A 230,686-nucleotide genomic window follows, 5' to 3' on the forward strand; every position below is an offset into this window, starting at 1 on the left:
GATCCTACTTCTCGTAGCCATCCGCCCCCGGCACCGGGAAGCCTGAACACAGCGCCTTAACCTCTTCGCCCACGCGCTGAATGGTCGCCTCATCCTCGATATTGCTCAGCACCTGGTCGATCAGCGTGGCGATGCGCTCCATTTCGGCCACGCCCATGCCGCGGGTGGTGATCGCGGGCGTGCCGATTCGCACGCCGCTCGTGATCAGGGGCGATTTGTCGTCGAACGGCACCGAGTTTTTATTCAGCGTAATGTGCGCGCGATCCAGCGTTTCCTGCGCGGCCTTGCCGGTGATGCTCTTGCTCTTGCTGCGCAGATCGACCAGCATCAGGTGGTTGTCGGTGCCACCCGAGATGATGTGGTAGCCACGCGCAACCAGCGCCTCGGACAAAGCCTGCGCGTTGCGAATGATCTGCGCGGCGTAGTCGGCAAAGGCGGGCTGCAGGTTCTCGCGGAAGCCGACCGCCTTGGCCGAAACGGCGTGCATGAGCGGGCCGCCCTGCATGCCCGGCACCACCGCCTTGTCGAGCAGCTCCGACATCATCAGCGTGCGGCCGCTCTTAGCGGCTTTCTGGCCAAATGGGTTTTCGAAATCTTCGCCCAGCAGGATCAGGCCGCCACGCGGGCCGCGCAGGGTTTTGTGCGTGGTGGTGGTGGTGACGTGCGCATAGGGCACCGGGCTGGGCAGCAGGCCCTTGGCGATCAGGCCGGCCGGGTGCGCAATGTCTGCGAACAGGTAGGCGCCCACTGCGTCGGCGATCTGGCGGAAGCGCGAAAAGTCGATCGCGCGCGAGTAGGCGCTCGCCCCAACCGTGATCATGCGCGGGTTTTCGCGGCGCGCAATCGCCTCGACCTCTTCATAGTCGATCATTTCGGTGTGCGGGTCGACACCATAGGCGACAAAGCGGTACAGCTGGCCCGAGAAATTCACGGGCGAGCCATGCGTCAGGTGGCCGCCGTGCGACAGATTCATGCCCAGCACGGTGTCGCCAGGCTTGAGAAAGGTGAAGTACACGGCCATGTTCGCCTGCGTGCCCGAGTGCGGCTGGACATTCGCATAGGCCGCGCCAAACAGCTCGCGGGCGCGGTCGCGCGCCAGGTTCTCCACTTCGTCGACAAACTCGCAGCCGCCGTAGTAGCGGTTGCCCGGGTAGCCTTCGGCGTACTTGTTGGTAAGAACCGAGCCCTGCGCTTCCAGCACGGCGCGGCTGACATAGTTCTCGCTGGCGATCAGCTCCAGGCCATCACGCTGGCGGCGCGCCTCGCTGGCGAGAATGCGGGCAACGTCGGGGTCGTTCTGCCAGATCGTGTCAATGACCGACATGATTCCTCCTTATAGCGCGGTAGTTATCGCCGGCGAACGCGCAGCATGTGGCACGCACCGCCGAATCGTCGTCAAAAAGCTGGCGGCTTATTATACCTGATTGTGTGGGGCGGATTGAGGCCGGCAGCAACGCGCACCCACGCCGCGCCCTGAGCCACGCAATTCACCAATACGATGCGGCATATGCCCCCTACACAGCTACGCATTGCCGGCGCAAAACCGCGCCCGCAAATTGTGAGCGGGCACAACCTATGCTATAATTCCAGCTCCATACAAACGTGCTGTTTTGCCTGCTGCAACCTGCCGCGAAGCGCTGTGTACGGCTTACAGAAGCGGTTTTGCGGCAGACGCGGGCCAGCCATTTTCCCCGTGAAATCAGACGAATAATGCGGAAAGAGAGCGACGAGGTATGAAGCTATCCTGCCTGCAGGAGAATCTCAAGCGCGGCCTGGCGATTGTGGGCCACGCCGTGGCTGGCAAGAGCACCCTGCCCGTGCTCTCGAATATTTTGCTTGCCACCGACGATGGCCGCCTGAAGCTCGCCGCCACCAACCTCGAAATTGGCATCACCTGCTGGATCGGCGCGAAGATCGAAGAGGATGGCGCGGTGACCATCCCGGCCAAGCTGCTCTCCGATGTGGTGGGTGGCCTGCCGAACGACAAGATCTCGCTGCAGCTCGATGCCCGCACGCAGACGGTTGCGATCAAGTGTGCGCGCTACGATTCCAGCATCAAGGGCATCGAGGCCGACGAATTCCCAGTCATCCCGACGGTTTCGGATGTGCCGCCCACCGCGTCGTTCCCACCCGCGCTTCTGCGCGAAACCATCGACCAGGTCGCCTTTGCCGCCGCCACCGACGACACGCGCCCGGTGCTGGCCGGCGTGCTGATGCGCCTGCGCGGCAAGACGGCCACCTTCGCCGCCGCCGATGGCTTTCGGCTGGCACTGCGCACAATCGAGCTGCCCGAGCCGGTGGCCGAGCAGATTGAGGTCATTATTCCTGCGCGCGCGCTGCTGGAGCTGAGCCGGATTATTGGCGATGCCGAAAGCAATGTCGAGATCACCGTCACGCCGAGCGGCGGGCAGGTGCTGTTCCACACCGAAAGCACCGATTTGGTGTCGCGCCTGATCGAAGGGCGCTACCCCGACATCGAGCGGATCATCCCGAGCAACCACGCCACGCGCACCGTGCTCGAAACGCAGGAGCTGGCCAAGGCGGTGAAGCTGGCTTCCTACTTCGCCAACGCCTCCTCGAACATCGTGCGGCTGACCTTTGAGTCGGGCGGCGAGCTGAGCCCGGGCAAGCTGATCATCAGCGCGAACGCGGCCGAGGTGGGCGACAACAAGGGCGAGCTCGATGGCATGGTGCATGGCGATGGCGGCCAGATCGCGCTGAACGTCAAGTTCCTGAGCGAGGCGCTGGCGGCGATCAAGACGCCGCAGATCGCAATCGAGACGCAGACGGCGCAGAACCCGGGCGTGTTCAAGCCGGTCGGCGCGGATGGCTACCTGCACATCGTTATGCCAATGACGGTGCGCTAGCACGAACCGGAAGTAATCCACAGATTATGCAGATTACGCAGACAAAATAGAGCCACAGAGAGCACCGAGAACACCGAGGCGAAACAAACACTCAGTGTTCTCGGTGCTCTCTGTGGCTTTCTCATTTCGCTTTCCGCTAATGCAATTCCACGTAAGGTTTTCGGGAAGTGAAAGGCTTTGTTGCTCATCGCAAATCCCAATCCCTAAACCCCAACCCCTAACCCCCGCGCTGAAAGCGCACTATGCTGTTGCAGTGCGCAAACGCGCCATGCGCGGGGCAACGAGCAGCGCCAGCCCAAACATCGCCGTCAGCACCAGCACAATCGTCGCGCCCGAGGCCACCGCGAAATAAAACGAGAGATACAGGCCAGCCACCACGCCAATCACCCCCTGAATCGCGCCAAGCAGCATCACCATTGGGAAGCGGCGCGCCAGCAAGGTGGCAGTGGCGGCGGGCGTCACCAGCATCGCCACCACCAGCACAATCCCCACCGTCTGAATTGCGATCACAATCGTCACCGCCATCAGCGCCAGCAGCAGCTCGTGCAGCAGGCCAACCGGCAGGCCAATCACCTCGGCCTGAATCGGGTCGAAGCTGAGCAGCGTCAGCTCCTTATACAGCGCCGCCACAATCGCCAGCATCAGCGCGCCGCTGATCGCAATCACCCACAGGTCGCCCGTGCCGATTGCAAGGACATCGCCCAGCAGCAGGCCGAACAAATCCTTCGTGTAGCTCTTGACTGTCGAAAGCAGCACGACGCCCAGCGCAAAGGTGCCCGCGAACAGCACGCCAATCGCCGTATCCTGGCTGAGCTTGCTGCGCCGCGTGATCGCGCCAATGCCAAGCGCGGTAAAAATGCCCACCAGCGCGCCGCCCAGCTCAAGGTTGAACTTCAACAAATACGCGATGACAACGCCCGGAAACGAGGCGTGCGCCAGCGCGTCGCCAATAAACGCCAGCTCTTGCAGCACCACAAACGCGCCAATCACCGCACAGATGATCGCGATCATGATCGCGGCGAGCAGGCCGCGCTGCATAAAGCCAAATTCGAGCGGGCCGGCCACGCAGGCCCAGAGTGAGGTGCATGTCATTATATTTCTCGTAGCAATACTATTTTGGAAGGCGAGACGCGAGACGCGCCCTTCGATACAGCCTTCGGCCTACTCAGGACGCTATTTTTTCTCTATGTCTCCCTCGCTGCATCAGGTCAGCGCGACTTCGGTGCCGTTGGCCAGCACGATCTGGGTGCCGTAGGTGCGCGCCAGGGTGGCGGGCGTCAGCACTTCGGCGGCGGGGCCAAGCGCCACCAGCCGGCGGTTCAGCGCCAGCAGGCCGTTGAAGAATTCCATGTTGCAGCGCAGATCGTGGGTGGTGATCAGCAGGGTTTTGCCGGCGCGCGCCAGCTCGGCCAGCAGGGCCAGGATGGACTCCTGGGTCGGCGCGTCCACGCCGCTGATCGGCTCGTCGAGCAGCAGCACATCGGGCTCCTGCGCCAGCGCCCGCGCCAGAAAGACGCGCTGCTGCTGCCCGCCCGAAAGCTGCGCAATCGGCCGGGTCGCCAGGGCGGCCATGCCCACCTGCGCAAGGCACTCCTGCGCAATGGCGCGGTCGGCCGGGCCGGGGCGGCGGAACCAGCCCAGCCGGCCGTAGCGGCCCATCAGCACCACATCGGCGACGGTGGCGGGAAAGCGCCAGTTGATCGCGTCGCGCTGCGGCACGTAGGCGATCTGGCGGCCGCGCCGGGCCAGCGCCTGCCCGCCAACGGCAACGCTGCCGGCCGCGCGCGGTACCAGCCCGAGAATAGCTTTCAGCAGGGTGGTTTTGCCCGCGCCGTTCGGCCCGATGATACCAACCAGCTGGCCGGCCGGCAGCGCAAACGAAATATCTTCCAGCGCGGGTTGCGCGCCATACTGGACGCTCAGGCCCTGCACGGCCAGCGCGGGCGTGGCAGCGAGCCGGGTTTCGAGTTTGGATTGGAGAGCGATCACGACGGTTATTCCTGTAATAATTTCTATGGAAGCGCGGAGAAACGTTTAACCACGAAGGCACGAAGACACGAAGGGCTGAAAGAATTTCTTATCCGCAGATTACGCAGATTACGCAGATAAAGCAGCCCTATAAGAACCAAGAACCAAAACTGAAAACCAGCCATCGCGCTATAAAGCAATCCTATTTGCATTTGTAGAGTGGATGACTCGTCCCCATCCCCTAACCTCCATCTCCTATCCCCCCACTATTGCAGCGCATCGACGATGGTGCGCATGTCGTAGCGCAGCATATCGGCGTAGCTCGCCACACCCGAGCCAGCCTCGCCCAGCGTGTCGGTGTAGAGGTTTGCCACGACTTTCACGCCAGCCTCGCGGGCGATGGTGGCGGTGAGCTGCGGGCTGAACTGCGATTCGGAGAACACAGCTTTGACATTTTGCGCTTTGATCTGCTGCACCAGCGCGGCCAGATCGCCCGCCGACGGTTCGCTTTCGGCGCTGCCAAGCAAGTTCCCGACGATGGTGAAGCCATATTCCTGCGCAAAGTAGGGCAGCGCGTCGTGGTTGGTGACGATTTTGCGCGACTCGGGTGGCAGCGCGGCGGCCTGCTGGCGCAGTTCTTCGTTGAGTGCCAGCAGCTCCTTGCTGTAGGCGGCGGCGTTGGCGGTGTAAATCGCGCGCCCATCCGGGTCGATGCCAATCAGGCCGTCGCGAATTTTTTCGACGTAGCGCGCACCAAAGGCCGCGCTCATCCAGAAATGCGGGTTGCCCTCGCGGAATTCGTCGTTTGCGCCGAGCGCGGGCAAACCTTCCGAAACGGCGATCTGCGGCTGGCCGGGGCGCGCAGCGTTGCTCAGCAGGTCGGCCAGCCAGCCCTCCAGACCGTGCCCGTTGTAGAAGACAATATCGGCCTCGGCCAGCGCGCGCGCATCGTCGGGGCTGGGCTGGTAGTCTTCCGGGCCGGCACCGACCGGGATGATATTCGTGACCTGCACGCGCTCGCCGCCGACGTGGCGAATCATGTCGGCCAGCACGCTCATGGTGGTGGCGGCACGAACTGTGCGCGCAGCGGGTGTGGCCGCAGGCGCTGACGCGCCACAGGCGGCGAGCAGCAATGGCAGCAGGGCGAGCAGAAACAGGCGGCGGCCGCGTGTGGGGCGAACGTTCTTTTCTGAGGTTGACATTCCGGGCTCCTGATGGGCATGCGAGATGCGTTCGATTTCCAGTAATTGATATTATATATCAATAAAAACGATATTTCAAATACATATTTAGTATGATATTGATATGTAATATCGTATTACTTGCTCAATTGATCGAATGAATGGATGTTCAATTGAGTTGTGCGTATTTCTTGACAGCCCCACGCGCGGGCGGTAGAGTAGGCCGCCCATCGCTACAGGAACCGCCATGCTGCAATTTGGCATCAACGTATCGATTCTGCTGCGCGAATACCCATTTCTGGAGCGCTTCGACCAGGCGGCGCGGCTGGGCTTTGGCGTGGCCGAGTTCTGGTGGCCGCACGGCGAAGATCTGCCCGCGCTGGCGCGGCGCGTGCGCGACTCTGGCCTGCGCGTGGCGCTCGTCAACTTCGACGGCGGCGACCTCGCGGCGGGCGAGCGCGGCCTGCTGAACGACCCGGCGCGGCTGCCGGCGTTTCGGGCGCATGTGCCTGTCGCGCTGGAGCTGGCCGCGCAGCTCGGCTGCCCGCGCATGAACGCGCTGGCCGGCAAGTGGCGCGCCGACGCCCCCCACGACGAGCAGCTGGCGCAGCTGCGCGAGCAGTATGCCTGGCTGGCCGCGCAGGCGCAGGCGGCTGGCGTGGCCGTGCAGATCGAGCCGCTGAATAGCTGGGACAATGGCCCGTGCGTGTTTACGCGCAGCCGCGAAACGCTGGAATTCATCGAGTCGGTTGGCGCGCCGAACCTGCAGCTGCAGTACGACATCTACCACATGCAGCGCATGGAAGGGAACATTGCCGCGACAGTGCGCGATCTGGCCGGGCGCATTGGGCATATGCAGTTTGCCGACTCGCCTGGGCGCAACCAGCCCGGCACCGGCGAACTGCGCTTCGGCTACCTGTTCGAGGCGATTGCCGCCAGCGGCTACACTGGCGTGATCAGCGCAGAGTACAACCCGCTGGGCGACTCAGCCGCGAGCCTGGGCTGGCTGCCGCCCGACCGGCGCGGGCCAGTTGCGCCGTCGGCGCTCAGGCTGTAGTTTTACCCATGAAGACACGAAGGTTTGAAAGAAGAATATAATCCACAGATTACGCAGATTCCACAGATTGTTTAGATATGGCCGACAGCAAAACGGTAGAGCCACAGAGGCCACTGAAGGTGATAATCAAAACTCGGAGTCCGTTCGGCTGAGCTCACGACGAAGCCTCGGTGTTCTCTGTGGCCCAATACTTCTGCACTTCGCTATAGTGTATCTGCGTAATCTGCGTAATCTGCGGATAAATTGATCTTCTGAAATCCGCATCAGAAAGGCCTGCGATGGACGCTGATCGGCTGCTGACGCACACGCTGCGCGCACACCCGCAGGGCCACGCGCTGGCCGAGATCATGGCGGCGGCGCTGGCGGCGGTTGAGCCAGCCGCAGCAGTGCGCGCCCATTTGCAGTGCGACGGCGACGCGATTGTGGTGGCCGGCCAGCGCTACGAAGCGGTCGGGCGGGTGCTGCTGGTGGCGGCGGGCAAGGCGGCCGCGCCCATGCTCAGCGCCGCCCGCGAGGTTTTGGGCGAACGCGCCACCGCTGGCGTGCTGGTAACCAAAGACAGCCACGTTGGCGAGATCGCGCCCGACGCGCAGTTCGCGCTGTTCGAGGCCGGCCACCCGGTGCCCGACGCGCGCGGCGTCGCCGGGGCCGAGCGGATCGCGGCGCTGCTCGCCAACACACAGCCCAATGATCTTGTGCTGGTGCTGATCTCGGGCGGCGGCTCGGCACTGCTGACCTGGCCCGCGCCGGGGCTGGAGCTGGCCGATCTGCAAGCCATGACGGGCGCGCTGCTGCGCTGCGGCGCGCCAATCGAGCAGATCAACACGCTGCGCAAGCACAGCACGCGCTTGTTTGGCGGGCAGCTTGCGCGCATGGCCGCGCCCGCCCGCGTCGCCGCGCTGGTGGTGTCGGATGTGATCGGCTCGCCGCTGGATGTGATCGCCTCGGGGCCAACCACGCCCGACCCGACGACGTTTGCCGACGCGTGGGCAGTGGCCGAGCGCTGGGAGCTGGCAGAAACCCTGCCGCCCGCATTGGTCGCACATCTGCGGGGTGGGCTGGCGGGCACGGTTCCCGAAACGCCCAAGCCCGGCGAGCCGCTCTGGGCGCGGGTGGCGAACACCGTGATTGCCAGCAATGTGCACGCCGCCGAAGCCGCCGTGGCCGCCGCACGCGCGCGTGGCTTCAACGCCATGCTGCTGACGACCTACCTCGAAGGCGAGGCCCGCGAGGTTGGGCGGGTGGCGGCGGGGCTGGCGCGTGAATTAGTCCTACGTAATGCGCCGCTGGCACGGCCAGCTCTGCTGGTGGCTGGCGGCGAAACGACGGTGACGCTGCGCGGCGAAGGGCTGGGCGGGCGCAATCAGGAGCTGGCGCTGGGCGCGGTTGAAGGCATGGCTGGCCTGCCCGGCGCGCTGGTGGTGGCGCTCGCAACCGACGGCGGCGATGGCCCGACCGACGCAGCGGGCGCGATAGTGGCCGGCGACACGCTCGCGCGTGCGCGGGCGCAGGGCCTCGCCCCGGCCGACTTCCTGCGCCGCAACGATGCCTACCACTTCTTCGCCGCGCTGGACGACCTGCTGCGCCCCGGCCCGACACAAACGAACGTGAACGACCTGCTGTTCGTGGCGGCACTGGGTGAGTAGCTGCGAAACCGCGAGCCTGAGAACGTTAACCACCAAGACACCAAGGCACCAAGGGTTTTCAGAATACTTCTTTGGGCTTGCGAATTGCGCATTCCAACGGCACCGCTGCTTCCCGCACTCTATGCTATACTACTGCGGCGTGCAGTTCAAACGGGACAGGTTGATATGCGCGAAGGCTTGGGAAAGCCAAAACGCTCCTGACTTCTGAATCCTGACTCCTGAATGCTGCTACTATGCCCCGCCCACGCAACGATGCCGGCGGCCAGCTGACGACGAAGAGCGCCCACGCGCCTGCCTTCGTCGTTCGTTTTTCCGCAGATACGAGAGAGATGCGCTATGGATGCCACGATTCACGAACTGCTTGACCTGATTGTCCGCTGGGTGCATGTGATCGCCGGCATCATGTGGATCGGCAACTCGCTGCTGTTCAACTGGCTCGACCGCAACCTGCGCCCGCTCGACGAACCAAAGGAAGGCGTGCAGGGCAAAATCTGGCTGCTGCACAGTGGCGCGTTCTACGAGGTCGAAAAGAAGCTGCTGCCGCCCGGCATGCCCTACCCCGAAAAAGTGCACTGGTTCATGTTTCAGAACCTGACCACCTGGGTTTCGGGCATCACACTCCTGATTGTGGTGTACTACATGGGCGGCGCAGCCTATATGGTCGACCCAAGCGTGGCCGATATCAGCGCCGGGCTGGCGATCACCATTGGCGTGTGCACGCTGGTGTTCGGCTGGCTGGTGTACGATTTCCTGTGGCGCTCGCCGCTGAGCAAGCAGAACCCGCAGCTCGCCGCGGCGATCTCGTTTATTCTCCTGATTGCCGTGACCTATGGCCTCGCGCAGGTGCTGGGCGGGCGGGCAGCCTACATCCACGTCGGCGCGCTGCTCGGCACCCTGATGACCGCGAATGTCTGGTTCTATGTCGTGCCCTCGCAGCGTGAGCTGGTGGCAGCCACGCGCGCCGGCAAGGCACAGGACCCCGCGCTCTCGAACCGCGCCAAACAGCGTTCCATCCACAACAACTACATGACCTTCCCAGTGCTGTTTATTATGGTTAGCAATCACTTCCCCAGCACCTACGGCAACGCGCTGAACTGGCTGATCCTGGCGATCCTGATGGTGGGCGGGGCGGTGGTGCGCCACTTCATGAACATCCGCTTCACCTACGGGCCGTGGCTGCGCTATGCCGCCGCCACCGCGATCATCGCCCTTTCGCTCGTGACGATCCTGATGGCGCGGCAGCGCGGCCCGGCCAGCGCGGCAGCCAGCGGCCCGGTGTCGTTTGTGGCAGCGCGCGATGTCATTCAGCGGCGCTGCATCCAGTGCCACGCGGCTCATCCTACCGACACGCAATTCACCGTCGCGCCCGCTGGCGTGATGTTCGACCAGCCCGAGGTCATTCAGCGCATGGCCGCCCGCATCAAAGAGCGCGCCGTCATCTCGAAAACCATGCCCTTCGGCAACAAAACCAATATCACCGACGAGGAGCGCGCGCTGCTGGGCGCGTGGATCGACCAGGGCGCGAAGCTCGACCAGTAAAGCAGGTTTGCAGGTTGCAGGTTTGAAAGTTGGAAGGTTGGCCATTAGCAAAGGAGACAAGGAGACAAGGAGACAAGGAAAGAGTTCCGCTCGTGTCTCGTGTCTCGCGTCTCGTGTCTCGTGTCTTGGTCGTCTTTCCACCTTCTTCGGCCGCGTCCTTCGATACGCGGCTGCGCCGCACTCAGGACGCGAAGGATTTTACAGATACGCTGCTGTCTTGCGTTCTCAAAAATCTCCGTGCCTCTGTGCCTCCGTGGTAATTTTTTTCGTTCGTCCTTGACCCTTTGCGCTCTTTGCGGTTAATCGTCTTTCTCCGGTCGTCCGTCGTCGGTGATCCTTCGTCCTTCGAGAGAAACTATGACGCACTCAAACTACGCCGCCGTGGTGATGCAGCGCTGCGATGCGCTGGCCGCCTGCACCGAAGAGCCGGGCCGCATCACGCGCCCCTTTGCCACGCCCGCCCTGGTCCGCGCCAATGCGCTCGTTGCGGGCTGGATGCGCGAGGCCGGCATGGCCGTGCACTCGGACGCGATTGGCAACATGGTGGGGCGCTACGCCGCCAGCGCGCCCGACGCGCCCACGTTGCTGCTCGGCTCGCACCTCGACTCGGTGCGCGACGCCGGGCGCTACGACGGCCCGCTGGGCGTGCTGGCCGCGCTCGCCGCCATGCAGCAGCTCCACGATGCGGGCGCGCGCCTGCCTTTTGCCATCGAGCTCTACGCCTTTGCCGACGAAGAAGGCGTGCGCTTCCACAGCACCTACCTGGGCAGCAGCGCCGTGGCGGGCCGCTTCGACCCGGCCTGGCTCGCGCGCACAGACGCCGGCGGCACCACCCTGGCCGAGGCGATTCGCGCTTTTGGCGGCGACCCCGCCGCGCTCCCCCGCGCCGCGCGCGAGCGCGACGACCTGCTCGGCTATGTCGAGCTGCACATCGAGCAGGGGCCGGTGCTGGAAGCGCACGATTTGCCGCTGGGCGTGGTGACGGCGATTGCCGGGCAGAGCCGCATCGCGGCCGAGTTTGTGGGCGTGGCCGGGCACGCCGGCACCGTGCCAATGGCCCTGCGCCACGACGCGCTCCCTGCCGCTGCCGAGCTGGTGCTGGCGGTTGAAGCCCACGCCCGCGCCACCGACGGACTGGTCGCCACGGTCGGCCAGCTTGGCGCGCAGCCCGGCGCAAGCAACGTCATCCCCGGCGCGGCGGCGCTCTCGCTCGATGTGCGCCACCAGAACAACGCGATCCGCGCGGCCGCGTGCGCGGCGCTCCACACCCGCGCCGAGGAAATTGCAGCGGCGCGCGGCCTGACGTTGCGCTGGGAAACCGTGCAGACTGGCAACGCCGTCGCCTGCGATGCGCGCCTGACCGAGTTGCTCGCCCAGGCGGTCGCCGACGGCGGCACGCCCGCCCTGCGCCTGCCGAGCGGCGCCGGCCACGACGCCGTGATGCTGGCGGGCATTGCGCCGATCGCAATGCTGTTTGTGCGCTGCGCGGGCGGCATCAGCCACAACCCCGCCGAGGCGGTGAGCGAGGCCGATGTAGCGGCTGGCATTGCGGCGCTGAGCCGTTTTCTGCGCTTGCTGGCTGGGTAGGAAAAAGCAGCGCCGTGCCTGTTCGGGCCGCCCTGCCCCATGCCCCGCCAATACCTGGGCACCTGCGCACCGCTTGACATTTCACCCTACGCTCGTGTATAGTTCGCGCTGTCAGATGGCTGCCATCTGACATCTTTCCCTATTTTCGTCCAATCTTGCCAACTGCACAGCGCTAAGGGCCACCACATGACCCTTCGGACACCGATTCGCAGCACATCGCTGGCTGAGCAGGCCGTCGCCATTCTGATCGAGCGGATTCGCGGCGGTGTGTACCCGGCTGGCACGCAGCTCCCGCCCGAGCACGAGCTGGCGGCGGCGTTTAGCGTCAGCCGCGCCACGATTCGCAGCGCGATTGGCGTGCTGGCCGAGCGCGGGCTGGTGGTGCGGCGGCATGGCGTTGGCACCTTTGTGAGCCAGATTCCGCGCCTGGCTAACCCGCTCAACGAAGCCGAGGATTTCGGCACCATGATTGCGCGCAGCGGCCTTGCGCCGGGCGTGCGCTTTGTGCAGGTGCAGCTGGCCCCGCCCGCGCCCGCCGTAGCGGCGGCGCTCGGGCTCGCGCCCGCCGACGAAGCCCTTCTGTCCAGCAAAATCTTCACCGCCGACGGCGAGCCAGTGATTTTCTGCCTGAACACTGTGCCGGTGCGCGTGCTTGGCGCGGCGCTGGCCGCCGAGGCTGTGCGCGAGCCGCAATTGCTCGAGCCGATGTTCGACTTGCTGGAGCAGCGCTGCGGCCAGCGCACCGAGCGGCAGGTCGCCAAAATCCAGGCCACCAGCGCGCGCAACTGCCCCTTCCCCGACCTGGCTCTCGCGCCCGAGACGCCGCTGCTGCTGATTGAGGAAGTGGGCTACACCGCCGACGCTGCGCCGATCTGGCATTCCTACGAGTATTTCCCGCACAGCCATATGACGTTCGAGCTGGTGCGCGAGCGCGCCCGGCGGTAAACCCAGTTGCAGGTTAGAAGGTTTGCAGGTTGCAAGTTCACGCTGCAACGTACAAACCTTCTAACCTGTAACTCGCAAACCTGCAACTCATGAATCCTTCCAAGGAGGATGTATCTATGTGGCAAACGTATTTGCAGCCGCGCACGCTTGAGGGCGCGCTGGCGCTGCTGGCCGAGCACGGCAGCGCGGCGCGGCTGGTGGCCGGCGGCACCGACGTGCTGGTCGAGCTGTCGCGCGGCGTGCGCCCCACTACAACGCTGATCGACATTGCCGGGCTGCGCGAGCTGAAGTATGCGCGCCGCGACGGCGACACGATTGCGATTGGCGCGCTGGCGACCCACAACGATATCATTGCCTCGGCCGAGTGCGTGGCGGGCGCGCTGCCGCTGGCGCAGGCGTGCTGGGAAGTCGGCGCGCCGCAGATTCGTGCCCGCGCAACGGTGGTGGGCAACCTCGTCACCGCCTCGCCCGCGAACGACACGATCACGCCGCTGACCGCGCTCGGTGCCGAACTGGTGCTGGCGAGCGTGGTGGGCGAGCGTGTCGTGCCGTTGCGCGATTTCTACACCGGCTTTCGCGCCACGGCCCTGCGCCCCGACGAGCTGGTGCGCGAAATTCGCGTGCCAGCCCTGCGCGACAAGCAGCGCGGCCTGTTCGTCAAGCTCGGCCTGCGCCGCGCCCAGGCGATCTCGGTGATCGATCTGGCGATTGTGCTGACCCTCGACGATGGCCGCGCCTCGGATGTACGCATCGCGCTGGGCTGCGTCGCGCCGACAATCGTGCGCGCGCCAAGCGCCGAAGCATGGCTGGCGGGCAAAACCCTCGACGCGGCCACCTGCGCCGAGGCGGGCCGGCTGGTCGCCGCCGAGATTCAGCCGATCGACGACGTGCGTGGCTCGGCGGCCTACCGCCGCAGCACGGTTGCCAGCCTGGTGTCCGAGGCGCTCGGGCGCATCGCTGCCGGCCGCGAGCGCGAAGGCTGGCCAGCCGCGCCGGTGCTGCTCGAAACGAGCCAGGAGTCAGGAGTCAGGGGTCAGGAGTCAGGGGGCGGCGCCTCATCCGAGGCGCCATTCGGAGCGACTGCTTCGCCCCAACCACTCACCGCCATCGAAACAACTATCAACGGCCAGCCATACACCCTCGGCGGCGACGCGCCCACCCAATCGCTGCTCGACGCGCTGCGCGACGAGGCCGGGCTGACCGGCGCGAAAGAAGGCTGCGCCGAGGGCGAGTGCGGCGCGTGCACGGTCTGGCTGAACGGCCAGGCGGTGATGGCCTGCCTGACGCCCGCCGGACAGGCGCACGGCGCGCACGTCACCACCATTGAAGGGCTGGCCGGCGCGGGCGAGGCGGCGCTGCACCCGCTGCAAAGCGCGTTTATTCGCAACGCGGCAGTGCAGTGCGGCTTCTGCATCCCCGGCATGATCATGGCCGGCGCGAAGCTGCTGGACGAATGCCCGCAGCCGACGGTCGAGCAGGCGCAGGTTGCGCTGAGCGGCAACATCTGCCGCTGCACCGGCTACCGCAAGATTCTGGATGCCGTGATGGAAGCAGCGGAGCAGGGTTCAGGAGTCAGGAGTCAGGAGTCAGAATGACCGGGCGCACGGGAACATATTCTGATGCCTGAATCCTCACTTCTGAAAACAATAGGAATGCACCCATGAACACAATCATTGGCGAAGCGCTGCCCCGCCCCGATGCGCTCGGCAAGGTCACGGGCGAAACCAACTACCCGGCCGACCTTGTGCGCGCCGGCATGCTGCACCTGAAGGTCGTGTTTGCCGGGCGCGCGCACGGCCGCATCGCCGCAATCGATACGAGCGCGGCGCAGGCCCACCCCGGCGTGGTGGCGGTGCTCACCGCCGCCGACGTGCCCTTCAACGCCTTTGGCCTGATCGATCACGACCAGCCGGTGCTGTGCGGCGACAAAGTGCGCTTTCAGGGCGACAAGGTCGCGCTGGTGGTGGCGGAAAACAAGCGCGCCGCCAATGCCGCTGCCCGGCTGGTGCAGGTGCGCTACGACGAACTGCCCGCCGTCACCGATGCGCGGGCGGCCATGCAGCCCGGCGCGCCGCTGGTGCACGAGGGGCGCGGCACCAACGTCCTGTTTAGCATGCCCATCCGCAAGGGCGATGTGGTGCAGGGCTTTGCCGAGGCCGATGTCGTGCTCGAAGACGAGTTCACCACGTCGTGGCAGGAACACGCCTTTCTCCAGCCCGAGGCCGGCATCGCCTATGTCGACGAGCAGAACCGCCTTGTGATCGAAACCGCCGGCCAGTGGCTGCACGAAGACCGCAAGCAGATCGCGGCCATGCTCGAGCTGCCCGAAGATCAGGTGATCATCCGCTACGCCGCGATTGGCGGCGCATTTGGCGGGCGCGAAGATCTGTCGATTCAGCATGTGCTGGCGCTGGCGGCCTGGAAGCTGCGCAAGCCGGTGGCGATGGTGTGGAGCCGCGAAGAGTCGATGATTGGCCACCACAAGCGCCACCCGATCACCGTGCGCTGCAAGTGGGGCGCGCGCCGCGACGGCACGATCACTGCGGTGCAGGCCGAGCTTGTGGCCGACGGCGGGGCCTACGCCTCGACCAGCCAGGAAGTGACGAAAGTGGCGGCGGTGTTCGCGAATGGCGCGTACAACGTGCCGAACATCCACGTCGACGCCTACGCGGTCTACACGAATAATGTGCCGAGCGGCGCATTCCGTGGCTTTGGCGCGCCCCAGGCGCAGTTCGCCAGCGAAAGCATGGTCACGCGGCTGGCGCATGCCCTGGGCATCGACCCGATTGAGATGCGGCGCAAAAACCTGTACCGCGAAGGCGATATCGAGCCAACCCAGCGCCCGCTGCCGCCCGGCGTGAGCGTGCGGGCGTGCCTGGAAGCAGCTGTCAGCGAGCTTCGCTCGCGGGGGATGGGGAATGGGAGTCAGGGGATGGAACAACCACAGTCTAACCCCCGCTCCCCATCTCCCAACCCCCATCTCCGCCGCGGCATCGGCATCGCCTGCGGCATCAAGAATGTTGGCTACTCGTTCGGCTACCCCGAGCAGGCCACCGCCACGGTTGAGCTGCGCGGCGAGCTGGCGATCGACGCGGCAACCGTGCGCGTGGGCGCGGCCGACGTGGGCCAGGGCACACATTTGGCGATGCGCCAGATCGCCGCCGCCGCGCTGAGCCTCGCGCCCGAGCACATCACCATGATCACGGACGACTCGAGCGAGGCGCCAAACGCCGGCAGCGCATCGGCTTCCCGCCTGACCCTCATGGCCGGCCGGGCGGTGCACGACGCCGCGCAGGAGGCGCTGCGCCTGTGGAACGAGGAAGAAGAGCGCCCGGCCATCGCGACGGTGCAGTTCCGCCCGCCGGCCACCACCCCGCTCGACCCCGTGACGGGCGCGGGCGTGCCGAACTACTGCTACGGCTATGTCGCGCAGGCGGTCGAGGTGGAGGTGAACACGCTGACTGGGCAGGTGCAGGTGCTGCGCATCATCAGCGCGCACGACGTTGGGCGGGCGATCAACCGCCAGCAGGTCGAGGCGCAGATCGAGGGATGTCTGGCGCAGGCGCTCGGCTACGCGCTGCTCGAACACTTCCAGGTGCGCGATGGCCGCGTGCTGACGCCGCATTTCAGCACCTACCTGCTGCCCACCGTGCTCGACATGCCCACTGAGATCGTGCCGATCATTCTGGAAGAAGCCGACCCGAACGGGCCGTTCGGCGCGCGCGGCATGAGCGAAATGGCGCTAGTGCCGCTTGCGCCCGCCATCGCCAGCGCCATCCACGACGCAACCGGCGCGTGGCTTTCGCAGCAGCCAATGACGCCCGAGCGCGTGCTTGCCGCAATCGACGCCGTGGGAAATACATAATCCACAGATTACGCAGATTACGCAGATTACAGCCGAGAGCCAAACGATTAGCCACAGAGAACACGGAGATCACCGAGCAATAAAACCAAACTCAGTGCCCTCTGTGCGCTCTGTGGCTTAACTAATCTGCCTTCGCTGTAGATACAGGTATCTGCGTAATCTGCGTAATCTGCGGATACCTATCAAAAATCGCTTGAAAAGGAAGAATCATGAAAACACTCCGCATTACCGTCGGCGGGCAGTTTGTGTACACCGCCCGCATGGAAACCGAAAACGCGCCGCTGACATGCGCCGCATTCGAGAAGCTGCTGCCCTACCGCCAGAAGATCATCCACGCGCGCTGGAGCGGCGAGGCCTGCTGGATTCCGCTGGGCGAGTTCGAGCTGGGCGTGAGCTTCGAGAACCACACCAGCCACCCGTCGCGCGGCGACATCCTGTTCTACCCGGGCGGCTACAGCGAAACCGAGATTCTGTTCCCGTACGGCAGCGCCTGCTTCGCCAGCAAAATGGGCCAACTGGCCGGCAACCACTTCCTGACGCTGCTCGACGGCCACGAGCAGCTGGCCGCGATGGGCCGCACGGTGCTGTGGCAGGGCGCGCAGGATATTGTCTTCGAGGCGCTGTAGCGCGTGGCCGGGGAATACAGCCTGCGCGAAGAACCCGACGCGCCTTACGAAGACGTCGAAACCGTGCGCTGGGGACTTTCGCGCTTCAACCAGCGCCACGCTGGCGACGACAGCTTCACGCCTGTGACGCTGCTGCTGCGCGATTCTGCCGGCGCGGTGATCGGCGGGCTGCTTGGCGGCACCTACTGGAACTGGCTGTATGTCGAGATTTTGTGGCTGGACGACGCGGTGCGCCGGCAGGGCTGGGGCAGCCGCCTGCTGGCGCGCGCCGAGGCGATTGCCGCCGAGCGCAAGTGCGTGGCCGTGCATCTCGACACCACCAGCTTCCAGGCGCGCGGCTTCTACGAGCGCAATGGCTACCACGTCTGGGGCGTGCTCGACGACATGCCGCCCGGCCACCAGCGCTTTTTCATGGCGAAACGACTACCGACCACTGACCACTGACGACCCGCCCGCTGTCGAGCGTTTGCAGAACCGCAGAACCAAGAACCGCAGAACAGGGTCAGGAACCTCGTCCTGAGTAGCGCGCAGCGCGTATCGAAGGGCGAAAACCACAAACCGAGAACCAGAAACCGTAACCACGAAGGCACGAAGACACGAAGGGAAGAGAAGCGCAGATTTGTAACCTGCGAACCCGCAACCTTCTAACCTGCAACCTGCAACTCTCTGCGCCGTTTGTGCTCTTTGCGGTTCATTTTCGGCCGGCGGTGGCCCGTTAAACCTGCAACCTGCCAACTTTCAAACCTCCGAACCTGCAACATAATCTCCGTGCCTCCGTGGTGAATTTCCCCCCGTCGTGGTTACGCAACCTTCCCAGCCAGGTCGGGAAGAAACCGGGAAGCGCATAGGTGCATGGGCTGATCCGCGCGGGCAAGCGGCATGCTACACTGTCCAAAACGTTCGCCACAGGATCGCCCATGCTCACCGAAGCCCAAGCTGCCGCGCCCCTCACCAGCCGCAACCTCCTGGTTCCGCGGCTCGGCTGGGTGGTGCTGTGCGCGATCATGAGCGGGCTGTTTGCGCTGAGCCTGTGGTTTCTGCACGGCGAGCTGCAAATCCCGTGCGGCGGCGTGCCCTGCACCGAGGACATGTTCTACCTCACGGCGGCGCAGATTGCGCAAATGCGCGCCGCCGGCTACGCGCCCAACTGGTACGCCTCCTACCAGATCGCCCTGTACATTATTTTCTTTCTGGTGCATGCCGGCCTCGCCACCGTGATGTACTGGCGCCGCCCGGCCGACGGCATGGCGCGCTTCACGGCGATCATGCTGCTGTGCTGGAGCGCGACTTTCCCCGGCACGCCGAACAGTCTGTGGGCAGCCCAGCCCGTGCTCGCTAACCTCGTCTCCGTCGGCGCGTGGCTGGGCGGGCTGCTGTTCTTTCTGTTTCTGCTAATCTTCCCGAACGGCACCTTCCCGTACCGCTGGATGTACCTCAGCTTTCTCTTTCTGGCGGCTTATGGGCTCGAAGTGGGCGCGCGCACGATGTTTGCGTCGTGGCTCGCGCCCGCTACCACCACACTGTTCATGCAAGTTCATGTGCCGCTGTTCGGCATCCTGATGGTGCTGACCCTCGCCATCCAGATCGCGCGCTACCGCCAGACCTCCGACATCATCGAGCAGCAGCAGACGCGCTGGGTGCTGTTTGGTATTGTGGGCGGCATTGGCTGGAACATCCTGCTGCTGGTTGGCACCTGGCTGATCGGCAGCGACTGGCTGACGACTCTGTCGGGCAAAATCGTGGGTAATGCGCTGATCTACGCCGGCTTTCTGCTCGTTCCGCTCTCGATCGGCGTGGCGATTTTGCGCTACCGCCTGTGGGATATCGACCTGCTGATCAATCGCGCGCTGGTGTATGGCGCGCTGACTGCCTGCGTCGTCGCGCTGTATGTGGTGGTGGTGGGCTACCTGGGCACGCTGTTCCGCACCCAGAACAGCCTCTCGATCTCGCTGCTGGCGACGGGCCTGGTGGCGGTGCTGTTCCAGCCGCTGCGCGAGCGCTTGCAGCGCAGTGTGAACCGGCTGCTGTATGGCGAGCGCGACAACCCTTACGCCCTGATGACGCGCCTGGGCCAGCGCCTGGAAGCGACGCTCGCGCCCGACGCCGTGCTGCCCACCCTGGCCGAAACCGTGGCCAGCGCGCTCAAGCTGCCCTACGCCGCAATTCTGCTCAAGCAGGCCGATATCTGGCGGCTGGCCGTTGAGCATGGCACGCCGCACGACGATCTCCAGCGCTTTCCGCTTCAATACCAGGGCGAAACGATTGGCCAGCTGCTGCTTGCGCCGCGCACCCCCGGCGAAACGTTCACCCCAGCCGACCGCCGACTGCTGGCGGTGTTCTTGCAGCAGGCCGGCGTCGCAGCCCACGCCGTGCGCCTGACTCGCGACCTGCAGCAGACCACTGAAGATTTGCAGGCGGCGCGCGAGCGCCTGATTAGTGCGCGTGAAGAAGAGCGCCGCCGCATTCGCCGCGACCTGCACGATGGCGTGGGTCCGGTACTTTCGAGCATGGTGCAGCGGCTGGATGTGGCGCGCAGCCTGGTGACGCGCGACCCAACCGGCGCGGTCGAAATGCTGGCCGACCTGAAGGGCGAAGTACGCACTACCCTGGCCGACATCCGGCGGCTGGTGTATGCGCTGCGCCCGCCCGCGCTCGACGAGTTCGGGCTGGTGGCGACCATCCGCGAGCACGCCGCGCACTACCAGCAGCCCGGTGGCCTGCAAGTCAGCGTCGATGCCCCGGCCGAGCTGCCGCCGCTGCCCGCCGCCGTCGAAGTAGCGGCCTACCGGATCGCGCTGGAAGCGCTTACCAATGCGGCGCGGCATTCGTGTGCCACGCGCTGCCAGGTGCAGATCTCGCTGGCGGGAACCGAAGGCCATCGCGCCCTCTGCATCGAGGTAAATGACGACGGGGTTGGCCTGCCCGACGAAATGCGCGCCGGCGTTGGCCTTTCCTCCATCCGCGAGCGCGCCACCGAGCTGGGTGGAACCTGGATTATCGAGCGCGGCACAACCGGCGGCACGCGCCTGGCTGCCTGGCTGCCGCTGCCAACGGAGTAAGGTATGGCTGAACAGATTCGCGTGCTGGTTGCCGACGATCATCGCTTCTACCGCGAGGGCGTGCGCACGCTGCTCGCCAGCGAGCCCGATATTGCGGTGGTGGGCGAGGCCGCCAATGGCGAAGAAGCGGTTGAGCGGGCCAACGAGCTTGAGCCCGACGTCATTCTGATGGACCTGAAGATGCCCGGCCTGAATGGCATCGAGGCCACGCGCCGCGTGCTCGACACGCAGCCACAGATCGCCATTCTGGTGATCACCATGTTCGATGACGACGACTCGGTGTTTTCGGTGATGCGGGCCGGCGCGCGCGGCTACCTGCTGAAGGATGCCGACCAGGAAGAGCTGATGCGGGCAATTCGTGGCGTGCACCACGGCGAGGCGATCTTCGGCCCGGCCATTGCCCGCCGCATGATGCAGTATTTCACCAGGCAGGCGCCGGGCACGGTCGCTGCGCCGGGCGCGCCGCCCTTCCCCGAGCTTACCGAGCGCGAGCGCGAAATTCTGACGCTGATCGCGCAGGGCCACGCCAACCAAACCATTGCGCAGCGCCTGGTGCTGAGCGTCAAAACCGTGCAGAACCATGTCTCGAATATTTTCGGCAAGCTGCAGGTGGCCAGCCGCGCCGAGGCAATTGTGCGCGCCCGCGACGCCGGGTTGGGCTGAGCGCAGAACCAAGAACCACACGAGGGTTTAGGGTCTGGGGTTTTGGGATTGGGTTTGCCAGCCCGCAACAGAATCGAGAACCGCAGAATCGCAGAACCACAGAACCGCAGAACCACAGAACCACAGAATCGCAGAACCGAGAACCGCAGAATCGCAGAACCACGGAACGGCAGAATCGCAGAACCACGGAACCACAGAACCGAGAACCACGGAACGGCAGAACAGGGGCAGGAACCTCGTCCTGAGTAGCGCGCAGCGCGTATCGAAGGGCGAGAACCGAGAGCCAAAAACCGAGAGCCAAGAACCTACAGCTCTTCGCGCGCTTTGCGCCCTTTGCGGTGACATATCCCGTTGTTGGCCGCCCCAATCGTCAATCGTAAATCCCAAAACCTCCGTGGTGATTTTTCGTTCGGCGGGCAGCACCCCACCGCGTGAACCAGAACAGCGCGCCCGGCACTGCCGCCCAGACCGCGTAACTCACCAGCAGCACCGCCACAAACGACCAGCCAAGTAGCCAGTAGCTGCAGATCTCTGCGATGTCGGTTGGGGAACGGCCTTGGCTCAGCAAGCAATGCATGTGGCAATGACTGCGAGCGACAGAATCATTGGTATAATGCGCTCAGTTTGCCTACTGCCACCAGGAGCCTATGAGCATCGCCGATCTCATCCCGCCCATGATTGCCATTCCGTCCGGCCCATTCCTGATGGGCACGCCCGAGCGTGATCTGAGCGCGCTGGCCCAGGCCTACGGCGGCACCCGCGAGTCATATCGCGAAGAGGCGCCGCAGCACGCGCTGGCGCTGGCGGCTTTTGCGATCGGGCGCATGCCCGTCACCAATGCGCTGTATGCCGAGTTCACTGCCGCCAGCGGCGCGCGCGCTCCTGTGGGCTGGCGCGGCCCGCTGCCGCCCGAGCGCCTGCTCACCCACCCCGTCACCGATGTAAGCTGGGACGAGGCGAATGAGTTCTGCTACTGGCTCAACAACCTGCGCCTGCCGCTTGGCCCTGGCGGTGTGGCGGCGCGCTTCCGGCTGCCCAGCGAGGCCGAGTGGGAGAGGGCTGCTCGCGGCACCGACGGCCGCACTTTTCCGTGGGGCGATGCCTGGCTGGCTGATCTGGCCAACACACGTGAAAGCGGGCTGGCCAGCACCACGGCGGTGGCTGCTTACCCGGCCGGCGCCAGCCCCGACGGCTGCCTCGACATGGCCGGCAATGTCTGGGAGTGGACGGCCTCGCTCGATGCGCTCTACCCCTACGCGCCCACCGACGGCCGCGAAGCCATGCGCGCACCCGGGCGGCGCATCCTGCGCGGCGGCTGCTACGCCAACCCACACGGCTTTGCGCGCTGTGCCTGTCGCTTCCGGCTGCTGCCCAAAGTGCGCAACGAATTCCTGGGCTTCCGGCTGGCAATCTAGGCGGCTTTTCAGATAAGTTCGAAACTCAACCACGAAGGCACGACGACAGCGAATTGCGGTTTGCAGAACACTTGATCATTCATGCACGGCAAAAAAACGCATCGGAGTGCGGAAAAAGCAACTGCCTGCTGCCGACTGCAAACTGCAATAAAGCTCTCCGTGCCTCTGTGTCTCTGTGGTAAACGTTCCTGGCGTTCTTGTGTGAATGGTTTTCCAATCGGCGTTTTCCGTGTGGGTCTAATAAACCTCGAATCGTGAACAGGTACAATGGCAGGTATTCGCCACAACCAGGCCGCGCCATGATTCACCCGCTCGCCTGGCTGGGCTGGCTGGCCGCCGTGCTGGCCGCGCTTTCGGCCACGCGCAACCCGCTGCATCTGGCGCTGGTGCTGCTGTGCATCCCGGTCGTGCAGGCCGCCGCGCGCCCGGCCGAGAACCGCGCGCTCATGCCGGTCGCGCCGCTGCGGCTGGCGCTTGTGCTCGCAGGAGTCGCGGCGCTGCTGAACGCGCTGAGTGTGCGCGCCGGCAGCACGGTGCTGTTTCGCCTGCCGGGGTGGCTGCCGCTGGTGGGCGGCGCGGTGACGCTGGAGGCACTGGTGTTTGGCGCGCTGAACGGGCTGACGCTGGCCGGCCTGCTGGTGGCGTTTCTGGTGGCGCAGCAGGCCATGCCCACCAGCGCACTGATCGGCCTGATCCCACGCGCCTTCTACCCGCTGGCGGTGGTCGCTTCCATTGCAATCACCTTTGTGCCAGCCACGGTGCGCCAGGCCCGCCAGATCCGCGACGCGCAGGCAATTCGCGGCCACCGCGTGCAGAAGGTGCGCGATTGGCTGCCGCTGCTGATGCCGCTGCTGATCGGCGGGCTTGAGCGCGCTTTTGCGCTGGCCGAGGCGATGGTGGCGCGCGGTTTCGCCCATGCCGAGCAACCTGCCCACGCCAACCGTGTGCGCGCGGCAATTGTGGGCGGGCTGGCGGCGCTGCTGGCCGGCTGGATGCTCGTGCTGGCCTGGGGTCAGTTCGCGCTTGGCCGCGCGCTGATGCTGGCCGGCGCGCTGCTGCTGATTGGCACGCTCTGGTGGCTGGGCCGCCGCTCGCCGCGCACGCGCTACCGCCAGTCGCGCTGGCTCGGCGCGGATGTGTCGGTGCTGATCGCGGCGGCGGTGGCGCTGGCCGCCTTCACCCTGCCGCTGCCCGGCATCAGCCACGCGGCGCTGCTGTATTACCCCTACCCGCAGCTGCAATTGCCGCCCTTCGACCCCGCGCTGGGCTTTGCAACGCTGGGGCTGGCCTGGCCCGCCGCCGCGCTCGCCTGGGCGCGAGAGTGAAGCGGGTTGCAGGTTCGCAGGTTAGAATGTTGCAGGTTGCGCCAACCGACGACTGAAGGCTGAAAGGTTCACCACGGAGGCACAGAGGCACGGAGGTTTTGGGGTTGCAGGTTGCAAGTTGGCAGGTTCACAGGTTTGCGGGTTGCAGGTTCCAGGTTGCAGGTTTAAAAGTTCGAAGGTTCCAGGTTAATGGCGACTGTTTGGTTCTTGGTTCTTGATCCTGTTGCGGGTTGGCAGGCCCAATCCCAAAACCCCAGACCCTAAACCCTCATCTGGTTCTCGGTTCGCTGCAAACTCAACACTCAACATTCAAAACTCAACACTCCAACAGGAACGCCATGATCAGCTTCCACAACCTCACCTACACCTACCCCGGCGCGGCGCGGCCAGCCCTGCGCGGCATCACGCTCGACATCCCGGAGGGTGGGTTTGCGCTGCTGACCGGGCCATCGGGCTGCGGGAAATCGACGCTGGCGCGATGCATTGGCGGGCTGGTGCCGCACTTCAGCGGCGGCGCGCTGCGCGGGCATGTGCGTGTGGACGGGCGCGACCCGGTGGCCGAGGGGCCGGCGCGCATGAGCCAGATCGTCGGCTTTGTGTTTCAGGACCCCGAGGCGCAGGCGGTGCTCGACCGCGTGGAGGACGAGATCGCGTTTGCGCTTGAGCACGCCGGCCTGCCGCGCGCCGAAATGCGCGTGCGCGTGGAAGAAACGCTCGACCTGCTCGACCTGGCCGCGCTGCGCGACCGCGCGCTTGATACCCTTTCCGGCGGCGAGCGCCAGCGCGTGGCAATTGCGGCGGCGCTGGCCCTGCGCCCGCGCATTCTCGTGCTCGACGAGCCAACCTCCCAGCTCGACCCGCAGTCGGCCGAGGATGTGTTGCAGGCGCTGGTGCGGCTGAACAGCGACCTGGGGCTGACGATTGTGCTGGCCGAACACCGGCTGGAGCGCGTGCTGCCCTTTGCCGAGCAGATCATCTTTCTGGAGGATGGCGTGGCACGCAGCGGCCCGCCCGACGCCCTAATGCCCGACATCCCGCTCGCCCCGCCGCTGGTCGCGCTCGGCAAAGCGCTCGGCTGGTCGCCGCTGCCGCTGACGATCAAGGCCGGCCTGCGCTGGAGCCGCGCCCTCACCGCGCAACGCGCTGCGAATCCAAGCGTACCTACGAGTCCGGGCGGACCTGCGTTATCCCTTGCAAGTCCAGGCGGACCTGCGTTATCCCTTGCAAGTCCAGGCGGACCTGCGTTATCCCTTGCAAGTCCAGGCGGACCTACGTGTCCGCCTCTGCTCGAACTCCAGCACGTCGAAGCCGAGTACGACCGCCAGCCCATCCTGCGCGGCGTGAGCCTGGCCGTCGCGCCGGGCGAGATCGTCGCGGTGCTGGGGCGCAATGGCGCGGGCAAAACCACCCTGCTGCGCTGCCTGGCTGGCCTTGTGCGGCCCGCGCGCGGGCGGGCGCTGGTGGGAGGGCGCGACAACGCCGGGCGCGATGTGGCCGCGATCTGCCGCGAGGTGGGCTACCTGCCGCAAGACCCCAACGCGCTCTTGTTTGCCGACACCGTGCGCGAGGAGTTGCAGATTACCCTGCGCAACCACGGCATGGCCGACGCGGGCGCGGCCGATGCGCTTCTGGAGCGTCTGGGGCTGGCCGAGTATGTGAACGCCTACCCACGCGACCTCAGCGCGGGCGAGCGCCAGCGCGTTGCCCTGGGCGCCATCCTGGTCACGCAGCCGCGCGCCCTGCTGCTCGACGAGCCAACCCGCGGCCTCGACTACCTCGCCAAGCAGCGCCTGGCCGAGCTGCTGCGCGGCTGGCGCGCCGAGGGCATGGCCGCCCTGCTGGTGACGCACGACGTTGAGTTTGCGGCGCTGCTGGCCGACCGCGTGGTGCTGCTGGGGCGCGGCGAGGTCGTGGCGAGCGGGCCAATTGCCACACTGGGCGACTCGCCGCTGTTCGCACCGCAGATTGCGCGCCTGTTCCCCGGCAGCGGCTGGCTCACCGCCGACGATGCGCTGTGCGGTCTGGGCAAAGCAAGTTCGCAAGTTGAAGGTTCACAAGTTTGAAATCGGTTGCAAGTTCGCAAGTTTGAATGTTCACAGGTTCGAAAGCATCGAACCTGTAACTTTCCAACCTGCCACCTGCGAACAGGCGTATGCAATACGTCCTGGCCTGCGAACACGCCCTGGCCTGCGAACACGCCCTGGCCTGCGAACACGCCCTGGCCTGCGAACACGCCCCGGCCGCCACCTGCGAACAGGCGTATTGCATACGCCCCGGCTGCCTGCGACCTGTGCTATAATTTCGGCGCATCAGAGTGAGGAAAATATGGCACAAGCGCATGTGAAAGAACCAAAGAATGGCCGCCCGGCACCGGCGCCGGCCGCCCCGCATGCCGAGCGCAACCCCGGCTGCCCGCTTGATCTGGGCTGGGTTGAAGATGTGCGCGTGAACCGCAGCGCCATCGAGCGCCGCACCGCCACCCTGCCCGGCCGCCGCACTGTCAAGCAGGAATGGCAGGCCGCATGGCTGCTGCGCGCCATCCAGTGCATGGACCTGACGACCCTTTCGGGCGACGACACCCCCGGCACGGTGCAGCGTCTGTGCGGCAAGGCCCGCCAGCCCGTGCGCGCCGACCTGCTGGAAACGCTGGGCGTGCCGAACCTGCACGTTGGTGCGGTGTGCGTCTACCACACCTTTGTCGCCACTGCCGTCGAAGCCCTGCGCGGCTCGGGCATTCCCGTCGCGGCAGTTTCCACCGGCTTCCCGGCCGGCCTCAACCCGCACCCGCTCAAGCTGCGCGAAATCAGCGCCTCGGTGGCGGATGGCGCGGGCGAGATCGACATTGTGATCTCGCGCCAGCACGCGCTGAACGGCGACTGGCAGGCGCTCTACGACGAGGTGCGCGATTTCCGCGAAGCCTGCGGCGACGCCCACATGAAAACGATCCTCGCCACTGGCGAGCTGGGCACGCTGCGCAATGTCGCCAAGGCCAGCCTCGTGTGCATGATGGCCGGCGCCGACTTCATCAAAACCTCCACTGGCAAGGAAACCGCCAACGCCACACTGCCCGTCAGCCTGGTGATGGTGCGCGCCATTCGCGAGTACCACGAGCGCATTGGCTACAAAGTCGGCTTCAAGCCAGCTGGCGGCATCAAAACCGCCAAGCAATCGCTCGACTGGCTGATCCTGATGAAAGAAGAGCTGGGCGACGACTGGCTGCGGCCAGACCTGTTCCGCTTCGGCGCAAGCTCGCTGCTGGGCGACATCGAACGGCAGCTTGAGCACTTCGTCACCGGCCAGTACTCGGCGTCGTTCCGCCACCCAATGGCCTAGTTTGCAGTAAGCAGTATGCGGTTGGCAGTTAATCGCACCCACTGCTGACTGCCGACTGCCAACTGGAGCATACCCATGCAAGTCGCAAAGATACTCGAAACGATGGAATACGGCCCCGCACCCGAAAGCGCCGCGCCCGCGAACGCCTGGCTCGATGCGCATGAGCGCCGCTTTGGCATGTTCGTCGGCGGGGAATGGACCGCGCCGGGCGATGGCCGCCTGTTCGACAGCGTCAACCCGGCCAATGGCAAGCCCTTCGCGCAGCTCACACAGGCCAGCGAGGAAGAAGTCGAGCGCGCCGTTGCAGCGGCACAGGCCGCATTCGAGGGCTGGTCGCAGGCGCCCGGGCATGTGCGCGCGCGCTACCTGTACGCGCTGGCCCGCCAGATCCAGAAGCATGCGCGCCTGCTGGCCGTGCTCGAAACGCTTGACAACGGCAAGCCCATCCGCGAAACCCGCGACATCGACATCCCGCTGGTTGCGCGCCACTTCTACCACCACGCCGGCTGGGCGCAGCTCATGGCCTCCGAGCTGCCGGGCTACGCGCCGCTGGGCGTGGTCGGCCAGATCATTCCGTGGAACTTCCCGCTGCTGATGCTGGCCTGGAAAGTCGCGCCCGCGCTGGCGATGGGCAATACCGTAGTGCTCAAGCCAGCCGAGTGGACCTCGCTGACCGCGCTCTTGTTCGCGGAAATCTGCCAGGAAATCGGCCTGCCGCCCGGCGTGGTGAATATCGTCACCGGCGATGGCAAGGTGGGCGAGCGGATCGTCAATCACCCCGGCATCGCCAAGATCGCCTTTACCGGCAGCACCGAGGTCGGCAAGCTCATCCGCGCGGCCACGGCGGGCAGCGGCAAGAAAATTTCGCTGGAACTGGGCGGCAAGTCGCCGTTTGTGGTGTTCGACGACGCCGACCTCGACAGCGTGGTGGAAGGCGTGGTCGATGCGATCTGGTTCAACCAGGGCCAGGTGTGCTGTGCCGGTTCGCGCCTGCTGGTGCAGGAAGGCGTGGCCGAGCGCCTGAACACGCGCCTACGCGCGCGCATGGAAAAGCTGCGCGTCGGCAACCCGCTCGACAAAGCCGTAGACATTGGCGCGATTGTCGCGCCCGCGCAGCTGCAAAAAATCGAGCGGCTGGTCGCGCAGGGGCAAGCCGAGGGCGCGACGCTCTGGCAGCCCTCGTGGGCCTGCCCAACCGACGGTTACTTCTTCCCGCCCACGCTGTTCACGGGCGTCGCGCCCGCCGCAACGATTGCGCAGGTGGAAATTTTCGGCCCGGTGCTGGTGGCGAGCACTTTCCGCACGCCCGCCGAGGCGGTGGCGCTGGCGAATAACACGCGCTTCGGCCTGGCTGCGAGCGTGTGGAGCGAAGATATCAACCAGGCGCTCGACATCGCCCGCCAGATCAAGGCTGGCGTGGTGTGGATCAACTGCACCAACCAGTTCGACGCGGCGGCCGGCTTTGGCGGCTATCGCGAAAGCGGCTACGGGCGCGAGGGCGGCAAGGAAGGGCTGTACGAATACGTGCGCCACCAGCAGTCAGCAGTCAGCAGTCAGCAGTCAGCCACGCCATCGAAGCGCAGCAATGGCAAAGACAATGGCCATTCTGAATCCCGACTCCTGAATACTGACTTCTCGCTCCCCCCCATCGATCGCACACCCAAGAACTACGTTGGCGGCAAGCAAGCCCGCCCCGACAGCGGCTACAGCCGGCCGGTCTATGGCGCGGGCGAGCAACAGATTGGCGAGGTGGGCGAGGGCAACCGTAAAGACATTCGCAACGCCGTCGAGGCGGCGCGCGCGGCGGGCAAGTGGGCCGGGCAGACGGCGCACAACCGCGCGCAGATTCTGTTCTACATTGCCGAAAACCTGAGCGCGCGCGCCGCCGAGTTCGCCAGCCGCCTGCGTGCCAGCATCGGCGCGAGCGCATCCGACGCGCAGGCCGAGGTCGAGGCCGCGATTGAGCGCCTGTTCACCTACGCCGCCTGGGCCGACAAATACGATGGCGCGGTGCATGGCACGCCGCTGCGCGCGGTCACGCTGGCCATGCCCGAGCCGGTTGGCGTGCTGGCAATCGCCTGCCCCGACGAGCGCCCGCTGCTGGCCTGCGTTGCGGCCTTCGCCGCCGCGACATGCGTGGGCAACACTGTGGTTCTCATCCCGTCGGAACAGCACCCGCTGCTCGCCACCGACCTGTACCAAGTGCTCGACACCAGCGACCTGCCGGGCGGTGTGGTGAATATCGTGACGGGGCCGCGCGACGCGCTGGCAAAGGTGCTGGCCGAGCACAACGATGTTGACGCGATCTGGTACTTCGGCGGGGCCGAGGGCAGCGCGGCCGTCGAGCGCGCCTCGGTGGGCAACCTCAAGCAGACATGGGTGAGCAACGGGCAGGCGCGCGACTGGCTCCGCGACGACGCAGCCGAGTTCCTGCGCCACGCCACGCAGGTGAAAAATATCTGGGTGCCGTACGGAGCGTAGCCGAGGGTTTGGGGGATAGGGATTGGGGGTTGGGAGAAAACCGAACTCCCAGCCCCTATCCCCTACACCCCAACCCCCGCGAGGACACTATGGACCTTTTCGAAGCCATCCGCCGCCGCCATACGACCAACGGCGCGTTCGCTGACCGGGCAATCGATCCGGAGCACAAGCGCGCAATCTTCGAGCTGGCGGCGCGCGCGCCTTCGCACTTCAACTCGCAGCCCTGGCGCTTTGTGGTGGTCGAAGACCCCGAGCGGCGGCGCGCGCTTGGCCGCGTAGCCGGCGAGTCGATGCGCGACCTGATGGACGACGGGCGCTTTTTCCTGCAATACCGCAAGTTCTTTCGCCTGACGCCCGAAGAAGCCGCCGCCACCAAAGACGGCATCCATATCGACAATATTCCCTCGGTGCTGCGGCCCTTCGCCAAATACGCCTTTACCGAGCGCGGCGTTTCGGTGATGAAAACCCTGCGCGTGCCGAATGTGCTTGGCAACGACGCCCGCCGCCTGGTCGAAACCTCGCCCATGCTGCTGGGCATCGCCCTTTCGCGCGAAATTTACAAGCCCGAAGAGCTGACCGGGCTGTATACCATGATCTCGCTTGGCGCGGTGATCCAGACGATCTGGCTGGCCGCGACTTCGTTCGGCATGGGCTTTCAGTTCGTCTCGACGCCGCAGGAAATCCCCGAGAAATGGGCGCTGGTGAGCGCGCTGCTGGGCGTGCCCGACGACTTCGAGCTGATGGTGCTGTGCCGCCTGGGCTACGAAGACGCGGCCATTCGCCGCCCAACAATCGACTGGACCTCGCCGCAGCGCAAGGGCATCGACGAGCTGGCGTTTCAGGACACATGGGGCCAGCCGCTCATCCCCGATGAGGCAAAGACGGTCGGCTCGGGCGACTGACGCGCAGAATGGCAGCACAATCACGCAGGCAGGCATGTGATGGCAACCAAAACCACTCCAAAACTCACCCAGGCCAGCAGTCTCCAGCTCGCCCCGCCCCCGCTCGAAAGCGGCGACCGACTGCGCCGCGCTGAGTTCGAGCGCCGCTACCAGGCAATGCCGTGGGTGAAAAAAGCCGAATTAATCGAAAGAGTGGTGTATATGGCTTCACCTGTTCGCGCGAGCCACGGCCTTTTCCATGGCTTTGTAATGGTGTGGCTTGGTAACTACGCCCTCACAACACCAGGCGTTGGATTGTATGATAACGCGACGGTGCGGCTCGACCTGGACAACGAGCCGCAGCCCGACGCATTGCTGCGGCTTGAGCCCGAGGCAGGTGGCCTTTCGCGGGTTGGCGACGACGACTATATCGAAGGCCCGCCCGAGCTGGTGGTTGAGGTTGCCGCGAGCAGTGCATCATACGACCTGCACGATAAGTTCGACGCATACCGGCGCAACATGGTGCAGGAATACATTGTCTGGCGCGTCTACGACCAGCAGCTCGACTGGTGGGAGCTGGCCGAAGGCGATTACCAGGCGCTCGCGCCCGATGAGGGTGGCATTCTGCGCAGCAAGGTGTTTCCGGGCCTGTGCCTGAACGCAGATGCCCTGCTGCGTGGCGACCTGGCGGCGGTTCTGGCGGCGCAGCAAGCGGCGCTGGGCAGCCCCGAGCACGCCGCGTTTGTGGCGCGCCTGGGCGGCGAGGCGCCGAATGGCTGAGCTGCTGAACGAGCCAGATGCCGACCCGCGCGATCTGGAGTTTCTGGAAGACCAGATCAACAGCTATAACATCGCCGTCACCGGCATCCGCGAGTGGTACCCGCTGGCGATTTTTGTGCGCGAGAACGGTGCGATCGTCGCAGGGGTGGCCGGCGGCATGTGGGGTGGCTACCTGGAAATTCAGAATCTGTGGGTGCGCGACGACCTGCGCGGGCAGGGGCTGGGCCGCCGGCTGCTGCTGGCCGCCGAGGCCGAGGCGCGAGCGCGCGGCTGCACGCAGGTGCTGCTCGACACCCACGATTTTCAGGCGCCCGGTTTCTACCAGAAACATGGCTACGAAATTTTTGGCACCTTTGAAGGCATTGGCGGGCGTTTCAACCGCTACTACCTGCGCAAAACGCTCGCCACACCGTAAACGCCACGCCCGCCACCTGGCCCTGCCCGCCAGCCCCGCCACGCCCGCGGCACCCTTCCCATGAACGGTGGTATACTGTTAGGCGCTCACAATGACACGCCTTTGATATCGCCTAACGAACCCTTCCCCCGAACTGCGCAGCTGTTTGCGCGCAACACTTGCACAACGAGAGGGTTACCACAATGATCAAGCACATGGTGATGTTCAAGCGGAAGGCCGATACCAGCGACGCGACGCTTCAGGAAATTATGGATCGGCTGGAAGGCTTGTATGGCGAAATTCGCGGCCTGATGGGCATTCGCTGCTATCGCTCGCTGCCCTCCGAACGCCCGGTTGTCTGGACCTTCCTGCTCGACAGCACGCTTGCCGACGCCGACGCGCTGCGCGAGTATATCGCCCACCCCAAGCACGTCGAAGTCAACGAGTGGATGTCGCCATATCTCGAAAGCCGGGCCGTTATCGACTACGAGGCATGATATGACGCAGCCAATGCAGGTACCACAGCTCGCCCTGCTTGAGCGTCTGGTCGATTCGCTGCGGGCGATGCCCGAGGTGCGCGCAGTCGCGCTGCGCAGCGTGCTCAACAGCAGCCAGCCCGACTCCTACACGCCGATTGATCTGTTTGTGGTGGCGCGCGAAAGCAACGCCGAGGCGCAGCTGAAGCTCGGGCGCGCGGCGCTCCAGGCAGCCGGCCGCCTGCAATGGGTGTCGCTGCTTTCGCTCACGCCGCCGCAGCTGCGCGCCCTGGCCGAAGGGCCATTCCGCATTGACCTGACGGTTGTGACGCCCGCGACCCTGCCCGCCTACGACGGCTGGCGCATTCTGCTCGACCACGATGGCCTGCTGCGCGAGCGCGCGCGCCACAGTATCCTGGGCGATGCCGTGCGCCCCGAACACGTGGCCGAGCTGTGCGATGCCTTCTGGTGGCGCATTTTCGAGAGCGTGGGCCAGCTCAAGCGCGGGCAGGTCTGGCAGGCATTTCATCAGCTCAGCGTCTGCCGCGACAACCTTGTGCAGATTATGCGCTGGCGGCGTGACGCCGAGCGCCCGTTCGAGGGCTTCTACAACCTTGAGCGCTACCTGACGCCCGAGGATCAGCAGGCGCTGGCGCAAACGCTGGCCGCCTACGATCTGCGCAGCATTGCCGCCGCGCTGCTTTTCGCCGCCGACGCCTTCGACCCGGCCGCGCGCGAAGTGGCCGCCGAAATTGGCGCAACCTACCCGTCGGCGCTGGCGCAGGCCGCCAAGTCGTTTTTCATTCGCGAGTTCTGGGCGCTGATTGCCCCCGGCCCGGCGATGAGCGCGTGAGGGCGGCGAGTTTGTGGGTTACAAGTTTACAGGTTGCATGTTGGAAGGTTGCAGGTTCGTGCAAACTCAGCATTCAAACTTCAACCCTCTGCGTCCTTTGCGCTCTTTGCGGTGAAATACCATGTCGTCGGTTGCCTCAATCGTCAATCGTCAATCGTCAATCGCAAATCGTAAATCCCAAAACCTCCGTGCCTCTGTGTCTCTGTGGTGAGCCTTACGGTTGTCTTTTGCAAAAAGGAACCCCATGCCAACAGCACCCCTCCCCCGCGAGCGATTGGTTGCGCAGCTTCAGGCCGCGATTGGCGCGCGCTACGTGCTGCACCGCCGCGAAGAACTCATGCTCTATGAGTACGACGCCAGCGCGCTCGATCTGGCCGCGCCCGAGATTGTGACGGTGCCCAGCAGCACCGAAGAAGTCGCCAGGGTTGTGCGCATCGCGGCCGAGGCGGGCTGGCCAGTGGTGGCGCGCGGCGCGGGAACCGGCCTTTCGGGCGGCTCGGTGCCGGCGGCGGGTGGCGTGGTGGTGTCGGTGGCGCGGCTCAACCGCGTGATGAAACTTGACCCGGTGGCGCGGCGCGCGGTGGTGCAGCCCGGTGTGGTGAATGTCGATTTGAGCGCCGAGGCCGCGCCCGCGCACCTGCACTTCGCGCCCGACCCCTCGAGCCAGAAGTCGTCGACGATTGGCGGCAACGCGGCCGAGAATGCGGGCGGGCCGCACTGCCTGAAGTATGGCGTGACGACTAACCATATCTACCGCGCCACGGTGGTGCTTTCTGATGGAAGTATTGCGCAGCTAGGCAGCGACGCGCCCGACGCGCCGGGCTACGACCTGCTGGGCGCGTTTGTGGGCAGCGAAGGCACGCTGGGCATCGCCACCGAGCTAACCGTGCGCCTCACGCCCGACCCCGAGACGGTGCGCACCTTTCTGGCGATCTACGACGACCCGGCCGGCGCGCCCGGGCGCGGGCTCGACAACGCCGCCGACACGGTTTCCGCAATCATTGCGGCGGGGATTGTGCCGGCTGCGCTGGAGATGCTGGAAGGGCTGGGCGTGCGCCTGGTCGAGGAATATATTCACGCCGGCTACCCAACCGACGCGCGCGCCGTGCTGCTGATTGAGATCGACGGCATGGCCGAAGAGCTGGAAGCGCAGGCCGAGCAGATCGCCGCGATCTGCCAGCAGCACGGCGCGCGCGAGCTGCGCGCCGCCCGCGACGAAGCCCAGCGCCAGCAACTGTGGGCCGGGCGGAAGGGCGCGCTGGCCGCCTCGGCGCGGCTCAAGCCGCACTACCATATTCAGGATGGCGTGGTGCCGCGCTCGCGCCTGACCGAGGTTTTGCGCTTCACCGAAGAAGTCGCGCAGCGCTACGACCTGCATGTGGTGAATATTTTCCACGCGGGCGATGGCAACCTGCACCCGCTGCTGCTGTTCGACCTGCGCGAGCCGCGCGCGCGCGAGCGGGCGATCGACGCCAGCGAAGAGATTTTGCACGCCTGCGTGGCGGCGGGCGGCACAATTAGCGGCGAGCATGGCATTGGGCTGGAAAAGCGCGACTATATGCGCTGGATTTTTTCGGAAGAAGATATCGCGGCGATGCTCCAGCTGCGCGCCGTGTTCGACCCACGCGACGTGATGAACCCCTGCAAGCAGCTGCCCAGCGGCTCGTCGTGCGCGGATATCAAGCAGGCGCGCGGCGCGGCGAAGGCGATGGCGGCGGGCGCGTGGATTTAATCGGGTTCGCAGGTTGCAGGTTTGCAGGTTTGCAGGTTGAATGACGACCGACGGCCGCGAATTCACCACGGAGGCTTACGGATTTACGATTGACGATTTACGATTGACGATTGGGCGAACGCTGAAAGGTTGCGTCCTGAGTGCGGCGCAGCCGCGTATCGAAGGGCGCAGAGGGTTGCAGGGCTTGCACCCTTCGATATGGCCTTCGGCCACTCAGGGTGCTGTGAGTTCACCCTTTCACCCCGTCATCGTGTCACCCTGCCTCCTGCCTACTGCCTCCTGCCTACTGCCTCCTGCCTACTGCCTCCTGCCTCCTGCTCCCCGCCAGCGAGGAACCATTCGCGGTAGGGCGTGTTGACCGCCATATGGCGATTATAGTCGGGCGCGCCGTCGTGCCACCATGCCGGGCCGCGCTCGCCAAGCCCTTCTTTGGCCTGCTGCACACGCCGCCGCGCGTCGCGCCGCAGGTCATTGTCGTTGGTGCGGTTGGCGCGGGCCACGTCTGCGCGGGCGCGCATTAAATTGCGCACCAGGCGCTCACGCTCGTCGGCGGGCAGGTGCGGGTTGCTGCGCCGCCACAAACGCCCGCGCACCACAATGTAGCGCCCGTCGGGCGTGACACGCGGGGCCGGCGTGCTGTTTGGGGTTGATTCTGGCGTTGCCATACAGTATTCGCCTGATTTTCAAACTGCTGCTATTATCTCCACAACTATTCCTCCCTGCATTGCAAAAGGAGCGCCATGGAACAGCGCATCACCGAGGCGCGCAACCCGGCAACGGCTGCGATCGACACGCTTGACGCGCGCGGCATTGTGGACGCAATTGCCGCCGAGGATGCGAAGGTTGCGCCTGCGGTGGCGGTCTGCGCCGGCGCGATTGCCGCGCTGGTGGAGGCCACGGCCGAGCGGATGCGGCGCAGCGGCCGGCTGATCTACATGGGCGCGGGAACCTCGGGGCGGCTGGCCGTGCTCGACGCGGTGGAGTGCCTGCCGACCTACAGCGTCGGGCCGGAGCGGATTTTCGCGCTGCTGGCGGGTGGCCCGGCTGCGCTGACCTCCTCGATTGAAGATGCCGAGGACAACGCCGAGCAGGGCGCGCGCGAAGTCGCGGCCGCCGGGCTTGGGCCCGACGATGTGCTGGTGGGAATTGCCGCCAGCGGGCGCACGCCGTATGTGCTGGGCGGCATGGCCGAGGCGCGGCGGCGCGGCGCGCTGGTGGCGGGCGTAAGCTGCGCGCTGCCCACGCCCATGGCCGAACTGGCCGACATCCTGATCGCGCCGGTGGTTGGCCCCGAGGTGGTGGCTGGCTCGACGCGCATGAAATCAGGCACGGCCCAGAAATTGGTATTGAACATGCTCAGCACCGCCACCATGATCCGCCTGGGCAAGACCTACGGCAACCTGATGGTGGATGTGATCCCGGGCAACCAGAAGCTGCGCGCGCGCGCCGCCGGCATTGTGGCGCTGGCAACTGGGCTGGAGCACGATGCGGCTGCCGATCTGCTGGAGCAGGCCGGCGGCGCGCCCAAGATCGCGATTGTGATGGCGCTGGCCGGCGTCGATGCCGCCGCAGCAGGGGCGCTGCTTGCGCGGGCCGAGGGCCGCGTGCGCGACGCGATTGCGCTGGCGGGGGCCGGGAAGTTTTGAGTTTTGAATGCTGAGTGTTGAAGTTTGCAGGTTGCAGGTTGCAGGTTGGGTGGACATGCGGAACCGCAGAGCCAAGAAGCTGCCAGCAACAGGAGATCACCTGTCGGGAACCGATGATCACCTGCCGGGAACGGGAGATCACCTGCCGGGAACGGGAGATCACCTGCCGGGAACCGATGATCACCTGCCGGGAACGGGAGATCACCTGCCGGGAACGGGAGATCACCTGCCGGGAACCGATGATCACCTGTCGGCAACGAGTGATAATCGCTTGGCAACGAGCGATCACCTGCCGGCAACGGGAGATCACCTGCCGGCAACGAATAATCGTCCATCGTTCAACTCAATCGTAAATCGCAAATCGTCAATCGTAAATCTGCAGACCTTCGCGCCCTTCGCGCTCTTTGCGGTAAAAAAACCGTTCGTCCTTCGTCCTTCGTCCTTCGTCCTACAGCATAAATCGGAACACACACTATGACCGAACTTCTTCTTGGCATCGACGGCGGCGGCTCGCGCACCCGCGCCCTGCTGGCCGACCGCGCGGGCAGCATTATTGGCAGCGGCGCGGCTGGCTCAAGCAACTACCAGGCGGTTGGCTTCAGCGCCGCCACGCAGGCGCTCTCCGCCGCGATTGCCGAGGCGCGCCACAACGCCGGCGTGCCAGAAGACGCGCCAATCGCGTCGGCCTGCTTCGGGCTGGCCGGCGTGGGCCGCCCGCTCGATCAGGCGCGCTTCGTGGCGTGGGGCGAGCAACACCGCATCGCCCGCCTGATCCACGTCGTCAACGATGCCGAGCTGCTGCTGGCGGGCGGCACCGCCGAGCGCTGGGGCGTCGCGCTGATCTGCGGCACCGGCTCGATCTGCCACGGCCGCGCGCCCGATGGCCGCACCGCGCGCAGCGGCGGCTGGGGCTACCTGCTGGGCGACGAGGGCAGCGGCCACGCGATTGCCGGCCACGCGCTGCGCCTGGCCACCCAGACGGCCGATGGCCGCGCCGACGCGCCCGGCCTGCTGCGCCTCGCGCTCGACTACTGGAACCTTGCCGAGCCGCCCCAGCTCATCACGCACATCTACCAGGGCGGCGTGTCGCGCACCGACATCGCGGCGCTGGCCGGGCCGGTGGCGTCGCTGGCCGAAATTGGCGACCCCGGCGCGCAGCTTGTGATCGACCAGGCCGGCGCCGACCTGGCACGCATGGTCGAGGCGGTGGTGCGCTCGCTGGCGCTGGAGCGCCCGCCCGTCGCGCTGTCTGGCGGCGTGATCCTGAGCAGCCGGCGGCTGCGCGCCAGCATGGCCGCGCAGATGGCGGTCGCGCTGGGCGAAATTTCCTGCGTCGACGACCCAACCACCGGCGCGGTCGTGATCGCCCGCCACATGCTGGCCGAAGCGCGCACGCTGGCCGTGGGATAAGCGAGTTTGCAGGTTGCAAGTTTTGAATGTTGAATGTTGAGTTTTGAGTTTGCAGCGAACCGAAAACCAGATGAGGGTTTTGGGATTGGGCCTGCCAACCCGCAACAGGATCAAGAACCAAGAACCAAACAGTCGCCATTAACCTGCAACCTGCAACCTGCAAACCCTTTGCGTTCTTTGCGTTCTTTGCGGTTTATTCTTCTGATCGTCGTTCGCCCAAATCGTCAATCGTAAATCGTAAGAGGAACAAGCGTGAGCGCTTCCTTAACCACCACCCATACACCCGAATCGGTCGCCGAGCTGGCCGCGACTGTGGAAGCGGCTGCGCGCCAGGGGCGCGTGCTGACGCCCTGGGGCGCGGGCACGCTCCAGCACCTTGGCCGCGCGCCGCTGCCCGAAGCCGAGCAGCTTTGCACCGGCGCGCTCAACCGCATCCTTGAGTACAACCCCGCCGACCTGACCATCACCGTCGAGGCGGGCGCGACGCTGGCCGACGCCCAGGCCGCCCTGCGCGAGCACGGCCAGTGGCTGCCGTGGGACCCGCCCGCGCCCGAGCACGCCACCATCGGCGGGCTGCTGGCGGCTGGCGCGAGTGGCCCGCTGCGCCTGGGCTACGGCACGCCCCGCGACTGGGTGCTGGGCATGCGCGTGGTGCTGGGCGATGGCCGGCTGGTCAAAAGCGGCGGGAAGGTCGTGAAAAACGTTGCGGGCTACGATACGCACAAAGTGCAGCTTGGCGCGCTCGGCACGCTCGGCGTCATCGCCGAGGCCACGCTGAAGGTCGCGCCGCTGCCCGAAGAAATTGCCACGCTGGTCTTCGCCTGCGCCGACCGTGGGCAAGCCTGCGCGCTGGCCCTGCGGCTGCGCGACCGCCCGCTTGCCCCGGCCAGCCTCGCGATCAGCGAGGGCGACGAGCAGGTGCTGCTGGCGGCCCGCTTTGCGGGGCTGGGCGCGCCGCTGGCCCGCCAGCTCCGCTTAGCCGAAGCGGCCGGCGAGCAGCTCGGCGCGCAGCGCAAGCCCGTCGAAGAAGCCGACCGCGCGCGGCTCTGGCAGGCGCTGGCGGGCTTCGCCAACCCGCAGCTGCGCCACCAGCACGCCGGCAGCAGCACCGCGCTGATCATTCGGGCGGGCGCGCCGCTGGCCGCGCTGGAAGGAGTGCTCGCTGCGCTGCACGATGCCGCGCCGGCCGGCAGCGCCGTGCGCGCTCTGGGTCACGGCGGCGTTGGGCTGGCTTATGCGCGCTGGTACCTTGCGGATGAAACCGAAGAAGCAGATGTGAGCGTCGCGCTGGCCGATCTGCGGCGGCGGCTGGCCGCGCTGGGCGGCTATGCAGTGGTGGAAGACGCGCCCGCCGCACTCGGTTCCAGCCTCGACATCTGGGGGCCGCCGCCCGCCACAATCGACTTGATGCGCGGGCTCAAGGCGCAGTGGGACCCGCAGAACATTCTAAATCGCGGGCGCTACGTGGGTGGAATTTAGCCACCCGAATTGCGGCAAACAAGTGAGCCACCGAGCGCACAGAGAACACCGAGATTGAGTTTCTTTCTCGTGTTCTTGTGCCTCGGTGGCTCGTCCTTAAAACCCAATACCACCCAAATAACCACTGGGTGTCCGCTGGGCGTCACCAAAACACCAAGGTTTATGTGGCTTTCTAAAGCCCTCAGTGCCTCAGTGCCTCTGTGGTGAATGTTCCTGCCGTCCTCTTTTTTTGGTACTGCGTCTAACCTACTGCTTGCCGCCGAACAGCCCGCCCAGCACGTTGCCCGCCTGCCCGGCCACATCGTCAATTGCGCCGCTGTTGAGCGCCATATCGACATAGCCCCGCATCGACTCGGGCAGCTTCTCCTTGATGAAATCAACCGCCGCCTGCGCCGCGCCACGCGCCTGATCGGCCGGCAGCCCGGTGCGCTCGCTGATCACCTTCACTAGCTCGTCCATGGCTGTTGCTCCTTTTATGCAGCTTGCTGCTGCGCTACCCTCGAACCAAACGAAACCGAAATGTTCATGGAACCAAATACCCGCTTGCCAATGGAGTGGAACCCGCGCTTAATAGTGCGTAGTGCGTTGCTCGCCCATTCCAGCGTTCCAGGTGCCAGTTTCCAAGACGGCCCGCGCCGCCGAAAGTCACACCAGCGCCGCGCTGCGCGCCAGCTGCGCCATCACCTGCACCAGCAGGCGGCGCTCTTCGGCCTTGATGCGTTCGTGCAGCACGTCCTCAGTGTCGCCGGGCAGAATTGGCACCTCGGCGCGCGCGAGCACCGGCCCGTCATCCACCGCCGCCGTGACGTAGTGCACTGTGCAGCCGGTGATTGGCAGGCCCAGGCGCAGCGCGTCGGGCACCACGTGCGCGCCGCGCAGTGCGGGAATGACCACGCCCGCGCTGGTGGTAAACGTATCGCCGCCGCTCGCCGCAGACGCATCAAACGGCGCGCCAGGATCGGGCAGCAGCGCCGGGTGATGGTTCACCACCGGGGCGCGGCAGCCGGCCAGGAAATTGGCCGAAAGCACGCGCATAAAGCCCGAAAGCAGCACCAGATCGTACTCGAATGCGTTCAGCACGCCCAGCAGGCGCGTTTCCCAGGCGGCCCGCACAGCGGCGCGCTCAGGGGCGGGCGCTTTCGGCAGTGGCACATACGCGCAGGCGATCCCGCGCATCAAGGCGCGCTGCAAGCCATAAGCATCGGCGCGGTCGGCCAGCACCAGCGCAACCTCTGCGCCGAGCGTGCCGGCTTCCTGCGCGTCGAGCAGCGCTTGCAGGTTGGTGCCGCTGCCCGAAAGAAACACAGCGATCCGCATCATCGGCCAATGTCGCTGCGAAACTGCATGCCGTCGAAGCTGATCACGTCAATTGCCTCGTAGGCACGGCTCAGCGCGGCGGCGCGGTTTGCGCCCAGCCCGGCCACGCACAGCACGCGCCCGCCCGCCGTCACCACTTCCGAGTTCTCCCAGGCGGTGCCTGCGTGGAACACGAGCACGTCGGGCAGCTCAACCGCCGACTCCAGGCCGCGAATCGGGTCGTTGGCGCGCGGTGCGGCCGGGTAGCCCGCGGCGGCCAGCACCACGCAGGCGGCATCGCGCCGCGCCCAGCCGAGGTGAATATCGCCCAGATTGCCAGCCGCGCAGGCCGCCAGCGCCGCCAGGAAATCGCCTTCCAGCAGCGGCAGAATCACCTGCGTCTCGGGGTCGCCAAAGCGCGCATTGAACTCCAGGATGCGCGGGCCATTGGCGGTGAGCATCACGCCGGCATAGAGCGCGCCGCGAAAGGGCGTGCCGCGCGCGGCCAGGGTGCGCACCACCGGCTGCATCAGCTCGCGCACAATCACGTCAAATGTTTCTTCGTCCAGGCCCGAGGGCGCAAACGCGCCCATGCCGCCCGTGTTCGGCCCCTGGTCGCCATCGCGCAGGCGCTTGTGGTCGCGGGCGGGCGGCAGCGGCAGCAGGCGCTCGCCGTCGCACAGCGCCAGCACAGAAACTTCTTCGCCTTCGAGCAATTCTTCGAGCAGCACGCGCCGGCCCGCTGCCGTAGCCATTACCTCTTCAATTGCGGCCAGCGTTGCCTCGGCGGTTTCGGGAACGATCACGCCCTTGCCGGCGGCCAGGCCGTCGGCCTTCACCACCCAGCGCCGGCCACTCAGGCGCGCAAACTCAATCGCGTCGGCCGCATTCTCGAAGCTGTGCGCGGCAGCGGTTGGCACGCCAGCTTCCTGCATCAGCTCTTTGGCGAAAATCTTGCTGCCCTCGATTTGGGCGGCGGCGGCGGATGGCCCGAACACCGCGATCCCGGCTGCTGTAAAGCGGTCGGCCAGGCCCGCCACCAGTGGCGCCTCGGGGCCGATCACCACCAGCTCGACGTGGGCGTTGCGGGCAATTTCCAGCAGCAGATCGGGCTGGTCGGCGTTCACTGGCACGTTGCGCCCGTGGCGGGAGGTGCCGGCATTGCCCGGCGCAATCAGCAAATCCTGAACCTCGGGCGACTGCGCCAGCTTCCACGCCAGCGCGTGCTCGCGCCCACCCGAGCCAACGATCAATACATTCATGTAGTGCGCTCCAACGCGAACGGGCGATGGGGCGGGCGCAGCGCGCCGCCTGCTCCATCGCCCGGGCATTCGCAAATCGCGCGCATTATAGCACAGCGCACCACCCCCGCAAGATGCTATAATGCGCGGCAGGATTCACTTCACATCAGGGCACTTTTGAAAGGCGTCTACCTGCTTATTTTGCAGCTCAGTGCTGAGCTTCGAGCGCTGCCGGTTGGCCGGCTGGGCCGCTTCGATTTCGCAGCTGGGTTTTACCTGTATGTTGGAAGCGCGCTTGGCAGCGGCGGCATTCCCGCTCGGCTGGCGCGCCACGAACGCGGGCCGCAGGGCCGTCCGCACTGGCATATCGACTACCTGCGCGCCCACGCCGCGTTGCTCGAAACCTGGGGCATGGCTACCGCCGACCCGCGCATGGAACGGTGCTGGGCCGATGAGCTGGCCGAAATTGCCGGGCTGAGCATCCCGGCTCCCGGCTTTGGCGCCACCGACAGCGGCGCGGCCAGCCACCTGTTCTACGCGCCGGCCATGCCCGCCCGCGTGCTGCTGCTTGAAACACTGCTGCGCTGCGCCGAGCAGCTTGGCGCGCGCGAGTTCACGCTCGACATCCGCGACTACCGGGGGCGGTAGCGGTTCGCAGGTGAGAAAGTTTGCAAGTTGCAGGTTGCGCGAGCGACGACCGACCACCGACGAAAGACAACTGTTAGGCTCACCACAGAGGCACAGAGGCACGGAGGGTTGCAAGTTACGGGTTGGAAAGTTTGAATGTTTCGGATTACTGCCGACTGCTATCGGTTTCGTAGTTCTGTGGTTCCGTAGTTCAGCGGTTCTCGGTTCTCGGTTCCGTGGTTCTGTGGTTCTCGGTTCTGCGCTCGTCTCTGCTGACTCCTGACTTCTGGCTCCCGACTACTAACAGAAGGCTCCCCAATGCCCGAAACAACCGAGCAGCCCGCGATCAGCCAGGCCGATGTAGCCGCCATTCTGGCGGCGCTGCGCAGCGAAGTGCGCGCCCAGCGCATCGCGCAGGGGCAGCTTGAGCCTGCACCGCTTGAGCGCGATTTGCAGCGCAGCCTGGATGAGATCGAGCTGTACCGCGTGATCAGCGCGCACTGGCCGCTGATCGGCAAGACACTGCCGCAGCGCGTTATTGCGCTGGTGAATAAGGTTGTGCGGCGCTACCTGCGCTGGTATATCAACCCGATTGTCGAGCAGCAGAACGCCTACAACGATGCAGTGGCGCGCGCGCTGCGCCTGCTGGCCGACGCATATATCGACCTGGGCGAGCAGCTTGCCGCAGCGCGCGACGCGGGCGATGCTGCCACGCCAGCCAGCGCCGCGCCCGACGCTCCTGCCGCGCCACCCCCGCCCGACGCGCCAATTGCCGCGCTGCAAGCACAGGTACATGCCCGCGCTGCCGCCGAGCCGCCCGCGCCCCTGCCCGACGTGGCACTGCGCGCGGCCGAGCCGCAGCTGCGCCTGCGCGAGCAGGTGAGCGCGCACTGGCCGCTGGGCGGCGCAAGCCTGCCGCAGCGCGCGATTGCCATGCTGCACAAGCTGGTGCGCCGCTACCTGCGCTGGTACATCAACCCGATTGTCGAGCAGCAGAACGCCGCAAACACCGCGATCACGGCTGCGCTGCTGGCGGGCATACGCCTCGATGCCGAGCGCCGCGCCCAGGTGGCCGCGCTGCGTGCCGGGCGGGTGGCGATGAATGACGCGAACGGCAAGGGCAGCGAGTCGTGAGGGTATTGGCGGGGCATGGGGCTGCGCGTTCGCATCTGCGCCGGCTTCCCTTTTCCCAAAAAACACAGAGTCTGCCCACTTGACTCGATCACCATGTCAAGGTGTATGCTCGCGCTGCATGCACACGTTCAGCTGAGCAAAGCTATGTGGCTCAAAATTGGTGAATTTGCGGCGCTCAGTCGTGTTTCGGCGCGGATGCTGCACGTTTTAACCACGAAGGCACGAAGACACACGATTATTTGTCTGGGCGTATTGCAATACGCTCTTTGTCAGTTCTTGGTTCTGGCAGGTTGAACTCCATGCCCGACACGATCACGATTGTTGTTCCCTGGTATGGCCGCGACACAGCCGGCGGCGCGGAGACGCAGGCGCGCCAGTTGGCCGAAGCCATCCACGCGCTTGGCGTGCCAGTCGAGGTGTGGGCCAGCGATGGCCGCGACTCGTTTGCGCCGCCCGCGCCCTACTACCCGGCCGGCCCCGACGAGCTGAACGGCGTGCCGATCCGCCGCTTCCCAATCACGCCGCCGAGCGTCGAACCGCGCGTGCCGCCGGCGGTCGCCAGCCGTGGGCTGCACGGCACGCTGCCCGCCTTCCCCGACCACGAGCTGCGGCTGCTGGCCTCGCTCGCCTCCAGTGATGCCTTGCTGGAAGCGGTGGCGGCCGAGCAGGACGGGCGGCAGTTCGTGTTTGTGCTCTATCCCTTCCCGACCAGTTTCTGGGGCGCGCTGCTGGCCGGCCCGCGCGCGCACCTGCTTCCCTGCCTGCACGACGAGCCCTATGCGCGCTACAGCACGGTGCGCTGGCTGTTCCAGCACGCCCGCCGCGCACTGGCGAACAGCCCGGCCGAGCGCGACCTGGCCCTGCGGCTGTATGATCTGCCACCCGAACAGGTGGTGGTCGCTGGTGAGGGCATCGACCTCGCGCCCGTGGGCGATGGCGCGGCGTTTCGTGCGCGGCGCGGCCTGCACGGCCCGCTGCTGATGTACGCCGGCCGCGCCGACCTGAGCAAAAATGTGCCGCTGCTGCTGAGCTATGCGCGCGAATACTGGGCGCGGCGCGGCGGCGCGCTGCGGCTTATTCGCACTGGCCGCGACCCGATGGACGTGCCGCCCGCGCTGCGCGATCTGGTGTTCGACCTGGGCGACGTGAGCGTGCAAGAGCGCCACGACGCCTACGCCGCTGCCGACGTGTTTGTGCATCCTTCGCTGCACGAAAGCTTCTCGATTGTGCTGATGGAAGCCTGGCTGCAAGGCACGCCCGCGCTGGTGCACAGCCGCTGCGCGGTGACGCGTGGCTTTGCCGAGGCCAGCGGCGCGGGCGTGCACTTCGGCAGCTTCGGTGAGTTCGCCGCCGCGCTCGACATGCTGCTTGCCAGCCGCGCGCTGCGCGCCGAAATGGGCCGGCGCGGGCGGGCCTTTGTGCTCGAAACATGCCGCTGGGACGAAGTGGCCCGGCGCACGGTGGCGGCGGTGGCGGGGTGAGCGCAACTGGCAGTAGCCAGGAGGCAGTGGGCAGGAGGCAGTAATCCGAAACCTTCAAACTTTCCAACCTGCGAACTTGCAATCCTTTGCGCTCTTCGCGCCCTTTGCGTCTTTTGCGGTTCATTCTGCCCGCCATCGCTCGTCCCAATCGTTAATCGCAAATCGTCAATCGTAAATTTCAGTCTCCGTGGTAATTTCTCGTTGACGAACCTGCAACGCGCAACTCGCTAACCTGCAACATTGAATTGGTGAAACATGGCAGAATCAACCCTAGCCGCCCCTGCTCGCCGCACTGGGCTGCTCATCATCGCGCTGGCCTACGCCGCATTTGTCGGGCTGGGCCTGATCAACAGCCTGGTGGGCGTGGCCTGGCCTTCGATTCGCGGCACCTTTGGCCTGCCGCTCGACGCGCTGGGCGCGCTGCTGTTCGGCAGCACTGTGGGCTATATGGTCGCCAGCGCGCTGAGCGGGCGGCTGCTGGCCCTGCTGCGCGGCGGCGTGATGCTCAGCCTGAGCTGCGCGCTGGCCGCGCTGGCGCTGCTGGCCTCGGGCGGCGCGCCGGGCTGGGCGGTGCTGGTGGCGCTGGGCGTGCTTTCCGGCGCCAGCGGCGGCGCGATCGACGGCGGGCTGAACGCCTACGCCGCCGCGCACTTCAGCCCGCGCGCAATGAACTGGCTCCATGCCTGCTTCGGCATTGGCGCGACGATTGGGCCGGCGATCATGACGGGCGTGCTGACGCTGGGCCTGACCTGGCGGGCCGGCTATTTCATTGTTGGCGCGCTGCTGCTGCTGCTCGCGCTGGCCTTCGCGCTGACGCGCCAGCTCTGGGCCGGCCCCGCGCCACAGGCGGATGCGTCTGCCCCCGTGCGCGGCGCGCCGCTGCTCGAAACACTGCGCCTGCCAATGACATGGCTGGGTATTCTGCTGTTTTTCGTTTACACCGGCGCAGAAGTTGGTGTGGGCAACTGGGTGTTCAGCCTGCTCACCGAAGAGCGCGGCGTCTCGACCGAAGTGGCCGGCACCTGGGTGAGCCTGTACTGGGCCAGCCTGACGCTCGGGCGGATTGTGTTTGGCGTCGTGGTTGGGCGCGTCTCGCCCACGACACTGCTGCGCGGCAGCATGGTTGCGGCGGCGCTCGGCGCACTGCTGATCTGGCTGAACGTCGCCAACTGGCTGACCTTTGGCGGCATCGCGCTGATGGGCATCGCCTTTGCGCCGCAGTTCCCGCTGCTCATCTCGGCCACGCCCGGCTTTCTTGGCACGCGCCACGCCGACAATGGCGTCGGGCTGGAAGTGGCCTCGGCCAGCGTGGGCGGCGCGCTGCTGCCCAGCCTGATCGGCGTGCTGGCGGCGGCCTACGGGCTGGAAGTGCTTGGCCCGAGCCTGCTGGTGATGACGCTGGCGATGGCGGCGCTGTTCGAGCTGCTGGCACGGCGCATGCGGTGAGCGGTTGACGGGGTGAACGGGTAAGCGCAGAACCAAGAACCAAGAACCGAGAACCAAGAACCGCTGAACTACGGAACCACAGAACCACGGAACCGATAGCAGTCGGCAGTCATCCGAAACATTCAAACTTTCCAACCTGCAACTTGCAACCCTCCGTGCCTCTGTGTCTCTGTGTCTCTGTGGTGAACTATTCCCGTTGTCAGCCGCGCAACCTGCAACCTGCAAACATTCCAACCTGCAACTGGCGTAAGGAGTTCGCATGATCAACCAGGAATCGCTTGACGCCGTCGCGGGCGCGCGCATGGGCGAGCAGTTCGTCCGCCCGCTCTACGCCGACTACAATTTCGCGCAGATTCCGCAGACGGTGCGGCGCTGCCTGGGCCTGAGCGACAGCGGCGGTGTGCCATTTGGCGGGCGCTCCGACCTGCTCCAGCGCTACGATACCGTGGTGCTGCTGTTTATCGACGCCTTTGGCTGGCGCTTTGTCGAACAGTATCTCGGCAGCGCGCCCGCACTGCGCCGCTTTGCGAACGACGGCATGGTCGCCAAAATCACCGCGCAGTTCCCTTCCACCACCGCCGCGCATGTCACCGCCATCCACACCGGCCTGCCGCCCGGCGCAAGCGGCGTGTTCGAGTGGTTTTACTACGAGCCGCAGCTCGACGCGATCATTGCGCCGCTGCTGTTCTCGTTTGCGGGCGACAGCGACCGCGACACGCTGAAGCGCGTGGGCGCGCGCGCCAGCACGCTCTACCCGCGCCAGACCCTCTACCAGGAGCTGAAGCAGAACGGCGTTGCGCCGGCAGTGTTTCAGCACGCATCCTACGCCTTTTCGCCCTACACCAAGCAGGTGGTCGATGGCGCGCATCTCTATTCCTACCGCACCCTGCCCGAGGCGCTAGTGAACATGACGGGCTGGCTGGGCCGGCAGCAGGGGCCGCGCTACGCCTTCCTCTACTTCGACGCGATTGACGCAACATGCCACCGCTACGGGCCAGAATCGCCGCAGGTCGCGGCCGAGATCACGCTGTTCCTGGCGGCGCTGGAGCAACTGCTGCTGCCCGCGCTGGAACGCACGCCCGGCCGCACCCTGCTGCTGCTGACAGCCGACCACGGGCAAACCGCGCTCGACCCCGCGACGGCCTGGTATGTGAACCAGCAATTGCCCGCGCTGGTGCCGCTGCTGCGCACCGACGCAAACGGGCGGGTGCTTGCCCCGGCCGGCTCGTGCCGCGACATGTTTCTGTATGTGCGCGACGAAGCGCTCGACGACGCGCAGGCCATGCTGGCGCAGGCGCTGGCCGGCCGCGCCGAGGTGTGGCGCGCCAGCGACATGATCGCGCAGGGCTTTTTCGGCACTGCCACGCCCTCGCCAGAGTTTCTTGGCCGCGTTGGCAATCTTGTCGTTCTGCCCTACCGTGGTGAAGCGGTGTGGTGGTTCGAGCAGGATCGGTTCGCGCAAAAGCACCGTGGCGCGCACGGCGGCCTCACCGCCGACGAGATGGAAACTGTGCTGCTGGCGCTGCCATTCGGCTAGCGCGACTGTCATCTTCCTTTCATTTTGCACGGCGCGGCCCGTGGTATACTTACGTTCCCTAACGGGGCTTGATGATATTTCACCCGCACCGAAATCGTTCGCCACGCCGCGCTGCACCCACCACCATTTCGGCGCCTGCATAGGAACCCTATGAGCACGCTCGACCTTTTTGTCGTTGGGGTCATTGCCCTGTGCGGCCTGCTCGGCATCTACTGGGGCTTTATTCGCCAGGTGCTTTCGGTGGTGGGGCTGATCGCCGGCCTGGTGCTGGCCAACCGCTATGGCGGGCGCGCCGCCGACGCCATCTCGTCATTCGTCACGAACGACGCGCTGGCGCAGGTGCTGGGCTTTGTGTTTGTGCTGCTGGCGGTGAGCGCGGTGGTGAGCCTGCTGGCGACGCTGCTGCGCCGCTTTGTCGGGCTGCTCTTCCTCGGCTGGCTCGATCACCTGATCGGCGGGGTGCTGGGCGTGCTGCAAGGTGCGCTGGTCTGCACGGTCGTGCTGGTGGTGGCGGCATTTTTCTCTACCGACCTGTTTGCCGGCGCGCTTGAGAAGTCGCGCGTCGCGCCGCAGCTTATGCGCGTGCTTGGCTCGGTGGTGCTGGCATTTCTGCCCGCGCCCTTTCATCTTCCGGTACAGCGCTTGCTATCTGGGGGGTAGCGGGGCTGCAACTCCGAGTTTACAGCGAACGTCAAGTCTGGTAGAATCGTAGGCGTAGAATACACGGCTAGGAGTACATGATTATCGAATCCTCGACATTAGCCCGCCGCGCTGTTGAGCTAGCGGAAGATAAGCAGGCCAGCGACATTGTGATGCTGGATCTGCAGAAGCTCAGCGCCGTTGCCGATTATTTCGTGATCTGCACGGGGGAAAGCGACCGCCAGCTCAAGGCGATTGTCGATTCAATCGACGAAACAATTGGCCGCGAGTTCGGCCGCGACGCCCGCATCGAGGGCACGCCCGACACGGGCTGGGTGCTGCTCGACTATGGCGACGTTGTGGTGCATATCTTCTCAGTCGCATTGCGCGACTTTTATCGTCTCGAACGTCTCTGGAGCAAAGCGACCCCGGTCGTGGTCGTGCAATGAGGGGCCATTATGGAAACCAACCGCAGCAAACGCTATGCCCTGTTCGCCCTCGGCGCAGCGCTGGGTAGCGCATTCGGCCTGATCCTTGGTTCGCTGCTGACGTTCTGGATCGGTGAAGGCACGCTGCGCGCCATCCAGCGCGGCCTGCGCCGCCTCACCGGCGGCGACGATCGGCCGAACTTCGAGATGCTGCTCCAGTAAAAATCGCGCTTCTGCAAGCTCAGCGTTGAGTGTCCGAACGCCGCATGATTCCCTGCCCGGAACTCACCCTGACGCCTCCGAACAGCGCCCAAAGCTTCGCCTTTCACACAGCCACAAAGTAACTGAAGACACCAGGGCAGTATGGCATTCTCAAGCCCTTTGTGTCTTCGTGGTAATCGTTCCTGGCTGCTGTTTTTGAAGGCAGTGCGCTAGAGCTTCGCCTTGCGCTCGTGCTCGTCGCCCACCCACTCGCTTGCGCCGTCGGCCCAGATTTCTTTCTTCCAGATCGGCGCAACCTGCTTGATGCGATCCATGATCTGCTCGGCCGCCTCAAAGGCTTCGTGCCGGTGCGGGGCAGCCACGATGATCAGCACCGCCGCTTCGCCAATTTCCAGCCGCCCGATGCGATGATGAATGGCGATCGGGCCGGTGCCCCACTGCGCGCGCGCTTCTTCGGCCAGCTGCGCCAGCACCTTCACCGCCATTGGCGCAAAGGCCTCGTACTCCAGAAAGGCGGTTGCGCGGCCGCCGAAATTGTTGCGCACAATCCCCGTGAAGCTCACCACCGCGCCCATGTCGGGGGCGGCTACCAGCGGCAGGAGCGGCGTGGCGTCGAGCGGCGCGTTGCTGATATGGAAAAAGGGCGTTGTCATCGCTTCCAGCCTTTCCCTTCACGCTGCGTCGGCGGCATGCGAGCGCCCGCCGCTGACCGGGGGAATAAACGCGATCTCGTCGCCGCTGTGCAGCTCGGTTTCGGGCGTGCCATACTCTTCGTTGACGGCAAAGAGCAACCGGCGGCGATACGGCTCCAGCCGCGGGTAGCGCGCCGTTAGCTCGTCCCACAGCGTGCCGACGGTCGCGCCATCGGGCAGCTCAAGCGTTTCCTGCTGGCGGCCAGTGATGTCGCGGTGGCCGGCAAAATAGCGAACCGTTACCTGCATGCTTCCCATTCCTATGCTGCGGCGCGCACCGGCACGCCCTGCCCGGCCAGGTAGTTCTTCACATCCCCGACCGTATACTGCCCAAAGTGGAAGATCGACGCCGCCAGCACTGCGTCGGCCTGGCCGTCGCGCAAGCCGGCCAGCATATGCTCTGGCCCGCCCACCCCGCCCGACGCAATCACCGGCACGCCCACCTGCGCGGAAATTGCGCGCAGCAGCGCCAGATCGTAGCCGCTGCCGGTGCCGTCGGCATCCATGCTGTTGATCACCAGCTCGCCCGCGCCCAGCTCCACGCCGCGCCGCGCCCACTCAATCGCGTCCAGCCCGGTCGGGCGGGCGTTTGCGCCGGTGTGGGTGAACACGGCCCATTGCAGGGGCGCAGCATGCTGCGCCCCTGCAATGGGCACGCGCCGCGCGTCGATCGAGAGCACGATACACTGCGAGCCAAAGCGCTTGGCGCCTTCTTCGATCAGCTGTGGGTTGAGCACAGCGGCAGTGTTGATCGAAATTTTGTCGGCCCCGGCGCGCAGCATACGGTACATGTCCTCGGTGCTGCGGATGCCGCCGCCGACCGTGAGCGGGATGAAAACCTGCGCGGCGGTGCGCTCGACCACCTCGGCCATGATCGCGCGCTCGTCGCTGCTGGCGGTGATGTCGTAGAACACCAGCTCGTCGGCGCCAGCCGCGTCGTAGGCGGCTGCCAGCGCCACCGGGTCGCCAGCGTCGCGGTGGTTGAGAAAGGACACGCCCTTTACGACGCGCCCATTTTTGACATCCAGACAAGGGATGATGCGGCGTGTCAGCATCGCTTACTGCCCCGTTTTCTCGCTCGCGTCGCCGCCGCGCTCGATCTGCTCGGCCTTGAACTGCTCAAGCTGGCTGCGCAGCGTGGTTGCCAGCGCATCGACAAAGCGCATATTGCCGCGCTCAAGGTCGGTCATATACTGGCTGTGCACCTGCTGCACCTGCTCGAAGCGCGTAGCATTGCGCGCCAGGCGCTGCTCGATATCGCGCACCCATACGTCCAGCCGCTCCAGCCATGCGTTGATCTGGCGGTAGTGCTGCTCGTCGGTTTCCTGCAGCGCCACAACTTTGTCTTCCTGCTGGTGGCGCAATTCTTCAAGCCGCTCCTGGTTCATCAGGAAGCGCTCGGTCGATACGCGCTCGACGCGCTTGGTTTCGTTGATCATCTCGGGCAGGCGCGCGTTGATGCCTTCGATCTGCTCGGGCAGGTGTACGGTTAGCCCTTCGATATACTGGCGGATCTCGTCCAGCCGCGTGATGCGGCTATGGTGGTCGTCGAGGATGGCGCGCACATCGACCACAAGCTGCTGCGCTTCGACGGCCTGGCGGCGCAGGCTTTGCTTTTCGATCTGCAGATCTTCGGCCAGCTTGCGGCTTTCGGCGCGCACCTGCTCGTCGGCGGCATACAGCCCTTCGAGCTGGCCAGCGAGCCCACGGTGGCGCTCTTCGCCTTCGCGGATCTGGGCCTGCCAGGTCAGCGTGCGCTGCTCCAGCTCTTCAATCCGCACCAGCCAGCTCGCCACCGCGTCGCGATCCTGCCGGCGCGCTTCGCCAAGCTGGTGGATCTGCGTTTGAATTTCGCGCAGCGGCTTGCTGCCCTCGTCGACCTTGATCAGCGCGCCGGCCACTTCTTTGCGCAGGTTGGCAATATCGCGCCGGTAGCCGTCGAGCGACTGGCTAACCTCCTGGCGGTAGCGCTCGAACAGGCCCTCGGTCTGCGCGGCGGTCGCTTCGACTTTGCGCACCTGCTCCATGGCCCAGTTGTATTTGTTGGTCTGGTCCTTGATCAGGCGGCGCAGTTCGTCGATCTGGCCTTGCAGGTAGACGATCTGCGATTGCTCGGCGGCGCGCAGGCGCTCTTCTTCATATTTGCTGGTGACGTTGTTCGGCTTGTTGGTCATGCTGACTCCGATTGCGGATGGTGAATGCAGGCCGGCTGGCCCGCGTCGATGTTTTGGGTTTGCGGGTTATTTCGTGGCGGCAATCGCGTCGGCGAGCTTGAGGTCGCCAGTGTAGAGTGCCTTGCCGACAATCACTGCGTCGACGCCCAGGCCAGCCAGGCGCTCGATATGCGTCAACTGGCCCACGCCGCCAGAGGCAATGATCGCCGGGCCGCCGGGCCGCACCAGCGCGCCAATCGCGCCAAAATTCGGCTCGGAAAGCGTGCCGTCGCGCGCAATGTCGGTATAAATAATGTGGCGCACGCCCAGCGTCGCCATGTGATCGACCAGTGCCGTGGCCGTCACCTGCGACTGGGTGGTCCAGCCGTCGGTGGCGACAATGCCGTCGCGCGCATCCACGCCAATGGCGATCTCGTCGCCATAGCGCTCGACCAGGCGCGCAACCAGCGCGGGCTGCTGCACGGCGGCGGTGCCAAGCACCACGCGCGCCACGCCCAAACCCAGCGCGGCCAGAACCGCCTTTTCGTCGCGCAGGCCGCCGCCGATCTGGATGGGCACCGGCACCGACTGCACAATCGAAAGGATCACGTCGGTGTTGACGGGGTGGCCTTCGCGCGCGCCATCCAGATCGACCACGTGGATCATGTATGCGCCTTGTTCAGCCCAGCGCCTGGCGACCGCAGCCGGGTCGTTGTCGTACACCGTCATGCGCGCGAAATCGCCCTGGTAAAGCCGCACGCACTTCCCGTCTTTGATGTCAATGGCAGGAATAATTTTCATCGGCAGCACTCACACAGCGGGCTGCGGGCCATCAACAAACGGCGCTGCGGCTTCGTGCTGCGCTACGGCTGCTGACTGGCTGCGTGCCCAGGTTACAAAGTTGGTTAGCAGTTGCAGGCCCCAACGCCCACTTTTTTCGGGGTGGAATTGCACCGCAGCCAGGTTTTCGCGCACCAGTGCGCTGGGAAAGGCGAGGCCGTAGTCGGTTCGCGCCGCGACTATGCCAGGGTCGGTCAGGTCGCAGTAGTAGGAGTGTACGAAATAGAAATCGCTGTTGTCGGGAATGCCGACGAAGAGCGGATGCGCGCCAAAGCCCGGCCCAAAGGCCAGCTGGTTCCAGCCGATCTGTGGCACTTTCTGCCCGTCGGGCAGGCGCCGCACGCTGCCGCCTACCACGCCCAGGCAGGGGTGCGGGCCGAACTCTTCGCTGGTGTCGCACAGCACCTGCATGCCCACGCAGATGCCCAGAAAGGGCTTGTTGGCGCGTACGCTGGCGCGGATCGGCTCGATCAGGCCCAGGCGCTCCAAACTCTGCATGGTGTCAAGCGTCGCGCCGACGCCGGGCAGCACCACAATTGGCGCACCGAGCACGTCGGCAGGGTCGCTGGTGACATGGAGCGGCGCACCCACATGCGTGAGCGCGCGCACAACGCTGCGCAAATTGCCGGCCCCATAGTCGATCACGGCGATTGGGCGTTCGGTTTCTGTATTCATAGGCGTGTATTATACCATTTCCCAGCTAGGACGCCTGCCAGACGCGGAAGCTCGCGGTTTGCGCAATGCAGGCGACATGCTCAAAATTCGCGTGTAATAGCTGGTCGTAGCGCAGAAATGCGTTCGCTACCAGCGTGAAGTGGCCGCCGGGCCGCAGCGCCCGCCGCGTCTGCGCAACGAACGCACGCGCCACCGCGTAGTCGATCGCCTTGCCAACGTGGAAGGGCGGGTTGCTCAGCACTGCGTCGTAGGTGCCGGCCGGGCCGGGCGGAACGCCATCGGCGGCGCGGGTTTGCGCGTTTGTAATGCCGTTGCGCGCCAGTGTTTCAGCCGCCGAGGCCACGGCTAGCAGGTTGGCGTCGGCCAGGTCGGCGTGGGCCGCGCCCATGCGCGCCGCCAGCGCACCAATCACGCCCGCGCCACAGCCCAGATCGAGCACGCGCGCACCAGTGGGCGCGGCAACTGTTTCGAGCAGCAGCTGCGTGCCGGCGTCCAGCCGGTCGTGCGCGAACACGCCCGCCAGGCTGCAAATCTGCACGCGCTGCCCGCGCAGTTCCACCACAAATTCGCGCCATGTGCCGGGCGCAATGCCGGGCGACCCTGCCCACTCCGGCAGCGGGCCATCGCTCGGCGCGCGCAACGCCTCGCTCACGCGGCAACCCTGCCGGTAGGCCCGCACCGGCGCGGCGCCAAATAGCTCGGCGGCATCGGCAATGATCGAGCGAACGCCTTCATCGTTCGCGCCGGCCAGCCAGAGCGCGCCGCCCGGCGCGAGCGCGTGCCACGCTTCGAGCAGCCAGCGCCGCGCCAGCTTGCGGTCGGGCGGGGCCAGCAGCACGGCGCACCCGCAGCGGCCAGCCCATTCCGGCAGCACGCTTGTGCCTTCCAGCACGGTGGCGTTGCCAATGCCGTTTGCCGCCAGCGTGCGCCGCGCCATGTCCAGCGCGATGCAGTTCGGGCTTGCCAGCAGCACGTGGCTGGCCGGGCTGCGCAGCGCCAGCGCCGCGCCCAGCGCGCCCGGGTTGCCGCCAAGCACGAGCGTGGTGCCGGGCAGCGATGGTACTTCTTCGTACAGCAGGTGGTCGGCCGGGCTGGGAGCCTCCCAGTGCGGGATGCCCGGCTTTGTAATGAGCTGCAGCGCCTGCGCGCCAAAGCGCACGCCGGTTGTGCGCGGCTGCTCGTAAGGCGCGTCGCGGTCGCTCATGAGCTAGAAAATTGGGTGGCGGTCGAGCGTGCGCTGGATGAGCGTTGTCAGATCGGGCTCGGCGGTATTGGCCGGGCCAAGCGGGTCATCCACCGTTGGGCGGCCCAGCATGGTCTGCAAAGTCGCCACCACGCCGCCGGCCAGCGCGGGCAGGCTGTAGCCGCCTTCGAGCACAAACACGATCCGCCCGCCGCACAGCTCGTCGGCCAGCGCCATCAGCCGCTGCGTCAGCATGCCATAGCCCGCAATCGAGAGCGACAGCGGGCCAAGCGGGTCGTCCCAGTGCGCGTCGTAGCCGGCCGACACCAGGATCATATCGGGCGAGTAGCGACGCACCGCCGGCAGCACAACCTTGTCGTACATCTGCGCGAAGCCCATATCGCCGGTGCGGTAGGGCAGCGGCAGGTTGAGCGTGGTGCCGTAGCCGTCTTCAATGCCAACCTCACCCTCGCCGCCAGTGCCGGGGTAGAGTGGCGAGGCGTGGGTCGAGCAGAAGAACACGGTGCTATCGTCGTAGAAGCAATCTTGCGTGCCGTTGCCGTGGTGCACATCGAAATCGACTATCGCAACGCGGCTGAGGCCGTGGCGCAGAAAGGCGTGGCGTGCAGCCACCGCAACATTATTGAAGAAGCAGAAACCCATGGGCTGGCTGGGCGTGGCGTGGTGGCCGGGCGGGCGGCTAAGCGAAAAGGCGTTGCTGGCGCGGCCCTCGGCCACGGCATCGACTGCCGCAATCGCCGCCCCAGCCGACATGCACGCGGCCTCCCAGGTCTGGCGCGTGGTGTAAGTATCGACGCCGAACCAGGCATTGTCCTGCGTCGAGGTCCAGCGCACGGTTTCGACCAAACGCCGGTCGTGAACAGCCTGCAGCTGCGACTCGGTTGCTGGTGCTGTTGGAAGAAGAAGCAGCTCATCGCGCAGCCCGCTCTCGCTAAGCGCCGCCTCGATCGCCTGGAGGCGGGTTTTGCGCTCGACGTGGCTGGGCTCGTCGTGGGCTTCGTGGAGCGGGTTGAGCGTAATGGCTGTCGTCATAAGCGTTACGCTTTTCTTTCTGCGGTGGGTAACCGCGCCATTATAGCATATGCGCGCTGGCGCAACCGCGTGCTTCCAACCAGGAATGATCGTTTTCCGCTGCGGCCTACGCATAGATGTTGGAAGCTGCGCCGCACGCCTCGAATGTGCTGGTATGCAAGCAGAGTTGCATCACAGCATATCGGCTGCGCGGGCGCGTGCTATAATGATCTCCCCACCAGAACGGTATGTTTGGCAACTGTCGGCCACGCGACGCGCGGAGGAGGCTGCTGGATGTTGAGCTTGCGTTTGCTTGGCGCTCCGTCGATTTTGCATGAAGGGCGCGAACTGTATCTGCCCGCGCAGAAAGCGCAGGCACTGTTGCTGTTCCTGGCCGCCGAAAGCGAACGGAGCTTTTCGCGCAGCCAGATTATTGCGCTGCTGTGGGAAGACAGCGCCGAGCGCGAAGGCCGCAACAGCCTGAGCACCGCGCTCACCCGCCTGCGGCAGGCGCTGCCGCTGTTCCCGCTGCGCGCCGAGGGCGATACGCTCGCCTGGCAGGCCAGCGCCGAGGTCTGGGCCGACCTGCACGCGTTTCAGGCGGCCATTCTGGCGGCAAACCGCAGCAGCGCCACGCCCGGGCAGCGCATCGAGCTGCTGGAACAGGCGGCCGGCCTGTATCGCGGCAGCTTTCTGGATGGCTTTGGCGTGCGCGACAGCGCAGGCTACGACGAATGGCTGCGCCTGGAGCGCGAGCGCTGGCAGCAGCGCTGGCTCAACGCGCTCGACCAGCTGATCGAGGCGTATACCGCGCAGGGAAGCTGGGATCGCGCGCTTCAGCACGCCCGCAGTGCCATGAATGCCGACCCGCTGCAAGAGCGTTTTCACCGGGCGCTGATGCGGCTGCACTACCAGGCCGGCGACCGCGCCGCCGCGCTGGCACAGTTCCGCGCTTGCCGCGATGTGCTTGAGCGCGAGCTGGGCGTCGAGCCCGACCCCGAAACAACCGCGCTGTACCAGGCGATTGCCGCTGGCTCGCTGGATCGGGCCAGCCGCGCCGTTGCCGCGCCGCCGCCCACTCCTGCACCCGCCCCTGCTCCCGCACCTGCCAGCGGGCGGCTTGCTGCGCGCCTCCAATCGGCGCGGCGGCGCAGCTTTGTGGGCCGCAGCGGCGAGCTGGCCGCCTTTGCCGCCGCGCTGGCCGACGCCGAGCCGCCTTTTGCGGTGCTGCATGTGTATGGCCCCGGCGGCGTGGGCAAAAGCACCCTGCTGGCCGAATATGCGCGCCTGTGCGCCGAAGCCGGCACGCCCGCCACCACGCTCGACGGGCGCAACATTCAGCCCACGCCCGATGGCTTTGTAAACGCCTTGCGCGAGGCCCTGAACGACCCCGGCGCGCCCGATACCCTGCCCGATCGTTATGTCCTGCTGGTCGATACCTACGAGCTGCTGGCACCGCTCGACGCCTGGCTGCGCGACCAGTTTCTGCCACAGTTGCCGAGCGAGGCCATGGTTGTGCTGGCCGGGCGCAACCCACCCAACGCCGGCTGGCGTGTCGACCCGGGCTGGCAGGAAATGACGCAGTCGCTGCAGCTTGGCAACCTGAGCGAAGCCGAGGCCGCCGACTACCTGCAGCGGCGCAGCATTCCTGCCGAGCAGCGCAGCGCCGTGCTGCAGTTTACGCATGGCTACCCGCTGGCGCTCTCGCTTGCCGTCGAGCTATTGCTGCAGCGCCCGGGCCAGCAATTCGAAAGCGTGGCCTCGCCCGATATTGTGCGCGCGCTGATCGAGCGCTTTGCCGCCAGCGTGCCGAGTGTGGCGCACCGCGCCGCGCTGGAAGCCTGCTCGCAGGTGCGCGTGATGAGCGAGCCGCTGCTGGCGGCCATGCTCGATGCACCCGAGGCGCGCGAGCTGTTCGAGTGGCTGCGCGACCTGTCGTTTATTTCGGCGGGGCCGCGGGGCATTTTCGCGCACGACCTGGCGCGCGAGGCGCTGGCCGCCGACCTGAAGTGGCGCAACCCGCCCTGGCACCACGAGCTGCATGGCCGCGCGCGCGGCTTCTACATGGCCGCGTTCGAGCGCAGCCACGGCCACGACCAGCACCTGATGCTGCTCGACCTGATTTTCCTGCACGACAACCCGCTGATCCGCTCGGCGTTCAGCTGGAACGATGTTGCCGGCCTGCGCGAAGATTCGCCTGGCACTGCCGACTGGCCCGCGCTGATCGAGATGGTGCGCCGCCACGAAGGCGAGCCATCGGCGCTGATTGCGGCGCGCTGGTTCAGCCGCCAGCCGCAGGGCGTGCAGGTGTTTCGCAACGGCAGCGGCGCGGTGACGGGCTTCAACTGCTTTGTGACGCTGCGGCCCGAAGAGCGCGAGTGGAGCATGTTCGACCCGTGCGCAGCCGCGATCTGGCAATTCCTCGACACGCGCGCGCCGCTGCTGCCGGGCCAGCTGGTCGCCGTTGATCGCTTCTGGATGGACACCGACAGCTACCAGAGCCTTTCACCAACCCAGGGCATGGTGTTTGTGAACGCCACGCGCTATGTGCTCACCACGCCCGATCTGGCCTACACCTTCTATGTGTGGAAAAACGCCGACCAGTGGCGCATGGCCGCCGAGCAGGTGCTGTTCGAGCGCGTCGAGGCGGTTGATTTCACGGTGGGCCACGAAAAATTCTGCGTGTTTATGCGCGACTGGGTGACGACGCCAACCGCGGCGTGGCTGGATGCGCTGGCCGCGCGCGAAACCGACTGAGATTGTGATAATATGTACGCACTGATTGGTGAATAACACAAAGGTGCGTTTATGACACGCTCCCGATTTCGTACATTTGCCTGGGCCGCGCTGGCCTACAACCTCGTGGTGATCCTGTGGGGCGCATATGTGCGCGCTTCGGGCTCGGGCGCGGGCTGCGGCAGCCACTGGCCGCTCTGCAATGGGCAGATCATCCCGCAGGAGCCCGCCGTCACCACCATGGTCGAATACGCCCACCGCCTGAGCAGCGGCGTGGCACTGCTGCTGGCGATTGCCGGGCTGGTGTGGGCCTGGCGCGCCTACCCGCGCGGCCATGCAGTGCGCCTGGGCGCGGGCATGACGATGTTCTTTATGATCACCGAGGCGCTGGTGGGCGCGGGCCTGGTGCTGCTGGGCCTGACCGACAAGAACGACTCGGCGGCGCGCGCCGTTTCGCTTGGCATCCACCTTGTAAATACGTTCCTGCTGCTGGCCGCGCTGGTGCTGACGGCCTGGTGGGCTTCGGGCGGAGCGCGCGTGCGGCTGCGCGGGCAAGGCGCGGTGCTGGGTATGTTCGCGGTGGCGCTGCTGGGCGCAATTGCCGTTGGTGCCACCGGCGCAGTTACCGCGCTGGGCGATACGCTATTCCCCGCGCAGTCGCTGGCGCAGGGCTTGCAGCAGGATCTTTCGCCAACCGCGCACTTCCTCATTCAGCTGCGCGTGGTTCACCCCATTCTGGCTGTGCTGGTGGGCGCGTTCGCGATTGCCACCGGCTGGTTCGCGGCGGCCCGGCGGCCCGGCCCGGCCATGCGCACGTTCGCCCGCGTGCTGTTTGGTATTTTCATTGCGCAATTGGTGATTGGCGTGCTGAATGTGGCGCTGCTCGCGCCCGTGGCCATGCAGCTTATCCACCTGCTGATGGCCGACATGGTCTGGCTCACGCTGGTGCTGGCCGCCGCCACCGCCCTGGCCGAGCCGGCCGATGCGCGGGTGGGTGTGTTCGCCGGCGAGGCGCAAACCGCGTTGTAGGTTGGAATGTTCGCAGGTTGCAGGTTGCGCGGCCGACGAACGACGACCGACGGCAGGATTTTTCACCGCGAAGGGCGCGAAGGGCGCAAAGGGTTGCAAGTTGCAGGTTGGAAAGTTTGAAGGTTTTGTTTACTGCCCACTGCCGACTGCCGACTGCCGACTGTTCGGTTCTGTGCCTCCTGCCGACTGCCGACTGTTCGGTTCTGTGCCTCCTGCCGACTGCCTACTGCCGACTGTTCGGTTCTGTGCCCCCTGCCGACTGCCGACTGCCTACTGCCTACTGCCTACTGCCTACTGCCGACTGTTCGGTTCTGTGCCCACTGCCTACTGCCTCCTGCCGACTGCCTACTGCCGACTGTTCGGTTCTGTGCCTCCTGCCGACTGCCGACTGTTTGGTTCTCGGTTCTACGCTCTGCGCTCACCCCGTCACCCCGTCACCCCTTCACCCACTCATCGCTGCCCGCAATCCGTTTCGCGCAGCTCTGCGTACCCATAGCAGCGAAACGAGGAGCGAGCGCCATGCGCGGTGTGAAAAAGCAGGATCTCCCCACTAAAATCTGCCCGGTGTGCGGCCGGCCCTTTGTGTGGCGCAAGAAGTGGGCGCGCCACTGGGACGAAGTGCGCTACTGCAGCGATGCCTGCCGCCGCCGCCGATCCGCCCGCCCGGCCACGCCATGAGCGCCAACATGCGCCGCGAGTTCAGTTCGCGCGATGAGCTTGTGGCCTACCTGCGCGCCGAGTTCCCCGCAGCCACCGCCCACGACGACCACGTCAGCCCGATGCGGGGCGGGCGCGCCGCCGCCGATGCCCTGCTCGAACCGCTCGACCCGCAGCTCTACGCCCGCACGCGCAGCTACCTCGCCGGCGCGGTCACCCGCCTTTCGCCCTACCTGCGCCACGGCGTGCTGAGCCTGGCCGAAATGCGCGACGCGGCGGTGCGGCGCGTGCGCCGGGCGCAACTGGCCGCCAAGCTGGTGAACGAGCTGGCCTGGCGCGATTATTTCCAGCGCCTTTACGCGCGTATTGGCGACGGCATCTGGCGCGATCAGGAGTTCTACAAAACCGGCTTCGCGCCGGGCGATTACGCGCCCGAGTTGCCGGCCGACATTGCCGAGGGTCGCACCGGCCTGCCCTGCATCGACGGTTTTGTGGCCGAGCTGTGCGCCACTGGCTACATCCACAACCATGCGCGCATGTGGCTGGCCGCCTATGTCGTCCACTGGCGGCGGGTGGCATGGCAGGCCGGCGCGCGCTGGTTCCTCCAGCACCTGCTCGACGGCGACCCCGCCAGCAACAACATGTCGTGGCAGTGGGTCGCCAGCACCTTCAGCCACAAACCCTATATTTTCAACCGCGAGAACCTCGAACGCTACAGCGACGCGATCTACTGCTTCGAGTGCCCGCTCTACGGGCATTGCGATTTTGAAGGCAGCTACGACGAGCTTGAGGCGGTTCTGTTTCCGCTGCGCCCCACCGAGGAAGGAGCCGCCGATGCCGGCCAGTGACACAATCGTCTGGGTGCACGGCGATTGCCTCAGCCCGGGCGGCCCGGCCCTGCTGGCGCACCCCGACGCGCCCGCGCTGTGGGTGTGGGACGACGCGCTGCTCGACGAGTGGGGCGTGAGCCTGAAGCGCGTGGTGTTTATTTACGAATGCCTGCTGGAGCTGCCGGTTGCGATTCGGCGCGGCGACGTTGCGGCCGAGCTGCTGGCCTTTGCGCGCGAACACGGCGCGGGCCGCATTGTTACAGCCGAAAGCCCCAGCCCGCGCTTTGCCGCCATCTGCGCCGCGCTTGAGCGCGAGCTGGCCGTGGAAATCCTGCCCGTCGAGCCGCTGATCGCCTACACCGGGCGGCTCGATCTGCGGCGTTTTGCGCGCTACTGGCAGGTCGCGCAGCGCTACGCTTTCGGCCAGCTTCCCCTGTTTGGCTGAACACGCAGGCACAAAAACGCCGCGCCACGCATTCGTGACGCAGCGAGTGCGGCGAAGCGTGGAGCGGTGCGCGCGCCGGCCAGAGCCGGCTCAGGCAGCTTCCTCACATCAGGTTCTGCGAAGATACGATGAGACAGTCGGGGGCTCATCTCGCTGCTTTCTGATACAGCGAGTATAGAGGGCAGCTATAAATTTTTGATGAACAGATTGCTTTGATTTCTAAATAAAAAGATGGGCGGCCAGCGATGTTTCCTGGCCTGAGAATGCGGCAGAATCGCCTTCACACTATATAAATCCGCCGTGCAACCTGCATAACAATTCATACTACTGTGCCACGCTGATCATCGCATTCCTATTGACATACGATATATTCTGAGCATGCACTCGCACACGCACAGGAGGCCAGCGCATGTCCTACGCCGATATGCTTGCAAACGTGGATATATTCGATGATCTGAGCGCCGAGCGGCTTGAGCGCATTTCGGGCATTTGCGTCGAGCATCGCCTGCGCGAGGGCGAGGTGGTGTTCGAGCAGAACACGCGCAGCGACGGGCTCTACATCATTCTGAACGGCGAGATCGACATTCAGGTGCAGTCGCCGTCGTCGGATGCGCCGCTGACGGTGGCGCGCCTGCAGCGCGGCCAGTCGTTTGGCGAGGTGGCGCTGGTGGATGAGGGCATTCGCACGGCGACGGCGCGAGTGGGCACGCCCGATGCGCGCCTGCTGATGCTGCGCCGCGCCGACCTGATGGAAATTTGCAACGAGGATTTCGAGCTGGGCTTTATTCTGATGCGCAACCTGGCCGGCGACCTCGCGCTGAAAATGCGCCAGACCGACCTGCGCGTGCGCTCGTAAGTCATCCACAGATTACCGAACGAACTACGCACTACGCACTATGATTTTGGCTTCATAGTGCGTAGTGCGTAGTTCGTAACGGGCGCGTGCTGCTTTGAAATGCTGTGCGTGCTACGAAAGTTCAGGAAGTCTGGCGCAGACTGGCTTCTGACTCCTGGCTCCTGAATACTGTTTAGTACAGCTTTCCTTCGCGCTTGGCGCCGGTGTAGTCGATATACGCGACCTTGGTTTCGGTGTAGAAATCGAACACCTCGGTGCCCTGCTCGGTCGGGCCGACCGCCGTGTCCTTGGTTCCGCCAAACGGCACCTGCGCCTCGCCGCCCAGCGTTGGCGAGTTGACGTGCGTCATGCCGGTTTCGATCTCGTCGATGTAGCGGAACATGCGCATCGCGTCGCGCGTGTAGATGCTGGATGTCAGGCCGAAGGGCGAGTCGTTCGCGGCGGCCATGGCTTCCTCGAAGCTTTCCACGCGAATAACCGACAGCACCGGGCCGAAGATTTCTTCCTGCGCGATCCGCATCTCGGGCCGCACCCGGTCGAACACCGTCGGCTCGACGAAATAGCCCTTGCCGAGCGCGCCCGCGCTGGCACGCTTGCCGCCGCACAGCAGCTCCGCGCCCTCGCCCTTGCCGATTTCGATATATTCCAGCACACGCCGCATCTGGCTTTCGCTGACGATCGGCCCCATATCGACGCCATCTTCCTGGCTGTTGCCCAGGCGCATCGCCATGGCTGCGTGGGTCAGCCGCTCCAGAAAGGCGTCGGCAACCGGGTGTAGCAGAATGACGCGGCTAGTGGCGGTGCAGCGCTGGCCGGTGCTGCCAAACGCGCCCGAGAGCACGCCCGCCACGGCCAGGTCGAGGTCGGCGTCTTCCAGCACGATCACCGGGTTCTTGCCGCCCATTTCGCACTGCGCCGCAATGCCGCGCCGGGCAGCCTGCTCGTAGATCGCCTTGCCCACGGGCGTCGAGCCGGTGAACGACACGCACTTCACCGCCGGGTGGTCGATAAAGGTCGTGCCCACGTCGGCGTCGCCATGCACCATGTTCAGCACGCCAGCCGGCACGCCCGCGTCGATAAAGCACTGCATCAGCAGCTCGGTGGTTTCGGGCGTGAGCGGCGAGGGCTTGAAAACAACGCTATTGCCAGCCACCAGCGCGGGCGCGATTTTCCACACGGGAATAGCAACCGGGAAGTTCCACGGCGTGATCAGGGCGGCCACGCCACGCGGGATGCGCAGGGTGTAGCCGAAGTTGTTCGGCAGCTCGAGCGGAATGGTCACGCCATTCAGGCGGCGGCCGTGCGCGCCACTGAACTCGGCCACATTGATCGAGCGGTTCATCTCGCCCTGGGCCTCGCTCACCAGCTTGCCTTCTTCGCGCGCCACGGCGCGGGCAATCTCGTTGCGCCGCTCCTGCATCAGCTGCGCCGCGCGCGAAACGATTGCGCCGCGCCGTGGGGCCGGCACGCGCCGCCACTCCCGAAAGGCATCGCCCGCCACGGCGCAGGCCGCCGCCGCCTCGTCGCGCGTTGCCAGGGGCGTTTCGCCCAGCACGTCGCCTGTGTCGGACGGGTTGATGTTTGGCACGCGCCGCTTCGACACCGACTCGACCCACTCGCCGCCAATATAGTTTCTGTAGGTTTTCACTGTTTCTCTCCTGCGAGGTTCTTTTGTTATTTACGGCTCGTGCAGCCGCGCTGCTTGCCTTCGGCAGCCCTTCATCGAGTTCGGGAAGCGCGGTACTCATTCTTTTCTTGTGTGCAATTTTCCTGGCTATGCCAGGAAAATTGCACACAAAGCTGCCGCAGGCGTATGCGCATCGCGCGTGTGCTACGCAACCGCCGCATCAATAATATCGAGCCCACGGTCGATGATCGCCAGCCCTTCGCGCAGTTCCTGCTCGGTGATCGTGAGCGGCGGGTTGACAAAGAAGGTGTTCCAGCGCACAAAGGTGAACAGGCCGTTTTCGCGCAGGAATGCGTTAAAGGCCGGCATGGGGCCAAGCTGATCGGGGCGCGGGTTGTAGGGCGTCAGCGGCTCGCGGGTGTCGCGGTTCTTCACCAGCTCCACGAGGCTGAACAGGCCAATCGCGCGCGTGTCGCCAATGCTGGGGTGCTTGTCTTTCATCTTCGCCAGCTCGGCCTTGACGATCTCGCCCATGGCGCGCGCATTCTCGATCAGCTTGTCTTCTTTGTAGATGTTGATGCAGGCCACGCCAGCCGCGCAGCCAACCGAGTGCGCGTTGTAGGTCAGGCCGGCGTAGAGCGGGTGATCCTCGAAGTATTCGGCAATCGTATCGGTGACCATGGTTGCGCCCAGCGGCACATACGCCGAGGTCAGGCCCTTCGCCAGGGTCATCATGTCGGGCACCACGCCCCAGTGATCGACCGCGAACCACTCGCCGGTGCGGCCAAAGCCGCTCATCACCTCGTCGCAGATCAGCAGGATGCCATACTTGTCGCACAGCGCGCGCAGCCCCTGAATGTAGGCCGCCGACGGGATCAGAATGCCGTTGGTGCCAACCACCGTCTCGATGATCATGGCAGCGATGGTGTGCGGCCCTTCGAACTGAATGATGTCCTCGGTGGCGTTCAGCACCGATGCGGCATACTCGGCGTCGTCCACATCCTTGCCGGCGCGGTAGGGGTAGAAATCGGGAATGCGCACCACGCCGGGGATGCCCGGCTCGGCCGCCCAGCGGCGCGGGTCGCCGGTGAGCGTGATTGCGCCGGCAGTGGCGCCGTGGTAGGCGCGGTAGCGCACCAGGATTTTGTGCCGCCCGCTGTACATGCGCGCAATCTTGATCGCGTTCTCGTTGGCCTCGGCGCCGCCATTGGTGAAGAAGGCTTTGCTCAGGTTGCCGGGCGTGATGTCTTTCAGCAGCTGGCCCAGCTCGGCGCGCGGCGAGGTGGTGGCGACCGTCGGCGCAATGTAGCAGACCTTTTCCATCTGGGCGCGCACCGCGTCGATCACGCGCTGGTCGCCGTGGCCGATGTTCACGCACATCAGCTGCGAGTTGAAGTCCATGTAGCGCTTGCCGTCGGCATCCCACATATAGATGCCCTTGGCGCGGTCGATCACCAGCGGCTTCATGGCTTTTTGCGAAGTCCATTCGTACAGCGTGGTTTCGCGCGAGATGTCGAGGATCTCCTGGCGGGAAAGGGTTGAGTCCATTGCTTCTCTCCATTAGCTATTGGAAGGGGAGCGACGCGCAGTGATGCGCGGCGGGGCGCCAGCGCCATGCGATTGCCAGGAGTGCGATGCGCAACCGGGCGGCCGCGCCAGCCGGCTCGGAAAGTACCTATAGTATCAGGTCTCGGCGCGGTGTCAAGAAGCGCGAAACAGGCGATTGGGGAGGGCTGGGGCAGGAGGCAGGAGGCAGTGGGCAGGAGGCAGGAGGCAGTGGGCAGGAGGCAGGAGGCAGGAGGCAGGAGGCAGTGGGCAGTGGGCAGTGGGCAGTGGGCAGTGGGCAGGAGGTAGTGGGCAGGAGGTAGTGGGCAGTGGGTAGGAGGCAGGAGGCAGTGGGCAGTGGGTGAATGAGTGATCACCTGCCGGGAACGAGTGATCACCTGCCGGGAATGGCTGATCACCTGCCGGGAATGGCTGATCACCTGCCGGGAACGAGTGATCACCTGCCGGGAACGAGTGATCACCTGCCGGGAACGAGTGATCACCTGCCGGGAACGAGTGATCAGCGGTCAGTTGTGGCTCACCTCAATCGTCAATCTTAAATCCTTTGCGCTCTTCGCTCCCTTTGCGGTGAAACATCTGGTTGCCACGTGGTTGCGACGCGCCACCTTCGGCAAGCTCAGGACTTCGCTTCGATACGCGGCTACGCCGCACTCAGGACGCAAACATTCATCGTTCGCCCAATCGTCAATCGCAAATCGTCAATCGTAAATTCGCAACCCTACGCCGCCGCATACTCCACACACGTCACTCCGGCGCGCTTGCTGGCGGTGAGCCGCCCCTGGTAGGGCGCGATGTACGTGCCCGAGGTTGGCGAAACGTCGCGGTAGTCGCGGCCGACGGCGATGGTGATGTAGCTCAGGTTGGCGCGGCGATGGTTGGTCGGGTCGAATGGCACCGCCACAAAGCCGCCCTGCGCGGCTGGCAGCAGCACTTCCACCCAGGCGTGCGAGCCGCCCTCGCCCAGCAGGTGGCCGGAAACATAGCGCGCCGGCAGGCCAGCCGCCCGGCAGATCGCCAGCATGACGTGCGAGTAATCCTGGCACAGCCCGCGCCCAAGCAGCAGCGCGTCGGCGGCGCTGGTTGCCACCGTCGTCACCCCGCCGACGTAGCGCATCGCCTGCCACACCCACGTGTTGATCGCGTCGGCCAGCGCCTCGGGCGCGTGATGCTGGCGGGCAAGGTCACTTGCGACTGTGGCGATGCGGCGGCTGCTGCCGGTCAGGGGCGTTGGCTCGCGGAAGGTGGCGGCCTCGGCATCACAGAGCCAGGGCAGCACGTCGGGGAAGCGCGCCCGCTTCACACGCAGCGTCACCTCAAATGTCACGCTGCTGCGCACTTCGGGCACCGAGAACACCAGCACCTGGTTGCCAAACTGGTCGACGCTGGTGCTTTCCTGGCCCTGCGCGCCCACCACCCATGCCCGGCACTCGCTCAGTTCCTGGTCGCCATGCTGCTCGGGCGGGATGACGACCAGGCGCTGCTGGAGTTCGCGGATGGGGCCGGGGTAGGTATAGTGGAAACGCTTGTGGATCCAGTAGCACGAATGGCGCACATTGTTCCACGTCACCGTGCGGTGATCGATCAGCTGCACGGCGTCGAGCGCGGGCTCGGCAGAAAACTGCACTGGGCTCATCCCTGCACCTCTAAGTGTACGATTGGCACGTCGAGTGTAATGGTGTCGGCAACTTCATCGGCCCAGACGGTGAAACCGGCCAGCGTGCTGGGGCCATAGCAGGTAAGAAACGCGCCGTCGATGGCGTCGCGACCGCGCGCCACCACCACGCGCCCAATGCGCGGCACATTGTGGCGGGCGTCGTAGGTGCGCCACGCCCCGTCGATGTAGGCCTCGAACCAGGCGTGAAAGTCCATTGGAATAGGATTATACGGCACGTCGATGTCGGGCAGGTAGCCGCAGACATAGCGCGCCGGGATGTTCATCGCCCGGCAGAACATTACGCCAATATGCGCGAAATCGCGGCACACACCACGCCGCTGCTGGTAGGCTTCCCAGCCCGAGGTGCGCGCATTGCTGTTGCCATAGCCATATTCGATATTCGCGTGCGCCCAGTCGCAGATCGCCTGCACCCGCGCCGCGCCGTCGTCGGCGGCGCTGAACAGCTCCCACGCGTCGCTCAGCGCCAGATCGGACTGGCAGTGGCGGCTGGGCAGCGTGAACTGCAAGGCCTCGCTCGGCAGCGCGTCGACCAGCGTGCCGGGCAGACCGCTCAGGTCGGGGTCGGGCGCGCGCGGCACTTCCACCAGCGCGTCGTAGCGCAGGCGCAGCGTGCCCGCTGGCGATGTCCAGCGCCAGAGCGTGTTGCCAAAGCCATCCACAAACGGCTCGATTGCAATACCCGGCGTGGTGGTCAGTCGCTCGTCGATCAGGCGCTGTGCGCCATCCTGTTCGCGCGGGCGCACCAGCGCCACCGTGGGAGTTGGGGCCGACGATTCCAGCGTCAAATCACAGCCAACACGAACGCGCATACAGGTTTCTCTTTCCTTGCCAACATGCGAAGAGGCGGCCCGAAAAACGGACCGCGCTCTTACATCGCTGTATCTCAGTTTGCCAATGGTGTTGCAACAAACGTGCCGTTGTGATGCTGTGTACCTTGCGCATTTGCGCAATTTCACAGGTTAACGCTGTTCTTTTTGCCTGCGGCAGCAAGGACTTTCGATTATTTTTTGTTCGGTTTTCCGCGCTCCGCGCGGAAAACCGAACAAAAGAAAAGTGAGTGCCGCAGTTGCCAACCCTGATTAAGAACTGCCGCCTGCGGTGAGTCTGCCGAACCGAAGGCTTAGCGCATCAACTGCGCAACCATCACTATTATCGCACATTAATTCCTTCGTGTCTTCGAGCCTTTGTGGTAAACGCCCGCGTGGTTCGGCGCGAACAGTGTGCGCTACATCTTGAAGCGGTTGCGCTTGACGAACTTGCCCGCGCCCTGCTCGCCCTTCCACTCGCCATCCTGTACCAGCACGCGCCCGCGCGACAGCACGACGCTGGGCATTCCCGTCACTTCCATGCCCTCGTACAGGTTATAGTCGGTGTTCTGGTGCTGCCTGGCGGCGGTGATCGTGTAGGTCGCGTTCGGGTCCCACACCACCACGTCGGCGTCGGTGCCCGGCGCAATCGTGCCCTTCTGCGGGTAGCAGCCAAACAGCTTGGCCGGGTTGGTGCAGCACAGCTCGACCCAGCGGTTGAGCGAGAAGCGCCCGCCGCGCACGCCAGCGGTGTACAGCACCATCATGCGGTCTTCGATGCCTGGGCAGCCGTTCGGGATGGCGGCGAAGTTGTCTTTCCCAAGCTCCTTGCCGGCCGTCTTGCCGTCTTTGCCGCCTTCATACCAGAACGGGCAGTGGTCGGTGCTGACGACCTGTAGCGCATTGCTGGCGACCGCGCCCCAGAGCGCTTCCTGGTCGTATTTCTCGCGGTAGGGCGGCGAGCAGACCCACTTCGCGCCTTCAAAGCCCTCGCGCGCCAGGTCATCTTTGGTGAAGAAGAAATACTGCGTGCAGGTTTCGCCAAAGATCTGGTTGCTGCGGCCACGCGCGCGCGAATCGCGGATGGCTTCCATCGCGCCCGCGTTGGTGACATGCACGACATAGAGCGGGCTGCCAGCCACTTCCGAAAGGCGGATGGCGCGCTCGGTCGCCTCGGCCTCGAGCTCGGGCGGGCGCGTCAGCGCGTGGTACTTCGGCGCAAGGTTGCCCGCGTCAATCGCTTCTTTCACCAGAATATCGATTGCGTCGCCATTCTCGGCGTGCACCATAATCAGCAAGCCATGCTCGGCGGCCTGCTGCATGGCCTTGAACAGCGTCGCGTCGTCGACCATGAGCGCGCCTTTATAGGCCATAAACAGCTTCAGGCTGGTGACGCCATAATCGGGGCAGTTCTTGATCTCGTCCATCACCGACTGGGGCAGGTCGGTGATTGCGACATGGAAGCCATAATCGACTGCGGCCTTGCCGTTGGCTTTGCCATGCCAGATATCGAGCGTTTCGCGCAGCGTGGCGCCCTTGGGCTGGATGGCGAAGTCGATGTGCATGGTGGTGCCGCCAAAGGCCGCCGCACGATGCCCGGTGAAAAAATCATCCGACGAAACCGTGCCGCCAAAGGGCATGTCGAGGTGCGTGTGCACGTCGATGCCGCCGGGGATGACATACTTGCCGGTCGCGTCGATGGTGGTGTCGGCGCTCAGCCCGTGCCCGATCGTGACGATCTTCTCGCCGTCGATCAGCACGTCGGCCTGGTAGGTGTCGCTGGCGGTGACAATCGTGCCGCCTTTGATCAGTGTGCTCATGCGGGTCTCCTTTTCGCTCTGACAGCGTGATTCGGAACTGCTGAAGCGTAGCGCCTAGCATAGCACGTTTTCGCGCTATGTGGCGCGGTGCGCGTTACCCAAGCGCGGGCAGAATGTCCTTGCCATAGACCTCAAGCGTGCCTTCTTCGTCGCCGCTCATCAGGTAGATGTTGAACTGATCAACGCCAGCGTCGCGCAGCTCGCGCAGCTTGCGGATGTGGTCGTCGCGCGTGCCGACGATGCAGAAGCGGTCGGTCACTTCATCCGACACAAACTGGGCGTTGCTGCTGCCAACTTCGGCGTGGTGCTGGTAGTCGTAGCCTTCGCGGTTGCGCACATAGGCCGTCAGCTCGGGCGGCAGGTCGGCAGGATCGTAGCGATTGACCAGGTCCATGACGTGGTTGGAAACCAGCGCGGGGAACCAGCGCACATGCTCGCGTGCTTCGGCCAGATCATCCGAAACCCACACCGCCGTCGCAGCCATGACTTTGATGCTGGACGGATCGCGGCCGGCTGCGCGCGCGCCTTCGTGCACAAAGCCCATGCACCACTTGATCAGCGCCGGGTCGCCAAGCTGCAGGATCACGCCGTCGGCGACGCGGCCGGCCAGGGCCAGCGCCTTGGGGCCGTAGCCCGCGATCCAGACGGGCAGCGAGCCGCTAGCCCAGTCCATCTGGATCTGCTCGCCGTCGTAGTCGGTCGGGCGGCCCTCGGCCAGGTCTTTGATGATCCGCACGGCCTGCTCAAGCCCGGCCAGCGTGGTTGGCTTCTTGCCCAGCACGCGCCGCGCGCTGTCGCCACGCCCAATGCCCAGGTCCATGCGCCCGCCCGAAACGAGATTGAGCGTGGCGAGCACGCTGGCGGTGACGCTCGGGTCGCGGGTGGCGGGGTTGGTGACGCAGGTGCCCAGGCGCATGTTTTTGGTGTTGAGCGCCATCATGGTCAGCAGCGGGTAGGGTTCGAGCCAGAGCACGTGCGAGTCGAACAGCCAGCCGTAGGTGAAGCCGGCGGCCTCGGCCTGGGTTGCCAGCGCCACCGCGCGGTTCGGGCTCATGTCAGGCTTGAGGGTAATGCCAAATTCCATTGCAGTCTCCGGTTTTCACGTGTCGAGAGGCAGGATCCCGAAATCAGGGGCGGGCCGCCTCCGATTCCTCAATCAACACTGATCAGCTTCTTCGTTGAAATAGAAGAGCCAGGGGCGAGAGTCATGGCTGACCCCCGACCCCTGACTCCTGACCCCTGGTCGTTACTTGCTTGTCGCCATATCCCAGATCTCGTGGGTGTAGGCCTTTTCGTCGGCGGCCGCCTTGATCACGCCAAACTTGAGGGCAGTGTCGGCGCCACGCTTGAACAGGTCGGGCTCCATGTAGCCGATCTTGGCGGCTTTATCGACCGGGTCGCCCCAGACCAGCTTGTTGACCTCGACCATCTGCCATTTCTGGGCGTCCTTGGTCATTACGCCCGAGGCGTCGTTCTTCAGCACAATGTCCACGCAAGCATCGACATTGTCGCGGCAGTATTCCCAGCCCTTGAACGAGGCGCGCAGGAAGCGGGCGGCAATGTCCTTGTTCTTCGGATCTTTGTCGAGCCACTGCTGGTCGACGAAGATGCCGTCCTCGGGCATTGCAGTGCCTTCCTTGTTGTAGTCGATGATGTTCAGCTCGTCGATGGTGTGGCCGGCGCTGAGCACCTGATACAGCTCGTTGTAGGTCATTGCGGCGGCGGCATCAACCTCTTTGTTCAGCAGCAGGTTCATGTCAAACGGCTGCGACACCAGCGTGATGTCCTTGTCTTTGTCGAGGTTGTACTTGGCCAGAGTCGCCAGCAGGTTGAACTCATTGCCAAAGCCCCACACCGCAACTTTCTTGCCCTTCCAGTCGGCGGGCGAGTTGATGTTGCTGTCCTTCCACGAAAGCTCGCGCATACCGGCGTTGCGGAACACCTGAGCGATGTTCACCAGCGGCGTGCCCTGCTCGCGCACCGACAGAAGGCTGGCCAGCCAGTCGAGGCCAAACTCGGCCTGACCCGAAGCGACAACCTGCTCAGGGGCGATGTCGGGCCCGCCGGGCTTGATCGTCACATCCAGATTTTCGTCCTTGTAGAAGCCCTGGTCTGCGGCGGCATAGTAGCCGGCGAACTGCGCCTGGGCCACCCACTTCAGCTGCAGCGTGACTTTGTCGGGCGTGCCGCTGGCGGCCGGTGCCGACGCGGCGGTTGGTTCAGCCATTGCGGTCGGCTCGGCCATTGCGGTTGGCTCAGCCATTGCCGTCGGCTCAGCTGCCGGCGCGGCGGTTGGCTCGGCGGCGGGCGCAGCCGTTGCTTCTGCCGCCGGGGCAGCGGTGGGGGAGGCGGCAGGCGTGGCACCGCCACACGCGGCCAGCAGCGCGCCGAACAGCATCATAACGATGACGGCGCTGAGGAACTTGTGAATACGCATGCGATGTTTCTCCTTAGGTCAGCAAAACCCAAAAGTTGTGATCACGCCAGCTCGGCAGGCTGGCCCGTGCGCGGCCGGGGATCTCCTTTCCGCGTGCTCATCACCGAATGTATTGCGGCATTGCAAACAGGAGTCAGAAATCAGGAGTCAGGAGTCAGCAGGTAGAACCCGCGAAGGGCGTATTGCTATACGCCCAGACCAAGAACCATGGAACCGAGAACTGAGAACCTGTAAACTTGTCACACGCAAACCCTTTGCGCCTTTTGCGCTCTTTGCGGTGAAACATCCCGTCGTCGGTCTGCCTGCCCTGAGCTTGTCGAAGGGTCGGTCGCCAGTCGTCAAACCTGCAACCTGCAACCTGCCGACCTTCGCCTCACGCCCGGTCTCGGCGGAACGACACATGCCACGGCATCAGCACGCGCTCCAGCGCAACAATGACCAAATAAAACGCGATGCCAAGCAAACACGCCATCAGAATGCCCGACCACGCTTCGCGCAGGCGCAGAATGCCCGCCTGGCTCTTGATATACACGCCCAGCGCGTTCTGGGTGCCGCCAAAAAACTCGGCCACCACCGCGCCAATCATGCTGAGCGTCGAGCAGATTTTCAGCGCATTAAACAGGTAGGGCAGCGCGGCGGGCAGGCGCAGCTTCAGGAAGATCTCGCGCTGGCGGGCGGCGTAGGAGCGCATGAGCTGAAAGGCGTCGGGGTGCGGGCTCATCAGCCCTTTGTAGACATTCACCAGCGTGGGGAAGAGCGTCATAATCGTTACCACGCCGATCTTCGATGCGGCAGTGGTGCTGCCCAGCCACACGCCCAGCAGCGGCGAAAGCGCCACAATTGGCACGGCATTCGCAGCAATAGAGAAGGGAATAAGCCCGTCGGCCAGATCGCCAAAGCGCACACACACTGCCGCCAGCAGCGCGCCCAGCGTGCAGCCCAGCAGAAAGCCGGCCAGCGCCTCGCCAAAGGTATACAGCCCAATGCGCACGAGGTAGGCGGGCTGGCCGAAAAACGTGCTCAGAATGCCACTCGGCGCAGGCAGCAGGTAGAGTGGCACATTGAACAGGCGCACCACCGCTTCCCACAGCCCAACCCCAAGCAAGAAGGTCAGCACAGGGGGCAGCAGGGAGTTTTGAGTGTTAAATTTTGAGTTTTGAGTGAGTGATGCAGCTTTGGTTGTGGCCATGGCTGTTCCTTGCGTTGTAATCGAACGTAGTAGCTCCGCGCTCAAAACTCATTGAAAGAAACAGATAAAGGTTGGGCAAACAATTTGCTTACGGCCTTGCAGCCCAAAATCTGTGTAATCTGTGGATGAACTATCGATTAGCTCTCCCGCAGGCTTTCGCGCACTTCGGTCACCAGCTCGAAGAAGCGCGGCGACTCGCGCGTGGCAATGTCGCGCGGGCGCGGCAGGTCCACCATCACCACGTTCTCGATCCGGCCCGGGCGCGGCGACATCACCACCACGCGGTCGGAAAGGAACACGGCCTCGGGGATGCTGTGCGTCACGAAAATCACGGTGGTGTCGGTTTCTGCGCCACCCCAGATCGAGAGCAATTCGGCCTGCATGCGCTCGCGGGTGATCTCGTCGAGCGCGCCGAATGGCTCGTCCATCAGCAGGATCGAGGGCGAGAAGGCCAGCGCGCGCGCAATCGAGACGCGCTGCTGCATGCCGCCCGAAAGCTGCCAGGGGTAGGAATGGCCGAAATCCTGCAAGCCCACCAGTCGCAGCATCGCCTGGGCGCGCTCGTGGCGCTCGGTGCTGGGACGGCCCATCACCTCCAGCGGCAGCTCGACATTCTTTTCGACGCTGCGCCAGTCGTACAGCACCGGCGCCTGAAACACAATGCCGTAGTCGCGGTCGATCCGGGCGCGCTCCGGCGTCTTGTTCTTCACCAGGATGCTGCCGCTGCTCGGCTGGTCGAGGTCGCCGATCAGGCGCATCAGCGTGCTTTTCCCGCACCCACTCGGCCCAATCAGCGAAATGAACTCGCCCGGCGCAATCGACAGGCTGACGTCGTGCAGGGCGGTGACGGCGCTGCCGTTGCTGTTATAGACTTTTGAGACATGATCGATCGCGATCATTGAGGATGATTGTGTCATATGATTAACGGTTTACAGGTTTGCATGTTCCAAGTTGCAGGTTGCAAGCCGGGGCGTATTGCATACGCCTTCCAAGTTGCAGGTTGCAAGCCGGGGCGTATTGCATACGCCTGCACGTTGCGATCAGAACGGCGATTGACCATCGTAAATCCAAAATTGTCAATCGTAAATCTACTCGGCTCGCCGCTCGCGAACAATCATGCGCTCGGCCAGCGCCACCAGGCCATAGAAGATCAGGCCAATCGCCCCCGCCACCAGCACCGCCACAAACAAGACCGGCGGGCGCGAGTTGTAATACTGCGCCGCGTTGAGAATTGTCACGCCCATGCCGCTTTTCGAGCCGGCCGGCAGCTCGGCCACAATCGCGCCGATCACGCTGGCAGTGGCGGCGACTTTGAGCGAGGTGAACAGGTAGGGCAGCGCTGCCGGCAACCGCAGCTTCCAGAACGTCTGGTTGCCCGAAGCCGCGTAGGAGCGCATGAGCGCCAGCGCGTCGGGCGGCACCGAGCGCAGCCCGCGCAGCATGCCAATCGTCACGGGGAAGAACGTGAGGTAGGCGGCCACCACGGCTTTGGAAATCAGGTCGGGCGCGCCAGCGCGGCCCAGGCCCACCACCACCATTGGCGCAATCGCCAGGATCGGCACCGTTTGCGAGCCAACCACAAAGGGCAGCAGGCCGCGCTCGAGCAGGCGCGACGACGCAAACAGCACCGCCAGCGCGCAGCCCAGCAGCGCGCCAAGCACAAAGCCCAGCAGCGCCTCGCCAAACGTCACCAGGGCGTTTTGGAGCATGGTAAAGGCCAGCGTGGGGCCGGCACCGCCACGCGTGCGCGTGCCAAACTCACCGAAAATTGCACTCAGGTGGGGCAGCTTCTGATCCGAGATGCCAAACGCTACTTTGGCACCTTCCCACACAATCGCAATCACAAGCAGGATGAACAGGGAAGAAAGCCAGCGCCGCACCTGCGCGCCACCCGGCAGAAAACGGGGGCGGGCAGGCTGGCTACCTGTTGCAAGCGTGAGATCGTCGCTCATTCCGGGCCTCTTTGCGCTGCTGCATGCAGGACAGTGCCATACATGGGCAGCGTATGCCATGGTGCTGTTGTGCTGTTGGGTAGCTGGCTGAATGGAAGCGTCATGGCTCCCGCTCCGGAAATGTGTGCTAGCCCAGAGGTAGCGCAAAGCCAGCAACGGCTGTTCGCCTGCCGCATCTGCGCCGAATACGGTGCAACCCTGTTCGCCAGCGAGGAGTAAAAATCAATGAAAGGACGCCCTAACTATAAAGCTAGAAGCACGATTTTGTCAAATCAAATTGGTATAAGCGTAAACCATTTGGCCGGCGTTACCAAAGTGCTTGGTATTTGCCGCCAATCTGCTGTAAATATGGGGAGCATGACTCGTTAAATTTACAGAGCATTTTGCTCCATTCCTGAGCCGCTCGTACCCAAGCCTGGAATTGGAACGTTTACCGTATAGCTGTCCGCTTGTTTGCTATCATCGTACAGGAGGAAGCATGGTCGCCTTTCGTCGTTTCACGGTTTTCTTCGCAGCCCTCGCCGCCCTGAGCCTGCTCGCCGCCTGTGGTGGTGCGCCAGCCGCCGCAGAGCCCACCGCAGCGCCCGCGCCCACCGCCAAGCCAACATCCACGCCGCGCCCCACGCCAAAGCCCAAACCCACCGCCGAGCCCACTGAGGAGCCCACCGCCGAGCCAGAGCCAACTGCCGCGTCGAGCAGCACAAACCTGATCGATGTCGAGATCGGCAACCTGAAACCCTACACTCATACCGATAAACTCTTTACAATCGATGTGCCCGCCGATTGGGCCATAAAAGACAACAGCAAGCCCGGCGAGGCAATTGTGCAGTGGACCGACCCGGCCGAAAATGCGTTTATGCAGGTCGATATTTTCGAAAGCGATACGCAGGAAGCCTCGGCGCTGGCCGAGATGCTGAAGAGCTACCTCGACAAGACCTTTGGCGCGCAGCCCGATTTCTCGCAAGACCCCGCCAAAGAATCCGGCCCCAGCCAGCTGATTGTGTGGAGCTACACCGGCAAAGGCACCAATAACACGGAGGCCAAGCTGCTGGGCAACAGCTTCATCAAGCAGGTTGGCAACAAAATCTCGCTGTTCACGATTGTGGTGCCCGACGAGCAGTTCGACCGCCTGGAAAGCGACCTGAATAATGTGCTCGGCTCATATGAAATCAACGACAGCGTGGCGCTGAATGCCGACGCTTCCGCCAACACGAAAGTGACGATCAACGACCTGGCGCCCTACAACTATAAAACGGGCCTGTTCTCAATCGATGTGCCGAGCCACTGGCAGGAAACCGACAACAGCAAGCCCGGCGAGGCGATCCTGATGTGGAACGACCCAAGCGGCCGCGCCACCATCGTCGTCGATATTTTTGGCAAGAAAGAAGAGCAGACCCAAGACGAGCTGGTTGATTTCCTGAAGAAATTCCTGACCCAGACCTTTGGCTCGGAGCAGGATTTCAATATCAACGACCCCAAGCCCCAGTCCGATGGCAGTGTGCTGCTGGTGTGGACCTACACCGACAGCACTTTCAAAGTGAAGGCGCTGGGCAACAGCTTTATCGAGCAGCGCGGCGACAAGGTTTCGATCCTTTCGACGGTTGTGCCCGACGAGCAGTTCGACGAGCTGCTGCCCAAGACGAATGAAGTACTGGGCAGCTACAAGATCGACCCTGCGGCCGATCTGCCGTAAGCACACACCAATCTGGAATTCAGAAGGGCGGCTGGAGTTCTTCCAGCCGCCCTTCTGCGCGCCTGAGCAGGCGTGCTGCCCTGCTGTTGCTTGCAGCCCCGTGCCGCCTGGCCTGAGCGCAGCCGAAAGGTTCAGAATGGCAAGGTGCTGTGTTTGGCCGGACCTGGTATTCCAGCGATTTGCAGACTAACTGAACACTCATACCAAATCCGCAAGAATACTTGCACACCGTGGGGGTTCGGGGGCGGCTTCGCCGCCCCCGACTTTTCTTTTTCTGGTGCTGCGCCCCGGCGGCGCGGGGCGCAGCACCAGAAAACAAAAATGATCAACGGAGTTGGTATTATATGCTGGCGAGAACGCATTGCAGCGCGGAAAATGCAACTGCTTTCTGCCCCCTGCCGACTGCAACCTGCTATAGCTGCTCAGTGCCACGGCGGCAAAATTACTGCACGCGCTCGATGCTGGTTTTGCGGTCGCCCTCGGCGGCACGATAATCGGTTGCGGTGTCGGTGCCGCTGCCGCCATCGAAGCGGTCGGCGCCAGCAGCGCCAGCCAGGGTGTCGTTGCCGGGGCCGCCCTGCAGCGCGTCGTTGCCGGCCCCGCCCTGCAGGGTATCGTCGCCGCGCTCGCCAAGCAGTGTGTCGTTGCCGTCGCCGCCAAGCAGCGTGTCGTTGCCGGTGTAGCCGGTGAGGGTATCGTTGCCCGCCCCGCCGTCGACGATATCGGGGCCGCTGCCGCCATCGAGCGTATCATCGCCATCGCCGCCAAACACCTGGTCGCTGCCGCTGCTGCCACGCACACTATCGCGCCCGGCACCCGCGCTGATCACGTCGTTGCCTTCCGCGCCGCGCAGGCGGTCGTCGCCAAGCCCGCCAGCAATGCGGTCGTCGCCAAGCCCGCCATCGATGACGTCGTTGCCGGCCCCGCCATCCAGCAGATCGTCGCCGGCCCCGCCAGCAATGCGGTCGTCGCCATCGCCGCCGCAGATCACGTCGTTGCCGCCGCCGCCGTCGATGCGGTCGTTGCCACCCAGGCCAAAGATGATATCCGTGCCGGGCGTTCCGGTGAGCGTGTCGTTGCCAGGCGTGCCAGTGATAGTTGGCCGCGCGCCCGCGCACGAGCTAACGACCGTCACGGCGTAGGTAGCCGGTGTGGTGTCGGCATTGCCCTGCGCGTCGAGCGCCCGCGCCTCGAACGAGTAGACGCCATCGGGAAGGGTATAGCGCTGCGGGCTGGCACAGGCGCTCCATAATCCACCATCGATTCGGCATTCGAAGTGCAGTGGCGCGGTGGGCGAGATGCTGCCGGTGAAGCTGAAACTGAGATCGTGCGACACGCTGGTAGCGCCCGGCCCACTAGTGATCACGGTGTCGGGCAGGGCCGCCGGGTCGGGCGAGTTGGGCGCGCCGATGTTAACCAGCACCTGCTGCGTGGTTTCGGCCACCTGGCCGGCGCGGTCGATTGCGCGCACGGTGATGCGGTAGCTCTGGCCGTAGGCTGCGGCGCCCAGCCAGCGCGCCGTGCTCCAGCTGCCGTCGGGGTTCAGGGTGGTGTCGGCAAATGGGCCGCTGCCGATGCGCAGCTGCACGGCCGCCAGGCCAAGCGTATCGGTGGCGATGCCGCTGAAGCGCATGATGCCGCTGCCGATCTGGTAGGTGTCGGCTGGCTCCAGCACGGCAGTTGCCAGCGCGACGGCGGGCGGCTGCAAATCGAGCGTGAAGGTTATGGTGTCGGGGGCCGACTGCGCGCCATCCCAGGTGCTGGCCTGTGCGCTCAGCGTATGCTGGCCTTCGCCAGCCACGCCAACATGCGCAAGCCGCAGGGCACTGGCGATTGCGGCAGTCTGGCTGAAAGCGAAGGTCGCAGCCGGCTGCCCATCAAGCGTGAGCGTGACCGTGCGCAGTGGCTGCGGCGCGCTGGCGGCAAGCAGCATATCCAGCTGGCCAGTGGACGACACGATCTGCGAAGCCGAGGGCTTCACAATCGTTGCGCGTGGGCCAGGGGCGGCAGCGCTGGCGGCGAGCGCCTGGGGCGCGGGCGCGCTGCTGGCGCTGGCGCAATGGCCGTAGGTATCGCAGGCGCGCGCCGTCGCGGGGGCGGGGCTGCTTTCCCAGCGCATAAAGCTCAGGGCCAGCCCATTGCGCACGGTCAGGTCGGGGAACAGGTGATGCAGCGCCGGGTCGTTGTCGAAGCTGCGCGCCGCCACGTCGGTTGGCGCGCCCGCGCAGGCGAAGCTCGCGCCATCGAGGTTTTGGTCGCTGGCGGCGCAGGTGTATTCTGTTTCGTTGAAGGTGATGCCACGCGCATCGGTATATGACCGGCCAGTGGGCACGGCGGCGGCGCGCACGCGCGGGGCCAGTGTGTCGATGATGCCGTGCCAGACGTTGGGCGTGAGCGCGCGGTTGCCGAGGCTGTCGGCGGCGCGCAGATCGATCTGGTATTCGTCTTCCGTAGCGTTGGGTATGCTCCCGCCCCACGGCGAGTTTGTTGCGCCCGCGCCGCCTTGCGCGAGCGCAACCGGCTGCCAGGGCAGATCGGCGTTCTCGCGCAGCGCGGCCACTTCAGCAGGCAGCAGCGCCCGGTTCCAGAGCGCGACCTGATCGAGCGCGCCGTGGTAGCCCGCGCCCAGCGCAAGATCGGCACTGCTGGTGCTGTCGCCGGAGGCGGGCGCGCTGCCCACTGCGCTGCCATCCACATACAGTGAGATCCGGCTGCCATCGGCCACGGCGAGCAGCTGGTGCCACTGGCCGTCGCGCAGGTCGGGGCCGCCCGCGATGCGCGCGCCGTTCAGCGTGAAGCTGGCGAGGCCATCCAGCAGATCGAGCTGGTAGCCCTGCCCGCCCGCCATCTTCGCGGCAAGCTGCTGGGTGGCCGGGCCGCCGTGAGCGGGCTGCACCCAGGCCTGAAGGCTAAAGCCAGCGCCCGCGCCGAAGTTCAGCACATCCGAATTCGGAACTGCAAGCAGCGACTGGCCATCAAAGCTCACGGCACGATCCATGCGCCCGGGCACGCCAGCCGCCGGGCAGGCCACGCCTGCGACACAGGCAGCGTTGCTGTGGCGCGTGCTTGTGTCGGCGAACCAGCCTGTGCCAGCCGGCTCGTCGAAGGGCAGGAGCAGGGCAGTGCCCGAAAGCGCCAGCACGTGCTGAAGCGGCACAAAGGCCATATCCATGCTCGCCAGACCAGTCGTATCGCTCACGAGGCCGGTGAGCGTGGCCGTGCGCGTGAAGATCGCCGTGGTGGAATCGCGGGTGCTGAGCGCGGCGACTGGCCCGGCCGCGTCGAGCGAGAGTGTATTGCTGAGCTGGGCGCTATTGCCAGCCAGGTCGTCGGCGCGCACCGTGAGCGTGTAGGTGCCGCTTGGGTCGGGCAGGTTGGCGGGCACGGCATAATCGAGCGACCAGAATACGCCCTGGAATGCAGCCGCCTGCCAGCCGCCGCTGGGTGCGTCGACATTGTGGTTTTGCAGCAGCACTGCCGCCGAGGCAACATCGCTGTTGCCAGCCGGGTCGGTGGCCGAGCCCGCGACGTGCACGCGCCAGCGGCCATCGGCGGCGCGCGTGGGAACCGTAGGCGCGCGATCAACGGCAATCGCCAGCAGCGGCGGCGTGTCGTCAATCTGCAAGGCCAGCGGCGCAGCGGGCGTTTCGACATTGCCGGCAATATCGGTGGCGCGCGTCTGGATGCTGTGCAGGCCCGGCGTCGCCGCGAGGTTGAAGGCCCAGCTTGCCGCGCCAGCAGCCGGCTGCCAGCCAGCACCATCCACATTCACTTCAACCCTGGCGACGCCGGTATTGTCGTCGGCGCTGCCACCAATGACGACGATTGGGTTGGTGCCACCGGGCGCGCGCACAAAGGCCGTGTGCGTCTGCGGGTTGGTTGGCAGCACAGGGCGTGAGCTGGGCGGCGCAAGATCGACGGTGAGCGTGAGCGCCGCGCTGGCGTCAAACGGGCCAGCGCCACGCGGGTCGAGCGCGTGGAGGTCGAGCGCGGCGTAGGAAAGCGCCGGGCCTGCCGGGGCGTTGGGCGCAAAGGCGGGCGCGGCCACCATACACGCGGGTGGGGCGCCATTGTTGAACAGGCTTTTCACGCTGGCCGGGCTGAGCACCGAGCGGTAGATGCTGAGCTGATCGATCAGGCCAGCGAAGGCGCTGCCGCCCGCGCGCAAGCCCCCCAGGCGAATGTCGTTTGCGGCGCTGAGCGGCAGCGCGGGCATGATTGCCGGCTGCTCAAGCACCGCGCTGCCGTCGACGTAGAGCTGCACGGCGTTAGTGATGCTGTGGGTGGCGGCAACAAAGTGCCACTTGCCGTCGGCGACGTTCTGCGCGCTCTGGATGTTGTTGGTGAAGCGGCCAAAATTCCCGAATTGCAGGTGGCCAAGCACGAGCGCCAGCCCCAGGCCATCGCCCGCCGCCGAGCCATCCAAAATCCAGTGCGTTCCCGCGCCCTGGCTGGTGCGCAGCCACAGCGCCACGGAAAATGCGCTGGCGAGGCGGTACGGCACGGTTGCGTAATCGCCCGCGCCATCGAACTCAAGCGCGTAGTCGGAATAGCGCGGGGCCGGCACATCGAGCTTGGCGAGCGCGCCAGCGGCCGGGTTCGCGCTGCCGCCGCCAGCCGTGGCAGCGAAGCCATTGCCCGAGCTGTCGGCAAAGGTGGTTGCGCCCGGCGCTTCCTCAAAGCGCAGATCCACATCCGGCAGTGCAGCGGGGGATGGGCAGGCCAGCGCCTGGCTTGCAACGCCAAAGGAAGGGGTAAACGCCTGTGGGGCGTTGGTAGTTGGCAGCGCGCTGCCATTCGGCGTCAGCGCGGCATACGCAATGTGATTATCTGGCGCGGCCCAGCTTGCCAGCCAGCCCCGCCACACCGGGCTGTAGGCGATGCGCGGCTGCCTGCCATTCGGGCTGATCGTAAAGGGCTGCGGCGCGCCATTGCCAAGCAGCAGGCCCTGCACCTGCCCGGAGGCGGCGGCGTAGGCCAGCAGCGTGCGATGATTCAGCGGATCATAGGCGAGGTTTGGCCCTTCCAGATTGTTGAATGTGCCAGCCGCCTGGCCCGTGTTCGCGCCGGCAAGTTCGCTTGCGCTGAAGCCGCCGCCCGATCGAACGAGGTCGTGCAGGTGAATCGCGCCATTGAGCGTTGATTTCCAGGCCAGGCGGTAGCGGTCGCCGGCCCACACCAGGTCGATAAACGTGAAGCTGTGCGGCTGACCCACAGCCGCGCCCAGTGCCTGGCTGGCAATTTCCTGCTCGCCGCCGAGCGCCTCGCCGTCGGCAGCGAACCGGCGCACCAGAATGTGGGCGGTCAGGTCGTTCGCGGTTTGCGAAATGCGCTCCCAGGCCACCAGGAACTCCTGGCCGTCGTTGGCGGCGACCGGGCGAAAATCGTGCGTGAAATCTGTGGACGGCGATGGCGCGGCAAGTGGGAACTGGCCCCGGACGGTGGCGGTGTTCGCGCGATTGATCGATCCAGCCACCTGAAAGTGCTGGCGGATCTGCGCCTTGAAGGTCACAATCACCGACTCGCGCGCGCCATCGTCCTCGACGGCAAAGGTGTGCGTTGTGCTGCCGCTATTGGCGGATACAAAGTCGTAGGTGCCCATGTCGTCGTCTTTGGCGTTGGCGCTGTCGGATTCCCAGACATGGAACGTGACCTTGCCGCAGAAGGGGACATCTTTGCCGATGTTCACAGTGCCGGTAGTGCCGGGCGGGTCGTTTTCCCATACCTCGAACTCGGCCTGGTTCGCGGCGGTGGCAAAAATCACTGGTTCAAGGTTGTTGTCCGTGTCCTTGCCCGTTTGATCGATCGTGAGCCTTTCGATGGTAATCACGCCACAGTTATCGAACTGATCCCACGCAGTCATGCAGCCGCCGTCGCTGGTGCAGGCCACGCCTGGCGCGGTTGCGCCACGCAAGAAGGTGGTGTTGCTGCTGTCGGCATCGGCCAGCTGCGAGCCGCCACCCGGCAGCGCCCGCAGGTCGATATTGCCGGGCTCGTTCTGCGCGCCGTGCGGCGAGGCCAGCGCTGCCAGCAGGTAGCCATCGTCGCCGGGGGCCATGTCGAGCGCCTGCGGACCGGCGCTTGCATCGAAGGGGATGCTCGAACCGGCGGGCGCGCTCCATTCCCAGCCGCCCGCACCCGTGCCGATCAGGCGCGCGCGTACCTGGCTGCTGATGCTGATCGGGCCAGAGGCCGCGCCCGCACCGACGGTGAGCGCATTCGTCACCGTTACTGGCGCGTGGCTGAGCGCGAGCGGGAAGCGCGGCGCGGTGCCGCCCAAAGCCGGGGGCAGGTTAACCTGCAGCACGCCATCGCCAAAGGGCTGGCCGTCGGTGGTGGCGGTTGAGGTGTAGGTGAAGGTTTCGCCCGGCCCGACTACGCCGTCCAGATCGCTGGCGGCAACGTGAAGCTGAAGCGGGTTCTGGTTGATCACCAGCGGGTTGAAGGGCTGGCCATCGCCGTCGGTTGGCGTCGCGCGCGGGTCAGTCGCCAGCTGGCGCTCGGCACCGTCGGGGATGCCGTCGTTGTCGGTATCGCGCAGCGTCGGGTCGGACGAGACGTGCAGCGTGAAGGCGGCGTGGCTGGCGTCGGCAGGGATATGGATATCCCAGCCGCCCGCCCAACGGCCAGTCGAGCGCGCCGGGTTGGCGCTGGTGTCGAACACCTCGTGAAACACTTCACCGCCGTCGGGGATGCCGTCGTTATCGGTATCGGGGCTGGCCGGGTTCGTGCCAAGCGCGGCCTCCTGCGCATCGGTCAGGCCGTCGCGGTCGGTGTCGGCGCTGGCCGCGCTGTAGCTGGCGCCCTGCGCCCGCTGGTCAAGCTCGAACTTGTCGCTCAGGCCATCGCCATCGCTATCCCAGCTGCGGTCATCATCCAGCCCGCCATACGCGCGCGACAGCACGCCGTCGTTGTCGGCGTCGCGCAGCGCGGGGAAGGCGCTATCCCAGCCGAGGCCGCGCCCGCCGTTGCCTTTGTCGGCCAGCGCCATAAAGCCGTCGAGCGTCGCTGGCAGAATATCATAGCGCAGCTGGTCGATCTGCGACGAGGTCGAGCCGTCGAGGGTGCGCGTGTAGCACACCGGCACCAGCGGGAAGAGCACCGGCGTCATCCAGCACTCGTAGGCCGGCACGGCATAGCCCATATTCAGCGACAAGCCAAGCGGGCGGTTGATGCCCGGCTGCGGCAGCGGCAAGCTCATCAGCGCGGGGTCGCTGCGCGCCTGGGCGCGATACAGCTGGGTCGCGGCGAATTTCGGCCCATCGCCTACGGCCCAGGCGTCACGCATCTGGTCGCGCGTAACTTTCAGATCTTGCTGCTGGGGCGTCAGGCTGTAGGCGAAGGTGCTGCTGCGCAGATTGTCTTTCGAGAACAGCCACAAATAGGGCAGAATATGGTTCCAGTTTTCGGGCACCGGCGGCTTGTGCTGAATGGTCGTGGTGATTGGAAGCGTGAGATCAATGCTGTTGCCGGTCACATAGCCTTGCAGCGGGTCGTGCAGGCTGACGCCGAACTGGCCGGCCAGCACCAGGTCGCTCGTGCCGTCGGCGCTTTTGTGCTCAAGATCAACCATTGAGTCGAATGAGTACAGCACCTTGGCAATGATCTTGGTGGCCGCGCCGCCCAGCGTGAAACATCCGCCGCCCATGCCCGGCACCTGCTTCAGCGCATCCACGCCCGACTCGCAGATGATTGTGAGGATGATGTCGATTACCGCAATAACTGCCACAATGATCAGCCCAACGACCGTGAATGAAAGCACCGTCAGCACAATGATCAGGATGGTCGCGGCGATCGTTTCGGCCAGCGCCCGATTAAAGGCCGGGCTGCCGGCTTCGACATGGTTGCTGACGACGTTGTAGATAAAGAAGCCCCAGGTGATGCCAATCGCGATCAGCGCGCCAATAATGCCCGATGCGCGCGACGCGCCAATTGCCGCAGAATCGGCCGCGCCAACAATTCGCACCGCCTCGGCGGCAGTGTAGCCGGCCGCCTTCACGGCCTGCACCCACTGAATGGTGGCGCGCAGCGGCTGCACAAAGCCGTAGTAGATCGTCAGCGCGGCTACCACGCTCTTGAGTGTCAGGTTGATCGCGAACTGGACATGCGGTGTGCCAGCCAGGTTGTAGGCCGAAAGCAGCGCCACCCCGGCGGTGATTGCCGCCACGCCCAGCACCATGCCAACCGCCAGCGCGGTGCCTTTCAGCTTGTTCTGCGCAAAAATCGTGCGTATCGCGGTTGCGGCGCGCGGCACATGTTCTTCCACCAAATCTTTTGCGGTGCTGCCCAGAAAGGCCAGAATGCCAAATGTATCCTGGTAGCGCTGCGAAAGGTCGGCCACGGCGATGGTGGTGGGAACGGCGCCGGGCGCAATCTGGATGTTGGCGTCGTACAGCGTCTGATCGCTCTGGGCCGTTTCAATTGCCAGCGGCGTGGCGTCGCGCTGCACAATTGCGTGCACGCCCTGCGCCAGCGCGAGGAAGTAGAGCTGGGCGGCAGCCATGCGCCCATAGGCCACTGCGTCGCTATCGCCCGATACGCGGGCGGCGGCGGCATAGCGCTGCTGAAGCACGCCCCAGTATGTGTCGGGCGCGCAGCTTTGCCAGCCAGGCGCGGCCCCGTCGCCGCCGCAGAACGGTGTCCACTTCAGCCCGGCCTGTGTGTCGAGCGAAACCGGCTCGCGGGCGCTGCCACGGCCAAAATCGAGCGTGAGACCGCTGGAATCGCGCAGCACATGCCCGCCGCCCAGCCCTTCCAGCCCAAGCGCTCGATACGAGGTTTCGCTGGCAAACATGAGCAGCGGCCTGATCGCGTGGTCGCTCTGCCAGCCTTGTTCAAAGCGCCTGAGAATTGTGCCAGTGCTGCTGATGGTGGCGGTGACGGCCTGATCCAGCGTGGGGAAGCGCGTGTCGCCCGCTTCGCTCGTCAGGTTCTCGACGCGCAGAATATTGTCGATCCCCCAGCGCTCGACGGATGAGACGCCGCTGTTGCTTGCGTGGTCGAAGCGCGCTTTGAGGCTTGCCAGCGTCACGTCGCGCTGGCTGTCGGCATTGGCGTCGCGCCCGGCCAGCAAGGAGTTGTCGAGGCCGTGGGCCAGCAACCACAGCGCGCCGTCGTCCTTCGGGTTAGGGTCGACGGCGGGGTCTTCGTACACAATTGCCGTCTGCGCGCCATGATCTTCGAGCGCATTCAGGCCGGTCAGGTACCAGGCATCGCTGTAGGTTTGCACAACCTGCGACTGATTGTAGGCGCTGTAGTCGCTGCACAGGCCATTCGCCGTGGCGCGGCAGCGGTCGATCAGCGCCTGCACAAGCCATACCAGCCGCACTTCGTCGGCGCGGATGGGCGCGCCCTGCGCGGCAAACAGCATGCGCCCGCTAAAGGCCACCCGCGCGCCAGTCTGCTCGTCGGCGACAATCTGCAAGGGCACATAGGCCACCGTGCCGATGGCAGCGGTTTTGGGCGTGCCATCGAGCGTCAGGGTGCTGGTGAAGATGTTGTACGGCGTCAGGGCGCGCTGCGGCGGCAGGTTCGCGTCGCCACGGATGCGGATTTCGAGCATGGGCAGCAGCTTCATGTCGCCATAGCCGTCGTTGGCGGCGGCAGGCGGCGCGCCCGGGCTGTGCGGCTGGTCGGCAAAGGTGCGGCCGTCGGCATCCTGAAGCTGGCCCTGCCGATCGGAAGGCCAGTCGAGCACGTTGTAGGCGAACCACAGGTGATCGGGGTTGCGCGGGCGCAGCTGAAAATCGACAAACACGGTTTGGCCGGGCGCGGCATTCTCCACCGTCATCGAGAAAGGCGTGGTTGCCGAAAAATCGCCTGCGGCGGGCGGGCCAGGCTGGCCAGTGCTCACCGTGGCCGCCAGGTCGATCCGGTCGGGCACGCCGTCGTTGTCGTCGTCGCTGTCGAACAGGTCGGGCGTGCCGTCGCCGTCGGTGTCAGGCATTTCATAGCCGTTCGCGCCCACCAGCCACTCGCTGCCGTCGGGCCGGCCATCGCGGTTGGTGTCGGCTTCGAGCGGGTTGCTATACCAGTTGGTGCCGCGATAGCTCGCGCCGTGGACCTCAACGTCGTCGGGAATGCTGTCGCCGTCGGTGTCGGCTTGCTGCGGGTCGGTGCCAATCGCCTGCTCCTGGGTGTTGCTCAGGCCGTCGCCATCGCAGTCGCTTGGGTCGGTGGCGCCGGGGCAGCTGATGGCAGCGGGCAGGGCCAGCGCCGCGCGTGCCAGCGGGTTTGCGTGCGGCTCGAACCTTTGCGCGCTTTGCGTTTGGGCTGCCCGCGCATTGGCCAGCGCCTGCTGCTCGCCCTGTGCCTGTGCCAGCTCGGCCGTTTGCGCGGCGCGCGTGGTTTCGGCAGCCTGCGCCCGGGCGGCACTCAGCGCCGGGCCGATCATCAGCACGGCCAGCAGCGCCCACGAAAGCGCGCGAAACAGCCGGCGCGAACGCCAGCCACGCGCCAGCAGCAACGCAAACGACAGGTAGAGCATGATGGTGGCGAGCTGCGGCAGCCAGTCGGCTGGGCGGATGTTCAGCAGCACAGGGCCAGGGGATGGGTAGCCCGAAAGATCGACCGTGATGCTGGCGGCCAGCGTTTCGCCACGCTGCTCGGGGAAGCGCAGATGCAGAATCTGGCGCAGCGGCAGGCCATCCGCGCCAAGCCACAGCTCGCCATCGCCGGCCATTTGGGCATAGTAGGCGGGCACGTCGAGCTGCGCGCCGGCAGCAAGCTGGCCCTGCGCGCGCATCGCCGCTTCGAGCTGGTCGCGCACTGCGCGCGCAAAGGCTGGGCCGTCGATGCGAAAGGCATAGCGCGTGAAAAGCACGCCCGAACGTGTTTCTGGCGCGTGGCCCTGCACATCGCGCACGGCGGCCAGGTAGCCCAGGAAATTGCCCGCCGGTGCAACCGTTTCGCTCAGGCCGGGCGCGTCCTGCCAGGCGCCGTCGCCCTGGCGCAGCTGGGCTTTGCCATTCACCACCCGCGCCTCAATGCCGCTTTCGGCTTGCAGCACGCTGCCGCCAGAAGTCCAGAGGCGCATCTGGGTGCTGTTGCTGCGCAGATCATTCTGGCCGGCGAGGTGCAGGCGCTGCTCGCGGCTGCTGAGCCCGATGTTCCCAACCGATGCGCTGGGCGTGGTGGTCTGCACCACGTCGCTATCGAAGCTGTAGGCGCCGCGTTGCTGCACGCGCTGCCACGCCGCCGTCACTGGGTCGGGCGCAAACGCGGCCTGGGCGCGGGGCAGCAGGGCAAAGGCGCAGGCAAGCAGGAGGAGGCACGGCAGAACAGCACGCGTAAGAAAGCGAAGCATGGCAGTTCTCCTGGGAGCGGTTTGGCACGCAGACGCAAGCCCATGCCAGGGCGAGGCACGGCTTCCAGTCGGCTATGCTCTATGCAGTTCGGTTTCGATTTGCTGCGTTGGCAGGGGCTGCGTTCCCTGGAGTGGATGTGAGCGAACTATAGCACGGCGGCGCGCTGCTTCCATACATCTTTCGATGTAATACACGCTGTGGAATAGTTCACATTGCGCATTCTAATGAGGAAAAATCCGCTATCGTACACGCAGGACGCCCGCGCTGCGGCAGGCTGGCACAAGCATAGCAGGCCCGCGCTGTCGGCGCTATCGAGAGAATTACGTATGTTTACCTGTGCGCTTTCAGCGCAGGGGTTAAGGGGTGGGGAAAAGAGGTTGGTGATTGCAATGCAGAAACTCTGCCCTGATTTCCGCATCGCTTTCTTGCTGCTGCACCTGGGCTGCGCTCACGAGGATGGAAAGGGGCGTGCAGGTGGGGATTGCAGCCTGCTGTACGCCCCGTGCCTCAGCCGCAGATGTTATGCTGCCGGGCGCATTGGCTGGGCAGCTTCTTCCCCGACGGCGCGGACGGCCGGCACTGCCGCCAGTGCGCGCCACACATTCATCAGCAGCTTGCGGGCAATGGCCACCCGCGCCCGCTCAGGACCGATGCGCAGCGCCAGCGCTTCGTAGCGCGCTCCCCAGGCGCGGTCGTGCTCGGCGGCGCGCGCGCCAATCGCGAGCATGGCGGCGCGCAGCTCGGGCCGGCCCTCGGGTGTGTTGCCTGGGGCCGCGCCGGGCGCAAGGCCGGCATAGCTGGCAAGCTGCGCGGGCGTCGCAAAGCGCTCGGGCGCGCCAATTGCGCTCATCAGCACCAGCGCCTCCACCGTATCGACGCCGGGCAGAACGCGCAGCCGCGCGACCCATTCGCACCAGGGCGCGCAGTTCGCCAGCGCCAGCATGCGCTGCTCAAGCGCGCGCAGCAGCGCGGCGGCGCGATTCAGCGCAGCCAGGTTGTCGCGGGCAAGCTGCTGATCGTCGAGGGCAAGCGGCAGGCGCGCCCACCAGGCTGGCTGGTCGGCACCGAGGCGGTGATTTCCGGGCGGCACCGCGCCAGCTTGTTCGAGCAAGTGCGCCAGCACCGTGCCGGCCTCGGCGTGCTGAAGAATCAGGCGGCGGCGCTGGGCGGCCAGGGCGCGCACGTTCCGCACCGCTGGCGGCGCGGCCCACACCACCGGCGCAAGGCCGGCAGCATACATATGCGCCAGCCTCAGCGTGTCGCGTGGGTCGTCGCCGTGCTGGAAGGCGGGCAGCAGCCGCCCAAGCTGCGGGTGCGCCAGCTCGACTTTCGCCACCAGTGGCGCGATCAGATCGCACAGCGGCCAGGGGTCGGCCGGGGTGCCAAGCAGCACCGCGTCGGAATGGCGCAGGGCGCGCCGCAGCCACCCCTGGAGCGCGGGCGTTGCCACGCGCTGGGCGGGCACTACGACCTGCCCCTCGCGATCAACCGCGCCGACAAGCGTGACGGCCGGGCGTACATCGAGCGCAACAAAACGGGCTGGTTCGCCGGGGGGAGCTTCCATGCGCATTCCTCCTGCCAGACGCGCCAAGCGGCGCATTGCTGGAAGTAACTATACGCATAGGGGCCGCAACTGTGGTTAAGCGATTGCAAAACCTTCGTCAAAGATGTAAAGCCGGTCAGGGATCAGGGGTCAGAAGTCAGGAGTCAGGAAGGCCCGGGTATTCTGAAGCCCTTTGTATCTATCCCCCATTCCCCGCGCCGCGCGCGCTACGGCACGATCACCGTGCGCACATCGCCACCGAACTGCTCAAGCGCGTCGAGCACCGCGTTGACCGGGCCAGCCTCCAGCGGCACCGTGCGCGCCACCACTTGGGAGAGATTGAGTTTGCCGCGCCGCACCAGCTCGATCAGCAACGGCAGCTCTTGCAGCAGGTGATCGTTGGTGCCGATCACCTCGGCTTCTTTGCCCAGCAGCTCGCGGTAGGTGTCGATCACGAGCGGCTTGTCGGCAATGCCGGCCACCACGGCGCGGCCCATGATGCCAAGCGACTGCACGGCCTGCTGCATGGTTTGCTGCAAGCCAATCAGCTCCAGCGCGACATCCACGCCGCGCCCGTGCGTGAGCTGCCGGATCGCGGCGACTGGGTCGCCGTCGCGGGCGTTCACCGGGGTTGCGCCATACTGCGCGGCCAGGGCCAGCTTGGCCGGGTTGATATCGACGGCATAGACATCGAGCGCGCCAAACGCAAAGGCCAGCTGAATGGCCGACATGCCCAGGCCGCCCGCACCAAACACTGCCACGCGCTCGCCGGCCTTCAGGCGCGCTTTGCGCAGCGCGTGGAACGATGTGGCCGATGAGCACATCATGACCGCGCCCTGCTCGAAGGGGATTTCGGGCGGCAGGATCACGGCGTTGCGCTCGGGCACCGCGATATACTCGGCATAGCCGCCATTGCTGTAGTGCCCAATCATCGAGCCCTGCGCGCAGAACTGCTCGTTGCCGGTGCTGCAGTAGTGGCAGTCGCCGCAGCACAGCAGGTAGTGCAGGCACACGCGGTCGCCCACGCGCACCAGCGAAACGTTCTTACCCACCGCTTCGACCTCGCCCGCCACTTCGTGACCGAGCGTAAGCGGCAGCGGGTGCGCGGGCGAGGTGCCGGCGCGGTAGTGCACGTCGGAATGGCAGATGCCCGCGGCCCGCACGCGCACCAGCACATCGCCGTCGCCGATCTCGGGCACCGGGATGTCGTGCAGCTCAATCGGCTGCCGAGTCGCCACAAGGCGCAGCGCTTTCATAGGATCTTCCTTTTATACTGTACGGGGTTTGCACTATTGCGCAAGGCAAAGCTCTGTCTTTGCCTGCGGCAGCAAGGTATTTCTATTATATTTGTGTATATTTTCCGCGCTACGCGCGGAAAATATACACAAATATGTTGGCCTATCTGTGTAATCTGCGTAATCTGTGGATTATCCGAACGGACTAGCGCAGCGCGCCCTTCAGCACAAACAGAATATTGGCCGGGCGCTCGGCCAGGCGGCGCACCATGTAGGGGTACCATTCTTCGCCATACGGCACATACACGCGCATGCGATAGCCCTCGCGCACCAGCTGATCCTGCAAGTCGCGGCGAATGCCATACAGCATCTGGAACTCAAAGCGGTCGAGCGGGATGCCCTGCTGGCTGGCGTAGTTGCGCGTGGCCTCGATCATCTTCTCGTCGTGGGTGGCGATGCCGGGGTAGTTGCCCTCGCTCAGCAGCATCTGCATGAGCTTCACATAGTTCTTGTCGGTGTCGGCTTTTTCGGGGAAGGCGACGCTGGCCGGCTCGTTATACGCGCCTTTGCACAGGCGCACGCGCGCGCCGAGCTTGTTCAGGGCGCGAATATCTTCTTCGCTGCGGTAGAGGTATGCCTGAATGACCACGCCAACGTTTTGCTGGCGCGCAAACAGCTCGTTGAAAATATCGAGCGTGACCTGCGTGTAGCCCGAGCCTTCCATGTCGATGCGAATGAAATTGCCGAACTGCGCGGCCTGCGTGATGATGCGCTCGACGTTGCGCACGCACAGCTCGCGGTCGACATCCAGGCCCATCTGGGTGAGCTTGAGCGAGGCGTTGCACTGCGCGCCGCTGCGCTCGATGCCGTGCAGAATGGCGATGTACTGCGCGGCAGCCGCGCCCGCCTCGGCCGCGCTCGACACCGACTCGCCCAGGTAGTCGAGTGTGGCGGTCAGGCCGGCGGCGTTGAGCTTCTGCACGTTCTCAAGCGCCTCGTTCAACCCCACGCCCGCCACAAAGCGGCTGACCAGCGGCTTGGCCAGCGGGCCGCCAAACACGCGCTTGGCCAGCGGCTGATCCGAAAGATACAGCAGCGTTCCCCGTAACATATCGCCTCTTTCGTGCTAACGCGGTGCTTGCGCCGTTTAGCGCATTCTGCCGCACAGTATAGCACGAAGCGTGCGATGGGCTGGAGGGGTGTTGGCAGGTTGAAAGGTTGGAACGTTGCAGGTTTGACGACCAACCACCGACCCTTCGACAAGCTCAGGGCAGGCAGGCCGACGACGGTAAATTTCACCGCAAAGCGCGCAAAGAGCGCAGAGGCTTGTCGGTTTGGAAGTTGCAGGTTTGAAGGTTCCAGGTTACTGCCACCCGCCAACTGCTGACTGTTGGGTTCCGTGGTTCCGTGGTTCTTGGTTCTTGGTTCTACGCTCACCCTTCACCCACACGCCACCTACTGCCCGCTGTCGTAGCGTCCTTTTCGCGGCTCGTACCCGCTTGCGCAGGCTCGTCGTTTTCCCTATATACCGGCGCGCAGAAGCTCAGCCCCGCCTCGGTTACAGTCGCAGGAACACCCACTATGCCATTTACCATCGACCGCTGGCGCGCCGAGCTGCACGACGCTTTAGACGCCATTGCCGCCGACCCGCAGGGCGCGTGCGAGCGCGCCGGGCAGGCCGAGCTGTACCCGCTGCTGCTGGGCGCGGCCATGCAGCCAATCGTCGCCGCGTATGAAGAAGCGCCCAATGGCGTCATCAGCGCGCTGATCAGCGTGGCCGGCAGCCTGGGCATGAACCTGGCCGCAAACCTGATGCAGCGCGAATACCTCGCCGGAAATCTTCCTGCCATTGCCGCGCGCGAAGCACAGAGCGCCGAGCTTGGCCCGGCCTACGACCGCATGGCCGCCAGCCTGAACCTCGTCGAGCTGGCCGAAGCCGCGCTCGCAGCGCACGGCCACGCCGAATTGAGCACGCAGGTGCGCGCCGCCCACGCCCGCCGCCAGGCAGAACTGCCCCCCAACGCCATCGCATTTGGCGCGCCGCGCCGCCCCTGAGCCCTGCTTGACAAGAAGTAGCATGGGTTATATCATAAAGCCCGCTATGAAAGAGCTGTCGTGCAACAACTATACGCTGCGTCGTCGCACGCGTCGCCTGGCCCGTACGGGCACAGGGGGCGGTTAGGGCGTGCGCAGAGTTGCACCCGCGCCCAACCGGCGCGAGCGATCGTGAACATACCCCTGAACCTGTATAAGGTTCGGGGGTTTTTTAGTGTGAGGGCACGCGTTGGTGAAGGTTGGCATTTTCGGCGTAACCGGCTACGCCGGCTACGAGCTGTTTCGCTGGCTGGGCCGCCACCCGCAGGCCCAGGTACAATTCGCCACATCTGAGTCGCAGGCCGGCAAAAAGCTGGCCGATGTCTACCCCGGCCCGCTCGACATCCCGCTCCTAGCTCCCGCCGACGCGCCGTTCGGCGATGTTGACGTGGTGTTCCTGGGCTTGCCGCACGGCGTTGCCGCCACCACGGCCCAGCGCGCCCGCGCCGCTGGCACCCGCGTGATCGACCTGTCGGCCGACTTCCGGCTCACGACGCCCGCCGCGTACAAGCAGTGGTACGGCCACGAGCACCCCGCGCCCGAGCTGCTGCCCGCACCCTACGGCCTGCCCGAGCTGAACCGCGACGCCCTGCGCGACGCGCCGCTGATCGCCAACCCCGGCTGCTACCCGACCAGCGTGCTGCTGGCGCTGGCGCCACTGCTGCGCGCCGGCGCGCTCGCCGACGCCACGATCATCGCCGACTCGAAGTCGGGCGTGTCGGGGGCGGGGCGCGCGCCCAAGCAGAACACCAGCTTTGTGGAAGTGAGCGAAAACCTCGCGCCCTACAGCGTCGGCCATGTGCACCGCCACGTCGGCGAGATGGAGCAGGAAGCCGCGCGCATCGCGCAGGCGCACGCCCCGCAGCTTGGCGCGCAAGGCCCGACGATCATCTTCACGCCGCACCTGCTGCCAATCAATCGCGGCATCCTGAGCACGATCTATGTGCGTGTGCCGGCCAACTGGGGCAACCAGCAGATCCGCGCCTACTACGAGGCGATGTACGCCGACGAGCCATTTGTGCGGGTGCTGCCATCCGGCCAGCTCGCCACAATCGGCCACACCGCGCACACGAATATGTGCACGATCTCGCTGACGCTCGCGCAGCCGGGCATGCTGATCGTCGTCTCCAGCATCGACAATCTGGTGAAGGGCGCGGCCGGCCAGGCCATCCAGAATATGAACCTGATGTTTGGCCTGCCCGAGACGATGGGCCTGTTGTAAGGGCGAAGCATTCGCCCGTACCAGTTTGAAATAAGGAAATAAGTCATGGCGAATGCTTCGCCTCTACTGATCCTCAAAATCGGCGGCAACGAGCTCGACGACCCGGCCTTCGTGGCTGAGCTGGCGCGGGCTGTGGCAGCCCTGCGCCCGCAGCCGGTGCTGGTACATGGCGGCGGCAAGGAGATCGGGCAGATCCAGACGGCGCTGGGCGGCGAGCCGCGCTTTGTGGCCGGCCTGCGCTACACCGACGACACGGCGCTCCACGCCGCCGAGATGGTGCTGTGTGGCATGGTCAGCACGCGCCTGGTGGCCGCGCTGCTCGCCGCTGGTGCCGACGCGCTTGGGATGTCGGGTGTGGATCGCGGACTGATACGCGTGGAGAAGGCCGCGCACCCGGCCGGCGACCTGGGCCGCGTGGGGCGGCCAGTGGCGGTGCGCGCCGAGCTGCTGCGCGACCTGCTGGCGCAGGGCGTGGTGCCGGTCGTCGCGCCAATCTCGCTTGGCCCGGATGGCACCTATAACGTGAATGCCGACGAAGCCGCTGGCGCGATTGCCGGGGCGCTTCAGGACGCCGAGGTGGTGTTTGTAACGAATGTGCCGGGCGTGCTGGTGGGCGGCGAACTTGTGCCGCAGCTCAGCGCGGCCGAGATCAGTGCGCTGATCGACGACGGCACGATTTATGGAGGCATGATCCCCAAGGTGCGGGCCGCACTCACCGCGCTCGACGCGGGCGTGCAGGCGGCGCGCATTACCAACCTGGCCGGGCTGGCCGACTCTGGCACGCGCATTGTGCAGGCATAGGCGGCCCACGCCCCGAATGACAACACGTTTTATCACGGCATCAGGCGCCCGAACAGCCGCCTGGGCCGTTTATACAAAACATGAAACTAGCGCTTGCCCCCGCCACCGACTACGCAGTTGCCTTCACGCCAGAGGAACACAGCATGACAGAATGGGTCGCTGACGACCATGCGCGGGGCAGGGCTGCCCCGGTCGTCCCGCCGCAGGTGCGGCCAGCCACCGCCGACGATGTTCCCGCAATTGTTGCTGTTGTGAATGAGAACGCCCGCCTGGGCCACCTGCTGCCGCGCAGCGCCGAAAACATCCACGCCTCGATCGATAGCTGGATCGTGGCCGAGATGGATGGCCGTGTGGTCGGCATTGGCTCGCTGCTGGCGATGAGCCCGACGCTGGTGGAAGTGCGCTCGCTGGCAGTGCTGCCGGCCTACCGCCGCTATGGCGTGGGCGCGAAGATCGTGCTGGGGCTGGTGGAGCGCGCGCGCGAGCGCGGCATCCCAACGGTGTTTGCGCTGACGCGGGCGGTGTCGTTTTTTACGCGCCTGGGCTTTGTGATCAGCGCGCGCGAAAGCTTCCCCGAGAAGGTCTGGAAGGATTGTGTGATCTGCCCGCTGCAGCACCGCTGCGACGAGACCGCCGTGGTGATGGAGCTGTAGCGCATGGGCCGGCACCGCTTCCATGGCGACCCCGAGCGCTTTCAGGTGATTGCCGATTTTGTGGCCGAACGCTACTGGCGCGAGGTGCGCTACGTTGCCGATGTGGCCGGCGGGCAGGGCATGCTGGCGCGCATCCTGGCCAAGCAGTACCGCTACGAGGCTGAGGTGATCGACCCGCGGGCGTGGGTGCTGCGCGGCGTGAAGCACCAGGCCAGCGCGTTCGACCCGGCGTTTGCGACTTACTACGACTTGATTATTGGGCTGCACCCCGACGGTGCCTTGCGCGAGGTGGCGCAGGCCGCGCTGCTGCGACCGGCGATTGTTGTGCCGTGCTGTAATTTCTGGTCGGAAGCCAAGCTCGGGCAGGCCGAGCTGATCGACCAGATCGAGCAGTACTATGCGCTCCACGGCGTGCAGTACGAGCGCGTCGAGTTTCCATTCAAAGGCCCGAAGAATATTGGCCTGGTTTCGGCCCCGCCGCAGCCGCCCGCTGCCGGCCGCACTGGAGAAGCGAACCCATGACCGAACGAACCCCCGCGCTGCTGGCGCTTGAAGATGGCACGACATGGCCGGGCACTGCGCTGGGCGCACTTGGCGAGCGCGCCGGCGAGGTGATTTTCAACACCGCCATGACCGGCTACCAGGAAGTGCTGACCGACCCTTCGTACTACGGCCAGATCGTGGTGATGACCGCGCCGCATATTGGCAACACCGGCGTGAACCTGGAAGACGAAGAAAGCACCAGGCCCTGGCTTTCGGGCTTTGTGGTGCGCGCCGCCAGCCCACGCGTCAGCAACTGGCGCGCAACCGCCGCGCTGGATGAATACCTGCGCGAGCATGGCATCGTCGGCATCACGGGCGTGGACACGCGCGCGCTGGTGCGGCACATCCGCGAGGCCGGTGCGCTGCGCGGCGTGATCTCCTCGGCCGAGCCCGACGCGGCGCGGCTGGTCGAGGCGGCGCGGGCCGCGCCCTCGATGGAGGGGCTCGACCTCGTGCCGCACGTGACCTGCGCCGAGCCGTACCACTGGACCGAGGGGACTGGGGTTTGGGGGATAGGGAATGGCGGGAACGATGCCCAATCTCCATCCCCCACCTCCCATGCCCTGCATGTCGTGGCTTACGACTTCGGCATGAAGCGCAACATCCTGCGCCTGATGGCCGACCAGGGCTGCCGCGTGACGGTGGTGCCGGCCAGCACGCCCGCCGCCGATGTGCTCGCGCTCGACCCCGACGGCATTTTTCTCTCGAATGGCCCGGGCGACCCCGCCGCCGTGACCTATGCGGTCGATGCGGTGCGCGGCCTGCTGGGCAAGAAGCCGCTGTTTGGCATCTGCCTGGGCCACCAGATCCTGGGCCTGGCGCTGGGCGGCAGCACCTACAAGCTGCGCTTCGGCCACCACGGCGGCAATCAGCCGGTGCGCTTCAGCGACACCGGGCGGGTGGAGATTTCGAGCCACAACCATGGCTTCGCGGTGGACGACAAGACCTTGCCCGATGGCGTGGAGGTGACGCACACGAACCTGAACGACGGCTGCTGCGAGGGCCTGCGCGCCGCCGACCTGCGCGCCTTCAGCGTGCAGTACCACCCCGAGGCCGCGCCCGGCCCGCACGACGCATCGTACCTGTTCGGCCAGTTCGTCGCGCTGATGGAAAACAACAAGCAAGAAGTTTAAAAGAACGGAACCACGAAGACACGAAGGCACGAAGAGCTGAAAGTAGTGAGACATGCGCAATTATGCTCTTTCAGATCCAGAGGAACGAATAGCGACCATCATTGTGAATGCAGCTTTTACTGTTCACAAAGCGCTTGGCCCTGGATTATTGGAGAGTATTTATGAAGTATGCTTCTGCCATGAGCTTACAAAAAACGGGCTTTCAGTGCATCGCCAAGTCACTCTGCCAATCAGCTACGATGGCATTCGTTTCGATGATGGCTTGAGAATCGATGTTCTTGTTGAGGATCTGGCTATCTGTGAATTAAAAGCCGTCGAAACAATGAATCCGGTTTTTATGGCGCAATTGATGAGCTATCTTAAACTCGCACGAAAACGGCTAGGCTTTCTGATTAACTTTAATGTCCCAACTATCAAGCAAGGCATCAAACGAGTCGTTATATAAGTCTTCGTGCCTTCGTGTCTTCGTGGTTAAATTTTCCAAGGCTTCGTATCTTCGTGGTAATTTTTTCCGTGTCTTCGTGGCAATATAAGGACGGTAGAATGCCGAAACGCACAGACATACAGTCCATCCTGATCATCGGCGCGGGTCCGATTGTGATCGGCCAGGCGTGTGAGTTCGACTACTCGGGCGTGCAGGCGTGCAAGGTGCTGCGCCGCGAAGGCTATCGCGTCATCTTGGTCAACTCCAACCCGGCCACGATCATGACCGACCCGCAGTTCGCCGACGCGACCTACATCGAGCCGCTCACGCCCGAGGTGGTTGAGAAGATCATCGAGCGCGAGCGCCCCGACGCCGTGCTGCCGACCGTCGGCGGGCAGACCGGCCTGAACCTCGCCATGCAGCTCCACAAAACCGGCGTGCTTGAGCGCCACGGCGTGCAGCTGATCGGCGCCTCGCCCGATGCGATCGACCTGGCCGAAGATCGCCAGCTATTCAAAGAAGCGATGCTCAAGGCTGGCCTGGGCGTGCCGCCCGGCGACACCGTCACCACCGTGGACGACGCGGTTCGCCTGGGCACCGAGATCGGCTACCCGGTGCTGGTGCGCCCCTCGTTCACGCTGGGCGGCTCGGGCGGCGGCGTGGCCTACGACGAGGCGCAGCTGCGCGAGATTGCTGACCGCGGCCTGCGTGCCTCGCCGGTGACGCAGGTGCTGATCGAGCAGAGCGTGCTGGGCTGGAAGGAATACGAGCTTGAGGTGATGCGCGACCGCGCCGACAACTTCGTGGTGGTCTGCTCAATCGAAAACCTCGACGCGATGGGCGTGCACACCGGCGACTCAATCACCGTCGCGCCGGCCATGACGCTTACCGACCGCGAGCTGCAGCGCCTGCGCGACCAGGCCAAAACCGTGATGAGCGTGGTTGGCGTCGAAACCGGCGGCTCGAATGTCCAGTTTGCGGTGAACCCGGCCAACGGCGACACAATCGTCATTGAGATGAACCCGCGCGTCAGCCGCTCGTCGGCGCTGGCCTCCAAGGCCACCGGCTTCCCAATCGCAAAAATTGCCGCGCTGCTGGCGGTGGGCTACACGCTCGACGAAATCCCGAACGATATCACCAAGGTCACGCCGGCCTCGTTTGAGCCAAGCCTCGACTATGTGGTGGTGAAAATTCCGCGCTGGGCCTTCGAGAAGTTCCCCGGCGTCGACCCCACGCTTGGCCCGCAGATGAAAAGCGTGGGCGAGGTGATGGCGATTGGCACAACTTTCCCCGAAGCATTCCAGAAGGCGATGCGCGGGCTGGAGATTGGCGCGCTGGGCTTTGGCGTGCGCAAGAACCGCGCCATTTCCGCCGACATGCCCGCCGAAAACACGCTCAGCGCGCCCACGCCCGAGCGCATTTTCGCCGCCGCCGACGCGCTGCGCGCTGGCATGGCGCCCGACGCCCTGAGCGCCGCCACTGGCTACGACCCGTGGTTCGCCGAGCAGCTGGCCGCGATCATTGCAATCGAGGGCGATTTGCGCGGGCACACACTCGCCAACCTGCCAGCCGAACTGCTGCGCGAGGCCAAGGAATTTGGCTTCTCCGACGCGCAGATCGCCGCTGTGCTTCAACCGGCGGTGCCAAGCGGCAAGGTCAAGGGTGGCGGGAATCTCGCGTATCGCCCATCGTCCACGCCGCTGCCCGCCTCGGAAATGGATGTGCGTGCGCGCCGCAAATCGCTCGGCATCGTGCCCGTCTACCACCGCATCGACACCTGCGCGGCCGAGTTCGAGGCGCACACGCCCTATATGTACAGCACCTATGCCACCGTCGACGAGGCCGAGGTCACCGGCAAGCCCAAGGTCATGATCCTGGGCGGCGGGCCGAACCGCATCGGCCAGGGCATCGAGTTCGACTACTGCTGCGTGCATGCGTGCATGGCCCTGCGCGACCTCGGCTTCGAGACGATCATGGTCAACTGCAACCCCGAAACCGTCTCGACCGACTACGACACCAGCGACCGCCTGTACTTCGAGCCGCTGACGCTGGAAGACGTGCTGAATATCTGGGAGCGCGAGAACCGGGGTCTGGGGGCTGGGGATTTGGGTTTTGAAATCCAGGAGGACGAACATGGCATTACAGTCATATCGCGACCTGGAAGCCTGGCAGCAGGCGATGCAAACAGTAGAGGAGATTTACCGCCTAACCAAGATGATGCCCAAGGAGGAGCAGTTCGGGCTAATAAGTCAGATGCGGCGAGCAGCGACCTCGGTTCCGGCGAACATAGCGGAAGGGTATGGCCGGCTGCACCGCAAGGAATATCTGCATCACCTGTCGATAGCGCGCGGCTCGCTGATGGAACTGGAAACCCATTTTCTGATTTGCCTTCGGCTGAATTATCTGGAGCGGGAGCAGAGCAAGCCGGCCTGGGAAGCGATGCAACAGGCGGGGAAACTCTTGGGCGGCCTGATTCGGTCACTTTCATCGGACAGCATTCGGGAGAAGCCGGAACAGTACCTGGCGGAACCCAATCCCTAAGCCCTAAACCCCAAACCCCCGCTCTTGTTCCCGTCCTCGTCCAGTTCGGCGGGCAAACGCCGCTGAACCTCGCCAAAGGTCTTGCGACGGCGGGTGTGCCGATCTGGGGCACCTCGCAGGACGCAATCGACCTGGCCGAGGATCGCGGGCGCTTCGAGGCACTGCTGCGCCAGCTCGAAATCGAGCAGCCCGAGCACGGCATGGCCGACGACCTGCCCGCTGCCCGCGTGATCGCGGAAGAAATTGGCTACCCGGTGCTGGTGCGCCCCAGCTACGTGCTGGGCGGCCGCGCCATGGCCATCGCCTACGACGACGACGGGCTGGCGCAGTACCTGCACGAAGCCGCGCGCATCAGCGAGGGCCAGCCGGTGCTGATCGACCGCTACCTCGAAGATGCGTTTGAGGTCGATGTCGACGCGATTGGCGACGGCGAGCGCGTGGTGATTGGCGGGATTATGGAGCATGTGGAAGAGGCGGGCGTCCACTCCGGCGACTCGGCCATGGTCATGCCACCCTACAAAGTCAGCGCCTACCACCTCTCGATCATTCGCGACGAAACCATTCGCATCGGCATGGCGCTGGGCGTGAAGGGCCTGATGAACGTCCAGTACGCGATCAAAGACGACGAAGTGTATGTGCTCGAAGTGAACCCGCGCTCGTCGCGCACGGTGCCGTTTATCGCCAAGGCTACCGGCGTGCCGCTCGCCCGCATCGCCGCGCAGGTGGCGGCCGGCAAAACTCTGGCAGAGCTAGGCCTCACCGCCGAGCCGGCGCTTGATGGCTTCTTTGTGAAAGAAGCGGTGCTGCCGTTCGAGAAATTTCCCGGCGCGGCCGTGTTCCTCAGCCCCGAAATGCGCTCAACCGGCGAGGTGATGGGCCACGCTTCCAGCTTCGGCCACGCCTTCGCCAAGGCCGAGATGGGCGCGAACCAGAAGATCCCAACCTCGGGCGGCGCGCTGGTGACGGTGAACGACTTCGACAAGGGCGCGATCAGCCGCATCGCGCGCGACCTGGTGCGGCTTGGCTTCACGCTCTACGCCACGCGCGGCACCGCCGCCTGGCTCGCGCAGCTTGGCCTGCCGGTCGAAGTGGTCAACAAGGTCTCGGAAGGCGGCTCGACCACAGCTGACCTGATTGCGTCGGGGAAGGTGCGGCTGGTGATCAGCACGCCGCTGGGCGCGCGGGCCTACATCGACGGCCAGGCCCTGCGCTCGGCCGCCATTCGCCACGGCGTGATGCTCGTCACCACGCTCACCGGCGCTGCCGCCACCGTGTCGGCCATTCGCGCGCTCAAGGCCAAGGAGCTGAAGGTACGCTCGTTGCAGGATCACCATGCACTGCGTGCTATAGTATAGCCGCGCAGCGCGAAGGCGCTGTCGATCTGGCGAGGGCAAGCCCGTGATCAATATTCTTACCGCCGATATGCTCAACCTCGACCGGTTGAGCCAGAACACTCCCCAGCAGCAGGTCAAGGCCGGGCTGGAAGACTATGCCGAAGGGCGCGTGACGATCGAGACCGTTGGGCAGTCGTCGGCGCGCGTGCAGGTGCGCGATTTCAAAACCAACCGGCCCTACCTGGTGTCGCTGTGGCTGAACGGCCGCCAGCTGGCGATGACATGCACCTGCCGCGACAGCTACCAGTGGTACCTGTGCCGGCACCGCATCGCCGCCATCGCCGCGCTGCGCGACCACTTAAAGAAAAACCCGCCCAAGCTGTGGCAGGCCGTGCTCGAACAGGCCGCGCAGGCGCCCGCGCGACGCAGCAGCACCAGCTACGGCCCAATCGTCTTCAGCCTGCAAGAGCGCGGCAACGGCTGGGGCGTCACGCCCTACACGCTGGCGGCGCGCTACTTTGGCGCACACCAGCTTGGCGACCACGAGGCAATCGCCAGCGCCATTGCGGAGCAGGGGCTGTCCGGGCAGGCGCGGCCGATCCGCTCGCGCATCAACCGCCAGAGCTACCCCGCCGCCACCGAAACCGAGCTGGCCGCCGTCAACCTCGCCGTCGGCAATCCCTACATGATGTCGGGCTACAGCTACGGCCGCGAGGCCGTGTTCTACGAGCCGGTGCTGTCGCTGCTGCCGGGCTGCCTCGTATACACCGGCGACGAGGGCGAGCCGCTGAGCGAGCGCATTACGGTGCTGCCCGAGCTTGGCACGCTTTCCGCCGAGCTGAGCGAAACCAAAAAGGGCCTGAAGCTCAGCGCGCAGGTGATGGCCGGCGCGCACGCCCTGCCGCTCGGCCGCAAAGAAACCGCTGTGGTGGTGAACGACCCGCTGTGGATGCTGATCGGCAGCACGCTGGTGCAGGTGAAATCGACCGACGGGCTGGCGGCGGCGCTGCTTGAATACCCCGAGCTGACCATCCCGCCCGAAGACCAGGAAGTGTTTCTTGAAAAGCACCTGCTGCCGCTCACCGACCAGATCGACATTCGCGGCGAGATGCTCCAGTGGATCGATATCGCCGCCGACGCCGCGCCGCGCCTGTACCTGAGCGAAGGAGCTGAGGGCTTGCAGGCCGAATTGCGCTTCGCCTATGGCGAGCACGAGCTGCATTACGACAAGCGCCTGCCCGAAACCGCCACCAAGCGCCAGCCCGGCACCGCCCAGCTTGCGCGCATCGCCCGCCAGCCCGCCCGCGAGCAGGAATTGTGGCAGGCGCTGGGTTCCTACGGCCTGAAGCGCACCACCGAGCCAAGCATCTGGCTGGTCAAGAAAACCGTCCACCCAATCGACTTCCTGATGCACCAGGTGCCGAAGCTGGTCGAAGATGGCTACGCTATCTATGGCGAAGAAGAGCTGACCCTGGCGCGCGTCAACCGCAACAAGCCCACGATCTCGTTCAAGGTCACCAGCGGAATCGACTGGTTTGATGTCAAGGCCGTAGTGAACTATGGCGATCTGGCCGTTCCGCTGAAGTCGATTCGTCAGGCGATCAAGAAGCGCGAAAAATACATCAAGCTGGCCGACGGCACGATGGGCGCGATCCCCGAAGAATGGCTGACGCGCTACCGCCACATGCTTGCGCTTGGCGACGACAATGGCGACACCCTGCGCTTTGCGCAGCAGCACATCACCATGATCGACCAGCTTCTGGGCGAGGCCGACCGCGCGCAGGTTGATGAGGCGTTCGAGCAGCGCCGCGAAAAGCTGCGTGGATTCGAGCGGATCGTGCCGCAGCCGCTGCCCACAACCTTCAAGGGCGAGCTGCGCCCCTACCAGAAGTTCGGCTACGACTGGCTGCACTTCCTGCGCGAGTACAACTTCGGCGGCTGCCTGGCCGACGACATGGGCACGGGCAAGACCATCCAAACCCTTGCGTTTATCGAATCGCTCTACGAACGGGAAAACGATGCCCCCGCCACGCTGGTGGTGATGCCGCGCTCGCTCCTTTTCAACTGGCAGCGCGAAGCCGAGAAGTTCACGCCCGATCTGGCAGTGTATGTGCACGCCGACCAGGGCCGCATCACCGACCCGCAGGAGTTCGCGCAGTATGACCTGGTGCTGACCACCTACGGCACCATGCTGCGCGACATCGCGGCGCTGCGTACCTACCAGTTCAACTACGCCATCCTCGACGAGTCGCAGGCGATCAAGAACCCGGCGGCCGAAACATCCAAAGCGGCGCGGCTGCTGAACGCGCGCCACCGGCTGGTGCTCACCGGCACGCCAATCGAAAACAGCACCGGCGAGCTGTGGTCGCAGTTCGCCTTTCTCAATCCCGGCCTGCTCGGCGATATCAGCTACTTCCGCGAAGAGTTCATCAACCCGATCGAGCGCCAGCAGAACCAGGATGCCGCCCAGTTTCTGCGCAAGATGGTCTTCCCGTTCATTCTGCGCCGCACCAAGGATCAGGTCGCCGCCGACCTGCCGCCGCGCACCGAAGAAGTGGTGATGTGCGACATGGAGCCAGCCCAGCGCAAGCTGTACGACAAGCAGCGCGACTACTATCGCGCCCAATTGCTCGGCATGATCGACGACGACGGCATGAACGACGCGCGCATGAAGATCCTCGAAGGGCTGCTGCGCCTGCGCCAGATCAGCATCCACCCGCGCCTGGTCGACGCCAAGTTCAAAGGCAATTCGGGCAAGTTCGACCTGCTGCTCGACACGCTCGACACGCTGCGCGCCGAGGGCCACCGCGCCCTGGTGTTCTCGCAGTTCGTGCAAATGCTGACGCTTGTGCGCGAAGCGCTCGACGAGCGCGGCATCCCGTACTGCTACCTCGACGGGCAAACCCGCGACCGCCAGGGCGAGGTCGATCGCTTCCAGAACGACGACACGGTGCCGTTTTTCCTGATCAGCCTGAAGGCTGGCGGCGTGGGCCTGAACCTGACCGCCGCCGACTATGTCATTCATATCGACCCGTGGTGGAACCCGGCGGTCGAGCAGCAGGCCACCGACCGCACGCACCGCATCGGGCAGGACAAGCCGGTGTTTGTGTACAAGCTCATCGCCCGCGACACTGTCGAGGAGAAAATTCTGCAACTCCAGGCGCACAAGCGCGAGCTGGTCGAGCAGGTGATTGGCGCGGAGGGCGGCGTCTTCAAGGCGCTCACGCGCGAGGATATTGAGGTTCTTTTTTCTTAGGGTGTTTTTATGTTTTTTCCGGGGCGCTTCGCCCCCGTGCCCCCGACCAGGGAAACCCTTGCCGGTTTCCCTGGAACCCTTCCGGCAATGAGTGCCAGTATCAAGCGATTAGCTCGTTGTCATGCCTTGCGGCAAAAGGGAAACCGGTACAACTTAAATCGGTAGTTGCCAGCTTTTCGGCACAACAGAGGCATGAGCGCTCGACATTGAATGCGAACGACCTTCATTTGGGGTCCAGGGGCGATGCCCCTGGCCGGGGTGCTGGGGCGGGAGCCCTGGCGGCCCTGCGGCCCGAGCAAGCCACGCTCAAAACGAGAAGGCATGTGCTGCCAAGCTGCCAGCTTTTCGGCACAACGGAGGCATGAGCACCAAACGCTGAAACAAGAAACACGCTCTTTTGGGGTCCAGGGGCGATGCCCCTGACCGGGGTGCTGGGGCGGGAGCCCCGGCGGCCCTGCGGCCCGAGCAAGCCACGCTCAAAACGAGAAGGCATGTGCTGCCAAGCTGCCAGCTTTTCGGCACAACGGAGGCATGAGCACCAAACGCTGAAACAAGAAACACGCTCTTTTGGGGTCCAGGGGCGATGCCCCTGGCCGGGGTGCTGGGGCGGGAGCCCCGGCGGCCCTGCGGCCCGAGCAAGCCACACTCAAAACGAGAAGGCGTTTAATAACGCATCGCCGCCCGCGCAGGGCAAATCGCCGCCCGCGCAGGGCAAAAACAAAAGTCACCAATGCCGCCCGCACAGGGCCGCACCAGCAAAGAAACAGGAACACAGCAATGAAAAAAGCCAACAAAGTCGTGCTCGCCTACTCGGGCGGCCTGGACACCAGCATCATCGTGCCGTGGCTCAAGCAAAACTATGGCAACCCCGAAGTGATCTGCTACTGCGCCAACCTCGGCCAGGCCGACGAGCTGACTGGCCTGGAAGAAAAGGCCCAGGCCAGCGGCGCATCCAAGTGCTATGTCGAAGACCTGCGCGAAGAGTTCGTGCGCGATTTCCTCTTCCCCATGCTGCAAAGCGGCGCGATCTACGAGCGGCTGTACTTGCTCGGCACCTCGGTTGCGCGCCCGCTGATCGCCAAGCGCCAGGCCGAGATCGCCTTGCAGGAAGGTGCCGACGCGCTGGCGCATGGCTGCACCGGCAAGGGCAACGACCAGGTGCGCTTCGAAGTGACCTACATGGCCTTCGCGCCGCATATGCAGGCGATTGTGCCGTGGCGCGAGTGGAACATCCGCTCACGCGAGGACGCGCTTGAATACGCCGCCGAGTATAACGTGCCCGTCACCGCCACGCTGAAGTCGATCTACAGCCGCGACCGCAACATCTGGCACATTTCGCATGAGGGCGGCGTGCTGGAAGACCCCTGGAACGAGCCAGAGGAAGACATGTACACGCTGTCGGTTTCGCCCGAGAACGCGCCCGACACGCCCGAGTATGTCGAGATTGGCTTCGAGCAGGGCATTCCCGTCAGCGTAAATGGCGAGCGGCTTGGGCCAGTGGCGCTGCTGAACGCACTGAACGAGCTGAGCGCGAAGCACGGCATTGGCCGCATCGACCTGGTGGAAAACCGCCTGGTGGGCATGAAGAGCCACGGCGTGTACGAAACGCCCGGCGGCACCATCCTGCGCACGGCGCACCAGGGCCTCGAGCAGCTCACGCTCGACCGCGAGACCATGCACTACAAGGATGTGGTGGCGCACCGCTACGCCGAGCTGATCTACAACGGCCTGTGGTACACGCCGCTGCGCGAGGCGCTGCAAGCCTTCTTCACCAGCACGCAGCAGAACGTCACCGGCGAAGTGCGGCTGAAGCTCTACAAAGGCAACGCCATGCTGGTTGGGCGCAAGGCCACCGCCAGCCTCTACAACCCCGACATCGCCAGCTTCACCATGGGCGAAACCTACAACCAGAAGGATGCTGAAGGCTTTATCAAGATCTTTGGCCTGCCGGTGAAGGTGCGCGCGCTCGTCGACGGCAAGTAGTGTGTGAATGGGTGAAGGTGTGGGCGGGTGTTGAATTGACAGTTCCGTGCCCGTTCCGTGCCCATGCAGAACTACGCACTACGCACTATAAAGCATTAGAAAGTAGTGCGTAGTGCGTAGTTCTCCATCTCGTTTTTGGATACCGGAGTAAAAATATAATGCGCCTGCAAGCGAGCTGCGAGCTTTCGTTCAACGTGCCCGCCCCCGTCGCAATGACCTTGATGCTGCGCCCGCGCAGCGGCGCCGGCCAGTGGATCGCCAGCGAGACGTATAGCCTCGCGCCGCAGGTCATGCCGGGCGAGTTCGTCGATGCTTATGGCAATCTGTGCCAGCGCATCGTCGCGCCGGCTGGCTCATTCAGCATCAGCACGCGCGTCGAGGCCGAAACCGCCGACACAATCGACACTGCACCTGGCGCGCCGCTTACGCTCGCGCAGGATCTGCCCGACGGCGCGCTGCAGTTCCTGCTGCCCAGCCGCTACTGCGAAGCCGACACGCTGGGCGGCCTGGCCGCCGAGATTGTGGCGGGCGCACAGCCCGGCTACGATCAGGCCGAGGCGATTCGCGCCTGGATTCACGCGAATGTCGAATACCGCTATGGCACCAGCGACGCCTCGACCTCGGCGGCAGACACGGCCCGCCAGCGCGTGGGCGTGTGCCGCGATTTCACGCACCTGGGCATGGCGCTGTGCCGCAGCCTGACCATCCCGGCGCGCATGGTCGTCGGCTACCTCTACCAGCTCGACCCGATGGACCTACACGCATGGTTCGAGGCCTATGTGAATGGGCGCTGGTACACTTTCGACGCCACGCAGGATGCGCCGCGCGGCGGGCGAATTGTAATCGCCTACGGGCGCGATGCCGCCGACGTGGCGCTGACCACGCAGTTCGGGCCGGCCACGCTGGAGAATATGACCGTCGCGGTGGCGTGGGTGGGGGGAAGATAGTTGGCAGGTTGCAGATTTGCAGGTTGGCAAGTTGTTGTAGCTTGGGCAAAGACAAGCTTTGCCCAAGCAAGCGAGTAAGGGCAGAACCAAGAACCCCAGAACAGCATAGGGTTTAATACTCTGGAAAGAAAGTTCTTTCATACAACGGGCAAGCTTCTAGGAAGCTCATCTGGTTATCAGATTGAAGCAAAACTGGCTTGAGCTTCCTGGAAGCTGTGTACAGGGAAATTTATTTTCCAGAGGGTTTAGGGTCTGGGGTTTGGGAATTAGGCTGCAATCTGCAACCTTCTAACCTGCAACTTCCAAACCTGCGATCCTCTGCGTCCTTCGCGCTCTTTGCGGTGAAATTTAGTCGGTTGCGCGTCATCAAACCTGTAACTTGCAACCTTCCAACCTGCAACTCGAAATTCTCTGTGTCTCTGTGGTGAATATTTCGGTCGCCATTCGAAAAAGAAAGAATGCCAGACATGGAACACACCCTCGGCAGTGTCGCCAGCTTCGCCCGCGACGGCCAGTCGGTCACGTTTGAGTGCGGGGATGCGCGCCTCGCGGTTGCCGTGCTTGCGCCCACGCTTGTGCGCGTGCGCGTCGCGCCCGATGGCACCTTCCCGCCGCGCCGCTCGTGGGCGGTCGCCCGCGCCGACGAAGAGTTCGCCGCTGTGCCGTTTGACGTGCGCGACGACGCCGACGCGGTTGTGATCGACACGGGCGCGCTGAGCGTGCGCGTGCGCCGCGCCGACGGCACCCTGGCCTTTGCCGACGCCCAGGGCACCGAGTTCTGCGCCGACGCCCAGGCCCCGCGCTGGCGCGACACCAAGGAGGGAAGGAGCGTCGTTTCGGCCAAGCGCATCGAGGCGGGCGAGCACTTCTATGGCTTTGGCGAGCGCACCGGCCAGCTGGACAAGCTCGGCCGCGCCATGACGAACTGGACCACCGACCCGGCCTGGGGCCACGGCCCCGGCACCGACCCGCTGTATATCGCCATTCCAGTGGCAATGGCGCTGCGGCCCGGCCTGGCCTATGGCGTCTTCTTCAACAATAGCTGGCGCAGCCGCTTCGACATTGGCGCGGCGCAGTATGGCGAATGGAGCTTCGCAGCCGATGGCGGCGCAATCGACTACTATGTCGCATATGGCGCTGTGCCCGCCGACGTGCTCGAAACCATCTCCGCGCTGCTTGGGCGCATGCCGCTGCCGCCGCGCTGGGCGCTCGGCTACCACCAGAGCCGCTGGGGCTATACCTCGGAGGAAATGGTGCGCGAGCTGATGCACGAGTTCCGCGCGCGCGACCTGCCCTGCGACGTGATCCATTTCGACATCGACTACATGCGCGGCTATCGCGTGTTCACGTGGAACACCGAGCGCTTCCCCGACCCGCCCGCCCTGCTGGCCGACATGCACGCCGCTGGTTTCACGCCCGTCACCATCATCGACCCGGGCGTGAAAATCGATCCCGACTATGGCGTCTACCGCGACGGCATCAAGCGCGACATGTTCATCAAGCGCGCCGACGGCGAGGTCTTCCACGGCTACGTCTGGCCCGACGACTCGGTTTTTGCCGATTACACTCGCCCCGAAGTGCGCGCGTGGTGGGGCCAGCAGCAGAAGGTGCTGGTCGACATGGGCGTGCGCGGCATCTGGAACGACATGAACGAGCCGGCTGTGTTTAAGCTGCCGTTCAGCGAGGGCGCGGGCGATGTTGGCACAATCGACCTCGACGCGCCGCAGGGGCCAGCCGGCGAAGAAACCACCCACGCCGAAGTGCACAACATGTATGGCTATGGCATGGCCCGCGCCTCCTACGAGGGCCTGCGCGCGCACATGCCCGGCGAGCGCCCCTTTGTGCTCACGCGCTCGGGCTATGCCGGCATTCAGCGCTGGAGCGCCTGCTGGATGGGCGACAACAGCTCGTGGTGGGAGCACCTTGAGCTGACCATGCCGCAGCTCATGAACATGGGCCTCTCGGGCGTGCCGTTTGTCGGCACCGACGTGGGCGGTTTTTTTGGAAATGCGAGTGGCGAGCTGTTTGCGCGCTGGATGCAACTGGGCGCGCTTACGCCGTTCTGCCGCGGGCACTCACATGCTGAAACCGAACGGCACGAACCGTGGGTCTGGGGCGAACAGATCGAGACGATCTGCCGCGAGTATATGCAGCTGCGCTACCGGCTGCTGCCCTACATCTACTCGCTGTTCTGGCAGGCCACGCAGAGCGGCACGCCAGTGCTGCGCCCGCTGCTGTTCCACTTCTCCGACGACCCCGGCACCTACACCATTCACGATCAGGTCATGCTTGGGCCAAACCTGATGGCCGCGCCCGTCTACCATCCCGGCCGCACCTACCGCTCGGTCTACCTGCCGCGCGGCACCTGGTACGACTGGTGGACCGACGCCGCGCTCGGCACGGACGACCGGCCCACGCCCATCCTGGCCGACGCGCCGCTGGAGCGGCTGCCGCTCTACGCCCGCGCTGGCGCGATCATTCCGCACGGCCCGGCCATGGCCCACACCGGCGCGCGCCCACTCGACGCGCTCACGCTCGACCTGTTCCCCGGCGATGGCGAATTCACGCTCTACGAAGACGACGGGCGCAGCTTCGAGTACGAGCAGGGCGCGAGCTGCACTACCAGCTACACCCTGCGGCAGGAAGGCACCACGCTGACGCTGACGATTGGCGAGCGCACGGGAGGCTACACGCCCGCGCCGCGCTCGCTGACGTTGCGGGTGCGCGGCCCGGCGCAGTGGCGCGCCGAAGACCCAACCGAGTTTGCCGACGACGGCGCGGCGCGCGTGGTGCGCTTTACCAAACTGTAAAACAAGGCCTACGGCAGATCGCATGCCTCGCCCTCGATGGAGGTAACAGGTTGGCTGCCGAAGGCACAACGCGCGCTTCTGTTGTAACCAGCCAAATTCGATTGCTGTTGGCTGAATGGCACAACGGAGGCATGACACACGGAGCTTGGCGCGCTGCCGACCTAAAATTTGGGGTCTGGGGCGCAAGCCCCAGCGCAGGGTGCAGGGCCAGCGCCGGCCCTGCCGCCCGCCGCGCAGGCGACAATTATAGAGAGGACAGCAATGCTCGAATCATTCACCCTGGCCCCCGGCTTTCGCGCCGCCGCGACCGCCTGCGGCCTGAAAACCAGCAGCGCCATGGCCGCCTCGAACCTCGACCTCGCGCTGGTTGCGGCCGAGGCGCCGTGCAGCGCGGCGGGCCTGTTCACCTCTAATCGCGTCAAGGCCGCGCCGGTGCTCTACGATCAGGAAACGCTGGCGCAGAATGCCGGCGCGATCCGCGCCGTGATCACCAACGCCGGCAACGCCAATGCCGTCACTGGCGAGCAGGGATTGGCCGACGCGCGCCAGATGGCTGCGCTCACTGCCTACGGCCTGCGCTGCCAGCCCGATCAGGTGCTGGTGCTTTCGACGGGCGTGATCGGCCGGCCCATGGCGATGGACAAAGTCACCCAGGGCATTGCGGTCGTCACCTCGCCCGCCGCCGAGCAGGGCGCAGCCGTTGCGGCCCGCGCCATCATGACCACCGACACGCGTCCGAAAACTGCCATGGGCAGCGCCAGCATCGGCGGCGCAAGCGTCACCGTCAGCGGCTTCTGCAAGGGTGCGGGCATGATTCACCCCGACATGGCAACTATGCTCGCGATCGTCACCACCGACGCGCAGGTCGCGCCGGATGTGCTGCACAATGCGTTAAAAGCCGCCGCCGACGTCAGCTTCAACCGCATCAGCGTGGATGGCGACACCAGCACGAACGACACGCTGCTGCTGCTGGCTTCGGGCGCGTCGGGCGTGGCGGTTGGCGCGGGCAGCGCCGAGTTCGCGCAATTCGTGGCGCTGCTGAGCGAGGTGTGCACCAGCCTGGCCAAGCAGGTTGCGCGCGACGGCGAAGGTGCAACCCGCCTGATCGAGATCGTCGTCAGCGGCGCGGAAGACGTGGCCCAGGCGCACACCGTTGCCAACACCATCGCGATCTCGCCGCTGCTCAAAACGGCGGTGCACGGCGGCGACCCAAACTGGGGGCGCGTGCTGATGGCGGCCGGGCGCAGCGGCGCGGCGCTCGACCCCAATCGCCTGACGCTGGCCTTTGGCCCGCGCGAGCGCGAGATCATTGTGCTGCGCGACGGCATGCCCGCCAGCTATGTCGAGCGCGAGGCCGCCGCGCTGTTCCGCGAAGACCCGGTCTTCATCCGGCTCGATCTCGGGCTGGGCAGCGCGCAAACCACCGTCTGGACATGCGATTTCAGCAAAGAGTACGTCGAAATCAACGCACACTATACAACGTGAAAGTATTTACGATTTGCGATTTTGGATTTACGATTAGGCTTGCTCCTATGGCTAAATCGTAAATCATAAATCGTCAATCGTAAATTGGAGGATGTTATGTGGGGTGGCCGCTTTTCCGGCTCGATGAACGAGCACATGGCGCGCTTCAACAATTCGTTTCCCTTCGACCGGCACATGTGGGCCGAGGACATTCGCGGCTCCGTGGCCTGGGCGCGCCAGCTTGCGGCTGCCGGCATCATCAACAGCGATGAACTGGATGCGCTGCTGGCTGGCCTGGAGGCAGTGCGCGCTGAGTTCGCCGCAGGGAGCTTTTCGGCTTTACCATCGGATGAAGACATCCACACCGCCGTTGAGCGGCGGCTGGGCGAAGTGGCTGGCGCGGTGGCGGGCAAGCTCCACACCGGCCGCTCGCGCAACGACCAGGTGGCAACCGACGTGCGCCTGTGGGTGCTGGGTGCAATCGCCCGCGCCGACGCCGCGATTCGTGAGTTGCAAGGCGCGCTGGTGCAGCAGGCCGATGCAGCGGGCGACGCGCTGATGCCCGGCTACACGCACATGCAGCGCGCCCAGCCCATCCTGCTGGCGCACTGGCTGCTGTCGCACTTCTGGCCTCTGGAGCGCGACCGCGCCCGCCTGGCCGATTGCGCCGCCCGCACCGCCGTGCTGCCGCTTGGCTCGGGCGCGCTGGCCGGCACGCCCCTGCGCGTCGACCGCGCCGCGCTGGCTGCTGAATTAGGCATGCGCGAGCCCTCGCCCAACAGCCTCGATGCCGTGAGCGACCGCGATTTCGTGGCCGAGTTCCTGTTCTGCGCGGCCATGATCGGCACGCATCTCAGCCGCCTGGCCGAAGACATTATCATCTACAGCACGAGTGAGTTCGGCTTTGTGACGCTGGACGACGCCTACTCGACCGGTTCGAGCCTGATGCCGCAGAAGAAAAACCCCGACTCGTTCGAGCTGCTGCGCGGCAAGTCGGGCCGCCTGATCGGCCACCTCGTTGGCCTGCTGACGGTGCTGAAGGGCCTGCCCGCCGCCTACGACAAAGACCTGCAGGAAGACAAAGAGCCGCTGTTCGATGCTGCCGACACGCTTGAGCTGGCGTTGCCGGTGGCGGCGGGCGCAATTGCCACGGCGCGCTTCAACACTGCGCGCATGCGTGCCGCGCTCGACGATGCCATGCTCGCCACCGACATTGCCGACTATCTGGTGGACCGGGGCATGCCCTTCCGCGAGGCGCACAAGGTTTCGGGCGTGCTGGTGCGCGAGGCCGAGGGGCGCAGCACCACGCTGTCCGGCCTGCCCTTCGATGCCTTCCGCGCCGCCAGCGCGCTGTTTGAAGAAGACGTAATCGACATGTTCGACCCGGCGCGCTCGGCGGCGTCGCGGCGCGTGCCTGGTGCCACCGCACCCGACGCAGTGCGCGAGCAGCTCGCCCGCGCGCAGGCCAGCCTGGAGCAATCGAGCTAGCAACATCGCGCTTTTATCAACCCACTGGAGGGAGCTATGCACAAAGATTTTCTTTCCGCCGCCGACCTGACGCGCGATGAAGCCGAAGCCCTGCTGAATCGCGCCGCCAGCCTCAAGACTGAGCTGCATGCCGGCGGCCACGAGAGCCTGCCGCTGCGCGGCAAAACGCTCGCGCTGGTGTTCGAGAAGCCGTCGCTGCGCACGCGTGTGGCCTTCGAGGCCGGCATGACACAGCTGGGCGGGCACGGCAGCTACCTTTCGGCCAACGACATCGACATGGGCGGGCGCGAAAGCGTGCCCGACGTGGCGCGCAACCTGAGCCGCTGGGTGAATGTAATCGCCGCGCGCGTGTTTCGCCACGCCACCGTCGTCGAGCTGGCCCGCCATTCGAGCGTGCCCGTGATCAACGCGCTCTGCGACCGCGAGCACCCCTGCCAGGCGCTGGCCGACCTGCTGACGCTTCAGGAGCATTTTGGGCGTTTGCAGGGCTTGAAGCTGGCCTACATGGGCGACGGCAACAACGTCTGCCATTCGCTGATGCTGCTCGGCGCAACGCTGGGCGTGAATGTTGGCGTGGCCTGCCCGCCCGACTACCGGCCCGACCCGGAGATTGTGGCGCTGGCCGAGCAGCGCGCCGCCGAAAGCGACGCGACGATCACGATCAGCTCGTCGCCGAATGAGATCGCCGCAGGCGCGAACGCGCTCTACACCGATGTCTGGGCCTCGATGGGGCAGGAGCACGAGGCCGCGCGCCGCCGCCCGGTGTTCCAGCCCTACCAGCTCAACAGCGCGCTGCTGGCGCAGGCCGAAACCGGCGCGCTGGCGATGCACTGCCTGCCGGCCCACCGCGGCGAAGAAGTCACTGCCGATGTGATCGACGGCCCGCAGTCGGTCGTGTTCGACCAGGCCGAGAATCGCCTGCATGTGCAGAAGGCGCTGATCCTGACCCTGCTTGGCCAGTAATTTCAGCGACACAAACGCCGCTCCCAGATGCGCTGGGAGCGGCGTTTGTGTGCTCGGTATGCAGCTATTTAATCGTCTTCATACTCGGGCTGGCTCTTCGAGCGGCAGTCGATCAGCGGGCCAATCGACGTTGTCGTGCTGATGCCATTGGCATCCACAACCGTCTCCGAGCTTTCGTATGTGCGGAACTTGGTCTTAGACCAGGCGCCTTTCAGCTTGAGCTTCGCTTTGTAGGTGAAGGTGTACGGGAACGGCACGACGCCCGACTGCAAAATCTTAGTTTTGCTCGTGACTTTATACGGCTCGCCGCTGGTCTGGCCGACGCCAACCACGCCATCGTACTTCACACGCAAGTCAATTTTGAATGCGCCGCTCGGGTAGGTTGTCGCTTTCTGGCGATACACCTGGTTGCCCGAAAGTTGCACGATCTCACCCACGCCACCAAGCGCACACGGCACAAACACTTCCACGGTACCGATGTTTTCAACCGCAGTTTGCTCGGTTTTTACCCCACCCTTCTCGCTTGGCATGCTTGAATGCGCCATTGCCGGCGCGGCATTCAAAACCATTGCCAGAGCGATAGCCAGCAGCCCAAGCATTCCCGCCAACCGCTTCCCACGACCTATCATGGCCTCATCCCCCTTTTCTGATAGCCAACAGCCTGTGCCAACGATCGTGCTCGCAGCCACATGCCCCGCTCGCACTGGGACAAATAGCCTTCGCAGCAGGATTTTGGGAAAACACAAGCTCCCTGCATCACTGCTGGCTTCTGCGAAGCACACCGTTTGGCGCAATAATAAAGCGGCCACATCAGCGTCGCTTCAATCAATGGTGTCGAGCACGAAGACACCGACCGGCCTGCACGAACACGCCATGCGCGCCGCATATCAGCCCGGGAAATTCATTGTCGCTGTTGCTGATTGGCTTTATTATAGGCGAAAGAAGCTTCGGAATCTATAATAAAATTATTATGCTTATGTCATATTACATCTTGTATTACCACGGCCCACCCTGATTGCAAAGACCTGAACTCCACTTGCCGCATTAGGATGCTTTTCTCGATTAAAATTACAATTTTGTCATTTTCACCGTCTGTGCCCGCACTCGGCGTCTATGGTATGATTGGCGCGCTGCTGACTGGCAAGAAACGAGGAAGCATGAGCGCGAGCTATTGCGCGTTTGCGCCGACGCACCCGCTGCACCGTGCCTACCACGACCACGAGTATGGCTTCCCGCTGCGCGGCGATGCCGAACTGTTCGAGCGGCTGGCACTCGAGATCAACCAGGCTGGGCTGTCGTGGCAAACGATTTTGGCGAAGAAGGACAATTTTCACGCCGCGTTTGAGGGCTTCGAGATCGACCGGGTGGCCGCCTATGGCGAGGCCGACACCGCGCGCCTGCTGGCCGACGCAGGGATTGTGCGCAATCGCCTGAAGGTGCGCGCCGTGATCGAGAATGCGCGCCGCCTGCAAGCGATTCGCGCGCAGCACGGCTCGTTCGCCGCCTGGCTCGACACATACCACCCGCTTGCCCGCGCCGAGTGGCAGAAGCTGTTCAAGAAGACCTTTGTGTTCACTGGCGGCGAGATCGTTGGCGAATTCCTGATGAGCTCGGGCTACCTGCCCGGCGCGCACCAGCCCGACTGCCCGATCTACCCGGTCGTGCTGGCGCTCGACCCGCCCTGGCACCGCGCCGCCCAGCCTGCCGAGCCAAATGAAAACGCCTGATCTGCCACCCATTCCTGCCCGCCACAGCCGCGCCGGCGACGCGCTGGTGTACTGGGGGCTGGTGCGCTCTGCCCTGTGGTCGCATTTCGACCGGGTGTGGATCAAGCTGGAAGGCGTGCCGCAGCAAGGCCCGCTGATCGTCTACATGAACCACCCCTCGTGGTGGGATGGCTACATGGCCTTTGTGCTGAACCGGGTGGTGCTGCGCAGCCGCTTCCAGGGCTTTGCAATGATGGAAGAAGCGCAGCTGCGGCGCTACAAGTTCTTTAGCTGGAGCGGCGCGTTCTCGGTGCACCGGCAGGACGCCCGCTCGGCTATGCGCTCGGTGGCGTATATCGCCCGCCTGCTGGCCGAGCGCCGCGCGCGCTGCCTGTATATCTTCCCGCAGGGCGAGATCACACCCAACGACCGCCGCCCGCTTGAGATGTTTGGCGGCGTGGCGCATGTTGTGCGGCGCTGCGGTGGCGCAACGCTCTGGCCCGTGGCCTTGCGCTACGAGTTTGGCGGCGAGCAGCGCCCCGAAGCATTCATTCGCGCCAGCGCGCCACACTACGCCCCCGCCACCAGCGACGCGCGCGCCCTCACCGCCGAGATCGGCGAGCGCCTGACCGCCGCCTGCGATGCCCTGCATGAAGAATACATTGCGGGCGAGATGGGCGGCTACAGCACGTTGCTGCGCGGCCGCGCCGGTGTCAACCGCGCCTTCGATGCCGCGCGCTTTCTTCCCGGCAAACAACAATAGCTCCCGCCAAAACAGGAGCATACCATCCACAGATTACGCAGATTACACAGATATGCTTTCCAATCTGTGTAATCTGCGTAATCTGTGGATGATCCCACCAATAGATCATACCCGCTAGCGCGCCAGCCAGCCCGGCAACTCGTCGAGCGAGGCGATTGTCGCGTCGGGCGCGTGCACACCACCCTCAAAAACTGGCGCGCCCGGACGCCGCAGCAGCACCGCCGCCATGCCCGCACCACGCGCTCCATCCACATCGCGGAAGGGGTTATCGCCCACGTACACCGCGCGCTCGGCCGGCACGCCCACTTCTTCCAGCGCCCGCGCAAACAGCCGCGTGTCGGGCTTGCGGTAGCCAAAATCAGAAGAAACCACCATGGCGTCGAAGCGATGCGCCAGCCCGAGCATGGCTAGCTCGGGCAGCAAAAAAGCGCGCTGCGCATCCGACACCAGGCCAAGCGCAAAGCGCGGGCGCAGCAGCTCCAGGCAGCGCGCGGTATCGGGGAACAGGCCGAAGCGCCGCACGCTCAGCGAGCGAAACAGCTGCACAATCGGCAGCAGCACCGCGTCCGGCCCCCGGTAGCCCAGTTCGCTCAGCAGCGCGCCCCAGATCGCCAGCAGATCGACCTCGGGGAAGCGCTCGGCGCTGGCGCGCTGGCTGGCGCGCGCGGCCGTGAAGAACAGCTCGCGCAGGATCTGCGGCTCGGCTGGCACGCCCTGGTAGCGCAAAAAGCGCGCCAGCCGCATCCACAGGCTGGCGCGCCGCTCGTCGGTGTGGATGTCGATCAGCGTGCCGTACACATCGAAAATAATCGCATCGTAGCGCATAGTTTTGACCACTGACCACCAACAACCGAATTTTTTACCACAGAGACACAGAGGCACGGAGTATTTTGAGTTGCAGGTTTACAGGTTGCAGGTTTACAGGTTGCAGGTTTACAGGTTTACAGGTTGCAGGTTGCAGGTTTGCAGGTTGCAGGTTTGCAGGTTTGCAGGTTGCAGGTTTGCAGGTTTACAGGTTGCAGGTTTGCAGGTTTACAGGTTGCAGGTTGCCAAGTTACGGGTTCTCGGTTCTCGGTTCTTGGTTCTGCGGTTCTCAGTTCTGCGGTTACAGCGCCAGGCAGCGCTCGGCCTCGGCCAGAAACGCGCGCCGGTAGCTCAGATCGACCCAGGAGTTGCGGCAGATGCGCAGCTCGCTGGTGCCCATGTAGAAGCGGCAGCGCTCGGTCAGCGCGTCGAACTCGGGGCCGGACAAGTTCATCTGCGCGGCGTACTGCGCGTAGAAGTGGCGAATGTATGGCTCGCCGGCCCACGCATCGCCCTTGTACCACGAAAGCATGTGCCGCAGCTCGGCGGCAATACTGCCCAGGTCGGCGGCAGGGTCGGCGGCGCGCAGCCGCTCCAGGTCGATCACGGTCACTGTCGTGCCGTCGTAGAGGAAGTGCGCGGGCGTGGCATCGCCATGCACCAGCGACTGCTGCGCCGTAGCCAGCATCCCGCTCGCCACCCAGCGATCGCGCAGACGCTCGAAGCGCGCCAGCTCGGCCCAATCCATAATATCCCAGGTGCGCAGCTGGCCCAGCAGCTTGTTGAAGTAGGAAATTGCCTCGACCGGCTCGACGGCGCGATTAATGGCCGAGCGGCGGTGCAGCGCGGCCAGCCAGCCCGCCACGGCGGTGAGAAAGCGGCGCAGGCGCGCGCCCGCACCGTTGAAAGCGGCGGCGCGAATGGCATCCAGCAGGTCGGTGCCTGGCGCAGCGCTTTCGATCAGCACCAGATTGATCGCGGGCTCCATTACCAGCGGGCGCACCACCTGGTACGCGCCCTGGTCGAAGCCGAGCGCCTGCACAAGCTGCAAGTTGGCGAATTCGCGCTGGAGCAGCATTGCGCGAATCGGCTGGTTGCCTTCCTGCGAGCCATGCACCCACTTGTTGCCAAAGAACTTGCCCACCACCGCCGTGCCGCTTTCCGCGTCGGCGTAGCGGTAGGCGATGCCGCTGGGATGCAGCTTGTAGACATCGAAATCGGGCGGGGCGGGCAGGCCAAGCTGGCGCGGCCACACCTCGGCGCTCAGCAGGCGGAAAAGCGCGTCGTCGTGGTCAAGGGTCGCGATTGGTTTGTTTGTCATAACATCATATTGTTGCAGTGGCACAGGGCCAGGCAGATCGGGCGATAGCTGGGCGCGCCGTGGCAGCGGGTTCCGCAAACGGAACACATACGACACCACACGGCGGGCCGCAACCGGGATGCGCCCGATTATACTCTGCCCTGCAACAATATGCGAATGGCTCATCGCGCCATCTCGCCGCGCACCGGCACGTTCGTAATGCCCAGGTAGCGCTCGATCTCCTGCTCGAAGTACAGCGCCTGCTCGGAGTTGTCGAGGTCGGCCAGCAGCTTCTGTTCGCCGCCGCTGCGCAGCATTGCGTGAAGCGAGAAGGAGGCATTGGTGGTGCCGCGGCTGCGCGTGATGGTTTCCTTGCAGTACAGTTGCGCGACATCCGAGGTTTCGAGCTGCTTGTTGCCCCACCAGGGCAGCGGGCCGTGGCGCACCGCGATCTGCGCGTGGCTGACGCCAATGCGCGTGCGGTTGAGGAAGCCGGCGACGGTGTAGTAGCTCAGGAACAGGCCGATCAGCGCGTGGCCGGTGGCAAAGGCCGCCATCATCCAGATTTTGCTGGCGAGCGCGATGCCGAACCACACCACCAGAAAGCCATCCCATACCAGGCAAAAGAACACCAGAAAGAAGAACTTGGCGCTCAGCCAGCGCCGCGTGATCTGCAGCTCGCTGCCATTCTGCTCCATTACCACGCCATTGGGCAGCGGCACGGGCAGCTCCTCGCGCGGCGCGGCCGGCGCAAGCTCGCCGTCGAAGCGGAATACGGCGTTGCAGGCGGCGCACTTGGCAACCATGCTTTCAAGGTTCATGTCGGCGGCGGGAATGGCGCTCCCGCAGGTGGGGCAATACAATTTCATCTCGGCTCCTGTGGCGGGCATACAATTGCTGAACGGAAACCGAGCATAGCACAGCCGCCGTTACGCGATTGATCGCTCGCGTAGCGTGGCTGTAGCGATTCTGTAATGTGGCGGGCGACCCTTCGACAAGCTCAGGACAGGCCGGCCGACAGCGGAAGGATTCACCACAGAGACACAGAGGCACGGAGTTTTTGAGGGTTGGCAAGTTGCAGGTTTACAGGTTGTAGATTGCAGGCTCAATCCCAAAACCCCAGACCCTAAACCCTCACGTGGCGCTGCGGTTCCTGGTTCTCGGTTCTATTTTCGTATTCGTGTATCCACGCACAGCGTTCTTTCGTCTGTATCATCAGCGGCGCGCTGCTGCGCCATTGTTCGTATTGAGAAGGCAATTTCATGAACGATTCGTCGCTGGCTGCCTACCGCGCCGCCGAGGCACGCCTGTGGCAGCAGTACCATCTCGCGCCAACCGAGCATTTTCTGCGCCTGCCGGGCCTGAACACCACCGTGCGCGTGCTGGAAATTGGCACGGGCGAGCCGGTGCTGTTTGTGCACGGCAGCCCGAACGCCGCGCCAAAGTGGGCACCGCTGGTGGCGCAGCTGGCGGGCACGCGCTGCCTGCTGCTCGACCGGCCCGGCTGCGGGCTGAGCGCGCCAGTCGATTACCGGGGCCGCGATGTGCGCGCGTTTGGTGCAGAATTGCTTGCGCAAACGCTCGATGCGCTAGGGCTGGAACAGGCCGACGTGGTGGCTAGCTCGCTGGGCGGGGCGCTGGCATTTTTCTTCGCGCAGGCCCACCCCGCGCGCGTGCGGCGGCTGGTGCAGGAAGGCTGCCCGGCCTTTGTGAACGGCTTCCATGTGCCGGCCTACAACCTGATGAGCACGGTGCTGGGCTTGCTGTTTGGCACAAACCCGCCGTCGCGCGCGGCGTTTCGGCACATTGGCCACGCCCACAGCATCGACAATGGGACGATTGCCGAGGGCGTGCTCCAGTGGCGCGACGCACTGCTGCGCCATACCGACACGCTGCGCAATGAGAATGGCCTGAACCGCAACATTGCGCGGCACGGGCGCGACTACCGCTACGGCCCCGAGCTGCTCGGCCAGCTTGCCATGCCGACGCTCTACCTGTGGGGCGAAAATGATCCGTTTGGCGGCGCGGAGGTGGCGCGGCGAACGGCAGCGGCCCAGACCAAGGCCGAGCTGCACCTGTTCGCGCACGCCGGGCACCTGCCCTGGCTCGACGACCCGGCCGCGCACGGGCGGCGGCTGCGCGCTTTCTTGCAGCCCGCACTTGCGGAGGTGCGCGCATGAGCATTACGCTGCAAGCCGTCACTGCTGAGAACTGGCGCGACGTAGTGGAACTGGAGGTAGGCGCGGAGCAAAGCGCGTGGGTCGCGCCAAATGCGCACTCGCTGCTGGAGGCGCAGTATGGCTTCGGCGGCGAGCTGGCGCACCTGCGGATTGTGCCGCTGGCGATTTACGCGGGCGACGCGCCGGTGGGCATGGCGATGTACAACACCAGCCCGGCCTTCGACCGCTTCTTTATTATGCGCCTGATGGTCGATCACCGACAGCAGGGGCGTGGCTACGGGCGCGCTGCGCTGAACCAGCTGCTGGCGCTGTTCCGCGCGCACCCGCAGGCAAAAGAAGTCGCGATCAGCTACAACACGGGCAACGTGGCGGCTGCGCGCCTGTATGCGTCGTGCGGCTTTGCCGAGCTTGGCCCCGACGGCGCGGGCGGCGTGCTGATGTGGCAGGCGCTCAATCCACAACCCGAGCCGTGGGAGTCGCTGTGGAATGAGGCGCGGGGGAACGACGACTGACGAACGACGACAGACGGCCCACAACGGTAAGATTTACCACAGAGGCACAGAGGTTTGGGAGACGACTGACGACTGACGGCCGACGACTAATATTTGCACCGCAAAGGCGCAAAGGGCGCGAAGGTTTTGGGTATACAGGCTACTGCCAACTACTGATTGCAAACTGAATCCTCAGCACTCCCTACATGGAAATTGAGCCTTTGCGGAAGCCTGTGTTGCCAAGCAGGGCGTTGACCAGCACGGGCTTGCCGGTGGCGGCGATCTCGCGCGCGCGGGCCAGCGTTTCCTCGGCTAGCTCGGGGTCGTCGAGGAGGAGGCCGGCCGCGCCCAGCCCACTCGCGGCGGCGTGGTAGTCGGTGTGGGCGAGCACGGTGCCAACATCGTCGTGCAGGATTTCGACCTGCTCGCGGGCGATTTGCGTCCAGCCGGCGTCGTTGCCCACCACGGCGATGATTGGCACACCGTGGCGCGCAAAGGTGTCGAACTCGATCATGCTGTAGCCGAGCGCGCCGTCGCCAAACAGCGCCCACACTTCTGCCTCGGGATGCACCAGCTTCGCGCCCAGCGCAAAGCCCGCGCCCACACCCAGCGTGCCGAACGCGCCCGGATCGAGCCACTGGAGCGGGCCGCCCGGCCGCACAATGTACGACGCCGTGCCCACGAAGTCGCCGCCGTCGCCGACGACGATTGCGCCGGGGGCGTGCGCCGCCTCGACGCTGCGGCACAGGTGCAGCGGGTTGACGTGCGCGGTGGGCGTTTGCGCCTGCGCGGCGATCTCGGCCTCGCGGGCGTCGTCGCGGGCGCGCAGACCGGCAAGCCAGCCACCCCAGGCTGCAGCGTGCGTGCCCGCGCCGAGCGCGCCTGCCAGACCGTGCAGGAAGCGCGCCGGGTCGGTTTGCGCGCCGACCGTGGGCCGGCGATTGAGCCGCATGTCGCGGGCGCTGCGATTGGCGGAGACCAGGCAGGCGCTGCGGCGGATTTGCCGCCCGTAGTCGAGCCGGAAGTCGCACGGCACACCGGCGAGCAGCACGAAGTCGGCGGCGCGCAGGGCATCGCGGCGCTTGTGGCGCAGCTGCAAACGGTGCTCGGCCCCGAGCAGGCCGCGCGCCATGCCGGAAAGATAGACGGGCGCGCCGATCTGTTCGAGGGCGCGGGCCAGCGCAGGCGCTGCGGGCGCGTGCGCTAATGCCTGGCTACCGACCAGCACAACCGGGCGTTCTGCGGCGCGCATTCGCTCGGCCACCCGCGCAATCGTGGCGGCATCCGGCTCGGGCGGCGATGGCGCTATTTCTCCCGCAAATTCCACGCGATCGGCCCCGGCGAAGATGCGCCCGACCCGCGCGCGCAGATAGAGCTTGAGGGCGCGATCGGCCAGGGTGCGCCCGCCGCCGGCCGCGCCGTAGAGCTGGCGCACGGTGGCTTCGTCGTAGAGCAGGTCGATCGGGCATTCGACGAAGACCGGGCCGGGCACGCCCGACTGCGCCTCGTGGTAGGCGCGCTCCACGGCCGGCGCGAGGTCGCGCACGCGGCGCACGGCCGCCGCCCACTTAACGTGCGGGCGCATCAGGGCGAGCTGGTCGATGTCTTGCAGCGCGCCGCGCCCTTTCAGCACGGTTGGCGCCGCGCCGCCCAGCAGCACCACCGGCGACTGGGCGACCTGGGCGTTTTTGACGGCGGTGATGGTGTTAGTGAGGCCCGGCCCCGCCGTGACGGCTGCCACGCCCGGGCGGCCCGTCAGGCGCGCAACGGCGTCGGCGGCGAAGACGGCGGTGGCCTCGTGGCGCGTGTCGACCACGCGGATGCCGCGCGCCTTGCAGCCGCTGAGGATGGGCGAGATGTGGCCGCCGCAGAGAGTGAAGAGGAATTGCGCGCCCTGCGCCGCCAGGACGCCCGCGATGATGTCGCCGCCGTGCATTGCTTGCTCCTTCGGTTTCTCTGCGAGGGCTGCGCGCCCTCGCGCTCTGCGTGTCTGGGCGGACCTGTGTGTCCGCCCCCCTACGGCTGTACCAGCCCGATATGCTGTTTGCTCGGGCCGCAGGGCCGCCGGGGCTCGCGCCGCCCCGGCACCCGGCGTCGGGGCGCTGCCCCGAACCCCGAATTTGATGTGGTTATCTGCGACGGCGCTGCGCTGTCATGCCTCCGTTGCGGGCTGCGCTGGCATCTGAATGTGTCAGGCCGTGCCAGCCCGTTACGTAGTCTGCTCAGGCCGCAGGGCCGCGGGGGCGGCGCCCGCCCCCTGCACCCCCGGCGCTGTGGCTGTCGCCCCAGACCCCGAATTTGATGTGGTTACCTGCGACAACATTAGGTTGTCATGCCTCCGTTGCGGGCTGCGCTGGCATTTGAATGTGTCAGGCAGTACCTGCGAATAAGGCAGTCTGCTCAGGCCGCAGGGCCGCGGGGGCGGCGCCCGCCCCCACCCACTTTGTGGGTACCCGCCCCCGGCGCTGTGGCTGTCGCCCCAGACCCCGAATTTGATGTGGTTACCTGCGACAACATTAGGTTGTCATGCCTCCGTTGCGGGCTGCGCTGGCATCTGAATGTGTCAGGCAGTGCCAGCCCGATATGCAGTTTGCTCGGGCCGCAAGGCCGCCGGGGCTCGCGCCGCCCCGGCACCCGGCGTCGGGGCGCTGCCCCGAACCCCAAAAAGAACGTGGCCGGCATACGAAACGCCTGATTGTCATGCCTCCGTTGCGGGCCGCGCCGGCATCTGGCGATGCAGTGTGTGCCAGATTGATGGCTTCCATAAACAATGTTTCTTTCGTCGTCCGTTGCCAGCATACCGGCACAACGGAGGCATGGCAGCACTGCACTTCATTTGCTCCGGCATTCATTCGGGTTCCAAGGGCGCTAGCCCTTGGCCGGGGTGCTGGGGCGGGAGCCCTAGCGGCCCTGCGGCCTGAGCAAGCTGCTTTGAAATAGGTACTGCTTTCATCGCAAGCCCATGCCGTGCTGGCAGGCAAGCCCCGGCCCTGCGGCCCGAGCACACAAACCCACCTGCGAAAAATCGCCCCACGCGCGTTCATTATGCAAGAAGTGCGCGAAGCAGTGTACAATGCCCGCACGCCCCGCGCCCGCCCAACAGGAGAGCAACGCATGGCCCCAGGTTCCGCCGCAGCAATCGCCGCGCAACTCCGAGCGCGCCTGGATGTGCTGCAGCAGCAGCGCGCCGGGTTTGGCGAGCTATATGCGCCGCCCCATATTATCACGCAGATCGATGCGATCGAGCGCGAGCTGGCGCTGCTGGCCGCGCAGCCCGACGAGGCCACCGTGGCCGCGATTGCCGGGCGGCTCGATGCGGCCGAGGGCGCGGCACCGCAACAGCCAGCGGCAGCCGCCACGCCGCCCGGCACGGTGCGTGCACCAGCGCACACATGGCAGCGCACCAACCTCGCCCCGGTGGCAGCCGACCCTTTTGCCGGCCGGCGGCGCGAGCTACAGGCGATTGCGCGCATGCTGCGCGACCCCAGGCGCCGCTGTGTGGCCCTGAGCGGCCCAGGCGGCATGGGCAAAACTGCGCTGGCCGAGGCGGCCGGCCGCTGGCAGCACGAGCGCAGCCGCTGGCCCGAGGGCGTGTGGCTGGCCGAGCTGCGCAGCGTGAGCACGGCGGCACAGGCACGCGCCACGATTGCGCTGGCGCTGGGCCTGCCGCCTGAAGCCGGCGCAATCGTGGCGCGCTGGCGGCGGCGCTGCGCGACTGGCAGGCGCTGCTGATCCTGGATGACCTTGATGATTTGCGCGAAGCGGATGCTGCCGGGCTGGCGGGCTTGCTGCGCGCCCTGCTGGGCCAGCGCGGCCTGCGCCTGCTGGCAACCGGCCGGCGCGCGCTGCCGGGCCAGGTGACGCACCAGCCCTACGAGCTGCGCCGGCTTGCGCCCGAAGATGCGCTGGCCGCCTTTCGTGCCTATGCCCCGCCGCCCGGCGAATGGGGCGCGTGGAACCAGGCCGACCTCCAGGCGCTGCTTGGCTTTCTGGATGGCTACCCCTTCCCCATCCGCCTGGCCGCCACCTACCTGGAACGCACGCGCTGCGGCCTGGCCGAGCTGCGCCACGCGCTGGAAGCCAACCCGCACGGCACGCTGCGCTACCCCGGCGACGACGAAGACCGCACAAGCAGCCTGGCAGCCACGCTCGATCTTTCCTTCCGGGCGCTGCCCGCCACCGCCCAGAGTGCACTGCCGCTGCTGGCGCTGTTCCCGGCCGGCCTGAGCCGGGCAGCGGCGCGCGCGATATTGGGTGAAGACAGCCTCGGCGCGCTGGAAACGCTGCGCATGCACTCCATGGCCGAATGGCGCGACGAAGCCGACGGCGGGCGCTTTGCGCTGCCCGAGCCGGCGCGGCGCTATGCCGAAGCTAAACAGCCGCCTGAAGCCTTTGCGCAGATTGCCCCGGCCGCGCTGATCTTTTTTCACGCGCTGGTGGACACAGCCAACGACCAGATCATTGCGGGCGATATCCCAGGCGGGCGGGCGCTGCTGACGCTGGAAATGCCAAACCTGCGGCGCGTGCTCGATTGGGGCTATGCCAGCGAGCAGCGCGACGACGGCACGAGCCTGAGCGCGCAGGCGACCGGGAATTTGCAAAACTACTGGACGGTTATTTCCGCCTGGGCAACCGATGAAGTGCGCGACTGGCTGGAACGGGCGCGGGCAGCCGCGCAGCGCTGCCAGGATCAGCGTGGCGAAGCCAACGTGCTTCAGGCACTCGGCGACCTGCTCCAGTTTCGAGATGAGCGTGACGCCGCGCTCGACAGCTACCAGCAAGCCCTCGCCCTCTTCCGCGCCGTGGGCGACCGCCTTGGCGAAGCCTACGTGCTAAAGGCACTCGGCGACCTGCTCCAGTTTCGCAAGCAGACTGACGCCGCGCTCGACAGCTACCAGCAAGCCCTCGCCCTCTTCCGCGCCGTGGGCGACCGCCTTGGCGAAGCCTACGTGCTTCAGGCACTCGGCGACCTGCTCCAGTTTCGCAAGCAAACTGACGCCGCGCTCGACAGCTACCAGCAAGCCCTCGCCCTCTTCCGCGCCGTGGGCGCTAAACTTGGCGAAGCCTACGTGCTAAAGGCACTCGGCGACCTGCTCCAGTTTCGCAAGCAGACTGACGCCGCGCTCGACAGCTACCAGCAAGCCCTCGCCCTCTTCCGCGCCGTGGGCGCTAAACTTGGCGAAGCCAACGTGCTAAAGGCACTCGGCGACCTGCTCCAGTTTCGAGATGAGCGTGACGCCGCGCTCGACAGCTACCAGCAAGCCCTCGCCCTCTTCCGCGCCGTGGGCGACCGCCTTGGCGAAGCCTACGTGCTTCAGGCACTCGGCGACCTGCTCCAGTTTCGCAAGCAGACTGACGCCGCGCTCGACAGCTACCAGCAAGCCCTCGCCCTCTTCCGCGCCGTGGGCGACCGCCTTGGCGAAGCCAACGTGCTTCAGGCACTCGGCGACCTGCTCCAGTTTCGCAAGCAGACTGACGCCGCGCTCGACAGCTACCAGCAAGCCCTCGCCCTCTTCCGCGCCGTGGGCGACCGCCTTGGCGAAGCCAACGTGCTTCAGGCACTCGGCGACCTGCTCCAGTTTCGCAAGCAGACTGACGCCGCGCTCGACAGCTACCAGCAAGCCCTCGCCCTCTTCCGCGCCGTGGGCGACCGCCTTGGCGAAGCCAACGTGCTGGCCGCGCACAGCCGGCTCATGATCGACGCCGACCCGCCGCGCTCGCAGGAGCTGCTGGAAGCGGCGCTGGCGCTGCGCCGCGCCATTAGCGACGTATACAGCGAAGCCGCCGACCTGGGCAACTATGGCATTGCGCTGCTCGATCGCGGGCGCAACGCCGAGGCGCTGCCTTATTTGCAACGCGCCCGCGCGCTGTTTGCCGAGCGCGGCATTACGCACCTTGTGGCCCAAGTGGATTCGCTGATTGCAGGGGCAGGTGGGGCGGGTGGGGCGGGTGGGGCGGAGGGGGCGGGTGGGGCGGGTGGGGCGGGTAGGGCGGACACGTAGGTCCGCCCTGACAGGTCCGCCCTGACAGGTTCGCCCTGACGGGTTCGCCCTGACAGATTTTAACCGGGGGCGGACACGTAGGTCCGCCCAGACAGGTTCGCCCTGACGGGTTCACGCACGACAATTGACTTTACCCACCTCGCACGCTGTACTACCCCTTTATCGTCCGATGCCGGCGCGGCCCGCAACGGAGGCATGAGAATAAAGCATTTCGCTTGTATTCCACGCAAAATTTGGGGTCGGGTACCCACGAAGTGGGTGTGGCAACGCCCCGGCCGGGGAGTGCAGAGGGCCGCGGCCGGCCCTTTAGCGTCTATCCTGAGCTTGTCGAAGGGCGGGGTTCGGGGCCGCACAGGCCCCGGCGCATTGCCCCGCGCAGCGTGCGAACTGCCCCGCGCAGCGTGCGAACTGCCCCGCGCGTAGTGCGAAACGCCCCGCGCAGCGTGCGAAACGCCCCGCCACTGGTGCGAAACGCCCCGCCCGTAGTGCGAAACGCCCCGCGCAGCGTGCGAAATGCCCCGCCCGTAGTGCGAACTGCCCCGCCCGTAGTGCGAACTGCCCCGCACGCAGTGCGAAACGCCCCGCGCGTAGTGCGAAATCGCAATACTCTCGCTTGCAAATCGCTCACGCCCAACGCCGCGCAGTGCGCTATCATCGGCGCATCGGCTCTCCGCCGCTGTGTCGTACGACACACACTGTTCCACTACGTTCAAGGAGAAGCACACAATGCCTCGTACCCGACGGATTCGCCCGGCCGACCTCGCTGCCGATCACGCCGCGCTCATGGCGATCGAAGCGCTGCGCGGCTACACGCCGTTTAACGCCGCCTTCAGCACTGCGCGCCTGACCGAGCTGCGCGATGCCGCCGTGGCCGCGCGCCAGGAAGAGATTCGCACCCAGAACAGCCTGCGTGCCAAGCGCGCGCTGGCCAAGGATGCCGAGGTCGCCTTCCACAACGCCGTTATCGGCGCGAAAACGCAGGTGGTCGCGCAGTTTGGCGATGATTCCGATGTGGTGGCGGCGATGGGGATGAAGCGGCGCTCCGAGCGCCGGGTGGCGGCGCGCCCGGCCAAGCCGCCGTCCGGCGCAGATTCGTAGAATTGCCCGGATGGTTTTGTTTGTCGTGGGCGGACCTGTGTGTCCGCCCCGAGCGCAGTTTGCTCAGGCCGCAGGGCCGTGGGCTGTGCCAGCCTCGTATTTCTTTTGCTTAAGCAGCAACCAGTACTTTTGGAGAAGCAGTCTGCTCAGGCCGCAGGGCCGTGGGCTGTGCCAGCCTCGTATTTCTTTTGCTTAAGCAGCAACCAGTACTTTTGGAGAAGCAGTCTGCTCAGGCCGCAGGGCCGCGGGGGCGGCGCCCGCCCCGTATTTTTTTTGCTTAAGCAGCAACCAGTACTTTTGGAGAAGCAGTCTGCTCAGGCCGCAGGACCGTGGGCTGTGCCAGCCTCGTATTTCTTTTGCTTAAGCAGCAACCAGTACTTTTGGAGAAGCAGTCTGCTCAGGCCGCAGGGCCGCGGGGGCGGCGCCCGCCCCCTGCACCCCCAGCGCCGGGGCTTTCGCCCCTGGACCCCAAAAAGAACGTCGCCACCATGCGAAATGCCTGACTGTCATGCCTCCGTTGCGGGCCGCGCTGGCATCTGGCGATGCAGCGTGTGCCTGATTGATGGCTTCCATAAGCAATGTTTCTTTCGTCGTTCGTTGCCAGCATACCGGCACAACGGAGGCATGGCAGCACTGCACTTCATTTGCTCCGGCATTCATTCGGGTTCCAAGGGCGCTAGCCCTTGGCCGGGGTGCTGGGGCGGGAGCCCTAGCGGCCCTGCGGCCTGAGCAAGCTGCTTTGAAACAGGTACTGCTTTCATCGTAAGCACCTGCCGTGCTGGCAGGCAAGCCAGCGGCCCTGCGGCCCAAGCAAGCCCGGCAGGGCGGACACATAGGTCCGCCCAGACAAGTCCGCCCAGACAAGTCCGCCCTGACAAGTCCGCCCAGACAAGTCCGCCCTGACAAGTCCGCCCAGACAAGCCAAGAAAAGCAAGCGCAGCGCTACCCACCCATGCGCGCGATCCAGCGCTGCGGGTTGCGGATCTCATCCATCGTTGGCAGATGCTCGGGGCGCTCCCACACGCGGTTAATGAACTCCACGCCGCGCGCCGCCGCAACCGCATTCACAAAGGCCTCGCCCTGCTTGTACTGCGCCATCTTCAGGTCCATGCCCGTGATGCGGTTGAAGATCTCATCGAACAGCGGCTTGTTGCTCTGGCGCTGCTCGACGCGCGCCTCGATCTGGCGGAAGCTCGGCAGAAGCTGCTCGCCAATCGCGTTCATGATGTGGTTCGAGTAGCCCTCCACCAGCGACATCAGCGCCTGGAGCTGATCGAAAATGCGCTGCTGCTCGGGCGTGAGCATGCGCTCGATCCAGTGCTGGCCGCCCGTGCGCCCGCCCACCAGCCGCCCCAGCAGCTGCGGCAGGCCGCCGCCCACGGTGGCAAGCTGGTCGGAAAGCGAGCCGAGGAACTGGCGCAGCAGGCCGTTGAAGTACTCGCGCACCCACGGGTAGGCCTCGAACTCGAACACGTGCGTGACTTCGTGGAGCGCGATCCACAGGCGGAAATCCTCGTCGCTCAGGCCGAGCTGCGTCTGCACGCGCGCGATATTCGGCTCGACGAAATAGAGCGCGCCACGGATCTCGGGGTCGGGCGACAGCAGGCTCAAGTCGTACTGGCCGAGCACGCGCCGCGCCAGGAAGCCCAGCAGAATGCCCATCTGCGAACCGATCAGCTTGCCGTTGATCTGGCCGATCGTCGCGCCGACGTTGTTCTGGCGCGCGCCCAGCCGCTCGTACAGCTCCTCGATCGGCTGGAAGACCACGGCAAAAGAGTTGAAGTTTGCCTCCAGCCACTCGCGCCGGTCCACCACATACACGCGGTTGATCGGCGCGGGCAGCTGCACCTTCAGGTACTCGGCGATCAGCGGCTCGCTCTGCTCGACCAGGCGCGTATACTGCTCGCGGCGGCGCGCGCGGTCGGGGATGCTGTGCTGCTCCCACTGCGAAACGCGCAGCGCAAACTTGCGCGCCTGCTCCCAGTCGATCAGGCCGGTCGGCGCGCTGCCAGCCGGGCGCGCGGCAATGCGCGATGTCACATAGCGCACGCCATAGCCGGCCACAACGCCCAGCAGCAGAACAGTACCTACGCGGCGCAGGTTTGAATTCGATTTGGTTGGCACGATCTCGTCCTTTCGTAAGGCGGGCGCGGGCTGGCACCACAAGGCGCACAGCGCCGCGCTCGGTCACTCGCTGTATGCGGGCGGTTTCTGGCCGCGGCGCGTAAACGCGTCGCGCACCATGGTCTTGATATCTTCGTCGGTAATCAGAAATGTGTCGTAGCTCGCCTCGCCAATGCCGCGCCGCTCGGCCACGCGGCCTTGCAGCACCAGCCCGTCATCGGTTTCGAGAATACGCACATCCGTGTAGCCATGGTCGTCGATAAAATAGCCCAGCACGCGCAACACGTCCTGGTAGTCGCTGCGCTGCATGCCGCGAAAGAGTTTCATCCGAGCCACCCCCGTTTCTGCTCGCCCTGCCGCAAATCTTGCAGCTCCTTAATGAGCTTGCGCACCTCGTCGTGCGAGATGACAAAATCGGCCGGCACGCGGATGAAGCCCTGCGCGGTGCTTTTGAACGTCAGGCCGGTGAGCACCCAGCCGCGGTCGAACTCGACAATGCTGATCTCGCTCAGGTGCTCGCGCTGGATGAAATGCCCAAGCGCGCGCAGCAGCTCGGGGTAATCGACCCGTTGGCCTTGCCCGGTCATACGCTTTTCCCTTCCGACGATGAGTTTGGCCGTAAAGTTGCACTGCCTCGCTGAATGGGCGTATGCGATACGCCCTAACTTTGCGTTCGCCCTGACTTTGCGTTCGCCCTAACCTTGCGTTCGCCCTGACTTTGCGTTCGCCCTGACTTTGCGTTCGCCCTAACCTTGCGTTCGCCCTAACCTTGCGTTCGCCCTGACTTTGCGTTCGCCCTAACCTTGCGTTCGCCCTAACCTTGCGTTCGCCCTAACCTTGCGTTCGCCCTGACTTTGCGTTCGCCCTGACTTTGCGTTCGCCCTGACTTTGCGTTCGCCCTGACTTTGCGCTATAGGAACATCTGCGCAGGGTCCAGATGCGCCGATGTCTTGAGAATGGCGCATCTGTGTAATCTGCGTAATCTGCGGAGAACACTCCCCGCGCCAGTGGCGCTAGTACAGCACCCGCTGGTCGCCGTTGCGGCGCGTGATCTTGCGCTCGTCGAGGTGCTCGAGCAGCGCCAGCGCGTATTTGCGGCTGCTGCCGAAGTGATCGCGGAACTGCGCCACCGTCACACTCCCGCCCGCGCCAATGGTTGCGCGCACCCACTCTACCAGCTCGGCATAGGTTTCGGCCAGAAAGGCCACATCCGGCGCGACGCGCACCAGCGTGCCCTGCTCGGCCAGCCAGCCCGCCAGCTCGGCATCCAGGTCGAGCGGCGGCGGGCTGTATGGCGCGGCGCGAAAGGCGTCGAGCTGGCGGCGCAGCACCCGCGCCTGCTCGGGCGTGGGCGTGGCTGTGTGCTCGGGCAGGCGTACGCTGGCTTCGTGCAGGGCGGCCATGCCCCGCGCCACGGCGGCGGCCAGCAGCGCATCGAAGCCGGCGGCGTCGAGCTTCAGGCGGCTGCGCAATTCTTCGCGCGGCATGCCCATGCGCAGCGGGTAGCGCCGGTGGTAGCCACGCAGCGCCGTCACAAGCTTCTCGCTCAGCGCGGCCCAGCCCGCCGCCGTGACCAGAAATGCCGGCGCTGCCACACTTTCCAGCAGCGAAACAATCTTCTCCTCGGCCAGCAGCTCATCGAGCGCCTCGCTCGCCAGTGGCGCGGGCAGCGCGCTGGCCGCCTGCGCAGCGGCCCACGCATGCGGCAGGTTGTCGCTCAGCGCCCGCAGCAGCAGGTCGGCCGGGCGGCCACGCGCCAGCGCATCGAGCGCCTGCAACACTTCGGCCCGAAAGCGGCGGTGCCGCAGCGGCGCGGTGTCGATCACCCGCCCGCCGCCCAGCGTCTGGCTTGGCGAAGGCAGCCGCAGAATATAGCGGTCGCCGCGCGCCACCGCAATCGGGCGGTCGAGCCGCAGCTGCACCCAGCCGCTCGCGCCCGGCGCAAGCTCATCAGCGTCGAGCAGCGTCACGCGGCAGGGCGTTTCGGCCGCGCCAACAAACAGATCGAGCCGGTCGTTATGGCGGATGGGCCGCGCGCCCGGAACTAATCGCAGCCGCGCATCGAGCAGGTCGGTGGCGCGAATGCGGCCGGGCAGCGCCAGCATATCGCCGCGCGCAATATCGTGGTGCGACACGCCAGCCAGGTTCACCGCCACGCGCGTGCCGGGCTGCGCCTGCGCTTCTTTCTGCTGGTGCGTCTGCAAGCCGCGTACCCGCGCGCGCAGGCCGCTGGGCTGCAGCTCCACCTCGTCACCCACGGCCAGCGGGCCATCGAGCAGCGTGCCCGTCACCACCGCGCCAAATCCGCCAATCGTGAAGGCGCGGTCGATCGGCATGCGCGGCGCGCCGTGCAGATCCGCGCGCGAGGGCGTGCGGTCGAGCTGCGCGTCGAGCGCATCGAGCAGCTCGGGGATGCCGCGCCCGCTGCGCGCCGATACCGCGAGCTGCGGCGCGCCCGCCAGGCTGGTGCCGGCCAGGCGCTCGTTCACCTCGGCGCGCACCAGCGCGAGCCACTCATCGTCCACAAGATCGACCTTGGTCAGCACCACCAGCCCGTGCTCGACGCCCAGCAGATCGAGAATCGCCAGGTGCTCCTCGGTCTGCGGCATGAACGACTCGTCGGCGGCGACCACCAGCAGCGCGGCGTCGATCCCGCCCACACCGGCCAGCATGTTCTTGATAAAGCGCTCGTGGCCCGGCACATCGATCACGCTCACACTGCGCCCGCTCGGCAGGGTCAGCCACGCAAAGCCCAGGTCGATCGTCATCTCGCGGCGGCGCTCTTCTTCCCAGCGGTCGGGATCGATACCCGTCAGCGTTTTGACGAGCGTCGATTTGCCGTGATCGACGTGGCCGGCGGTGCCAATAACATACATTGGGCGTTCTTGCTTGCGCTGCGCGCGGGCCACGAACAGCGTTCTGATCGGATGCAGTTGCGGGTGCGGAAAGTGGCGTGTATTGTAGCACGGGGCGCGGCGGGGCGGCAAACACGGCCGGCGCGGGTGGTAGAATAGCTGGCGGAGCGGCACATGCCGCGCCCTGGAAAGGTTTTCCCATGCAACGAATACTATTGCGCGCGTGTGGCGCTTTTCTTCTGGCAGCCTTTTGCGCCGCCTGCGGCAGCGAGCCAGCCGCCGCGCCCACGGCGGCTGCGCCTTCGCCCACCATCGCCGCAGCGGTCATCCCGCCCACGCCGGTGCTGTCGCCCACGCCGCCGCCGCGCCAGCCCACGGGCGTGCCCGCCGCGCCAGCCCAGGCGGCGGGCACGCCCGCGCCCGAGCAGAGCATCTACCTGTGGCCAAGCGAGCTGCCCGCCGGCATGCAGCCCGACCCCGCCGAGTCGCGGGTGTCGCGCGCGAACGAGCTGGGCGAGGGCGACCTGGGCTTCTACCTGATCACGCTGAACGGCGGCGGCAAGAAACTGGTGATTGGCGGGGGGGGCCTGAGCGCCGCGCTGCCGCTGAGTGGCGACAAGCGCGCAGTGACGGCTGGCACGCGCACGGGCACGCTCACCACCAGCGGCGAGCAGCGCGAGATCGTGCTGGACGTGTCGCGCGGCCTGCTGTTTGTGTATAGCCTGGGGCTCAGCGAGGAAGATCTGCTGCGCGTGGCGGGCTCGCTTCAGCCAGCCGATGTGACGATGCTGCGCGAGCTGGCCGCGCCGAAGTAGCGGGCTAGATGCCACCAGTTTACCACGAAGGCACGAAGGCACGAAGAGTTAATGAATCTTGGAGCCTTCGTGTCTTCGTGGTAAATCGTTCCCACTCAGCTGCGCCACACGCTACGGCTGCAAGCGGAAGCGCACCTCGGCGGCAGTGTACTGGCCGCCGTTCAGATTGGTGACGGTGACGGTGTTGGCGCTGAAGCCGCCCGATGCGTTCGGCACGCTCAGCAGCTGCACAGTCCAGCTGGTGCAGCCCAGCCCTGGCACGTTGAACACGCCACCACGCGCCGTCGTGCGGTTGAACACGTTCTTGCCATCGGCCGAGCGGATGCGCAGCCGCGCCCCGGCAATGCCGCGCCCGCGCGCATCTTCCACACTGCCGTAGATCGTGGACGAGAAGGCCGTGCCGCACTGCACCGCGCCGTCGGTTGGCGCGCTGTACACGCGGCCCACATAGCGCTGCGCGGTGGCGGTTGGCACAGCCGTGGGCAGCGGCGGCGCGCCCCGGTTGTCGATCAGCCAGCGCTCGACCCAGCCGCTTGTGCCCACCTGCGCGGCGTCGGCGCTTTTGGCGATGCGCACCTGGTACCAGCCATCCACATCGTCGCGCAGCAGAACGACCTCGTCGCCGTTATGCAGCACGCCTGCCACCTGGCTGGCCGCGTCGGAGGCGGCATGCATAGTGGCAGTTGCGCCGCTCGCATCGGCCACGACACGCCCGGTGTAGGCATATTCGGGCAGCACGCCAGCCACTGTTTTGCGCTCGCTGAAATCGCGCAGCACCAGCGCGGGGCCTGCGCCTGTGGTGCCATTCACCTCAAGCCGGTACTCGACCTCGCCGGCCGGCGGGACCGTCTGCGCGGGCACCGTCAGGGTTGCCTGCTCGCCGGTAATCGCCAGCACCGCGACATCAATTGCCGGGCCAGTTTCAGAAACCAGCCGCGCCGTCTTGATCGTGTCGAGCTTGCTGCCGCGCAGCGTGAAGGTCACTGCCTGCGGGCCCACGCGCCCGCTCGCCGGCTCGATCGTGTCGATTTCCGGAGCAGCGGATGCAGTGGTTGACGCAGCAGCTGGCGCGGCACTGGGGGCCGGCGCGCTGGTGGCGCCTGCCGCAGGCGCAGCCGATGCCTCGGGCGCGGCGGTTGCGGGCGCGGCTGCCGGCACAGCCGTGGGCTGCGCCACAGCAGTAATGTTCTGCACCTCAACCGGCGGTGTGTCTGCCTCGCGCTCGCGCAGAATGATTAGCACCACAATCACCAGCAGCAGCAGCACGCCAACCACGCTGATCAGCGCCGGCACGAGCCAGGGCGGGCGGGCGCGTGGGGCTGCGGGGGCCGGCGCAGCTGCCGGCATGTCCACTGGCTGGGTGGGCGGCAAGCTTGGCGCTTCTACGGCGACGGGCTGGGGCGGAACCGACACCAGCGTAGGGATCTTGCTTTCGGGAACAAGCGGGCGCGGCGCCATGCCAAGCGCCTGCCGCAACGCAGCGACGGTTGGCAGGCGCTGAGCCGGGTCGAGCGCCAGCGCCTGCATCAGGCCATCGCGCCAGGCCGGGGGAATTTGCGGGGCCAGCTCGCGCACGGGCCGCAGCGGATCGAGCTGGCCGCGCTGGCCCGCATTGATGCGCTTGCCCGCCAGTGGCGGCAGCACGCTTGTTGCAAGAAAGTACAGCGATGCTGCCAGCGAGTAAATATCGCTGCGCTGTTCGAGCGCGGCACCCTGCACCTGCTCGGGCGGCATGAACTGCAGCGAAGAACCAAGTGCGCCAGCAGCGCGGGCCACTGGCGGCTGCGGCGGCACCAGAGCTGGCCACAGGCCCACCAGCTTCACCGTGCCACTGGCGTCGAGCAGCATATTCTGGGGCTTGATGCTGCGGTGGAGAACCGGCGGCGACTGCTGGTGCAAATATTCCAGCGCATCCAGCATTTGCTCGGTATAACCGATCAGCCGCTCGAACGGCACAGCGCGGCCTGGGCCAACCGCTGCGGCCAGCGATTCGCCGGCCACGAATGGACTCACCACTACAGCATCTTCGCCTTCGCGGAAGTAATCGAGGATGGCGGGCAGCTGCGGGTGCCGCAGCGCCTTGAGCGCCTGCGCCTCGCGCTCGATCTTGGGCCACGCGCCGTCGCGTGCACCACCGGCAAGCAGCTTCAGCGCAACCTGGGCGCGGCTTGTCATGTCCAGCGCTTCGTAGACAGCTCCGTCAACCGCGCGAACGACAAGGTATCGATCGTGGACGTACGTATTAGGGGCGAGCATTGTCAGATCCTGGTGCGAGCTTGTGAGCAATCTGCGGGGCATTATAGCAGAGCCAATGACAAGCCGTACAGTAAAAAAACTGTCACTTTCCGGCGAATGCTCTGCAATGCCAAATTCTCGTGCCAGGAAATATACAGCAGCCGCATGGCGCTGGGCCAGTGCGGCTGCTGGGTAGCATATGCAAGGGGTTTCAAACCTTATCGCGCACCCCCTGCGCCGAAAGCACCACGCTAGCTCGTCATCTGAAATGAGTTCAAAATCGCCTTAAACGTTTCTAGCTGCCCGTCAAAATCGCTTTGCAGGGCTTGCAGTGTGACAACATAGCTGAGGCCGGTGGCGGGGTTGGTTGTCACCACCGCCACGCCAGCCAGCGGCTTGCCGTCCTTGTTGGTATAGGCGAACTGGAACATGCGCCCGGCCTCGCCACCCAGCGTCGCATCCTGCACCTCGCCAGGCTTGAAATCGCGCTCGGATTGCAGGATGCCGATGTAGGTATCGATCAGGCGCTGGTTGGCATCGGCGGGCGCTTGCTTGAGCGTCAGATACTCAACGCTGGCGAAACTCATGCTGGTTTCGGCCGGGTCGTAGAAATAGATCTGGCTCTTGCCGGTATCCAGCGTCTGCCAGGCGTCGGGGTAGGTCAGCGCGAACTTGCCCTCGGGGCTGCTGAACGCCAGCGTGCCGGCCTGGGCGCCGGGCTGCGCTGGCGCAGGCGTGGGCGCGTTCGGGTCGGCCGTGCCCGCGCCCGAGTTGTCGACGGTGATGTCGCTGTACTGGTAGGTGAACTGCCCGGAAATATCGCGCACGAGAAAGCCCGCCACATAATCGCCGCTATTGGCCGGCACAAGCTGCGCGGTCAGCGGCGCGTCGCCCAGCGTGATCGTCTCGCCCTCGTTGAAATCGGGCACCGGCCGGCCATCTTTGATGGTGTAGGTACGCAGGTAGGCGGTGAATTTGTCGCCCGCTTGCGGCGTGATCTCAAACGGCTGCGCTTCTTTGGCTTTGCCCTTGGGGAAGCCGTAGATGCGCTGTAGCTCGGCGCGGCCCTGGCTCACCGCAAACAGCAGGCCCGCGCCCACCTGCTCGCCGGTGCCAGCGGCGGTGTACACGCCCTCGACACCATACAGGTCGGTGCCGTATTTCGTGGGGCCAAGCAGCACGGGAATGGTCTCGCTGCCATTGGAAAGCGCCCAGCGCGTACCGTTCCAGGTTTCGCGCAAGTCGTTGTCGCCGTCGTTCCAGGGCGGCACCTCGGCATTGGGCGAACTGCCGGGCGGGTAGATATAGTGCAGCTCGGTCAGCTCAACGCCGCTGCGGTCGCTGTTTGGGATGCCGGCGAAGAAGAAGATAAACGCAATATCCCTGCCCGACACCGTGCCGTCCAAAGTGGCTGGGTTGTTCACGCCAACGGTGGTGCTGGAAAGTTGCAGGTCGCTGATCGTTGGCGCGCTGACCTGCTGCTGGCCCGCGCTGTGGAAGGCTTGCAGGAATTCGTCCCACGAGCTGTTTTGCGGCACGGGCGATGCCTGCGGGTAGAAATCGGGGTAGAGCTCGGCGATTTGCGGGAAGAACACCGACAGGCCGGTCGAGCGCTGGTGGAAGCTGGCGTGCCACTCGGCCACGCGCGCCGCCTTGATGGCCGCGCTCAGCGATTTGGCGGCGCTGTCGATCTCGTCTGGCGCGCCCTGGCGGCTCAGCAGGCGCGCAAAGTCGCCCAGGTCGATCGCGTTGAACTCTTCGGGCTTGGGCTGGCTGTACGCATCGGCCGACGAGCGCGCCTCGGCGATTGGCTGGTAGGCGCTGCCAAGGTCGCGCAGCATGATGTCCGAAAGGGTATTCAGCCCGTCGCGCACCGGGGCGAGCTTGCTGAGATCGAAGGCGGAAAGCGTGACGGTGTCATCGTCGGCGTTCTGGTAGTAGCCCTGGTAGGCGTCGACAATCGATTTCGCGACGGCGGCGGTGTCCTGGCTCGGCTCGGTTTCCAGGTTCTGCAGCCAGGTGTCCCAGGCCCAGCCATCGTTCGGCTCCAGCTCAGCGGAGGCAACCGCAAACTTGCCGTAGGGCTCAATCGTCTGCAAGACATCGATCTGCGCCATCAGGCAGGCATCGAAGCCGATCAGGTCGAAGCGCTCGATGCCGGTCTGGCTCTGGATGGTGCGCAGCGCCTGGTCGAGCTCGGGCAGCGAAATGCCCTTCTGATCGCTCGTATCGTCAAACGCAATCCCCGCCCACGACGAGCCGTGGTCCCACAGCACCAGGGCGTAGCGTTCGGCCGGGTAGGCTTTCACGCCCCAGCTCACGAAATCGACCAGCGTCTGCGGGTCGCCCATGTTCACTTCGCCGAGGTCGTCCAGCTCGATCGAGCCAATCCGGCTGCGGTTGCCATCGCGCTTCACCAGAAAGCGCTTGGCGGTGTCCCAGTCGCCGTTGGACGTGTCGTCCTTCGGCCCGTCCTGGCGCACGCGGTCGAGCTGCACAACAATGTGCACCTGGTCGTTCGAGCCGGCCAGCTCCATCTCGTTGAGGTCTTTGAGCGCGTCCTTCTCAAGGTTGTTGTCGCCGTCGAGGTAAACCAGCACGGTCCATGTGCCTTGCCCACCCGACGATGTATTGCCGCTGTTGCCCGCCGCCGCGCTGGGCTGCGGGGTTGCGCCGGCGGGGCTGGTAGGCTGCGCCACCAGGCCACCAGCGCTGCGCGTCAGCAGCACCGCCCCGCCAACGCAGGCTGCCACCACCAGCAATCCCACCAGCCCCAGCACAATCAGCAGCGTGCGGCCGATGCCACGCCGGGCCGGCGCGGGCGCCGGGGTGTTTGGCGGGCCGTCAAAAGCGGCGGGCGGCGCGGGCGGCGGGTAATTTGGTGCAGGAACCGTGGGTGGCGCGCCTGGGTAGGCGGCTGGCGCAGGCGGCGCATCAAAGCGAAAGGTGTCGTCGCCGATCTGGATCACATCGCCGGGGCGCAGGGTGTGCGGGGCGGCGAGGCGCTGGCCGTTCACAAAAGTGCCGTTCGAGCTGCCCAGGTCGGCTAGCACAAACATGCCGGCCTGAAAACGAATTTCGGCGTGGCGGCGCGAGGCACGCCCGCTATCGATGACAACCGTATTGTCGGGGTTGCGGCCAAACGTGGCGGGCGCTTCGGAAAGGGGAATCTGGCGCTGGGCGTGGCCGCCCTGAAGACCGGAAAGAAATGCTGGCATTGATGTTCCTCGGAGCTGAGCGGAAGGCACAATTCTCTGTAGGTAAGAACGCGATTTTCGGGCAATATCGCAGGTTCTGACGTTTGGGAAGAGGCTGGCGTTACAGGCATTACTGTACAGGCCGGGGCAGGGTGCTGGCGGGCGAAAGCGTGGCGAATCGGGAGCGAAAAGGCGCTGGTGCATTTACGATTTACGATTTTTGGATTTACGACGGTGCTGAGGCGAATACTGATACTGAATGAGCGCGACCGAAATTCGCATAGGTTGCTTGAGATTGCGCTTGCATTATCAAGAAAGCGATGCGGAAATCAGAGAAGAGTTTCTGCATTGTAATGACGAAACCCTATTCCCTAAACCCCGCGCTGAAAGCGCACTAAATGCGCGCTTCGCTGACCGTGCCAGGCGGCAGGCGCAGCAGCTCAAGCAGGCGCGCAAGCGTGGCGCGCTCGCCGGTGGTGGCGTAGCGGATGCGGCCAGTGCGCGCAGAGTCGGGGTTGCGCAGACCGCGCTCGGCAAGCACGCGCGCAGCCTGGCGCGCCACGGCGGGCGCGGCGTCGATCAGGCGCACATCGGGGCCAGCCAGGCGCTGGATCTGCGGCGCGACAAAGGGGTAGTGCGTGCAGCCCAGCACGATCGTGTCGGCGCGGGCGGCAAGCAGCGGCTGCAAAAAATCTTCCAGCAGGGCCAGCGTTTCGGGGGTGTCGAGCGCGCCCGCTTCGATCTGCTCGACCAGGCCGGGGCAGGCCTGGCGCACCACCGTGGTGCCGCCCGCCCAGCGCAGCACCACCTCGTCGAGCAGCTCGCCGTCGAGGGTGGCGGGTGTGGCGAGCACGCCCACCACGCCGCTGCGCGTCTGGGCGGCGGCTGGCTTCACCGCTGGCACCATACCCACAAACGGCACGCCCGCGAACTGGGCGCGCAGCCACTGGAGCGCGGCCGCGCTGGCGGTGTTGCACGCCACCACAATCTGCTTGGCGCCGCCGGCCAGCAGCCAGCGCGTGTTCGCCGCCGAAAGCGCGCGCAGTTCGGCCACCGGGCGCGGGCCGTAGGGAACATGCGCCTGGTCGGCCAGAAACAGCAGATCTTCGTTCGGCAGCAGGCTGTGCAGCTCGCGCAGCACACTCGCGCCGCCAATGCCGCTGTCGAAGACGCCGATTGGCTGCGCGGCGGGCGAGTCAGGAAGCATCGGCGGGCGGCTCATCGGTGGGATCAACAAGCGGTGGGGTGGCAGAAACGGGTTCGGCGGGGGCAGCTTCGGCGGCGGGAGTGGGCTCGGCTTCACGCATCACGCGGCCAGCCAGCGGGTAGCGGAAGGCCCGCCCGCGATACACCTGATACGCGCCATACAAGCCATACAGCGAAGCCAGCAGGCCAAAGCCCAGCGGCACCACAAAGCCCAGCAGCGCGATCCAGAACGAGCTGGGCGGGCTGCTGCGATACAGGTCGGGCCGAACCGCCGCCGGCAGCAGCGAAAGCACCAGACAGCCGGCCCACATCGCCACCAGCACGATCGAGAGCAGCAGCACCAGCCCCTGGTACAGCAGCGCCTGCAGCGCGTGCGCCCGCACATAGGCCGATCGGTCGCGCTCAAGCGCCCAGATCAGCAGCGCCACAAACAATCCCGCCAGGTTGAAGATATTTGCAATCACGCTGGCATGCGCAAGCGCCGCCAGCCTGCGCTCGTCGTCGCTGGGCCGCATAGCGTTCTCCCAATTGTCGTGTTGTGCGCGCATTATAGCACCGCTCTGCGCAACCGGGCGGGCGCTAGCGCAGCTCGACGTACTGGGGCAGCTCATTGATGGCACGGGGAATAAAGCCATCGCGGTTTGTGTCCGAGCAGTCGTAGGTGGCGGGCGGGTTCTGGTCGAGGTGGTCGGTGCAGATCGCGCGGGCGCCAGCCGGCACTGGCAGGTTGTAGATCACCGGGAAATCGGTGCGCGGCACCCACAGCACATACAGGCGCGAGCGACCTTTTGCAAAGGGCAGCACCTGCACCTTGCCCATCTGGTTGAGCGGTGGCTCAACCAGCGCAGGGCCGGTGTACTGCGCGCCTTCGAGCAGGTGCGCCGAGTTGATAAAGGCGTAGTAGGCCTGGCGGGGAACGAATGAGCCATTATTTATGTCTACTAATTGGCTGTAGCGGAAGCCCGGGCTGGGAATGGCCAGGGTATACCAGAACGCGCCTTTGAGCTTCAGCGCAATCGCCTCGGCGTAGATGCGCGCGGCGTAGTTGGCCTGGCGCGTCTTCCAGGTGCGGTAGTTTGGCTGGCATTCTGCCGCAATATTCGAACCGCAAGCGGCGGCGATTTCGGTCGCAAAGAGCGGCTTGTTCGCCAGGCCATAGGTGCCGAGAATCTTGCGGATGCGGTTGGTTTTTGCCAGCAGCAGATCGCCCGCGCCCCACTCGCCATAGGCATGAAAGCTCAGCGCATCGATCGCCTGGCCGGCCCCCGCGTCGAGCATGCCCTTCAGGAACAGCTGCGCGCCGCTGTCGTCGGGCCACTGGTAGAGCAGCGCGCCGCCCATCACCTGCGCGCGCGCATTCGCGGCCCGCATCGCCGGGGCAACACGCTTCAGCACCTCGCCATAATATTTTCCGCCCAGGTCGGGCTGGCTGGCGTCAACCCAGCAGCCCATGCCCTCGTTATCGCTGACATGCTCGGCCGCAATATCGGGCTCGTTCCAGATTTCCCAGAAATTGACCCGGCCAGCATAGCGCGCCGCCAGCGCCCTGGTAAAGCGCACAAAATCGCCGAGCGCTTCGGGGCGGGGCGGGCTGCACAGGCGGCCAGGGATGCGTTGCGCCCAGCCCGGCGATTGCTGGATCACCAGGGTCGGCTCGATGCCAGCGGCCCGCAGCCGGGCAATATTCTGATCAACCTGCGCCAGCACGTCCCAGCGGTAGCCGCCGCCACGAACCGGCTCGATGCTCGCCCACACAACATCGCCGGCGCGCGCCCACTGCGGGCGGGCTTTCACCACAAAGGGGATCACTGCGTCGCCGATGTTCGAGCGAACATCGAAGCCAAAGGGGTTGGCCGGCCCAACTGCGCTGGCAATTGGGACAAAAATGCGTTTGCCGGCGCTGGCAGATGCATGATTGGAAGACCACAGCGGCAAAACCAGAAAGACGGCAAGCAGAAGAACAAGGAAACGAGTGAGATGCAGCATTGTAATCCCCATCCAGCGGGCGCGGCGCGCGTATGCACGCCAGCCCGGGAAGAACGTCGCAAAACCAGCACCCATCCACCAGCCGCCCCGATTATACCTGCCGTGCCCCCATGCGCAAGCCTGCGGCGGCGTCGGCGGCAGTGCAGAATATGAACGATTGAACCTCAATTGAGTTGTGCTATAATGGCCCCGCGCTGTCCAGTGTAGTATCTTGGCGTTTGCAAGCGGCAAAACCTGCAGCAAAGGATATTGGCGCGCTGGTGCATATGCGAGTCCTCCACATTGTCGAGGCAACGATCGCCGGAGTTCGCACTCACGTCCAGGCATTGGCAACCGGGCTGGCCGAGCACGGTATTCAGTCGGAAGTTGCCTGCCCACTTCGCCGCCAGAACTCCTTCGGTGATGAACAGTTCATCGAATATCTTACCAATGCTGGTATCACGATCCGGCCGGTAGCCATGCAGCGTTCGATCGATCCTCGTTTGGACGCCGCCGCATTGCACCGGCTTATCGCGATTCTGCGCAGCACCCCCTACGATCTGGTGCACATGCACAGCTCCAAGGCCGGATTCCTTGGCCGGCTGGCCGTGCGCGCCAGCGGCAGCCGTGCCGCAGTGGTGTATAGCCCGCACGGCCTGGCATTTCTGGGCGCGGGCAGCGCAGCCAGGAACCAGCTCTTCTTGCAGCTCGAACGCCTGGCCGGGCAGCTGTGCGACCGAATCGTCGCCGTGTCGCCCAGCGAGCGCGACCTGATCGTCGGGCGCGGCCTTGCGCCAGCCGAGCGCGTCGTCTGTATTCCCAACGGTGTTGCCACGCCAAAAGTTCCTGCCGCCAGCCGCGCTGCCACGCGCGCGATGCTTGGCATCCCGGCCGCTGCGCCGCTGATTGGCACGGCAGCCCGCCTTTCGGCCCAGAAAAATCCTGGCTTGTTTGTTGCTGCGGCTGCGTTGGTGTTGCGGCAGCAGCCGGCGGCGCATTTCGTGTGGTGTGGAAGCGGCGAGCTGATGGCAGAAGCGCGGGCACAAGCCGAAGCGCGCGGCATCGCGCACGCCTGCCATTTCATCGGCCACCGCGACGACGCGGCCACAATCGTGGCAGCATTCGATCTGTTCTGGCTGACATCGCACTACGAAGGGCTGCCGCTCGCGCCGCTGGAAGCAATGGCTCAGGGCGTGCCGGTCATCGCCACCGATGTGCTTGGCACCCGCGATTTGCTGCGCACTGGCGCGGGTTTGCTCGCGCCCGCCGACGATGCTGGCGCGCTTGCCGCCGCAACCGCCCGCCTGCTGGCCCTGCCCGAGCGCCGCGCCCAGCTGGCCGAAGCTGGCCGGCACTACTACCGCCAGCACGGCACCGCCGACACCATGCTCAATGCCGTGGCGCATCTGTACCGGTCGCTCGTTACCCTGCCCATCCAGCCGCCAGCGCCGCAACTTGCTGCGGAGCTGGGCGCATGAAGTACCCAAGCGATGCCCCGCCAGGGCTGCGCAGCCAGAATGGCGAGCTGAACAAGCGGAGCCAGATATGAAATCACGCACAACGACAAACCTCGACGTGCTGGTGATGCTCGGCAGCATTGCCATTACCGAGCTGATGTTGATCGTGGCAATGGCGCTGCGCGAACGCTTCTCGATCTGGGGGCCGCTCGACCCGGGCGCGAACCATATTCCCCTCGTGCTCTACCCACTGGTCGGCCTGATCTGGTTCGCCATGCAGTTCATTCTTTCCACGCCACGGCTGGTGCGCGATGGCCAGCTGATCGACGGCTTGTGGCGGCTGGTGGCGGCGATTCTGCTGGCCTCGCTGACTTTTGCCGGCGCGCTGTTCCTCTCGTTTCGCCAGATGTCGCGCCTGTACTTCGTCTACTTTGTGCTGCTCGACCTGGTGGCGCTGATCCTGTTCTACGGGGCTATGCGCCTGTTTGTGCGCCGCCGCAGCGGCCGCGCAAAAACACAAAGCCGCGTGCTGATCGCCGGCGCGGGGCGCACCGGGCTGCGGCTGGCATCCGCGCTCACTCGCCAGTGGAATGGCGCCGCGCCAGTGGTAGGCTTTATCGATTCTGACCCGGCGCTGGCCGACCAGACGCTTGAGGAATGGCCCGTGCTTGGCACCCTGGCCGACGCCGAGCGCCTGATCGACGAGCTGGCGATCGACGAGATCATCATCACCCTGCCGCTCGAAGCACACCCGGCCACGGTTGGGCTGGTGCGCCAGCTGCAAGCCACGCCCGTACACATCCGCCTGGTGCCCGATTTCCTCGATTTCGCGATTATGCGCGCAAACGTGCACTACCTCGAAGGCTTGCCTATCGTTGGGCTGCGCGTGCCGGCCATTGGCGACAAGGCGCGGATCGTCAAGCGCCTGTTCGACATTGGCATCAGCCTGCTGCTGCTGCTGCTGCTCTGGCCGTTTCTGCTGATCATTGGCTGGATGATCCGGCGCGACTCGCCCGGGCCGGCGCTGTACCGCGCCGAGCGCGTGGGCGAAAACGGGCGCATCTTCCAGATGTATAAGTTCCGCACCATGGTGCAGGATGCCGACCAGCACTGGGATAGTGTGGCCGTGCGCCGCGCCGACGGCAAGCTTAATTTCAAGCAGCCCGACGACCCGCGCATTACGCATGTGGGCCAATGGCTGCGGCACACCAGCCTCGACGAGCTGCCCCAGCTGCTGAACGTGCTGAAGGGCGACATGAGCCTGGTTGGGCCACGCCCCGAGCTGCCGATGGTGGTGCGCGAAGAATACGAACCCTGGCAGTGGAGCCGCTTCACCGTGCCGCAGGGCATGACGGGCTGGTGGCAGGTGCACCGGCGCGGCTTCGAGCACCAGCACCTCTGCACCGCCGACGATCTCTACTACATTCAAAACTACTCGCTGATGCTCGATATCCGCATCCTGATGCGAACAGTAGCCGTGGTGCTTTCGGGCGAAGGGGCGTACTAGCGTGGCACGCCCTGTTCCACTCGCGCCGGCGCTGCCCAATCGCCCCGCGCGGCCCGCACATCCCGCCTGGCGGCTGCGCGGCTACGCTGCCAGCGACCGCATGCGCGTGGCGCTGGTGCTGCTGATCGCCCTGTGCCAGGGCGCGCTGTACCTGGCGCTGCTGCCGCCCTGGCAGCACTACGACGAACCCACCCATTTCGAATACGCCTGGCTGAGCGCCAACCGCGCACTGCTGCCACAAACCAGCGACACTGACCGGGCCATGCGCCGCGAGCTGGCGGCCTCCATGCTCGAGCAGCAGTTCTACTGGAACCTGGCCCAGCCAACCCTCTTCGACGATAAAAAGCCCGTCGACGTTGGCGTGAGCGAGCTGGGCCACCCGCCCGGCTATTACCTGCTGGTGGGCCTGCCGCTGCGGCTGGTGCGCCACCTCGACATGGTGAGCCAGCTGTATGTTGCGCGCAGCATTTCGGTGCTGCTGCTGCTGGTCAGCATTGCCGCAACGGCCGGCCTGATGCGCGAGCTCACGCCGCCGGGGCACGACTTGCGCTGGGCGGTGCCGCTCGCGCTGGCCCTGCTGCCTACGTTTGTCGACCTCATGACAGCGGTGAATAATGATGTTGGCGCAGTGGCAGTTTTTTCGATCTTTGTGTGGGGCGCGGCGCGCACGATTCGGCGCGGGGTGAACTGGCGCCGCATAGTGTGGCTGTTTGCCACGGCTGCGCTGGCCGCATTCGTGAAAAATACTGCCGCCGTGGCGCTGGCACTCGCGCCGCTTGCGGTGCTGGTGGCGTTCTGGCTGCGGCGCGGCTGGCGCTGGCGCTGGCTGTTTGCCGCAGTAGCAGGCGGCATACTGCTGGCAGTGCCGCTGCTGTTCAGCTGGGGCGACGCCGCCTTCTGGTATCGCGGGAATGTGCAAATCGCGCAGGTATCGGCCAATCGCGCTGCAACGCCGCTTGCGCCGCTGGGCGACCATGCGCTGATGCTCGAAGCGCCGGCAAGCGGCGCGCAGCTGCTGATCAGCCCGCTGGCAAACACGCCAATGCAGGAATTGGCAGGCCGCACGATCACGGTCGGCGCGTGGGTGTGGGCCGACCGGCCCGGTGTGCTCGCGGAGATTGGCGTGGCCTATAAAACGCCCACGCAGCCTGCGGCGATTGTGATGAGCCAGGCCATCACTGCCACCACCACACCGGCGTTTATCGCCCATGCATTCGTTCTGCCCGAGCAAGCGCTGTATGTTCACTACCAGATCGTTGCGCGCCTGCCCCAAGCCACAGCCGCCACTGCGCACCTGTATGTCGATGGCGCAGTGCTTGCGCCGGGCGCGTTCCCGGTGGCCCAGGCGCCATCATTCGCCGATGCCGATGCGGCCAGCGGCACATGGGGCGGGCAGCCATTCACAAACTTGCTGCGCAACCCCTCGGGCGAGCGCGCCTGGCCACGCCTGCGCCCAGCGCTCGATAGCCTGCTGCTGCGCTATATCCACCGCTCGCCGGCGCAGGTTGTGGCCGCATTTATGGATCTCCAGCGGGTTACGTCGGTGTTCTGGCCGCTGCTGGTTCAGCCCGCCGTCGACAGCGTGGTTATGTCGTTTGCGTGGAGCCATGTGCGCCTGAGCAGCATGGCGTGGCTCTACCTCGCGCAGGGGCTGGCGATCCTGGCCCTGCTTGGCAGCCTGCTCTGGCTGCGCGCCCGCCGCCCCGGCCGTGAGCAACAGGCCACGCTTTTATTCCTGCTCTTCGTCGATCTGCTGATCTGGGCCAACATGCTCCTGCGCCCGCTCCCGCTGCTCGGCGAGGTATTTGTCGTGCCGGCGGCGCGCTATACCTTCCCCGCGCTCGGCATCACCATGCTGATTGTGCTTGCTGGCTGGCGCGCGCTCTGGCCACCGCGCTGGCAGGCCCGCGTGACATTTGCGCTGCTTGCGGGATTATTTATCATGAACCTGGCGGCCATTCAAACAATCACCGCGTTTTACCAAAGCATTGGGCTGTAGCGCCCCAGGGCATGTGTCATTCGCCGCAAATATCATAACTATAGCAGTTTGCAGTCGGCAGGAGCCAGAAAGCAGTTACATTTTCGCTTTCCAATGCGTTTCTCGCCAGCACCTGAATGATCAATGGTTCTGCAAACTGCTAGCTTCTGATCCCTGCTATCCACACGTTGCATCCAGCCTGCAATGCACTGCAAAGGCGGGCCAAACAACAGGAATTTCATGCACAAAATCACACAACCTCGCTATGCTCATGTGCGCACACTTCTGGTGCTTTTGCTTGGAAGCTGGCTTGTGCTCGCGCCAACTCAGGCCCGGCCAGGCACAGCCGCACCGCTGGCCGCAACACCCGAGCCAACCGTATACATTCCTGTCGCCACGCGCAATTCGCCCTGGCATTCGCCGTTTGGCGTGCAGGCCGAAGTGCCGCTGCTGAAAGGCTCGGTGATGCTCAGCCGCGCGGTTGAGCTGGGCACCGGCTGGGCGCGCATGGGCCCAATCTCGTGGCGGCGCATGCAGCCCACCGAAGGCGGCCCGATCGACTGGAAAATCCTGGCGCGGCTGGAGCAAGAGCTGCGCGCGGTGAAAGAGCAGGGCATTACGCCTGAGATCGTCGTGTTCGACTCGCCATCCTGGGCGACGATCAACAAGCCTTATGTGACTTCGTGCGGGGCGATTCGCGCCGACAAGTTCAGCGCCTTTGCCAGCTTTATGCGCGAGCTGATTGCGCGCTACAGCACGCCTGAATTTAACGTTCACCACTGGGAGCTTGGCAACGAAATTGATGTCGACCCGCGCCTGGTAGCGCCAAACAACGGCTTTGGCTGCTGGGGCAATATCAACGACCCCAACTACGGCGGCGCGCAGTATGGCGAAATGCTGAAGGCCGTGGCCCCAGTGATGCGCGCAAGCGACCCGAGCGTGCAGATCTGGATCGGCGGCCTGCTGCTCGACGTACCCGACACGACGGCACCGGGCAGGGGCAAGCCCGAGCTATTCTTGCAGGGCATTTTGTCGGCTGGCGCGGCACCCTACTTCGACATGGTGCCGTTTCATGCCTACACGCCTTTCCTGAACACTATGGTCGACCCAAACGACCCACCCGATTCGCCCTGGCATGCGTTGGGCGGCTCGGTGCTGGGCAAGGCCAAATTCTTGCGCCAGATCATGGCGAAATATGGCGTGGATAAACCATTATTTCTGAACGAAACCGCCCTGATGTGTCCGGGCGAATACTGGCCATACAGCAAGTGGTGCAAACCACCGCAAGCCGCGTTCTATCGCATGCAGGCGGTGTATGGCGTGCGCTCGTTTACGCGGGCGCTGGCGGCCGGCATTAAAGGCGCGCTCTGGTACACGCTGAACGGCCCAAGCTGGCGCTATGTTGGCTTGCTGGATGCCCAGAACCAGCCACGACCGGCGTTCACGGCGCTGAAGGTGCTGGGCCAGCAGCTGGAAACCTCCGAGTACATTGGGCCGGTGAACTACGGCAATGGCGTGGAAGCCTATGCCTTCGGGCGCTACGACCGGCGCGTGCATGTGGTGTGGGCGATCGACGACTACAAGCTGGCGATTAGCGTCCCACAGGCGAAATTCATCAGCGCAGTGGACCGCAATGGCAACGCGGTGGCGCCCAGCCCCAGCGGCACGAACTATTTGTTTGTTGCCAGCTTCGATCCGCTCTATATCTCGCTCAAGCCCTAGCGCAGCGCAGCGCGGAAGGTTCGTTTCGATGGCTCGTTCACCCAGGATTATAAAAGCTGCGCTGCTGCTGCTGGCGCTGCTGCTGGTGCCACATGCGCAGGCCGCGCCCAAACCGCCCGTTGCAGCCACCCAGCTCGTTTTTCTGCCGGTGGCACAGCAGCCCGACCCATTGGGCACAGCGCCCGCGATCTGGTCGCACGCCGGCCCGCCGGCCACGCACGAAGTAGGGCTGTTCCGCCACACCTTTACCCTGGCAGCACCAGTTGCGGGCGCGGCGCTGGAGATCTTTGCCGACACGCGCTACGAGCTGTGGCTGGATGGAACATGGCGCGGGCGCGGGCCGGCGCGCTTTTCTTACCAAACCCACGAGTACGATCGCTATGCGCTTGGCACGCTTGGCGCAGGCACGCATACGCTCGCCGTGCTGGTGCAGTGGGCACCCAACGTGCGCCGCTCGGAATCGACGGCCCCGGCGCTGCAGGCCCGCGTGGTGAGCAGCGCGGGTGCAGCTACAACCACAGGCACCGGCTGGCGCGCGCTTGCCAGCCCGGCATGGCGCAGCGACGCGGCGCTGGTGCACGCCTGGGGGTTGGTTGGCCCTACCGAGCTGCTTGATCTGCGCGCGCTGCCAGCCGGCTGGATGCAGCCCGCGTTCGACGACGGGGGCTGGCCGTTTGCCACGCCAGTGCCCGCGCCGCCGGGGCGCGTGCTGCCACGGTCGCTGCCCGCGCTGGCAAACGTGCCGATCCCCGCCACGGTGCGCGATGCTGGCCTGCTTGCACCGGGCATGCGCATTGCCGAGCTGCTGGGCGATTCCTCGCGCCCGGCAAACTACTCGCTCCGCGCACTTGCAAACACCACCATTACAATCGAAACGCTCGCCTCGGCCGTGAGCGGCAGCCGCACGCTCGCGCTCGATGGCAGTGTGCTGGAATGGCAGCCGCGCCCGAACCGGCCCGATGTGGTGTTCGCCACACGCGCAGTGGGCGCGGGCAACCATGGCCTTACTGCCAGCGCAATCAATCCGCCTGGCCTGACCATTGGCGTCTCGACCGACAATCTCGACACAGGCGCGCTGCCGTTTTCGCAGGGCATGCACGCCGGCCGCCGCCTGCTGCTGGCCGCGCCAGCCAGCCAGCCCAGCGCGGTGAGCGTCACGCCGGGGGCGGCACTTACGCTCAAATTCCAGCAAACGCCTTCTTATGCGGTGATCGACCTGGGGCGCACGGTGTATGGCCGCGTCAGCGCGACCGTGAGCGGGCCGGCAGGCACCGTGCTCGACATGGGGTGGGACGAGCGGCTGTGGCAGAATGCGCGCCCACTGCCCTTCCCCGGCTCGCTGCACCCTGAGTGGAACCAGACCGATTCGTGGGTGCTCGACGGCACGGCGCGCGCGATCAGCACCATCGATGCGCGCGGCGGGCGCTACCTGCTCCTTGCGGCGTGGGGTCCCGTGCAGCTGAGCAACCTGCGCGTGCTGGAAGAGCGCCTGCCGGCCGATCAGCGCGGCAGCTTCAGCAGCGGCGATGCGCGCCTCAATACGATCTGGCAGGTTGGTGTCGATACGCTGCGCCCAAACATGAGCGACGCATATTCTGACCCGTGGCGCGAGCATGGCCAGTGGTGGGGCGATGCCTTTGTGATCGATCACGCCAATGAAGCCGCGCTGGGCGACAATTTCCTGCTGGCGCGCGGCTTGCGCCAGATCGCCGAGGCTTTTGAAAACGGCCGGCCGGTTGCGCTCGCGCCACACGGCGAAAGCAACCACATGCTCGATTACGGCATGTTGTGGGCGCAAAGCCTGCACGACTACCTGCGCCGCACCGGCGACACGCGCCTGCCCGCGCAGCTTTACCCCACGCTGGTGAGCTTTATTGGCTACCTGGAGCAGTACGCCAACCCTGGCACCACGCTGCTCGAAATCCCCTATGGCACCTGGCAGGAAACCACGCTGATCGACTGGGCGGCCTATTTCGACCGTTACGGGCAGTCGACGGCGGTGAACTCCATGTTCTACCGCACGCTGCTCGATGCCGCCGATATTGCCAGCGCAGCGGGCGACCCGGCGCGGGCGGCAGGCTGGCAGGCGCGCGCGGCCCAGATCAAGGCCGCGATCAACAGCACGCTCTACATGCCCGCGCAAGGCGCGTACAGCGCCACGCTCTGGAACGGCACACTGCGCGTCGCAACGCCGCACGCCCAGGCCTTCGCGCTGGCCTACGACGTGGTGCCCGCCGCCGAGCAGGGGCGCGTGGCGAACAAGCTCGTTGCCACGCTTTCCAGCGACCCCGCAAACCCGAATGTCGAAGTGTATGGCATGTTCTGGGTGCTCGAAGGGCTTGGGCGGGCCGGGCGCATCGCCGACGCCAACGCGATTATCAAGCGCTACTACGGCTATATGCTCGACCACGGCGCAACGACATGGTGGGAAGGGTTTAACGCCTACAAATACTACACCGCCAGCCTTTCGCACGGTTGGGGTGCGTCGCCCACCTGGTTCCTGACGCGCTGGATGCTGGGGGCCGAGCGCACCGGGCCGCAGACATGGGCGTTGGCGCCGCCCATGCGCAGCGTTGCGGGCGCGGCGGGCGCGCTGCCACTGGCAACAGGCGCATTACAGGCCAGCTGGGCCACGGCTTCCTGCGGGCAAAATACGGCAGACATTGCCGCGCCGGCTGGCAGCAGTGGCACGGTGCTGCTGCCCTTCAACGACAGCGCCACCGTGATTGCGCTCAATGGAACGACGATCTGGCAGAATGGGCAGGCCAGCAGCGGGCAGGCCAGCGCCGTGCCGGGTGGCATCGAAGTGCGCCTGGGCAGCGGACAATTTCACCTTGCCATTCAGCACAGCTGCGGCTAGCGCGCCGTTCGAAACGATTACCACGAAGGCACGAAGACACGAGGTTTTGGGTTACAGGTTGCAGGTTTTTAGGTTACAGGTTGCAGGTTATTGGCCCAGTCCCAGAACCCCAGACCCTAAACCCTCATGCGGTTCTCGGTTCGCGCATCTCCTGTCTCCTGTCTCGCGTCTCGCTTCTGCTATAATGCGCGCCATGAAGCCCATTGCAAAGCCTGCAAGCCCGGCCACGCGCGCGCTGCACATCGCCCCCTGGCTGTGGGCCGCGCTGGTTGGCGCGCTCCTGTTCCGCTGGTTTGGCAGCCACGGCTACGACGACCCTTTCATCACCTACCGCTACGCCGAGAACATTGCGGCTGGCGCGGGCTTTGTGTATAACCCCGGCGAGCGCGTGCTCAGCACCACCACGCCGCTGTACGCGCTGCTCCTGGCCGTGGCGCGCTGGCTCGGCGCGAATGTGCCAACTGTCAGCAACGCGCTTGGCGCGGCCAGCCTGGCGCTGGGCGGCCTGGCCTTCTGGGAGCTTGGGCGCGCGTGGCGCACGCCGGCGGCCGGCCTGGTGGGAATGATCGCGTTCCCGCTGTTCCCGCTGCTCGCCACCACCCTCGGCAGCGAAGTGGCCCTGTACCTCGCGCTGACGCTGGGCGGCTTCTGGGCCTATGCGCGCGAGCGCTACCTGGCGGTGGCGCTGCTGCTGGGGCTGGCCGCGCTGGTGCGCGCCGATGGCGTGCTGGCGGCGGCGCTGCTGGCGGGCGCATTTCTGTGGCAGCGCCGCCGTCCCATCCCCTGGCGCGCGATTGCGCTCTACTGCGCGCTGCTGCTGCCCTGGCTCGTCTTTGCGCAGCTCTACTTTGGCGCGGCTTTCCCGGTGACGCTGGCGGCCAAGCGCCGGCAGGGGCTGATGCGCGGCGCAGAGCTGTTTCTGCCCGGCCTGCTGGCCCAGGCGCGCGACAACTACTGGCGCTTCCCGGTGTTTCGGCCAATGTTTGCGCTGGCTGCGGCTGGCCTGCCGTTTGGGCTGTGGGCGCGCAGCCCCTGGCTCTTGCTGGCGGGCTGGAGCACGCTGTATGCGCTGGCCTATGCCGCGCTCGGCGTCACCAGCTACTTCTGGTACTACGGGCCGGTGATTGTTGGCTTTGTGGCGCTGGTGGGGCTGGGGGCAGAAGCGGCGGCGCGGCTGGTGCAGCGCGGCTGGCAGAACCGCGCAATCGCGGCAGCCCTGGTGGCCGTGCTTACCTTTCTGGTGGCTAACCCCGAGCGCGGCGGGCTCGCCTACCTGCGCGACCACGGCGACACGCGCCAGGCGATTTACCGCGCCACCGGCGAGTGGCTGCGCGCAAATACCACGCCCGACGCGCGCGTGGGCACGCTCGAAGTTGGCATGATTGGCTACTACGCCGGCCGGCCAATGATCGATTTCGCGGGCCTGCTTCAGCCAGCAATTGCGCAGCAGCTTGGGCCGGGCAGCAGCTACGACGACGCGGCGCTATGGGCGTTTGCGCACTACCACCCCGAGTATCTGGTGCTGCAGGATGGCGCGCTGCCCAGGCTCCAGGCCCACGCATTTTCTGACAACAGATGCTCGACCGTGCACACCCTGCGCGACGATCTGTATGCCTTCCCGATTCTTATTCTGGCCTGCCCACAGCCATAAAACCGAGCGCCGACCCCAAGGCCGGCGCTCTGCTTCGTATGTTGTGGCGCGCTACTCGTAGCGCAGCGCGTCGATTGGATCGAGCCGGGCGGCGCTGCGCGCTGGCGCAATGCCGAAGAACAGGCCGATCACCATTGCGAAGCCCACCGCCAGCGCCGCCGCGCTCACGCTCGGGGTTGCGGTGAACGAGCCACTCAGGTTCACTGCCAGCGCGATCAGGATGCCGAGCGCCAGGCCCAGCAGCGCACCCACCAGGCTAATCGTCAGCGCTTCGAGCATGAACTGGGTGAGAATATCGCTTTCGCGCGCGCCGAGCGCCTTGCGCAGGCCGATCTCGCGGGTGCGCTCGCGCACCGACACCAGCATAATATTCATGATGCCAATGCCGCCCACCACCAGCGAAATGGCGGCAATCGCGCCCAGGAACAGCGTCAGCGTTTGTGTGGTGCTCGCCACGCTATTCAGGATGTCTTGCTGGTTGATCACGCTGAAGTCGTCGCCGTCGCCATTTTCGGGCAGGTTGTGGCGCGTGCGCAGTGTTTGCTGAATTTCGCCTAACGCCGCTTCCACGCTATTCGCGTCTTTCGCCTGCACCGCAATGCCCGAAACCAGCGTTGAGCCACCGCTCACGGCACGCCCGCCAAAGAGCTTACGCTGGGCGGTGCCGAGCGGCACAATCACGCCGTCGTCGGTCGAACCAAAGCCAGTGCCGCCTTTCGAGGCCAGCACGCCCACCACGCGGAAGCGCTGGCTGTTGATGCGAAACGCCTGCCCCAGCGCGTCGGAGTCGGGAAACAGCGTGGCGGCGACATTCGGGCCAAGCACGGCAACATTCGCCATGCTGCTCACGTCGTCGGCGGTGAAGAAATCGCCCGAAGCCACGCTGGCATTATGCACCGCCAGGTAGGCGGGCGTCGCGCCGATGATCTGGGCGTTGGTGTTCTGGCTGCCCGCCACAAGCTGGCCGTTGCCATTATATTCCGGCGAAATCAGGCTGGCATCGGGAACATTATTCGGGTCGGCCAGCGCGGTCGCGTCGTCGGTGGTGAGCGTCTGGCTGCTGCCAATGCCGCCGCGCACGCCACCAGCGTTGCTCGCGCCCGAGCGCACGGTCAGCAGATTTGCGCCATTCGCGGTGATGGTGGATGTGATCGAGGCCTGCGAGCCCTGGCCGATTGCCATAAGCGCCACCACCGCCGCCACGCCGATGATGATGCCCAGCGCGGTCAGGAGGGTGCGCAGCTTGTTGGCCGTCAGGCTGCGCAGCGCGATGCTGAGCGTTTCGGAAAAGCTGATGCCGCCCACCAGCAGCGCAGCAATCTGCGGGTCGGTCGTATCGGCATTTGGCGCGGCTTCCGGCGTTGCGCGAACGTCTTCCGCCGCAGTTGGAAGCATTGTGCTCATAATGATCTCCCGGTTGTGCGAAATGGCGGCCGGCGCGCAATCGAAAGGCGCGGCCGCATCGCGCGTGGCGCTGGGCTGGCCGCCAGGGTTGGTGCCTGCCAGCGGCTGCCCGCCGTGTCGCTATCGAGCAAGCCGTCGCGCACGGTCAGCACGCGGCGGGCGTGTTCGGCAATGTCGGGTTCGTGCGTCACCAGCACCACGGTGATGCCCTGCGCATTGAGCTGTTCGAAAAGCGCCAGAATCTCGATGCTCGATTTTGAGTCGAGGTTGCCGGTTGGCTCGTCGGCCAGCAGCAGGGCCGGGCGGGTGATCAGCGCGCGGGCGATGGCGACGCGCTGCTGCTGGCCACCAGAAAGCTGCTTGGGGCGGTGGTCGAGCCGCTCGCCCAGGCCCACCAGCTCCAGCATTTCACGCGCGCGCTCTTCGCGCTCGGCTGGGCTGACGCCGCCGAGGTAGATCAGCGGCAGCGCCACATTCTCCAGCGCGGTTTGGCGCGGCAGCAGGTTGAACTGCTGGAACACAAAGCCGATCTTGCGGTTGCGCACCGCCGCCAGCAAATTGCGGTCGATCTGGTCGACTGGCAGGCCGTCGAGCAGGTAGCTGCCCGAGGTGGGCGTGTCGAGGCAGCCGAGCAGGTTCATCAGCGTGGATTTGCCCGAGCCCGACGGGCCCATAATCGCCACAAAGTCGCCGCGCCCCACATCAAAGCTCACGCCACGCAGCGCCGGCACGGTGATATCGCCCATCTGATATGTTTTATGCAGGTCGCGCACTTGTATCATTGCATCCATAGTTGTTTTCCTTTCCCCGGCTGGCAGCCCTGCGCAGGCTATTCCAGCCACGCGCAGGGCTAGCCGGGCAGGCTCGCCGCTTTAGCGTCCGGGGGGCGGGCCACCCACGCCACCAAAGCCACCAAAGCCGCCATTATTGCGGCGCTGGGTGGTGTTTGCCCCAGTGGTTGTCGTCGTGGCGGCGGTCTGCACTTCAAGCACGTCGCCCGCCTTGAGGGCCGGCACGCCATTGCCACCGCTGCTGGTGATTACCGTCTGGCCGTTCGTGGTTTGGCCCGTCACCACCGGCACCGTAATCGCCTGGCGATCCGAGCCCTGGCCCTGCAGCAGCGTCACGGTCTTGTTGTTGCCCGCCGTGCGAATGGCGCGGCTTGGCACCAGCAGGGCGTTGCTGATCTGTTCGAGCTGAATGTCGGCGGTGGCGCTCATGCCCACCTTCACCGGCGTCTGGCCTGGGTCGAACTCGATCTGCACCGGGAAGGTCACAACATTCTGCGAAGTTGTGGCGGCGGGCGAGACGGTCGCGACCTTGCCCTTCAGCGTGACATCCGGCAGCGCATCAAAAGTCAGATCAACCGCCTGGCCGACCTGCACTTTGGCGGCGTCGGTTTCGCTCAGGCTGACGTCAATATGCAGCTTGGAGCGGTCGACAATCGTGATCGCCGCCGTGCCAGTGCTGGCCTGCGCGCCGGGCTGCACCGCCACCGCCGAAACCACGCCATCGAAGGGCGCGGCGAGCGTGGCGGCAGCCAGGTTGCGCTCGGCCGTGTCGACCGACACCTGCGCCTGGAGCACGCTGGCCTCGGCCGCGGTCAGGTCGGCGTCGGTGGCAGGCGCGGTGAGCTTGTCGAGGTTCGATTGTGCCTGCGTGACGCCGGCCTGCGACTGCGCGACCTCGGCGGCGGTGCCGCCCTGGGTCAGCTTGGTCAGGCTGGCCTGCGCCTGCGTCACCGCTGCCTGCGCCTGGGTCAGGTCGCTCTTGGTCGGGTTCTTCAGCGCGGCGACGGTCGCTTGGGCATCGCTCAGCGCGGCCTCGGCCTGGGCGATGTCGGAAACCTCTTTCTGACGCGCGGCATCGTAGGCAACCTGGGCCTGCTGCACGCTGTTCTGCGCGCTGTCGAGCGCCGACTGCGCCTGCACAAAGGTGTCGCTATACTGGCGGGCCTGGGCGTCGTTCAGCTTATTCGGCACTGCCTTGCCCTGCGAATTGGTCTTGGTTGGCTGCACCGGGTCGTTGCCAGTGCTTTGCACATACTGCCAGTTTTGCAGCGCCGACGAATATTTCGATTGCGCCTGCGTGAGCGAGTTTACCGCGTTCTGGAGCTGGATCTGCGCATTGGTTTTCGCCTGCGAGGCGCTGTCGCGCGTGCTCTGCAAGCTGGTTTGCGCCTGGTCAACTTTCGACTGGGCGGCTTGCAGCGTGGCGGCGTCGGGGTTCTTCAGCGCGTCGAGCTTGGCCTGCGCGCTGGCGAGCGACGCCCTGGCGCTCGAGATATCGGCAGCGGTGGCAGTGCCGTTTTTGGTTTGCTGAAGCTGCGCCTCGGCGCTGGCGAGCGACGCCTTGGCATTCGCAATATCAGCCGGGGTCGTGGTGCCATCTTTCGTCTGGGCCAGCTTGGCCTGCGCGGCCTTGAGGTTGGCCTGCGCCTGCTGAAGCGCAAGCTGCAAATCGCCCGCATCGATCTTCGCCAGCGCCTGGCCGGCGGTCACCTGCTGCCCAACCATCACATCAACCGAGGTAACCGTGCCGGCCTGCTGGAATGGCAGCTCGACCGTGCGCGCCGCTGCCACCGCGCCGCTGCCACTGACGGCAATCGTCATGGTGCCCTGGGTTACGCGTGCAAACGATGTGGTGGTGGTTGCAGTGCTGCGGCGCGAGGTATACCACCATGCGGCGGCTCCAGCGATCACAACCAGCCCAACAACAACCCACAGCCAGCGGCGCTGGCGCAGGCTCCGCCACGGAGCGCGCAAACGTTCGCGTGCCTGCGGCAATGGAGTGCTCACTCGCATAAGTAATGCCTTTCTTTCGACATCCGCGCCCGGCCCAACTTGCCAGGCGTATGCGTTTGTGCCAATACAAGCAGGCGGCTGTGAGCAGCCCTCCGCGTGTGACGCTTAAGCGCATGCCGAACGTCACTCGCAACCCCTGCGCTCCCAAGCGCACGTTGCTACAATAGCAAGCAAATGTTCAGAAATTGTTAGGATCTCGTATGAGGCAAATGAGAAATTGTGAAGATGGTATCGGCGTCTGTGAAGCCACGCCAGGCGGGTATGGTATAATAAGCGTTTAGTGGCCGCGCACCTGCCGGCCAGGCATGCATAGTTCGCACGTTGGAGGATACACACAATGCCACCGCACACCCGCTCACAGCGTCGGCGCCAGGCGGCCCGCCCGCAGGCCCGCCCCGACGTGAGTGTTGAAACGCCTTCATACACTGGCACCACTAGCTCGCTCGAAGCGCCGGCAATGCCTGCCGCTCGCCCGGCCCGCACCGCGCGCCGCGTGCTGAGCCGCCCCGCGCCCGAGCCAATCGACTACACGGCAGACTACACGGCAGCCCGCCGCGACCTGCGCTGGATCGCGATCTGGACGGTGCTGCTGTTTGTGGCCATGTTTGCGCTGAAGTTTTCGGGCATCGTCTAGCTGTTTGCGATGAACGATTTGCGATGGGAAAAGCAAAATCGTACATCGTAAATCGTACATAAACTGTGGATCGCATCCAGAGCAAAGCCGCGCGCCTGCAGCGGATTGAGCACCGGCTGTATAATGCGCCGCGCGGCTTGCGTGTGGCCGATCTTGCCGAATACTGCGGTGTCGACCGCCGCACGATCTACCGTGATCTGCAGGCGCTCGAAGAAATGGGCGCGCCGATCTGGCAGAACGATGGCCGCTACGGCATCGACCGCGAGTCCTACCTCTCGACCATTCGGCTCAACCTGAACGAGGCCGTTGCGCTGTTCTTTGCGGCGCGCCTGCTGGCCCACCACAGCGACGAGCATAACCCCAATGTCGTTTCGGCGCTGAACAAGCTTGCCGCCGGCCTGCCCGACACCACCATCTCCAGCCACATGGGCCGCGTCGCCGAAATCATTCGCGCCCGCCCGCTGCGCGCCGACTATGTGCGCGTGCTCGACGCGGTAACGCGCGCCTGGGCCGATCGCCACAAAGTGCTCATTCGCTACCGCGCCGCCAGCGGCGAGCTGACCGAGCGCGTGATCTGCCCCTACTTTCTCGAAGTGTCGCGCAGCGAGCCCGCCTCGTATGTGATCGCCTACGACGATCTGCGCGGGGCCTTGCGCACCTTCAAGCTCGAACGCGTTGCCGACGCCGAGCTGCTTGGCAGCACCTACACCATCCCCGACGATTTCGACCCCTACGCCTACCTGGCCTCGGCCTGGGGCGTGATGGACGAGGTTGAAGTGGAAGTGCGCCTGCGCTTTTCGCCGCTGGCAGCGCCGCGCGTGCGCGAAAGCGTGTGGCACCACAGCCAGCGCCTGAACGACACGCCTAACGGTGGCTGCGAGCTACAGATGCGCGTTGGCGGCATTCGCGAAGTGCGCTCGTGGGTGTTAAGCTGGGGCGCGGATGTCGAAGTGCTTGGCCCGCCGCAGCTGCGCGACGAAGTGGCCGACCATGCCCGCCGCATGGGCGAGCAGTACGCTGTGGCGCGGCCCGCTGCCTAGCGCGCTTTATGCTCGTGCTCCAACCTTCCGCCACAAAGACTCAAAGGCTCAAAGATTTTACAGATCCTGAAGCCCTTCGTGCCTTCGAGTCTTCGTGGCAATCGTTTCCCTATGCCTTTTTCGTCCTAGCGGTCTGTGGTTGTGCTGTTCGATTCCATGCGCGTTCAGTGCGCCCCAAGCCCCCACTCTACGATCCGCAATCGTAATTTCCCCGCTTCGTGAAACTTTACACATCAGCGGCGTTTCAGTACTTCTTTCCTAGTCATAACGCTTGCCCTGTGTGATAGAATAAACGGCAGTAGTTCCCACTATAGTATTATTAATTGCCGTTTTGCACCTAAGGAGAGGAGCGTCCTCATGATTCAATCACGCCGCACGCTTGCGTGGTCGCTCATTCTTGTGCTGTTATGCGCATCAATGGCGATCGCACAGCGCCCGCCAACGGCGAATGCAGCAACAAATACCTATGTTGTTGATCTGGCCACCGATGCCGGAATTGGTATCGATCCAGTCTGCACCGACCTAGCCGACGACTGCACCCTGCGCCAGGCGATCCTGAAGGCCAATGGCGACAGCGTGAGCAGCGCAATTGTCTTCGGTATTCCGGAAGATGATACTGATGTGAATTACGGCTACGACGCCGGCACCGGGCGCTGGACGATCACGCCAACCAGCGCGCTGCCCCCGATCAGCGGCAGCGAAACAACGATTAACGGCCTGAATAATAATGCTGTCGGCACGCCGCGCGTGGTGATTGACGGCTCGGGCCTCTCGGGCGGTGGCGTTGGGCTTCGCTTGAATTCGGCAAATAATATTGTTCAAAATTTGATTATTGTTGGCTTTACTGGCTCAGATACCTTCGGCATTGGTATTCGCATTGACGGCTCGGGCAGCGCCAACAACCAGGTCTATGGCAACTATATTGGCAACTTCCCTGGCGGCGGCACACAGCCAAATACGTATGCTGGCGTTCAGATCGACAGCCAGGCGCACGATAATACCATTGGCCTGAGCAGCAACCCGGGCGAGCGCAATGTCATCGCCGGCAATACTGGCGATGGCATTCGTTTGCGAAATGCGCCAAACAATAAAATTTACGGCAATTACATTGGCCTGGGCCTGGGTGCCAGCTTCGTTACCACACCGATGCCAAACAGCCTGAATGGCATCAATGTGGTTGACAGCAGCGGCAACCAGATCGGCAGCATGATCGCTTCCCAGCGCAATGTCGTTTCGGGCAACACCGGAAACGGCGTTGTATTAACTGGCGACGGCTCGACCAACAACACGGTTGCCGGCAACTATATCGGCACCAACGAAATTGGCTCGACCGACCAGGGCAATGGCGGCAGTGGCGTGCGAATTGCGGCTGGCGCAAGCAACAACAATGTGTTTGGCAGCGCTGGCGCGAATTCGCTGATCAGCGGCAACGCCGGCTATGGCGTGCTGATTACCGACGACAGCACCACCGGCAACAAAATCTACAACACCTATATTGGCACCAATGCCGGCGGCACGGTTGCCCGCCCGAACGACCTGGGCGGCGTGTTCGTGCGCGACAATGCCAGCAACAACCAGATCGGTATTGCCGGGCAGGGCAACACCATTGCCGGCAACAAAGGCTATGGCGTGGCATTTGGCCGCAGCACCGTGGGCTACACCGCCATCTCGGGCAATATCGTCGCGGGGAACCGGATTGGCCTGACGCCACTGGCAACCGCTGTGCTGAGCAACACCCTCGGCGGCATTCTGGTGGGCGATGGCACAACGGGCACGCAGATTGGCGTGGCCGGGGCGGGCAACCAGATTGCCGGAAATGGCGGGCCAGGTGTGACGATTGCCGGCACTGGCGTGCTGAGCGCGACGATCAGCAGCAACACGATCGGCCTGCGCCGCGCCGCCAGCAACGGCCCATTCACCACTGCCGCCGGCAACAACGGCGATGGCATTCTGATCAACAATAACGCGCAGGACATTCGTATCGGCTCCAGCGCCGACACCGCCAACACCATCGCCGGCAACAAAGGCAATGGCATTCATGTTGGCGGCGATAAAGCCAAGCTGGTGTCGATCAAGCAAAATTATATTGGCGTGGCATTTAGCAACAGCGCCTATGTTGCCCTGCCGAACACACAGAATGGTGTGCTGGTCGATGGTGGCGCGCAGCAAGTCAGCATTCAGAACAACCACATCTCGCACAACGCGCTGAAGGGCATTGCGCTCGCGCCGAACACGCCCGCGCCTGGCGGCAGCAGCACCAATGCCAACCACGACATCGACCCGCCAGTTGGCATTCGGCTGAACCAGAACGGACAGCTCACTGGCCGCGTGACCAAGACCGGCACCAGCGACGCCTGTGTGCTGCCGTGTACCATTCAGCTCTTTACCACCGACCCGGCTGCGCTCGACGGGCAGGGCCGCGATTTTGTGTCACAGCAGATCACCTCAAACGGCTACTTCACCTTTACGCTGGGCAGCCTGCCGCCGCAGCTGGCGCTTACCGCCACCGACAAGGACGGCAACACCTCGGAGTTCAGCGGCCTAACGACACAGATCGGGCCGATTGACCTGATGGACGCCAACCCCAGCACGCAGAACGCCATCCCGGGCCAGGTCGTCACCTACACCCACGACCTGGTGAACAACGGCAGCGTCGACCTGCTCGACCTCAAGCTGAGCGCAGTTTCGTCGCGCAAGTGGCCGATCAAGACCGTGCCGGCGCTGGGCAATGCCTTCTCGCTGGCGGCGGGCGAAACCAAGCGCATCACGCTGACGCTGACCCTGCCGTTTGGCCCCGACCCGCGCGTGCTGGCTGGGCCGCCGCCCGACCTGACCGCGCTGACGGTGCGCTCGACGCGCTTTGTGACCGTCACCGACACGGTGACCGACACAACCAACGTGCTGCCGAAGTTCGACCTGGTGGTGACGCCGCTGGAGCGCGAAGGCTTTGGCGCGCCCGACTCGTCGAGCAATATTGTGCGCTATGTGCATAAGCTCGTGAACAAGGGCAATGTCACGCAGACCGTGAACGTGCAAACCCGCAGCGTGCGCGGCTGGTTCACCGAGGTCAGCACCGACACGATCTCGCTCGCGCCGGGCGACGACAACGCCAAGTTCCTGACCGTGAGCGTGACGGTGCCATCGGGCACGCAGGCCGGCACCACCGAAACAACCTTTATCGACCTGATCGTGCCGAGCGACCCGGGCGAAAGCCAGACGCTCACCGACACCACGCACGCCGAACTGACGCCCAGCGCGCTGCTGCTGCACGACGGCGATATCGACGGCGAAGCGGGCGCGGGCCAGAAGGCCACCTTCTTCTACATCGTGGAAAACCGCAGCAACGGCCCGGCAACCTTCTCGCTTGAAGGTTCGGGCGCGCTCGGCAGCGACGTGACCTTCCGGCGCACGGATGGCGGCACCTTTGGCGCAAACTACTCGTTCACCGTCGGCAATACGCCGGGCGCGAATACGGTGCGCTTCGCAATGGAAGTGACGCTGAATCCAAACCTGATCATTGGCAACACGGAAACTGTGACGGTGCTGCTGCTTGATTTTGATCAGCGGATCCGACAGGCGGCGCAAAACCGCATTCTGATCAATGCAAACGCCATGGCGCCGCGACAATACATCCCGATCGCAACGAACAATTAGGAACCGTACGTCTTCACCCATTGCGGGCAGCGGAGGAGCGAGGCGCATGAAAGGCCCTCGCTCCTCGGCCTACGCGGTGGCATATTTTTCGAGAAGGAGGGCGCTGTGTCGCTTTCGTTTCGTCGTCTCTGCCTGCTTGGCCTGCTGGCGCTGCTGGTAGCAGTTGCGCCCGCGGCAGGGCCAGTGCTGGCGGCCGGGCCATACGTCGTCACAAAAACTGCCGACACCGATACGACCTGTGCTTCCGGCACCAACTGCTCGCTGCGCGAGGCGATCAAGGCCGCCAATGCCGCGCCGGGCACTATCCAGTTCAGCATCCCCACCAGCGACCCTGGCTACCAGGCCGCCAGCGGCACCTGGCGCATCACCGTGCAGGGAAGCGCGCTGCCCGCCATTAGCGCCGGCAGCACCACGATCAACGGGCTCGGCGGCGACGGCAAGCCCAAGATCGAGCTGACCGGCGGCGGCGTGCTGGGCCGTCAGGGCCTGCTCGTCACCTCAGCCAACAACACGATCAAAGGCCTGATCATCAACGGCTTTATTGCGACGCCGCAGGGTGGCTTCGGCATCTGGCTGAATGGCACCGGCGCGACCGGCAACACCGTCAGCAATAACTACATCGGCACAAACACCCTGGGCACCGCCACGGGCGGCGGCACCACCACCAATAACAGCGGCGGCGGCATTGGCGTGCAGTTTGGTGCCAGCAGCAATATCATTGATGGGAACGTTATTTCAAGCAACAGCGGCTATGGCGTTTATCTGTTTACGTCGGTGGGCTTCGACCCGGCGATTCGCCAGAGCGCGAACATCATTCGCAACAACCTGATCGGCCTGAACGCCGCCGGAACCGCCGCGCTGGGCAACCGCAACAGTGGCGTGTATGTTGGCGACGACTCGATCAACACGCAGATCGGGCCGGGCAATGTGATCAGCGGCAATGGCCTGGCTGGCTCGGATACCGTGTTTGGCGTGAATATTGGCGGCTATGTTGGCAGCCAGTCGGCCTTTATCACCGGCAACCGCGTGATTGGCAACCGCATTGGCACCAACGCCGCCGGCACAGCCGCGCTGCCCAACGCCGCCGGTGGCGTGCAGGTCACGACCTCCAACGGCACCATCATTGGCGGGCCGAATGGCAACCCGGCCACCCCCAACGGCGACGGCAACCTGATTTCGGGCAACACCACCACTGGCATCCGCCTGAAAGACTCGCTGGGCTTTGGCGCAGGCACCAGCAACATTGTGATTCGCAACAACTGGATCGGCCTGAATGCCGCCGGCACCGCCGCGCTGCCCAACGACACCGGCATCTATTTCTCGAACAGCGCAAACAACTTCACGGTCGGCCCGAACAACGTCATCAGCGGCAACCGAAACAATGGCGTGCTGATCGAAGCGACCGTGACGGCCTCGCAGCCCTCGCAGCAGGTGCGGCTGAACACCATCACCGGCAACCAGATCGGCACCGACGCAAGCGGCAACGCCGCCGTGCCGAACCAGCGCGGCATTCAGCTGACTGGCGGCACCTTCAACAACACCATCAGCAACAACCGCATCGCCAACAATACACTTGGCGGCATCTATTTCGCGCCCGACACCAGCGCCACGCCGAAATCGCCAACCCAGAATACGATCACTGGCAACACGATCAAGGCGAACGGCGCGGTTGGCATTGCGCTGACGCCTGGCAGCAGCAGCAACACGATTGGTGCGGCTGGCGCGGGCAATGTGATCGAAAGCCACACCAGCAGCGGCATCGAGGTGCAAAGTGGCAGCAACATCATCAAAGCCAATGAAGTGCGCCTGAACCAGATCGGTATTCTGATCAACAACGCCGCCAATAACCTCATCGGCGGCAGCACGCTGGCCGAAGGCAACAACCTGCACAACAACTCGCTGCATGGCATTCTGGTGAATGGCAGCGGCGCAACCGGCAACCGCATCAGCCACACGATCACGTCGGCAAACGGCGGCAAGGGCATCGCGCTTGCGGGCGGCGGCAATGCGCCGATTGCGAACGCGCGCGTGAGCGTTACACCCCCATCCAGCGGCTTTACGCTCAGCGGCACAGTGAGCAGCTGCGCGGCGCCGGGTTGTGTACTTGAAGTCTTCACCAGCGATACGCCGCCCGTGGACGAAGGCCCAACCTTCCTGAACAGTGTGAACCCGGCCGCCAACGGCTCGTTCAGCGTCGATATCACCGGCTGCAAGCACTACCTGATCTTCACGCTGACCGACGGCGCAGGCAATACGTCGGAGTTCATCAACCCGACGGGCAATCTTGCGCAGTGTGTGGCCGCCGCGCCGGCGATTGAGATCACCACCGCCAACCCGCAGCCGCCGCGCGCCGTGACGCCCGGCACCAGCACCACCTACGTTCACACCGTGCGCAACAGCGGCACGGGCGCGGGCAATGTGTCGGTGGCGCTGAGCCAGACGCCCAACACCTGGGCGGCGCTGAACGGCAACACCTGCACCGGGCAGTCGCTTGCGCCGCAGGCCACCTGCACCTTTAGCGTGACGGTGACTGTGCCGGCGAATGCGCAGGCCGGCGATTTCAACGAAGCCACTGCCACCGTCACGCTCGGCGGCGTGAGCAAGCAGCAGATCGACCGGACCAACGTGCTTTCGCAGCCCGGGCTGACCTTTGTGCCCGACCCAACGCCCAGCTCGAACGCAAAGACCACCGCGCCGGGCGTGCCGGTGACCTACCAGCACAAGCTGACCAACACCGGCAATGGCACCGACAGCTTCACGATTAGTGTGACGCCGCCAAACGGCTGGGCCTACAGCCTCGTGCCAACCACGGTGGCGAACCTCGCGCCCAGCGCCTCGGCAATTGTCACGCTGGTGCTGACACCCACTGCTGGCATCAGCAGCCCGCCCAGCTACGACGCCACTGTGACCGCGCGCTCGGTGGCCGACCCGAATGTCTCCGCGACGATCACCGACACGACGACGATCACCTCGTCGGCGGTGCCGCTGATCCTTAGCAGTGTAGCCGCGCCCGCCGCCGCCGACCCCGGCGCAACCGTGGCGCTGACCTACACGCTGAAGAATGCGGGCAACCTGAGCGGCACCTTCGACCTGAACCTGAGCCCGCCAGCCGGCTGGACGATCACCAGCCCGGTTTCGCCGTCGGTTGATCTGGCGCCGGGCGCAAGCGCGGTGGTGACGGCAACCGTGACTGTGCCGGCGAACGCGCTGGCCGGCGCGTACCAGGCCACGCTCACTGCGACGAACCGCGCCGGCACGAATGTGAAAGCCAGCGGCGCAGCGACGATCACGGTCAACAAGATCGCGGCGATTGCGCTCGGGCCAGATATCAACGACCCGACCGGCTACACGCCCGGCCGCGTGGTGACGTACACGACGACGCTCCAGAACAACGGCAACTTCACCGACACGATCAGCCTGGCGGCCAGCACCTCGCGCGGCTGGCCGGTGGCACTGCTGCCCAGCAGCACCGCGCTTGGCCCTGGCGACAGCACACCGATTGAAGTTGCGCTCACCATCCCGCCCGGCCAGGTGGCGCTGCCGCCCAACATCACCGTGATCACCGCCACGTCGTCGCTGACAAGCAACGGGCCAGTGCGCGACACCGCTGTGATCACCACCAGCATTGCCGAGGTTGCGGCGGTCACGCTCACGCCCGATCAGCAAACCCAATCGCTGATCGACACCAAGCCGGTAACCTTCACCTTCTCGCTGCTCAGCAGCGGCAGCATCTCGCAGTCGTTTGATCTGAGCGTGGAAGGGTTGCCGAACGGCTGGCAGGCAACGGTGACGCCAACGCGGACCGCGACCCTGCAGCCAAACGAGTCGGTGAATGTGCAGCTGGTTATCATCGCGCCGAGCGGGCTAACCACCGGCGACGAATTCACGCTCACGCTGCGGGCCAGCTGCCACGAAAGCAGCTGCAGCGACACCGCGCTGGCGATTGTGCATGTCGGCCCGCCCGTGCAGGTCGGCGGGGCATGCAACACCGACGCGCTACCCGGCGCAACGGTGATCTGCCTGCATACCGTCACCAACAGCAGCGCCATCACCGACACGTTTGTGATCTCGGCGGTGTCGTACCTGGGCTGGCCGAGCACGCTGTCGCCCCAGGTGGTGGTGCTTGGGCCAAAAGCCACGCGCACCTTCACCGCAACCACCACGGTGCCAACCTCGGCACAGGCCGGGCTGGTCGAGCGGCTGCGCATCCGCGCACTATCGACGACCTTGCCGAATAACGTTCAGGAAGTGACCGACACGATCACCGTGCTGCAGTATGCGCGGCTGAGCCTGGTGACCAGCCAGACCAGGCCGCTCGTTCCAAACACCACGGTGACATTCAACCACCAGATCGTCAACACCGGCAACGGCAAGGATAGCTTTGTCATTACCGCAACCAACCCGCTGAACTGGAACGTGACGGTGGTGCCAACCACAACGGGCGAGCTGGTGCCGGGCTTCACCTACCCGGTGACGGTGAAGGTAAACGTGCCAGCCGACGCCGCGCTGGAAGACATCAACCGCATTACAGTGCGCGCAACGTCGGTGTTTTCGCCAACCGTATACGACGAAATCGTGGACACGGTGGGTGTTTCGTTCGCGCCTCCCGGTGGCGTGGCGATCTTCCTGCCAGTGGCGGAATTCCACCGCTAGACGGCACGGCCAGAACACGAAGGCGGGCGTGGCGCGGTGCCACGCCCGCCTTCGCGTTTGCGGGAAAATCGCGTAGAATAGGGCAGAAGTCAGGATTCAGGAGTCAGAAGTCAGAACATTCTTGGCATTCAGAAGCCTTCTCGGACTATCAAATTTATTCAGCGGGTGGTTTGGAGGGCGGCAGCCCTCCAAGATGCATTTCTTTGGTGGCTCTCAGCCACGGCCGTGGCTGAGAGCCACCAAAGGGGAAAATTCGGGGGCCGCTTCGCCGCCCCCGAACCCCCACCAAATTGATAAGGTGACCCTATGAAAATTCTGCTCATCCACGGGCCAAACCTGAACATGCTTGGCCGCCGCGAGCCAGGCATCTACGGCCACACCACGCTGCCGCAGATCGACGCGGCGGTGCAGGAGCGCGCGGCGGCGGCGGGCGCAACGCTGCTGGCCCTGCAATCGAATCACGAGGGCGCGCTGATTGATTTTTTGCAGGCGGAGGGCTGGGACGCCGACGGGATTATTATCAACCCGGGCGCGCTGACGCACTACGGCCTCGCGCTGCGCGACGCGCTCGCCAGCCTGCACGCGCCGATCATCGAGGTACACCTCTCGAATGTGTATAAGCGCGAGGCCTTCCGGCACACGTCGGTGGTGGCGCCGGTTGCCACCGGGCAGATCGCCGGGCTGGGCTGGCGCGGCTACATGCTGGCGCTGGAGTGGCTGCTTGGCGAGGCCCCGCCAGCGGGGGAATAAAAGCCTCCTACACACGCAAACGCGCCCGCCGAGCGGCAGCTCGGCGGGCGCGTTGGTCTGGGCGTGCAGGGGCCTACGCCACCAGCGTTCGCAGTGCCCAGTCGCCAAATTCCTCCCCATCATCCCGCTCGGCGCGCCACTGGTCGAAGGTTTCGGCCAGCAGGTCGGCCAGCACATGGCCGCGCACATCTTCGCGGTAGAGCCTGGCCAGGCGCGTGCCGGCGAAGCTGCCGCCGACGTAGACGTTGTAGAGGTTGAGGCTGCGGCCGATGATGCCGATCTCGGCTGTGGGCGGGCGCGAGCAAGCGTTCGGGCAGCCGCTCATGCGAATCCACACGCGCTCGTCGCCGTAGCCGCGCTGCTCAAGCTCGCCGATCAGGTCGGGCAGGTAGCGCTCGGCCTCGGCCACCGCCAGGCCGCAGGTGGGCATGGCCGGGCAGGCCATGGCGTAGCGGCGCAGCGCGCTTAGCTGCTCGTCGCCGGTCTGGATGCCGTGTTCGCGCAGGGCGGCGGTGAGCGCGGGCTTATCTGCCGCGTCGATGTTGACCAGCACCAGGTTTTGCTGCGCAGTCAGGCGAATTTCGGGCTGGAAGCGCGCAATAATCTCGCGCAGGCCGTCCTTCAGCCCTTCTTTGATGCGGCCATTTTCGACCCACACGCCCACCAGCCAGCGCCCATCGGCCTGCTGCTGCCAGCCCAGGTGGTCGTGCGCTTCGTAGCGCGGCACGTCGGCGGGCGGGTCGAGGGGAGCGCCCAGGCGGGCAGCCAGCTCGTCGCGATACCACGCGACGCCGCGCTCTTCGAGCACGTACTTCAGGCGCGCATGGCGGCGGTTGGTGCGGTCGCCGTAGTCGCGGTACACTGCCGACGCGGCCTCGATCACGGGCAGGGCCTGCTCGGGCTCGAGGAAACCAATGCGGTCGGCCAGGCGCGGGAAGGTCGCGGCCTTGCCGTGCGTGCTGCCCAGGCCGCCGCCCGCCAGCAGGTTGAATCCGCGCAGGCTGCCGTCGTCGTTCAGCACCGCTTCAAGCGAGAGGTCGTGGGTGAAGATATCGATGCAGTTGTCGTGCGGCAGGCCGATCGACATTTTGTGCTTGCGCGGCATGTAGGTCGGGCCGTAGAAAGACTCGTCGCGCTTGGGCGTGACCTGCACGCGCGTGCCGTCGACCAGCACTTTCTCACCGTCGAGCCAGAACTCGTAGTAGGCGGTCGACTCGGGCATAAACTTGTCGCTGATCTGTTGGGCCAGCGCCTGGTAGTCGTAGCTGTGGCCGGGCAGCAGATCGGCCACCGGGCAGGCCATGAAGTTGCGCGCCACGTCGCCGCAGCCGCCGTAGGTGGTGACCCAGCGCTCGTTGAGCGCCTTAATCAGCGGTTTCATGTTGGCCTTGCCAACGCCATGGAACTGGAAATCCTGGCGCGTGGTGATGCGCAGCGTGTTGTTGGCGTAGGTGCTCGCCAGCTCGTCGGCCAGCAGATACTGCTCGGCGGTCAGCCGCCCGCCCGGGAACTTGGTGCGCACCATAAACGACCATGCGCGATCCAGGCCCTGCTTTTTGCGCTCGCGCCGCTCGTCGCGGTCGTCCTGCTGGTACGAGCCGTGAAACTTCAGCAGCTGGTAGGCATCTTCCGAAATGCGGTCGCTCGACAGGTCGGCCAGCTCGTCGAGCAGAAAGCCGCCCAGGCCGTCGCTGATCGCCTTCAGGTCTTCCACATGCGCCAGCGGCTTGCCGGTTTCGTTGGCGGTATCGACAGACATCCTAGTCCTCCTTCATGTGACGAAAGACGAAGGACGAAGGACGAAAACACATGCATTCGTCCTTCGTCGTTGGCCGTTCGTCATCTACAGGTAGCCCAGCTCGCGCAGCGCCGCCAGAATGCGCTCGGCGCTCTGCTGCGGCGTTTCCTGATCGGTGTGGATCACCAGCTCGGGATCGAGCGGCGGCTCGTAAGGGTCGTCCACGCCGGTGAAGCCCTTGATCTCGCCGGCCAGCGCCTTTTTGTAGAGGCCCTTTACGTCGCGCTCAATCGCCACTTCCAGCGGCACGTCGATAAAGATCTCGACAAAGCGGCCGGCGTGGCGCTCGCGCACCTCGTCGCGCACCGAGCGGTAGGGCGAAATGGCGGCGGCGATCGCCACCACGTCGTTGCGCGACAGCACCTCGCACACCCAGCCGATGCGGCGGATGTTGGTGTCGCGATCTTCCTTCGAGAAGCCCAGGCCCTTGCTCAGGTGCGTGCGCACCACGTCGCCGTCGAGCACTTCGACCTTGCGACCAGCGGCGCGCAGCTCGCGCTCAAGGATCTCCGAGATGGTCGATTTGCCTGCGCCTGACAGGCCGGTAAACCAGAGGGTGACGCCGGTTGTCATGGTGTTTTTTCCTTATTCGTTCTTTGTTGGGGCGAAGCATTCTCGCCGATTGTTCGTCGTTGGGGCGAAGCATTCGCGCTTGGCGTTTTTCTCAAGCAGCTGCTGCGAATGCTTCGCCCTTACAAAATCGAGAGACCGTACCCTTCGCCCTTACTAAGCGGCGCGCATTGCTTCGATCAGGATCTGCGCGACTTCGGGGCGGGTGAACTCGGGCGGCGGCAGCGTGCCGGCGCGCAGCATTTCGCGCACGCGGGTGCCGCTCAGCACCAGATGATGCTCGGATGTGTGCGGGCAGCTGCGCGTCGAGGCGATGTTGCCGCAGGTTTTGCAGAAAAAGGTGTGCTCGAACTTCAGCGGCTGGATGTCGAGGTCGCCGGGCTGGAGTGTGTCGAACAGGCGCTGGGCGTCGTAGGTGCCATAGTAGTTGCCCACGCCGGCATGGTCGCGCCCGACGATGAAGTGAGTGCAGCCGTAGTTCTGGCGCGAAATCGCGTGGAGCAGCGCCTCGCGCGGGCCGGCGTAGCGCATTGCGGCCGGGTAGGCGGCCAGCAGCACGCGCTCGCGTGGGTAGTAGCCTTCGAGCAACACTTCGTAGGTGCGCACGCGCGTCGCGGCGGGCACATCGTCGTCCTTGGTTGCGCCAACCAGCGGGTGCAGCAGCAAGCCGTCGATCTGCTCAAGCGCGGCCTTCTGGAGGTACTCGTGGGCGCGGTGTACCGGGTTGCGCGTCTGGAAGCCAACAATCGTCTTCCAGCCACGCTCGGCGAAGACGGTGCGCGTGGCGGCCGGCGTGAGCGACAGGTGTGGGAAGGCGCTTTGCGGGCGATCCAGCAGCCAGATATCGCCGCCCACCAGGACAGGGCCCTGCTGGTACAGGCGCGCAACGCCGGGGTGCTCGGCGGCAGTGGTGCGGTAAACCTGCTCGGCCTCGTGGCGCGCATCGTAGCTGAAGCGCTCGCGCAGTTCCAGCAAACCCATCAGCGTGCCGCCCGGGCTGTACAGGCCAACCGGCTGGCCTTCGCGCAGCATATCGGCGCGGCTTTCGCTCACCGGCAGCGTGATCGGGATGGGCCACAGCGTGCCATTCGCCAGCCGGCTTTCGTTCACCACGCGCTCGTAGTCGGCGCGGCCCAGAAAGCCGGTAAGCGGGCTGTATGCGCCCGTCGCAATCATCTCAAGGTCGGCCATGCCGACTTCGTTCAGCGTCACGCGCGGGGCGGCCTGCGCAATTGCACGCGCTTCGTCGGCGGCCGCGCCAACAAGCTCGCGGTCGACTAGGGCGCCGCCGTGGGCGCCAATCGCCTCTTGGGTTGCCATGATGCTCCTTATGGAAGTGTTGAGTGATGAGTTTTGAATGTTGAATGTTGAATCAAAATTACTCAAAATTCAACATCTAAAACTCAAAATTAGGCATGAATGCCGCACTCGGTTTTGGCGAAGCCCACCCAGCGGCCGGCGCGCAGATCGCTGCTGCCAGTGCTGGCCTGCGTGCAGGGCGCGCAGCCCAGGCTACTGTAGCCCTGGTCGAGCAGGCGGTTGTAGGGCACGTCGTTGGCGTGGATGTAGCGCCACACATCGCGTTCGCTCCAGTAGGCCAGCGGGCTGATCTTCAGCAGGTTGTGGCGCGTGCTCCACTGCACAAAGTCGGTTGCGGCGCGCGTGCTCGACTGGTCGCGGCGAATGCCGCTGATCCACGCGCTATATGGGCGCAGGGCCTTGGCCAGCGGCGCAACCTTGCGCATGCCGCAGCAGCGGTCGGGGTTGCGCGCGTGGAGGTTCGGGCCTTCGGCGTAGTTCTGCTGCGCCAGGGTCAGCGCGGGCTGGCGGCGCTCGATCTTCACGTTGTAGCGGCGCGCGGCAGCTTCGGCCAGCGCGTAGGTTTCGGGGAACAGCAGGTCGGTGTCGAGAAACAGCACTGGCGTGCCGTGGCCCAGCCGCGCCACCATATCCAGCAGCACCATGCCCGATGCCCCGCCAAAGCTACAGGTCAGCACCAGTTTCTGGCCGAAACACTCCGCCGCCCACGTCAGCAACTCTTCAGGCGCGCGGCCTTGAAAGGCTGCATTTACCTCGAGCAATTCCTCGGTCGTCCAGGCCGTCGTCAGCGCGTCGAACGTCGGTGCTTGATTCATGATTGCCTGCCTTTGCAGCGGGGTGCCAACAAAAACGGACACGCGATGCTTTGTGATCGCTGTGCCCGTGCGGCGCCGCACATATGGGTTGGTTCCAGCCAGGTTCCAAAGTGGTGACAGCGCCAATCTTAAATTACTTGATCTAATTTGTCAAGTACCGTATAATCCGAGAACTTTAGTGAATGACGACCAACGCCTTATCATTCACCGCAAAGGCCGCAAAGGGCGCGAAGGACTTTGATGGTAGCAAGTTTGAAAGTTCGAGGTTCGCAGGTTTACAGCGGATTTCAGATCAATTGAGCCACGAAGAATCAAGATTCCTTCATACTCTGTGCTCTCTGTGTTCTCTGTGGCTAAACTCATATGCAATCTGCAATAGACGCTCAACCTGCAAATCTGCTACCTCAAAACTCAACATTCAACACTCAAAACTAAGCACTCACGAAAGGCACCCTCATGACCCACGGTTTCGTCTCGCTGGTTGGCGCAGGGCCGGGCGACCCCGAGCTGCTCACCGTGAAGGCGCTGCGCCGCCTGCAATCTGCCGAGGTCGTCGTCTACGATGCGCTGGTCAGCCCGGCAATTCTGGCCGAGTGCCACCCCGCCGCCGAGCGCATCTTCGTGGGCAAGCGCGCCGGCTGCCGCGCCTACGCGCAGGACGCAATCAACGCGCTGCTGGTCGAGCTTGGCCGCGCCGGCCGGAACGTCGTGCGGCTCAAGGGCGGCGACCCGTTTGTGTTCGGGCGGGGCGGCGAGGAAGCGCTGGAACTGGTGGCAGCGGGCATTCCCTTCGAAATCGTGCCGGGCGTGTCTTCCGCCATCGCCGCGCCGGCCTACGCTGGCATTCCCGTCACGCAGCGCGGCGTGGCCGTGTCGTTCGCGGTCGTCACCGGGCACGAAGACCCGACCAAGCCGCACAGCCAGGTCAACTGGCCGGCGCTGGCGGGGCTTGATACGCTGGTCTTCCTGATGGGCGTCGGGCACCTTGGGGAAATTAGCGCGAAGCTGATTGCGCACGGCCGCGCGCCCAGCACGCCCGCCGCCGTGGTGCAGTGGGGCACGACTTCCGAGCAGGCAACGGTGGTCGGCACGCTGGCAACGATTGCCGATGACGTGGCGCGGGCAGGTGTTGGCGCACCCGCAACCCTGGTGGTTGGCGAGGTTGTGCGCCTGCGCAAGCGGCTGGCCTGGTTCGATACGCTGCGGCAGGATGCGACGCTTGAGCTTGCGTCGCCCGAGCTAACACATCCACAGATGACGCAGGTCAAGTGAGCGCACCCTTCGATACGCGCTTCGCCCGGGGTACCCAATGGGTCCAGGATGCGCCACATATGCACAAGTTACATCAGGCTGGCGGGTAAATCTGTGCAATCTGCGTCATCTGCGGATGCATGTCAAACACTGGCGGGCGAATATGGCGTCAACTCCAGCAGACGATCTTCGATCTCGCCCACCAGCGCGCCGTGCTCGGCATTGGTCACGCGCTTGATCTCTTTCCACTCCTCGTCGGCCATGAACGCAGCCCAGGCGGCGATTTTCGCGGCTTCGTCGGGCCAGGCCAGCAGGTACACAAACTCGGTGCGTGCATCGGTGCGCGCTTCCCACATCGCGAGGATGTTGAAGCCATAGGTTCGCATAATGCGCGCGGCGTGGTCGCGGAAGCGGGCGTGAAACGCGGCCTTGTTCTGCTCGAAAATCTCGTAGATGCGCAGCTGGTGAACCATTCCTGTTTGCCTTTCCCAATGCCTTAAAAAGCCACAGAGCGTACAGAGATCGCAGAGCTGCAAGAACCAATCTCAATGCCCTCCGTGCGCTCCGTGGCTCAACTGAATCTACTCCTGGCTCGAACGCTCGGCGCGGTACGGCGCTTCGTCATCGATATCGCCAACGAATTCCGGCAGCTCAGTGTGACCCAGCGCCTGGCGGATGGCCATATTCTCGCCGGTATGATACCAGTAATGGTAGATCACGCGCTGCAGCAAATTGCCAAAGCTGGTCGACCATCCTTGCGGGCTGGTATGGAGCTCCAGCAGCCGCTCAGTCGTTGCCGTTGCGAGCCACACATCCGCCGCCCTGGTCGCTTGCTGCCAGGCAGCCTGCATATCCGCCAGCGCGGGCGTCGAGCCGGGCGCGCCAAACGCAAACTGCTCATTCAGGTCGGGCAGTGGCGTTTCGCCCTGCGCAAACGTCACGAAGTAGCGCTGCTCCTGCCACGCCAGGTGCCCAACGTTCCAGCTGATGCAGTTCATTGGCTGCACGCGCGTGCGGGCGTCGGCGTCGCTCACGCCTTCCAGGGCGCGCTGAAATTCACTGCGCGTGAAGCGGAGCTGTTCCACAAGTGGGTGATCCATCTGCGATCCTTTCACAACGATTGCCGGGCTGCTTCTCGGTCTGGGCGTATTGCTATACGCCCGTGCGGCTCTCAGCCCGTGCGGCTCTTGGTTCCGTGGTTCTGCGGTTCCGTGATTCTCGGCTCTTGGTTCTGCGGTTCCGTGGTTCTGCGGTTCCCGGTTCTCAGTCTACCAGCCAAAGCGGCGTGTTTCGGCCCGCTTTTCTGCGAGAGTGCCAAATATATTGCCCCAGTATTGCACATTCATTCGCCAGCCATTGCAAACCCCTGGCGCTGATGGTACAATCACAGCAATCCCCGCTTGTACGAGGACAGTACGCGTTCGGCGTTTGGCGCGCTGAACAGCAGATTGAAATATATGCAGCCGTCATCCGAACCTTTCCGCGCAAACGCGAGCGCCTACGCCGTGCGCACGCAAGAAGCCCGCGGTGTCATTCTGCTGGGGCATGGCAGCCTGCGCACCAATGGCGGCGCGGCCATGATCCGCCTGGCCGAGCGCGCCCAGGAATCCGGCGTTGCCCCGCTGGTCGAAGCGGCATTCCTCAACTACCGCCGGCCCAGCTTTCAGGAAGCGCTGGCGCGCTGCATCGCCGCCAATGTTACCGATATTGTGGTGCAGCCCTACTTCCTGGTGCCGGGCAAGTTCGTGCGCAGCGATGTCGCGCAGCTTGTGGCCGCCGAGCAGCTTGCGCACCCCGAGCTTACGCTGCGCGTGGCGCGGCCCTTTGGCGAGCATCCCGCCCTGGCGCGCCTGCTGCAAAAGCGCGCGCTCGAAGCCGATTACACCGCCGCGAACCCGAACATTGGCCTGCCCACCGCCCTGCGCCCGATCAACGAAGGCGCGAGCTGGCGGCCACTGTACCAGCAGCACCGCACGGGCATGCTGCTGATGGCGCACGGCAGCCCCGACGCCAGCGCCAACCAGCCCATCCACGCGCTTGTGCGCCAGCTGCGCGCGCAAACGCGCTATGCCGCCGTCAGCGATTGCTACCTCGACCTGAATGCGCCCACCATTGGCGCGGCAATCGACGCTATGCTGGCGCACGGCATCAGGCACATCGTTGCGCTGCCGTTCTTCCTGCACCTGGGCAATCATGTGCGCGAAGACCTGCCCGCGCAGATCGCGGCGGCGCGCACCCGCCACCCGCAGGCCAGCATCCTGCTTGCCGAGCACCTCGGCTACGACCGCCTGCTGGTGCCCGTCATCGCCGACCGCGTGGCCGAGGCGTTTCGCCCCGGCGCTGCGCTGCCCGCCAGCGACACGAACTAGCACAACACGACCGAAGTACGCCACTATTTTGCCACGAAGACTCAAAGGCACGAAGATAAAAGCTAAAGCTTTAAGTCTTCGTGCCTTTGACAAAATTTCGGCCTTGTTGCCCTAAGCCACGCCGAATATCACTCCGTCAAATCATCCCGCACTGCGGCCGCTCAGGAACCAGCCAGCCAGCAAGCCGCCCAGCAACCAGCCGCCGCCGAACCACAACCCCGCCGCGCTCACGGTGCCCAGCATCCCATAGTCGAGCATCACGCGCGCCAGGCCAGCCAGCAGCGCGGTGAGTGCCACGCTCTGCGCCACACGAGCAAAATAGCCTGGCGGCTGCTGCTGCCGCGCAGTGCCGCGCTGCGACCAGATCAGCACCGATGTTACCAGCGAGCCAAGCACCACCCCGAGAACCAATCCGGTCACATCCATTACTCTCTCCATTCGGCAGTATTACGCGCCGCCTCGCGGCACGCCCGGTGGCGGAAGCATACCACATACGGCACCGCGCTTCGTATGGCACAGGGCCTGCGCGGTCGCCTTCCCGGCAGCGAGATCTGCACTATTGGTACACAACCAGCCGCCCGGTTCCGCCAAAATCGAACCAGACGCGATCGGGCGACTGCGCCACACGCAGCAGCACATCGCCGCAGCCGGGGCAGCGCACCACCGTGCCCATGGCCGAGGCATAGACGGGAGTTTCGGCAACGACCCCATCGCGCCCGCAACCCGCGCAGGTGATCCGCGCCGCCGTCATATCAAAAGCAAACACCTGCCCCAGCAGGCCACCGGCCGCATTGCCGTCGAGGCGCTGTTCCTCAAGCGTCATAGCGTTCCTCCACTTGATCCAAATCGCTCGGTCTTCACGCGCTGCGGGTCGTGGCCCAGCGCCACCAGCGCCGCCGCCACCGTTTCCACCAGCGCGGTCGGGCCGCACACAAATGCCTGCGGCTGCTCCGCTGGCGGCCAGGCCACCTCCGCCAGCATAGCGCGGTCGATTCGGCGCGCGTAGCCATCCCAGCCCACCGGCTGGCGGCGCGTCAGCGTGTGAAACACTCGCAGCGCCGGGTCGGCAGCCGCCAGCTCAGCCAGCTCGCGCCGGTAGATGATCGCATCGTATTCGCGCGACGAGAGCAGCAAGCGCGCTGGAACATCACTTTTGCGCGCGGCGCGGTGGCGCAGCATTGCCATCAGCGGCACAATGCCCGAGCCGCCAGCCACCAGCAGCAGCGGGCCACCCTGCTCCACCTGCCACGTAAAATAGCCGCCAATCGGCCCGCGCAGCTCGAACTGATCGCCCGGCTGCACGCCATCGGTCAGGTAGGGCGAAACCTCGCCATCGTCAATCCGCTCGACCGTCAGCATGAGTCGCGGGTCTTCCGGCGCGGACGCGATCGAGTAGCTGCGCTCGGCCTGGTAGCCATCCTCAGCCGTCAGCCGAACGTCGACATGCTGCCCGGCGCGGTGCCCGGCCCAGCCTGGCAGTTCCAGCACCAGGCTTTTGGTGCGCGGCGTTTCTTCGATGATCTCGGCAACGCGCGCGATCTGCCAGGTTAATCGCCCTGGTAGCGCTGTTCTTTCCATGGATCACCATAATTGTGGTAGCCAAACGACTCCCAGAAACCCAGCTGATCGTCTTCGCTGATGCGCAAGCTGCGCACCCACTTGGCACTTTTCCAGAAATACAGGTGCGGCACCAGCAGGCGCAGCGGGCCGCCGTGTTCCAGCGGCAGCGGCGCGCCGTCGTAGGTATCGACCACCCAGGCTTTGCCGCCGGTCACATCGGCCAGCGGCAGGTTGGTTGCATAGCCGCCATCGCAGAAGGCCAGCAGGAACTGACCTCGCGGCTTTGCCAGGCCCAGCAGCAGATCGAGCGAAAAGCCCGACCACTTCGTATCGAACTTCGACCATTTGGTGACGCAGTGAATGTCGGTGCTGATTGGTTCGCGCGTCAACTGCTGGAGTTCGTCCCAGGTCCAGCGCTGCGGCGTTTCAACCGCGCCTTCCACGGTGAAATCCCATTTGGCTTTCGGCGTGTAGGGCGTGGGTCCAGCCGAAAGCACCGGGAAGCCATCGGTGAGATACTGGCCGGGCGGCAATCGCCCGCTGGCGGCCGGGTCGCACCGCCGGCCAAGAAAGCCGCGCGAGAAAAAACCTTTCGCCATTGTAGTTCCTTTCGGGCCAGCATTTACGCCAGCTACTCAAGCTTGAAGATAAACTCCTCACCGTCTTCGCCGCACAAGGCAAAGCCGCACTTCTCCAGCACGCGCCGCGAGCCGTGGTTGTGATTCACCACATGCGCGTAGATCGGGCGCGTTGCTACCTGCTCAAGAAACATTGCCAGCGCGCGCGTGGCAATGCCGCGCCCCCAGAACTCGCGCCCGATCCAGTAGCCCACATCGCGCTCGCCGTCCATCTCCCAGCTGCCAATATCGCCAGCCACCACCCCGTCGGCCACAATGGTTTTGATGATGTTCGAGGGGTTGGCGCTGATGCGGGTGTGGTGGGCCAAAAAGGTGTCGTAATCGCGCGACGGAAAGCCCGCCATCTCGGAGCCGGCTGGGTCGCTCTGGTTCGCGAACAGGGTGGGCAGATCGCTTTCGAGCCGGTCGCGCAGGTGCACGTCATGGATTTGCTCGGGCATGAGTTCTCGCTTTCTTGACGACCGACGACCGACGACCGGAATAAACCGCAAAGGACGCAAAGGACGCAAAGGGCTGCATGTTTGCACGTTGCAGGTTTGCAGATCATCGCCACTTGCCATCTGCCGACTGGCTAATGTTTGGTTCTCGGTTTTCTCCACGCAGCCCCTGCCTCCTGCCTCCTGCCTCCTGACTCCTGGCAATTATACACACCCCGCCCGCAAACAAAATGTCGTGCAGGTTTGGGCACGGCCGCCGCGCTCGATATCGGCACGACACCCCGCGCCTAGAATGCGCCTGTCGTCAGCGGGAGGGCTATGGAATGACTATGTCGAGCGATCCGGCCAGGCACGACGGCTCGTTCATTGTGCGAATCTGGTGGGAGCGCACCGATGACGATGCCAAAGGCGGCCACTGGCGGGGCTGGGTGCAGCACGTGCGCAATGGCACACAGATCTACTTCGCAAACCTGAACGACCTGAACGCCTTTATCGAGGCGGAAACCGGCATTCCACCGGCTGGAAATGCCGCGCCGCGCGGGCTTGGTTAGCGTAGCACACGCTTTTCTGCTGTGAAAGGACGTTGCCATGAATGGCAGGGGTTTCCTGGGAACAAACGCATCAGTCCTGGCCGACCTTTCGCTGGTGCTGGGGATTGTCGTTGCGCTGCTGCTGACTGTTGGCATGCTGCTGGCCGTCACCAAGCGCTACAACGCGCACCGCTGGGTGCAAACCGTCGCCGTCTCGATCAATGTCGTGCAGGTTCTCGCAATCATGGTCGCGTCGTTCTTCAAATCGGCCGCGCCGGGCATCCCGCAGAAGCTGAACGAGCCATTCTACAGCGCCGCGCTGATCCACGCCGCGCTCGGCTTTATCACGCTGATTTTCGGCACCTTTGTGATGCTGCGCGGCAACAAGCTGGTGCCGCAGGCGCTGCGCTTCAAGAACTACAAGTTATTCATGCGCACGGCCTACGCGCTCTACATCGCCGTGACGCTGCTGGGCGTGTGGGTCTATAGCGTGTGGTATGTGAACAACCCCGAGCCGGCGACCGCAGCCGGCGGCGAGGCCCAGCCCGTCGCGCAGAAAGCGGATGAGCTGACCGTGCCGATGCTGAACTTCGAGTTCAACCCGAAAGAAGTGATTGTGCCGGTGGGCACGACGGTGGTGTGGGTGAACCAGGATGGCGCGCCGCACACCGCCACCGCCGACGACGGCGCGCTGTTCAAGTCCGACCTGCTTTCAAAGGGGCAGAGCTTCAAGCACACCTTCGACAAGGCCGGCGAGTTCCCGTACTTCTGCGAACTGCACGGCAGCGCGGGCGGGCAAGACATGGCTGCCGTGATCAAGGTTGTGCCAGCCGATCAGGCGCCGCCGCTGGTGGCCGCCGTGCCGCAGGCCGCCGCGCCCACGCCGCAGCCCACGCCCAACCCGCTGCCGGTGAAATACTTCGGCCAGCCCAGTGGCACCGCAGCCTTCCGCGACGACAAGGGCCGCAGCGATCAGATCGCGGTCAGCCTGCGCGTCGACACGCCGCCAGCTTCCGGGCAGGCGCTGTTCGCCTTCCTGACGACGCTCGACGGCAGCGCGACCCAGCCGCTTGGCCCGCTGGCGATTGATGGCGGCGGCGGCGCGACGGGCACCTTTAACTCGCCCGACGGCAGCAACCTTGCGGCGCGCTTCAACCGCTTTGTAGTGAGCCAGGAGCCGGCAGGCAGCCAGCCCAGCCAGCCCAGCGGTCAGCCCGTCTTCGAGGGCGTGCTGCCCGGCCAGGCATCGCAGTTCCTCACGCAGCTGCTGGCGAACGGGCCGGGCCTGCCCACCGCGCAAGGCTACGTCACGGGCATTCGCCTGCAAACCGACGAGCTGGCGCGCCACGCGAAGTTCCTGGCCGACGCCAAAGCCGCAAACGACCTGGCCGGCGTCAAGCGCCATGCCGAGCATGTCTATAACCTGATCGCCGGCTCGCTCGACCCCAAGTTTGGTGACCTCGATGGCGACGGGCGCTCGCAGAACCCGGGCGATGGCTTTGGGCTGCTGCAGAACGGCGCACAGAATGGCTACCTGCGCGCAGCCGGCGACGCCGCCACCGCCGCGAAGGCCGCCCCCGACGCCAGCGACAGCGTCAAGGCGCACTCCGAGCATGTGCTGATCTGCACCGAGAACATGCAGGAATGGGCGGTCGAGGCGCGCGCGCTGGCGCTGCAGGTGGCGCAGGCCACCGACCTGGCCGCCACCGGCGATGCGATCACGCACCTGGGCCAGCTTAGCGAGTGGATCCAGCGCGGCGACGACGCCAATGGCGACGGCGAGATCGCGCCCGTTCCCGGCGAGGGCGGCGGCGTGGTGGCCTACGAGCACGCGCAGTTTATGGCCGGCTTTGGCCTGTTCCCGTTCAAGGCCGCCAGCGCGCCCGGCGAACCGCTGGCCTTCGCGGTCTTCGCGGTGCAGCCCGCCACCAGCGCAAGCGCGCACGAACACCACCATTAGGAGAGTTCGCGGGTTGCAGGTTTTCAGGTTGACAGGTTGTGCGACGAACGACTTCGTCCTGAGTAGCGGCGTCAGCCGCGTATCGAAGGGCGACGACCGAGAGAATCAACCACAAAGGACGCAATGGGCGCCGAAGAGTTGCGGGTTGGAAGGTTTCACGTTGCAGGTTGCGGGTTGTTGCCCAATCCCAAAACCCCAAACCCTAACCCCTCACGCGGTTCTCGTGTCTCGGTTCTGCGGTTTTTGGTTCTCGGTTCTCGGTTCTCAGTCTAACTTGCCAACTTTCAAACTTTCGAACCTGCAACCGATACAGAGGAGAAACCCATGCTTTCGCCAGGCACACAAAAACTCACGTATCTCACCGCCGGACTTTTTGCGCTCATGGGCGTTGCGCTGTTTGCCGCGCCCGGCTGGTCTTCCGCCAACGCCGCCTGGAAGATCACGCCCTTCGCCGCCATGACGCTGGGCGGCGCCTACCTCGGCGGCGGGGTGATGGCCCTTGAGGCGGCGCGCAACTGGAACTGGTCGGTCAACCACACGCCGCTGATCTTCACCTGGGCGTTCAGTGGGCTGGAAGCGGCGCTGCTGCTGCTGCACCGCCAGACGCTCAACTTCAACAGCGGCTTCGGCATCGCCTACACCATTGCGCTAGGCATCAGCGCCGTGGCGACGCTGGCGAGCCTGGCCGACTGGGCGCGCACCCGGCCGCGCATCACACCGGCCGGCGAACCTGCCCCGCGCTGGGCGCGCATGCTGGCCGCCACCTTTACGCTTGTAATCGCTGCGTTCGCACTGCTGCTGACCGTTGGCGTGGCGCGCGGCGGCACGATCTGGCCGGGCGAAATGACGCTGCTGACAGCGCGCACGTTTGGCGTGTTTCTGCTGGCGCTGGCGCTCAGCCTGGCCCCGCTGGTGTTTTCGCGCAGCATGGCCCCGGTGGTGTCCGAAATGCGCCCCGGCATCGTGATGGCGGTGCTGATCGCGCTGGCGGCAATCGTATTCATTGGCGATTTCAATTTTGCCGCCCAGCCGCTTGGGCTCGTCTATATCGGCGGCTGCGTGGCGGCAATTGCTGGCGCGGCCGCACTGCTGGCCTTTGATCGCACGCACCGCCTGCAAACGCAGACGCACGCCAGCCGCAGCGCATAACGCGCCATCGCTGAAACTTGGAAACAAGGCATAGTATCGATGTCCCGTGAAAGGAGCAAACTCTTGAAATTCCGCATTGTAATCGCAAGCGCGCTACTCGCGCTCGTGCTGGCCGCCTGTGGTGGCGGCGCGCCGGCCCCCGCCGAGGCCCCCACCGCCGCGCCTGCCGCCGCCCAGCCCACCGCCGCCTTCGAGCCGGCCCAGGACGCCGAGCCAACCGTTGGCGCGCTGCCCACCGCCGCGCCCGCTGCCGAGGCACCCACCGCCGCGCCCGCCGCCCCGGCTGCCGCTGGCAGTGGCGCGCTGGCCTGGCGCGACCAGGTGCTGCGCAACGACCAGGTGCTGGTGTCGATCACCGGCCTGCAAGCCCCGCCTTCCGGGCAGGTCTATGCCGCGTGGCTCGGTGGCGCGAGCGCCAGCCTGCCGCTCGGCAAGCTCAGCCTGGGCAGCGACCCCGCAACCCTGACCTTTGTGTCGCCCACTAACGACAACCTGCTTGGCGCGTTCAATCAGGTCTACGTCACGCAATCCAGCGAGGCCGACGCACAGACCAACAACCAGAATGTCGTGCTGGCTGGCGCGCTGCCGGAAAAGGCGCTGGTACACATCCGCCACGTCCTCTTCAGCATTGGCAACACCCCGAACAAGATCGGCTTTGCGCTTGGGCTGCGCCAGGAAGCCGACGAGCTGCAGCGCCACGCCCAATTCCTGAACGACGCGCTTCAGGCCGGCGACTTTCGCCTGGTGAAAGTGCACGCCGAGCATATTGCGAACATCATCGACGGCTCGGGCGCGCAGGACCTGAACGGCGACGGCAAGGTGCAAAACCCCGGCGACGGCTTTGGGCTGCTTGAAAACGGCACGCAGCAGGGCTACATCCAGGGCATGATCGACCATGCCAAGCTCGCCGCCGACGCGCCCGACGCCACCGACGCGATCAAGCTTCACGCCGGGCACGTTCAGATCGCTGGCGAAAACACGCGCCTGCGCATCCAGGACATTCACGACCGCGCGCTGAAAATTGCCGCCGCCGCCGGCATTGCCGACACCCAGCAGGATGTGCTGAGCATTGTGGCGCTGGCGCAGCAAGCCATCCAGGGCGTCGACACTAACCTCGACGAGCAGATCGGCCCGATCCCCGGCGAGGGCGGTGTGCTTACCGCCTACCAGCACGCCCAGCTTATGGCTGGCATTGCGCTTGCCCCAGGCCAGCCCGCCGCCGCGCCTGCCGCCGCCGAGGCCCCCGCCGCCGCTGCCGCGCAGACGGTCAACGTCGATATTGTGGACAACAAGTTCGAGCCGAACAAAGTGACCGTGCCGGTGGGCGCGACCGTGGTGTGGACCTACAAAGGCCAGAAGCCGCACACCGTCACCGCCGACGACGGCTCGTTCAGCAGTGGCCAGCTTGGCGCGGGCGGCAGCTTCAAGCAAACCTTTGACAAGGCGGGCACCTTCCCTTACTTCTGCGAGTTCCACGGCGGCAAGGGCAGCGAAGGCATGGCCGGCAGCATCGTCGTCGCCGATCAGTCGGCCGCGCAGGCACCGCCCGCCGCAGCTGCCGCACCCACCGCCGCCGCGCAAGCGCCCGCGCCCGCCCCGGCGGCTGGCAATGCCGAAGTGGCAATTGGCGACAACACCTTCACGCCTAAAGAGCTGAGCGTGGCGGTTGGCACCACGGTGGTGTGGAACCACGCCGGCCAGCGCAAGCACACCGTCACCGCCGACGACAACTCATTCAACAGTGGCACGCTTGAGGCGGGTGGCAGCTTCAAGCAGACCTTCGACAAGCCCGGCACCTTCGCCTACTTCTGCGAGTTCCACGGCGGCGCGGGCGGTGGCGGCATGGCCGGCGTGATCAAAGTGGGCGATGGTGGCGGAGCCGCCCAGCCCGCCGCGCAGGCACCCGCGCCGCAAACGGTTGGCGTATCGATGAAGGATTTTGAGTTCGGGCCGGTTGAGATCAAAGTCAAGGTGGGCGACACAATCGCCTGGAAGAACGATGGCGCCAAGCCGCACTCGGCCACCGCCAGCGACGCCTCGTTCGACACGGCGATCTTCCAGCCGGGCGACACAAAAAGCGTGACCTTCAGCAAGGCCGGCACCTTTAAGTACTACTGCCAGCTCCACGGCACGCCCGACGGCAATGGCATGGTGGGAGCTGTGATCGTCGAGTAATACCAATTTCGGCTAATTGCTTACAAAATTGGGATTTCGGGGGTGGCTTGGCCGCCCCCGAATTTTCTTTTTCTGGTGCTGCACCCGGCAAAGCCAGGTGCAGCACCAGAAAAAGTGATCAAACGGAGTTGATATAAGAATGACAATACGTTCACATTTGTTCATCTTCGCGCACTTGCCTCGGAGCCGATTAGAATGCGTTTGGCGTGGATGCCACGCGCCTGCAGGGCGCAGTTGGGCAGTGGCAATTGCGTACGCGATGGTGTAGTATACGGGGCGATTGCAAAAAACATAGCAGCAGGCCGTGAAACCATAGCGTGCGCCCGTTCGTCTCAACAGCAAAGGCCGCTACCGGGCCCACAATGATGCGCGCCGCACGCGCCTTAACGAGGTGAAGAATGCTTGCGGAACAGTATCGAGTCCTGATAATCGACGACGATGCAAACCTGCGAACGCTGCTCAAGCTCTTGTTCGAGCACGAAGGATATGAAGTCCTGCTTGCGCCCGACGGCGAGGTTGGTGTGATGCTCGCCGAGGGTGGCCGCCCCGACGTTATTCTGCTCGACGTGGCAATGCCCCACCGCAGCGGCCTGGATGTCTACCTCGACCTGCAAAACAACCCGCTGACCTCGGGCATGCCGGTGCTGGTGTGTTCGGCTGCGCTCACCCGCGACGAGGAGCGGCGCTGGTACCACCTGCCAAACGTGCTGCAGGTCATCTCGAAGCCATTCGATATCAACGCCCTGATCGTGCAGATCAAGCAGATCTGCCAGCAGCGCGCGCTCGCTGCATAACAACCGCCCACAGCGAATCGCACAAGGCCCGCTGGCGTCATTGCCAACGGGCTTTGCTGTGCTTGGTGCAGGCAGTCACGCCGTTGTGGCTGGCCGCGTTGGCCGCAAGCGATAGGGTTGCGACGCGGGAAAGGAGATGCCATTCACTGTAGCGCCGCAAGATAAGCGCGAAATGAGCAAAGCGTAAAGTATGGCTAAGAAAAGTTCTCAAGCAATCATTACACATAGCTCATTTTCTTTTTAGCTTCGCGATCTAGCATTATGGCGATAGTTTTGTGTGCGGCAGTATTGTATGCGCAGCGCGATCATCACAATCTTTTTCTGCACCACAATCGCCGGCTGCGCGCCCAGCGCACGTGTTGCGCCAACAAGCGCGCCCGCCACACAACGCCCAACGAACACCGCCAGCGCCACACCAGCACCCGCGCCTACCAGCACGCCAAGCGCCACACCCACACCCGCACCAACCGCGATACCGACGGCCACGCCAATGCCCACGCCCACCAGCACGCCCGGCCCCACCGCCTGCGGCGAGCAGCACGGCGCGGTCGCGCGCATGCACGCCTTCAGCAGCGCCCTGGGCCGCGACGAGCGCTGGCGCGTGTATACGCCGCCCTGCTATGCGCAACAGCTCAACCGGCGCTACCCGGTGCTCTACCTGCTGCACGGCGGCGAGCACAACGACGAGCATTGGGACGACATTGGCGTCGACACGGCCGCCGACGCGCTGATCGCCAGCGGCGACATCCCGCCCCTGCTGATCGTGCTGCCCGACGGCGGCCAGGATTTCGGCCCGCTCGGCGGCAACCCACCGCCCTTCGCGCAGTTCATGCAAAGCACGCTCATCCCGCAGATCGACCGCGACGAGCGCACGATTGCCGACCGCGATCATCGCCGCCTGGGCGGCATTTCCTATGGCGCGGCCTGGGCGCTGCTGCTGGCGGCGCGCTTCCCCGAGCTGTGGAGCGCGGTCGGCGCGCACAGCCCGGCAATCGGCTCGTTCAACGGCATCTATCCCGACGCGGCGGCGCTGGCGCGCGGCCATGTGCGCGCCTACCTCGACGTCGGCGACCACGACGGCCTGCGCAAGCCCACCGAAACTTTCGCCAGCCAGCTTCAGCAGGCCGGCGCCGACTACGAGCTGCACATCTTCCCTGGCCGCCACACCGACGCCTACTGGCGCGCGCACCTGGCCGATTATCTGCACTTCTACACTGCTGGATGGTGAGAAGAAAGCGAGCATACACAATGATCAAGCATTCGCCATATGCCCCGCCAGTGCCCACGCGCCCATCCCGCCGGCACAGCTGGCTGCGTTCAGTGGTGGTTGTGCTTGCCCTGATCGGCGGTCTGGCCGGCGCGACGCTCTACGCCCGCCCCGAGCTTGTGCCGCAAGCCGTCGACATGGCGCGCGCTGCGTTTGGCGCGCAAGCCGTCGCGCAGGTTGAGTCGTGGGCCTTCCAGGCGCAAGACAGCGTGCGGCAGGCGCGCTACCACGCCACCGGCAACGCGCCTGCCATTAGCTGGGCCGCGCCGGCAGCACCTGGCGCTTCGCAGCCAGCCACTGCTGCCGCAACACCGCCGCCCGCCCAGCCGACCGCCAGCGCCGCACCGAGTGGCGCAACTGGCCCGGCCGCGCTCAACTGGTCGCCGTTTATGTCCACCGCGAGCGGCGCGCCCGCACTCGAGCGCGCCATCGTCACGCCCGACCCGGCGCGGCCGTATGTTGCCACCGCGCTGGTACGCATCGACCTGCGCGCAACACAGCTGCACCTCGTGGCTGGCACGCAGGAGCCGATCTCAAGCGTGAAAACAGCGCGGCCCGGCATTATCCCAGTTGCTGATCAACGCTCGGGCGCGCTGCTGGCTGCCTTCAACGGCGGCTTCAAGGCGGCCAATGGCGCGTTCGGCATGGGCGTGGGCAACACCGTGCTGCTGCCGCCCACCGACAACCTGGCGACGCTGGCGATCTACCGCGACGGCAGCGTGCGCCTCGGCGCGTGGGGCAGCGACATCACCGCCTCACCTAATCTTGTGGCGTGGCGACAAAACTGCCCGCTGCTGCTCGACGGCGGCCTGCCCACTGGCGCAGCCGACCAGGAAGACCCGAAGCTGTGGGGCAAAACGGTGCACAATGTCGTGGCGACCTGGCGCAGCGGGCTGGGCCTCAGCGCCGACGGGCGCTACCTGATCTACGCTGCTGGCGACGGCCTGACCATTTCTTCGCTTGCGAATGCGCTCGCCAGCGGCGGGGCCAGCCGCGCCATGCAGCTCGACATCAATAGCTGGTGGGTGCGCTTCGTTACCTATGCGCCGGGCGCGGGCGGGCATCTCGTCGCGCAGAAGCTGCTCACCGACATGGTGGGCGACACGCGCCAGTTTCTCGCCCCCGACACCCGCGATTTCTTCTACCTCACGGCACGCGCCTAGCGGGCGAGCGGCGAGTTTGCAGGTTGCAAGTTTGAATGTTGAGTTTTGCGTTTGCATGGACCAGCCGACCTTCCGCACGAGGGTTTAGGGTCTGGGGTTTTGGGATTGGGCCAACAACCTATAACTTGCAACTCACAAAACCTCCGTGCCTCTGTGTCTCCGTGGTGATATTTCTGGTCGCCGCCCTTCGATACGCGGCTAGCGCCGCTACTCAGGACGCTAGCGGCACCTAAAACCTCCGTGCCTCGGTGCCTCCGTGGTGAATAATCCAGTCGTCGGCAATTGGCACCAACTGTGGTACACTGCCTGTGTTCGCCGCTACACGAGGTGCCTGCGTGCCCATCGCAATCGAGATTCAACCCTTCGTCCCATCCGACGCGGCCTACGCTGCGCTGGCCGCCATCGGCGCGAGCACGCCCCCGCAGTACGCCCTCGACTACGAGTTCCGCGACGCCGACGACTGGCGCGCATTCGATGCCTCGTTTGCCGAGCTTGGCCGCCCGCTGCGGCGCTACCTTGCGGTCGAGCCCGGTGGCGCGACCCTAGGCTATGCCTACTGGTTCGACGTTGCGTGGGCAGCGCCAACCGGCCGCGCATGGTGCGTCGTGCGCGTGCTGCCCGCGCAGCAGCGCCAGGGCATCGGCGCGGCGCTGTACGAGCGCGCCCAGGCCGATGTTGCGGCGCACGGCTACCGCGAGCTGCTGCTCGAAGTGGACGACACGCTGGCCGAGCTGCACCCCGCGCTGGCGCGGCGCGGCTTCCGCGAGCTGCTGCACAGCTGGGCCTTCGCGCTCGACCCGCGCAGCTGCGATCCGTCGCGCTTTGCCGGCGCTTACGCAAAGCTGGGCGGCCTGACAATCACCACCCTCGCGGCCGAGATCGCGCGCGGCGCGGACTGGCTGCCGCCACTTCACGCGCTCTACGCACTGGTCGCGGGCGATGTGCCAATTCCGCTGCACCCGCACGCCGACGCGCCGCCGAGCTGGCTGGCCCAGCAAGCCACTGGCCTGCCCGAGTCGATGCCCGAGGCGTTTTTCATTGTGCGCGACGGCCCGCGCTACGTGGGCATGAGCTTTTTGCACGCCGACACAGCCCGCCCCGAGCGGCTCTACCAGCGCATCACCGCCATTCACCCGGGGTATCGCGGGCGGGGCGTCGCAATGGCGCTCAAGCTCGAAACGATTGCCTACGCGCGTGAGCGCGGCTGCCACGAGCTGCGCACCGCCGTCGAGTCGAACAACCCGAGCATGCTGGCGATCAATCGCAAGCTTGGCTTCGAAGCGCGCGAGGGTTTGGCCCTGATGGGGCAAACTCTGGCCGCGCCTGGGGAAAAGAGAAATAACCGCAAAGACGCAAAGTGCGCAGAGATTTACGATTGATGATAGAGACAGAAACAAGGGCTGTAAGATTCACCACAGAGGCACAGAGGCACGGAGATTTTGAATGTTGCAGGTTAGCAGGTTTGAAGGTTCCAGGTTACTGCTATCTGCCGGCTGCCGACTGCTTGCGGTTCCGTGGTTCCGCAGTTTAGCGGTTTTGTGGTTCTCGGTTCTACACAACCTGCCGGCTGCCTACTGCCAACTGCTTGCGGTTCCGTGGTTCCGCAGTTTAGCGGTTTTGTAGTTCTTGGTTCTACACAACCTGCCGGCTGCCTACTGCCGACTGCTTGCAGTTCCGTGGTTCCGCAGTTCAGCGGTTTTGTGGTTCTCGGTTCTTGGTTCTATACCTCCTGCCGGCTGCCTACTGCCAACTGCTTGCGGTTCCGTGGTTCCGTTGGTTCTACACAACCTGCAACCTGCAAACCTGTAACCTGTTAACTTCCCAGTAACTCAGCCCTGATCAGGAACACCAATGGCAACACAACCGCTCGCTGCAACAATCCCCGGCCCGCGCGCGCGCTTTGGCTGGCGCGGCCAGGCAATCACCTTCCTGCGCGACCCGATTGCGCTGATGGGCGCGCTGCGCCGCGACTACGGCGACCTTGCGGGTGTGATGCAAAATCACCCTTGGTGGATGTTCGCATTTGGCCCGGCCCTCAACCAGCAGGTGCTGTCCGACGCGGCGCTGTTCCACTCCGCACCAATCGCGCCGCTCACCACACCGCCCGGCTCGGCGCTGGCCCGCCTCACGCGCAACCTGCTCAGCATGAATGGCGACACGCACCGCCAGCAGCGCCGCCTGATGCTGCCGGCCTTCCACCGCAAGCGCGTCGAAGGCTACCGCGACGAGATGGTAGCAATTACCGAGGCGGCGCTGGCGCGCTGGCGGGTGGGCCAGCAGATCGACATGGCCCGCGCCATGCAGCACCTGACGCTCTGCATCGCCTCGCAAACGCTGTTTGGTGTGGATGCAACACGCGATGTCGGCGGCGTCGGTTCGCTTATTCATCGCTGGATGGATGGCCTGGAGTCGGGCGGCGTGATGCTCTTGCCGAAAGACCTGCCCGCCACGCCCTTCCGCCGTCTGCTGCGCCTGTCCGACCAGCTGGAGGCGCGGATCGTGGCGATGATCGCGCACAAGCGCGCCAACCCGGCCGCGCAGCACGACGTTCTTTCCATGCTGCTGGCCGCCCGCGATGAAGATGGCGCGGCGCTTTCCGACGACGAGCTGATCGGCCAGGCCAGCGTGATTTTTGTGGCCGGGCACGAAACCAGCTCGAACGCGCTGACGTGGGCGCTGTTTCTGCTGGCGCAGCACCCGCGCGTGCTCGCGGATGTGCAGGACGAGCTGGCCGCCGTGCTCGGCGGCGCCGCGCCCACGGTCGAGCAGCTTGGCAAGCTGCCGCTGCTGGAGCGCGTGATCAAGGAAAGCATGCGCCTGCTGCCGCCCGCAACCTTTATGATGCGCTACACAACCCGCGCCACGCAGCTTGGCCCCTACGCGCTGCCGGCCGGCGCAACCGTGACGCTCAGCCCCTACATGACGCACCATTCGCCCGCGCTCTACCCCGCGCCCGAGCGCTTCGACCCGGCGCGCTGGGAAACGATCGCGCCCGGCACCTACGAGTACATGCCTTTTGGCGCAGGCTCGCATATGTGCCTCGGCTCGACCTTCGCGATGATGGAGATCAAGATCGTGCTGGCAATGCTGTTGCAGCGCTTCCGCTTCGAGCTGCGGCCCAATGCGCGAATCGACCGCCGCGTGAAGATCACGATGTCGCCGCGCTGGGGCATGCCAATGGTTGCGCGCCCGCGCGACGCAGCACTACGGCCCGCGCAGGTGCGCGGCAATATTCGCGAGATGGTGGATTTGGGGTAGTTGAAGGTTTGCAGGTTGGAATGTTGCAGGTTTGAATGTTGCAGTTACGCTCACTGCCAACTGCCAGCTGCAGACTGTTCGGTTCTTGCTGCTTGACATTCCCCAAAACAAAACGTACAGTAGTGCTGTACATTTTTCGCAAGGAGTGGTGTCGTGGCGATTGAAACGACTTACACCCAGGCCCGCGCGCATCTGGCATCTTTGCTCGACAAAGTCACCGATGATCGTGAGGTCATTATTATTCAGCGACGCGGGGCCGAGGATGTGGCGCTGATCGCAGCCGACGAGCTCGCCAGCCTGTTAGAAACCGCGCACCTCCTGCGTTCGCCCGCCAACGCCGAACGGCTGCTTGCCGCGCTCACCCGCGCGCGCCAGGGTGCTGGAGAAAGTCAATCCGTTGCCGAGCTTCGCGACGAGGTGAGGCTTGGCGAAGAAGCGTAAATCGTCCGAGGCCGCGCCGGCAGCCAGGTTTGCCGTGTTTCAGGATGAATTTCGCGAAGACCTGCGATGGTGGGTAGAAACTGATCGGCGCACAGCGCTGCGCGTTCTCGATTTAGTCGAAGCGGTTCTGCGCGACCCGTTCATGGGGATCGGCAAGCCCGAGCCACTGAAGTACCTTGGCGCGGATGTCTGGTCGCGCCGGATCACGCAAGAACACCGCCTGGTTTACCTCGTTCAGGGCGAGCGTATCGACTTTCTCCAAGCCCGATACCATTACGCTTAAGCGCGGTATTTCACTCACAGAATCGTTCATCCGTGCCGCAGCATCGTTCCGACACGCCGCATTGTCTTTCATCCGCGCCGCAGCGTCGTTCATCCGCGCCGCAGTGTCCTTCATCCGTGCCGCAGTGTCTTTCATCCGCGCCGCAGAGTCCTTCATCCGTGCCGCAGCATCGTTCCGACACGCCGCACTGTCTTTCCGCTATGCCCCCAACTCTTTGAGCGCGCGCGCAGCGGCTTCCAGCAGCGCCGCATCGTCTTCGTTCGCGCCCAGGCCGGCAATCGCCTGCGCAACCGGCGCAATGCCTGCCGGCACGGGCGCGGCTGCTTCTGGCGCTGGCGCAGGCGTGCGTGCCTCGCTCACGTTTGCATCGCGACCTTCTGCCCCCGGCAGCTCCCACAGCGGCGGGCGCAGCTTCGGCATGTCGCCCCAGCCATAGCGCGCCGCCAGAAAGCGCATATAGCCGCTGGCCGCGCCATCGAGCGAGTGCTCGCGGGCGACATATGCGCGCGCCGATGCGCCCATTGCGGCGGCCAGCGCGGGCTGCCCGGCCAAAAGGCGGCAGTAGGCCAGAATGAGATCGCCCTCGCTGCGGTCGAGATCGACCTGGGCGGCGACGCCGGGCGGCAGCTCGGCAAACGAGCCGCTGGCCGTGACCAGCGTGGGCTTGCCCGCGCCCAGCAGCCGCAGCAGGCTGGCCGAGGTTTCGCCGGCAGTGGGGTGGCGCAGGTTCACGCAAATGTCGGCGGCGGCGACATAATCCTCAAATGCGGCGCGGCTGACATAGCCTGTGGCGGTGGCGGCGGATTCCAGCCCGGCGCGCGCAATTGCCGAGCGCAGATCGTAGTTTGGCGAGACGCTGCCAACCAGCACGTAACGCGCGTCGGCGTGCTCGGCGCGCAGGGTTTTCAAGGCGCGCAGCACCGCCTCGACGCGCTTGTAGGGGTTGATATGCCCGAACGACGCGAGAATCAGCGCGTCGGCGGGCAGGCCCAGCCGGGCGCGCGCCGCCGCCCTGGGGATTGCGGGCGGCAATGGCACGCCCATTGGCACATGCGCGGCGGGCAAGCCGGGTGCCAGGGCGGCGGCGCGCGCCAGCACCCAGCGGCTGTGCGCGATCAGGCCCTCGGCTGCGCCCAGCACGTCTTCGGAAAAGGGCAGCTCAAAGGCCGCCTCGACAAAACGCCCGCGCAGCATCAGTTCGGCCACGCGCGCGCCTTCTTCGCCATAGCGGCGGCCCGCCTCGGCGCGGTAGCGCTCGATGTCGCGCTGCACGGTGGCGGCGTAGTTCAGCATGAAATGGTGCAGCACAAACTCGTGGAGCACCAGCACGCCCGGCACGCGCTGCATGGCGCGCCAGATCTGGGCGTGCACCGGGCTGTTGCCCATGTGGTACAGCACCGCATCGAAGCGGCGGCGGCGCTGGTCGCGCTCGAGCTGGCCAACCGGGCGCACCTCCATGTGGCGCAGCAGCGCCTCGTTGGAGAGTTTCAGGCCGTCATCGACATAGGCCACCACCTCGGCGTACTGCGCGAGAAAGGGCAGCAGTTCTTCGCTATAGTCGGAAATACCGGAGGGCGCGGGGTTGAGCGGGCTGGCGTAAGCAATGCGCTTCATGGCTTAGTCGAACATGCCATAGCGCCCGGCAAAGGCGTCGCGCAGCATGCGCGTGCAGCGCGGCATGATCGAGGGCATGGCTTGCTCGGGGAAGTAGCGCAGATCGGTGAACTCGGTGTAGTCGGGCTTGAGCGTGCCGCCTTCCACCACGCACTCGAAGAAGCTCGTGACGATCTGCGCCTGATCGCCGTTCGGGTAGGTCCACTCGAACTCGGGGCCGGTATACAGCCCAATCAGGCGCTCGATCCGCACATCAAGCCCGGTTTCTTCACGCACCTCGCGCAACAATGTTTGTGCGGGCGTTTCGCCCAGCTCCACCACGCCCGAAGGCGGTGCCCAGAGCATCACATCCTTGCGGCGGCCCAGCAGCACCTGGCCCTGCTCATCGCGAATAAACGCGCTGGCCGCGAGCTGCAACACGCGCTGGTGGCCCACATAACTGCGCAACCAGCGCACATAGTTCACGGTCATCGGCTGCCTCCCGGGTAGGGGCGATCTCTGGGGCGCATTATACTCGCTTTTCTCGCAGCCTTTTTGGTGCTACAATCTCGGGCGGCAAGCCCGAATACGGAGGAGTAATCCCATGGAATACATCATTCCAACCGTGAAATATATCTTCGTTGTGGCGGTTGGCGTCGAAGTCGCGCTGATCCTGCGCGCGCTCTACCAGCTCGCCCGCGAGAAGGCCCAGGTTTCGGCCATGCCCGCGCCAGCGGCGGAGGAATAGGCTGTGCGCTATGTCCTGATGCATGTGTCCGACCTGCACGCCGGGCCGCCGTTTCGCGCCCAGCTCGCCGAGCAGGTTGCCCGCGAAGCGCACGCGCTCAAGCCCGACCTGCTGGTGGCCTCGGGCGATTTCGTGCAGCGCGCCGATTTCGCCAGGCAGTGGAAGACGATCACGGCCTTTCTGAAGACCCTGCCCGAGCCGCGCCTGGTGGTGGCGGGCAACCACGACGTGCCGATGTTCAATGTCTACCGGCGGCTGTTTCGCTCCTACGACACCTACAAGAAGCACATTTCGCCCAACCTCAACCCGGTGTTCGAGCTGCCCGGCCTGATGGTCGTGGGCGGCTGCACCGCGCATGGCCGCACCATCGACGGCGGCTACCTCACGCCTGAGCAGCTCGCAACAATGGAACAGCGCTTCCAGGCCGCCCCGCCCGGCACCTGCAAGGTCGCCGTGCTGCATCACCACGTCGTCAACCCGCCCGGCTCGGAAGGGCGCAACATGATCAAAAACGCCGACGAGGCGGTGGCGATGCTCGACCGCTGCGGCGTGGAACTGATGCTGTGCGGGCACATCCATGTGTCCTACGTCGGCACCACGCTCGACGTGCGGCCCGATCTGCGCCAGGGCACAATCATCTGCCAGAGCGGCACCACTACGTCGCGGCGCGGCAAGGGGCGCGAGCACGGCAAGAACTCGTACAACGTGATCGAGATCGAAGACGAGGTGATTCGCATTGGCCAGCATATGTTTATGGAAGATGCCGGCGAGTTTGTCGCGATTGCCGAGCATGTCTTCCCGCGCCGCTCGGCGGGCGTGTACAAGCTGCCGCGCGCCAAACGCGTGATCGAAGCCGACATGGATACCGAGTAGCGACGGCCGACGAACGACGAACGACGACCGAATAGTTCACCACAGAGACACAGAGGCACGGGGTTTTTGGGAGTTGCAGGTTAGAAGGTTGCAGGTTGCGGGTTGTTGCCCAATCCCAAAACCCCAGACCCTAAACCCTGCTGCGATTCTCGGTTCTCCCTTCGTCACTCATCGTATACTCACACTCCGACGCAACTTCGCCCAGCTGGTTGGCGTATCCTTAGTAACACGATTGTGTGGTGACGCGCTGTATGGCACAGGAACCAGGCACCCGCAAACCAACCACCCAGCCGCTGCCGGCCCTGCCCGAGCCGCTGGCCCCGCGCGCTGAGCCGCGCGCTCCCTTGCCGCGCTGGTGGCGCTGGGCGCTGCTTGCTGCCGGGCTGCTGCTGGCTGGCGGCGTGGCGCTGCTGCTGATGCGCGTGAACGACCCAAGCAGGGACGCGCGCCCGATCGAGGTGGTGAAAGGCTTTGTTGGCGCGATTGAAGCGAAAAACGCCGACGCCATGCTCCAGTTTGTCGAGCCGACGATTGCACGCCGCGAGATCAGCCCCGAGCTGCGCTCGTATGTTGAGTACCTGCGCGAAGTGCGCTTCGACAACCCGCGCTACGAGCTGCTCGACAACGACGGCGAGCAGGCGCATGTGCGCTGGACTGCCAGCATGCACTATGTGCTCGATCTCGGCGACGAGCAGAAAACCGGCGACCGCCCGATCGACACGACCTTCACGCTCACCAAGTTCGAGGGCACATGGTACCTGACCGACGCATCCCTGCCGCGGTAGGAGTTGCACGTTAGAAAGTTAGAAAGTTTACAAGTTGCAGGTTGCTGAACACTGCCAACCTGCAACCTGTAACCCGCCAACTTGCAACCTGCAAACCCGCCAACCCGTAACCTGCAACCTGCAAACCTGCAAACCTGTAACCTGCCAACTCAAAACTATCATGAAACGCACGCTTCCCGCCATTCTGCTCGCCCTCGCGCTCGCGCCCACGCTGACGCAAGCCAGCCCCGACGCGCCCAACGACCCGCAGTTTGGCGATCAGTGGGGCTTGCAGCAAATTGGCGCGCAGTGCGCGTGGGCCGTCACCACCGGCAGCGCCGACGTGACGGTGGCGGTGGTAGATAGCGGCGTGGACCTGAACCACCCCGATCTGGTTGATCGGCTGCGCACCGACGGGCGCGATTTTGTGGATGGCGACAACGACCCGAGCGACGAAAACGGCCACGGCACGAATGTCGCTGGCATTGTTGCCGCCACGCTCGACAACAACGAAGGAATTGTGGGTCTTGCGCCGGGGGTTCGCATTCTGCCCATTCGCGTGATGAACGCGCGCGGCGCCGGCTCGGATCGCGCAATTGCGCGGGGCGTGCGCTACGCCGCCGACAAAGGCGCGCAGGTGATCAACCTGAGCCTGGGCGCCTCGCTCACCATCGACGCCGACACCGTTTCCGAGCAGGTCACCAGTGCGATTCGCTATGCGCAAAGCAAGGGCTCGCTGGTGATTGTGGCGGCTGGCAACGACTTCCTGCCGCTTGAGAATGCGATTGTTGGCGATAACCCCGATGTGGTTGTGGTGGCCGCCACCGACGATAACGACATCAAAGCCGACTTCTCGAACTCGGGGCGGTGGATCACCGTTACCGCGCCGGGCGTGCACATCCTCTCGACCATGCCGACCTACGACGTCTACCTGACCAGCCAGGTCCCGCGCGACGAGCGCTTCCAGAAGGGCTACGACTACATGAGCGGCACGTCGCAGGCCACGCCATTTGTGTCGGCCCTGGCGGCGCTGCTGTTTTCGGCGCACCCCGACTGGGATTGGCGGCAGGTCGAGGCGGCGCTGAAAGAGTATGTGGTCGATATTTCGGCCCAGAACGCCACGCTGGCCGAAAAGAACTATCTTGGCAGCGGGCGCATCGACGCCTGCAAGGCGCTGAGCGTTTCCACCGCCGCCGCGCCCACGGCCACGCAGCCGCCCGAAAACACGCCCGCTGCGCGCCCCACGCCCCGCCCGACCGCCGAGCCAGCAGCCGAGCCAACCGCTCGCCCAACGCCGCTCGCCGTCGACATCCCCGGCACGAATGACACTGGCGCGGCGCGCAACTTTGGCCGCGACCTGCTGCTGATCGCAGGCGTGCTGGCGTGCGGCATGGTGCTGCTGATTGCGCTGGTGCTGTTTGCGCTGTTCCGCCTGCTGCGCGGGCCGCGCCGCGTGGCCGCAACCCCGGCCAGCCCGGTTGCCGCGCCCGCCTACACGCCGCCAGCCTACCAGCCCGCCCCGCCGCCGGTGTATCAGCCGCCAACGCCGGCTGTACAAGCCTGGGGCGCGCTGCGCGTGATCGCCGGGCCGGCCCAGCCGCTGATCTACCCGCTGGTTGGCGCGGGCGCGCTGATCGGGCGCGGCGAAGATTGCGCGGTGCTCATTCTTGGCGATGCCGCAGTTTCGCGCCGGCACGCGATTATTCGCGGCAACAGTGCGCAGGCCACGATTGAAGATGCCGGCAGCACGCACGGCACCTACCTGGGTGGGCAGCGAATCATGGGGGCCACGCCACTCCGGCGCGGCGATGTCGTGCAGGTTGGGCAGACGCTGCTGCGCTTTGAGTAGCGCTACTCCACGCCCGCGTCGAGGTCGATCAGCCGCAGCCCGCCATACTCCTGGTAGGCCACTTCACGCAGCGCCATGATCTTGCGCACCACCGTGGCAATCCGCTTCGCCGAATCAATCGCAATCTGCAGCGCGGCCGGCTCGATCGGTTCGCCCCCTTCGCGCAGCTGGAGCTGCAGCTCGCCCATGAGGATGGCGAGCGGGTTGTTGATCTCGTGCGCCAGCGTGAGCGCCACTTCGGCAACATGGCGCAAATGCTCGGCGCGCTCGCGCTCGTGTTCCAGCGCAACGGCAGTGCGGGCGCGCACCAGCGCCGCTTCCAGCTCGGTTGGCACCACCGGCTTCAGCAGAAAATCATACGCGCCCTGCCGCAGCGCCTCGATTGCGCTATCCAGCGAGGCGTAGGCCGTCATCACCACCACGGGTGGCGGCTGGCGGCGCGCCTGCGCCCAGCGCATGATCGCGTAGGAAGGCTGATCGGGCAGCATCAGGTCGGTCAGCACCACCTGTGCCGGAACGCGCTCAAGCTCGGCCAGCGCCGCGCCCACAGTAGCGACCACGCGCGTGCGATAGCCCCACAGCTCGACAAGCTGGCCGATCTGCCCGCGCAGCGCGTCGTCGTCTTCGACAATTAAAACGTCGATATCGCCCGGTGTCATACGCACCCCCACCGCACATATTTGCCGTTAGTATACCACTCAGCCTGCGCCGCAAGCTCTGCTATAATACGCCCGGCAAACGAACGTCAACGGAGCAGAACCCACCATGGCCGACGAGGAGCGACGCCTTGTAGCAGCCGGCCAGCGCGGCGATGTCGAAAGCTTCAACGCGCTGGTGCGCCTCTACGAGGGCCGCGTCTACAACCTGTGCTACCGCATGCTCGGCGACCCCGACAGCGCCGCCGATGCCGCGCAGGATGCGTTTCTCTCGGCATTCCGCAACCTGCGCAGCTTTCGTGGCGGCTCGTTCCGCTCGTGGATGCTGCGAATCGCCACCAACGCCTGCTACGACACGCTGCGCCAGCGCAAGCGCCGCCCCGCCGTCTCGCTCGATATCGAAGCCGACGACGAAGACTCCGCGCCCCTGCAAATTGCCGACACCGGCGAAACGCCCACCGACTTTGCGCTGCGGCGCGAGCTGGCGGCGGCGATCGAGCGCGGCCTGGGCGAGCTGCCCGAAGATCAGCGCGTGGTGCTCATTCTGAGTGATATTGAAGGGCTGGCCTATGATGAAATCGCCCAGATCACCAATACCAACCTTGGCACGGTGAAATCGCGCCTGAGCCGCGGGCGCGCCCGCCTGCGCGACGTGCTGCGTGCCGGGGAACTTCTGCCGGCGCGTTACCGTCATGAGGGCGAAGGTTTATAAACAGTTGCTAGGTGCGAATCCCGCGGCACTCGCGTAATCCGCACTTCCATAGGCGAATGACGAATTTCAACCCACAACCGAATGACGCCGACCTGGAACTCCTCTCGGCATATATCGACGGCCAGCTCAATGGCCCCGAGCGCGCCACGCTTGAGCAGCGCCTGGAGCGCGAGCCGGCACTCAACGCCGCGCTCGACGATCTGCGCGCAACGGTGGGGCTGCTGCGCCAGCTGCCGCCCGCCCGCCCGCCGCGCTCGTTCGCGCTCGACGCGCAGGCCGTGGCGCCACGGCGCGCATGGGTATTTCCCTGGGGGCAGTTCGCTTCCGGCCTGATTGCGGTTGCGCTGGTGGTGGTGTTTGGCTATGCGCTGACGCGCACCAGCAGCGGTGGGGGCATGTCCGCCAGCGCGCCCGTTTCGCAGCAGGAAGCCGCAGGGGTCACAGCAGCTCCCGCCGAAGCGCCGCTCGGCGCAGGTGCAGCCGCCGCTGCCGAGGCAACCGCCGCCCCAGCTGCCGACACTATGCCAATGGCTGCATCCGCGCCAACTTCCGCCCCTGCCGCCGCAGCGCCGATGGCGGCTGCCGCAACCGCTGAGCCGCAAGCAACCGCAGCGCCAGCAGCCGAAGCAGCACCAGCCGCAGCCGAGCCAACCGCAGCAGCGGCAGCCCCTGCGGCGGGGGCTGCGCTCGCACCAAGCCCCGACGCGCGCACGGCCGCCGAGGCCACGGCCGAGCCAGCGGCGAGCGGTGCCGAAGCCTACGATGCAGCCACCGCCGCGCCCGAGCAGCCACGCGAGAAAACCGCCGAAACGGCTGCCAGCGGCGATGCCGCCAACAGCGCCGGCGGTGCCGCACTAGCCGCCCCCACCGGTACGCCAGTGTTCTCCGCGCAGCTTGCCACCTCGGGCAGCACCTCGCCCGACACCACCACGCTGGCGACGCCGACGGGCGTGCCAACAAATGGCGGGAACGGGCCGGGCTGGCTGGTGGCGGGCGTGCTGGCCCTGATCATCGCGCTGGCCGCCTGGCTCGCCACGCGCCGGCGATAAGCTATGGCTCCCGAATCGCTCGAACCAACGGCAAGCGCCGCAACCCCGCCAGCGCGTGTGGGGCTGCGGCGCTGGCTGCGCCCGGCGCTGGCGATCCTGTTTGCGCTGGTGCTCAACCTGGGCTTCTTTGTGCTCTTGCGTGGGGAAACCGGGCGCTTCTGGCTGGCGCAGCTACGCGACTACAGCTACATCGGCGTGTTTCTGGTGACGATGCTGGCCAACGCCACTACCATCGTGCCCACGCCCTATATTCCAATTGTCGCGTGCATCGCCGCGCAAAGCCCGAACCTGCCGCTGGTGGTTGTGCTTGGCGCGCTTGGCTCGGCAATCGGCGAATCGCTGGCGTTCTTTATTGGCCGCTCGGGGCGCGGCCTGGTGCAGGAGAGCTGGCTGTACCGCTGGGTGCACCAGCAGATGCGCCACCCCTGGCGCGCATTTGCTGTGCTGTTTCTGTTTGGTGCGCCGCCCAACCCTGCCTTCGATGTGGCAGGTCTCGCCGCTGGCGCGCTGGGTCTGCCCTTCTGGCTGTTCTTTAGCGCCGTGTTTCTGGCGCGCATCGTCCGCATCTACATCATCGCGCTGATTGGCATGCAGGCGTGCGGCATGCTGCCGTGAGACGAACGAAATTTCACCACAGAGACACAGAGGCACGGAGAATTTGAATTACAGGTTGCATGTTTTCAGGTTGAAGGTTTGCAGGACCGACGACCGGTAATGAACCGCAAAGTGCGCAAAGAACGCGAAGGTTTTGAAGGTCGCAGGTTGCAGACACAATCCCAAAACCCCAGACCCTAAACCCTCAAGCGGTTGCAGGTCACTGCAAACTCAACATGCAACATTCAAACCTGCAACTTGCAAACTCACCCTTTCACTCTAACCCGCTCTCCGCTTCTACAGCATTCGTCACAATGGATGAGCCGTCAATCTTGTACGCGATAGCTTTCTGATGCCTTAGTGCTGCTGCCGGCTGGCTTCTGCTGACTGCCGACTGCTCTAATGCTGATGTTCGTGGCGCATGTGGAAGTGCGCGTGCGCGTGGATCTCTTCGCCGTGCAGGTGGCGGTGTGCGTGAATGAGGTTGCTGTTTTGCAGCAGTGGCTCGTTGCTCAGAATAACGTCGGGCGTGCCCTCGGCCTGCACCGTGCCGGTCTGAAACACAAAGCAGCGGTCAGCGATCTCGCTCACAATGTCGAGATCGTGCGTGGCGGTGATGACCGTCTTTGCGCCGCCGCTCCAGCCGATCAGGAAATCGACGACCATGCTCTGGCTTTTCGGGTCGAGCGCGGCAGTTGGCTCGTCCATCAGCAGCACCTCGGGGTCGAGCACCAGCACCGACGCCAGCGCCACACGCTTCTTCTCGCCACCCGAAAGCCGGTGCGGCGAACGATCCTTCAGATGCGTGATCTCCAGCAGATCGAGTGTTTCGTTCACTTTGCGACGAATTTCATCTTTCTGCCAGCGGAGTTGCAGCGGCCCAAACGCTACTTCATCAAACACCGTTGGGCTAAATAGCTGCACGTCCGGGTTCTGAAAGACCAGCGCCACGCGCCGGCGAAACGCAAATGCCGTCTCGTCATCCTGCAGGGCTTCTTCGGTCAGCGGCGCGCCAAACGCGCTGATGCTGCCCGAATCGGGGAAGTACAGGCCATCCAGCAGCCGCAGCAGTGTCGATTTGCCCGAGCCGTTTGCGCCCAGGATGGCCACGCGCTCGCCGCGCGCAACCTGCAGCGACAGGCCCTTGAGCGCGGTGACTTCGGCATTGTAGCGATACACGACGTTCTGCACGTCGAAAACAATTTCTGCCATACCCTCCAGCCTTGTTATGGAATTAACGGCCAAACCACGCAGCCAGCGCCGCCAGCGCCAGGAACAGCGCCAGCGCCAGCCAGTCGCGCCCCTGCATGGCGAACTCGTCGAGCGTGTACACTTCGCCGCGAAAACCACGCGACTGCATCGCCATATACACGTCGCTGCTCAGGCTGAGCGTTTTGCTCAGCAGCACGCCCACGCTCGAGGCCGCCACGCGCCGCCGCTCGGCCGCTTCAAGGGTGCCAACCATGCGGCTTTGGCGCGACTCAAACATATCGCGCGCAGTTTGCAGCAGCAGAAAGATGTAGCGAAAGGTCATGCCGAGGATGACCACAAACACCACCGGCACGCGCAGCACGCGCAGCGCCTTGAGCACATGCGTCCACGGCGTGCATAAAATAAGCAGCAGCGCCAGCGTGGCCGACGTTTCGACGCGCGCGATCAGGTAGGTTGCGCTGCCCAGGCCCTGCGCCGTGATCGGCCAGCCCAGCACGGGCAGGCGATACAGCACCTGCCCGGGCGTGATGAAAATCGCCGGCAGCGCGATTGTGCCGGTGAACAGCAGCGCGCCGACCCACACACGCGTGGCCAGCGTGCGGAATGGTACCCGCGACAGGAGCGCCAGCGCCAGCGCCACCGCAAATAGCGCCAGTATCACAAGGATATTGCGCGCCAGCGCCGCCGCGACGATCAGCGCCAGCAGGCCCACGACTTTGACGCGGGGATCGAGCCGCTGGAGCAGGCCGTCGGTGTGCGCCAGCTCTTCGGCGTAGAGCGAGCGCTCCATTGCGCCGGCCAGATCGCCAATCGTGCGCTCGACAAAGCTGGCGCGGCGCTTATGCGTGTGGGCAGGGCCGGCCGCCTGGTTGGAAACAGCCATCGCGTTCCTCAGCTAGAGCGATCTGCCGGGTGATGGCGGGCTTGGTTCGGGGTCGCGGCCGCGCACCGCCCGCGCAATCCAGCTAATCAGCAGGAAGGTCAGCAGGATCAGGCCCGCGCCAAACACCGCCGAGAGGATGTAGCCGAACTCCGCGCTTTGCATAAACGCCGGCGCGTAGCCCGAGATTGGCGCGGTCCACACCGACGACAAACGCTCCAGACCGGCAGGAGCCTGCGCGGGCGCCTGCGCATTCAGCGAGCCGCTTTCGATCGCCTGACGCGCCTGGTGGTCGGCAAAATCTTCTGGCGCCCACTCGCCCCATGCCGTGCCGGCCGCCAGCAGGCCCAGCGGCGAAATCACCATCAGCACCGCCAGCCCAATCAGCAGCGGGCGCACGGTGCGCCAGCCGCCGCGCCGCTCGACCGTCTCGATCCCTTCGGCGCTTTCCTGCGCGTTGGGCGCGGTGAGCTTCAGCAGCGAAGGGTCGGAGCGCTGCAGGTAGGCCACAACACCGCCCGTCACAACCAGCTCGGCCAGGCCAGCAATCGTCAGGTGGCCAAGCATCATTGCGGGGATGGCGACGCTCAGCGGGTAGGGCGCATACAAAGGCGCGCCGCTTGCGTCGGTGAACAGCATCGGCTGAATGCCAAACTCGATTGCCGCCAGCAGCGCCGCGACATTGATCGCGACATAGCCGGCAATCGCGCCAGCGACCACGCGCCGCGAGCTGCTGATCGCCGTGCGGCCGGCAATTGCGCGGTAAACCCAGTAGGCCACCAGCGAGCCAACAATCGCCATGTTGAAGCAGTTCGCGCCAAAGGCTGTGATGCCGCCATCGCCAAAAAACAGCGCCTGAATGAGCAGCGCCACCGAAACCGCCAGCATCGAGGCCCACGGCCCCAGCACAATCGAGGCAATGCCCATGCCCACGGCGTGGCCAGTCGTTCCACCGGGCAGCGGCAGGTTGAACATCATAATAACAAACGAAAATGCAGCAAACAGCGAAAGCAGGGGAACCAGCCTGGTGCTCAGCAGCCGCTTCACGCGCTGCAGCGCAACATACCAAAACGGCGCCGCCGCTACATACAGTGTCGCGCAGGTTGCCGGGCTCAGGTATCCATCGGGAATGTGCATGCCTACCTCCTCACATGTGCGCCGGGCCGCGCAGGCCGCAGCCGGTACACCAGGTACCGCTAGTTGCAATTATTACTTTCTGCAATTAGTTGCAATACTATACTGCTGTGAAATCCGCTTGTCAACAAAACAGCACTCGGACGCAGAACGTTTGTACGGCACCATTCGCGCCGCTGTGCAAGCAGGCGGAAGTGGTGCACATCATTGTGCTAGCGTGGTAGAATGAAAACATGTGTACTAGAATGATACGACTTTTGCGTTATACTGGATGCCTGATGATACGTATAAATGCTCCGCCATTTGGCTGATCTTTTGGGCATCCGCATTTGGTAAATATTTCGTAATGCCTGACAACGTAATCTTCGTGCATGCTATAATAACTGTCGCGCTTCCTCCTGTAGCGTTACACAATGGTGTGTTGAGATATGCGCAAGCATCTCGTGATGCGCCCTTTACCAGGCCACCGAAGTCCCTATGAACGACCAACTTTTGCTTCCCGCAGCCGATGTAAGCGACCAGGCACTGCACGATTCAGCGCGCCTGGCGACCTTACGCCGCACCGAACTGCTCGACAGCCTGGCCGAAGAAGAATTTGATCGTTTGGTGCGCCTGGCCGTGCGCGTGCTGCGCGTGCCGGTCGCGCTGGTTTCGCTGGTCGACAGCGATCGGCAGTTCTTCAAAAGCTGCGTTGGCCTGGGCGAACCCTGGGCTTCCGAGCGCGAAACGCCGCTTTCACATTCCTTCTGCCAGCACGCCGTGATCTCGCGCGAGCCGCTGATCATCGAAGATGCGCGCGAGCACCCGCTGGTGCGCGACAACCTCGCCATCCCCGACCTGCATGTCATTGCCTACGCTGGCATCCCGCTAATCACGCGCGATGGCGCGGCGCTTGGCTCGTTCTGCGCAATCGACACGGTGCCGCGCATCTGGAGCGCCGACGAGATCGCGATCCTGAAAGACCTGGCTGCGGCGGTGATGACCGAGATCGAATTGCGCCTGGCGATGCGCGAGTCGGAATTGCGGCTGGCCGAGGCCGAGCGCGAGCGCGCTGAGAAGGCTGCAATGCTCGACAGCAACGCCTCAGGTACCGTATTTTTGAACAAGCACTGTGAAATTGTATTTGCCAACAGCGCCGCCGAGCAGATCCTCGGGCTGGCACCCAACACGCTGATTGGCGCATCGGCAGAAATGTTCGACTGGAAGTTCGAAACGGCTGGCGGCCAGCCGCTGGATAGGGAAGCACTTCCCTTTATCAAGGCGCTTCGCATTGGCAAGCCGGTGCACGATGCGGAGTTTGCGTTTGTGCGCCCCGACGGCCAGCGCGTGATTCTGGTGCTGAATGCCGCGCCAGTACGCCATGCCGACGGGCATATCGAAGGCGTGGTGGTCTCGTTCATCGACCAGACGGCGCGCAGGCGCGAGAGTGAAACACAGCGCTTTCTGGCCCGCGCCGCCGCGCTGCTCAATTCGTCGCTCGATTACGAAATAACAATGGCGCAGCTTGCCGCGCTGGTGGTACCAGAGCTGGCCGACTGGTGCACGGTGCATCTGGTAAGGGCCAGCGGCGTGCAGGAGGTCGCCGCTGCGCATATCGATGCAGGCAAGGTTCCACTGATTCACGCCCTGCACGCGTCCTACCCCTATGAAAGTGCGCAGCAACCGTCAATCGCGGATGGGTTGCGCCTGGGCCAAACCGTGTTTGTTCCATCGCTGGCAACCTCGGAGCACGCCCCGCTGCTCAGCCGTGGCCGCGAAGCCGAATTGCGCGAGCTGGGCTGGGAATCGCTGATTGCGGTGCCGCTGGTGGCGCGCGGCCAGATGCTGGGCATGATCTCGTTTGTGCGCGCCCACCCGCAGCACTGTTATTCCGAAGAAGATCGAAAGCTGGCCGAGGAATTGGCAGGCCGCGCGGCTGTGGCCGTAGATAATGCGCTGCTCTATCAGCAATCGCGGCAGGCTGTGAACGCGCGCGATGCTTTGTTCTCGATGGTTACGCACGATCTGAAAAACCCGCTGACCAGCATCAAAGGCTATGCCGAGCTGATCAAGCGGCGCGTGGCGCGCGGCGACACCGACCCGGCGCGCTTCAATAGTGCATTGGCAAATATCGAGTCGTCGGTCGCGAAGATCGAGCGCCAGCTTGGCGAGCTGGGCGATACCTCGCTGCTGCACAGTGGCCGCCCGCTCGATCTGGCGTACATGCCACGCGATGTGGGCGCGATTGTGCGCCAGGTGGCCGACGAAATGCGGCCCAGCACGCGCCAGCACACAATCGAGGTGCATGGCACTGCCGAGCCGCTGCTTGGCATGGTCGACCCGGCACGCATCGAGCGCGTGTTTGCGAACCTGCTGGCGAACGCGATCAAATACAGCCCGAAGGGTGGCGCGGTAACCATCACGCTGGCAAGCGAAATGGGCAACGGCGGGCGGCAGGCAGTGATTGGCGTGCGCGACCAGGGCATTGGCATCCCGGCAGCCGAGCTTGGCCGCATTTTCGAGCAGTTTACGCGCGCCAGCAATGTTGGCGCGGTGGCGGGCACCGGCGTGGGCCTGGCGAGCGCGCGCCAGATCGTTGAGCAGCATGGCGGCATAATTGAGGCGTGGAGCAGCGAAGGTGTTGGCTCAACCTTTACGGTGCGGCTGCCGCTGTGCGAAGAGGAAACGCGAGCAAAGGCCGGCTAGCAGCGCTTCATCCTAATATGCCTCAAACGAGAACGCGAAGGGCGTTTACCACGAAGACACGAAGGCACGAAGAACTTTCGCCTTCGTGTCTTTGTGACTATAGAATGCTCTTACGCTTCAGGGTCATATCAACGTTGAAATCGGAACGCGATCTATCCACAGATTATGCAGATTACACCAAATAAAGTGTAAGAGTTTATCCGAACTTGGTATACACAGATAGAGGTCTCTCATCTGCGGCATCTGTGTAATCTGTGGATGAATTTTTGGACCTTTGACCTGACCCTGTTTGTATTTAAACTGGTTTGTTTTTCGGGTGGGCGCGCTTGCCTGGCGCCCGCCCGTTTTTGTTGGCGGCGCGCACCTGCTCCAGCGCGGCTGCAATCGCGCTGTCTTCGGTGGCGATCTGCGCGGCGTAGGCTTCGAGCTGCGCACTGCGGCGCTGGCGCAACGCCAGGGGCGCGATGGTAATCACATCGGCAACGCTCGCCTCGCGGCGGCTGTCGGCGGCGGCGCGGGCGCGGGCAGCCTCGAGCAAGGCAATTTCGGCGCGGTGGGAAGGGATGTTGAGCGCCTGGATGCAGGCCAGCGCAAACTCTTCGGCGGCGGGCGCAATAACAACCTCGGGCAGGATGGCGCGGGCGTTGGCCACTTCGTCGCGCAATCGCGCCAGCTCATCGAGGTAGCTCGCGCGAAAAGCCTCGGGGTCGGTGCGAAAGGCGTGATTATGGCGATAGATCGCCAGGCGCTGCTGCCGCTCGGCCAGCGGCGCGACCCACACGCGCAGCCCAAAGCGGTCGAGGATCTGCGGGCGCAGCGTGCCTTCTTCCGGGTTCATCGAGCCGATCAGCACAAACTGCGAAGGGAATAGGCGCGTCATCGGCCCGCGCCGGACAAAGGTGCGCCCCTGGGCGGCGGCGTCGAGGATCGCATCCACCACCCGCGCCTCGAGCATGTTGATCTCGTCGATGTAGAGCAGGTTGCGGTGCGCGCGCGCCAGCACGCCTTCTTCGAGCAGAATCCGCTGCTGCTCGAGCGCCACGCGCTCGTTGATGCCGCCTACCACGTCTTCCAGCCGCGCATTCAGCGGCAGCTCGATAATGCGCATCGGGCCGCGCCGCAGCACCGCCTTGCCCTCGTCGTCGCGCTCTTCGCGCTCGATCGTCGGCATCATGTCGGTGAGCGCGCGCACAGCGGTGGTTTTGCCCACGCCATATGGCCCGGTCAGCAGCACGCCACCAACCTGCGGGTTCACCAGCGCCAGCACCAGCGCGGTTTTCATTTCGGTTTGCCCAACGATTGCTGGGAAGGGGTAGAGCAGCAGTTCATCCATGAAGTTTTAAGCGTTGAGTGCTTTGTTTTGGGTTAACAGGTTACAAGTTCACAGGTTTACAGGTTCGCGCGATTGAGCGTTGACAAGATGACAGGAACGCTTACCACAGAGGCACAGAGGGCTTTTGAATGCCACAAAACCTTGGTGCCTTGGTGATTATTTGAACGGTCTTGTGATTGAGTCTACAACCTGCAACTTCAAAACCTTCAAACCTGCAACCTTCCGACATGCAACCCCGCTAACCCGCGCCGGCTACAGCAGTTCGATCTCGTAGTCGAGCACGGGCGCGTCGGGGCGGTTTTCTTCCAGCCAGCGCACCACCGCGTCGAGCTGGCCGCGCGCATATTCCGCCGAGCCCGAGACGCAGGCCACGCCAATCACCGCGCGGGTATGCTGATCCTGCGCATCCACCTCGGCGGTGGAGACATTAAATTCATTACGCAGGCGCGCCAGCACCGATTTCACAATGCTGCGCTTTTCCTTCAGCGAAAACACGCCCGGCAGGTGGAGAACAATTGTGCAAGCGCCAATGATCATAGGCAGAACCACAGAACCGAGAACCACAGAACTGAGAACCGAGAACGCATAAGGGTTTGGGGTTTTGGGATTGAGTCTGCAACCGGCAACCTGCAAACCTGCAACGTTCAACGTGCCAACTTGCAGAGGTTTTGGGATTGAGTCTGCAACCGGCAACCTGCAAACCTGAACGTTCAACGTGCCAACTTGCAACCGAGAACCAACCCCTATACCCTATTCCCCATACCCTTGTGCCCTAATTCCACGAACCCGGGCCACCACGCTCGTGCTCGCCCGGCTCGGTGCTGGGCAGCAGCGCCAGCTCGGCGCGCAGGGCGGCGCTCATTTCGCGCAGGCGCGTAGCGGCGTCGGTTTCCAGCCAGCGCTGCTTCTGCTCGTTCTCGACTTGCAGGCGATGCGCCATCCAGTAGGTAAGATCGACGACGTTTTCGGGCAAGGTTTCGCTGGGTGGCTCGCTGCCCGTGAGCGCGCTGACTGCCCGCCAGTAGCGCGTGTACACGCTGCGCAGCTGCGCGTCGGTTCCAGGCGCGAGGCCGGCGCTTTCTTCCGGCAGGTAGGCCACCGAGGCGATATAGTAGGGCTGGCGCTGCACCATATACTGGATGCGAAAGCGCCGCTGGCCATGGGCCACCAGGTAGTAGCGCCCGTCGTCGAGGCGCGAGCTTTCGCCAGTGCTGATCTGCGCGCTGGTGCCAACCGGGTGCGGCACAGCACTGCCGCCAAGCTGGCGGCGCAGGCGGTCGAGCTCGGGGTCGCCGCCGCCAGCCGCCTCGATCTGCTGGCGAAACCACGGGTCGTCGGGGTTAACTTCGCTGCCCGAGCGGATGAGCACCACGCCAAACGGGGTACCTTGCTCGATGCAGCGGGCCACCATCAGGCGGTAGCGCTCTTCGAAAATGTGCAGCTGGATCGGCGCGCCGGGAAAGAGCACCGTGTTGAGCGGGAAAATGGGCAGCTTCTGTGTCATACGTTTTCGGTGGCAGCGCCGTGCACAGGCACGCGCCGCAGCTATTCGGCAGGCGTGGTGCAGCCCCAGGCGCTTGCGCTGTATGGCCCGAGGTGCAGATCAACCGCCAGCTCGACTTCGGGGCCAGAAAGCGACTGAACCGCCGCCGCATTGTCAAAGCGCGCCGCCGCGCCATCAATCATCACGGTCACCGCACCCATGCGCAGTTCGAGCACGTCGGGGCGCAGCTCGATGCCGCTGGCACCAACCGACGCCAGCAGCCCGCCCCAATCGGCCACGCCCTGCGCGCAGGCCCAGCGCACCGCCGACGAGCGGGCCACCGCGTGGGCAAGCTGGCGGGCGCTTTCTTCGCTGGCCGCGCCGCGCACATGCACGCCAATCAGTTTGCTGCCGGTGGCTGCATCGCGCAGTACCTGCTGCGCAAGGTCGGCGCACAGCACATCAAGCGCTTCCTGCCACGCGCCAAACTCCCACGAGCTGGCCTCGACAATCGGGCTGTTGCCGGCCGCGCCATTTGCCAGCACCAGAATCGCGTCGGCGGGGTGGGGCGAATGTTCCAGCGCCAGCCGCCCAAACGACTGCGCGGCGCTGTGTTCAATCGAGCGCGCCAGCAGCCGGGCATCGATCACAACATCGGAGGTAATGACTGCCAGCGTGTTCGACATATGCGGGCTGCCCATGCGCCCGCTTTTCGCCATGCTGCCCAGCGTTACGCTCTTGCCCTCGCGCAGCGACACCACCAGGGCGCGCTCTTTCGGGCGTGTGTCGGTGGTGAGCAGCGCCAGCGCGGCCCGCCGCCCGCCGCCACTGTCGAGCTCGGAAACGGCGCGGCGCACAGCATCTTTCATGCGGTTCATCACCAGCGGCACGCCAATCTGGCCGGTGGAAAGCAGCAGCACGCTGTCGCGCGGAATCTCAAGCTCGTCGGCGGCGAGCTTGGCGCACTCAACCGCGTCATTCAAACCCTGCTGGCCGGTGCCCGCGTTGGCCTGCCCGGCATTTGCCAGCACCGCGCGGATCTGCTCGCGATTGCGCGCCAGAATGGCCTGATCGAAGAAAACGGGCGCGGCCACAACTGTGCTGGTGGTGAAAACGCCAGCAGCGCGGCAGGCCTGTTGCGAATACACCAGCGCCAGGTCGCGCGCGCGCACTTCCTTCAGGCCGCCAGCAATGCCAGTGGCGCGAAAGCCGTTCGGGCTGGAAACATGCCCATCTTCGAGAATGTTGTAGCTCATAGCGATGTGCGATTCAGCTATAAAAAATTCGATGTATCGCCGCCCAACATCGGGCGCGCACCGCAGATCGGCTATAAAACGCGGCAGATCAGGCCCTTCAGGTACTCGCCCTCGGGGAAGGTGAGCAGCACCGGGTGATCGGGCGATTGGGTCAGGCGCTCGATCACCTGCACGTCGCGGTGGGCGTCGAGGGCCGCGCCAAACACGACTTTCTGGAACAGGTCGGCGGAAACCAGGCCCGAGCAGGAGAAGCTTGCCAGCACGCCGCCCGGCCGCAGCAGCTGCATGGCGATCAGGTTGATGTCTTTGTAGCCGCGTGTGGCGCGCTCGATCTGGTTGTTGGCGTGCGCAAACTTGGGCGGGTCGAGAATAATCACGTCGAACTGGCGGTTTTCGTAGCGATACTGGCGCAGCAGCTTGAACACATCGGCCTCGACCGGCTCGATGCCCGCAACGCCATTGGCGTCGGCGTTCGCCCCAAGCATCGCCAGCGCGGGCGCACTGCTGTCGGCGGCGACGACACTCGCAGCGCCGGCGCGCGCGGCTGCAATGCTGAAGCCGCCCGTGTAGCAGAAGCAGTCGAGCACATTCTGGCCAGCGCAGTAGGCCGCGACGCGCAGGCGATTGTGCGCCTGATCGAGGTACGCGCCCGTTTTCTGGCCGGCGCGTAAGTCGGCAAGAAAGGCCAGCCCGCCGGGCTGCTCGGTGCGAATCTGCTCGGGCGGCGGCTCGCCCCACAGCACGCCTTCGCCGGGCGGCAAGCCTTCTTTTTCGCGCATCTCGGGGTCGCTGCGCTCGTAGATGCCGCGTGGCTGCACCATTTCGGCCAGCAACTGGCTGATCGTTTCGGCGCGGGCGGCCATGCCCTGCGTGAGCAGCTGCACCGCCAGGTAAGGGCCATAGCGATCGACGATCAGGCCGGGCAGACCATCCGACTCGGCATAGACCAGCCGGCAGGCGGCTGCGTCGCCGGTGTGGCCCAGCCAGGCGCGGGTGGCGATTGCGCGCTCCAGGCGGCTGCGCAGCAAGGTTTCGTCCAGCGCCTCGTCGGCCTCCCAGGTGAACAGGCGCGCGCGGATCTGCGAGCCGCTGCTCCAGGTGCCGCGCGCCAGCCACTCGCCATCCGCGCCGCACACATCCACCGCGTCGCCGCGGCCAACGTAGCCCTGCACACCCTTGATGGCCCCCGAGAAAATCCAGGGGTGGCGCTGTTGCACCGGGCGATCTTTTCCTGGGTTGAGCGTGATCGTAGCCATTGCGTTATCTGCCCATTACAGCGGGTTTTTCTGGCCGTAACTGTAACACAGCGATGAGGGGATGGTCAAGGATGGGCGTGAGCGGATGACGGGACGGCAAGATGAAGGGGTGGGTTGCAGGTTGCAGGTTTGAATATTGAGTTTGCACGAACTTGCCACCCTGCAACCCAAACATCTCCGTGATCATGCTTCAAGTGCGCCGTCGGGCTGGTAGGCGAAACCCATGCGGTCGCGGAAGCGCCGCAGTGCGCGCAGCACGGGCGCGCCAAACAGCACGATCAGCAGGACATTGCCGAACGCGCCAAAGGCATCCCAGGCCAGCGAGGTCAGCACATAAAAGGCCAGGTAGCGCCGCAGCGTGTCGGCCGGGCTGGTGCCGGGCGCCCAGTATTGCGCGGCCGGGCCGGTGGCATAGGGCCAGAACGAGATGTTCATGATCGCGCCATAGGCGAAGCCCCACAGCGCGCCCAGCACCGCCAGCACCACCAGCTCGGCCGCGCGGCCCTCGCCGCCGAGCGCGCGCACCAGCGGGCGGGCCAGCGGCGCGGAAAGCCCGACCCAGCCAGCGGTGAACATCTGGTAGGGCAGCCACGGACCCACCCCACCCGTGATTACCGCCGAGACGAGCAGGGTCATTGCGCCCATCAGGAAGCCGAAGCGCCCGCCAAACACATAGCCCGCCAGAATGACGAGCATGAAGATCGGCGTGAAACCGCCCGGCCCGGGAATGGCGACCTCGGCAAAGCGCGCCGCCGCATTGATCGCGACCAGCACGCCCAGCAAGGCCACCGATTTGGCGCTTAGCTCGGAGCCCTGCACTTCGAGCAGCAGCGCGACGAAGCACAGCCCGACCAGCGCGGTAAGCAGCAACGGGGCAGTGGCGGCGCCGGCCTGTTGCTGGCTGTTCTGCTGCACGGTTGCGGCGAAAAAAGGCGCGAGAAAGGCCGCAACGCCGAGCAAGGTGCTGAGCACGTAGATCGCGCCGCTCAGGGTGCGCTGGATCATGGGCGCCTCCGGCGCAGCAGCGCCCAGGCCAGCAGGAGCAGCGCGGCCAGGCCAGCAAAGATTGGGTAGCTGCGCGTGGGGCTGGCAGCTGGCGCGGGCGCTGCCGACCCTGGCGCAATGGCTGTGGGCACAGGCGGCGGACTGGCGGCGACGCTGGGTGCTGGCGCGGCGCTTGGCTCGGCTGCCAGCGCCCCATTTTGCGCTATCGGAATCTGCACGCGCACGTCGCGCATGGGCGTGCTTGAAGGAAGGGGCGTGGCCGTCGGCGGCGGCGCGGGCGTGGCGCTTGGCGCGCTGGCCAGCACCGCTGTGCGAACGGGCGCGGCGCTTGGCGCAGGTGCGATACTTGGCGCGGCTGGCGCAAGCGTGGGCGGCGCGGCGGGCGTGGCACTTGGCTGTGCCAGCGCAAGCGGCGGCGTGCTGGTGGCGGTGGGCGAGCTGGCGGGCGTGGCGCTTGGCACCACCGTGAAGAACTGCTGCGACGGCGCGCTGGGCTGCGCCTGTGGCGGGCGGGTGGCGCTGGCGGTGGGCGTGGGCGCGGCGCAGATCTGGCCGAAGGTGCGAACAGGCGGTTTTGCCCCGTCGTCGACACTGCTTTCGCCCCAGGCCCAGCCAAACACCTCGCCCTGGTGAACCGGGCTGCTTGCGCCAACGTTTAGCTGCTGCCATGCGCCGTTCACAAGCTGCGAATACACCCAGTAGACGCACGGCTCGCCGGGGCGCAGCGTGCAGCGCGCGAAGCATGGCTCGTCGGGGAAGTTGGTGCCGGTGTTGCCGATTTTGCACACAGCCCCGCCCAGCCCGCTGTACTCGATTATGACCGGGAGCTGGCTGGCGCGCAGCAGTTCTTCGCCGCTCATCTCGCCCCCCGCGCCCAGGTCGATGCAGAACGATTCCACGCGCCCGTCGCCAAAGTCGATCACCAGCCCGGCGCGTGGCGCGTTTTGCTGCGCAGCCACTTCTTGCGCGGCTTTGCAGCGCGTTGCCCCGGGCGCGCGGGCGGCGGCTTGCAGCGCGGGCAAGCTCGGCGATTGGGCAAGCGCGGCGGCGGTGGCAGGCTCGACGCAGAGGGTCAGTGCCGCGCCGCCCAGGCTGAAGCGCACCCACGCCTGCGGGCGCTCAGCCGCCTGGAGCGGCGCAACGGCAAGGAGTGCCAGCAGCACGCCCAGCCAGAGCAGCAATATGTGGTGGCGTTTGTTCACATTATTTCCGACGAACGACGAACGAAAAATTCACCACAGAGACGCAGAGGCACGGAGATTTGAGAGACGAACGACCGACGAAGGACGAACGACCACCGACGACGAGATTATTCACCGCAAAGAACACAAAGGGCGCGAAGATTGACGATGAACGAATGGCTGCGTCCTGAGTGCGGCCTTAGCCGCGTATCGAAGGGCGCGAGCGGCGAACGACGAACGAAAAATTCACCACAGAGACACAGAGGCACGGAGTTTTTGAGAGACGAACGACCACCGACGACGGGATTATTCACCGCAAAGAACGCAAAGGGCGCGAAGATTGACGAATAATGATCAGTCGTTGCCGGCGGGTGATCAGTCGTTCCCGGCAGGTGATCACTCGTTCCCGACAGGTGATCAGTCGTTCCCGGCAGGTGATCACTCGTTCCCGACAGGTGATCAGCCGTTCCCGGCAGGTGATCACTCGTTCCCGGCAGGTGATCACTCGTTCCCGGCAGGTGATCAGCCGTTCCCGGCAGGTGATCAGCCGTTCCCGGCAGGTGATCAGTCGTTCCCGGCAGGTGATCACTCGTTCCCGGCAGGTGATCAGCCGTTGCCGGCAGGTGATCAGCCGTTCCCGGCAGGTGATCAGCCGTTCCCGGCAGGTGATCAGCCGTTCCCGACAGGTGATCACTCGTTCCCGGCAGGTGATCAGCCGTTCCCGGCAGGTGATCTGTCGTTCCCGGCAGGTGATCACTCGTTCCCGACAGGTGATCAGCCGTTGCCGGGCGTATGCGATACGCCCTAACAGTGACCAATCAACCGTTCGCCCACTCGCAGGGGCAAAGACAAGCCTTGCCCCTACGCCAAACCTGCAACCTGACAACATGCAACCTGCCAACTAACCTCGCCCGCTCACAAACCTAGCGTCGCGCCAGCGGCACGAACTGTTGCCAGCGAATGCTGGCCGGGAAGGCGCGCGCCAGCAAGCCCGGCAGCGCCTGGTAGGTCGCGTCGGGGTCGTTTGGCCCGCCAAAGCCCGGGAAGCCGCCCGCTGTGGTCTGCAAGCCCAGCAGCGTATCGACCGGGTTGTGCAGCGTGATCGCGCTCGCCGCGCCGTCGGTGATGGTGGTCGTCCAGCTCAGGGCGCGCGCCGGCTCATGGAAGGCCGCCAGCCCCTGCAAGGCCAGCCCGGTCGAGCTGGCGCTGGTGGGGCCGCCAAAGCCCGGGAAGCCGCCGTCGGGGTTTTGCACCGCGCGCAGGAAGGCCAGCCCGGCCATCACCGCCGGGTCTTTGCTGCCCGGGCCGGTTGTGCAGCTTGCCCCGTCGTGGCGCTGCGCATGGGCGGCGGCCAGCGCCTGTAGCGCCAGCCCGGTGCTGTCGGGGTCGGGCGCGGGGTCGTTCGCGCCGAAGCCCCAGCCGCCGCCAGCCGACGCAATTGCCTGCAAGTGCTCGGTCGCGCTGAGCGGCAGCGTATAGCCCGCCGCCGCCAGGCCAATCATCGCCCAGGCCTGGTCGAAGGTGCTGCTGCCAAACGCGCCGGTGCTGGCATCGTAGCGCAGCGTCGTGCTGATCACCAGGTTCAGCCCGGCGAAGTGGCGCGGGTCGGCGTCGGCGGCGACTACGCCCGCCAGGAGCTTGCCGCTGGCGGCGGCCGAGTTGGCGGCGTAGGCGGCGGCCTTGCTGGCCAGGAAGTCGAGCGGGCGCTTGCCGGCGCTGCTTGCGAACTGCTGCGGCTTGCCGCCAGCCGCGTCAATCGCCAGCACCGCGTCGATGGTCGAGCCGGTGCCAAAGCCGGCAAAGCTGCCGTCGGCCTGCTGCTGCGCGCGAATGAAGCTCAGGGCGAGGCGCTGCGCAGTGGCGCGGCTCAGGAACGGGAAGGCGCGGCCAGCCAGCGCCGGGATGGCCTGCTGTGTCGCAAGCAGGCTGGCCTGCCCGCCAAAGGTGAACGCGCCCTCGGGCTGCTGTAAAGTCAGCAGGTAGCTAATCGGGTTGCTGGCGGTTGGCTTCCAGCGCGCAGCCTGCGGGTCGGCACCGCTGGCGAGAATGCCCTGCACGGCAAAGGCAGTTGAGTTGGCGTTGCTGCCGGTGTCGGCGGGCGCGTTCGGGAAGCCTCCGTCGCTTTTCTGCACGCCATCGAGGAAGGCCAGCGCTTTGGTGACGGCGGCGTTGTTGCCCGGCACGCCAGCGGCGGCGAGCGCCTGAAGCATCAGGCCAGTGCTGTCGATGTCGCTGCTGCCGGGCGTGGCAAAGCCCCAGCCGCCATCGCTGTTCTGGCGCGATGTGAGCAGGCTGGCAGCGGCGGCAGGCACGCTTTCGCCCGCTGCACGCAGGCCCAGCATGGCAAAGGCGTGATCCCAGTTGGTTGCGCCATACGCGCCCGTGCCAGTGTCGAGCGTGGCGGTCGTGCTGATCACAAGGTTCAGCCCGCCAAACGCGCGCGGGTCGAGGTCGGCGGCGGCGACGCCCAGCGCGAGCTTGCCGATCTGCGCGGTGCCCTGTTTGGCGTAGCTGGCGGCGCGCGTTCGCAGCGCGTCAACCAGCGATTTCCCTGCGCTGCTCTGCCAGCCTGCCGCGTCGTGGCCGAACGCTCGCGCCGCCAGCAGGGTGTCGATGGTTGCGCCGGCATTGCCGCCCGAGCCACCATAGCTGCCGTCGGCATTCTGCTGCGGGCGGAGCCACTGCAAGCCCGCTTCGCCACCGAGAATCGGCTCGGTTACTGGCGGAATGGCGCGACCCCATGCCCAGCCCTCCACCGCGCCGTCGGTCACGGTTGTCGCGCCCGCGCCCTGCATCGACTCAACCCAGGCGTGGCCATCCCAGCGCTGGTAGCTCCAGAACAGGCAGGGCGAGAAGGGAGGAGGGCAGGCGCAGAAGCAATCTTCGCCGCTGGCGCAGCCAGTATCGTCGATCCGGCACACGCCGCCGCTTTTTTCCACCAGCGGCAGGCCAGCCAGGCGCAGCGCCTGCAAGCCCGAGATCGTGCCAGTGAAGGTGATGTGCCTGGTGACCACGCGACCGTTGCCGAACTGCACCACCACATCGGCACTGTGGGGCGGGTCGGCGGCGCGGGCGGCGGCAGGCAGCAGCGCGCCGAGCGCGGCCAGCAGCAGCAGGGCTGAGGCGGCGCGGCGCAGCAGTGTTGACAAGAGCATGAAGTGTTCGCTTTCCATAAAAAAAGCACCCGATGCCTCGGGTGCCTGGATCAATCAAAACCGTTGGACGAATGCCAGCAGGTAGCCCCACCTACGGTTCTTGCATGATTCCGCCTCCCTTTCGCGCGAAGGTAGTACACGGACCACAGCGTTGGGCGACCTGACTTAGCCAGCGCAAGGCTGGCATCACAGTTGCGGGACAGTGCCGGATTCTCACCGGCTTCGCCATAAGGCCTGGTAAACACCAGGCGCCGCTGTGAAATACGCTCTCGATTGTACAAAGTGCTGCCCGTCGGCGCGCTGAACCGGCGGCCGGAGCCGCGAACATACTGCCAGAGGCGGGAATGCCGCGCTATAGTACCACGACCGCGCCGGCTGTCAAGCGCGCTGCGAATGGGGCAGAAGTCAAAATTCATCCACAGATGACGCAGATTACGCAGATTATGGCTCTTATTCCGACGTTGACATGCCCTGCCAATGGGGCGGGCTACCTGTGGCGAAGCCCGCCTGCACGGGCTGCCCAGACGTGACTATACAAACAGGTAGCCCGCTGCTTCAGCGGCGGGCAGAGCACGGCAGAAACGTACGCCACCTCGCGAAAGAGGGTATAATACTCGCTACACCAACAACGGCCCAATCACGCGCAGCCCGCCCCGCACCGCCATGTGGCCGCGCGCACGCACGCACCGCCGCGCAGGAGGCACCGCATGCCCTACAAAGTCTTTCTGGTCGAAGATGAGATCGTCACCCGCGAGGGCATCCGCGACACCATCGACTGGGCGGCGGCCGGCTACCAGTTTTGCGGCGAAGCGCCTGACGGCGAGATGGCCCTGCCGCTGATCCGCGAGCGCCAGCCCGAAACCGTGATTACCGACATCAAAATGCCGTTTATGGATGGCCTGCAGCTCTGCCGAATTCTGCGCGAAACGCTCCCTTCCACCAAAATCATTATTCTCAGCGGTCACGACGAATTCAAGTATGCGCAGGAAGCGATCAAGATCGGCGTGACCGAATACCTGCTCAAGCCGATTGTGCCGCACGATCTGATCGCAGCGCTGCGCAAGGTCGCCCAGCAGATCAGCGAAGAGCGCGAAACCAGCGCCTACGTCGAGTCGCTGCAGGAGCAGATGGCCGGCCACCGCGCCACCCTGCGCGAGCGCTGCCTGCTCGATCTGCTGGCGGGCAACAGCGCGCCGGCCGAGTTCATCGAGCAGGCGAACGCGCTTGGCATCGACCTGCTCGCGCCCTGGTATCAGGTGCTGGTGGTGCGCGCGGTTCTGTGCGCGGGCGCGCCCGACACGCCGCTCTACGCGGTGTGCGGCCAGATCGACGCGATCATCGCGGGCATCACCGCCGAGTTTGATTCGCTTGTGTCGTTCAAGCAAGGGCTGGAAGAAACTGTGCTGATCGTCAAGGGCGACAGCCCGGCGGCGCTGGAGCGGCAGGTTCGGCTGCTGGCCGACACGATTCGCCGGCAGGTGGCCGCGCAAACAAGCTGCCTGGCCGCGATTGGCGTGGGCGAGCCAACCGAGCGCCTGGGCACTATCGCCCAGTCGTTTGCGCAGGCGCTGGCGCATTTTGGCGCGGGCGAGCGCCAGCCCGCCACCAGCAGCGCGCCCGCCGCCGACGACGCTCAGCCCGAGCAGCGCCGCACCGCCGACCTGATCGCCCGCGCGCAGGCGTATATCGGCGCGCACTACGCCGACCCCGAGATGTCGCTGAGCCAGGTGGCGGCGCATGTGCTGCTTAGCCCGGCTTATTTCAGCGCAATGTTCGGGCGCGAAGTTGGCGAAACCTTTGTGGAATATTTGACCAGCGTGCGCATTCGCAAGGCCACCGAGCTGCTGCGCACCACCTCGCTCACCTCCAGCGAGATCGCCTACCAGGTGGGCTACAGCAACCCGCGCTATTTCTACTCGGTGTTTCGCAAGGTCGCCGGCCTGCCGCCGAACGAGTACCGCCGGCAGGGGTAAATTGTTGTTTCCTCTGTGAAATGGAGTGTCTTTGCCGAACAATACACAACGAGCGCTGGTTCTGGGCGGCGGCGGATTCGTGGCGAGTTCCTGGATCACCGGGCTCATCACCGGCATGGCCGAGGCGGGTATTGACGTACGCGATGCTGATCTGCTGATTGGCACGTCGTCTGGCGCGCGGGTGGCCTTACAGCTGGCGAGCGCTGCGCCGCTGGAAGAGGTGTTTGCGCGACAGGCAGGCGCGGCGCGGCACTTCGGCGCGGCTCCGCAGGCCGGGCGCGCGCCGGGCGCGATGGACATGCGCCAGGTGCAGCAGGAAGTGGCGCAGGCGAAAGCGCTGGGCGGCAGCCGGGCCGAGATCCTGCAACGCTATGGGCAGCTCGCTCTCACGCTGGCGGGGCCTGAGCCACAGGCGAGAACCCAATTGCCAGTGGAAGATTGGCCCGAGCGGCGCGTGCAGCTGATCGCACTAAACGCCGAGACTGGCGTCCGCCGGGCGTTCGACCGGGCCAGCGGCATTGCTCTGGCGGACGCCCTGCGAGCCACGACGGCCTCGTTCGGTGCCGCGCCGGTCTGGTTCGAGGGGCAGCCCTATATCGATGGCGGCTACTATTCGAGCGACAACGCCGACCTTGCTTCTGAATGCGCACAGGTGCTTGTGCTGGCCCTGAAGCCGCCGCCGTGGGCAATGCGCCTGGTGTCGGTGGAAGAAGGCATCGCGGAATTGCGGGCGGCTGGCGCTAAGGTTGAGCTGATTCAGCCGGACGACGAAGCGATGGCGGTGATCGCTCAGGTCGGCAGCCCGATGAACCCGGCGGTTTTCGAGCCAGTGACGCATGCCGGGCGGGCGCAGGGGCTGCGAGTGGCGGCGCAGCGCGGGCGGGCAGGCTTCTGGCAGGCGTAAAAACACCTAATCAACAATTGGCTTTGATGTTCCAAAAAAGGCGCTTATTACTCTGGAAAATAAATTTCCCTGTACTCAGCTTCCAGGAAGCTCAAGCCAGTTTTGCTTCAACCTGATAACCAGATGAGCTTCCTGGAAGCTTGCCGGTTGTATGAAATAACCTATTTTCCAGAGTCTTATGCTGACTCCTGACTCCTGACTCCTATTACCTCCCCGAGGGCTGTATGGACGAAAATCTCCCCTTGCTTGAGCAGATCCGCGCACAGACCGACGCACCGCCTGCGGGCGCGCTGCGCGTGGGCCAGCGCCTGAACCGCTTGTTTCGCGCTCGCCTCTCGATCCGCGAGAAAATTCTGCTCGCCCTGCTGATCGTTGTCGTGCTGATGACCGCGCCCTACGCCTTTCTGATCGCGCCCGGCCTCCAGTACAAAGCGCAGTACGACGCGATCATTCAGAACATCACCACGGCCAACAGCATCAACGGCTATATCAAACCCACAATTGACGCCGAAATGTGGGAGATCGTCGCGGGCAAAAAGCCCTTTAGCCAGGGCACGCAATACACCGTGCTCGACGATGTGGGCCAGCGCGTGCAGCAGATGATCAGCAACACCGACTCGGAGAAGGGGCGCGTCAAGCTCAATGTCATTCAGCGCACGCTGCAAACCCTGCGCGGCCAGATCGACCAGATGGGCATTCAGATCGCCGAGCACCGCACCTTCAAGGAAAATCTCGCGCTGATCGACCAGATTCGCGATGTCACGCAGCTGATTGAAGACAATGTGCAGGAATATGCGCTGTTCGAAGTGAACCGCACGCAGCAGCAATACCTGGTGCTGCAAGCCGGCCTGGCGCGCTGGGCGATTGCCGGGCTGGTCGTGATCGTCGCGGCGATTCTGTTCTCAATCGTCGCGGCCTGGCGCATCTCCAAAAGCATCTACGTGCCGATCAAGAAGCTCCACGACGTCACCACCACCATTGCCCGCCACGACCTCGAAACGCTGGTGACGGCCAAAAACGCCGACGAGATCACCGAGCTGGGCCTGAGCTTCAATATCATGGTTGGCAAGATCAAAGAGCTGCTCGCCGCCAAGATCGAAGAGCACGAAAACCTCAAGAAGGCCGAATTGCGCGCGCTGCAGGCGCAGATCAACCCGCATTTCCTGTACAACACGCTCGACACGATCATCTGGATGGCCGAGGCCCGCCGCATGGACCAGGTGGTTGAACTGGTGCGGGTGCTGTCGCGCTTTTTCCGCATTACACTCAGCAAAGGGAAAGACTGGATCACAGTGCGCGACGAGTTCGAGCATGCCGAAAGCTACCTGGCCATCCAGAAAATGCGCTACCGCGACATTCTCGACTACCGCATCGACCTGCCCGCCGACATGCGTGACGGCCAGATGCTCAAGCTGACATTGCAGCCGCTGGTGGAAAATGCGCTCTACCACGGCATCAAGAACAAGCGCAGCGGCGGCACCATCACGGTGCGCGGGGCGCGGCTGCCCGGCGACCTGCTGCAAATCCAGGTCGAGGATAATGGCGCGGGCATTGCGCCCGAGCGGCTGGCCGAAATTCGCACGCTTTTGGCGAGCGACTCGGGCGACACCGTGATTGGCGAAGGCGGCTATGGCATCAGCAATGTTAACCAGCGCATCAAGCTCTACTACGGCGAAGAATATGGCCTGAGCATCGACAGCGAGTTCCGGCATGGCACGCGCGTCACGCTGGTCATTCCCTTGCAGCGCGTGCCAGCCTATCGCGGCGCGCTGGCGCTTGGCACGTAGTGCGCGTGAACGCGCAGGGGTTAGGGGTTAGGGGCTGGGGGTTGGGGGCTGAGGATTGCGATGCGTAGCGAGACCCTTCACCGCCCGAAAACGTCGCCTGGAATTGCACTGGGTATGGCGAAATTCGAGATTCGGCACCGATGCGGGGCGGCAAAACCGTCCCGCACATTTTTGCCCATGGCTCGTCTGCAAGGGGCATGCTTCGCTTTTCGTAATACACAATGAGCTGCTTTCGGTATCCGCATACGCGATGAAAATAGATCCACTCCACCGCCTTGTGTACAGTTTCCGCGCATAGCGCGGAAACTGTACACAAAATAATCGGAAAGTACCATGCTGCCGAACTTCCTGAGCTTGTCGAAGGGCAGGCAACAAGCACGGCGTCACACGATGCCGTCGCGCAAACCGCATAATCAAATAGAACATAACAATGATCAAAAAAAACCTGACACCACAAAAAATTGAACATCGCACCCGTAAAGAGAGCGTAAAAAAGCAGATACTTTCCAAAAGAAACGGCATTGTTTCTGCGCGCGCTTTCTCTATAATAGGCAGCATCCCACGTCACCACTGCCATAGCCCGGCCGGCCGCCGGGCAGATCGCGCCAAAGGGGGCGCCGCCTGATGAACATGCGCACACTCTGTCGCTGCACCGTCCTGCTGGCTGTGCTGTGCCAGCTTTCGGCGTGCGGTTCGTCTGCGCAGGGCTCTGGGCTGGTCACAGTGACGTCGGGCGCGCACGCCAAGACCTACGACACGCTGGTGGTTGGCTTTGCGCAGATCGGCGCGGAAAGCGAGTGGCGCAGCGCCAACACGCGCTCGATTCAGGACACCGCGCGCAGCCTGGGCGTCGAGCTGAAGTTCTCGGATGCGCAGCAGGAGCAGGAAAACCAGATCAAGGCCATCCGCTCGTTTATCGCGCAGCGCGTCGATGTGATCGGCATCTCGCCCGTGGTGGAAAACGGCTGGGACGAGGTGTTTGCCGAGGCGAAGGCGGCGGGCATCCCGCTCATCCTGCTCGACCGCCACGCAAACGTGCCGCCTGACCTGTTCAGCGCGTTTATTGGCTCGGATTTTGTGCAGGAAGGCGAGCGCGCCTGCAAGGAAGTGGCGCGGCTGCTGAACAACCAGGGCAATATTGTGGTACTGGAAGGCACCGACGGCTCCGCGCCAACGATTGATCGCCTCAGTGGCTTTCAGCAGTGTTTGAAGCAGCACAATGGGCTGCACATCATTGCGCAGCAGTCGGGCGAGTTCATCCGGGCGCGCGGCAAAGAGGTGATGAAGAGCTTTCTGCGCGAGCACGGCACGGCAATCAACGCACTGTTTGCGCAGAACGACGACATGGCGCTGGGCGCAATCGAGGCGATTGAGGAGGCTGGCCTGAAGCCCGGCGTGGACATCAAAATCGTGTCGGTCGATGCAGTGCGCGCCGCTTTTGAAGCGATGATCGCGGGCAAGCTCAACGTCACGATCGAATGTAACCCGCTGCTCGGCCCGCAATTTTTCGAAACCGCGCTAAACCTCGCGAATGGCGTGCCCGTCGAAAAATGGGTGAAATCGAAAGAAGATATTTTTCGCCAGGATACCGCCGCCCAGGAGCTGCCCACGCGACAGTATTAGTTATAAATGTTGAATGCTGAGTTTTGAGTTTTCCGTCTCGCCATTTAAGCCAGATAATTCAGTATTTAGAAGCCATATCATCCATCATTCTGGAACCCACGCCGCGTAACTCAACGAACTAACCAACCTTACGCCGAAACGACGCGCTCTGGCGCGTGCCGCGTGCTTTGCTGTGCCCAAAATCGCAAAAAGGAGGTGCGACCGGCGACTACAGATGACAGACGACCGACGACGGGATGTTTTACCGCAAAGAGCGCGAAGAGCGCAAAGGGTTGGGAGGTTGGGAAGTTGAAAGTTGCAAGTTTGCGCAAACTCAACACTCAACATTCAACTTTCAAACCTGCAAACTGCTGACTCCTGACTTCTGAATCCTGATACGTGGTTTCACTATGGCGTGCCAAATACACAAAGGAGTTGCCCATGCGAACCTCACGATTCTTCTCCACACTCGCGGCTGGCGCGATGGCGCTGGCCCTGCTAGCCGGCTGCGGCGGCGCACCTGCCGCCTCCGCGCCCACGGCAAGCACCGGCGCGGCCCAGCCCGCGGCCTCGGGCGGCGCAAAAACCTACAAAGACATGACGCTGTGCTACCCGCAGCTTGGCGCCGAAAGCGACTGGCGCACGGCCAACACCGCATCGATCAAGGAAACCGCCACCTCGCTCGGCGTCAAGCAACTGGTCTTCTCGGATGCGCAGCAGAAGCAGGAAAACCAGATCTCCGCCATGCGCGCCTGCATCCAGCAGGGCGTGGATGTGATCGCGCTGCCGCCGGTGGTGGAGGACGGCTGGGACGCCGTTCTGACCGAGGCCAAAAATGCCAACATCCCGGTGATCGTGGTCGACCGCAGCGTGAGCGCCGATAAGTCGCTGTACGCCGCGCACATCGGCTCGAACATGCAGCTTGAAGGCGAGCGCGCCGCTGCCGAGTTCAACAAGCTGCTGCCCAGCGGCGGCGCGATCCTTGAGCTTTCGGGCACCACTGGCTCGGGCGCTGCAACTGGTCGCGCCCAGGGTCTGCGCAACAAGATCAACGCCAACATCAAAATCCTCGACTCGCAGACCGGCAACTTCACCCGCGCCGAGGCCCTGCCGGTGATGCAGGCCTTCCTGAAGAAGTACAAGCCCGGCACCGACTTCCAGGGCATCTTCATCCACAACGACGACATGGGCATTGGCGCAATTGAGGCGCTGAAGGCGGCTGGCGTCAAACCCGGCGACCTCAAGATCGTCTCGGTGGACGGCACGCGCGGCGGCTTCCAGGCGATGGTCGACGGCTGGTTCCAGGCCGATGTCGAGTGCAACCCGCTGCTTGGCCCGCAGGTCTTCGATATGGCCCTGAAGCTGATGAACGGCCAGAAGATCGACCCCGAGGTGCTGACCAACGAAACCGTCTACTACCCCGACAAAGCCAAGGAGCTGCTGCCCTCGCGCAAGTACTAGCGCGCTTTCAGCGCGGGGTTTGGGGGTTGGGGAATAGGGTTTGGTGATTACAATGCGAAAATTATTTCCTGACTTCCACGTCGCTTTCTTGAAACTGCGCTAGCGGTAGTGGGGCGACAAGAATGTAGTCCACAGATTTCGCAGATTAGAAACCACTTAATCTGCGAAATCTGTGTAATCTGTGGATATAGAGAATCCAGGCACTTTTTGCGCTTTTTATTCAAAAAAAACGCATGCCCAAAACCAAAAATCTATGTAAACTATAGATTTTGTATTCTAAATCTTCGTACCTTCGCTTCTTCGTGGTTTCGTAATTTTCCTGAAACTTTATAAATCTGTGTAATCTGCGTAATCTGTGGATTATATATTTCGTTTCTTCGTGTTTACGGTGACTTTTCAGCAAATAGGTTGCACTATGGACGAAACAGCGCCGCTGGTTGGCATGGCCGGCATATCGAAATCCTTTCCCGGCGTCGTCGCCCTGCAAAACGTCGATTTCACGCTCCGCAAAGGCGAAATCCACGCGCTGATGGGCGAAAACGGCGCGGGCAAATCGACTCTGATCAAAATTCTCACTGGCGCTGAGCACCCCGACAGCGGCACGATCACGCTGGAAGGGCAGCCGGTGCAGGTGCGCTCGCCGCAGCACTCGCAGGAGCTGGGCATCAGCACGGTGTACCAGGAGATCAACCTGTGCACCAATATCTCGGTGGCCGAAAATATCATGCTGGGCCGCGAGCCGCGCCGTTTTGGCCGGATCGACTGGAAGCGGATGAACCAGCAGGCGAGCGCTGCAATCGGGCGGCTGGGCATCGACATCGACGTCACGCGCCCACTGGGCGCCTACTCGGTCGCCATCCAGCAGATGGTGGCGATCACCCGCGCGCTGGAGCTGCTGGCTGCCAAAGTGCTCATTCTCGACGAGCCAACTTCCAGCCTGGATGCCCACGAAACCGGCCTGCTTTTCGACGTGATGCGCAAGCTGCGCAGCGAAGGCATCGGCATTATTTTCATCACCCACTTTCTCGACCAGGTCTACCAGATCACCGACCGCATCACAGTGCTGCGGAATGGCGCGCTGGTTGGCACATTCGAAACGGCCTCGCTCCTGCGGATCGAGCTGGTGGCGAAAATGCTTGGCCGCAGCGTGAATGAGCTGGACGCGCTTGCGAAGGCGCGCTCGGCGCAGGAAAACGCGCCAGCCGGCGCGCCCGTGGCGGCGGCGCAGGGTCTGGGGCTGGCCGGCTTCCTCGAGCCCACCGACCTGGAATTGCATGCCGGCGAGGTGCTTGGGGTGGCGGGCCTGCTTGGCTCGGGCCGCACCGAGCTGGCGAGCCTGCTGTTTGGCGTGGCCGCGCCCGACACCGGCACGCTCAGCGTCGGCGGGCGCAAAGTCGAACAATTTTCGCCCGGCGAGTCGCTCCGGCGCGGCGTGGCCCTGTGCCCGGAAGATCGCAAGGCTGCCGGCATCGTTGGCGACCTGACCATCCGCGAGAATATTATTCTGGCATTGCAGGCGCGCTACGGCTGGTTCCGCTTCCTGAACACGCCCAAGCAGTACGCAATCGCCCAGAAATATATCGACCTGCTGGGCATCCGCACGCCCTCGCCCGACCAGCTTGTGAAAAACCTGAGCGGCGGCAACCAGCAAAAGGTCATTCTGGCGCGCTGGCTGGTCACCGAGCCGCAACTCTTCATTCTCGACGAACCCACGCGCGGCATCGACGTGGGCGCGAAAGCCGAGATCCAGAAACTGGTGCTTGAGCTGGCGAAAGAAGGCATGGCGGTGGTGTTTATTTCGTCCGAGCTTGACGAAGTGCTGCGCATCAGCGACCGCATTGCCGTGCTGCGCGACCGGCGCAAGGCGGCCGAGTATGCCGGCGGCGTGAGCGACCAGACGATTATGCACACCATCGCGGGGGATCTATGAACGACGTGACCATGCAAAATCCCAAGTCGGTGGGCAACGCGAGCCTGCTCCGGCGCATGCGCGAAAGCCGGCTGTTCTGGCCGCTGGCCGCATGGGCAGTCATTCTCGCCTTCGACGCGATTTTCATCCCGGGCTTCTTCAAAATCGGCATTCAGGATGGCCACCTCTACGGCAACCTGATCGACGTGCTGAACAATGGCGCGCCGCTGATGCTCGTGGCAATCGGCATGACGCTGGTGATCGCCACGGGCGGCGTCGACCTCTCGGTTGGCGCAGTGATCGCGATTTCGGCGGCCATGGGCGCGGTGCTGATCAACCCGGCGCTGGGCGACAAGCTGATCAGCAACGACATTCTGACTAAAGACGCGACCAACACCCCGCTGCTGCTGATCATCCTGGCCGACCTGGCGGCTGGCACGTTGTGCGGGCTGTGGAATGGCCTGCTGGTGTCGCGCGCGCGCATTCAGCCGATGGTCGCCACGCTGATCCTGATGGTGGCCGGGCGCGGCATCGCGCAGCTCATCACTAATGGCCAGATTATGACAATCTACTACACGCCCTACTTCTGGTTCGGCAATGGCTTCATCCTCGGCCTGCCGGTGTCGATCTACATCGTGGCGGTGATGTTTGTGCTGGCGTGGCTGGCCGTGCGCAAAACCTCAATCGGCCTGTTTGTCGAGGCGGTGGGCGTGAACGCGCGCGCAAGCTACTACAGTGGCATCAGCGAGCGCAACATCAAGCTGCTGGCCTACACCTTCTGCGGCTTTTGCAGCGCGATTGCGGGCCTGCTGCTCAGCTCCTACGTCCACAGCGCCGACGGCAACAACAACGGCCTGAACTACGAGCTCGACGCGATTCTGGCCGTGGTGATGGGCGGCACGCTGATGTCGGGCGGGCGCTTTTCGTTTCTGGCGAGCATGATTGGCGCGCTGGTGATCTGGACCTTCACGCTCTCGATGTACACACTGGGCGTGCCGGCGAACGCGCTGCTGGCCGGCCGGGCGGTGCTGGTGCTGGTGGTGATTCTGCTCTACTCCGAGCAGTTTCGCCATGTTCTCAATCGTGTGTTTGATCGGAAAGGCGCGCGCCATGACGCTGCGAGTTAGACCCTTCCTGCTCCATAATGGCCCCTTGCTGACGACGATTGTGATCTTTGTGCTGGCCTATGCCACGGGCGCGCTGATGTACCCGGCCATGCAGCGCCCGCAGGTATTCTTCAACCTGTTCATCAACAATGGCGCGCTGCTGATCGTCAGCATTGGCATGACCTTTGTGATCCTCACGGGCGGGATCGACCTGTCGGTTGGCGGGGTGCTGGCGCTTACCACGGCTGCGTCGGCGGCCTTGCTGGAGGCGGGAGCAAGCCCGTTTGTGGTGATGCCACTGATGCTGCTGATGGGCACGGCGCTGGGCGCAATTCTGGGCAGCATCATTCATTTCTTCAAGGTGCAGGCGTTTATTGCCACGCTGATGGGCCTGTTTCTGGCGCGCGGCCTGGCCTACATCATCAGCCTGACCTCGGTGACGATCAACGACCCGGTCTATCAGTCGCTGGCGCTGACGCAGATTTTCATTCCGTTCGTGCCGAAAGCCTACCTCTACCCGCCCTCGCTGGTCGGCCCGCTGCTGCTGCTGGTCGCGGTCTACATCGCTTTCTACACGCGCTTTGGCCGCACAATCTACGCGATCGGCAACAACGAGCAGTCGGCGCGGCTGATGGGCCTGCCGGTTGGGCGCACCAAGATTATTGTGTATGCGTTCAGCGGTTTCTGCTCGGCGCTGGCGGGGATTGTGTTCAGCATTTCGCTGCTGGCGGGCTATGGGCAGTTTGCGACTGGCCTTGAGCTCGACACGATTGCCTCGGTGGTGATGGGCGGCACGCTGCTGACCGGCGGCGTGGGGAATGTGATTGGCAGCCTGTTTGGCGTGCTGATCGAGGGCACGATCATTTCGATTTTGCAGTATAACGGCACGCTTAGCTCGTGGTGGACGCGCATTGGCGTGGGTGTGCTGACGCTGGTCTTTATTGGCATTCAGAGCCTGTTCTACCTGCGCCGCAAGAACGCGTGAGGCGCGGACGGCGACC

General features: G+C 65.0%; 182 protein-coding genes, 2 pseudogenes and 1 riboswitch. Of the genes and pseudogenes, 110 read left to right on the forward strand and 74 right to left on the reverse strand.

The genetic code is table 11. The features are described from left to right. Positions 1–4 precede the first annotated feature (4 nt). Entirely contained in the window at positions 5–1,324 is a 1,320-nt protein-coding gene (gene glyA, locus M1P90_RS21890) for a serine hydroxymethyltransferase (protein WP_483697514.1), read from the reverse strand. Between the two features lie 409 nt (positions 1,325–1,733). Between glyA and dnaN the strand changes: the two genes are divergently transcribed. Next, the gene (gene dnaN / locus M1P90_RS21895; RefSeq protein WP_483697515.1) at positions 1,734–2,867 is read left to right on the forward strand and encodes a DNA polymerase III subunit beta; all 1,134 of its coding nucleotides are present in this window, start codon (positions 1,734–1,736) and stop codon (positions 2,865–2,867) included. Positions 2,868–3,107: 240 nt separating this feature from the next. Here dnaN and M1P90_RS21900 read toward each other — a convergent pair whose 3' ends face one another. The 3 genes from M1P90_RS21900 to M1P90_RS21910 all read right to left on the reverse strand — a co-directional run bounded on the left by M1P90_RS21900 (position 3,108) and on the right by M1P90_RS21910 (position 6,037). Continuing rightward, complete coding sequence (locus tag M1P90_RS21900) at positions 3,108–3,959, reverse strand: metal ABC transporter permease (RefSeq protein WP_483697516.1); 852 nt, start codon at positions 3,957–3,959, stop codon at positions 3,108–3,110. 111 nt (positions 3,960–4,070) lie between these two features. Next, entirely contained in the window at positions 4,071–4,856 is a 786-nt protein-coding gene (locus M1P90_RS21905; protein WP_483697517.1) for a metal ABC transporter ATP-binding protein, read from the reverse strand. 245 nt (positions 4,857–5,101) lie between these two features. After that, positions 5,102–6,037 (reverse strand): metal ABC transporter substrate-binding protein, encoded by a 936-nt coding sequence (locus M1P90_RS21910; RefSeq protein WP_483697518.1) that lies wholly within the window; start codon positions 6,035–6,037, stop codon positions 5,102–5,104. 226 nt (positions 6,038–6,263) lie between these two features. On the opposite strand from M1P90_RS21910, the gene M1P90_RS21915 reads away from it, so the two are divergent. The 22 genes from M1P90_RS21915 to M1P90_RS22020 all read left to right on the forward strand — a co-directional run bounded on the left by M1P90_RS21915 (position 6,264) and on the right by M1P90_RS22020 (position 34,673). Beyond that, complete coding sequence (locus M1P90_RS21915; RefSeq protein ID WP_483697519.1) at positions 6,264–7,073, forward strand: hydroxypyruvate isomerase family protein; 810 nt, start codon at positions 6,264–6,266, stop codon at positions 7,071–7,073. Between the two features lie 278 nt (positions 7,074–7,351). Then, positions 7,352–8,719 carry a glycerate kinase type-2 family protein gene (locus M1P90_RS21920; RefSeq protein WP_483697520.1) on the forward strand — a complete coding sequence of 456 codons (1,368 nt, stop codon included), beginning with the start codon at positions 7,352–7,354 and terminating at the stop codon, positions 8,717–8,719. Between the two features lie 336 nt (positions 8,720–9,055). Then, positions 9,056–10,258: a urate hydroxylase PuuD gene (locus tag M1P90_RS21925; protein WP_483697521.1), complete on the forward strand. Its 1,203-nt coding sequence runs from the start codon at positions 9,056–9,058 to the stop codon at positions 10,256–10,258. 357 nt (positions 10,259–10,615) lie between these two features. Beyond that, positions 10,616–11,845: an allantoate amidohydrolase gene (locus M1P90_RS21930; RefSeq protein WP_483697522.1), complete on the forward strand. Its 1,230-nt coding sequence runs from the start codon at positions 10,616–10,618 to the stop codon at positions 11,843–11,845. A 186-nt stretch (positions 11,846–12,031) separates the two neighbouring features. Next, positions 12,032–12,790 carry a GntR family transcriptional regulator gene (locus tag M1P90_RS21935; protein ID WP_483697523.1) on the forward strand — a complete coding sequence of 253 codons (759 nt, stop codon included), beginning with the start codon at positions 12,032–12,034 and terminating at the stop codon, positions 12,788–12,790. Positions 12,791–12,906: 116 nt separating this feature from the next. Further along, positions 12,907–14,385, forward strand: coding sequence for an FAD binding domain-containing protein (locus M1P90_RS21940; RefSeq protein ID WP_483697524.1), 1,479 nt, complete (start codon positions 12,907–12,909; stop codon positions 14,383–14,385). Between the two features lie 65 nt (positions 14,386–14,450). Next, positions 14,451–16,655 carry a xanthine dehydrogenase family protein molybdopterin-binding subunit gene (locus M1P90_RS21945; protein WP_483697526.1) on the forward strand — a complete coding sequence of 735 codons (2,205 nt, stop codon included), beginning with the start codon at positions 14,451–14,453 and terminating at the stop codon, positions 16,653–16,655. Positions 16,656–16,864: 209 nt separating this feature from the next. Beyond that, a complete protein-coding gene (locus tag M1P90_RS21950) occupies positions 16,865–17,281 on the forward strand; it encodes a DUF3830 family protein (RefSeq protein WP_483697527.1) in 417 nt (138 codons plus the stop codon). A gap of 3 nt (positions 17,282–17,284) precedes the next feature. Continuing rightward, the gene (locus M1P90_RS21955) at positions 17,285–17,725 is read left to right on the forward strand and encodes a GNAT family N-acetyltransferase (RefSeq protein ID WP_483697528.1); all 441 of its coding nucleotides are present in this window, start codon (positions 17,285–17,287) and stop codon (positions 17,723–17,725) included. A gap of 473 nt (positions 17,726–18,198) precedes the next feature. Further along, entirely contained in the window at positions 18,199–20,340 is a 2,142-nt protein-coding gene (locus M1P90_RS21960; protein WP_483697529.1) for a sensor histidine kinase, read from the forward strand. A 3-nt stretch (positions 20,341–20,343) separates the two neighbouring features. Next, positions 20,344–21,003, forward strand: coding sequence for a response regulator (locus M1P90_RS21965; RefSeq protein ID WP_483697530.1), 660 nt, complete (start codon positions 20,344–20,346; stop codon positions 21,001–21,003). Between the two features lie 647 nt (positions 21,004–21,650). Continuing rightward, on the forward strand, positions 21,651–22,418 hold the full coding sequence (locus M1P90_RS21970; RefSeq protein WP_483697531.1) for a formylglycine-generating enzyme family protein: 768 nt from the start codon (positions 21,651–21,653) through the stop codon (positions 22,416–22,418). Between the two features lie 299 nt (positions 22,419–22,717). Further along, positions 22,718–23,743: an energy-coupling factor transporter transmembrane component T gene (locus M1P90_RS21975; RefSeq protein WP_483697532.1), complete on the forward strand. Its 1,026-nt coding sequence runs from the start codon at positions 22,718–22,720 to the stop codon at positions 23,741–23,743. Between the two features lie 338 nt (positions 23,744–24,081). Beyond that, positions 24,082–25,806, forward strand: coding sequence for an ABC transporter ATP-binding protein (locus M1P90_RS21980; protein ID WP_483697533.1), 1,725 nt, complete (start codon positions 24,082–24,084; stop codon positions 25,804–25,806). Between the two features lie 262 nt (positions 25,807–26,068). Beyond that, a complete protein-coding gene (gene deoC, locus M1P90_RS21985) occupies positions 26,069–27,076 on the forward strand; it encodes a deoxyribose-phosphate aldolase (RefSeq protein ID WP_483697534.1) in 1,008 nt (335 codons plus the stop codon). Between the two features lie 75 nt (positions 27,077–27,151). Further along, complete coding sequence (locus M1P90_RS21990) at positions 27,152–29,557, forward strand: aldehyde dehydrogenase family protein (RefSeq protein ID WP_483697535.1); 2,406 nt, start codon at positions 27,152–27,154, stop codon at positions 29,555–29,557. A gap of 89 nt (positions 29,558–29,646) precedes the next feature. Beyond that, on the forward strand, positions 29,647–30,459 hold the full coding sequence (locus M1P90_RS21995) for a nitroreductase family protein (RefSeq protein WP_483697536.1): 813 nt from the start codon (positions 29,647–29,649) through the stop codon (positions 30,457–30,459). A gap of 39 nt (positions 30,460–30,498) precedes the next feature. Then, entirely contained in the window at positions 30,499–31,218 is a 720-nt protein-coding gene (locus M1P90_RS22000; protein ID WP_483697537.1) for a Uma2 family endonuclease, read from the forward strand. After that, on the forward strand, positions 31,211–31,633 hold the full coding sequence (locus M1P90_RS22005) for a GNAT family N-acetyltransferase (protein WP_483697538.1): 423 nt from the start codon (positions 31,211–31,213) through the stop codon (positions 31,631–31,633). The genes M1P90_RS22000 and M1P90_RS22005 overlap by 8 nt, the downstream gene beginning before the upstream one ends. Before the next feature lie 182 nt (positions 31,634–31,815). Beyond that, entirely contained in the window at positions 31,816–32,109 is a 294-nt protein-coding gene (locus M1P90_RS22010; RefSeq protein WP_483697539.1) for a Dabb family protein, read from the forward strand. 1 nt (position 32,110) lies between these two features. Continuing rightward, positions 32,111–32,941, forward strand: coding sequence for an aminoglycoside 6-adenylyltransferase (locus tag M1P90_RS22015; protein WP_483697540.1), 831 nt, complete (start codon positions 32,111–32,113; stop codon positions 32,939–32,941). Between the two features lie 244 nt (positions 32,942–33,185). Beyond that, positions 33,186–34,673, forward strand: coding sequence for an FAD-binding oxidoreductase (locus tag M1P90_RS22020; RefSeq protein ID WP_483697541.1), 1,488 nt, complete (start codon positions 33,186–33,188; stop codon positions 34,671–34,673). A gap of 269 nt (positions 34,674–34,942) precedes the next feature. Here M1P90_RS22020 and M1P90_RS22025 read toward each other — a convergent pair whose 3' ends face one another. Next, positions 34,943–35,338, reverse strand: coding sequence for a hypothetical protein (locus M1P90_RS22025; RefSeq protein ID WP_483697542.1), 396 nt, complete (start codon positions 35,336–35,338; stop codon positions 34,943–34,945). 54 nt (positions 35,339–35,392) lie between these two features. Between M1P90_RS22025 and murQ the strand changes: the two genes are divergently transcribed. After that, a complete protein-coding gene (gene murQ / locus M1P90_RS22030; protein ID WP_483704671.1) occupies positions 35,393–36,319 on the forward strand; it encodes an N-acetylmuramic acid 6-phosphate etherase in 927 nt (308 codons plus the stop codon). A gap of 151 nt (positions 36,320–36,470) precedes the next feature. On the opposite strand, the pseudogene M1P90_RS22035 reads toward murQ, so the two are convergent. Further along, a pseudogene (locus tag M1P90_RS22035) lies at positions 36,471–36,629 on the reverse strand (hypothetical protein); the annotation flags it as partial. Positions 36,630–36,793: 164 nt separating this feature from the next. Between M1P90_RS22035 and M1P90_RS22040 the strand changes: the two are divergent. Then, positions 36,794–37,729, forward strand: coding sequence for an N-acetylglucosamine kinase (locus M1P90_RS22040; protein ID WP_483697543.1), 936 nt, complete (start codon positions 36,794–36,796; stop codon positions 37,727–37,729). 252 nt (positions 37,730–37,981) lie between these two features. Then, positions 37,982–39,208: an FAD-binding oxidoreductase gene (locus M1P90_RS22045; RefSeq protein WP_483697544.1), complete on the forward strand. Its 1,227-nt coding sequence runs from the start codon at positions 37,982–37,984 to the stop codon at positions 39,206–39,208. A 246-nt stretch (positions 39,209–39,454) separates the two neighbouring features. Here M1P90_RS22045 and M1P90_RS22050 read toward each other — a convergent pair whose 3' ends face one another. The 3 genes from M1P90_RS22050 to purD form a co-directional block, all read right to left on the reverse strand. After that, the gene (locus tag M1P90_RS22050) at positions 39,455–39,667 is read right to left on the reverse strand and encodes a DUF2267 domain-containing protein (protein ID WP_483697545.1); all 213 of its coding nucleotides are present in this window, start codon (positions 39,665–39,667) and stop codon (positions 39,455–39,457) included. A gap of 186 nt (positions 39,668–39,853) precedes the next feature. After that, a complete protein-coding gene (gene purN, locus M1P90_RS22055; RefSeq protein WP_483697546.1) occupies positions 39,854–40,528 on the reverse strand; it encodes a phosphoribosylglycinamide formyltransferase in 675 nt (224 codons plus the stop codon). Further along, positions 40,525–41,766 (reverse strand): phosphoribosylamine--glycine ligase, encoded by a 1,242-nt coding sequence (gene purD, locus M1P90_RS22060; protein ID WP_483697547.1) that lies wholly within the window; start codon positions 41,764–41,766, stop codon positions 40,525–40,527. Before purD ends, purN begins: the two co-directional genes overlap by 4 nt. A 156-nt stretch (positions 41,767–41,922) precedes the next feature. On the opposite strand from purD, the gene M1P90_RS22065 reads away from it, so the two are divergent. From M1P90_RS22065 to M1P90_RS22100, 8 genes are all read left to right on the forward strand, one after another. Further along, positions 41,923–42,393 carry a GIY-YIG nuclease family protein gene (locus tag M1P90_RS22065; RefSeq protein ID WP_483697548.1) on the forward strand — a complete coding sequence of 157 codons (471 nt, stop codon included), beginning with the start codon at positions 41,923–41,925 and terminating at the stop codon, positions 42,391–42,393. 297 nt (positions 42,394–42,690) lie between these two features. Next, on the forward strand, positions 42,691–43,506 hold the full coding sequence (locus M1P90_RS22070; protein WP_483697549.1) for a hypothetical protein: 816 nt from the start codon (positions 42,691–42,693) through the stop codon (positions 43,504–43,506). Positions 43,507–43,805: 299 nt separating this feature from the next. Further along, positions 43,806–44,987, forward strand: a complete 1,182-nt coding sequence (locus tag M1P90_RS22075; protein WP_483697550.1) for a glycosyltransferase family 4 protein — start codon at positions 43,806–43,808, stop codon at positions 44,985–44,987. 255 nt (positions 44,988–45,242) lie between these two features. Beyond that, a complete protein-coding gene (locus M1P90_RS22080; RefSeq protein ID WP_483697552.1) occupies positions 45,243–46,433 on the forward strand; it encodes an MFS transporter in 1,191 nt (396 codons plus the stop codon). A 259-nt stretch (positions 46,434–46,692) separates the two neighbouring features. Continuing rightward, complete coding sequence (locus M1P90_RS22085; RefSeq protein ID WP_483697553.1) at positions 46,693–47,970, forward strand: alkaline phosphatase family protein; 1,278 nt, start codon at positions 46,693–46,695, stop codon at positions 47,968–47,970. 150 nt (positions 47,971–48,120) lie between these two features. Further along, a complete protein-coding gene (locus M1P90_RS22090) occupies positions 48,121–48,630 on the forward strand; it encodes a CvpA family protein (protein ID WP_483697554.1) in 510 nt (169 codons plus the stop codon). 77 nt (positions 48,631–48,707) lie between these two features. Continuing rightward, positions 48,708–49,058 carry a ribosome silencing factor gene (gene rsfS / locus M1P90_RS22095; protein ID WP_483697555.1) on the forward strand — a complete coding sequence of 117 codons (351 nt, stop codon included), beginning with the start codon at positions 48,708–48,710 and terminating at the stop codon, positions 49,056–49,058. A 9-nt stretch (positions 49,059–49,067) separates the two neighbouring features. Next, positions 49,068–49,259, forward strand: coding sequence for a hypothetical protein (locus M1P90_RS22100; RefSeq protein WP_483697556.1), 192 nt, complete (start codon positions 49,068–49,070; stop codon positions 49,257–49,259). A 209-nt stretch (positions 49,260–49,468) separates the two neighbouring features. Here M1P90_RS22100 and M1P90_RS22105 read toward each other — a convergent pair whose 3' ends face one another. From M1P90_RS22105 to M1P90_RS22140, 8 genes are all read right to left on the reverse strand, one after another. Beyond that, positions 49,469–49,912, reverse strand: a complete 444-nt coding sequence (locus tag M1P90_RS22105; protein ID WP_483697558.1) for a molybdenum cofactor biosynthesis protein MoaE — start codon at positions 49,910–49,912, stop codon at positions 49,469–49,471. An 18-nt stretch (positions 49,913–49,930) separates the two neighbouring features. Further along, on the reverse strand, positions 49,931–50,200 hold the full coding sequence (gene moaD, locus M1P90_RS22110) for a molybdopterin converting factor subunit 1 (protein WP_483697559.1): 270 nt from the start codon (positions 50,198–50,200) through the stop codon (positions 49,931–49,933). A gap of 11 nt (positions 50,201–50,211) precedes the next feature. Continuing rightward, positions 50,212–51,006: an imidazole glycerol phosphate synthase subunit HisF gene (gene hisF / locus M1P90_RS22115; protein WP_483697560.1), complete on the reverse strand. Its 795-nt coding sequence runs from the start codon at positions 51,004–51,006 to the stop codon at positions 50,212–50,214. A 3-nt stretch (positions 51,007–51,009) separates the two neighbouring features. After that, complete coding sequence (locus M1P90_RS22120) at positions 51,010–52,125, reverse strand: hypothetical protein (protein WP_483697561.1); 1,116 nt, start codon at positions 52,123–52,125, stop codon at positions 51,010–51,012. A 66-nt stretch (positions 52,126–52,191) separates the two neighbouring features. Further along, a complete protein-coding gene (hisA, locus tag M1P90_RS22125; RefSeq protein WP_483697562.1) occupies positions 52,192–52,905 on the reverse strand; it encodes a 1-(5-phosphoribosyl)-5-[(5-phosphoribosylamino)methylideneamino]imidazole-4-carboxamide isomerase in 714 nt (237 codons plus the stop codon). 9 nt (positions 52,906–52,914) lie between these two features. Next, positions 52,915–53,619: an imidazole glycerol phosphate synthase subunit HisH gene (gene hisH / locus M1P90_RS22130; protein ID WP_483697563.1), complete on the reverse strand. Its 705-nt coding sequence runs from the start codon at positions 53,617–53,619 to the stop codon at positions 52,915–52,917. 25 nt (positions 53,620–53,644) lie between these two features. Next, on the reverse strand, positions 53,645–54,823 hold the full coding sequence (locus M1P90_RS22135; protein ID WP_483697564.1) for a methyltransferase: 1,179 nt from the start codon (positions 54,821–54,823) through the stop codon (positions 53,645–53,647). 3 nt (positions 54,824–54,826) lie between these two features. Beyond that, on the reverse strand, positions 54,827–55,855 hold the full coding sequence (locus M1P90_RS22140; RefSeq protein ID WP_483697566.1) for a histone deacetylase family protein: 1,029 nt from the start codon (positions 55,853–55,855) through the stop codon (positions 54,827–54,829). Between the two features lie 273 nt (positions 55,856–56,128). Between M1P90_RS22140 and M1P90_RS22145 the strand changes: the two genes are divergently transcribed. The 6 genes from M1P90_RS22145 to M1P90_RS22170 all read left to right on the forward strand — a co-directional run bounded on the left by M1P90_RS22145 (position 56,129) and on the right by M1P90_RS22170 (position 62,387). Continuing rightward, positions 56,129–58,591: an AfsR/SARP family transcriptional regulator gene (locus M1P90_RS22145; RefSeq protein WP_483697568.1), complete on the forward strand. Its 2,463-nt coding sequence runs from the start codon at positions 56,129–56,131 to the stop codon at positions 58,589–58,591. Between the two features lie 51 nt (positions 58,592–58,642). Then, positions 58,643–59,599: a COX15/CtaA family protein gene (locus M1P90_RS22150; RefSeq protein WP_483697569.1), complete on the forward strand. Its 957-nt coding sequence runs from the start codon at positions 58,643–58,645 to the stop codon at positions 59,597–59,599. Positions 59,600–60,118: 519 nt separating this feature from the next. Further along, entirely contained in the window at positions 60,119–60,277 is a 159-nt protein-coding gene (locus M1P90_RS22155) for a DUF2256 domain-containing protein (protein ID WP_483697570.1), read from the forward strand. A gap of 8 nt (positions 60,278–60,285) precedes the next feature. Further along, a complete protein-coding gene (locus M1P90_RS22160) occupies positions 60,286–61,104 on the forward strand; it encodes an FAD-binding domain-containing protein (RefSeq protein ID WP_483697571.1) in 819 nt (272 codons plus the stop codon). Then, positions 61,091–61,531 (forward strand): hypothetical protein, encoded by a 441-nt coding sequence (locus M1P90_RS22165; RefSeq protein ID WP_483697572.1) that lies wholly within the window; start codon positions 61,091–61,093, stop codon positions 61,529–61,531. Before M1P90_RS22160 ends, M1P90_RS22165 begins: the two co-directional genes overlap by 14 nt. A 409-nt stretch (positions 61,532–61,940) precedes the next feature. Further along, on the forward strand, positions 61,941–62,387 hold the full coding sequence (locus M1P90_RS22170; RefSeq protein WP_483697573.1) for a cyclic nucleotide-binding domain-containing protein: 447 nt from the start codon (positions 61,941–61,943) through the stop codon (positions 62,385–62,387). Between the two features lie 172 nt (positions 62,388–62,559). Here the strand turns inward: M1P90_RS22170 and M1P90_RS22175 are convergent, their stop codons facing one another. Both M1P90_RS22175 and M1P90_RS22180 read right to left on the reverse strand, forming a co-directional pair. Beyond that, positions 62,560–64,035 (reverse strand): aldehyde dehydrogenase family protein, encoded by a 1,476-nt coding sequence (locus tag M1P90_RS22175; protein ID WP_483697574.1) that lies wholly within the window; start codon positions 64,033–64,035, stop codon positions 62,560–62,562. A gap of 183 nt (positions 64,036–64,218) precedes the next feature. After that, positions 64,219–65,562: an aminotransferase class III-fold pyridoxal phosphate-dependent enzyme gene (locus tag M1P90_RS22180; protein ID WP_483697575.1), complete on the reverse strand. Its 1,344-nt coding sequence runs from the start codon at positions 65,560–65,562 to the stop codon at positions 64,219–64,221. 366 nt (positions 65,563–65,928) lie between these two features. Here M1P90_RS22180 and M1P90_RS22185 point away from each other — a divergent pair, with 366 nt between their 5' ends. After that, positions 65,929–66,288, forward strand: coding sequence for a hypothetical protein (locus M1P90_RS22185; protein WP_483697577.1), 360 nt, complete (start codon positions 65,929–65,931; stop codon positions 66,286–66,288). 10 nt (positions 66,289–66,298) lie between these two features. Here M1P90_RS22185 and M1P90_RS22190 read toward each other — a convergent pair whose 3' ends face one another. The 8 genes from M1P90_RS22190 to M1P90_RS22225 all read right to left on the reverse strand — a co-directional run bounded on the left by M1P90_RS22190 (position 66,299) and on the right by M1P90_RS22225 (position 75,459). Further along, complete coding sequence (locus M1P90_RS22190) at positions 66,299–67,213, reverse strand: transglutaminase-like domain-containing protein (protein ID WP_483697578.1); 915 nt, start codon at positions 67,211–67,213, stop codon at positions 66,299–66,301. Further along, a complete protein-coding gene (locus M1P90_RS22195; RefSeq protein WP_483697580.1) occupies positions 67,210–68,064 on the reverse strand; it encodes a transglutaminase domain-containing protein in 855 nt (284 codons plus the stop codon). The genes M1P90_RS22190 and M1P90_RS22195 overlap by 4 nt, the downstream gene beginning before the upstream one ends. A 416-nt stretch (positions 68,065–68,480) precedes the next feature. Next, positions 68,481–69,881, reverse strand: a complete 1,401-nt coding sequence (hydA, locus tag M1P90_RS22200; protein ID WP_483697581.1) for a dihydropyrimidinase — start codon at positions 69,879–69,881, stop codon at positions 68,481–68,483. Between the two features lie 94 nt (positions 69,882–69,975). Beyond that, positions 69,976–70,965: a TIGR03842 family LLM class F420-dependent oxidoreductase gene (locus M1P90_RS22205; protein ID WP_483697582.1), complete on the reverse strand. Its 990-nt coding sequence runs from the start codon at positions 70,963–70,965 to the stop codon at positions 69,976–69,978. Between the two features lie 162 nt (positions 70,966–71,127). Continuing rightward, positions 71,128–72,318, reverse strand: a complete 1,191-nt coding sequence (locus M1P90_RS22210; RefSeq protein WP_483697584.1) for an ABC transporter substrate-binding protein — start codon at positions 72,316–72,318, stop codon at positions 71,128–71,130. Positions 72,319–72,691: 373 nt separating this feature from the next. After that, a complete protein-coding gene (locus tag M1P90_RS22215) occupies positions 72,692–73,507 on the reverse strand; it encodes an ABC transporter permease (protein ID WP_483697585.1) in 816 nt (271 codons plus the stop codon). Positions 73,508–73,644: 137 nt separating this feature from the next. Beyond that, on the reverse strand, positions 73,645–74,424 hold the full coding sequence (locus M1P90_RS22220; protein ID WP_483697587.1) for an ABC transporter ATP-binding protein: 780 nt from the start codon (positions 74,422–74,424) through the stop codon (positions 73,645–73,647). Between the two features lie 171 nt (positions 74,425–74,595). Next, entirely contained in the window at positions 74,596–75,459 is an 864-nt protein-coding gene (locus tag M1P90_RS22225; protein WP_483697589.1) for an ABC transporter permease, read from the reverse strand. A 478-nt stretch (positions 75,460–75,937) separates the two neighbouring features. Between M1P90_RS22225 and M1P90_RS22230 the strand changes: the two genes are divergently transcribed. Further along, positions 75,938–77,152 carry a hypothetical protein gene (locus M1P90_RS22230; protein ID WP_483697591.1) on the forward strand — a complete coding sequence of 405 codons (1,215 nt, stop codon included), beginning with the start codon at positions 75,938–75,940 and terminating at the stop codon, positions 77,150–77,152. A gap of 442 nt (positions 77,153–77,594) precedes the next feature. On the opposite strand, the gene M1P90_RS22235 is transcribed toward M1P90_RS22230, so the two are convergent. The 4 genes from M1P90_RS22235 to M1P90_RS22250 form a co-directional block, all read right to left on the reverse strand. Then, a complete protein-coding gene (locus M1P90_RS22235; RefSeq protein WP_483697593.1) occupies positions 77,595–88,457 on the reverse strand; it encodes a LamG-like jellyroll fold domain-containing protein in 10,863 nt (3,620 codons plus the stop codon). A gap of 521 nt (positions 88,458–88,978) precedes the next feature. Then, on the reverse strand, positions 88,979–90,022 hold the full coding sequence (locus tag M1P90_RS22240; RefSeq protein ID WP_483697594.1) for a transposase: 1,044 nt from the start codon (positions 90,020–90,022) through the stop codon (positions 88,979–88,981). A gap of 206 nt (positions 90,023–90,228) precedes the next feature. Next, the gene (locus M1P90_RS22245) at positions 90,229–91,257 is read right to left on the reverse strand and encodes an alcohol dehydrogenase catalytic domain-containing protein (RefSeq protein ID WP_483697595.1); all 1,029 of its coding nucleotides are present in this window, start codon (positions 91,255–91,257) and stop codon (positions 90,229–90,231) included. Positions 91,258–91,441: 184 nt separating this feature from the next. Further along, entirely contained in the window at positions 91,442–92,347 is a 906-nt protein-coding gene (locus tag M1P90_RS22250) for a proline dehydrogenase family protein (protein WP_483697597.1), read from the reverse strand. Positions 92,348–92,817: 470 nt separating this feature from the next. On the opposite strand from M1P90_RS22250, the gene M1P90_RS22255 reads away from it, so the two are divergent. The 17 genes and pseudogenes from M1P90_RS22255 (at position 92,818) to argF (ending at position 114,892) form a co-directional block, all read left to right on the forward strand. Further along, entirely contained in the window at positions 92,818–93,291 is a 474-nt protein-coding gene (locus tag M1P90_RS22255) for a hypothetical protein (RefSeq protein WP_483697598.1), read from the forward strand. Positions 93,292–93,523: 232 nt separating this feature from the next. Continuing rightward, positions 93,524–94,552 carry an N-acetyl-gamma-glutamyl-phosphate reductase gene (gene argC / locus M1P90_RS22260; RefSeq protein ID WP_483697599.1) on the forward strand — a complete coding sequence of 343 codons (1,029 nt, stop codon included), beginning with the start codon at positions 93,524–93,526 and terminating at the stop codon, positions 94,550–94,552. 45 nt (positions 94,553–94,597) lie between these two features. After that, positions 94,598–95,353, forward strand: coding sequence for an acetylglutamate kinase (argB, locus tag M1P90_RS22265; RefSeq protein WP_483697601.1), 756 nt, complete (start codon positions 94,598–94,600; stop codon positions 95,351–95,353). A gap of 143 nt (positions 95,354–95,496) precedes the next feature. Beyond that, on the forward strand, positions 95,497–96,006 hold the full coding sequence (locus M1P90_RS22270) for a GNAT family N-acetyltransferase (protein WP_483697602.1): 510 nt from the start codon (positions 95,497–95,499) through the stop codon (positions 96,004–96,006). A 3-nt stretch (positions 96,007–96,009) separates the two neighbouring features. Then, the gene (locus tag M1P90_RS22275; RefSeq protein WP_483697604.1) at positions 96,010–96,528 is read left to right on the forward strand and encodes a hypothetical protein; all 519 of its coding nucleotides are present in this window, start codon (positions 96,010–96,012) and stop codon (positions 96,526–96,528) included. Then, positions 96,525–97,682 carry a glutamine-hydrolyzing carbamoyl-phosphate synthase small subunit gene (gene carA, locus M1P90_RS22280; RefSeq protein ID WP_483697605.1) on the forward strand — a complete coding sequence of 386 codons (1,158 nt, stop codon included), beginning with the start codon at positions 96,525–96,527 and terminating at the stop codon, positions 97,680–97,682. The genes M1P90_RS22275 and carA overlap by 4 nt, the downstream gene beginning before the upstream one ends. 52 nt (positions 97,683–97,734) lie before the next feature. Continuing rightward, a complete protein-coding gene (locus tag M1P90_RS22285) occupies positions 97,735–98,127 on the forward strand; it encodes a GxxExxY protein (RefSeq protein WP_483697607.1) in 393 nt (130 codons plus the stop codon). A gap of 98 nt (positions 98,128–98,225) precedes the next feature. Then, a pseudogene (gene carB, locus M1P90_RS22290) lies at positions 98,226–100,178 on the forward strand (carbamoyl-phosphate synthase large subunit); the annotation flags it as partial. A 106-nt stretch (positions 100,179–100,284) separates the two neighbouring features. Continuing rightward, the gene (locus tag M1P90_RS22295; protein ID WP_483704673.1) at positions 100,285–100,647 is read left to right on the forward strand and encodes a four helix bundle protein; all 363 of its coding nucleotides are present in this window, start codon (positions 100,285–100,287) and stop codon (positions 100,645–100,647) included. A gap of 95 nt (positions 100,648–100,742) precedes the next feature. Beyond that, positions 100,743–102,002, forward strand: a complete 1,260-nt coding sequence (locus M1P90_RS22300; RefSeq protein ID WP_483704675.1) for an ATP-binding protein — start codon at positions 100,743–100,745, stop codon at positions 102,000–102,002. 43 nt (positions 102,003–102,045) lie between these two features. Beyond that, on the forward strand, positions 102,046–105,237 hold the full coding sequence (locus M1P90_RS22305; protein WP_483697609.1) for a DEAD/DEAH box helicase: 3,192 nt from the start codon (positions 102,046–102,048) through the stop codon (positions 105,235–105,237). Between the two features lie 777 nt (positions 105,238–106,014). Continuing rightward, positions 106,015–107,220 carry an argininosuccinate synthase gene (locus M1P90_RS22310; RefSeq protein WP_483697610.1) on the forward strand — a complete coding sequence of 402 codons (1,206 nt, stop codon included), beginning with the start codon at positions 106,015–106,017 and terminating at the stop codon, positions 107,218–107,220. A gap of 158 nt (positions 107,221–107,378) precedes the next feature. Beyond that, on the forward strand, positions 107,379–108,167 hold the full coding sequence (locus tag M1P90_RS22315) for a transglutaminase domain-containing protein (RefSeq protein WP_483697612.1): 789 nt from the start codon (positions 107,379–107,381) through the stop codon (positions 108,165–108,167). Positions 108,168–108,634: 467 nt separating this feature from the next. Next, positions 108,635–110,977: a glycoside hydrolase family 31 protein gene (locus tag M1P90_RS22320; RefSeq protein WP_483697613.1), complete on the forward strand. Its 2,343-nt coding sequence runs from the start codon at positions 108,635–108,637 to the stop codon at positions 110,975–110,977. A 261-nt stretch (positions 110,978–111,238) separates the two neighbouring features. Further along, the gene (gene argJ, locus M1P90_RS22325; protein ID WP_483697614.1) at positions 111,239–112,462 is read left to right on the forward strand and encodes a bifunctional glutamate N-acetyltransferase/amino-acid acetyltransferase ArgJ; all 1,224 of its coding nucleotides are present in this window, start codon (positions 111,239–111,241) and stop codon (positions 112,460–112,462) included. 84 nt (positions 112,463–112,546) lie between these two features. After that, the gene (gene argH, locus M1P90_RS22330; RefSeq protein WP_483697615.1) at positions 112,547–113,929 is read left to right on the forward strand and encodes an argininosuccinate lyase; all 1,383 of its coding nucleotides are present in this window, start codon (positions 112,547–112,549) and stop codon (positions 113,927–113,929) included. A gap of 36 nt (positions 113,930–113,965) precedes the next feature. After that, positions 113,966–114,892: an ornithine carbamoyltransferase gene (gene argF / locus M1P90_RS22335; protein WP_483697616.1), complete on the forward strand. Its 927-nt coding sequence runs from the start codon at positions 113,966–113,968 to the stop codon at positions 114,890–114,892. 68 nt (positions 114,893–114,960) lie between these two features. On the opposite strand, the gene M1P90_RS22340 is transcribed toward argF, so the two are convergent. Continuing rightward, positions 114,961–115,422, reverse strand: coding sequence for a hypothetical protein (locus M1P90_RS22340; RefSeq protein WP_483697617.1), 462 nt, complete (start codon positions 115,420–115,422; stop codon positions 114,961–114,963). A 627-nt stretch (positions 115,423–116,049) separates the two neighbouring features. On the opposite strand from M1P90_RS22340, the gene M1P90_RS22345 reads away from it, so the two are divergent. Both M1P90_RS22345 and M1P90_RS22350 read left to right on the forward strand, forming a co-directional pair. Further along, on the forward strand, positions 116,050–116,619 hold the full coding sequence (locus M1P90_RS22345; RefSeq protein WP_483697618.1) for a DNA-3-methyladenine glycosylase I: 570 nt from the start codon (positions 116,050–116,052) through the stop codon (positions 116,617–116,619). Then, positions 116,606–117,361 (forward strand): lysophospholipid acyltransferase family protein, encoded by a 756-nt coding sequence (locus M1P90_RS22350; RefSeq protein WP_483697619.1) that lies wholly within the window; start codon positions 116,606–116,608, stop codon positions 117,359–117,361. The genes M1P90_RS22345 and M1P90_RS22350 overlap by 14 nt, the downstream gene beginning before the upstream one ends. A gap of 114 nt (positions 117,362–117,475) precedes the next feature. On the opposite strand, the gene M1P90_RS22355 is transcribed toward M1P90_RS22350, so the two are convergent. Then, complete coding sequence (locus M1P90_RS22355; protein WP_483697620.1) at positions 117,476–118,186, reverse strand: HAD family hydrolase; 711 nt, start codon at positions 118,184–118,186, stop codon at positions 117,476–117,478. Between the two features lie 65 nt (positions 118,187–118,251). On the opposite strand from M1P90_RS22355, the gene M1P90_RS22360 reads away from it, so the two are divergent. After that, positions 118,252–118,515, forward strand: coding sequence for a pentapeptide repeat-containing protein (locus M1P90_RS22360; RefSeq protein WP_483697621.1), 264 nt, complete (start codon positions 118,252–118,254; stop codon positions 118,513–118,515). Here the strand turns inward: M1P90_RS22360 and M1P90_RS22365 are convergent. Both M1P90_RS22365 and M1P90_RS22370 read right to left on the reverse strand, forming a co-directional pair. Next, a complete protein-coding gene (locus M1P90_RS22365; protein WP_483697622.1) occupies positions 118,467–119,486 on the reverse strand; it encodes a phosphotransferase family protein in 1,020 nt (339 codons plus the stop codon). The genes M1P90_RS22360 and M1P90_RS22365 overlap by 49 nt on opposite strands. A gap of 161 nt (positions 119,487–119,647) precedes the next feature. Then, positions 119,648–120,334: a hypothetical protein gene (locus M1P90_RS22370; RefSeq protein ID WP_483697623.1), complete on the reverse strand. Its 687-nt coding sequence runs from the start codon at positions 120,332–120,334 to the stop codon at positions 119,648–119,650. Positions 120,335–120,727: 393 nt separating this feature from the next. Here M1P90_RS22370 and M1P90_RS22375 point away from each other — a divergent pair, with 393 nt between their 5' ends. Both M1P90_RS22375 and M1P90_RS22380 read left to right on the forward strand, forming a co-directional pair. After that, positions 120,728–121,645: an alpha/beta fold hydrolase gene (locus M1P90_RS22375; RefSeq protein ID WP_483697625.1), complete on the forward strand. Its 918-nt coding sequence runs from the start codon at positions 120,728–120,730 to the stop codon at positions 121,643–121,645. Further along, positions 121,642–122,157: a GNAT family N-acetyltransferase gene (locus tag M1P90_RS22380; protein WP_483697626.1), complete on the forward strand. Its 516-nt coding sequence runs from the start codon at positions 121,642–121,644 to the stop codon at positions 122,155–122,157. Before M1P90_RS22375 ends, M1P90_RS22380 begins: the two co-directional genes overlap by 4 nt. A gap of 181 nt (positions 122,158–122,338) precedes the next feature. Here the strand turns inward: M1P90_RS22380 and M1P90_RS22385 are convergent, their stop codons facing one another. After that, a complete protein-coding gene (locus M1P90_RS22385; RefSeq protein WP_483697627.1) occupies positions 122,339–124,072 on the reverse strand; it encodes a thiamine pyrophosphate-binding protein in 1,734 nt (577 codons plus the stop codon). Positions 124,073–125,250: 1,178 nt separating this feature from the next. Between M1P90_RS22385 and M1P90_RS22390 the strand changes: the two genes are divergently transcribed. Together M1P90_RS22390 and M1P90_RS22395 are read left to right on the forward strand one after the other, a co-directional pair. Further along, entirely contained in the window at positions 125,251–125,868 is a 618-nt protein-coding gene (locus M1P90_RS22390) for an AAA family ATPase (protein ID WP_483697628.1), read from the forward strand. 20 nt (positions 125,869–125,888) lie between these two features. Beyond that, on the forward strand, positions 125,889–128,138 hold the full coding sequence (locus M1P90_RS22395) for a tetratricopeptide repeat protein (protein WP_483697629.1): 2,250 nt from the start codon (positions 125,889–125,891) through the stop codon (positions 128,136–128,138). A 313-nt stretch (positions 128,139–128,451) separates the two neighbouring features. On the opposite strand, the gene M1P90_RS22400 is transcribed toward M1P90_RS22395, so the two are convergent. Further along, entirely contained in the window at positions 128,452–128,742 is a 291-nt protein-coding gene (locus tag M1P90_RS22400) for a hypothetical protein (RefSeq protein ID WP_483697630.1), read from the reverse strand. A 122-nt stretch (positions 128,743–128,864) separates the two neighbouring features. On the opposite strand from M1P90_RS22400, the gene M1P90_RS22405 reads away from it, so the two are divergent. Next, positions 128,865–129,236, forward strand: a complete 372-nt coding sequence (locus M1P90_RS22405) for a hypothetical protein (RefSeq protein ID WP_483697631.1) — start codon at positions 128,865–128,867, stop codon at positions 129,234–129,236. Positions 129,237–130,178: 942 nt separating this feature from the next. Here the strand turns inward: M1P90_RS22405 and M1P90_RS22410 are convergent. The 4 genes from M1P90_RS22410 to selB all read right to left on the reverse strand — a co-directional run bounded on the left by M1P90_RS22410 (position 130,179) and on the right by selB (position 134,236). Beyond that, a complete protein-coding gene (locus tag M1P90_RS22410) occupies positions 130,179–131,360 on the reverse strand; it encodes a zinc-dependent metalloprotease (RefSeq protein ID WP_483697632.1) in 1,182 nt (393 codons plus the stop codon). A 63-nt stretch (positions 131,361–131,423) separates the two neighbouring features. Then, a complete protein-coding gene (locus M1P90_RS22415) occupies positions 131,424–131,687 on the reverse strand; it encodes a hypothetical protein (protein ID WP_483697634.1) in 264 nt (87 codons plus the stop codon). Next, on the reverse strand, positions 131,684–131,947 hold the full coding sequence (locus M1P90_RS22420) for a hypothetical protein (protein ID WP_483697635.1): 264 nt from the start codon (positions 131,945–131,947) through the stop codon (positions 131,684–131,686). Before M1P90_RS22420 ends, M1P90_RS22415 begins: the two co-directional genes overlap by 4 nt. 426 nt (positions 131,948–132,373) lie before the next feature. Further along, positions 132,374–134,236 (reverse strand): selenocysteine-specific translation elongation factor, encoded by a 1,863-nt coding sequence (gene selB / locus M1P90_RS22425; protein WP_483697636.1) that lies wholly within the window; start codon positions 134,234–134,236, stop codon positions 132,374–132,376. Positions 134,237–134,415: 179 nt separating this feature from the next. Between selB and M1P90_RS22430 the strand changes: the two genes are divergently transcribed. Then, the gene (locus M1P90_RS22430) at positions 134,416–135,030 is read left to right on the forward strand and encodes a hypothetical protein (RefSeq protein ID WP_483697637.1); all 615 of its coding nucleotides are present in this window, start codon (positions 134,416–134,418) and stop codon (positions 135,028–135,030) included. A gap of 111 nt (positions 135,031–135,141) precedes the next feature. Here M1P90_RS22430 and M1P90_RS22435 read toward each other — a convergent pair whose 3' ends face one another. From M1P90_RS22435 to M1P90_RS22455, 5 genes are all read right to left on the reverse strand, one after another. Beyond that, positions 135,142–137,328, reverse strand: coding sequence for a protein kinase domain-containing protein (locus M1P90_RS22435; protein ID WP_483697639.1), 2,187 nt, complete (start codon positions 137,326–137,328; stop codon positions 135,142–135,144). 188 nt (positions 137,329–137,516) lie between these two features. Next, positions 137,517–140,483: a clostripain-related cysteine peptidase gene (locus tag M1P90_RS22440; protein ID WP_483697640.1), complete on the reverse strand. Its 2,967-nt coding sequence runs from the start codon at positions 140,481–140,483 to the stop codon at positions 137,517–137,519. Between the two features lie 373 nt (positions 140,484–140,856). After that, positions 140,857–141,684, reverse strand: a complete 828-nt coding sequence (gene murI, locus M1P90_RS22445) for a glutamate racemase (protein ID WP_483697641.1) — start codon at positions 141,682–141,684, stop codon at positions 140,857–140,859. Next, on the reverse strand, positions 141,659–142,183 hold the full coding sequence (locus M1P90_RS22450; RefSeq protein ID WP_483697642.1) for a DUF4870 domain-containing protein: 525 nt from the start codon (positions 142,181–142,183) through the stop codon (positions 141,659–141,661). Before M1P90_RS22450 ends, murI begins: the two co-directional genes overlap by 26 nt. Before the next feature lie 64 nt (positions 142,184–142,247). Beyond that, complete coding sequence (locus M1P90_RS22455) at positions 142,248–143,654, reverse strand: hypothetical protein (protein ID WP_483697643.1); 1,407 nt, start codon at positions 143,652–143,654, stop codon at positions 142,248–142,250. A 266-nt stretch (positions 143,655–143,920) separates the two neighbouring features. Here M1P90_RS22455 and M1P90_RS22460 point away from each other — a divergent pair, with 266 nt between their 5' ends. From M1P90_RS22460 to M1P90_RS22485, 6 genes are all read left to right on the forward strand, one after another. Continuing rightward, entirely contained in the window at positions 143,921–145,111 is a 1,191-nt protein-coding gene (locus M1P90_RS22460) for a glycosyltransferase (RefSeq protein WP_483697644.1), read from the forward strand. A gap of 67 nt (positions 145,112–145,178) precedes the next feature. Further along, positions 145,179–146,597, forward strand: coding sequence for a sugar transferase (locus M1P90_RS22465; RefSeq protein WP_483697645.1), 1,419 nt, complete (start codon positions 145,179–145,181; stop codon positions 146,595–146,597). A 1-nt stretch (position 146,598) separates the two neighbouring features. After that, positions 146,599–148,596 carry a DUF2142 domain-containing protein gene (locus M1P90_RS22470; RefSeq protein WP_483697646.1) on the forward strand — a complete coding sequence of 666 codons (1,998 nt, stop codon included), beginning with the start codon at positions 146,599–146,601 and terminating at the stop codon, positions 148,594–148,596. A 219-nt stretch (positions 148,597–148,815) separates the two neighbouring features. Beyond that, complete coding sequence (locus M1P90_RS22475; RefSeq protein ID WP_483697647.1) at positions 148,816–150,297, forward strand: glycoside hydrolase 5 family protein; 1,482 nt, start codon at positions 148,816–148,818, stop codon at positions 150,295–150,297. A 28-nt stretch (positions 150,298–150,325) separates the two neighbouring features. After that, positions 150,326–153,157 (forward strand): alpha-L-rhamnosidase-related protein, encoded by a 2,832-nt coding sequence (locus tag M1P90_RS22480; protein ID WP_483697648.1) that lies wholly within the window; start codon positions 150,326–150,328, stop codon positions 153,155–153,157. Positions 153,158–153,350: 193 nt separating this feature from the next. Then, complete coding sequence (locus tag M1P90_RS22485) at positions 153,351–154,808, forward strand: hypothetical protein (protein WP_483697649.1); 1,458 nt, start codon at positions 153,351–153,353, stop codon at positions 154,806–154,808. 51 nt (positions 154,809–154,859) lie between these two features. Here the strand turns inward: M1P90_RS22485 and M1P90_RS22490 are convergent, their stop codons facing one another. The 3 genes from M1P90_RS22490 to M1P90_RS22500 form a co-directional block, all read right to left on the reverse strand. Further along, the gene (locus tag M1P90_RS22490) at positions 154,860–156,212 is read right to left on the reverse strand and encodes an ABC transporter permease (protein WP_483697650.1); all 1,353 of its coding nucleotides are present in this window, start codon (positions 156,210–156,212) and stop codon (positions 154,860–154,862) included. Then, entirely contained in the window at positions 156,209–157,003 is a 795-nt protein-coding gene (locus M1P90_RS22495; RefSeq protein ID WP_483697651.1) for an ABC transporter ATP-binding protein, read from the reverse strand. The genes M1P90_RS22490 and M1P90_RS22495 overlap by 4 nt, the downstream gene beginning before the upstream one ends. 81 nt (positions 157,004–157,084) lie before the next feature. Continuing rightward, positions 157,085–159,016 carry an efflux RND transporter periplasmic adaptor subunit gene (locus M1P90_RS22500; RefSeq protein ID WP_483697652.1) on the reverse strand — a complete coding sequence of 644 codons (1,932 nt, stop codon included), beginning with the start codon at positions 159,014–159,016 and terminating at the stop codon, positions 157,085–157,087. A 337-nt stretch (positions 159,017–159,353) separates the two neighbouring features. Here M1P90_RS22500 and M1P90_RS22505 point away from each other — a divergent pair, with 337 nt between their 5' ends. The 5 genes from M1P90_RS22505 (at position 159,354) to aroQ (ending at position 169,747) form a co-directional block, all read left to right on the forward strand. Continuing rightward, positions 159,354–159,650: a hypothetical protein gene (locus tag M1P90_RS22505; protein WP_483697653.1), complete on the forward strand. Its 297-nt coding sequence runs from the start codon at positions 159,354–159,356 to the stop codon at positions 159,648–159,650. Between the two features lie 65 nt (positions 159,651–159,715). Beyond that, positions 159,716–160,690 carry a helix-turn-helix transcriptional regulator gene (locus M1P90_RS22510; RefSeq protein ID WP_483697654.1) on the forward strand — a complete coding sequence of 325 codons (975 nt, stop codon included), beginning with the start codon at positions 159,716–159,718 and terminating at the stop codon, positions 160,688–160,690. A 357-nt stretch (positions 160,691–161,047) separates the two neighbouring features. Further along, on the forward strand, positions 161,048–164,344 hold the full coding sequence (locus M1P90_RS22515) for a beta strand repeat-containing protein (RefSeq protein WP_483697655.1): 3,297 nt from the start codon (positions 161,048–161,050) through the stop codon (positions 164,342–164,344). 105 nt (positions 164,345–164,449) lie between these two features. After that, the gene (locus M1P90_RS22520) at positions 164,450–168,997 is read left to right on the forward strand and encodes an NEW3 domain-containing protein (protein WP_483697656.1); all 4,548 of its coding nucleotides are present in this window, start codon (positions 164,450–164,452) and stop codon (positions 168,995–168,997) included. A 306-nt stretch (positions 168,998–169,303) separates the two neighbouring features. Beyond that, positions 169,304–169,747: a type II 3-dehydroquinate dehydratase gene (gene aroQ, locus M1P90_RS22525; RefSeq protein WP_483697657.1), complete on the forward strand. Its 444-nt coding sequence runs from the start codon at positions 169,304–169,306 to the stop codon at positions 169,745–169,747. A gap of 73 nt (positions 169,748–169,820) precedes the next feature. On the opposite strand, the gene M1P90_RS22530 is transcribed toward aroQ, so the two are convergent. The 4 genes from M1P90_RS22530 to M1P90_RS22545 all read right to left on the reverse strand — a co-directional run bounded on the left by M1P90_RS22530 (position 169,821) and on the right by M1P90_RS22545 (position 174,250). Beyond that, a complete protein-coding gene (locus tag M1P90_RS22530; protein ID WP_483697658.1) occupies positions 169,821–171,506 on the reverse strand; it encodes an NADPH-dependent assimilatory sulfite reductase hemoprotein subunit in 1,686 nt (561 codons plus the stop codon). An 84-nt stretch (positions 171,507–171,590) separates the two neighbouring features. Continuing rightward, on the reverse strand, positions 171,591–172,118 hold the full coding sequence (gene cysC / locus M1P90_RS22535) for an adenylyl-sulfate kinase (protein WP_483697660.1): 528 nt from the start codon (positions 172,116–172,118) through the stop codon (positions 171,591–171,593). A 153-nt stretch (positions 172,119–172,271) separates the two neighbouring features. Then, the gene (gene sat, locus M1P90_RS22540) at positions 172,272–173,435 is read right to left on the reverse strand and encodes a sulfate adenylyltransferase (protein WP_483697661.1); all 1,164 of its coding nucleotides are present in this window, start codon (positions 173,433–173,435) and stop codon (positions 172,272–172,274) included. Between the two features lie 89 nt (positions 173,436–173,524). Then, positions 173,525–174,250 (reverse strand): phosphoadenylyl-sulfate reductase, encoded by a 726-nt coding sequence (locus tag M1P90_RS22545; protein ID WP_483697662.1) that lies wholly within the window; start codon positions 174,248–174,250, stop codon positions 173,525–173,527. Between the two features lie 456 nt (positions 174,251–174,706). Here M1P90_RS22545 and cobA point away from each other — a divergent pair, with 456 nt between their 5' ends. Then, positions 174,707–175,522: a uroporphyrinogen-III C-methyltransferase gene (gene cobA, locus M1P90_RS22550; RefSeq protein ID WP_483697664.1), complete on the forward strand. Its 816-nt coding sequence runs from the start codon at positions 174,707–174,709 to the stop codon at positions 175,520–175,522. 122 nt (positions 175,523–175,644) lie between these two features. Here cobA and M1P90_RS22555 read toward each other — a convergent pair whose 3' ends face one another. Then, positions 175,645–175,974, reverse strand: coding sequence for an NIPSNAP family protein (locus M1P90_RS22555; RefSeq protein ID WP_483697666.1), 330 nt, complete (start codon positions 175,972–175,974; stop codon positions 175,645–175,647). A 108-nt stretch (positions 175,975–176,082) separates the two neighbouring features. Then, positions 176,083–176,601 (reverse strand): DinB family protein, encoded by a 519-nt coding sequence (locus tag M1P90_RS22560; protein WP_483697667.1) that lies wholly within the window; start codon positions 176,599–176,601, stop codon positions 176,083–176,085. 357 nt (positions 176,602–176,958) lie between these two features. On the opposite strand from M1P90_RS22560, the gene M1P90_RS22565 reads away from it, so the two are divergent. Further along, entirely contained in the window at positions 176,959–177,870 is a 912-nt protein-coding gene (locus M1P90_RS22565; protein WP_483697668.1) for a sirohydrochlorin chelatase, read from the forward strand. A gap of 141 nt (positions 177,871–178,011) precedes the next feature. Here M1P90_RS22565 and M1P90_RS22570 read toward each other — a convergent pair whose 3' ends face one another. The 5 genes from M1P90_RS22570 to M1P90_RS22590 form a co-directional block, all read right to left on the reverse strand. Continuing rightward, the gene (locus M1P90_RS22570) at positions 178,012–178,290 is read right to left on the reverse strand and encodes a hypothetical protein (protein ID WP_483697670.1); all 279 of its coding nucleotides are present in this window, start codon (positions 178,288–178,290) and stop codon (positions 178,012–178,014) included. A 136-nt stretch (positions 178,291–178,426) separates the two neighbouring features. Continuing rightward, positions 178,427–178,693 (reverse strand): DUF6510 family protein, encoded by a 267-nt coding sequence (locus M1P90_RS22575; protein ID WP_483697671.1) that lies wholly within the window; start codon positions 178,691–178,693, stop codon positions 178,427–178,429. After that, positions 178,690–179,448: a ferredoxin reductase gene (locus M1P90_RS22580; RefSeq protein ID WP_483697672.1), complete on the reverse strand. Its 759-nt coding sequence runs from the start codon at positions 179,446–179,448 to the stop codon at positions 178,690–178,692. The genes M1P90_RS22575 and M1P90_RS22580 overlap by 4 nt, the downstream gene beginning before the upstream one ends. Continuing rightward, positions 179,418–180,029: a sulfite oxidase-like oxidoreductase gene (locus tag M1P90_RS22585; RefSeq protein ID WP_483697674.1), complete on the reverse strand. Its 612-nt coding sequence runs from the start codon at positions 180,027–180,029 to the stop codon at positions 179,418–179,420. The genes M1P90_RS22580 and M1P90_RS22585 overlap by 31 nt, the downstream gene beginning before the upstream one ends. Positions 180,030–180,061: 32 nt before the next feature. After that, a complete protein-coding gene (locus tag M1P90_RS22590; RefSeq protein ID WP_483697675.1) occupies positions 180,062–180,508 on the reverse strand; it encodes a GNAT family N-acetyltransferase in 447 nt (148 codons plus the stop codon). A gap of 326 nt (positions 180,509–180,834) precedes the next feature. Between M1P90_RS22590 and M1P90_RS22595 the strand changes: the two genes are divergently transcribed. The 11 genes from M1P90_RS22595 (at position 180,835) to M1P90_RS22645 (ending at position 193,525) form a co-directional block, all read left to right on the forward strand. Beyond that, positions 180,835–181,056 carry a hypothetical protein gene (locus M1P90_RS22595; protein WP_483697677.1) on the forward strand — a complete coding sequence of 74 codons (222 nt, stop codon included), beginning with the start codon at positions 180,835–180,837 and terminating at the stop codon, positions 181,054–181,056. 37 nt (positions 181,057–181,093) lie between these two features. Then, on the forward strand, positions 181,094–182,995 hold the full coding sequence (locus M1P90_RS22600) for a plastocyanin/azurin family copper-binding protein (RefSeq protein WP_483697678.1): 1,902 nt from the start codon (positions 181,094–181,096) through the stop codon (positions 182,993–182,995). 324 nt (positions 182,996–183,319) lie between these two features. Next, complete coding sequence (locus M1P90_RS22605; RefSeq protein WP_483697679.1) at positions 183,320–184,144, forward strand: hypothetical protein; 825 nt, start codon at positions 183,320–183,322, stop codon at positions 184,142–184,144. 63 nt (positions 184,145–184,207) lie between these two features. Next, positions 184,208–186,319 (forward strand): cupredoxin domain-containing protein, encoded by a 2,112-nt coding sequence (locus M1P90_RS22610; protein ID WP_483697680.1) that lies wholly within the window; start codon positions 184,208–184,210, stop codon positions 186,317–186,319. 398 nt (positions 186,320–186,717) lie between these two features. Then, a complete protein-coding gene (locus M1P90_RS22615) occupies positions 186,718–187,113 on the forward strand; it encodes a response regulator (protein ID WP_483697681.1) in 396 nt (131 codons plus the stop codon). A 292-nt stretch (positions 187,114–187,405) separates the two neighbouring features. Continuing rightward, positions 187,406–188,341, forward strand: a complete 936-nt coding sequence (locus tag M1P90_RS22620; protein ID WP_483697682.1) for an alpha/beta hydrolase — start codon at positions 187,406–187,408, stop codon at positions 188,339–188,341. A 20-nt stretch (positions 188,342–188,361) separates the two neighbouring features. Beyond that, positions 188,362–189,543: a hypothetical protein gene (locus M1P90_RS22625; protein ID WP_483697684.1), complete on the forward strand. Its 1,182-nt coding sequence runs from the start codon at positions 188,362–188,364 to the stop codon at positions 189,541–189,543. Between the two features lie 335 nt (positions 189,544–189,878). Then, positions 189,879–190,922 (forward strand): N-acetyltransferase family protein, encoded by a 1,044-nt coding sequence (locus M1P90_RS22630; protein WP_483697686.1) that lies wholly within the window; start codon positions 189,879–189,881, stop codon positions 190,920–190,922. Positions 190,923–191,394: 472 nt separating this feature from the next. Next, positions 191,395–192,801 carry a cytochrome P450 gene (locus tag M1P90_RS22635; protein ID WP_483697688.1) on the forward strand — a complete coding sequence of 469 codons (1,407 nt, stop codon included), beginning with the start codon at positions 191,395–191,397 and terminating at the stop codon, positions 192,799–192,801. A 153-nt stretch (positions 192,802–192,954) separates the two neighbouring features. Continuing rightward, on the forward strand, positions 192,955–193,242 hold the full coding sequence (locus M1P90_RS22640) for a type II toxin-antitoxin system Phd/YefM family antitoxin (protein ID WP_483697689.1): 288 nt from the start codon (positions 192,955–192,957) through the stop codon (positions 193,240–193,242). 34 nt (positions 193,243–193,276) lie between these two features. Beyond that, entirely contained in the window at positions 193,277–193,525 is a 249-nt protein-coding gene (locus tag M1P90_RS22645; RefSeq protein ID WP_483704677.1) for a Txe/YoeB family addiction module toxin, read from the forward strand. Positions 193,526–193,723: 198 nt separating this feature from the next. Here the strand turns inward: M1P90_RS22645 and M1P90_RS22650 are convergent, their stop codons facing one another. After that, positions 193,724–195,139, reverse strand: coding sequence for a glycosyltransferase (locus M1P90_RS22650; protein ID WP_483697691.1), 1,416 nt, complete (start codon positions 195,137–195,139; stop codon positions 193,724–193,726). A gap of 3 nt (positions 195,140–195,142) precedes the next feature. Continuing rightward, positions 195,143–195,610: an NUDIX domain-containing protein gene (locus M1P90_RS22655; RefSeq protein WP_483697693.1), complete on the reverse strand. Its 468-nt coding sequence runs from the start codon at positions 195,608–195,610 to the stop codon at positions 195,143–195,145. Between the two features lie 112 nt (positions 195,611–195,722). Here M1P90_RS22655 and M1P90_RS22660 point away from each other — a divergent pair, with 112 nt between their 5' ends. The 4 genes from M1P90_RS22660 to M1P90_RS22675 all read left to right on the forward strand — a co-directional run bounded on the left by M1P90_RS22660 (position 195,723) and on the right by M1P90_RS22675 (position 199,352). Then, positions 195,723–195,866, forward strand: coding sequence for a hypothetical protein (locus M1P90_RS22660; RefSeq protein ID WP_483697694.1), 144 nt, complete (start codon positions 195,723–195,725; stop codon positions 195,864–195,866). Positions 195,867–195,869: 3 nt separating this feature from the next. Then, entirely contained in the window at positions 195,870–196,739 is an 870-nt protein-coding gene (locus M1P90_RS22665) for a metallophosphoesterase family protein (RefSeq protein WP_483697695.1), read from the forward strand. Between the two features lie 251 nt (positions 196,740–196,990). After that, a complete protein-coding gene (locus M1P90_RS22670; RefSeq protein WP_483697697.1) occupies positions 196,991–197,524 on the forward strand; it encodes a hypothetical protein in 534 nt (177 codons plus the stop codon). Positions 197,525–197,684: 160 nt separating this feature from the next. Beyond that, positions 197,685–199,352, forward strand: a complete 1,668-nt coding sequence (locus M1P90_RS22675) for a S8 family serine peptidase (RefSeq protein ID WP_483697698.1) — start codon at positions 197,685–197,687, stop codon at positions 199,350–199,352. A gap of 2 nt (positions 199,353–199,354) precedes the next feature. Here the strand turns inward: M1P90_RS22675 and M1P90_RS22680 are convergent, their stop codons facing one another. Beyond that, on the reverse strand, positions 199,355–200,011 hold the full coding sequence (locus M1P90_RS22680; RefSeq protein WP_483697699.1) for a response regulator: 657 nt from the start codon (positions 200,009–200,011) through the stop codon (positions 199,355–199,357). Positions 200,012–200,117: 106 nt separating this feature from the next. Between M1P90_RS22680 and M1P90_RS22685 the strand changes: the two genes are divergently transcribed. The 3 genes from M1P90_RS22685 to M1P90_RS22695 are packed head-to-tail and all read left to right on the forward strand — an operon-like array spanning position 200,118 to position 202,384. Beyond that, positions 200,118–200,720 carry a sigma-70 family RNA polymerase sigma factor gene (locus tag M1P90_RS22685; protein WP_483697701.1) on the forward strand — a complete coding sequence of 201 codons (603 nt, stop codon included), beginning with the start codon at positions 200,118–200,120 and terminating at the stop codon, positions 200,718–200,720. 56 nt (positions 200,721–200,776) lie between these two features. Then, positions 200,777–201,769 carry an anti-sigma factor family protein gene (locus M1P90_RS22690; RefSeq protein WP_483697702.1) on the forward strand — a complete coding sequence of 331 codons (993 nt, stop codon included), beginning with the start codon at positions 200,777–200,779 and terminating at the stop codon, positions 201,767–201,769. A gap of 3 nt (positions 201,770–201,772) precedes the next feature. Beyond that, positions 201,773–202,384, forward strand: a complete 612-nt coding sequence (locus M1P90_RS22695; RefSeq protein WP_483697704.1) for a VTT domain-containing protein — start codon at positions 201,773–201,775, stop codon at positions 202,382–202,384. A gap of 378 nt (positions 202,385–202,762) precedes the next feature. On the opposite strand, the gene M1P90_RS22700 is transcribed toward M1P90_RS22695, so the two are convergent. Genes M1P90_RS22700 through cbiM form a run of 3 tightly spaced genes read right to left on the reverse strand, consistent with a single transcriptional unit; the run spans position 202,763 to position 205,592 of the window. After that, a complete protein-coding gene (locus M1P90_RS22700; protein ID WP_483697706.1) occupies positions 202,763–203,575 on the reverse strand; it encodes an energy-coupling factor ABC transporter ATP-binding protein in 813 nt (270 codons plus the stop codon). Positions 203,576–203,597: 22 nt separating this feature from the next. Continuing rightward, complete coding sequence (cbiQ, locus tag M1P90_RS22705; protein WP_483697708.1) at positions 203,598–204,458, reverse strand: cobalt ECF transporter T component CbiQ; 861 nt, start codon at positions 204,456–204,458, stop codon at positions 203,598–203,600. Between the two features lie 12 nt (positions 204,459–204,470). Further along, positions 204,471–205,592 (reverse strand): cobalt transporter CbiM, encoded by a 1,122-nt coding sequence (gene cbiM, locus M1P90_RS22710; RefSeq protein WP_483697709.1) that lies wholly within the window; start codon positions 205,590–205,592, stop codon positions 204,471–204,473. A 474-nt stretch (positions 205,593–206,066) separates the two neighbouring features. Between cbiM and M1P90_RS22715 the strand changes: the two genes are divergently transcribed. Beyond that, positions 206,067–208,274 carry a sensor histidine kinase gene (locus M1P90_RS22715; RefSeq protein WP_483697711.1) on the forward strand — a complete coding sequence of 736 codons (2,208 nt, stop codon included), beginning with the start codon at positions 206,067–206,069 and terminating at the stop codon, positions 208,272–208,274. 295 nt (positions 208,275–208,569) lie between these two features. On the opposite strand, the gene M1P90_RS22720 is transcribed toward M1P90_RS22715, so the two are convergent. The 7 genes from M1P90_RS22720 to M1P90_RS22750 all read right to left on the reverse strand — a co-directional run bounded on the left by M1P90_RS22720 (position 208,570) and on the right by M1P90_RS22750 (position 215,809). Continuing rightward, entirely contained in the window at positions 208,570–209,607 is a 1,038-nt protein-coding gene (locus M1P90_RS22720) for a magnesium chelatase ATPase subunit I (protein WP_483697712.1), read from the reverse strand. Positions 209,608–209,859: 252 nt separating this feature from the next. Beyond that, positions 209,860–210,144: a DUF503 domain-containing protein gene (locus tag M1P90_RS22725; RefSeq protein WP_483697713.1), complete on the reverse strand. Its 285-nt coding sequence runs from the start codon at positions 210,142–210,144 to the stop codon at positions 209,860–209,862. Positions 210,145–210,379: 235 nt separating this feature from the next. Further along, positions 210,380–211,111 (reverse strand): LON peptidase substrate-binding domain-containing protein, encoded by a 732-nt coding sequence (locus M1P90_RS22730; RefSeq protein WP_483697715.1) that lies wholly within the window; start codon positions 211,109–211,111, stop codon positions 210,380–210,382. 41 nt (positions 211,112–211,152) lie between these two features. Continuing rightward, on the reverse strand, positions 211,153–212,346 hold the full coding sequence (locus M1P90_RS22735) for a bifunctional ornithine acetyltransferase/N-acetylglutamate synthase (RefSeq protein ID WP_483697716.1): 1,194 nt from the start codon (positions 212,344–212,346) through the stop codon (positions 211,153–211,155). A gap of 71 nt (positions 212,347–212,417) precedes the next feature. Continuing rightward, on the reverse strand, positions 212,418–213,602 hold the full coding sequence (locus tag M1P90_RS22740; RefSeq protein ID WP_483697717.1) for a class I SAM-dependent rRNA methyltransferase: 1,185 nt from the start codon (positions 213,600–213,602) through the stop codon (positions 212,418–212,420). Between the two features lie 183 nt (positions 213,603–213,785). Further along, positions 213,786–214,607 carry an ECF transporter S component gene (locus tag M1P90_RS22745; protein ID WP_483697718.1) on the reverse strand — a complete coding sequence of 274 codons (822 nt, stop codon included), beginning with the start codon at positions 214,605–214,607 and terminating at the stop codon, positions 213,786–213,788. Then, positions 214,604–215,809 (reverse strand): hypothetical protein, encoded by a 1,206-nt coding sequence (locus tag M1P90_RS22750; RefSeq protein ID WP_483697719.1) that lies wholly within the window; start codon positions 215,807–215,809, stop codon positions 214,604–214,606. The genes M1P90_RS22745 and M1P90_RS22750 overlap by 4 nt, the downstream gene beginning before the upstream one ends. Positions 215,810–216,138: 329 nt before the next feature. Here M1P90_RS22750 and M1P90_RS22755 point away from each other — a divergent pair, with 329 nt between their 5' ends. After that, complete coding sequence (locus tag M1P90_RS22755; RefSeq protein WP_483697720.1) at positions 216,139–216,693, forward strand: hypothetical protein; 555 nt, start codon at positions 216,139–216,141, stop codon at positions 216,691–216,693. 18 nt (positions 216,694–216,711) lie between these two features. Here the strand turns inward: M1P90_RS22755 and M1P90_RS22760 are convergent, their stop codons facing one another. Next, entirely contained in the window at positions 216,712–218,943 is a 2,232-nt protein-coding gene (locus M1P90_RS22760; RefSeq protein ID WP_483697721.1) for a prenyltransferase/squalene oxidase repeat-containing protein, read from the reverse strand. A gap of 137 nt (positions 218,944–219,080) precedes the next feature. After that, positions 219,081–219,210, reverse strand: a riboswitch (cobalamin riboswitch). 440 nt (positions 219,211–219,650) lie between these two features. On the opposite strand from M1P90_RS22760, the gene M1P90_RS22765 reads away from it, so the two are divergent. The 9 genes from M1P90_RS22765 to M1P90_RS22805 all read left to right on the forward strand — a co-directional run bounded on the left by M1P90_RS22765 (position 219,651) and on the right by M1P90_RS22805 (position 230,670). Beyond that, on the forward strand, positions 219,651–220,916 hold the full coding sequence (locus M1P90_RS22765) for a response regulator (RefSeq protein ID WP_483697722.1): 1,266 nt from the start codon (positions 219,651–219,653) through the stop codon (positions 220,914–220,916). A gap of 31 nt (positions 220,917–220,947) precedes the next feature. Further along, a complete protein-coding gene (locus M1P90_RS22770; protein ID WP_483697723.1) occupies positions 220,948–221,820 on the forward strand; it encodes a patatin-like phospholipase family protein in 873 nt (290 codons plus the stop codon). Between the two features lie 224 nt (positions 221,821–222,044). After that, a complete protein-coding gene (locus M1P90_RS22775; protein WP_483697724.1) occupies positions 222,045–223,607 on the forward strand; it encodes a sensor histidine kinase in 1,563 nt (520 codons plus the stop codon). A 430-nt stretch (positions 223,608–224,037) separates the two neighbouring features. Beyond that, the gene (locus tag M1P90_RS22780; RefSeq protein WP_483697725.1) at positions 224,038–224,232 is read left to right on the forward strand and encodes a hypothetical protein; all 195 of its coding nucleotides are present in this window, start codon (positions 224,038–224,040) and stop codon (positions 224,230–224,232) included. Then, positions 224,232–225,230, forward strand: coding sequence for an ABC transporter substrate-binding protein (locus M1P90_RS22785; RefSeq protein WP_483697726.1), 999 nt, complete (start codon positions 224,232–224,234; stop codon positions 225,228–225,230). The genes M1P90_RS22780 and M1P90_RS22785 overlap by 1 nt, the downstream gene beginning before the upstream one ends. 420 nt (positions 225,231–225,650) lie before the next feature. Next, the gene (locus tag M1P90_RS22790; protein WP_483697727.1) at positions 225,651–226,670 is read left to right on the forward strand and encodes an ABC transporter substrate-binding protein; all 1,020 of its coding nucleotides are present in this window, start codon (positions 225,651–225,653) and stop codon (positions 226,668–226,670) included. 415 nt (positions 226,671–227,085) lie between these two features. Further along, on the forward strand, positions 227,086–228,600 hold the full coding sequence (locus M1P90_RS22795; protein ID WP_483697728.1) for a sugar ABC transporter ATP-binding protein: 1,515 nt from the start codon (positions 227,086–227,088) through the stop codon (positions 228,598–228,600). Further along, positions 228,597–229,706, forward strand: a complete 1,110-nt coding sequence (locus tag M1P90_RS22800; RefSeq protein WP_483697729.1) for an ABC transporter permease — start codon at positions 228,597–228,599, stop codon at positions 229,704–229,706. Before M1P90_RS22795 ends, M1P90_RS22800 begins: the two co-directional genes overlap by 4 nt. Then, on the forward strand, positions 229,690–230,670 hold the full coding sequence (locus tag M1P90_RS22805; RefSeq protein ID WP_483697731.1) for an ABC transporter permease subunit: 981 nt from the start codon (positions 229,690–229,692) through the stop codon (positions 230,668–230,670). Before M1P90_RS22800 ends, M1P90_RS22805 begins: the two co-directional genes overlap by 17 nt. Positions 230,671–230,686 lie beyond the last annotated feature (16 nt).

This window comes from Kouleothrix sp. 19917, assembly GCF_057073505.1.

Excerpts from the sequence above, each read along its gene's own strand:
- selB (WP_483697636.1), bottom strand. The coding sequence starts at position 134,236 with ATGTATGTTATTGGCACCGCCGGCCACGTCGATCACGGCAAATCGACG.
- M1P90_RS21980 (WP_483697533.1), top strand. The coding sequence starts at position 24,082 with ATGATCAGCTTCCACAACCTCACCTACACCTACCCCGGCGCGGCGCGG.
- M1P90_RS22135 (WP_483697564.1), bottom strand. The coding sequence starts at position 54,823 with ATGAGCGACCGCGACGCGCCTTACGAGCAGCCGCGCACAACCGGCGTG.
- M1P90_RS22460 (WP_483697644.1), top strand. The coding sequence starts at position 143,921 with ATGCGAGTCCTCCACATTGTCGAGGCAACGATCGCCGGAGTTCGCACT.
- dnaN (WP_483697515.1), top strand. The coding sequence starts at position 1,734 with ATGAAGCTATCCTGCCTGCAGGAGAATCTCAAGCGCGGCCTGGCGATT.
- M1P90_RS22380 (WP_483697626.1), top strand. The coding sequence starts at position 121,642 with ATGAGCATTACGCTGCAAGCCGTCACTGCTGAGAACTGGCGCGACGTA.
- M1P90_RS22675 (WP_483697698.1), top strand. The coding sequence starts at position 197,685 with ATGAAACGCACGCTTCCCGCCATTCTGCTCGCCCTCGCGCTCGCGCCC.
- M1P90_RS22080 (WP_483697552.1), top strand. The coding sequence starts at position 45,243 with ATGGCAGAATCAACCCTAGCCGCCCCTGCTCGCCGCACTGGGCTGCTC.
- M1P90_RS22025 (WP_483697542.1), bottom strand. The coding sequence starts at position 35,338 with ATGGCAACGCCAGAATCAACCCCAAACAGCACGCCGGCCCCGCGTGTC.
- sat (WP_483697661.1), bottom strand. The coding sequence starts at position 173,435 with ATGGCAACCCAAGAGGCGATTGGCGCCCACGGCGGCGCCCTAGTCGAC.
- M1P90_RS22390 (WP_483697628.1), top strand. The coding sequence starts at position 125,251 with ATGGCCCCAGGTTCCGCCGCAGCAATCGCCGCGCAACTCCGAGCGCGC.
- M1P90_RS22730 (WP_483697715.1), bottom strand. The coding sequence starts at position 211,111 with ATGACACAGAAGCTGCCCATTTTCCCGCTCAACACGGTGCTCTTTCCC.
- M1P90_RS22020 (WP_483697541.1), top strand. The coding sequence starts at position 33,186 with ATGCCAACAGCACCCCTCCCCCGCGAGCGATTGGTTGCGCAGCTTCAG.
- M1P90_RS22070 (WP_483697549.1), top strand. The coding sequence starts at position 42,691 with ATGCCCGAAACAACCGAGCAGCCCGCGATCAGCCAGGCCGATGTAGCC.
- M1P90_RS21950 (WP_483697527.1), top strand. The coding sequence starts at position 16,865 with ATGAAAACACTCCGCATTACCGTCGGCGGGCAGTTTGTGTACACCGCC.
- M1P90_RS21945 (WP_483697526.1), top strand. The coding sequence starts at position 14,451 with ATGAACACAATCATTGGCGAAGCGCTGCCCCGCCCCGATGCGCTCGGC.
- M1P90_RS22555 (WP_483697666.1), bottom strand. The coding sequence starts at position 175,974 with ATGGTTCACCAGCTGCGCATCTACGAGATTTTCGAGCAGAACAAGGCC.
- M1P90_RS22010 (WP_483697539.1), top strand. The coding sequence starts at position 31,816 with ATGATCAAGCACATGGTGATGTTCAAGCGGAAGGCCGATACCAGCGAC.
- M1P90_RS22500 (WP_483697652.1), bottom strand. The coding sequence starts at position 159,016 with ATGCGAGTGAGCACTCCATTGCCGCAGGCACGCGAACGTTTGCGCGCT.
- M1P90_RS22375 (WP_483697625.1), top strand. The coding sequence starts at position 120,728 with ATGAACGATTCGTCGCTGGCTGCCTACCGCGCCGCCGAGGCACGCCTG.
- M1P90_RS22365 (WP_483697622.1), bottom strand. The coding sequence starts at position 119,486 with ATGACAAACAAACCAATCGCGACCCTTGACCACGACGACGCGCTTTTC.
- M1P90_RS22155 (WP_483697570.1), top strand. The coding sequence starts at position 60,119 with ATGCGCGGTGTGAAAAAGCAGGATCTCCCCACTAAAATCTGCCCGGTG.
- M1P90_RS21940 (WP_483697524.1), top strand. The coding sequence starts at position 12,907 with ATGTGGCAAACGTATTTGCAGCCGCGCACGCTTGAGGGCGCGCTGGCG.
- M1P90_RS22245 (WP_483697595.1), bottom strand. The coding sequence starts at position 91,257 with ATGAAAGCGCTGCGCCTTGTGGCGACTCGGCAGCCGATTGAGCTGCAC.
- M1P90_RS22235 (WP_483697593.1), bottom strand. The coding sequence starts at position 88,457 with ATGCTTCGCTTTCTTACGCGTGCTGTTCTGCCGTGCCTCCTCCTGCTT.
- M1P90_RS22585 (WP_483697674.1), bottom strand. The coding sequence starts at position 180,029 with ATGGCGAAAGGTTTTTTCTCGCGCGGCTTTCTTGGCCGGCGGTGCGAC.
- M1P90_RS22605 (WP_483697679.1), top strand. The coding sequence starts at position 183,320 with ATGCTTTCGCCAGGCACACAAAAACTCACGTATCTCACCGCCGGACTT.
- M1P90_RS22785 (WP_483697726.1), top strand. The coding sequence starts at position 224,232 with ATGAACATGCGCACACTCTGTCGCTGCACCGTCCTGCTGGCTGTGCTG.
- cobA (WP_483697664.1), top strand. The coding sequence starts at position 174,707 with ATGACCCACGGTTTCGTCTCGCTGGTTGGCGCAGGGCCGGGCGACCCC.
- M1P90_RS22805 (WP_483697731.1), top strand. The coding sequence starts at position 229,690 with ATGACGCTGCGAGTTAGACCCTTCCTGCTCCATAATGGCCCCTTGCTG.
- M1P90_RS22240 (WP_483697594.1), bottom strand. The coding sequence starts at position 90,022 with ATGGAAGCTCCCCCCGGCGAACCAGCCCGTTTTGTTGCGCTCGATGTA.
- M1P90_RS22320 (WP_483697613.1), top strand. The coding sequence starts at position 108,635 with ATGGAACACACCCTCGGCAGTGTCGCCAGCTTCGCCCGCGACGGCCAG.
- M1P90_RS22590 (WP_483697675.1), bottom strand. The coding sequence starts at position 180,508 with ATGCCCGAGCAAATCCATGACGTGCACCTGCGCGACCGGCTCGAAAGC.
- M1P90_RS22760 (WP_483697721.1), bottom strand. The coding sequence starts at position 218,943 with ATGCTCTTGTCAACACTGCTGCGCCGCGCCGCCTCAGCCCTGCTGCTG.
- M1P90_RS22420 (WP_483697635.1), bottom strand. The coding sequence starts at position 131,947 with ATGACCGGGCAAGGCCAACGGGTCGATTACCCCGAGCTGCTGCGCGCG.
- M1P90_RS22455 (WP_483697643.1), bottom strand. The coding sequence starts at position 143,654 with ATGCTGCATCTCACTCGTTTCCTTGTTCTTCTGCTTGCCGTCTTTCTG.
- hisF (WP_483697560.1), bottom strand. The coding sequence starts at position 51,006 with ATGCTGACACGCCGCATCATCCCTTGTCTGGATGTCAAAAATGGGCGC.
- M1P90_RS21975 (WP_483697532.1), top strand. The coding sequence starts at position 22,718 with ATGATTCACCCGCTCGCCTGGCTGGGCTGGCTGGCCGCCGTGCTGGCC.
- M1P90_RS22660 (WP_483697694.1), top strand. The coding sequence starts at position 195,723 with ATGGAATACATCATTCCAACCGTGAAATATATCTTCGTTGTGGCGGTT.
- M1P90_RS22165 (WP_483697572.1), top strand. The coding sequence starts at position 61,091 with ATGCCGGCCAGTGACACAATCGTCTGGGTGCACGGCGATTGCCTCAGC.
- M1P90_RS22205 (WP_483697582.1), bottom strand. The coding sequence starts at position 70,965 with ATGGAATTTGGCATTACCCTCAAGCCTGACATGAGCCCGAACCGCGCG.
- M1P90_RS21900 (WP_483697516.1), bottom strand. The coding sequence starts at position 3,959 with ATGACATGCACCTCACTCTGGGCCTGCGTGGCCGGCCCGCTCGAATTT.
- M1P90_RS22430 (WP_483697637.1), top strand. The coding sequence starts at position 134,416 with ATGCAACGAATACTATTGCGCGCGTGTGGCGCTTTTCTTCTGGCAGCC.
- hydA (WP_483697581.1), bottom strand. The coding sequence starts at position 69,881 with ATGAGCACACTGATCAAAGGCGGCACGATTGTCACCGCCAGCGACACC.
- M1P90_RS21935 (WP_483697523.1), top strand. The coding sequence starts at position 12,032 with ATGACCCTTCGGACACCGATTCGCAGCACATCGCTGGCTGAGCAGGCC.
- rsfS (WP_483697555.1), top strand. The coding sequence starts at position 48,708 with ATGATTATCGAATCCTCGACATTAGCCCGCCGCGCTGTTGAGCTAGCG.
- M1P90_RS22315 (WP_483697612.1), top strand. The coding sequence starts at position 107,379 with ATGCGCCTGCAAGCGAGCTGCGAGCTTTCGTTCAACGTGCCCGCCCCC.
- argJ (WP_483697614.1), top strand. The coding sequence starts at position 111,239 with ATGCTCGAATCATTCACCCTGGCCCCCGGCTTTCGCGCCGCCGCGACC.
- M1P90_RS22685 (WP_483697701.1), top strand. The coding sequence starts at position 200,118 with ATGGCCGACGAGGAGCGACGCCTTGTAGCAGCCGGCCAGCGCGGCGAT.
- M1P90_RS22695 (WP_483697704.1), top strand. The coding sequence starts at position 201,773 with ATGGCTCCCGAATCGCTCGAACCAACGGCAAGCGCCGCAACCCCGCCA.
- M1P90_RS22105 (WP_483697558.1), bottom strand. The coding sequence starts at position 49,912 with ATGACAACGCCCTTTTTCCATATCAGCAACGCGCCGCTCGACGCCACG.
- glyA (WP_483697514.1), bottom strand. The coding sequence starts at position 1,324 with ATGTCGGTCATTGACACGATCTGGCAGAACGACCCCGACGTTGCCCGC.
- M1P90_RS22720 (WP_483697712.1), bottom strand. The coding sequence starts at position 209,607 with ATGGATGAACTGCTGCTCTACCCCTTCCCAGCAATCGTTGGGCAAACC.
- M1P90_RS22285 (WP_483697607.1), top strand. The coding sequence starts at position 97,735 with ATGCGCAATTATGCTCTTTCAGATCCAGAGGAACGAATAGCGACCATC.
- M1P90_RS21995 (WP_483697536.1), top strand. The coding sequence starts at position 29,647 with ATGGACCTTTTCGAAGCCATCCGCCGCCGCCATACGACCAACGGCGCG.
- M1P90_RS22250 (WP_483697597.1), bottom strand. The coding sequence starts at position 92,347 with ATGTTACGGGGAACGCTGCTGTATCTTTCGGATCAGCCGCTGGCCAAG.
- M1P90_RS22340 (WP_483697617.1), bottom strand. The coding sequence starts at position 115,422 with ATGCCAAGCGAGAAGGGTGGGGTAAAAACCGAGCAAACTGCGGTTGAA.
- M1P90_RS22190 (WP_483697578.1), bottom strand. The coding sequence starts at position 67,213 with ATGAGCCCAGTGCAGTTTTCTGCCGAGCCCGCGCTCGACGCCGTGCAG.
- M1P90_RS22780 (WP_483697725.1), top strand. The coding sequence starts at position 224,038 with ATGATCAAAAAAAACCTGACACCACAAAAAATTGAACATCGCACCCGT.
- M1P90_RS22040 (WP_483697543.1), top strand. The coding sequence starts at position 36,794 with ATGACCGAACTTCTTCTTGGCATCGACGGCGGCGGCTCGCGCACCCGC.
- hisH (WP_483697563.1), bottom strand. The coding sequence starts at position 53,619 with ATGAATACAGAAACCGAACGCCCAATCGCCGTGATCGACTATGGGGCC.
- M1P90_RS22075 (WP_483697550.1), top strand. The coding sequence starts at position 43,806 with ATGCCCGACACGATCACGATTGTTGTTCCCTGGTATGGCCGCGACACA.
- M1P90_RS22795 (WP_483697728.1), top strand. The coding sequence starts at position 227,086 with ATGGACGAAACAGCGCCGCTGGTTGGCATGGCCGGCATATCGAAATCC.
- M1P90_RS22170 (WP_483697573.1), top strand. The coding sequence starts at position 61,941 with ATGTCCTACGCCGATATGCTTGCAAACGTGGATATATTCGATGATCTG.
- M1P90_RS22475 (WP_483697647.1), top strand. The coding sequence starts at position 148,816 with ATGCACAAAATCACACAACCTCGCTATGCTCATGTGCGCACACTTCTG.
- M1P90_RS22485 (WP_483697649.1), top strand. The coding sequence starts at position 153,351 with ATGAAGCCCATTGCAAAGCCTGCAAGCCCGGCCACGCGCGCGCTGCAC.
- M1P90_RS21965 (WP_483697530.1), top strand. The coding sequence starts at position 20,344 with ATGGCTGAACAGATTCGCGTGCTGGTTGCCGACGATCATCGCTTCTAC.
- M1P90_RS22715 (WP_483697711.1), top strand. The coding sequence starts at position 206,067 with ATGAACGACCAACTTTTGCTTCCCGCAGCCGATGTAAGCGACCAGGCA.
- M1P90_RS22085 (WP_483697553.1), top strand. The coding sequence starts at position 46,693 with ATGATCAACCAGGAATCGCTTGACGCCGTCGCGGGCGCGCGCATGGGC.
- M1P90_RS22575 (WP_483697671.1), bottom strand. The coding sequence starts at position 178,693 with ATGACGCTTGAGGAACAGCGCCTCGACGGCAATGCGGCCGGTGGCCTG.
- M1P90_RS22015 (WP_483697540.1), top strand. The coding sequence starts at position 32,111 with ATGACGCAGCCAATGCAGGTACCACAGCTCGCCCTGCTTGAGCGTCTG.
- M1P90_RS22210 (WP_483697584.1), bottom strand. The coding sequence starts at position 72,318 with ATGCGTATTCACAAGTTCCTCAGCGCCGTCATCGTTATGATGCTGTTC.
- murI (WP_483697641.1), bottom strand. The coding sequence starts at position 141,684 with ATGAGCCGCCCGCCGATGCTTCCTGACTCGCCCGCCGCGCAGCCAATC.
- M1P90_RS22230 (WP_483697591.1), top strand. The coding sequence starts at position 75,938 with ATGGTCGCCTTTCGTCGTTTCACGGTTTTCTTCGCAGCCCTCGCCGCC.
- M1P90_RS22545 (WP_483697662.1), bottom strand. The coding sequence starts at position 174,250 with ATGAATCAAGCACCGACGTTCGACGCGCTGACGACGGCCTGGACGACC.
- M1P90_RS22050 (WP_483697545.1), bottom strand. The coding sequence starts at position 39,667 with ATGGACGAGCTAGTGAAGGTGATCAGCGAGCGCACCGGGCTGCCGGCC.
- M1P90_RS22100 (WP_483697556.1), top strand. The coding sequence starts at position 49,068 with ATGGAAACCAACCGCAGCAAACGCTATGCCCTGTTCGCCCTCGGCGCA.
- M1P90_RS22635 (WP_483697688.1), top strand. The coding sequence starts at position 191,395 with ATGGCAACACAACCGCTCGCTGCAACAATCCCCGGCCCGCGCGCGCGC.
- M1P90_RS21930 (WP_483697522.1), top strand. The coding sequence starts at position 10,616 with ATGACGCACTCAAACTACGCCGCCGTGGTGATGCAGCGCTGCGATGCG.
- M1P90_RS22215 (WP_483697585.1), bottom strand. The coding sequence starts at position 73,507 with ATGGCCACAACCAAAGCTGCATCACTCACTCAAAACTCAAAATTTAAC.
- M1P90_RS22790 (WP_483697727.1), top strand. The coding sequence starts at position 225,651 with ATGCGAACCTCACGATTCTTCTCCACACTCGCGGCTGGCGCGATGGCG.
- M1P90_RS22530 (WP_483697658.1), bottom strand. The coding sequence starts at position 171,506 with ATGTCTGTCGATACCGCCAACGAAACCGGCAAGCCGCTGGCGCATGTG.
- M1P90_RS22415 (WP_483697634.1), bottom strand. The coding sequence starts at position 131,687 with ATGAAACTCTTTCGCGGCATGCAGCGCAGCGACTACCAGGACGTGTTG.
- M1P90_RS22195 (WP_483697580.1), bottom strand. The coding sequence starts at position 68,064 with ATGCGCGTTCGTGTTGGCTGTGATTTGACGCTGGAATCGTCGGCCCCA.
- M1P90_RS22480 (WP_483697648.1), top strand. The coding sequence starts at position 150,326 with ATGGCTCGTTCACCCAGGATTATAAAAGCTGCGCTGCTGCTGCTGGCG.
- M1P90_RS22515 (WP_483697655.1), top strand. The coding sequence starts at position 161,048 with ATGATTCAATCACGCCGCACGCTTGCGTGGTCGCTCATTCTTGTGCTG.
- argB (WP_483697601.1), top strand. The coding sequence starts at position 94,598 with ATGGCGAATGCTTCGCCTCTACTGATCCTCAAAATCGGCGGCAACGAG.
- M1P90_RS22225 (WP_483697589.1), bottom strand. The coding sequence starts at position 75,459 with ATGAGCGACGATCTCACGCTTGCAACAGGTAGCCAGCCTGCCCGCCCC.
- M1P90_RS22600 (WP_483697678.1), top strand. The coding sequence starts at position 181,094 with ATGAATGGCAGGGGTTTCCTGGGAACAAACGCATCAGTCCTGGCCGAC.
- M1P90_RS22495 (WP_483697651.1), bottom strand. The coding sequence starts at position 157,003 with ATGGATGCAATGATACAAGTGCGCGACCTGCATAAAACATATCAGATG.
- M1P90_RS22150 (WP_483697569.1), top strand. The coding sequence starts at position 58,643 with ATGACACGCTCCCGATTTCGTACATTTGCCTGGGCCGCGCTGGCCTAC.
- M1P90_RS21910 (WP_483697518.1), bottom strand. The coding sequence starts at position 6,037 with ATGTCAACCTCAGAAAAGAACGTTCGCCCCACACGCGGCCGCCGCCTG.
- M1P90_RS22620 (WP_483697682.1), top strand. The coding sequence starts at position 187,406 with ATGCGCAGCGCGATCATCACAATCTTTTTCTGCACCACAATCGCCGGC.
- M1P90_RS22735 (WP_483697716.1), bottom strand. The coding sequence starts at position 212,346 with ATGAGCTACAACATTCTCGAAGATGGGCATGTTTCCAGCCCGAACGGC.
- M1P90_RS22465 (WP_483697645.1), top strand. The coding sequence starts at position 145,179 with ATGAAATCACGCACAACGACAAACCTCGACGTGCTGGTGATGCTCGGC.
- M1P90_RS22565 (WP_483697668.1), top strand. The coding sequence starts at position 176,959 with ATGCAGCCGTCATCCGAACCTTTCCGCGCAAACGCGAGCGCCTACGCC.
- M1P90_RS22140 (WP_483697566.1), bottom strand. The coding sequence starts at position 55,855 with ATGACGACAGCCATTACGCTCAACCCGCTCCACGAAGCCCACGACGAG.
- M1P90_RS22450 (WP_483697642.1), bottom strand. The coding sequence starts at position 142,183 with ATGCGGCCCAGCGACGACGAGCGCAGGCTGGCGGCGCTTGCGCATGCC.
- M1P90_RS22000 (WP_483697537.1), top strand. The coding sequence starts at position 30,499 with ATGGCAACCAAAACCACTCCAAAACTCACCCAGGCCAGCAGTCTCCAG.
- M1P90_RS21920 (WP_483697520.1), top strand. The coding sequence starts at position 7,352 with ATGGACGCTGATCGGCTGCTGACGCACACGCTGCGCGCACACCCGCAG.
- M1P90_RS22615 (WP_483697681.1), top strand. The coding sequence starts at position 186,718 with ATGCTTGCGGAACAGTATCGAGTCCTGATAATCGACGACGATGCAAAC.
- M1P90_RS21925 (WP_483697521.1), top strand. The coding sequence starts at position 9,056 with ATGGATGCCACGATTCACGAACTGCTTGACCTGATTGTCCGCTGGGTG.
- M1P90_RS22370 (WP_483697623.1), bottom strand. The coding sequence starts at position 120,334 with ATGAAATTGTATTGCCCCACCTGCGGGAGCGCCATTCCCGCCGCCGAC.
- M1P90_RS22310 (WP_483697610.1), top strand. The coding sequence starts at position 106,015 with ATGAAAAAAGCCAACAAAGTCGTGCTCGCCTACTCGGGCGGCCTGGAC.
- M1P90_RS21915 (WP_483697519.1), top strand. The coding sequence starts at position 6,264 with ATGCTGCAATTTGGCATCAACGTATCGATTCTGCTGCGCGAATACCCA.
- M1P90_RS22725 (WP_483697713.1), bottom strand. The coding sequence starts at position 210,144 with ATGATCATTGGCGCTTGCACAATTGTTCTCCACCTGCCGGGCGTGTTT.
- M1P90_RS22755 (WP_483697720.1), top strand. The coding sequence starts at position 216,139 with ATGATCAGTCGTTGCCGGCGGGTGATCAGTCGTTCCCGGCAGGTGATC.
- cysC (WP_483697660.1), bottom strand. The coding sequence starts at position 172,118 with ATGACAACCGGCGTCACCCTCTGGTTTACCGGCCTGTCAGGCGCAGGC.
- M1P90_RS22270 (WP_483697602.1), top strand. The coding sequence starts at position 95,497 with ATGACAGAATGGGTCGCTGACGACCATGCGCGGGGCAGGGCTGCCCCG.
- purD (WP_483697547.1), bottom strand. The coding sequence starts at position 41,766 with ATGAATGTATTGATCGTTGGCTCGGGTGGGCGCGAGCACGCGCTGGCG.
- M1P90_RS21960 (WP_483697529.1), top strand. The coding sequence starts at position 18,199 with ATGCTCACCGAAGCCCAAGCTGCCGCGCCCCTCACCAGCCGCAACCTC.
- M1P90_RS22580 (WP_483697672.1), bottom strand. The coding sequence starts at position 179,448 with ATGGAAAGAACAGCGCTACCAGGGCGATTAACCTGGCAGATCGCGCGC.
- deoC (WP_483697534.1), top strand. The coding sequence starts at position 26,069 with ATGGCACAAGCGCATGTGAAAGAACCAAAGAATGGCCGCCCGGCACCG.
- cbiQ (WP_483697708.1), bottom strand. The coding sequence starts at position 204,458 with ATGGCTGTTTCCAACCAGGCGGCCGGCCCTGCCCACACGCATAAGCGC.
- M1P90_RS22120 (WP_483697561.1), bottom strand. The coding sequence starts at position 52,125 with ATGACCAACAAGCCGAACAACGTCACCAGCAAATATGAAGAAGAGCGC.
- M1P90_RS21990 (WP_483697535.1), top strand. The coding sequence starts at position 27,152 with ATGCAAGTCGCAAAGATACTCGAAACGATGGAATACGGCCCCGCACCC.
- carA (WP_483697605.1), top strand. The coding sequence starts at position 96,525 with ATGACCGAACGAACCCCCGCGCTGCTGGCGCTTGAAGATGGCACGACA.
- M1P90_RS22745 (WP_483697718.1), bottom strand. The coding sequence starts at position 214,607 with ATGATCCAGCGCACCCTGAGCGGCGCGATCTACGTGCTCAGCACCTTG.
- M1P90_RS22560 (WP_483697667.1), bottom strand. The coding sequence starts at position 176,601 with ATGGATCACCCACTTGTGGAACAGCTCCGCTTCACGCGCAGTGAATTT.
- M1P90_RS22700 (WP_483697706.1), bottom strand. The coding sequence starts at position 203,575 with ATGGCAGAAATTGTTTTCGACGTGCAGAACGTCGTGTATCGCTACAAT.
- M1P90_RS22355 (WP_483697620.1), bottom strand. The coding sequence starts at position 118,186 with ATGCGCTACGATGCGATTATTTTCGATGTGTACGGCACGCTGATCGAC.
- M1P90_RS22145 (WP_483697568.1), top strand. The coding sequence starts at position 56,129 with ATGTTGAGCTTGCGTTTGCTTGGCGCTCCGTCGATTTTGCATGAAGGG.
- moaD (WP_483697559.1), bottom strand. The coding sequence starts at position 50,200 with ATGCAGGTAACGGTTCGCTATTTTGCCGGCCACCGCGACATCACTGGC.
- M1P90_RS22435 (WP_483697639.1), bottom strand. The coding sequence starts at position 137,328 with ATGCCCCGCAGATTGCTCACAAGCTCGCACCAGGATCTGACAATGCTC.
- M1P90_RS22650 (WP_483697691.1), bottom strand. The coding sequence starts at position 195,139 with ATGAAGCGCATTGCTTACGCCAGCCCGCTCAACCCCGCGCCCTCCGGT.
- M1P90_RS22005 (WP_483697538.1), top strand. The coding sequence starts at position 31,211 with ATGGCTGAGCTGCTGAACGAGCCAGATGCCGACCCGCGCGATCTGGAG.
- M1P90_RS22625 (WP_483697684.1), top strand. The coding sequence starts at position 188,362 with ATGATCAAGCATTCGCCATATGCCCCGCCAGTGCCCACGCGCCCATCC.
- M1P90_RS22595 (WP_483697677.1), top strand. The coding sequence starts at position 180,835 with ATGTCGAGCGATCCGGCCAGGCACGACGGCTCGTTCATTGTGCGAATC.
- M1P90_RS22440 (WP_483697640.1), bottom strand. The coding sequence starts at position 140,483 with ATGCCAGCATTTCTTTCCGGTCTTCAGGGCGGCCACGCCCAGCGCCAG.
- M1P90_RS22180 (WP_483697575.1), bottom strand. The coding sequence starts at position 65,562 with ATGGACTCAACCCTTTCCCGCCAGGAGATCCTCGACATCTCGCGCGAA.
- M1P90_RS21970 (WP_483697531.1), top strand. The coding sequence starts at position 21,651 with ATGAGCATCGCCGATCTCATCCCGCCCATGATTGCCATTCCGTCCGGC.
- M1P90_RS22800 (WP_483697729.1), top strand. The coding sequence starts at position 228,597 with ATGAACGACGTGACCATGCAAAATCCCAAGTCGGTGGGCAACGCGAGC.
- M1P90_RS22690 (WP_483697702.1), top strand. The coding sequence starts at position 200,777 with ATGACGAATTTCAACCCACAACCGAATGACGCCGACCTGGAACTCCTC.
- M1P90_RS22090 (WP_483697554.1), top strand. The coding sequence starts at position 48,121 with ATGAGCACGCTCGACCTTTTTGTCGTTGGGGTCATTGCCCTGTGCGGC.
- M1P90_RS22655 (WP_483697693.1), bottom strand. The coding sequence starts at position 195,610 with ATGACCGTGAACTATGTGCGCTGGTTGCGCAGTTATGTGGGCCACCAG.
- M1P90_RS22670 (WP_483697697.1), top strand. The coding sequence starts at position 196,991 with ATGGCACAGGAACCAGGCACCCGCAAACCAACCACCCAGCCGCTGCCG.
- M1P90_RS22405 (WP_483697631.1), top strand. The coding sequence starts at position 128,865 with ATGCCTCGTACCCGACGGATTCGCCCGGCCGACCTCGCTGCCGATCAC.
- M1P90_RS22490 (WP_483697650.1), bottom strand. The coding sequence starts at position 156,212 with ATGAGCACAATGCTTCCAACTGCGGCGGAAGACGTTCGCGCAACGCCG.
- cbiM (WP_483697709.1), bottom strand. The coding sequence starts at position 205,592 with ATGCACATTCCCGATGGATACCTGAGCCCGGCAACCTGCGCGACACTG.
- M1P90_RS22765 (WP_483697722.1), top strand. The coding sequence starts at position 219,651 with ATGCCCTACAAAGTCTTTCTGGTCGAAGATGAGATCGTCACCCGCGAG.
- M1P90_RS22505 (WP_483697653.1), top strand. The coding sequence starts at position 159,354 with ATGCCACCGCACACCCGCTCACAGCGTCGGCGCCAGGCGGCCCGCCCG.
- M1P90_RS22220 (WP_483697587.1), bottom strand. The coding sequence starts at position 74,424 with ATGACACAATCATCCTCAATGATCGCGATCGATCATGTCTCAAAAGTC.
- purN (WP_483697546.1), bottom strand. The coding sequence starts at position 40,528 with ATGATGCGGATCGCTGTGTTTCTTTCGGGCAGCGGCACCAACCTGCAA.
- M1P90_RS22680 (WP_483697699.1), bottom strand. The coding sequence starts at position 200,011 with ATGACACCGGGCGATATCGACGTTTTAATTGTCGAAGACGACGACGCG.
- M1P90_RS22775 (WP_483697724.1), top strand. The coding sequence starts at position 222,045 with ATGGACGAAAATCTCCCCTTGCTTGAGCAGATCCGCGCACAGACCGAC.
- M1P90_RS22345 (WP_483697618.1), top strand. The coding sequence starts at position 116,050 with ATGAGCGCGAGCTATTGCGCGTTTGCGCCGACGCACCCGCTGCACCGT.
- M1P90_RS22275 (WP_483697604.1), top strand. The coding sequence starts at position 96,010 with ATGGGCCGGCACCGCTTCCATGGCGACCCCGAGCGCTTTCAGGTGATT.
- M1P90_RS22160 (WP_483697571.1), top strand. The coding sequence starts at position 60,286 with ATGCGCCGCGAGTTCAGTTCGCGCGATGAGCTTGTGGCCTACCTGCGC.
- M1P90_RS22385 (WP_483697627.1), bottom strand. The coding sequence starts at position 124,072 with ATGCACGGCGGCGACATCATCGCGGGCGTCCTGGCGGCGCAGGGCGCG.
- hisA (WP_483697562.1), bottom strand. The coding sequence starts at position 52,905 with ATGAAAATTATTCCTGCCATTGACATCAAAGACGGGAAGTGCGTGCGG.
- argF (WP_483697616.1), top strand. The coding sequence starts at position 113,966 with ATGCACAAAGATTTTCTTTCCGCCGCCGACCTGACGCGCGATGAAGCC.
- aroQ (WP_483697657.1), top strand. The coding sequence starts at position 169,304 with ATGAAAATTCTGCTCATCCACGGGCCAAACCTGAACATGCTTGGCCGC.
- M1P90_RS22740 (WP_483697717.1), bottom strand. The coding sequence starts at position 213,602 with ATGGCTACGATCACGCTCAACCCAGGAAAAGATCGCCCGGTGCAACAG.
- M1P90_RS22295 (WP_483704673.1), top strand. The coding sequence starts at position 100,285 with ATGCAAACAGTAGAGGAGATTTACCGCCTAACCAAGATGATGCCCAAG.
- M1P90_RS22350 (WP_483697619.1), top strand. The coding sequence starts at position 116,606 with ATGAAAACGCCTGATCTGCCACCCATTCCTGCCCGCCACAGCCGCGCC.
- M1P90_RS22255 (WP_483697598.1), top strand. The coding sequence starts at position 92,818 with ATGCCATTTACCATCGACCGCTGGCGCGCCGAGCTGCACGACGCTTTA.